This window comes from Prevotella sp. P5-92 (assembly GCF_002251245.1).
In the GTDB taxonomy this organism is placed as follows: Bacteria; Bacteroidota; Bacteroidia; order Bacteroidales; family Bacteroidaceae; genus Prevotella.
In genome coordinates this window covers 1-211,915 of the sequence record NZ_NPJG01000125.1, presented here as the reverse complement: position 1 = coordinate 211,915, position 211,915 = coordinate 1, and the positions used below count along the sequence as shown (strand labels likewise).

178 protein-coding genes, 3 tRNA genes and 1 other RNA gene are annotated in these 211,915 nt (G+C 48.0%); 92 read left to right on the top strand and 90 right to left on the bottom strand.

Going from position 1 to position 211,915, the window contains the following annotated elements; all coding sequences use genetic code 11:
* Nucleotides 1-197 precede the first annotated feature (197 nt).
* Nucleotides 198-386 (bottom strand): hypothetical protein, encoded by a 189-nt coding sequence (locus CIK99_RS13735; protein ID WP_094382054.1) that lies wholly within the window; start codon nucleotides 384-386, stop codon nucleotides 198-200.
* Between the two features lie 137 nt (nucleotides 387-523).
* Here CIK99_RS13735 and CIK99_RS13730 point away from each other — a divergent pair, with 137 nt between their 5' ends.
* The 7 genes from CIK99_RS13730 to CIK99_RS13705 all read left to right on the top strand — a co-directional run bounded on the left by CIK99_RS13730 (nucleotide 524) and on the right by CIK99_RS13705 (nucleotide 6,670).
* Nucleotides 524-1,522 (top strand): leucine-rich repeat domain-containing protein, encoded by a 999-nt coding sequence (locus CIK99_RS13730; protein WP_216822812.1) that lies wholly within the window; start codon nucleotides 524-526, stop codon nucleotides 1,520-1,522.
* Nucleotides 1,523-1,768: 246 nt separating this feature from the next.
* Nucleotides 1,769-2,029, top strand: a complete 261-nt coding sequence (locus tag CIK99_RS13725; RefSeq protein ID WP_254047817.1) for a nucleotidyltransferase family protein — start codon at nucleotides 1,769-1,771, stop codon at nucleotides 2,027-2,029.
* Between the two features lie 17 nt (nucleotides 2,030-2,046).
* On the top strand, nucleotides 2,047-2,265 hold the full coding sequence (locus CIK99_RS13720; protein ID WP_256387411.1) for a DUF86 domain-containing protein: 219 nt from the start codon (nucleotides 2,047-2,049) through the stop codon (nucleotides 2,263-2,265).
* 504 nt (nucleotides 2,266-2,769) lie between these two features.
* The gene (locus tag CIK99_RS13715; RefSeq protein WP_094382050.1) at nucleotides 2,770-3,021 is read left to right on the top strand and encodes a hypothetical protein; all 252 of its coding nucleotides are present in this window, start codon (nucleotides 2,770-2,772) and stop codon (nucleotides 3,019-3,021) included.
* Between the two features lie 85 nt (nucleotides 3,022-3,106).
* Nucleotides 3,107-3,379: a type II toxin-antitoxin system RelE/ParE family toxin gene (locus tag CIK99_RS13710; RefSeq protein WP_094382049.1), complete on the top strand. Its 273-nt coding sequence runs from the start codon at nucleotides 3,107-3,109 to the stop codon at nucleotides 3,377-3,379.
* Between the two features lie 391 nt (nucleotides 3,380-3,770).
* Nucleotides 3,771-3,932 (top strand): integrase core domain-containing protein, encoded by a 162-nt coding sequence (locus CIK99_RS15020; RefSeq protein ID WP_144008009.1) that lies wholly within the window; start codon nucleotides 3,771-3,773, stop codon nucleotides 3,930-3,932.
* Nucleotides 3,933-4,120: 188 nt separating this feature from the next.
* The gene (locus tag CIK99_RS13705; RefSeq protein WP_094382048.1) at nucleotides 4,121-6,670 is read left to right on the top strand and encodes a TIM-barrel domain-containing protein; all 2,550 of its coding nucleotides are present in this window, start codon (nucleotides 4,121-4,123) and stop codon (nucleotides 6,668-6,670) included.
* 269 nt (nucleotides 6,671-6,939) lie between these two features.
* On the opposite strand, the gene CIK99_RS13700 is transcribed toward CIK99_RS13705, so the two are convergent.
* The 16 genes from CIK99_RS13700 to carB all read right to left on the bottom strand — a co-directional run bounded on the left by CIK99_RS13700 (nucleotide 6,940) and on the right by carB (nucleotide 22,161).
* Nucleotides 6,940-7,809, bottom strand: a complete 870-nt coding sequence (locus CIK99_RS13700; RefSeq protein ID WP_094382047.1) for an Rpn family recombination-promoting nuclease/putative transposase — start codon at nucleotides 7,807-7,809, stop codon at nucleotides 6,940-6,942.
* A 113-nt stretch (nucleotides 7,810-7,922) separates the two neighbouring features.
* A complete protein-coding gene (locus tag CIK99_RS13695) occupies nucleotides 7,923-8,348 on the bottom strand; it encodes a transposase (protein WP_094382046.1) in 426 nt (141 codons plus the stop codon).
* Nucleotides 8,314-8,694 (bottom strand): hypothetical protein, encoded by a 381-nt coding sequence (locus tag CIK99_RS13690; protein WP_094382068.1) that lies wholly within the window; start codon nucleotides 8,692-8,694, stop codon nucleotides 8,314-8,316. The genes CIK99_RS13695 and CIK99_RS13690 overlap by 35 nt, the downstream gene beginning before the upstream one ends.
* 151 nt (nucleotides 8,695-8,845) lie before the next feature.
* Nucleotides 8,846-10,219 carry an HU family DNA-binding protein gene (locus CIK99_RS13685; protein ID WP_094382045.1) on the bottom strand — a complete coding sequence of 458 codons (1,374 nt, stop codon included), beginning with the start codon at nucleotides 10,217-10,219 and terminating at the stop codon, nucleotides 8,846-8,848.
* A gap of 2 nt (nucleotides 10,220-10,221) precedes the next feature.
* Nucleotides 10,222-10,533: an HU family DNA-binding protein gene (locus CIK99_RS13680; RefSeq protein ID WP_305775633.1), complete on the bottom strand. Its 312-nt coding sequence runs from the start codon at nucleotides 10,531-10,533 to the stop codon at nucleotides 10,222-10,224.
* 7 nt (nucleotides 10,534-10,540) lie between these two features.
* Nucleotides 10,541-11,845, bottom strand: coding sequence for a 30S ribosomal protein S12 methylthiotransferase RimO (gene rimO / locus CIK99_RS13675; protein WP_094382043.1), 1,305 nt, complete (start codon nucleotides 11,843-11,845; stop codon nucleotides 10,541-10,543).
* Between the two features lie 4 nt (nucleotides 11,846-11,849).
* A complete protein-coding gene (gene ftsY, locus CIK99_RS13670; RefSeq protein ID WP_094382042.1) occupies nucleotides 11,850-12,806 on the bottom strand; it encodes a signal recognition particle-docking protein FtsY in 957 nt (318 codons plus the stop codon).
* A gap of 129 nt (nucleotides 12,807-12,935) precedes the next feature.
* Entirely contained in the window at nucleotides 12,936-13,835 is a 900-nt protein-coding gene (locus CIK99_RS13665; RefSeq protein ID WP_094382041.1) for a glycosyltransferase, read from the bottom strand.
* A 70-nt stretch (nucleotides 13,836-13,905) separates the two neighbouring features.
* The gene (locus tag CIK99_RS13660; protein ID WP_094382040.1) at nucleotides 13,906-14,064 is read right to left on the bottom strand and encodes a DUF4295 domain-containing protein; all 159 of its coding nucleotides are present in this window, start codon (nucleotides 14,062-14,064) and stop codon (nucleotides 13,906-13,908) included.
* A 27-nt stretch (nucleotides 14,065-14,091) separates the two neighbouring features.
* On the bottom strand, nucleotides 14,092-14,280 hold the full coding sequence (gene rpmG, locus CIK99_RS13655; RefSeq protein WP_094382039.1) for a 50S ribosomal protein L33: 189 nt from the start codon (nucleotides 14,278-14,280) through the stop codon (nucleotides 14,092-14,094).
* Nucleotides 14,281-14,285: 5 nt separating this feature from the next.
* The gene (rpmB, locus tag CIK99_RS13650; RefSeq protein ID WP_094382038.1) at nucleotides 14,286-14,549 is read right to left on the bottom strand and encodes a 50S ribosomal protein L28; all 264 of its coding nucleotides are present in this window, start codon (nucleotides 14,547-14,549) and stop codon (nucleotides 14,286-14,288) included.
* Nucleotides 14,550-14,707: 158 nt separating this feature from the next.
* Nucleotides 14,708-15,223: a CinA family protein gene (locus CIK99_RS13645; protein WP_094382037.1), complete on the bottom strand. Its 516-nt coding sequence runs from the start codon at nucleotides 15,221-15,223 to the stop codon at nucleotides 14,708-14,710.
* A gap of 19 nt (nucleotides 15,224-15,242) precedes the next feature.
* Nucleotides 15,243-16,280, bottom strand: a complete 1,038-nt coding sequence (gene tsaD / locus CIK99_RS13640; RefSeq protein ID WP_094382036.1) for a tRNA (adenosine(37)-N6)-threonylcarbamoyltransferase complex transferase subunit TsaD — start codon at nucleotides 16,278-16,280, stop codon at nucleotides 15,243-15,245.
* Nucleotides 16,281-16,294: 14 nt separating this feature from the next.
* Complete coding sequence (gene map, locus CIK99_RS13635; RefSeq protein WP_094382035.1) at nucleotides 16,295-17,155, bottom strand: type I methionyl aminopeptidase; 861 nt, start codon at nucleotides 17,153-17,155, stop codon at nucleotides 16,295-16,297.
* Between the two features lie 467 nt (nucleotides 17,156-17,622).
* Entirely contained in the window at nucleotides 17,623-18,873 is a 1,251-nt protein-coding gene (locus CIK99_RS13630) for a glycosyl hydrolase 53 family protein (protein ID WP_094382034.1), read from the bottom strand.
* A gap of 66 nt (nucleotides 18,874-18,939) precedes the next feature.
* A complete protein-coding gene (gene carB, locus CIK99_RS13625) occupies nucleotides 18,940-22,161 on the bottom strand; it encodes a carbamoyl-phosphate synthase (glutamine-hydrolyzing) large subunit (protein WP_094382033.1) in 3,222 nt (1,073 codons plus the stop codon).
* Nucleotides 22,162-22,397: 236 nt separating this feature from the next.
* Here carB and ileS point away from each other — a divergent pair, with 236 nt between their 5' ends.
* The 8 genes from ileS to CIK99_RS13585 are packed head-to-tail and all read left to right on the top strand — an operon-like array spanning nucleotide 22,398 to nucleotide 30,950.
* Nucleotides 22,398-25,964: an isoleucine--tRNA ligase gene (gene ileS, locus CIK99_RS13620; RefSeq protein ID WP_094382032.1), complete on the top strand. Its 3,567-nt coding sequence runs from the start codon at nucleotides 22,398-22,400 to the stop codon at nucleotides 25,962-25,964.
* Between the two features lie 13 nt (nucleotides 25,965-25,977).
* Nucleotides 25,978-26,355, top strand: a complete 378-nt coding sequence (locus CIK99_RS13615; protein ID WP_094382031.1) for a molecular chaperone DnaK — start codon at nucleotides 25,978-25,980, stop codon at nucleotides 26,353-26,355.
* On the top strand, nucleotides 26,352-27,035 hold the full coding sequence (locus CIK99_RS13610) for a lipoprotein signal peptidase (protein WP_254047816.1): 684 nt from the start codon (nucleotides 26,352-26,354) through the stop codon (nucleotides 27,033-27,035). The genes CIK99_RS13615 and CIK99_RS13610 overlap by 4 nt, the downstream gene beginning before the upstream one ends.
* Before the next feature lie 4 nt (nucleotides 27,036-27,039).
* On the top strand, nucleotides 27,040-27,987 hold the full coding sequence (locus tag CIK99_RS13605; protein WP_094382030.1) for a DUF4296 domain-containing protein: 948 nt from the start codon (nucleotides 27,040-27,042) through the stop codon (nucleotides 27,985-27,987).
* A gap of 7 nt (nucleotides 27,988-27,994) precedes the next feature.
* Entirely contained in the window at nucleotides 27,995-28,201 is a 207-nt protein-coding gene (locus CIK99_RS13600) for a hypothetical protein (RefSeq protein ID WP_094382029.1), read from the top strand.
* Nucleotides 28,202-28,246: 45 nt separating this feature from the next.
* The gene (locus CIK99_RS13595) at nucleotides 28,247-29,533 is read left to right on the top strand and encodes an MFS transporter (RefSeq protein ID WP_094382028.1); all 1,287 of its coding nucleotides are present in this window, start codon (nucleotides 28,247-28,249) and stop codon (nucleotides 29,531-29,533) included.
* A gap of 18 nt (nucleotides 29,534-29,551) precedes the next feature.
* Entirely contained in the window at nucleotides 29,552-30,274 is a 723-nt protein-coding gene (locus tag CIK99_RS13590; protein WP_094382027.1) for a 16S rRNA (uracil(1498)-N(3))-methyltransferase, read from the top strand.
* A gap of 22 nt (nucleotides 30,275-30,296) precedes the next feature.
* The gene (locus CIK99_RS13585; RefSeq protein ID WP_158215992.1) at nucleotides 30,297-30,950 is read left to right on the top strand and encodes a DUF3256 family protein; all 654 of its coding nucleotides are present in this window, start codon (nucleotides 30,297-30,299) and stop codon (nucleotides 30,948-30,950) included.
* Between the two features lie 187 nt (nucleotides 30,951-31,137).
* Here CIK99_RS13585 and CIK99_RS13580 read toward each other — a convergent pair whose 3' ends face one another.
* The 4 genes from CIK99_RS13580 to panC are packed head-to-tail and all read right to left on the bottom strand — an operon-like array spanning nucleotide 31,138 to nucleotide 33,623.
* Nucleotides 31,138-31,782 (bottom strand): MBL fold metallo-hydrolase, encoded by a 645-nt coding sequence (locus tag CIK99_RS13580; RefSeq protein WP_094382025.1) that lies wholly within the window; start codon nucleotides 31,780-31,782, stop codon nucleotides 31,138-31,140.
* Nucleotides 31,779-32,399, bottom strand: coding sequence for a 16S rRNA (guanine(527)-N(7))-methyltransferase RsmG (gene rsmG, locus CIK99_RS13575; RefSeq protein ID WP_094382024.1), 621 nt, complete (start codon nucleotides 32,397-32,399; stop codon nucleotides 31,779-31,781). Before rsmG ends, CIK99_RS13580 begins: the two co-directional genes overlap by 4 nt.
* A gap of 23 nt (nucleotides 32,400-32,422) precedes the next feature.
* Entirely contained in the window at nucleotides 32,423-32,770 is a 348-nt protein-coding gene (gene panD / locus CIK99_RS13570; RefSeq protein WP_094382023.1) for an aspartate 1-decarboxylase, read from the bottom strand.
* A gap of 4 nt (nucleotides 32,771-32,774) precedes the next feature.
* Nucleotides 32,775-33,623 carry a pantoate--beta-alanine ligase gene (panC, locus tag CIK99_RS13565; RefSeq protein ID WP_094382022.1) on the bottom strand — a complete coding sequence of 283 codons (849 nt, stop codon included), beginning with the start codon at nucleotides 33,621-33,623 and terminating at the stop codon, nucleotides 32,775-32,777.
* Between the two features lie 180 nt (nucleotides 33,624-33,803).
* Here panC and CIK99_RS13560 point away from each other — a divergent pair, with 180 nt between their 5' ends.
* The 13 genes from CIK99_RS13560 (at nucleotide 33,804) to CIK99_RS13505 (ending at nucleotide 50,698) form a co-directional block, all read left to right on the top strand.
* Nucleotides 33,804-34,607 (top strand): glycogen/starch synthase, encoded by an 804-nt coding sequence (locus CIK99_RS13560; protein ID WP_094382021.1) that lies wholly within the window; start codon nucleotides 33,804-33,806, stop codon nucleotides 34,605-34,607.
* A gap of 37 nt (nucleotides 34,608-34,644) precedes the next feature.
* Nucleotides 34,645-36,060 (top strand): DUF4270 domain-containing protein, encoded by a 1,416-nt coding sequence (locus tag CIK99_RS13555; protein ID WP_094382020.1) that lies wholly within the window; start codon nucleotides 34,645-34,647, stop codon nucleotides 36,058-36,060.
* Nucleotides 36,061-36,078: 18 nt separating this feature from the next.
* Nucleotides 36,079-36,234 carry a dehydrogenase gene (locus tag CIK99_RS15015; protein ID WP_144008007.1) on the top strand — a complete coding sequence of 52 codons (156 nt, stop codon included), beginning with the start codon at nucleotides 36,079-36,081 and terminating at the stop codon, nucleotides 36,232-36,234.
* Nucleotides 36,235-37,321: 1,087 nt separating this feature from the next.
* Nucleotides 37,322-40,609 carry a helicase-related protein gene (locus CIK99_RS13550; protein ID WP_094382019.1) on the top strand — a complete coding sequence of 1,096 codons (3,288 nt, stop codon included), beginning with the start codon at nucleotides 37,322-37,324 and terminating at the stop codon, nucleotides 40,607-40,609.
* Between the two features lie 45 nt (nucleotides 40,610-40,654).
* Nucleotides 40,655-40,888 (top strand): DUF4160 domain-containing protein, encoded by a 234-nt coding sequence (locus tag CIK99_RS13545; protein WP_094382018.1) that lies wholly within the window; start codon nucleotides 40,655-40,657, stop codon nucleotides 40,886-40,888.
* On the top strand, nucleotides 40,857-41,171 hold the full coding sequence (locus tag CIK99_RS13540) for a DUF2442 domain-containing protein (RefSeq protein ID WP_216822811.1): 315 nt from the start codon (nucleotides 40,857-40,859) through the stop codon (nucleotides 41,169-41,171). Before CIK99_RS13545 ends, CIK99_RS13540 begins: the two co-directional genes overlap by 32 nt.
* A 27-nt stretch (nucleotides 41,172-41,198) precedes the next feature.
* Complete coding sequence (locus CIK99_RS13535; RefSeq protein WP_094382016.1) at nucleotides 41,199-45,596, top strand: Eco57I restriction-modification methylase domain-containing protein; 4,398 nt, start codon at nucleotides 41,199-41,201, stop codon at nucleotides 45,594-45,596.
* A gap of 3 nt (nucleotides 45,597-45,599) precedes the next feature.
* Nucleotides 45,600-46,241 (top strand): hypothetical protein, encoded by a 642-nt coding sequence (locus CIK99_RS13530; protein ID WP_094382015.1) that lies wholly within the window; start codon nucleotides 45,600-45,602, stop codon nucleotides 46,239-46,241.
* A gap of 79 nt (nucleotides 46,242-46,320) precedes the next feature.
* Nucleotides 46,321-47,085, top strand: coding sequence for an HNH endonuclease (locus CIK99_RS13525; RefSeq protein WP_094382014.1), 765 nt, complete (start codon nucleotides 46,321-46,323; stop codon nucleotides 47,083-47,085).
* A 9-nt stretch (nucleotides 47,086-47,094) separates the two neighbouring features.
* The gene (locus CIK99_RS13520; RefSeq protein ID WP_094382013.1) at nucleotides 47,095-47,520 is read left to right on the top strand and encodes a DUF4365 domain-containing protein; all 426 of its coding nucleotides are present in this window, start codon (nucleotides 47,095-47,097) and stop codon (nucleotides 47,518-47,520) included.
* A gap of 1,538 nt (nucleotides 47,521-49,058) precedes the next feature.
* Nucleotides 49,059-49,556, top strand: coding sequence for a DinB family protein (locus CIK99_RS13515; RefSeq protein WP_094382012.1), 498 nt, complete (start codon nucleotides 49,059-49,061; stop codon nucleotides 49,554-49,556).
* Nucleotides 49,557-49,569: 13 nt separating this feature from the next.
* On the top strand, nucleotides 49,570-50,088 hold the full coding sequence (locus CIK99_RS13510; RefSeq protein WP_094382011.1) for a DUF3237 family protein: 519 nt from the start codon (nucleotides 49,570-49,572) through the stop codon (nucleotides 50,086-50,088).
* A gap of 31 nt (nucleotides 50,089-50,119) precedes the next feature.
* Nucleotides 50,120-50,698 (top strand): flavodoxin family protein, encoded by a 579-nt coding sequence (locus tag CIK99_RS13505; RefSeq protein WP_094382010.1) that lies wholly within the window; start codon nucleotides 50,120-50,122, stop codon nucleotides 50,696-50,698.
* A gap of 96 nt (nucleotides 50,699-50,794) precedes the next feature.
* Here CIK99_RS13505 and CIK99_RS13500 read toward each other — a convergent pair whose 3' ends face one another.
* The 5 genes from CIK99_RS13500 to uxaC all read right to left on the bottom strand — a co-directional run bounded on the left by CIK99_RS13500 (nucleotide 50,795) and on the right by uxaC (nucleotide 61,322).
* Nucleotides 50,795-51,670, bottom strand: coding sequence for a 4-hydroxy-3-methylbut-2-enyl diphosphate reductase (locus CIK99_RS13500; RefSeq protein ID WP_094382009.1), 876 nt, complete (start codon nucleotides 51,668-51,670; stop codon nucleotides 50,795-50,797).
* A gap of 6 nt (nucleotides 51,671-51,676) precedes the next feature.
* The gene (meaB, locus tag CIK99_RS13495) at nucleotides 51,677-52,768 is read right to left on the bottom strand and encodes a methylmalonyl Co-A mutase-associated GTPase MeaB (protein WP_094382008.1); all 1,092 of its coding nucleotides are present in this window, start codon (nucleotides 52,766-52,768) and stop codon (nucleotides 51,677-51,679) included.
* Nucleotides 52,769-52,770: 2 nt separating this feature from the next.
* Entirely contained in the window at nucleotides 52,771-53,832 is a 1,062-nt protein-coding gene (locus CIK99_RS13490; protein ID WP_094382007.1) for a DUF1573 domain-containing protein, read from the bottom strand.
* Between the two features lie 94 nt (nucleotides 53,833-53,926).
* On the bottom strand, nucleotides 53,927-59,617 hold the full coding sequence (locus CIK99_RS13485; RefSeq protein WP_158215991.1) for an alpha-2-macroglobulin family protein: 5,691 nt from the start codon (nucleotides 59,615-59,617) through the stop codon (nucleotides 53,927-53,929).
* 304 nt (nucleotides 59,618-59,921) lie between these two features.
* Nucleotides 59,922-61,322, bottom strand: a complete 1,401-nt coding sequence (gene uxaC, locus CIK99_RS13480; protein ID WP_094382005.1) for a glucuronate isomerase — start codon at nucleotides 61,320-61,322, stop codon at nucleotides 59,922-59,924.
* Between the two features lie 128 nt (nucleotides 61,323-61,450).
* Here uxaC and CIK99_RS13475 point away from each other — a divergent pair, with 128 nt between their 5' ends.
* The 12 genes from CIK99_RS13475 (at nucleotide 61,451) to CIK99_RS13415 (ending at nucleotide 78,958) form a co-directional block, all read left to right on the top strand.
* The gene (locus CIK99_RS13475; RefSeq protein WP_094382004.1) at nucleotides 61,451-62,485 is read left to right on the top strand and encodes an asparaginase; all 1,035 of its coding nucleotides are present in this window, start codon (nucleotides 61,451-61,453) and stop codon (nucleotides 62,483-62,485) included.
* 46 nt (nucleotides 62,486-62,531) lie between these two features.
* Entirely contained in the window at nucleotides 62,532-63,431 is a 900-nt protein-coding gene (locus CIK99_RS13470; protein WP_094382003.1) for a serine O-acetyltransferase, read from the top strand.
* Between the two features lie 213 nt (nucleotides 63,432-63,644).
* A complete protein-coding gene (locus CIK99_RS13465; protein ID WP_371591042.1) occupies nucleotides 63,645-66,830 on the top strand; it encodes a SusC/RagA family TonB-linked outer membrane protein in 3,186 nt (1,061 codons plus the stop codon).
* Between the two features lie 45 nt (nucleotides 66,831-66,875).
* Entirely contained in the window at nucleotides 66,876-68,537 is a 1,662-nt protein-coding gene (locus tag CIK99_RS13460; protein ID WP_254047815.1) for a RagB/SusD family nutrient uptake outer membrane protein, read from the top strand.
* Between the two features lie 84 nt (nucleotides 68,538-68,621).
* Complete coding sequence (locus CIK99_RS13455) at nucleotides 68,622-70,541, top strand: hypothetical protein (RefSeq protein WP_094382001.1); 1,920 nt, start codon at nucleotides 68,622-68,624, stop codon at nucleotides 70,539-70,541.
* Between the two features lie 48 nt (nucleotides 70,542-70,589).
* On the top strand, nucleotides 70,590-73,286 hold the full coding sequence (locus tag CIK99_RS13450; RefSeq protein WP_144008006.1) for a lipocalin family protein: 2,697 nt from the start codon (nucleotides 70,590-70,592) through the stop codon (nucleotides 73,284-73,286).
* Nucleotides 73,287-73,319: 33 nt separating this feature from the next.
* The gene (locus tag CIK99_RS13445; RefSeq protein WP_094381999.1) at nucleotides 73,320-74,831 is read left to right on the top strand and encodes a cellulase family glycosylhydrolase; all 1,512 of its coding nucleotides are present in this window, start codon (nucleotides 73,320-73,322) and stop codon (nucleotides 74,829-74,831) included.
* A 74-nt stretch (nucleotides 74,832-74,905) separates the two neighbouring features.
* Nucleotides 74,906-76,369, top strand: coding sequence for a DUF1846 domain-containing protein (locus CIK99_RS13440; RefSeq protein ID WP_094381998.1), 1,464 nt, complete (start codon nucleotides 74,906-74,908; stop codon nucleotides 76,367-76,369).
* A gap of 196 nt (nucleotides 76,370-76,565) precedes the next feature.
* Nucleotides 76,566-76,653 (top strand) — tRNA-Ser (locus CIK99_RS13435).
* 22 nt (nucleotides 76,654-76,675) lie between these two features.
* Entirely contained in the window at nucleotides 76,676-77,575 is a 900-nt protein-coding gene (locus CIK99_RS13430) for a MotA/TolQ/ExbB proton channel family protein (RefSeq protein WP_254047814.1), read from the top strand.
* Between the two features lie 286 nt (nucleotides 77,576-77,861).
* Entirely contained in the window at nucleotides 77,862-78,479 is a 618-nt protein-coding gene (locus tag CIK99_RS13420) for a biopolymer transporter ExbD (protein ID WP_094381996.1), read from the top strand.
* 2 nt (nucleotides 78,480-78,481) lie between these two features.
* Nucleotides 78,482-78,958, top strand: coding sequence for a biopolymer transporter ExbD (locus CIK99_RS13415; protein ID WP_254047813.1), 477 nt, complete (start codon nucleotides 78,482-78,484; stop codon nucleotides 78,956-78,958).
* Here the strand turns inward: CIK99_RS13415 and CIK99_RS13410 are convergent.
* From CIK99_RS13410 to CIK99_RS13395, 4 genes are read right to left on the bottom strand one after another with little or no spacing between them, the layout of a single operon-like run.
* The gene (locus CIK99_RS13410; protein WP_094381994.1) at nucleotides 78,955-79,731 is read right to left on the bottom strand and encodes a TatD family hydrolase; all 777 of its coding nucleotides are present in this window, start codon (nucleotides 79,729-79,731) and stop codon (nucleotides 78,955-78,957) included. The genes CIK99_RS13415 and CIK99_RS13410 overlap by 4 nt on opposite strands.
* Nucleotides 79,721-80,419: a hypothetical protein gene (locus CIK99_RS13405; RefSeq protein WP_094381993.1), complete on the bottom strand. Its 699-nt coding sequence runs from the start codon at nucleotides 80,417-80,419 to the stop codon at nucleotides 79,721-79,723. Before CIK99_RS13405 ends, CIK99_RS13410 begins: the two co-directional genes overlap by 11 nt.
* Nucleotides 80,419-81,393, bottom strand: a complete 975-nt coding sequence (locus CIK99_RS13400; protein ID WP_094382064.1) for a polyprenyl synthetase family protein — start codon at nucleotides 81,391-81,393, stop codon at nucleotides 80,419-80,421. The genes CIK99_RS13405 and CIK99_RS13400 overlap by 1 nt, the downstream gene beginning before the upstream one ends.
* A 59-nt stretch (nucleotides 81,394-81,452) precedes the next feature.
* Entirely contained in the window at nucleotides 81,453-82,172 is a 720-nt protein-coding gene (locus CIK99_RS13395; protein WP_094381992.1) for an energy transducer TonB, read from the bottom strand.
* A gap of 149 nt (nucleotides 82,173-82,321) precedes the next feature.
* Between CIK99_RS13395 and porQ the strand changes: the two genes are divergently transcribed.
* Nucleotides 82,322-83,269: a type IX secretion system protein PorQ gene (gene porQ, locus CIK99_RS13390; RefSeq protein ID WP_094381991.1), complete on the top strand. Its 948-nt coding sequence runs from the start codon at nucleotides 82,322-82,324 to the stop codon at nucleotides 83,267-83,269.
* Between the two features lie 80 nt (nucleotides 83,270-83,349).
* Nucleotides 83,350-84,042: a (d)CMP kinase gene (gene cmk, locus CIK99_RS13385; protein WP_094381990.1), complete on the top strand. Its 693-nt coding sequence runs from the start codon at nucleotides 83,350-83,352 to the stop codon at nucleotides 84,040-84,042.
* On the opposite strand, the gene greA is transcribed toward cmk, so the two are convergent.
* Nucleotides 84,034-84,501, bottom strand: a complete 468-nt coding sequence (gene greA / locus CIK99_RS13380) for a transcription elongation factor GreA (RefSeq protein ID WP_094381989.1) — start codon at nucleotides 84,499-84,501, stop codon at nucleotides 84,034-84,036. The genes cmk and greA overlap by 9 nt on opposite strands.
* A gap of 174 nt (nucleotides 84,502-84,675) precedes the next feature.
* The gene (locus tag CIK99_RS13375; protein WP_094381988.1) at nucleotides 84,676-85,560 is read right to left on the bottom strand and encodes a hypothetical protein; all 885 of its coding nucleotides are present in this window, start codon (nucleotides 85,558-85,560) and stop codon (nucleotides 84,676-84,678) included.
* A 262-nt stretch (nucleotides 85,561-85,822) separates the two neighbouring features.
* On the opposite strand from CIK99_RS13375, the gene CIK99_RS15460 reads away from it, so the two are divergent.
* The 9 genes from CIK99_RS15460 (at nucleotide 85,823) to CIK99_RS13335 (ending at nucleotide 94,226) form a co-directional block, all read left to right on the top strand.
* On the top strand, nucleotides 85,823-85,978 hold the full coding sequence (locus tag CIK99_RS15460) for a hypothetical protein (protein ID WP_158215990.1): 156 nt from the start codon (nucleotides 85,823-85,825) through the stop codon (nucleotides 85,976-85,978).
* Nucleotides 85,975-86,784 (top strand): hypothetical protein, encoded by an 810-nt coding sequence (locus CIK99_RS13370; protein ID WP_094381987.1) that lies wholly within the window; start codon nucleotides 85,975-85,977, stop codon nucleotides 86,782-86,784. The genes CIK99_RS15460 and CIK99_RS13370 overlap by 4 nt, the downstream gene beginning before the upstream one ends.
* A gap of 27 nt (nucleotides 86,785-86,811) precedes the next feature.
* Nucleotides 86,812-88,944, top strand: coding sequence for a cysteine peptidase family C39 domain-containing protein (locus CIK99_RS13365; RefSeq protein WP_094381986.1), 2,133 nt, complete (start codon nucleotides 86,812-86,814; stop codon nucleotides 88,942-88,944).
* Nucleotides 88,934-91,117, top strand: coding sequence for an ATP-binding cassette domain-containing protein (locus tag CIK99_RS13360; protein WP_094381985.1), 2,184 nt, complete (start codon nucleotides 88,934-88,936; stop codon nucleotides 91,115-91,117). The genes CIK99_RS13365 and CIK99_RS13360 overlap by 11 nt, the downstream gene beginning before the upstream one ends.
* A 46-nt stretch (nucleotides 91,118-91,163) precedes the next feature.
* Nucleotides 91,164-91,571 carry an ATP-binding protein gene (locus CIK99_RS13355; RefSeq protein WP_094381984.1) on the top strand — a complete coding sequence of 136 codons (408 nt, stop codon included), beginning with the start codon at nucleotides 91,164-91,166 and terminating at the stop codon, nucleotides 91,569-91,571.
* Between the two features lie 25 nt (nucleotides 91,572-91,596).
* Nucleotides 91,597-91,896 carry an STAS domain-containing protein gene (locus tag CIK99_RS13350; RefSeq protein ID WP_094381983.1) on the top strand — a complete coding sequence of 100 codons (300 nt, stop codon included), beginning with the start codon at nucleotides 91,597-91,599 and terminating at the stop codon, nucleotides 91,894-91,896.
* A gap of 1 nt (nucleotide 91,897) precedes the next feature.
* Nucleotides 91,898-92,803 (top strand): DNA/RNA non-specific endonuclease, encoded by a 906-nt coding sequence (locus CIK99_RS13345; protein WP_094381982.1) that lies wholly within the window; start codon nucleotides 91,898-91,900, stop codon nucleotides 92,801-92,803.
* 199 nt (nucleotides 92,804-93,002) lie between these two features.
* Nucleotides 93,003-93,275: a transposase gene (locus tag CIK99_RS13340; RefSeq protein ID WP_254047812.1), complete on the top strand. Its 273-nt coding sequence runs from the start codon at nucleotides 93,003-93,005 to the stop codon at nucleotides 93,273-93,275.
* Nucleotides 93,276-93,494: 219 nt separating this feature from the next.
* Entirely contained in the window at nucleotides 93,495-94,226 is a 732-nt protein-coding gene (locus tag CIK99_RS13335) for a DUF5020 family protein (RefSeq protein WP_094382063.1), read from the top strand.
* Nucleotides 94,227-94,562: 336 nt separating this feature from the next.
* On the opposite strand, the gene CIK99_RS13330 is transcribed toward CIK99_RS13335, so the two are convergent.
* The 5 genes from CIK99_RS13330 to CIK99_RS13310 form a co-directional block, all read right to left on the bottom strand.
* Entirely contained in the window at nucleotides 94,563-95,459 is an 897-nt protein-coding gene (locus CIK99_RS13330) for an exopolyphosphatase (RefSeq protein ID WP_094381981.1), read from the bottom strand.
* A gap of 10 nt (nucleotides 95,460-95,469) precedes the next feature.
* Nucleotides 95,470-97,530, bottom strand: coding sequence for an RNA degradosome polyphosphate kinase (locus CIK99_RS13325; RefSeq protein ID WP_094381980.1), 2,061 nt, complete (start codon nucleotides 97,528-97,530; stop codon nucleotides 95,470-95,472).
* Between the two features lie 143 nt (nucleotides 97,531-97,673).
* Nucleotides 97,674-99,239, bottom strand: a complete 1,566-nt coding sequence (locus tag CIK99_RS13320; protein WP_094381979.1) for a hypothetical protein — start codon at nucleotides 99,237-99,239, stop codon at nucleotides 97,674-97,676.
* Nucleotides 99,240-99,294: 55 nt separating this feature from the next.
* Nucleotides 99,295-102,030 carry a TonB-dependent receptor gene (locus CIK99_RS13315; protein ID WP_094381978.1) on the bottom strand — a complete coding sequence of 912 codons (2,736 nt, stop codon included), beginning with the start codon at nucleotides 102,028-102,030 and terminating at the stop codon, nucleotides 99,295-99,297.
* Between the two features lie 129 nt (nucleotides 102,031-102,159).
* Nucleotides 102,160-103,140 carry a hypothetical protein gene (locus CIK99_RS13310; protein WP_094381977.1) on the bottom strand — a complete coding sequence of 327 codons (981 nt, stop codon included), beginning with the start codon at nucleotides 103,138-103,140 and terminating at the stop codon, nucleotides 102,160-102,162.
* 180 nt (nucleotides 103,141-103,320) lie between these two features.
* Here CIK99_RS13310 and CIK99_RS13305 point away from each other — a divergent pair, with 180 nt between their 5' ends.
* On the top strand, nucleotides 103,321-103,584 hold the full coding sequence (locus CIK99_RS13305) for a GlsB/YeaQ/YmgE family stress response membrane protein (RefSeq protein ID WP_094381976.1): 264 nt from the start codon (nucleotides 103,321-103,323) through the stop codon (nucleotides 103,582-103,584).
* A gap of 199 nt (nucleotides 103,585-103,783) precedes the next feature.
* On the opposite strand, the gene CIK99_RS13300 is transcribed toward CIK99_RS13305, so the two are convergent.
* From CIK99_RS13300 to CIK99_RS13290, 3 genes are read right to left on the bottom strand one after another with little or no spacing between them, the layout of a single operon-like run.
* Entirely contained in the window at nucleotides 103,784-104,584 is an 801-nt protein-coding gene (locus tag CIK99_RS13300) for an MBL fold metallo-hydrolase (RefSeq protein ID WP_094381975.1), read from the bottom strand.
* On the bottom strand, nucleotides 104,581-105,606 hold the full coding sequence (gene murB, locus CIK99_RS13295; RefSeq protein WP_094381974.1) for a UDP-N-acetylmuramate dehydrogenase: 1,026 nt from the start codon (nucleotides 105,604-105,606) through the stop codon (nucleotides 104,581-104,583). The genes CIK99_RS13300 and murB overlap by 4 nt, the downstream gene beginning before the upstream one ends.
* A 19-nt stretch (nucleotides 105,607-105,625) precedes the next feature.
* Nucleotides 105,626-106,462 (bottom strand): DUF4348 domain-containing protein, encoded by an 837-nt coding sequence (locus CIK99_RS13290; protein ID WP_094382062.1) that lies wholly within the window; start codon nucleotides 106,460-106,462, stop codon nucleotides 105,626-105,628.
* A 124-nt stretch (nucleotides 106,463-106,586) separates the two neighbouring features.
* On the opposite strand from CIK99_RS13290, the gene pheS reads away from it, so the two are divergent.
* The 5 genes from pheS to CIK99_RS13265 all read left to right on the top strand — a co-directional run bounded on the left by pheS (nucleotide 106,587) and on the right by CIK99_RS13265 (nucleotide 112,063).
* Complete coding sequence (pheS, locus tag CIK99_RS13285) at nucleotides 106,587-107,627, top strand: phenylalanine--tRNA ligase subunit alpha (RefSeq protein ID WP_094381973.1); 1,041 nt, start codon at nucleotides 106,587-106,589, stop codon at nucleotides 107,625-107,627.
* Entirely contained in the window at nucleotides 107,627-108,115 is a 489-nt protein-coding gene (locus CIK99_RS13280) for a regulatory protein RecX (protein WP_094381972.1), read from the top strand. Before pheS ends, CIK99_RS13280 begins: the two co-directional genes overlap by 1 nt.
* Nucleotides 108,116-108,240: 125 nt before the next feature.
* Nucleotides 108,241-109,197, top strand: a complete 957-nt coding sequence (locus CIK99_RS13275) for a PCMD domain-containing protein (protein WP_094381971.1) — start codon at nucleotides 108,241-108,243, stop codon at nucleotides 109,195-109,197.
* Between the two features lie 8 nt (nucleotides 109,198-109,205).
* Complete coding sequence (locus tag CIK99_RS13270; RefSeq protein WP_371591040.1) at nucleotides 109,206-110,411, top strand: BamA/TamA family outer membrane protein; 1,206 nt, start codon at nucleotides 109,206-109,208, stop codon at nucleotides 110,409-110,411.
* Nucleotides 110,408-112,063, top strand: coding sequence for a phosphoethanolamine transferase (locus tag CIK99_RS13265; protein ID WP_144008005.1), 1,656 nt, complete (start codon nucleotides 110,408-110,410; stop codon nucleotides 112,061-112,063). Before CIK99_RS13270 ends, CIK99_RS13265 begins: the two co-directional genes overlap by 4 nt.
* 11 nt (nucleotides 112,064-112,074) lie before the next feature.
* Here CIK99_RS13265 and CIK99_RS13260 read toward each other — a convergent pair whose 3' ends face one another.
* The 13 genes from CIK99_RS13260 to CIK99_RS13200 form a co-directional block, all read right to left on the bottom strand.
* The gene (locus CIK99_RS13260) at nucleotides 112,075-112,872 is read right to left on the bottom strand and encodes an ABC transporter ATP-binding protein (protein ID WP_094381969.1); all 798 of its coding nucleotides are present in this window, start codon (nucleotides 112,870-112,872) and stop codon (nucleotides 112,075-112,077) included.
* A 98-nt stretch (nucleotides 112,873-112,970) separates the two neighbouring features.
* Complete coding sequence (locus tag CIK99_RS13255) at nucleotides 112,971-114,665, bottom strand: SulP family inorganic anion transporter (protein WP_094381968.1); 1,695 nt, start codon at nucleotides 114,663-114,665, stop codon at nucleotides 112,971-112,973.
* Between the two features lie 92 nt (nucleotides 114,666-114,757).
* Nucleotides 114,758-115,411, bottom strand: coding sequence for an outer membrane beta-barrel protein (locus CIK99_RS13250; protein WP_094381967.1), 654 nt, complete (start codon nucleotides 115,409-115,411; stop codon nucleotides 114,758-114,760).
* 61 nt (nucleotides 115,412-115,472) lie between these two features.
* Nucleotides 115,473-116,084, bottom strand: a complete 612-nt coding sequence (locus CIK99_RS13245; protein ID WP_094381966.1) for a polysaccharide deacetylase family protein — start codon at nucleotides 116,082-116,084, stop codon at nucleotides 115,473-115,475.
* A 21-nt stretch (nucleotides 116,085-116,105) separates the two neighbouring features.
* Nucleotides 116,106-119,525 (bottom strand): DUF2723 domain-containing protein, encoded by a 3,420-nt coding sequence (locus CIK99_RS13240; RefSeq protein ID WP_094381965.1) that lies wholly within the window; start codon nucleotides 119,523-119,525, stop codon nucleotides 116,106-116,108.
* 160 nt (nucleotides 119,526-119,685) lie between these two features.
* Nucleotides 119,686-120,342, bottom strand: coding sequence for a metal ABC transporter ATP-binding protein (locus CIK99_RS13235; RefSeq protein ID WP_094381964.1), 657 nt, complete (start codon nucleotides 120,340-120,342; stop codon nucleotides 119,686-119,688).
* A 72-nt stretch (nucleotides 120,343-120,414) separates the two neighbouring features.
* Complete coding sequence (locus CIK99_RS13230) at nucleotides 120,415-121,263, bottom strand: metal ABC transporter solute-binding protein, Zn/Mn family (protein WP_094381963.1); 849 nt, start codon at nucleotides 121,261-121,263, stop codon at nucleotides 120,415-120,417.
* A gap of 73 nt (nucleotides 121,264-121,336) precedes the next feature.
* Nucleotides 121,337-121,789, bottom strand: a complete 453-nt coding sequence (locus tag CIK99_RS13225; protein ID WP_094381962.1) for a YqaA family protein — start codon at nucleotides 121,787-121,789, stop codon at nucleotides 121,337-121,339.
* A 106-nt stretch (nucleotides 121,790-121,895) separates the two neighbouring features.
* Entirely contained in the window at nucleotides 121,896-122,864 is a 969-nt protein-coding gene (locus CIK99_RS13220) for a hypothetical protein (protein ID WP_144008004.1), read from the bottom strand.
* Between the two features lie 216 nt (nucleotides 122,865-123,080).
* The gene (purD, locus tag CIK99_RS13215; RefSeq protein WP_094381960.1) at nucleotides 123,081-124,349 is read right to left on the bottom strand and encodes a phosphoribosylamine--glycine ligase; all 1,269 of its coding nucleotides are present in this window, start codon (nucleotides 124,347-124,349) and stop codon (nucleotides 123,081-123,083) included.
* Nucleotides 124,350-124,484: 135 nt separating this feature from the next.
* Nucleotides 124,485-126,635: a S9 family peptidase gene (locus CIK99_RS13210; protein ID WP_094381959.1), complete on the bottom strand. Its 2,151-nt coding sequence runs from the start codon at nucleotides 126,633-126,635 to the stop codon at nucleotides 124,485-124,487.
* On the bottom strand, nucleotides 126,625-128,151 hold the full coding sequence (locus CIK99_RS13205; protein ID WP_094381958.1) for a class I SAM-dependent RNA methyltransferase: 1,527 nt from the start codon (nucleotides 128,149-128,151) through the stop codon (nucleotides 126,625-126,627). The genes CIK99_RS13210 and CIK99_RS13205 overlap by 11 nt, the downstream gene beginning before the upstream one ends.
* A 15-nt stretch (nucleotides 128,152-128,166) precedes the next feature.
* Nucleotides 128,167-129,057 (bottom strand): serine O-acetyltransferase, encoded by an 891-nt coding sequence (locus CIK99_RS13200; RefSeq protein ID WP_094381957.1) that lies wholly within the window; start codon nucleotides 129,055-129,057, stop codon nucleotides 128,167-128,169.
* 222 nt (nucleotides 129,058-129,279) lie between these two features.
* On the opposite strand from CIK99_RS13200, the gene CIK99_RS13195 reads away from it, so the two are divergent.
* The 17 genes from CIK99_RS13195 (at nucleotide 129,280) to CIK99_RS13130 (ending at nucleotide 151,209) form a co-directional block, all read left to right on the top strand.
* Entirely contained in the window at nucleotides 129,280-130,560 is a 1,281-nt protein-coding gene (locus tag CIK99_RS13195) for a PAS domain-containing sensor histidine kinase (protein WP_094381956.1), read from the top strand.
* Between the two features lie 131 nt (nucleotides 130,561-130,691).
* Nucleotides 130,692-132,944, top strand: coding sequence for an inorganic phosphate transporter (locus CIK99_RS13190; protein WP_094381955.1), 2,253 nt, complete (start codon nucleotides 130,692-130,694; stop codon nucleotides 132,942-132,944).
* Nucleotides 132,945-133,114: 170 nt separating this feature from the next.
* Nucleotides 133,115-133,255, top strand: coding sequence for a hypothetical protein (locus CIK99_RS15550; protein WP_173805369.1), 141 nt, complete (start codon nucleotides 133,115-133,117; stop codon nucleotides 133,253-133,255).
* On the top strand, nucleotides 133,227-133,721 hold the full coding sequence (locus CIK99_RS13185; RefSeq protein ID WP_094381954.1) for a DUF6169 family protein: 495 nt from the start codon (nucleotides 133,227-133,229) through the stop codon (nucleotides 133,719-133,721). The genes CIK99_RS15550 and CIK99_RS13185 overlap by 29 nt, the downstream gene beginning before the upstream one ends.
* Before the next feature lie 252 nt (nucleotides 133,722-133,973).
* Nucleotides 133,974-134,096, top strand: a complete 123-nt coding sequence (locus tag CIK99_RS15960; protein WP_256387410.1) for a hypothetical protein — start codon at nucleotides 133,974-133,976, stop codon at nucleotides 134,094-134,096.
* A 47-nt stretch (nucleotides 134,097-134,143) separates the two neighbouring features.
* A complete protein-coding gene (locus CIK99_RS13175; RefSeq protein WP_094381952.1) occupies nucleotides 134,144-134,332 on the top strand; it encodes a hypothetical protein in 189 nt (62 codons plus the stop codon).
* A 537-nt stretch (nucleotides 134,333-134,869) separates the two neighbouring features.
* Complete coding sequence (locus CIK99_RS13170) at nucleotides 134,870-136,270, top strand: hypothetical protein (RefSeq protein WP_094381951.1); 1,401 nt, start codon at nucleotides 134,870-134,872, stop codon at nucleotides 136,268-136,270.
* Between the two features lie 179 nt (nucleotides 136,271-136,449).
* Nucleotides 136,450-138,750 (top strand): hypothetical protein, encoded by a 2,301-nt coding sequence (locus tag CIK99_RS13165; RefSeq protein WP_144008003.1) that lies wholly within the window; start codon nucleotides 136,450-136,452, stop codon nucleotides 138,748-138,750.
* Between the two features lie 189 nt (nucleotides 138,751-138,939).
* Complete coding sequence (locus CIK99_RS15955) at nucleotides 138,940-139,074, top strand: hypothetical protein (RefSeq protein WP_256387409.1); 135 nt, start codon at nucleotides 138,940-138,942, stop codon at nucleotides 139,072-139,074.
* Between the two features lie 17 nt (nucleotides 139,075-139,091).
* Nucleotides 139,092-139,217: a hypothetical protein gene (locus tag CIK99_RS15950; protein WP_256387408.1), complete on the top strand. Its 126-nt coding sequence runs from the start codon at nucleotides 139,092-139,094 to the stop codon at nucleotides 139,215-139,217.
* 1,314 nt (nucleotides 139,218-140,531) lie between these two features.
* Entirely contained in the window at nucleotides 140,532-141,215 is a 684-nt protein-coding gene (locus CIK99_RS13160) for an HAD family hydrolase (RefSeq protein ID WP_254047818.1), read from the top strand.
* Between the two features lie 80 nt (nucleotides 141,216-141,295).
* Complete coding sequence (locus tag CIK99_RS13155) at nucleotides 141,296-142,624, top strand: inositol-3-phosphate synthase (protein ID WP_094382059.1); 1,329 nt, start codon at nucleotides 141,296-141,298, stop codon at nucleotides 142,622-142,624.
* Nucleotides 142,625-142,718: 94 nt separating this feature from the next.
* A complete protein-coding gene (locus tag CIK99_RS13150) occupies nucleotides 142,719-145,334 on the top strand; it encodes a DUF5686 family protein (protein WP_094381949.1) in 2,616 nt (871 codons plus the stop codon).
* 22 nt (nucleotides 145,335-145,356) lie between these two features.
* Nucleotides 145,357-146,460 carry an Mrp/NBP35 family ATP-binding protein gene (locus CIK99_RS13145; RefSeq protein ID WP_094381948.1) on the top strand — a complete coding sequence of 368 codons (1,104 nt, stop codon included), beginning with the start codon at nucleotides 145,357-145,359 and terminating at the stop codon, nucleotides 146,458-146,460.
* Entirely contained in the window at nucleotides 146,457-147,092 is a 636-nt protein-coding gene (locus tag CIK99_RS13140; RefSeq protein WP_094381947.1) for a lactate utilization protein, read from the top strand. The genes CIK99_RS13145 and CIK99_RS13140 overlap by 4 nt, the downstream gene beginning before the upstream one ends.
* Nucleotides 147,092-149,212, top strand: a complete 2,121-nt coding sequence (locus tag CIK99_RS13135; protein WP_094381946.1) for a DNA topoisomerase 3 — start codon at nucleotides 147,092-147,094, stop codon at nucleotides 149,210-149,212. The genes CIK99_RS13140 and CIK99_RS13135 overlap by 1 nt, the downstream gene beginning before the upstream one ends.
* Complete coding sequence (locus tag CIK99_RS13130) at nucleotides 149,209-151,209, top strand: OmpA family protein (RefSeq protein ID WP_094381945.1); 2,001 nt, start codon at nucleotides 149,209-149,211, stop codon at nucleotides 151,207-151,209. Before CIK99_RS13135 ends, CIK99_RS13130 begins: the two co-directional genes overlap by 4 nt.
* On the opposite strand, the gene CIK99_RS13125 is transcribed toward CIK99_RS13130, so the two are convergent.
* The 3 genes from CIK99_RS13125 to CIK99_RS13115 form a co-directional block, all read right to left on the bottom strand.
* Nucleotides 151,176-151,568 carry a DUF5056 domain-containing protein gene (locus tag CIK99_RS13125; protein WP_094381944.1) on the bottom strand — a complete coding sequence of 131 codons (393 nt, stop codon included), beginning with the start codon at nucleotides 151,566-151,568 and terminating at the stop codon, nucleotides 151,176-151,178. The two genes, CIK99_RS13130 and CIK99_RS13125, sit on opposite strands and share 34 nt — an antisense overlap.
* Before the next feature lie 138 nt (nucleotides 151,569-151,706).
* Nucleotides 151,707-152,240 (bottom strand): RNA polymerase sigma factor, encoded by a 534-nt coding sequence (locus tag CIK99_RS13120; RefSeq protein ID WP_094381943.1) that lies wholly within the window; start codon nucleotides 152,238-152,240, stop codon nucleotides 151,707-151,709.
* A 50-nt stretch (nucleotides 152,241-152,290) separates the two neighbouring features.
* A complete protein-coding gene (locus tag CIK99_RS13115) occupies nucleotides 152,291-153,172 on the bottom strand; it encodes a DUF6249 domain-containing protein (RefSeq protein WP_094381942.1) in 882 nt (293 codons plus the stop codon).
* Nucleotides 153,173-153,283: 111 nt separating this feature from the next.
* Between CIK99_RS13115 and CIK99_RS13110 the strand changes: the two genes are divergently transcribed.
* The 4 genes from CIK99_RS13110 to CIK99_RS13095 all read left to right on the top strand — a co-directional run bounded on the left by CIK99_RS13110 (nucleotide 153,284) and on the right by CIK99_RS13095 (nucleotide 157,178).
* Entirely contained in the window at nucleotides 153,284-154,741 is a 1,458-nt protein-coding gene (locus CIK99_RS13110) for a hypothetical protein (RefSeq protein WP_094381941.1), read from the top strand.
* 94 nt (nucleotides 154,742-154,835) lie between these two features.
* On the top strand, nucleotides 154,836-155,630 hold the full coding sequence (locus tag CIK99_RS13105) for a thymidylate synthase (protein WP_094381940.1): 795 nt from the start codon (nucleotides 154,836-154,838) through the stop codon (nucleotides 155,628-155,630).
* A 94-nt stretch (nucleotides 155,631-155,724) separates the two neighbouring features.
* The gene (locus tag CIK99_RS13100; RefSeq protein WP_094381939.1) at nucleotides 155,725-156,210 is read left to right on the top strand and encodes a dihydrofolate reductase; all 486 of its coding nucleotides are present in this window, start codon (nucleotides 155,725-155,727) and stop codon (nucleotides 156,208-156,210) included.
* 26 nt (nucleotides 156,211-156,236) lie between these two features.
* Complete coding sequence (locus CIK99_RS13095) at nucleotides 156,237-157,178, top strand: DMT family transporter (protein WP_094382058.1); 942 nt, start codon at nucleotides 156,237-156,239, stop codon at nucleotides 157,176-157,178.
* Between the two features lie 63 nt (nucleotides 157,179-157,241).
* Here the strand turns inward: CIK99_RS13095 and CIK99_RS13090 are convergent, their stop codons facing one another.
* The 6 genes from CIK99_RS13090 to CIK99_RS13065 form a co-directional block, all read right to left on the bottom strand.
* Entirely contained in the window at nucleotides 157,242-157,727 is a 486-nt protein-coding gene (locus CIK99_RS13090) for an Lrp/AsnC family transcriptional regulator (protein ID WP_094381938.1), read from the bottom strand.
* Between the two features lie 110 nt (nucleotides 157,728-157,837).
* Nucleotides 157,838-159,133, bottom strand: a complete 1,296-nt coding sequence (locus CIK99_RS13085) for a serine dehydratase subunit alpha family protein (protein ID WP_094381937.1) — start codon at nucleotides 159,131-159,133, stop codon at nucleotides 157,838-157,840.
* Nucleotides 159,123-161,156 (bottom strand): cytochrome c biogenesis protein CcdA, encoded by a 2,034-nt coding sequence (locus CIK99_RS13080; RefSeq protein WP_094381936.1) that lies wholly within the window; start codon nucleotides 161,154-161,156, stop codon nucleotides 159,123-159,125. Before CIK99_RS13080 ends, CIK99_RS13085 begins: the two co-directional genes overlap by 11 nt.
* A gap of 150 nt (nucleotides 161,157-161,306) precedes the next feature.
* Nucleotides 161,307-162,056 (bottom strand): exodeoxyribonuclease III, encoded by a 750-nt coding sequence (locus CIK99_RS13075; protein WP_094381935.1) that lies wholly within the window; start codon nucleotides 162,054-162,056, stop codon nucleotides 161,307-161,309.
* A 3-nt stretch (nucleotides 162,057-162,059) separates the two neighbouring features.
* The gene (ribH, locus tag CIK99_RS13070) at nucleotides 162,060-162,530 is read right to left on the bottom strand and encodes a 6,7-dimethyl-8-ribityllumazine synthase (RefSeq protein WP_094381934.1); all 471 of its coding nucleotides are present in this window, start codon (nucleotides 162,528-162,530) and stop codon (nucleotides 162,060-162,062) included.
* A complete protein-coding gene (locus CIK99_RS13065; protein ID WP_094381933.1) occupies nucleotides 162,530-163,207 on the bottom strand; it encodes a tetratricopeptide repeat protein in 678 nt (225 codons plus the stop codon). Before CIK99_RS13065 ends, ribH begins: the two co-directional genes overlap by 1 nt.
* 147 nt (nucleotides 163,208-163,354) lie before the next feature.
* Between CIK99_RS13065 and CIK99_RS13060 the strand changes: the two genes are divergently transcribed.
* Nucleotides 163,355-164,512 carry a DNA replication/repair protein RecF gene (locus CIK99_RS13060; RefSeq protein ID WP_094381932.1) on the top strand — a complete coding sequence of 386 codons (1,158 nt, stop codon included), beginning with the start codon at nucleotides 163,355-163,357 and terminating at the stop codon, nucleotides 164,510-164,512.
* Entirely contained in the window at nucleotides 164,512-164,802 is a 291-nt protein-coding gene (locus CIK99_RS13055) for a DciA family protein (protein WP_094381931.1), read from the top strand. Before CIK99_RS13060 ends, CIK99_RS13055 begins: the two co-directional genes overlap by 1 nt.
* Nucleotides 164,803-164,833: 31 nt before the next feature.
* On the opposite strand, the gene CIK99_RS13050 is transcribed toward CIK99_RS13055, so the two are convergent.
* From CIK99_RS13050 to CIK99_RS13000, 11 genes are all read right to left on the bottom strand, one after another.
* On the bottom strand, nucleotides 164,834-165,349 hold the full coding sequence (locus CIK99_RS13050) for a 5-formyltetrahydrofolate cyclo-ligase (protein WP_254047811.1): 516 nt from the start codon (nucleotides 165,347-165,349) through the stop codon (nucleotides 164,834-164,836).
* 5 nt (nucleotides 165,350-165,354) lie between these two features.
* Nucleotides 165,355-167,079, bottom strand: a complete 1,725-nt coding sequence (locus tag CIK99_RS13045) for a S41 family peptidase (protein WP_094381930.1) — start codon at nucleotides 167,077-167,079, stop codon at nucleotides 165,355-165,357.
* Nucleotides 167,069-167,506: a dCMP deaminase family protein gene (locus CIK99_RS13040; protein ID WP_094381929.1), complete on the bottom strand. Its 438-nt coding sequence runs from the start codon at nucleotides 167,504-167,506 to the stop codon at nucleotides 167,069-167,071. Before CIK99_RS13040 ends, CIK99_RS13045 begins: the two co-directional genes overlap by 11 nt.
* A 48-nt stretch (nucleotides 167,507-167,554) precedes the next feature.
* A complete protein-coding gene (locus tag CIK99_RS13035) occupies nucleotides 167,555-169,633 on the bottom strand; it encodes a M3 family metallopeptidase (RefSeq protein WP_094381928.1) in 2,079 nt (692 codons plus the stop codon).
* 75 nt (nucleotides 169,634-169,708) lie between these two features.
* Nucleotides 169,709-170,383, bottom strand: a complete 675-nt coding sequence (locus CIK99_RS13030) for a Crp/Fnr family transcriptional regulator (protein ID WP_094381927.1) — start codon at nucleotides 170,381-170,383, stop codon at nucleotides 169,709-169,711.
* A 30-nt stretch (nucleotides 170,384-170,413) separates the two neighbouring features.
* On the bottom strand, nucleotides 170,414-171,430 hold the full coding sequence (locus CIK99_RS13025) for an FAD:protein FMN transferase (protein ID WP_094381926.1): 1,017 nt from the start codon (nucleotides 171,428-171,430) through the stop codon (nucleotides 170,414-170,416).
* Nucleotides 171,427-172,116: a DUF6048 family protein gene (locus CIK99_RS13020; protein WP_094381925.1), complete on the bottom strand. Its 690-nt coding sequence runs from the start codon at nucleotides 172,114-172,116 to the stop codon at nucleotides 171,427-171,429. Before CIK99_RS13020 ends, CIK99_RS13025 begins: the two co-directional genes overlap by 4 nt.
* A complete protein-coding gene (locus tag CIK99_RS13015; protein WP_254047810.1) occupies nucleotides 172,067-172,549 on the bottom strand; it encodes a DUF6452 family protein in 483 nt (160 codons plus the stop codon). The genes CIK99_RS13020 and CIK99_RS13015 overlap by 50 nt, the downstream gene beginning before the upstream one ends.
* On the bottom strand, nucleotides 172,537-173,499 hold the full coding sequence (locus tag CIK99_RS13010; protein WP_094381924.1) for a glycosyltransferase family 2 protein: 963 nt from the start codon (nucleotides 173,497-173,499) through the stop codon (nucleotides 172,537-172,539). The genes CIK99_RS13015 and CIK99_RS13010 overlap by 13 nt, the downstream gene beginning before the upstream one ends.
* A gap of 24 nt (nucleotides 173,500-173,523) precedes the next feature.
* Nucleotides 173,524-175,395 carry a tetratricopeptide repeat-containing sensor histidine kinase gene (locus CIK99_RS13005; protein WP_094381923.1) on the bottom strand — a complete coding sequence of 624 codons (1,872 nt, stop codon included), beginning with the start codon at nucleotides 175,393-175,395 and terminating at the stop codon, nucleotides 173,524-173,526.
* A gap of 31 nt (nucleotides 175,396-175,426) precedes the next feature.
* Nucleotides 175,427-175,960 carry a DUF4199 domain-containing protein gene (locus CIK99_RS13000; protein WP_094381922.1) on the bottom strand — a complete coding sequence of 178 codons (534 nt, stop codon included), beginning with the start codon at nucleotides 175,958-175,960 and terminating at the stop codon, nucleotides 175,427-175,429.
* A 164-nt stretch (nucleotides 175,961-176,124) separates the two neighbouring features.
* Here CIK99_RS13000 and ffs point away from each other — a divergent pair.
* Nucleotides 176,125-176,223, top strand: an RNA gene (gene ffs / locus CIK99_RS12995) — signal recognition particle sRNA small type.
* A 1-nt stretch (nucleotide 176,224) separates the two neighbouring features.
* Nucleotides 176,225-176,298 (top strand) — tRNA-Thr (locus CIK99_RS12990).
* 69 nt (nucleotides 176,299-176,367) lie between these two features.
* Here CIK99_RS12990 and CIK99_RS12985 read toward each other — a convergent pair.
* Complete coding sequence (locus CIK99_RS12985) at nucleotides 176,368-178,923, bottom strand: endonuclease MutS2 (protein WP_094381921.1); 2,556 nt, start codon at nucleotides 178,921-178,923, stop codon at nucleotides 176,368-176,370.
* Nucleotides 178,924-179,107: 184 nt separating this feature from the next.
* Between CIK99_RS12985 and CIK99_RS12980 the strand changes: the two genes are divergently transcribed.
* Nucleotides 179,108-179,192, top strand: a tRNA-Ser gene (locus CIK99_RS12980).
* 240 nt (nucleotides 179,193-179,432) lie between these two features.
* Here the strand turns inward: CIK99_RS12980 and CIK99_RS15010 are convergent.
* From CIK99_RS15010 to CIK99_RS12945, 8 genes are all read right to left on the bottom strand, one after another.
* A complete protein-coding gene (locus CIK99_RS15010) occupies nucleotides 179,433-179,621 on the bottom strand; it encodes a hypothetical protein (protein WP_144008002.1) in 189 nt (62 codons plus the stop codon).
* Nucleotides 179,575-180,300 (bottom strand): hypothetical protein, encoded by a 726-nt coding sequence (locus CIK99_RS12975; protein ID WP_144008001.1) that lies wholly within the window; start codon nucleotides 180,298-180,300, stop codon nucleotides 179,575-179,577. The genes CIK99_RS15010 and CIK99_RS12975 overlap by 47 nt, the downstream gene beginning before the upstream one ends.
* A gap of 64 nt (nucleotides 180,301-180,364) precedes the next feature.
* Entirely contained in the window at nucleotides 180,365-180,844 is a 480-nt protein-coding gene (locus CIK99_RS12970; RefSeq protein ID WP_144008000.1) for a hypothetical protein, read from the bottom strand.
* Between the two features lie 16 nt (nucleotides 180,845-180,860).
* Nucleotides 180,861-181,844, bottom strand: coding sequence for a hypothetical protein (locus CIK99_RS12965; RefSeq protein ID WP_144007999.1), 984 nt, complete (start codon nucleotides 181,842-181,844; stop codon nucleotides 180,861-180,863).
* A 16-nt stretch (nucleotides 181,845-181,860) separates the two neighbouring features.
* Nucleotides 181,861-182,811, bottom strand: coding sequence for a DUF6175 family protein (locus tag CIK99_RS12960; protein ID WP_144007998.1), 951 nt, complete (start codon nucleotides 182,809-182,811; stop codon nucleotides 181,861-181,863).
* 30 nt (nucleotides 182,812-182,841) lie between these two features.
* The gene (locus CIK99_RS12955; protein ID WP_144007997.1) at nucleotides 182,842-183,354 is read right to left on the bottom strand and encodes a hypothetical protein; all 513 of its coding nucleotides are present in this window, start codon (nucleotides 183,352-183,354) and stop codon (nucleotides 182,842-182,844) included.
* Nucleotides 183,355-183,416: 62 nt separating this feature from the next.
* Nucleotides 183,417-184,829 (bottom strand): hypothetical protein, encoded by a 1,413-nt coding sequence (locus tag CIK99_RS12950; protein WP_094381915.1) that lies wholly within the window; start codon nucleotides 184,827-184,829, stop codon nucleotides 183,417-183,419.
* A gap of 14 nt (nucleotides 184,830-184,843) precedes the next feature.
* Nucleotides 184,844-185,551 (bottom strand): hypothetical protein, encoded by a 708-nt coding sequence (locus CIK99_RS12945; RefSeq protein ID WP_094381914.1) that lies wholly within the window; start codon nucleotides 185,549-185,551, stop codon nucleotides 184,844-184,846.
* Nucleotides 185,552-185,811: 260 nt separating this feature from the next.
* Here CIK99_RS12945 and CIK99_RS12940 point away from each other — a divergent pair, with 260 nt between their 5' ends.
* The 5 genes from CIK99_RS12940 (at nucleotide 185,812) to cydB (ending at nucleotide 193,380) form a co-directional block, all read left to right on the top strand.
* Nucleotides 185,812-186,927, top strand: coding sequence for an AraC family transcriptional regulator (locus CIK99_RS12940; protein WP_094381913.1), 1,116 nt, complete (start codon nucleotides 185,812-185,814; stop codon nucleotides 186,925-186,927).
* 331 nt (nucleotides 186,928-187,258) lie between these two features.
* Nucleotides 187,259-190,381 (top strand): glycoside hydrolase family 2 TIM barrel-domain containing protein, encoded by a 3,123-nt coding sequence (locus tag CIK99_RS12935; RefSeq protein WP_371591046.1) that lies wholly within the window; start codon nucleotides 187,259-187,261, stop codon nucleotides 190,379-190,381.
* Entirely contained in the window at nucleotides 190,378-190,578 is a 201-nt protein-coding gene (locus CIK99_RS12930) for a DUF4492 domain-containing protein (protein ID WP_094381911.1), read from the top strand. The genes CIK99_RS12935 and CIK99_RS12930 overlap by 4 nt, the downstream gene beginning before the upstream one ends.
* A 13-nt stretch (nucleotides 190,579-190,591) precedes the next feature.
* Entirely contained in the window at nucleotides 190,592-192,178 is a 1,587-nt protein-coding gene (locus CIK99_RS12925; RefSeq protein ID WP_094381910.1) for a cytochrome ubiquinol oxidase subunit I, read from the top strand.
* A 56-nt stretch (nucleotides 192,179-192,234) separates the two neighbouring features.
* Nucleotides 192,235-193,380 carry a cytochrome d ubiquinol oxidase subunit II gene (cydB, locus tag CIK99_RS12920; protein ID WP_094381909.1) on the top strand — a complete coding sequence of 382 codons (1,146 nt, stop codon included), beginning with the start codon at nucleotides 192,235-192,237 and terminating at the stop codon, nucleotides 193,378-193,380.
* A gap of 380 nt (nucleotides 193,381-193,760) precedes the next feature.
* Here cydB and CIK99_RS12915 read toward each other — a convergent pair whose 3' ends face one another.
* Together CIK99_RS12915 and CIK99_RS12910 are read right to left on the bottom strand one after the other, a co-directional pair.
* The gene (locus CIK99_RS12915) at nucleotides 193,761-195,317 is read right to left on the bottom strand and encodes an OmpP1/FadL family transporter (protein WP_094381908.1); all 1,557 of its coding nucleotides are present in this window, start codon (nucleotides 195,315-195,317) and stop codon (nucleotides 193,761-193,763) included.
* A gap of 90 nt (nucleotides 195,318-195,407) precedes the next feature.
* Entirely contained in the window at nucleotides 195,408-196,439 is a 1,032-nt protein-coding gene (locus tag CIK99_RS12910) for a hypothetical protein (protein WP_144007996.1), read from the bottom strand.
* A 292-nt stretch (nucleotides 196,440-196,731) separates the two neighbouring features.
* Between CIK99_RS12910 and ispE the strand changes: the two genes are divergently transcribed.
* A complete protein-coding gene (ispE, locus tag CIK99_RS12905; RefSeq protein ID WP_094381906.1) occupies nucleotides 196,732-197,559 on the top strand; it encodes a 4-(cytidine 5'-diphospho)-2-C-methyl-D-erythritol kinase in 828 nt (275 codons plus the stop codon).
* A 95-nt stretch (nucleotides 197,560-197,654) separates the two neighbouring features.
* Here the strand turns inward: ispE and CIK99_RS12900 are convergent, their stop codons facing one another.
* The 6 genes from CIK99_RS12900 to CIK99_RS12875 form a co-directional block, all read right to left on the bottom strand.
* Nucleotides 197,655-198,713 (bottom strand): endonuclease/exonuclease/phosphatase family protein, encoded by a 1,059-nt coding sequence (locus CIK99_RS12900; RefSeq protein WP_094381905.1) that lies wholly within the window; start codon nucleotides 198,711-198,713, stop codon nucleotides 197,655-197,657.
* A 9-nt stretch (nucleotides 198,714-198,722) separates the two neighbouring features.
* Complete coding sequence (locus CIK99_RS12895; RefSeq protein WP_158215988.1) at nucleotides 198,723-199,982, bottom strand: response regulator; 1,260 nt, start codon at nucleotides 199,980-199,982, stop codon at nucleotides 198,723-198,725.
* A gap of 149 nt (nucleotides 199,983-200,131) precedes the next feature.
* Entirely contained in the window at nucleotides 200,132-201,298 is a 1,167-nt protein-coding gene (locus tag CIK99_RS12890) for a glycosyltransferase family 2 protein (RefSeq protein WP_094381903.1), read from the bottom strand.
* A 144-nt stretch (nucleotides 201,299-201,442) separates the two neighbouring features.
* Entirely contained in the window at nucleotides 201,443-203,017 is a 1,575-nt protein-coding gene (locus CIK99_RS12885) for an Rne/Rng family ribonuclease (RefSeq protein WP_094381902.1), read from the bottom strand.
* A gap of 316 nt (nucleotides 203,018-203,333) precedes the next feature.
* Nucleotides 203,334-203,615, bottom strand: a complete 282-nt coding sequence (locus CIK99_RS12880; protein ID WP_094381901.1) for an HU family DNA-binding protein — start codon at nucleotides 203,613-203,615, stop codon at nucleotides 203,334-203,336.
* A 235-nt stretch (nucleotides 203,616-203,850) separates the two neighbouring features.
* Entirely contained in the window at nucleotides 203,851-206,154 is a 2,304-nt protein-coding gene (locus CIK99_RS12875; RefSeq protein WP_094381900.1) for an NADP-dependent malic enzyme, read from the bottom strand.
* A 173-nt stretch (nucleotides 206,155-206,327) separates the two neighbouring features.
* Between CIK99_RS12875 and CIK99_RS12870 the strand changes: the two genes are divergently transcribed.
* The 3 genes from CIK99_RS12870 to CIK99_RS12860 are packed head-to-tail and all read left to right on the top strand — an operon-like array spanning nucleotide 206,328 to nucleotide 211,611.
* The gene (locus tag CIK99_RS12870; protein ID WP_094381899.1) at nucleotides 206,328-206,984 is read left to right on the top strand and encodes a TetR/AcrR family transcriptional regulator; all 657 of its coding nucleotides are present in this window, start codon (nucleotides 206,328-206,330) and stop codon (nucleotides 206,982-206,984) included.
* Between the two features lie 53 nt (nucleotides 206,985-207,037).
* Entirely contained in the window at nucleotides 207,038-209,251 is a 2,214-nt protein-coding gene (locus CIK99_RS12865) for a S9 family peptidase (RefSeq protein ID WP_254047809.1), read from the top strand.
* A gap of 50 nt (nucleotides 209,252-209,301) precedes the next feature.
* Nucleotides 209,302-211,611 (top strand): DUF4861 family protein, encoded by a 2,310-nt coding sequence (locus tag CIK99_RS12860; protein ID WP_094381898.1) that lies wholly within the window; start codon nucleotides 209,302-209,304, stop codon nucleotides 211,609-211,611.
* Nucleotides 211,612-211,915 lie beyond the last annotated feature (304 nt).

Sequence of the window (211,915 nt, the reverse complement as noted above, 5' to 3'; positions counted from 1 at the left end):
CCTAAGGAACGGAAGTTCCATCAACCGATGTTGATGCTTTCTATAACTCAGATATAGAAAAAGCAACACTTCACGTTCCTGCATCTGCAATCGAGGCTTATAAAACAACAGCCCCTTGGAGCGGATTCGGAACTATTAAGGCTATCGAAGGGACCGTAGGTATTGAATCTGTAGAAGCCCGTGGCATCGCCATCCAGTCAGCCGGTGGTTTCATCTACATTTCCGGTCTCGACAACAACGAGAAGGTCAGCTTCTATGGCATCGATGGCAAGTCCCTCGGCACCGCCACCGCCATCAACGGCACAACATCTTTCGCCGCTCAATCCGGCTCTGTCGTAGTAGCCAAGATTGGCAAGGAAAACATAAAAATCGCAGTGAAATAACATCCGCCGCAGCCCCTCATTGCTGTAGGGTCTTTACTTTATGTAAGACCGCCCTTATTAAATAACAAATATAAACATAACAATAACAATACGCCAACACCCGACCTCGTGGCTGAAAAAAATGTGTCGGGAAAAAGATTATGAATAAAAGATTTACTGCATTAATGACAACGCTCATCCTTAGCGTGTTCTTCTCAATCTCTGCATCCGCAGATGTTGTTGAGGTAGATGGTATATATTATAATTTGATATCATCAAAAGGCAATGTTGCAGAAGTAACAAAAGGAGATAAGAAATATGAAGGAGACATTACAATTCCTTCTTCAATTAACGTAAACGAAGAAGAATATACAGTAACAAGTATTGGAAATGATGCTTTCTATCGTTGCAGCGGCTTAACATCAGTCACAATCCCGAATTCTGTAAAAAGTATTGGAGAGCTTGCTTTCTCTCGTTGCAGCAGCTTGACATCAATCACAATCCCGAATTCCGTAACAAGTATTGGAAGTTCAGCTTTCGCATATTGCAGCAGCTTGACATCAGTCACAATCCCGAATTCTGTAAAAAGTATTAAAGCATATACTTTCTATGATTGCAGCGGCTTGACATCAGTCACAATCCCGAATTCTGTAAAAAGTATTGGAGAGCTTGCTTTCTATAATTGCAGTGGCCTCACATCAGTCGCAATCCCGAATTCTGTAACAAGTATTGGAGGTTGGGCTTTCGAATTATGTGAAAATATTGAAAACGTTTATTGTTACGCAGAGGAAGTTCCATCAACCGATGTTGATGCTTTCTATAACTCAGATATAGAAAAAGCAACACTTCACGTTCCTGCATCTGCAATCGAGGCTTATAAAACAACAGCCCCTTGGAGCGGATTTGGAACAATTAAAGCTATCGAAGAAACCGAAGGTATTGAATCAGTAGAAGCCCGCGGCATCACCATCCAGTCAGCCGGTGGTTTCATCAACATCTCCGGTCTCGACTCCAATGAACAAGTTGACTTCTTCGCCGCCGACGGCAAGGCTCTCGGCAGAGCAAAGGCCATGGGCGGCTCCGCCACTTTCGCGGCTCAGAGCGGCTCGGTGGTGGTTGCTAAGATAGGGAAAGAGAGCGTGAAAATAGCAGTGGAATAGAACTGTGTAAAATTAAGAATTAAAAAAAAATAATTACATGCCGAAAATGACGAGAAAATCCGTCAAACATTTGGTGAAACGGAAAATTTGCACTATCTTTTGATAAGATAGGCTGCATTTTGGGAATAAAAATAAAACTTTTTGAGATTTTATTTTGCATTCCGCAAAATTTGCACTATCTTTGCCCCGAAAAGTCAAACTAAGTGAGCGAATATGAAAAGGACTTATGTATTAAATAAACTTTCGATGCTAAAGAGAAAACTGTCCGAATATGGCGTTTCCTCAATAGGCTTGTTTGGCTCCACCGTCAGAGACGAGAACGGTCCGGACAGCGACATCGACATACTCGTGGATTTCAAAGACGGCAAGGAGACATACGACAACTTCATGTCAGTATGCGACTTGCTCCAATCCGCATTCAAGCGTAGTAAACTCGACGTAGTGACAAAAAAGGGATTGAGTCCATACATCGAGCCAATCATACTAAATGAAACAAGATATGTGTAAGTCATACGTTCTGTATCTTGTCCATCATCGGCGAGGCTACAAAGAAAGTGCCTGCCGACGTTAAATATCAGTGGCAAGAAATCTCATGGCGTCAAATGGCAGGAATGAGAGACAGGCTTGTTCATGACTACATGGGAGTGAACTATATGATAGTGTGGGATGTGGCAAAGAACATAATTCCTACACTTATTCCTCAAATAGAAAAGATCCTTTCTGTTGCAGATAAAAACGACTAATACTTAGAAAATATAATTCTCGTCCCGCAAGGCCGCAAGCCCTGCGGGATTTTTTTCCCCCGCATCCCTTTCTTTTCCCAAAAACATTTCCCCTCATTCCTTCGGCATGTCTCTCTCACTCGGGTCAGCTCGCCGCTGTAGGGTCTTACTTCATGTAAGACCGCACCCCGATTTTGTGATTTTATTTTTACCACAGAGATAAAGAGTTTTTTAGTGTTGGAGTAGGTCGCAAGCGACGGAGCACACAGAGCTGTGTGCGGCATAATTTATGCGCAGCCCTCTGTTGTCTCTAAATGCCTTGGCATTAATCTCAACACACATCCGAACATCTCTTAAACTCTTAATCTCTGTGGTTTAAAAAAATGGTGGATTTCGTCGGTATTTCGGGAATAAAAATAAAAAATGTTAAATAAGGTATCGATTTGTGATTCTTATCTTCGCAAATTGTGTATTCCGCAAAATTTGCACTATCTTTGCCCACGATAAACGTAATAATTAAAGCTTATGAGCACTGCAACAGTATATGACAGCAATATAGTAAGTCCACTCGATGCCCTTTGGACGTTGTTTATCAGCCAACCAAAGTCAGTACGTACTGCGTTCACGAAGCGTCTTTTCTCACAAGACTCCTCAGCTTACGCAGAACTGCAACGAGCCGTCGTGGGAAAAAGTTTTAAGAAAGCTCTGAAAGAGTTGGAAGAGGCAGAGAAATCCGGACTGGAGAATTTACCCGACGCATCTATACTTTTCGATTGATCTTGTAGCATATGGAAACATTGATAAGGATGTTGCCAGAATTTGAACATAGGGCGAAAATGTTGGCAAAAAATACAAGTCGTTTGTGCAAGACTATAAGATATTTATCGAATCGTTAAAGACAAACCCCATACAAGGCAAATCATTGGGAGGCGGAGTATATAAAATACGTATTTCCATATCATCCAAATCAAAGGGCAAAAGTGGTGGAGCGAGAATTTTGACGTATAATGTCAAAAGGGTCAATCAAGAAAAATTTATCGTTGTATTGATGTCAATATACGATAAAAGTGAAATGGATAACGTTTCAGACGGTTATCTTAAGGATATCTTGAAAGAAGCGAAACGTTTGACTTAAATATATCACAAAACAGAACCGGGGATTGTCTCGTGTATTCTTGAACCGTGAAAAAGTTAACTTGTTAACGGTTAACTGGTAACTTTTTCAAGTTGACAAGTTGACGAGTTGATTCTGTTCAGTTGACGAGTTGATTGTTCCAATGCCCGCCGCTAATCTCCGATTGTTGCGGTATTACCGCCGCTAATCTCCGGTATTGTCCGCCGCTAATCTCCGCTGTAGGGTCTTACCTCGTGTAAGACCGCAACCCGATTTGTCGCGGATATGCAACCCGATTTTCGGCCGATTTTCGGCGGGCGGTCTTACACGAGGTAAGACCCTACAACTATAATGCTCCCATTTTTTCGAACCAGTGCATAAGTCAAATAAATTTTGTAACTTTGCACTCGCAATGAATACTCAAACAACTCGTAGAAAACTCACCCCTGAGTTCAAAGCAAAGGAACTGCGTGAAGGCATCAAGAACTACATTGAATACTACAACACCAAGCGCCCTCATCAGGGTATTGAGCACCAGATCCCGATGACGAAATATACCAAAATCGCTGCATGATGAAAAAAAAAGCAAATTACTTGCCAGTTCCGCAAAGAATGATTACCTTTGCAGCACCCAAGGAAAGGGACTTAGGCTCCCCGTTGCCTGTTGTTCTACCTGCGGAATGCATGTAAGTTTTGCCTAAGAAACTAACATCGCTGGTCTGAAAAGCGGTAGTAGTATAAGAAAATGAAAAGACAATAAATATGAAAAGAGTAATTTGTTTAATGCTGAGTTGCTTCGCGCTCTCAGCGTTTGCCCAGGAGATGGGCAACTATAAAGGCTACACTGCCGATGGCGGTACAGTTACTATCAATAGCGACAAAGGACAGTTGGTCATACAGCGATATACTGACTATGGTTGGAAAGTAACGACCCTGCCAGAGGGGAAGACCATGGCAGATGTGCGTCCGTCTATAACACTGACAGGCACTGCAAAGGATGGTGTGACCGTGTCAGACGATGATGCAGAGCTGGTGATTTCGTACGGCAATTCGTCAGTAGTAGTCAACAAGCAGACATCACTGCTTTCATTCAAGGATAACGGAGTGGTGCGATTGAGTGAGAAGACATGTCTTGACAATGGCTCGGCTACCAAAACCGTGACATTCGCCGCACAAAACGAAAACGGCTTCTATGGTGGCGGCTACAACGGTCGCTTTGGTAGTGTAGATGGACAGACACTGCGAATGAACAACACACAAAAGTACAATTGGGATCAGGAGCATAAGGATCCGAACAACATCTGTGTTCCCTTCGTCGTATCGACCAATGGCTATGGCGTACTTTTCGAAGACCACTATATCGATGCAACCATCAAGCCATCAAGTATGGAAGGCATCAGCTATACCACTCAGTCGCCTACTCCTATCAGCTACGTATATGTGGGCAGCGAGGACGGCACTCAGGCTGGTGTGATGAAGACATACGGTGAACTGACTGGTACACACGAACTGCCACCTTACTGGGCACTCGGCTACATTAGCAGCCGCTACGGCTACCACTCACAGGAGGAGACAGAAGGTGTTATCGCTTCTCTCGAACAGGCAAAGATGCCTGTCAGCGGTGTTGCGCTCGACCTCTTCTGGGAAGGCGAGAAACAGAATGGCATGGGCAACCTCGACTGGTACAAGCCTAAATGGCCTAATCCTACTCAGATGATGACAGACTTCAAGATGAAGGGCATACACACCATCATCATCACCGAGCCATACTTTGCTGAAGAATCTACAAACTACCTGCCGCTGCTCAATGCTGGGCTGTTTGCCGACCCGGAATGTCCTAACATGACATGGATGAGCGACAACAAGGTGGGCCTCATCGACTTCATGAATCCTGCCGCCATCGATTGGTACTGGACTTTCTATAAGGCACGTACCGAAGAGGGCGTTGACGGATGGTGGCTCGACCTTGGCGAACCTGAAATGATTACCGAGGGTACCATTCATGCTGACGGCTCCACACATCTTCAGGCGCACAATGAGTTCGGACAGAAGTGGATAGAAGGTTTATGGAACAAGTGGAAGCAAGAGTACCCAAACAAACGTCCTATCTTCCTCCCACGTTCTGGTACAAGCGGCATGCAGCGTTACGCTACGTTCCCTTGGACAGGTGACATTGCACGCACATGGAGTGGAATGAAGTGCCAGGTGCCAGCACTCATCAATGGCGGCATGTCTGGTCTTGGTTATCTGAGTAGCGACATTGGCGGTTTCGTAGCCGAACAAGACAATACGGATGAGAAGATAATCAATCCTGAGCTCTATATGCGCTGGTTTCAGATGGGTATCTTCACCCCTGTGCTTCGTACCCATGCTCAGTATCTGCCTGAGCCTTATCAGCCAGAATACAATGAGTATCGCGACATCATCAGCGACTATCTCGCTTTGCGCTATAAGATGCTGCCATACATCTACTCGCTTTCATGGCTCAACACCACACAGAACACTCCTATCACAGCACCTGTGAACTTCTACACTGATGAGGAGAAGCATATCGCCGAACTTGATGATGAATACCTCTTCGGGCCTAATATGCTGATTGCTCCAATAACGGAACCTGGTGCTATAGGACGCAAGGTGGTACTTCCTTCGGGAGAATGGATGGAAATGACATCCTTGAAAACCTATGAAGGCAACCAGACAATCAACTTCGCTGACATAGAACTCGATATGCCTGTGTTTTTACGCCGTGGCACATTCACTCCATACTATGCCCAGACCGAATATAGCAACATAGAGAACATCAACCGAGGCAGACTGCAGGTAGTATATCCACTCGGCCAAGGAGATGCTTGGGATTTCACCCTCTATGACGACGATCACGAGTCGGCACAGGTAGGCGACAAGTATGAACTCATCACCTTCAGTGGCAAGTACGAGGGCAATAGCCACATAATCTCCCTCAAACAGCAGTGCACTGAGGCATACGAGAACCGTCCTGCTGTACGTGAGATAGACTTCGTTGTGCCTCTTTATAAAGATCAGAAGGTGACATCAGTTACTAGCAATGACATCTCCATTACAGACCAGAAGTACTTCCCAGAGGATGGTGTGCTAACCTTCCATGCCAGCGTTCCTGCTATGGGAAATGCCCAAAGCGCCATCACCATAAACTTCGACAACTCAACCGACATCAGCAATGTTTATACTGTTAGCGATTCTGCTGACAAGGCTAAGAAGTATCTCATCAACAACTGCCATATAGTAATCGAAGCAAATGGTAACAAGTATAATGTAAACGGAACGAAGCATTAATTGGCATAGAGAACCCGCTTCACTACTACCTTCACTTGGAAGAAGGTGAAGTAAAAAAATAAGTAACGTGAGTTCGATGAATTGGAATGATACGGATATTGGCTTCCAGCCAATTACCAATCATAGTATTTTCGTCGAGCTCACGTTATATTAATGGTACCCGCAAGCCTTCCAAAGACTGCGAGTCGAAGATTTATAATGATTTTATGACTCGATTTTTATCATAACTTTTTTTGCAAGTGTATATAAGAATCACAGGGGAACAATAGCTACAAAGTCTCAATTTCTTCATCCGTCAATCCTGTCATCTCAGATATGTCAGCTGCGGAGAATCCTTTGGACTTCATTTTTCGTGCAATAACCTTTTTTTCCTCTGCATGCCCTTCTGCACGTCCTTCTGCACGTCCTTCCCTACGCGCCGAGTCAATAGAGTTCTTGATGTCGCGGTAGGCCTTGAGGCTATCCTCATACTCACGCAGCTCCTCGGGGGTGAAAGTGGCTATCTCGGCCTCCTTGAACAGGCGATCGAACACCTTGTCGCGCAAAGCCTTGGGGCGGCTCTCCAATTTATATAGGTTCTTTAGCACGAAAAGCCACTTGTCGTAAAGCGTCTCCAACTCGTCCTCCTTCTTCTTAAACTTGGCAATCTCCACATATATGAAGTCGAGCTTCTTATAGAACACCTTGTTGGTCTTGATGTCACAGAGCTTTACGGTGTGGGTTATCTCCTTCTTATCGAAGGCATCCTCCTTCATGTCAAAGTTCAAAAGAGCCACGGTATAAACGCGTGAAAGCTTAAAGTCCCAGTCGGCACTTTTCTTCGCCTGTTCGCGGATGGGAAATGTGGAATAAAACAGTGAGCGGTCCTTGAAGAAGTCCTGATAGGCATTCTGCATCTCGACGATAAACTTCTCACCATCATCGCCCTCACAATACACGTCGAAAATTGCCTTGTGTGCCGAGGCATTGTCGCCGAAATGCTCCGTGTTGAGATACTTCACGTCCTTGATAACCTGCTTGCCGTCAAACAGGCTATTGAGGAAGTTGATCAGCAGTTCCTTGTTGGGAGCAGTGCCGAATATGCGTTTGAAACCGAAGTCGGTCAGCAGACTGATGTATCTTTCTTCTATTCCATTCATACCACAAAATACAATTTTGCTGCAAAAATACGAAGTTTTTTTGAAATCAGCAAGAAAACAACGGAAATTTTTATATATCAGGGATATTGGGGTCACCAGTAAAAGTGTGTGGATTAGGCATAGATCTTCATTAGTCTGAAGAGAAAGAACTTACGGTCAATGATACCTCTGAGTTGTGCTCTGAAATGCTTGATCTTTGCATTGAGGGATTCTGCTGATGCATTGGTAGAGCGATTGACAAAATAGTTAAGGATCTCATCCTCACGGTCGTACATGGCGGCAGCAATAAGGCATCCCTTGCGACCATGTGCATCCATGTTCGAGGCTATTGTGTATACCTCTCCCGTGGACAAGCATGTCTCATCTATGCTGACGTGAGGACTTATGTCCTCTGGGAAGATGAGCCACTCGTCAGCATGGCCTAGTTCAGACCATTCACGATAGCCGCTTAGGTGGTCCTTGTAGGCTCTGCCATACTCATCATCGTCTATGTGATAGTCATCCTCAAACGAACGGGCCGTTATAGGGCGCGTCTCCAAACGCTTCTTTTAAAAAATCCGCCAACTCGGTTGAGCAGTGGGTGGACTCCTGAATGAGATTGCATTCGGTCATCACGTTGTGACCATCTGCATCAAGCCATCTGCGACGGCGCACGTGAAGCAGTACTTCCTGACCTCTAATCGGAAAGTTGTGAAACGCACTTTCGCGTGTAAATCCATTGGGGCGCAGGTCTTCTCTGTCGTCAGGTTTCTGCTCGTTCTCATCGAGATAAAGGTGAATCACCTGTGTGTCACCTTTCTTCTCGACACGTACAGTCTTCAAGTCAAACCAGTCAAGCATGTGGGCTGGCAATAGGCATTCCGCTAAGAGTCTATACTGTTCCATTTTGTTCTAACGTTTACTCTATAAACGTACACCTGCTTGCTTTTATTGTGCTATGCTATCCACACGCTTTTGCAAGTGACCCCAAATTTACCCGACGCATCTACACTTTTCGATTGATCTTGTAGCCTTGAACCGTGAAAAAGTTAACTTGTTAACGGTTAACTGGTAACTTTTTCTTTTTATGTCTTAGCTTTGGGATCTTTATTCTCGTTCCTTTCTTCAGGACGGTGTTTTCCTTCATGCCATTAACGGCTTCCACGTAGCACGACATTCCGGGGCCGAGCTGGCTTTGGGCTATTTTGCCAATGGTCTGACCCTCTTGTGCCGTCACGGTCTTGTCGATACCTACTATGATGTATGCTCCGGTGCGGATGCGGACGTCGGAGGTGTTGTATCGGGAGTAGTCTTCTTCCGCTGACGGTGTGGAGGTGGCTGGCTGTGTAGCAGGAGATGTGGCTGACACTTCTTTCTTTGTGGGGGAAGTGTCGGCGACTTTTTTGGCAGTTGCAGATGTGTCGGCGAGGACTTGCTCTTGATTTGCAAGGCGTTGCTTGCGCAGCTCGGCTGTCTGCTTGTCGAGTTGTGCGGCATAGTCGGCTATTTGCGACTTCTTCTCTTGGTGCTTTCCCTCTTCCAGTCCGAACATATATCCGCCATAAGCTGCTGCTGCCATGAGGATAAGGCAGACAACGGCTGCTACCACCCATTTCCAGTAGCTGCCACTGGTCTCGCTGTCGTCGTCAAAGACGTCTGGCGACGCGGTGTCGTCGTCATCATCATCTTCTTCTTCTTGGTCGCAGGGACCGTTGGCCACCACTTCGCGTGCGGGGACTTCTTCTGACGTAATAGTTGGTGGCTCTGGCTCTTCCGTTGTCTCAACAATCGTAGTCTCTGGCTCTTCTGTTGTCTCAACAATCGTAGGCTCTGGCTCTTCTGTTGTCTCAACAATCGTAGGCTCTGGCTCTTCTGTTGTCTCAACAATCGTAAGCTCAGGCTCTTCGACGATGGTGGTCTTTTCTGTTGAAACTTCAGCTTGAGTGTCTTGTGTCTCTTGAGTGTTGTCTTGTGTCCCTTGAGTGTTGTCTTGTGTGTCTTGAGTGTTGTCTTGTGTCTCTTGAGTGTCTTGTTCGGTTTCCGATTCCTCTACGCCGGTGTTGTTGTCGGGTTCGAAGTTGTAGGTTCTGTCAATTTCCGACAGATCGACGCCATCGTTAAGTATGACGGTCTCAAACTGTGAGAAGGGACGGTTTACCATTTCCTTCATCACCGCATCGGGGGTGAAGGTGATTTTCTGATGTCCTTCGATGAGCACACGTTCGCCGGTATTGACATTGATGCTTGCCCTCGGGTCGATGTCGATGATCTTGAATGTGCCGAAACCTTTTATCTTTACGAGCTTGTCTTGTTCAAGACCTTCCTTCACGATCTCGAAGATGGCCACGACAAAGTCTTGTGCCTCCTTCTCGTTGAGACCGTTTTTCTTCACAAGGATTTCAGCGAGTTGTTGGATAGTATATTTGCCCATGGTTACTTCTCGCCTCCTTTCTTTACTTTTTCTTTCCAGATGGCTGCTGGCTTGAAATTCAAGACCAGTTTCGGTGGCACCAGCATACGCTGTTGGGTAGCCGGGTTCACCATGATACGTTCCAGCTTCTTCTTAATGTCGAAGGAGCCGAAGCCGGGTATTGACACTGAGTGGCCCTCCTGGAAGCCGTCGCTCATCTTGTCGATGACGTTGGTCACCATCCTCTGTGTGTCTGACACCGTATAGCCTAATCGGCTCGACAGTCGTTGTATGAATTCCTTGTTGTTCACGTTGTCTGTTTTTATCTCCCTAATCTCGAACTTATTTCTTCACTATCTCTCCGTAGAGGTCAAACTCCTCGGAGTCTGTTATTCTCACGTCGTACATCTGTCCTACGCGCAGTCGGCGGTCGGCTGCTGGTATGAGCACTTCGGGATCTACCTCGGGCGAGCAGTATTCGGTGCGTCCGACATAGTAGTCGCCTTCTTTCCTGTCAACCACTACCTTCATCACCTTTCCCACCTTCTCGGCTTCCAGCTCGGCACTGATGCGCTGCTGGAGGGCCATGAGTTTGTCGAGTCGGTATTGTTTGGTAGTCTCGGGCACGTCGTCGTCATAGTGGAGTGCCGAGTAGGTGCCTTCTTCCTCAGAGTAGGCAAAGGCGCCCATACGCTCGAATCTCGCCTTACGAGTGAACTCAAGCAGCTGCTCGAAGTCGTCGTCGGTCTCGCCGGGGAATCCCACCATGAGGGTGGTGCGGAGATGGATGCCTGGCACCTCGCGTCTGATGCGTTCTATCAGTTCGTATGTCTCTCGCTTTGTCACATTGCGGTGCATGCGTTCGAGCATGTGGTCGGAGATGTGCTGGAGAGCTATGTCGAGGTATTTGCAGACGTTGGGTTTCTCTCTGATCACCTCAAGCAGTTCCCACGGGAAGTGGGTGGGGTAGGCGTAATGGAGGCGTATCCATCTCACGCCCTTGATGTCGGCCATCCTCGATATGAGTTCGGCGATGTGTCGCTTGCCGTCGATGTCGATGCCGTAGTATGTGAGTTCTTGTGCTATGATCTGAAATTCGCGCGTGCCGTTTTCCACCAGCTGTCTTACTTCGTCGAGGATGTCGTCGATGGGGCGGCTTTGGTGCTTACCCGTGATGATGGGTATGGCGCAATAGGCGCAACGGCGGTCGCAGCCCTCGCTAATCTTGATATAAGCATAGTGACGCGGGGTGGTGATATGGCGTTGTCCGTCGCAGAGGGTCATCTCCCCTTTGCCGAGGTCGCGCAGCAGTTCCTTGTAGTTGAATTTGCCGTAATACTTATCTACCTGTGGTATCTCCTGTTCCAGCTCTTTCTGGTATCGCTGTGAGAGACACCCCATGACAAAGAGCTTCTTCAGTCGTCCCTCGTCTTTTGCCTGTGCCAGCTCGAGTATGGTGTTGATGCTCTCTTCCTTGGCGTCCTGGATGAAACCGCAGGTGTTGACGACGGCAATCTCTCCTTGCGGATTCTTGCTGTCGTGTGTGCAATGGTAGCCGTTAGCCTCAAACAAGCCCATGAGGGTCTCGCTGTCAACGAGGTTTTTCGAGCATCCCATGGTTATGATGTCAATAGTGTTCTTTTTCAAAATCTCAGTTGTTCTTAAATAGTGAATCGACAAATTGGACTTTGTTGAAGAGCTGGAGGTCTTCCATCTTCTCGCCCAGTCCTATATACTTTACGGGCACCTTGAGCTGGTCGCTGATGCCGATGACCACACCACCCTTGGCGGTGCCGTCGAGCTTGGTGATGGCGAGTGACGTTATCTGTGTGACGGCGGCAAACTGCTTTGCCTGTTCGAAGGCGTTCTGTCCGGTGCTTCCGTCGAGCACGAGCAGCACCTCGTCGGGGGCTTCGGGCAGTACCTTCTTCATCACGTCCTTTATCTTCTTCAGCTCGTTCATGAGGCCCACCTTGTTGTGCAGACGTCCGGCGGTGTCGATGATGACCACGTCGGCGTTGTTGGCTTTCGCGCTGCTGAGGGTGTCGAAAGCTACCGATGCTGGGTCGCTGCCCATCTGTTGTTTCACGACGTTGACGCCGACCCTCTCGCCCCAGATGCAGAGCTGTTCGACGGCTGCTGCACGGAAGGTGTCGGCGGCTCCGAGATACACTTTCTTGCCAGCGTTCTTAAACTGGTAGGCGAGTTTGCCGATGGTGGTGGTCTTTCCCACACCATTGACACCCACTACGAGGATGACGTAAGGCTTATGGTCGGCGGGAAGGTCCCAATTGTCGTTGTCGTCGGTGTTGTTTTCTGACAGCAGGGCGGCAATTTCTTGACGCAGTATGGAATTGAGCTCGGAGGTGCTTACATACTTGTCGCGTGCTACTCTTTGTTCTATCCTCTCGATGATCTTGAGGGTGGTGTCCACGCCAACGTCGCTAGTGATGAGCACCTCTTCCAGATTGTCGAGCACGTCGTCATCAACCTTTGATTTGCCAGCTACGGCACGGGCCAGCTTGTCGAATACGCTGGTCTTTGTCTTCTCTAAGCCCTTGTCAAGGGTCTCTTTCTTGTTTTTGTTGAAAAATCCAAATATTCCCATCTTGTGTCAAATTTGAGAGCAAAGTTACGATTTTTTTTTCATATTCAAGTGGTTTTTTCTGAAAAAGTGCTGTTAGGGCGTGTTTTTTGTCGAGAATAATATCATCGGGAAATGGTAAGTAGCTAAAAACTATGGTTGTTTGCTCAATAAGCGGTATATACGGCATAAGGCTGCGAGGCCGACGACTTTTATTGCCAAGGCCTTGATTTTGTGTTTCAGCGATAACGGACCGAGACGGATGGGGTGCGAGGGCAGGGTGGGGCGGTCGCCCGTCAGCTGGCTTGTGGTGATCTGGCAGTCAACGGCACGCATATAGTATTGCATGGCGAGGTCGCTATTGTCGAACGCCCATTCGAGGGTTTTGATATGATGGCCGAGCAGCATCCTCCACTCTTTGCCTCCCGCCTTCTCGGTGATGCCTTCGGGATTGAAATGATAGTGGTAGAAGCCTGCTGGTGTGGTGGCTATGACGTTAGCTTTCTGCAAGAGTGACGGTATCGTGGCCACGTCTTCAAACACCACGCCCTTGGGAAACGATATGTCGGTGAAGAGGTGGCGACGGTATATCTTGTTCCACGCATAGGAATGTTCGTAACCCTTCTCTTCGAGCCAGTATCTGCGCGCGTCGTGGTAGGTGTGTTCGGCGAACGTTATTTCACGTTTGCCCTTGATGCCGAATTCTAAGATGTCGTATTCGGGGTGGGCCATGATGACGCTGCGCAGGGAGTCGAGGGTGTGGTCGTCGAGGGTGTCGTCAGAGTCAACAAACATTAGGTACTGTCCCGTCGCCTTCAGTATGCCGTAATTGCGTGCGTCGCTCAGGCCCCCGTTGTCCTTGTGGTATATCTCCATGGAGGGATGTTGAGCGGACAGATGGAGGGCGCGCTGCAGACTACCGTCGGTGGAGCCGTCATCGACGACGATCACCTGAATGTCGGCTCCTGCCTGACGGATGATGCTGTTGAAACAGGACTCGAGGGTGTCGATAGTATTGTAAACGGGTATGATGATAGAGATGAGATAGTGCATGATGGGAAAAAATAAAAGGCTACAACCAACGAGATATTGATTGCAGCCTTTGTGTTATTGTGTGCGAAAATTAGTTCTTGAAGAAGTCCTTAACAGCCTCGTTGGGAACCATTCTCTCATCGAAGATGTAAGCACCAGTCTTGGGGCTCTTCACCATCTTGATGACCTTTGAGTAAGCGCGACCGTCCTGTTTACCTTCGCGGAGGGTAGCGACGACTTTCTTTGCCATGTGTCTTAGTGCTTAAAAAAATTAATATTATTTGATCTCCTTGTGAAGTGTCATCTTTTTCAAGATGGGGTTGTACTTCATAAGTTCCATTCTCTCAGGAGTGTTCTTACGATTCTTGGTCGTAATATAGCGGCTTGTACCTGGCTGGCCACTGTTCTTCATCTCAGTGCACTCCAGAATAACCTGTACTCTATTGCCTTTAGCTTTCTTTGCCATTGTTATTACTCTCCTATCACTTTAATGTCCTTCCAGTCAACGAAGCCCTTTGAAACAGCCTGCTTCAGAGCGGCATCGAGACCCACTTTATTAATCAATCTCAGACCAGCAGCGCTGATCTTCAAGCTAATCCAGCAACCTTCCTCTACATAGTAGAACTTCTTGCTGAAAAGGTTAACATCAAAGCTGCGCTTTGTGCGGTGCTTTGAGTGAGACACATTACAACCTATCTGTGCCTTCTTTCCCGTAATCTGACAAATCTTCGACATTTCTATCTAAGTTTTTTGTGTACTTTTTTAATAACTTATTCCAAACAGGGTGCAAATTTAGCGACTTTTTTTGGAATTTCCAAATCTTTGCAGCTAAAAATCAACTTTTTAAGGAATATTTTGATTTTATCCGCTGTTTTTGGGGCAAAAAGGGCTTTTTATTGCTCTTTTTCTGTGTTTTCCGTGTCTTCTTCGTTGAGAAAATCGCAGAACATCTGCATGGCCTTGTTTGTGGCTATGGCGAGGTTGATGTCGCGGCCGAAATCTTCTGTCACGAGGAGGGTCTTCACATTGTAGGGAGTGCCGCAAGCAAGCCATATCGTGCCCACGGGAATCTCCTTGGTGCCTCCGCCGGGACCAGCGAAACCAGTGGCTGCAATGGCGTAGTCGGTGCCGAGTGTCTCGCATGCGCCCTTGACGAGCTGGATGGCCACCTCCTCGCATACGGCGGTCTTCTCCATCATGAGTTCGCGATCTACTCCGAGGAGCCGTTCTTTGATCTCTTCGGTGTAGCATACTATTCCTCCTTTGAAATACTTGGATGCTCCGGGGATGGATATTATGGCTTCGGCTATGCGTCCGCCTGTACAGCTCTCTGCTGTGCCTACGGTTTTCTCCCTTTCCCAAAGCAACTGGCTTATCTCTCTACTGATTATCTTACTCTCAAAGTCCATATCAAATCGTGTTTTTTTGTTATTTAAATGTCGTTTTTGCGAATGCAGGGATGCTGATGTCGCAGAACTGCTTGTCGAGATACTTGTAATGTCCCACGATGCCGATCATGGCGGCATTGTCTGTAGTGTAGCTGAATTTCGGTATGTAGATAGTCCATCCGAAGCGCTTGGCATGGTCGTGGAAAGCGTTTCTGAGGCCATTGTTTGCGCTCACTCCTCCTGCTACGGCAACATGCTTTATCCCAGTCTGTTTTACGGCCTTGCGCAGTTTCTTCATGAGAATATCGACAATGGTCCACTCGAGGCTGGCTGCAATGTCTGCTTTGTTCTTCTCGACAAAGTCGGGGTCTTCGGCTGTCCAGTTGCGCAGCGAATAGAGGAACGAGGTCTTCAGACCGCTGAAACTGTAGTTCAGGTCGGGAATCTGCGGTTCGGCGAATTTGAAAGCCTGCGGGTTGCCTTGTCGTGCCAGACGGTCGATGATAGGTCCGCCCGGATATCCGAGTCCCATGACCTTCGAGCATTTGTCGATAGCCTCGCCAGCAGCATCGTCGATGGTCTGTCCGAGGACTTCCATATCGTTATAGGCGTTTACCTTCACTATCTGTGAGTTGCCGCCGCTGACCAGGAGGCAGAGGAAAGGCAGCGGAGGTGCCGACATGTCGTCGTCGCTCTCCTTTATGAAGTGGGCCATGACGTGTCCTTGCAGATGGTTGACATCGATGAGCGGTATGCCCAAAGCCCTTGCGAAGCCTTTGGCGAAGCTGACACCCACGAGCAGCGAACCCATAAGTCCAGGTCCTCTTGTGAATGCCACTGCCGAGAGTTGTTCCTTGGCGACACCGGCTTTTTTTAGTGCCTGGTCAACCACGGGCACCACATTCTGCTGATGGGCTCTTGAGGCCAGTTCGGGAACGACGCCTCCGTAGGCTTCGTGTACCGCCTGGCTGGCGGTGACGTTGCTGAGCAGCACACCGTCGCGCAGTACGGCTGCCGACGTGTCGTCGCAGCTGCTTTCTATGGCGAGAATGTAGATATTGTCCTTCTTTGTGTCCATACCTTATTATATTATTAATAGGTGAGAATCTCTACCCCGTGTTCTGTCATCACAAACGTGTGCTCCCATTGTGCGCTTGGTAGTTCGTCGCCGGTGATCACCTCCCAGCCGTATTTGTCGTCGGCGTCGATAAACACTTTCCATGTTCCTTGGTTTATCATCGGCTCAATAGTAAATACCATTCCTGGTACGAGCAGCATGCCTTGTCCGCGATGACCGTAGTGCGTGACTTCGGGGTCTTCGTGGAATTGCAGTCCCACGCCATGGCCGCAGAGATCCCTGACGATGCCGTAACCGTATCTCTTGCAATGTTTCTCGATGGCGTGTCCGATGTCGCCGACAAAGCCGTATGGCTTGGCTGCTTCAGCGCCAATCTCAAGACACTCCTTCGCCACGCGGACGAGTTGTTCCTTTTCGGGTGTTGTCTTGCCGATGATGAACATGCGTGAGGCGTCGGCATAGTATCCGTCTAATATGGTGGTGAAGTCAACGTTGACGATATCTCCCTCCTGGAGAATGTCTTCGGCCTTGGGAATGCCATGGCACACCACCTCGTTGATGCTGGTGCATACGCTCATGGGGTAGCCCTCGTATCCCAGGCATGCTGGTGTGGCTCCGTGGGCTTCGCAGTAGTCTCGGCATATCTTGTCGATTTCGAGTGTTGACATGCCTGCCCTAATGTGTTTTGCCACTTCGTCGAGGACACCGGTGTTGACCACACCGCTTTTTCTTATTCCTTCTATCTGTTCTGGTGTTTTTATCAGGTCGCGTGTCGGGACGAGTTTACCCTTGTTCTCCCAATACATGACCTTCTTGTCCATCTCTGTTGGCTCTTGCCCTTTTATGAGATGCCATCTCTTTTTCTTTCCAAACATAAGTAAAATGTGTTATAACAAGGTGCAAAGTTAGCATATCTTTTTCAGAAAACAAAAGACTATTTGTTTTTTTACATTAAATAATGTATAATTTTGGCTTTTTCGTTCTTTATGGCGCAAAAAAATAGCTCCGGAATACAGTATCACTACTCTTTCCGGAGCTCCATTACCTTAAAAAGACACCTATTGAATGTGTTTGTTTATTAACTAAATAATTATTCAATTTTGGAGCACGGAATGTACGAACATTCCTTGCTGACTTTGCCTAAAGTCTGCAATGTGGTGTCAATTATCTCTGTGATTGCATTGTTTGCATACCGATTGTTACTTGGTTTCTTCTTTAGGCGCTGCAAAGATAACACATTATTTTATTAAATCAATATTCGTTGAACATTTTTTAGGAAAAAATAACGTTATGATTCATTCCGTCGCCTTTTGACCATGTTTTTTTTGGCGTGCCTTGCTGATTATCTGCTGATAATCATCTTTTTGCCGTGTCTGATGTATATGCCTGGACGGGTAGGTGCGGGACCTACAGGTATGCCATTGATGTCATACCACGTATCGCTGCCTGAGGAGGGAACGGACAAGATGTTGTCGATGCCTGAGTCAACGATAAAGTTCTTCAGACTTTGCATGGCAAGAAGCGGCTTGCCCGTTTTGCTGTCGTAGAGTGGGGCATACCACCATCCTTCCATGTGGGTAGTAGCATACGGATAGGCATTATACTCCATCCACCACCAAAACAGTCCGTTGACACTCTCATGCTTGTTGAGCATGGTGATGAGGTCGTCGGTGAACGCCTTTTGGCCGTCTTCGGTGATGGGGTATTTCCATTTGTAGTCGTAAACGGCATCTTTCAAAGCCCATGAATAGGCATATCCTACTTCGACTATCATAATCTTTTTGTCGGCATAGCGGCTCTCAAGGGTGTTGATGGCTTTCTCGAGGGTGGGTATGTCCTTATGCCATGCGGGATAGTAGCTGAGGCCGATGATGTCGTAGTCAACGCCGGCATTTTTCATCTTGTCATAGAAGTTGGTCAGCACATTGGTTTCTGTGGCACGTTCTGTGTGGAGGATGATCTTCGCCTCGGGACACTCTTCACGACAGGCCTTGCCCGCTTGCTTCAGCAGGGTGGTGAAGCGGCTCCAGTTGGCGTCGTTGCCGAGGTAACACTTCTTGAGCGATAAACTGCTGGCTTTTCCCCAGAGCATACCATAGCTTATCTCGTTGCCGGTCTGGATGAAGTCTGGCTCAGCCCCTGCCTCCTTCATCTGAGCAAGGGCGTCCTTGGTGTAGTCGTAAATCTTTGTGTAGAGGTCGTTGTCGCTCAGGTTCTCCCAGGCTTTGGGAGTCCACTGCTTCTCAGGGTCAGCCCATGTGTCGGAGTAGTGGAAGTCGAGCATTAGCTTGAAGCCGGCGTCCTTGATGCGCTTGCCAAGCGACTTGACGTATTCGATGTCCTGGCAGGCGTTAGGGTCTTTGTCAGAACCTGTGTAGTCGGCGGGGTTGACAAAGAGGCGTACGCGCATGGTGTTTAACCGCTGTTGCTGGAAGAGTTCAAGAGCGGGACATCTATTGCCGTTGAAGTCGAGATACCAGGCATTTTTTGATTCGTTAAGAGGCAGACACGAGATATCGCCTCCTACATACTTTTGAGCATGGGCAGTGCCCGTGGTCATTAAAAGTATGAGAAGTAGATTAGTGAATTTCATAAGCGTTATTTTTTTTGTGTGTGATGGTTGATGCGGGACAGGCGTTACACCTGTCCCGCACGGGAATTATGCATTGTATTCTTGCCAACTCTTAGTCTTGATGTCTTCAAGTTTCATTGAACAGAAAGCCTCGATGAATGCCTTGGCGAGGCGAACGTTGGTCATGAGAGGAATGTTGTGGTCGATGGCGCCACGACGAATGCGGTAACCATTGGTGAGCTCTCGTTTCGTATGGTTCTTTGGAACATTGATGATGAGGTCGAACTGGTGGTCGGCAATCATGTCGAGCACTTTGTTTTCTCCCTCTTCGTCAGGCCAAGACACGGCTGTCGCCTTGACATTGTTCTCGTTAAGGAAACGGGCTGTACCCTCAGTGGCAAAGACGTTGTAGCCGGCATCGACAAGTCGTTTTATCGGCTCAAGAAGGTCAACCTTGCCCTTCAGTCCGCCAGAAGACACAAGGATGTTCTTCTCGGGGATGTTGTAACCTGTGGCTATCATCGCGTTGAGAAGGGCCTCGTTGAAGTCGTCGCCGAGACATCCCACCTCTCCCGTTGAAGACATGTCAACGCCAAGTACGGGGTCGGCATTCTGAAGACGGGCAAAAGAGAATTGGGAAGCCTTCACACCTATACGGTCGATGTCAAACTCGCTCTTGTCAGGACGCTCGTATGGGGCGTCGAGCATGATGCGTGTGGCAGTGTCGATGAAGTTGCGCTTGAGGATCTTGCTTACGAACGGGAATGAACGGGAGGCACGGAGGTTACACTCGATGACCTTGATGTCGCTGCCCTTGGCAAGGTATTGGATGTTGAACGGACCGCTGATGTTCAGCTCCTTGGCTATGCGACGGGAGATCTTCTTTATGCGACGGATGGTGGAGAAATAGATGTTTTGTGCAGGGAAAACCATCGTGGCGTCGCCAGAATGAACACCGGCAAACTCGATATGCTCGGAGATGGCGTACTCGATGACCTCTCCCTTGTCGGCCACGGCGTCGAACTCGATCTCCTTGGTGTCCTGCATGAACTGGGAAACGACAACGGGGAACTCCTTGCTCACCTCTGTGGCCATCTTGAGGAAACGCTCAAGTTCGTCGAAGCTATAGCAAACGTTCATAGCGGCTCCTGAGAGAACGTAAGAAGGACGTACCAAGACGGGGAAACCGACCTTTTCTACAAAGCTCTTTATGTCGTCGAACGACGTGAGTGCCTGCCATGCCGGCTGGTCGATGCCTAATCTGTCGAGCATTGCCGAGAACTTGTCGCGGTTTTCTGCACGGTCGATGTCCAATGGTGATGTACCGAGGATGGGCACTCCATAGTTGTGCAAACGCATGGCGAGATTGTTTGGTATTTGTCCGCCCACACTCACCACAACACCACGAGGCTGCTCAAGGTCGATGATGTCGAGAACGCGTTCGAGAGAGAGCTCGTCGAAGTAAAGACGGTCGCACATGTCATAATCGGTTGACACGGTCTCTGGGTTGTAGTTGATCATTATTGACTTGTATCCTAACTTGCGGGCGGTGTTCACCGCATTTACCGAACACCAGTCGAACTCTACCGAAGAACCGATGCGATAAGCGCCTGAGCCTAAGACAACGACAGACTTGTCGTTCTTGTAAAAGTCGATGTCAGAGTCCTTCACTGCATAGGTCATATACAGATAGTTGGTGAGCTCGGGATGTTCGCTGGCCACGGTATTGATACGCTTCACGGCGGGGACGATGCCACGGCTCTTACGGTGACGGCGAACCTGCGCGTTTTCTTTCTCCATATTGCCCGACTCTGGCTTCAGCACAAAACGGCTGATCTGGAAGTCGGAGAAGCCTGCTATCTTTGCTTCTTCAAGGAGAGCGTCTGGCAGTGACTCAAGGTCGTTATACTGCTGTAGCTCGTGCTTGAGGTCAACAATATGTTTCAGACGTTCAAGGAACCATACGTCGATCTTTGTCAGCTCTTCAATACGCTCAACGCTATAACCATCTTCAAGGGCTTGGGCAATGGCAAAGATGCGGAGGTCGGTAGGATTCTGGAGCTCGTCGTCGAGATTGTCGAAACGGGTGTGCTCGTTGCCCACAAAACCATGCATGCCCTGACCAATCATACGAAGGCCCTTCTGTATCATCTCCTCGAACGAGCGGCCTATGGCCATGATTTCGCCAACAGACTTCATCGAAGAGCCGATGAGACGACTCACACCGGCAAACTTGGTGAGGTCCCAACGTGGTATCTTGCAGATCATATAGTCGAGCTGAGGAGCTGCATAAGCTGAGTTAGGAGTGCCCATCTCTCCTATTTGATCCAAGGTATAGCCGAGAGCAATCTTGGCAGCCACAAATGCGAGAGGATAACCGGTGGCTTTTGATGCAAGCGCTGAAGAACGGCTCAGACGGGCGTTGATCTCGATGATACGATAGTCGTTTGTCTCGGCGTTGAAAGCATACTGGATGTTACACTCGCCGACGATATTGAGGTGACGGACACATTTTATGGCAAGTTCCTGCAGCATCTTCACCTGCTCGTCGGTCAAAGAACATGTGGGAGCTACCACGATTGACTCACCGGTATGGATGCCGAGAGGATCGAAGTTCTCCATGGAGGCAACGGTGAAACAGTGGTCGTTGGCGTCGCGGATGACCTCAAACTCAATCTCCTTCCATCCTTTCAGCGACTCTTCCACCAACACCTGTGGCGCAAAGGTGAAAGCCGACTCGGCAATCTCCTTGAATGTCTTCTCGTCGGGGCAGACGCCTGAGCCGAGACCGCCCAAGGCGTAGGCCGAGCGAATCATGATAGGGAAGCCGATGCGACGTGCTGCAGCTATTGCAGCTTCCATGCTCTCGCAAGCCTCAGAAACAGGGGTCTTCAGGTCAACCTTATTTAGCTCCTTGACGAATAAGTCACGGTCTTCGGTGTTCATGATTGCCTCGACAGATGTTCCAAGAACTTCAACACCATATTCTTGCAGCACACCAGACTTATAAAGCTCTGTACCGCAATTCAAAGCTGTCTGTCCACCAAAGGCGAGGAGGATACCGTCAGGACGCTCCTTGCGTATGATTTCAGTGACAAAATGCGTGTTGACAGGAAGGAAATAGACTTTGTCTGCTATGCCTTCTGATGTCTGGATCGTAGCGATATTCGGATTTACTAACACCGATGAAATACCCTCATCGCGCAATGCCTTCAGAGCTTGCGAACCAGAGTAGTCAAACTCACCGGCTTGTCCAATCTTTAGGGCACCCGAGCCGAGTACGAGCACCTTGGTCAATTTTCTTTTCATAGTTCTTATATGAGTTGTTTAAAGTTCCAACAATTAGAATACATGCATAAGTTTATGCAAAGGTACGGCATTAATCTGAAAATATGCCATTTGAGCATGTATTATTAAGTTTTTTTTTGATACTTGTCGTATTGGGACATGACTGTTCCTTAAAAAGTATTATTTTATTTTGCCGTATCATTTTTTTTTGCTAACTTTGCGGCCTAAAAATAATATCAATTAAAACGACATAGAAAATGGCTAAGAAATTTGCCGAATACAAAGGATTGAATCTGACTCAAGTGAATAAGGACATACTTGAGAGTTGGAACGAAAACGATGTGTTTCACAAGACAATAGACGAGCGTGAGGGATGCCCGCAGTTCGTGTTCTTCGAGGGTCCTCCCTCAGCTAACGGACATCCAGGTATTCACCATGTGCTTGCACGCGCGATAAAAGACACCTTCAACCGTTACAAGACGATGAAGGGATATCAGGTAAAGCGCAAGGCTGGATGGGATACCCATGGACTGCCAGTGGAATTGGGCGTGGAGAAAGAGTTAGGCATCACAAAGGCTGACATCGACAACCACGACTCAAAAAAGTACATCTCAGTGGAAGACTATAACCACCGTTGTCGCGAAAACGTGATGAAATTCACTGCAGAGTGGCGACAGCTTACCGAGGAAATGGGCTATTTCGTTGACCTCGACCATCCATATATCACATACGACAACAAGTATATCGAAACACTATGGTGGCTATTGAAACAACTCTATGACAAGGGGCTGCTCTACAAAGGATATACCATACAACCATATTCTCCTGGAGCAGGAACAGGACTGTCGTCTCACGAGCTGAATCAGCCAGGATGCTATCGCGACGTGAAAGACACCACTGCTACAGCACTCTTTGAGGTGGCTGAACCTAAGAAAGAGTGGGGTGAGTGGGGAAAGGCTTATTTCGCAGCATGGACAACAACACCGTGGACTTTGCCCTCTAACACGGCTCTGTGCGTAGGTCCTACATACACATATTGTGTCGTCAAGACCTACAACCCTTATACGGACGAGAAAATTATGATCATCGTGGCGGAAGACCGTCTCGCTGCATACCTGAAACAAGAGGGCAGTGAAATGCCGTTGGAGGATTACAAGCACGGCGACAAGGTCGTCCCATATGAAGTGGTGGCGAAATATACAGGAGCAGAACTCGTGGGCATGAAGTATAAACAGCTGATGCCTTGGATAAAGCCATGCATGAAGATTGAGCCACAGGCTCCACAATATATTAATAGGTACGCGCAGGAGCATCCCGAAAAGGTGTTCAAAGGCGAGAATGGAAAGGACAGCTTCGTCGAAATGGAAGAACAGGCGTTCAGGGTTATCCCAGGCGACTATGTCACTACCGACGACGGTACAGGAATAGTACATATAGCTCCTACCTTCGGTGCTGATGACGCCAAGGTGGCAAAAGACGCTGAGATACCGTCGTTGTTCCTCATCAGCAAAAAGGGTGAGACACGACCCATGGTTGACCTTCAGGGAAAATATTACCTCACATCAGAACTTGACGCCCACTTCGTGGAGACTTGTGTTGACAAGCAGCTCTACGGCCGACACGAAGGCGACTATGTAAAGAATGCATATAAGCCGGAGTTTAACGTGGGTGGAAAGTATGACGAGAATGCTGCTGCCAAGGCTGAAGACCTCAATATAGAGATATGTATGGAGATGAAGCAGGAAGGAACAGCACTGAAGATAGAGAAACACGTCCACAACTATCCACACTGCTGGCGTACCGACAAACCTGTGCTTTACTATCCTCTCGACTCGTGGTTCATCCGCTCAACGGCAAAGAAAGAGCGTATGTCGGAACTGAACAAGACCATCAATTGGCAACCAGAGTCAACAGGAACAGGACGTTTTGGCAACTGGTTGGATAACCTCAACGACTGGAATCTCTCACGCTCACGCTACTGGGGTACTCCGCTCCCTATCTGGAGAGACGAGGATGGAGAGGAGATATGCATAGGTAGTCTTCAGCAACTCTTTGACGAAATAGAAAAAGCTGTAGATGCGGGCGTGATGGATAGTAATCCGCTGAAAGACAAAGGCTTCGTCCCTTCTGATTACTCTCAGGAAAACTACGATAGAATAGATCTTCATCGTCCTTATGTTGACAATATCGTGCTTGTAAGTCCTACAGGAAAGCCTATGAAGCGTGAGACTGACCTCATCGATGTTTGGTTTGACTCTGGTTCAATGCCTTACGCACAGATACACTATCCGTTTGAAAACAGAGAACTGATAGACGAGCGCAAGGCTTTCCCCGCTGACTTTATCAATGAAGGCGTTGACCAGACCCGTGGATGGTTCTTCACGCTGCACGCAATAGCGACAATGGTGTTTGACTCTGTGGCTTTCAAAAACGTGATCTCCTCAGGTCTCGTACTGGACGCAAAGGGCGACAAGATGTCGAAACATAAGGGCAATGTGGTCAATCCGTTTGAACAGATAGAAAAATATGGTGCAGACCCCGTGCGTTTCTATATGATGACCAACTCTGAGCCTTGGGATAACCTTAAGTTTGACGAGGAAGGCGTCGCAGAAATGAGACGAAAGTTCTTCGGCACCTTGTATAATACATATTCTTTCTTCAGCCTTTATGCAAACGTAGATGGTTTCGACTATTCTGAAAACGACGTGCCAGTAGCTGAAAGACCAGAGATAGACCGTTGGATACTCTCTGTACTTCACACACTGATAAAGGGCGTTGACCGAGAGATGCAGAACTACGACCCGACAAGGGCTGGACGACTCATTGAGAACTTCATAAATGATGATCTCAGCAACTGGTATGTGCGTCTCAACCGTAAGCGTTTCTGGGGTAAGGAAATGAGCAAGGACAAGCTGTCGGCTTATCAGACACTGTACACCTGTCTTGAGACCGTGGCCAAGCTGCTGGCTCCTTTCGCTCCGTTCTATGCTGACCAGCTCTATCTCGATCTGACAAAGGCAACAGGACGCGACAACGTATGTTCTGTACACCTCGCCACATATCCTGAGTTTGACGAGAGTGTCATCGATGCCGATCTCGAGGAAAGGATGGCAATGGCACAGAAGATAACATCGATGGTACTGGCCCTGCGTCGTAAGGTGAACATCAAGGTACGCCAACCATTACAGGCCATCATGGTGCCAGCCATTGATGACAACCAGCAACGCCATATCGAGGCAGTGAAAGACCTGATAATGAATGAGGTCAATGTGAAAGAACTGAAATTTGTTGAAGGTCAGGGCGTTCTGGTAAAGAAGGTGAAGTGTAACTTCAGAACCATGGGTAAGAAGTTTGGAAAGATGATGAAGGGTATTGCTGCCGCCACATCTGTATTAGAACAGGGACAGATAGCGCAGCTTGAGACTACTGGTTCGCTCAACCTTATGGTTGAAGGACAAAGCGTGACAATAGAGTCTGCCGACGTGGAAATCATCAGCGAGGATATACCAGGATGGCTCGTAAGTAACGAGGGCAACCTTACCGTCGCACTTGAGGTGGAACTTACCGAAGAGTTGCGTAACGAGGGAATGGCACGCGAACTCATCAACCGCATACAGAATATGCGAAAGGACAACGGATATGAAATCACCGACCGCATAAGTATCGTCATCAGCAATGCTGACGCTGTAGAAAAGGCTGTGGAACACTTTGCCGACTATATCAAGACGCAGGTCCTTGCCGACAGTATCGTTTTTGCCGATAATGATGGAACGGAAGTGGACCTTGAAGAAACAAAGGTGAAAATATCTATTTCCAAAAACTAACAATAATATCATTATGGAAGAAAAACTACGTTATAGCGACCAAGAACTCCAGGAGTTCAAGGCCATTATCGATGAAAAACTCCGATTAGCCAAAAGAGACTATGAGGAGATGATGAATTCTCTCATGAACAAAGGTGGCAACGATGTGGATGACACATCGCCAACATATAAGGTGCTTGAGGAAGGCAGTGCCACTCAGAGTAAGGAAGAGCTTATACAATTGGCTGGACGCCAGCAAAAGTTCATCCAGGGATTGGAGGCTGCACTGGTGAGAATCAACAACAAGACCTATGGTATAGATCGCATAACAGGGAAGCTCATACCCAAGGAAAGGCTGAAGGCTGTTCCTCATGCGACACTTAGCGTGGAGTCAAAACAAAATAGAAGATGACTTGTCCGCCGATAAAATGGTCGCGGGGCAAGATGGCCGTCGTCCTACTCATATCGATAATACTCATCGACCAGGTGTCGAAGATCATCGTGAAGACGAATATGTCTCTTCACGAATGTATCGATATCTTCAGCTGGTTCAAGATAGTGTTTATCGAGAATAACGGCATGGCTTACGGAATGGAGATTGGCAGCAAACTACTGCTTTCTGCTCTCAGGGTGCTGCTAATCGCCGTCTTGGCACATTACCTTGTCATACAGGTAAAAGAAAATGCCAAGTGGGGATATATTACTTGCCTCGTCATGATCTTGGCAGGGGCTATCGGAAACATGATTGACGGCATGTTCTATGGACTGATGTTCAGTGCCTCAACGACATATACCGTTGCTGAACTCGTGGAGTTTGGACATGGCTACTCGTCGTTCATGACAGGCAAAGTCGTCGATATGCTACATTTCCCACTTATTGACACGCAACTGCCAGAGTGGCTACCTATTTGGGGTGGCGACGACTACGTGTTCTTCAGTCCGGTGTTCAATTTTGCCGACTCTTGCATTAGCGTAGGTGTGGTTGCCTTGCTGATATGGTTCCGTGACGAATTGTCAGATCTGACGCTCGATAAAATACTGGGAAGAAAGACTGATAATGAAAGAGATAGCGAAGATAATAATAAAATGTAAATAAATGACGAAAAGTCGTGTTTTCGTGTTTGTTGCCACACTGACTACTTTTCTTTTGGTGGCATGCAAACCATCTGTGCCAAGCCAGTATATTGCGCCTGATGAACTTGAAGAGGTGCTGTATGACTACTACGTGTCACAGGCAATGGCTGACGTCAAGAATGATGATGGGCGTATGGGCTATCATCGAAGGATGTATTTCCTGGCCGTATTGAAGAAACACGGATTGACAGAAGCTGAGTTTGATTCGTCGATGGTTTACTATTATCGACGTGCCGACTATCTGAGAAAGATTTACAGCCATCTTCAGGAACGTATGGAAAGAGAAGTGTCGGGCACTACAGTCACAAGTGTTGTACACAAATATAGGATAGGTGGCGATACCGCCGATATATGGCGCGATAAACGTGCGACGATGCTTTGTCCTTCAATACCATATAACAGATATGATTTCGAACTGAAGGCTGATACGTCATTCAGGAAGGGCGATTCTTATTTGCTCACTTTTGATACCAACTTCCTATATCAAAGCGGTTCAAAGGATGCTACGGTATGTGTGGCTGTGAAATATGAAAATGATAGCATAGCCACGTTTTACCAGAATGTGACCTTCTCAGGACTGGCACAACTGAGAATACCGCCAGAGAAGAATGAGAAGGTACGCAATATGCGCGGATTCTTCTATCTTGACAGGGGAAGGGATGAGTCGTCAACGCTTAAGCTGATGTTTTTAAACAATATCCAATTCCTTAGGATGAGAAGTCAGAAGGAAAGTGTGAACAAGGGCGACACTATCAGTCAACAAACAACACCTAAGGATAGTCTTGGCGTGAAGAAGATACCGATGATACAACCGCAAAGCATGCCTCCTCAACAGCTGCACAAAAGAGACGATATCAAGAAGGCTCAGATAGATGAACACATCATGCCAAAAGAAGAAAAACGACTATAGGTTTCTTATGCGTAGAGTAGGGGTTCATCGTCTTCTGACGGAAGGCAGGATAATCAAGATGGCACTGGTCGAGATAGATCATGGTGTCGTTGTGCGTTGGAATACTTTCACTGACGAACAACCGTTCACGGAATGGTTAGGAGGGACAATGGAAGTGGTGACCGATTCAAAGGGAGTCAGACGTGCCCTATGGAAGGGGAGTTATATAAAATAATTTTGGATATTCTTGACAAACGATATTCAATAAAAATAAAATGATATGAATCTGAAAATAAGATTGGCAATATTAACCTTCTTGGAGTTTGCCGTGTGGGGATCTTATCTCACATCCATGGGTAGATATCTTGGTGAGATAGGTATGGGGGCTGATATAGGCTTCTTCTATTCAATGCAAGGTGTGGTGTCGTTGTTTATGCCAGCCATATTCGGTGTCATTGCTGACCGCTGGGTGCAGGCTCAAAAAATGCTTGGACTATGCCATCTTGTTGCAGGTGGATTTATGGTCGCCTTGGCTATGTATTGCTCCGTCAACAGCGAAGCAGGAACAAACAGATATTTCATCTTTACGTTGTATTCATTATCCGTAGCTTTTTATATGCCTACGTTGGCATTGTCAAATTCAGTATCGTTCAATGCCTTGCAGCAAGCAGGTATGGATACCGTAAAGAATTTCCCTCCTATACGCATCTTCGGCACCATTGGCTTTATCTTAGCCATGTGGTTTGTAGATATCATGGGATATGAGGCTAACGAGATGCAGTTTATGACATCTGGTATCATAGGATTATTGATGTTTGCCTATACGTTTACTGTACCAAATTGTCCGGTAAACAAGGTGAACGAGAGTCGTTCGATGATTGATGTATTCGGACTGAGGGCTTTCGCTCTTTTCAAAAGAAAGGAAATGGCCTTGTTCTTCGTCTTCTCAATGTTACTTGGTGTCAGCCTGCAGATCACCAACGGATTTGCCAACCCTTTCATCAGTAGTTTTGAGACTATACCGGAGTATGCTGACACCTTTGGTGTGCAACATACCAATATTTTGATTTCCCTCTCTCAGATCAGTGAGACTTGTTGCATCCTTCTCATACCATTTTTCATGAAACGCTTTGGAATAAAGAACGTGATGCTGATAGCCATGTTTGCATGGGTGTTGCGTTTCGGGTTGTTCGGATTAGGCGATCCCGGAGATGGCGTGTGGATGTTTGTCCTCTCGATGATTGTGTATGGAATGGCATTTGACTTCTTCAATATCAGTGGCGCATTCTTTGTGGATATGAATACAGAGGCAAGACACCGCTCAAGCGCTCAAGGTCTTTTCCAACTTATGACAAATGGTATAGGTGCCACTTTAGGAACGCTCGCTGCTCAGGCTGTCGTGAATAATTATACCCATACAGAATCTTTTGGTGACAATTCATTCATCGTCGGCGATTGGAGTATCTGCTGGCTCATTTTCGCAGGATATTCTTTGGTGGTGGCTATCGCTTTTGCTCTGATGTTCCATCCAAAGAGCCAAAAGGCTGAGGTAGTAGAAGAGAAATAAGAAATCAAACCCAGAGCTATGAAAGAAATGAGATTTTTCTATGTCCCGAACGTACAGTATAATGGTGAACTGCCAGAAGAGGAGGCTATGCATGCTTTGCGTGTGTTGCGCCTGAAGTCAGGTGATGAAATAATGTTGACCGACGGCATAGGCAATTTTTATAAGGCTGAGATTACTGTAGCTGCAACACGCAAATGCGTCTTCAAACTTCTTGAGACTATACCGCAGACTCCAATATGGAGGGGACATTTGCATCTTGTGGTTTCTCCGACAAAGATGATGGAGAGGATGGAGTGGCTGGTAGAGAAAGCCACGGAGATAGGTTTTGACCGTATATCATTTATTAATTGCGACAATTCGGAGCGTCGTGTGATAAAGGTAAAACGTCTGGAAAAAATTGCCGTCTCTGCCATGAAACAGAGTAGGAAAGCATGGAAACCGATCATCGACGAGATCGTGTCATTCGACGAGTTGGTGGCTGAAAGCACAGAGGGACTGAGGTATATTGCCCATTGTTACGAAGAGATAAAAAAAGTAGATCTGTTCAATCAGTTGTCTATATCGGACAAGGATGAGGATGTCACAGTATTTATCGGACCGGAAGGCGATTTCTCACTCTCTGAGGTCAAGAAGGCTATTGATGCTGGATTTGTGTCCGTATCGTTGGGCGAAAGCCGACTGAGGACAGAGACAGCTGCCCTGTATTCAGTAATGATGGCCAATTTATGTAAGAGGTTGTAATATTATGACAAGAATTCTTTATATGAGAAATATCAAAAGTCGCATTTTCTCGCTTTGCGTGTTGATAGCTACCTCAGTAGCTGCCATGCATGCCCAGCAGACAACGCTTACTATCGATAGCTTGTTTGCTGAAATGCCAGATTCTGTTCTGCCATATCTTTCTCGCAACAACCGTCTTGATCTCATTGATTTTTCAAAGGCGAGCATGAAAGCTGTGGTAACTAATTCGTTTGACGAAGACTGCGAAATGGAACAATTGGCAGATAATTATCTGCGAATCCGTCTTAACGGATGTTCTATAGTGGAGATGAAATTGAAGAAAGCTGACCGTTTGCTTCCTGATTCTTCCGAATATATGCTTTATATGCTCAAGACTGTTGGCTGTGAAACAAAACATAGCGTCTTATATCGCTACACTTCACGATGGAACTCGTTGGGCGAAGAGCAGATACAAATAAGCAACCCGCAAGAGCTCATGGAGAGAAAAATGCCTGTTACTGATGAAGAACAGGACATCTTGACAAACATCTCTCGTACTATGACCATAGTAGGACACCTGGATGGAGAGACAGACTGGATGACGGTAGAACCATGCCTTTCAGGGTGTACAACCGATGAAAAACGACTTGTTGAAGAAAAAATCACGTTAAAGACTTTTAAAATTAACCTTAAATAATAAATTTATCCTAATATTTGTACATATTGTTTGTAATTTACAAATAATGTTTGTATATTTGCAATGTGTTTTTCATGGTATTAGATTATTAAGGTTAACTTAAAAGAAACAGATCGTGAGATTAGTGGACTTTTAAAACCCACACTTCATGTGGATTTCCCGCATGTAGTGTGGGTGATTTTTTTTTTCAGAATTTTAAATATGGATTGTACTCTAATTCATATTCCAAAGTTGTCTTTGGGCCATGACCTGGATAGATTATTGTATCTTTTAGCAGTATGGAGGGCAGTTTGGAAAGACTTTCAGTGATGTCTTTAAAGCTGCCGAGTTCAAAATCGGTCCTGCCAATGCTCATCCTGAACAGGGTGTCGCCTGAGAAAGCAATGTTTTCCTCTTTGCAGTACAGAAACACCGAGCCAGGAGTGTGTCCTGGGGTAGGGATGACTGTAAACTCGTGTGTGCCAAAAGCGATAGTGTCGCCTTGATGAAGATATCTTTCTACCGGTGGCATTTCATAGTCAAGACGGTAATTGCAAAACATCATCGCTTGCTGAGCAAGTTTTTGCATAAGTGTCTCGTCGGCTCCATATACCTCTGGCTTAAGTCCAAATTCCTCAAAGATGGTGTTGTTGCCAAAGTTATGGTCAATATGTGCATGTGTGGCGACGAGATGTTTCAGTGTGATTTTGTTGTCCTTGACATATCTCACAAGAGCTTCCCGCTCTTCTTTGTAGAAGACGCCACAGTCAACGACAATACCTTCATTGGTTTCGTCGCTGATAACGTATGTATTTTCTTGAAAAGGATTTACTTCAAATTTTTGTATTTTCATAGTGGAAGATAAATGAAATATTTGTCCTTAAACCATTCTTCCTCAAACCAGTTCGTCAGTTCTGTGGTCTGGACTATTTTTCGGAAGTCTTGTAGTTCCGCGTCGAGATTGCCTCCCTTAAGGCATATGACGCCATTGGGCAATGCGTTGTTGCCCTTTGGACGGACATTCTTTTTGACTATTTTTATCAGGTCTGGTAGTTGCATCACAGCCCTACTGACCACAAAGTCATATTTGTCTTTTTCGTCCTCCCCACGCAGATGTTCGGGATGACAGTTCTCCAGTCCGATAGCATGTGCAATCTCATTTGCCACCTTTATCTTCTTTCCTGTTCCGTCTATGAGTTTGAAATAACACTCAGGAAACATGATAGAAAGAGGAATACCAGGGAAGCCGCCTCCCGTTCCAAAATCAAGAATGCGTGTTCCCGGTTTGAATCTTATTGCCTTGGCTATCGCCAAAGAGTGTAACACATGATGCTCGTAGATGTTGTCGATATCCTTTCTTGAGATGACGTTGATCTTTGAGTTCCATTCGTGGTACAGTTCGTCAAGCATGGCAAATTGTTTTATCTGCTGCTCGCTCAGTCCTTTGAAATATTTCAGAAGCTCGTCCATCGTAGTGTCGCATTTATTATGGTTTATTTGGGCACTTTATTGTTTTCTGGGAATACGACAGCTGGCTTGAATGAGCGTGCTTCTTCAAAATCCATCATGGCGTATGAGATGATGATGCAAACGTCTCCCACCTGCACCTTTCTTGCAGCAGCTCCATTAAGGCATATACATCCCGAACCTCTTTCGCCTTTTATGATATATGTCTCGAAACGTTCCCCGTTGTTGTTGTTGACAATTTGCACCTTCTCGCCAGCAATCATATTGGCAGCGTCCATAAGGTCTTCGTCGATCGTTATGCTGCCCATATAATTAAGGTTGGCTTCAGTGACCTTGACACAGTGAAGTTTTGACTTCAGTACTTCTATCATCATGCCCCTACTTGTATTTTATGTGGTCAATAAGTCTTATCGGCGTTTTACCGCAATAGACGGTGATACAGCCTACGATATGTTCGGTATCGTTCCAGTCGTTGATGTCGAGTAGTGTGTTCCCGTCCACAATAGAGAAATATTCCACATCGAGTCCTTCAATGGAATTGATTTCATTAACGACCTGGTCATGTGTCTCTTTTACGCTGTGGCTTTTCGCAAAAGATAGGCTGTTTTTCAAAGCCTTGAAAATATTGGGGGCAATAGCTCTCTCCTCCTGCGAAAGAAGGGTGTTACGACTTGAACGTGCCAGGCCGTCGCTGTCCCTTACTATTTCACATTCCACTATTTCCACGTCAATGCCGAGATGTCTTACCATGGCTTTGATGACGGCAATCTGCTGCCAATCCTTCTCTCCGAAGTAAGCACGGTCTGGCTTCACAATGTAGAACAGCCGGCTAACCACCTGGCATACTCCGTTGAAATGACCTGGTCTGTGTGCGCCTTCCATCACGGTGGAGACTGGTGGAAACTCAAAGTGTCTGGTATCAGGTGTCGGGTACATCTCCTCTACACTTGGAGCGAGGACATATTTCGCGCCACACTCATCAAGCAAGTCACAGTCGGCGTCAAGAGTCCTTGGGTAGTTTTTCAAATCGTTCTTGTCGTTGAACTGTGTAGGGTTTACAAAGACCGAGACTACGGTCACGTCATTTTCAGCCACGCTCCTTCTCACGAGTGAAGCGTGACCCTCATGCAAGGCACCCATCGTCGGAACAAGTCCTACGGAATGTCCTGCCTTGCGTTCTTCAAATAGTGCATTTTGCAATTCTGCAATCTTGTTAAATACAATCATTATATCTTAGCTTTTATCGTCATATTTACGAAAACGGGTGCAAAATAACAACATTTTCGGCAAATATCGAAATAATAAGCTAAAAATATCCAAAAAAGACTCTATTTTTTCGTAAAATCCCACATTTTTTGCTGATTTTCGAAAAAAAAGTAGTAACTTTGCAACGTTAAACTACAAATCATGGCAAAGAAAATATTATTCATCAACCAGGAAATATCACCGTACGTTCCTGAAAGTGAAATGTCGAGCATAGGTAAGCTTGCTCCCCAGAAAACGGTAGAGAAAGGGTTTGAAATTCGTACTTTCATGCCTAAGTGGGGAAACATTAACGAGAGAAGGGGACAACTTCATGAAGTGATCAGACTCTCGGGGATGAATCTTATTATCAACGAGACCGACCATCCGTTGATTATCAAGGTGGCGTCAATGCCTTCTTGTCGAACTCAGGTCTATTTCATCGACAACGACGATTATTTCACAAAACGTCAGATGGGTGTCGATGATAAGGGTGTACCATACACAGACAATGGAGAGCGTGCAATATTCTTTGCGCGTGGAGTTCTTGAGACCGTGAAGAAACTCCGTTGGGTGCCTGACATCATAGTGTGTCAGGGATGGATGACAGCCGTTATCCCCTTGTATGTTAAGACTGCCTATAGTGAGGAGCCTTCTTTTGCAAGTACAAAAGTGATAACGACTCTCTTTGGCAACCTATATGATGCTATTGTATGCGATGATTTCCGCGATTGCATTGCTTTCAGGGATGTTGATGGTAGCGTCTTGGACAACTATCCTGAGAACATTGGCTATGACGACCTCGCCAAGCTCGCCATCCAATATTCAGATGGAATCATCGAGGCCTCGCCTGAAATAGATGCTTCTGTCGTAGAGTTTGCACAGAATTCTGGTAAGCCTCTGCTCAAATATCCTGGCGATGATCTGGGACAGGCTTATGCAGACTTCTACAATGCTTTGCTTGATTGACTTTTTCTAACGCATAAAGACACACAAAATACAAATAATGAAGATAAAATGGATTACTTTGATGGTCATGGCTTTCGTAGCCATGACATCTTGTGATGACAATACCGACACGCTTGGAAATTCACTGTCGAATGAGGTGGACAAGTTCACCATTATCACCGATACTTTTCTTGTGTCTTCAAGGTCGATTACGGTTGACTCGGTGTTGTCGCGCAACACATATTCGTATATAGGTCATGTAAAAGATCCCGAAACCAACACCTATGTCACAAGCAATTTCTCCACACAGGTAGGTGTGACGGAGCGTATCTTGTCAACACCACTCATGCCTGAACTCGACAGTATCGTGAGTCGTGATGTTGACGGGAAGGTTATGGCTGACTCGTGTTTTTTCAATATCTTCTTTAATAGCTATAAAGGTGATTCGCTCAATCCAATGAAACTCACAGCTTATGAACTGAAGAAACCCATAAGCGAAGGGCGGGACTATTATTCCAATTTCAATCCCGAACAAGAAGGATATATCAGAACCGATGCGGGGAGTATTGTAAAACAGAAGTCATACACCTACCAAGGTCTGATTGGAACTGATTCTGTGTATGCAGTCTCTATACCTCTGAACGACAAGTATATTGACCGTGAAGGCAATGAGTATGTTAACTTTGGAACTTATCTTCTCAGGAAATATTATAGCGACAAGGATAATTACAAGAATCCTTATAACTTCATTAATAAGGTATTCCCAGGCTTTTATGTCAAGTCAACGGGTGGCCTTGGCAATATGGGAGAGGTGATGATCACTACGCTTCAGTTCTATTATCAAGCCTATAGTAACGACTCTATTGTTACGGGTTCGCTCAAACTTGGTGGAACAGAGGAGATGGTACAAACCACCAATATCGTCAATGACCATAAGCGTATGCAGATGCTTGCCGAAGATAACACATGTACATATATCAAGAGCCCTGCTGGTATTTACACTGAGGTGACGTTGCCTGTAAATGAGATAAAGACAAATCACGAGAACGACACCATCAGTTCTGCAAAAATCATATTCAAGCGTTACAATAGCGACGATCAGGGTGAGTTTACTACTCCAAAGTATATCCTCATGGTGCCAAAAGACAGCATGTACACGTTCTTTGAGAAGCGTAATTTGCCGGACAATGTCACATCTTATATTTCCAGCTTTAACTCAAGCTATAACACATATACCTTTAATAATATCTCATCGCTCATTAACAAGTTGTGGGCCAATAGAGGAAAGTCTGAAGACTGGGACAAGGTTGTGCTTATCCCTGTAGCTGTGGAAACCAACAGTACCTCGTCGGGCACTGTATATACCAAGGTGTCTAACGACATGGAACTGACGACGACAAAACTTGTGGGTGGGTCTAACAACAGCCACGAACCCATACGTATCAGTGTAATATACAATAAGTTCAAGAAATAATCATCCGTAATCATACTCATGGCAGACAATTATCTTGAACGGCATCGTGAAGACTACGAACAACGCAAGGCGCGATATTTGGCCCGCAAGAAACATCTTAGCCCAGAAATAAGGGCAAGGATAGCTGCAAGAGAAAGAGGCATGGATAATAAAAATGAAGGAAGCGAAGAGTGATACATCTCTGCTTCCTTCATTTTGGTAGTGTAAGTTGAACTGTGTCAAGGCCATTTTCCTTATTATATTAACCTCAGATGGGGGACACGATTTTTTATCGTGCTTTCCAGATGAGGAGTCTTCCAGGCTGCAAGCTTTCGAACCGGCAGAGAACATGGTTTGAGACAGCAGCAGCGCAACGTTGTGGGACAACATTTCCCCCTGGGATATCTTAAAAACATGCTTTTTTGAGTGTGTTTTTGAATGGTTTTGAGCGTATATAAGCTCAATTAACATGATTTTAACATAAGAAATGAAGGTAAATTGCTCATATATGCTCGAAAAATATGTTAAAAAGTGCGTTTTTTAGCCAAAAAACGGCTTTTTCTATCACTTCTATCACTTCTTCTATCACTACTTAACTCTATGTATATTAGACATTTAACCCCAATAGTGATAGCAGTGATAGAAAAAATCAATTTTTTTTAGTAGTAAGAGGGTGTTGAGGTAAGAGGTTGTTGGGTTATAGGGGTAAGAGGTTATTGGGTTATAGGGTTATTTGGTTATGGGGTATTCAGTTGTAAAGTGAATAGGGCATTCAGTTGTAAAGTGAACAGGGTATTCAGTTGTAAAGTGAACAGGGTATTCAGTTGTAAAGTGAACAGAGTATTCAGTTGTCAAGTGAATAGGGTATTCAGTTGTCAAGTGAATAGAGCAATCAGTTGAGAACTGAATAGGGCAATCAGATGTGAACTGTGTAGAGTGAATGTAGAGTGTAGAGTGTTTGCGACATCCATCTCACACGCAAGATAATGTCTTTTTTGCTCTATTAATTGTAAGCCGCTTCTCCTTTAGTTCTCCGTTAAATCTCCGTTAGATTCCCGTTAGATTCCCGTTAGATTCTCGTTCATTTCCCGTTAGTTTCTCGTTCGACCTTCGTTCGAACTTCGTTCCGTCTCCGTTATGGAAGCGAGAAGAAACGGAGATGAAGCGAGGGAAGAAACAGGAAAATTTCACTTTTTAATTGCTCAACAACAAATAAAAATCAAGAATTGTTTGGCGTTTTGATTGTTTTTATTTACTTTTGCATCATAAAATAACAATAGCTATGAGCAATAGTTTTATAACAAATAAGAACAAATACCTGTCAGACATTATCAATGGCATCCTCCCCAAAACAAATGCTGTTGATTTCCTTGTCGGATACTTCTATTATTCTGGTTACAAACAATTATCAGACCAACTAAAAGACAAGCATGTCAGGATTTTGGTTGGTTTGGATATTGATATCAGAATGGCTAAATATGTTTGCGAGGTTGAAAATTTCAGGCAGCATCTACAGTCACGTGGAGTGTTGAAAGAGGAGTATTATGCACAATTCGTGAAAGCCTTCAATGATACAGATTTTCTCGATACAAAAGAAAAGATGGAGCAGTTCAAGATGTTTTATTCAAAGATTCTTGACGGAACTGTGGAAATAAGAAAGACACTTGAACCGTGTCATTCCAAGATGTATCTTTTCGCATACAATGATATTATCAATGAGGGAGGGGAAAATCCAGGGGTTCTTATAACAGGTTCCAGTAATCTGTCATACCAAGGACTGCAAGGACGTCTTGAACTCAACGCCCGTTTCAACGATAAGATAGAATATGACGAAGGCAAAGAGATATTTGAAGAACTTTGGAAAGATGCTGTAGTCATTGCCGACAAAAACAATATTGATGAATGGAATAATAAGGTAATGAAACATATTTGGTTTGATACTCTGTTTTCACCATATCTTATGTTCATTCGTGTACTTATTGAATACTTTGCCATCCCTTCCAAGGACAACTTGTTGACTCCGTACGATATAACAGATGGCAGATTCAGCAATCTGAAATATCAGACAGACGCTGTTTTGCTTGCACTAAAATCTTTGGAAAACCATAATGGTGCAATCATTGCCGACGTAGTTGGTCTCGGTAAAAGTATTGTTGCTTCAACAGTTGCACGTAACTTGCGTTTGAGAACTATTATCATAAGTCCTCCACACCTTTGCAGACAATGGGAAGAATACAAAGATGAATTTGGATTTACTGCTTCTGTTTTCAGCAGTGGAAAGATTGAAGATGCCGTAAGTCATTACCAAAATATCGTGAAAGCAGATGAACAGTTCCTGATAATCATTGATGAAGCTCACCGTTTCCGTAATGAATATACCCAGGACTACGCTTTGCTTCATAATCTATGTACAGGCAACAAAGTGCTGTTGCTATCGGCAACGCCTTTTAATAATCAGCCTTCTGACATATATTCACTTATTAAACTGTTCCAGATTCCTTCTCATTCCACATTGAAAACAGTGGAAAATTTGGGTGTTGCCTTCAAGCAACTTATTGACAAATATAAAGAATTGAGGGAAGCTCAACGCAAAGGTGAAATTACTGAAGAACAAGTGAAAATAGAAGTGGAAAACATATCTAAGGAGATACGTTCAATAATAGGACCGTTGGTTGTTAGGCGTTCACGTCTTGACTTGATGGAAATACCCGAATATGCTGAAGACTTACAACAACAGAACATCCAATTGGTAATACCCAACGACCCGGAAGAGTTGACATACGACCTTAGTAAACTTAAGGATTTGTATCTCAGTACGCTTGACCGCATATGTAAGACAGAAGGAGGTAGCGATGACGTTTACCGTTTCAAGGCAGCACGCTATTCTCCTGTGTTGTATGTGCAAGAAGACAAGAAAGAGCAGTTAGCTAAAGAGCTTGAAGAAAAGACAGGCATAAAGTTTGGACTGTTGTTAGGACGACAGGCCAACGTTTCGAGTTTTATGCGCCATTTATTGGTTTCACGTTTTGAGAGTTCAGTAGCTGCTTTCCAGGCATCTATAGACTATATGATTCAGTCGGCTGAACACCTTCTCTCATGGATTGACAAACGTCACAAAATCCCTGTTTACAAAAAAGGCAATCTTCCTGAAGTTGAGAATTTCTATACAGACGATGGAACAGAAGAAATAACTGAAGCTTTTGAGAAATATGAGTCAAGAGGTTTCTTTGAGATTGATATGAAGTATGTTAAGTCTGAGTTCATAGATGATGTGAATGCAGATATTGCCCTTCTGAAAAATCTTAGGGAACAGTGGTTCGGCAAAGAGAACAAAATCACGTTTGATCCCAAACTTGAATCGTTCATCGAAATCGTTAGGAAGCAGATGAAGGATGACCCAAATAGAAAGATAGTGGTGTTCACTGAATATGCAGATACCGCAAACTATCTTGGTAAAGCCCTTTTGGACGCTGGCCTCCCTGTGATGAAATATACCTCAGCGGATGCTTCTGACACCAACAAGGAACGTATACGTGCAAATTTTGATGCAGGACTTAAGAAAACCTTGCAGCGTAATGACTATCACATATTGGTGGCGACAGATGCCATATCTGAAGGATACAACTTGCATCGTGCAGGAGCCATATTCAACTACGACATTCCTTACAATCCGACACGAGTTATCCAACGTATTGGTCGAATAAACCGTATCAACAAGAAAGTGTTTGACGAACTGTATATCTACAACTATTTCCCAACTGATGTCGGCGAGGCTGAAACACGAACCAAGGAAATCTCCACGCTGAAAATGGCAATGATTCATGCCATAATGGGTGAGGACACCAAGGCTCTGACAAAAGACGAAGAGGTCAGGGCTTATTTCAATGAACGCTACCGTAGGGAACTTGCCAACAACGAAGAGGGTTCTTGGGACACTCCATACAGGAAACTGCTCAATGAAATGAAAGGAACGGAGATATACGAACAGGCTTTGCTCCTCCCTCATAGGGCTAGAACAGGACGTGAAAATGTTTGTTCTGCACAGAAAGGACTTGCAGAGTTCTCTGACGGAAACGAACAAAGACGTAAGGGTGTGCTGTTGTTCGGGAAAAAAGGCAATGACTTTGTTTTCAAGATTGGCAGTAAAGACGATATTCCCTCCATGTTGCCAGCCGAAGAGGCATTGGCTCTCTTCAAGGCAGATAAGGACGAACAACCTGTGGAGTTGAGCAAGGACTTCGATGAGGTTTACCAGCAAGTCAAGTCTTCTTTGTTCAAGAATGAGGTACAGGAACGTAATGACAAAGAGTTGGTCAATGCCGTAGCCAAGATAAAAGTTCTGACAAAAGCAAAAATACTGCCAAAGGACTATCTTTGCGACTTAATCACTGTCATTAAGGCGGATGCCCTATCAGGTTATGAAATACGTTTCATCAATCAGCTGACATTAAAAGATGCGGCATTGCTTCCTCAGAAGATAACTCCGGAATATATCGCGCGTATCGTTTCGTCTCAAAACAAGGTGGATGATGGTGAAGAAACACTAATTATGAGTGAAGAACTCCAATAGTTGAGTTAGTAAGATATAACAAAATATGCAGATAAAATTTGAATTATGCCTACATTGTTTATTATATTTGGTTTTAGATTTATGTTTTATTCTAATGACCACACTCCCATCCATATACATGTTATAAAAGATGGGTGTGAAGCGAAATATAATGTTGAACCCGTGGAACTTGTATTTAACCATGGGTTCAAAAGACATGATTTGTCTTTAATTGAGTCTATAGTTTTAGAAAACAAAGAAATCATCATTGAAAGATGGCATAGTTATTTCAATAAATAAACAGGAGGATCACATAATGAAAAGATTTTATATTGATAAAGTATGGATAGATGACACTTGTCTTTGGATTGAAACCAAAGATGGGCGCAGGGTGTGTACACCATTTTCTAAATGGAAAGGTTTGGAGAATGCAACCAAAGCCCAACGTGACGATTTTATACTTGGATATACTGGAATACATTGGCCAAGTTTAGATGAAGACCTTGGATATGAAGGACTTTTCGTGGATGCGGGATTGTGTGAGGCAACTCCAGAGGAATGTAGTGTTGTTTGTGAACCTTAAAAATGAAATAGATAATCGGGAATTATTATGGAATTTAATAAAGCATATAACAGACAGGAATTTATTGGTTTCCTGAAAAACCGTTTCCTTCCAGAGGACTTCGTTCAGACGGAAGAAAACGTTGAATTTGTTACCCAAACAAAGTATTCTACTCAAGCAGTAAAGTTGGGCACTTGCGAGTCGCTCGACCTTGTAGTCTATGAGATTCGACATACTTCAAAGAATGATGCAAGGGTATCGTTGTCAAAAGAGGCTTTCCGCTTGTTGACCGACGAGATGGAAGACCGTGCCCTTGTTGCTTTCGTTCCTGAAGATAACGATGCAACCTATCGCTTCTCATTTATTGAAATTTCTCTTAATATTGATGAAGAGCACTCACGCATCACTCGTTCATACAGCAATCCACGACGCTACAGCTACCTGCTCGGTGAGGGTATATCTTATTATACGCCAAACAAGTATCTTAACGAAAAAGGTAGAGTGGTTAATGACGAGGATTTACACAAGCGTTTCTCTGTTGAGGTTCTGACCAATGACTTCTATGGCGAATTGAGCGACTGGTATGCTTGGGCAATCAAACAGATTAAGTTCCCTAATGATATTGAAGACAAAACGGATGATGACAAATACAACAACGAGAGTGCCATTCGCTTGATTACTCGTCTGATGTTTGTATGGTTCTTGAAACAACGTCATCTTATTCCCGAGGAGTTTTTTGATGAGAAATATATTGCAGAAAACCTCTTGAAGGACTTTGATCCGCATAAAACAGAAGGACTGTTCAAGCAAAAGTCCTTGGAAAGCAAGTATTACAAGGCTATACTGCAAAACCTGTTCTTTGCCATGCTCAATCGTCCGATATGCGAAGAGGGCAGCCAAGAACTGAACGGCAGACGATTCAGAAAATCAGAAGGCGACTACAATATCAACTATCTGATGCGATATGAGGAATATTTCAAGAACACGCAGTTGTTTGTTGACCTTGCAAACAAGACAGTGCCATTCCTTAACGGAGGATTGTTCGACTGTCTCGATGATAAGGATAAGGGAAAGTATTACGATTGTTTCACTGACCGCAAGGCTGTGAACAAATATCTCGTATTCCCCGACTTCCTCTTCTTTGGCGAAGAGGCTGGCAAGAACATCGACCTATCAGAGTTTTACGGCGATAAGAAAAAGAAAAAGGTCAGCGCCCGGGGTATCATTGACATTCTCAAACGATACAATTTCACGGTAGAGGAAAACACTCCTTTTGACAAGGAAGTGTCGCTCGACCCTGAGCTTCTCGGCAAGGTGTTTGAAAATCTTTTGGCGGCATATAACCCTGAAACACAGACAACCGCCCGTAAACAGACAGGTTCTTTCTATACGCCTCGTGAGATAGTTCAATATATGGTAGATGAGAGTCTTGTTGCACATCTGAAACGAACCGTAGGCGAAGACCTTGAAACGGAATACCGCAAACTGCTCCAATATACCGACGAACCTTTTGAGCTGAATGAGGAGCAACGTCATGCCATCATGCAGTCGCTATACAACTGCAAGATACTCGACCCAGCCTGTGGGTCGGGCGCATTTCCAATGGGCATACTGCAACAGATGGTGCATATCCTCCAGCGCATTGACCCAGACAACTCCAAATGGAAAGAGATGATGTTGAATCTGGCTGTAGGCGAGACAAAAGAAGCCCTTATGAGAAACATTTCAGAAGAACGGTTGGAATTGCTGATGGACATTGAGCGTAGTTTCGACGAAAGCATCAATCGCCCTGACTATGCCCGTAAGCTCTACTTGATAGAGAACTGCATCTATGGTGTAGATATCCAACCTATTGCCATCCAGATAAGCAAACTCCGTTTCTTTATCTCATTGGTTGTTGACCAAAAGACCAATGATAATCCGACGGACAACTTCGGCATTCGTCCTTTGCCCAATCTTGAAGCAAAATTCGTTGCCGCCAACACCTTGATAGGTTTGGACAAGATTGACGCTTCGCTTTTCGATACGGATGAAGTGAAAGAAAAGGAAGAGGAAATGAAGGAAGCCCGTCATAAGATTTTCGGTGCAAAAACAGTCAAGACCAAGCGCAAGTATCGCCAACGCATAGCAGAAATCCGACAGGAATTATCAGCATTACTTGAAGAATCAGGTGCGGTAGGCAATGACGGAGCCAAACAACTGAACTCATGGGATATGTTCGACCAGAACGCTTCTTCACCATTCTTTGATAGCGAATGGATGTTTAGTATTAAAGATGGATTTGATATTATTGTAGGTAATCCTCCATACCATCAATTGTCTAAAGACAAATCTGCCCCATTGGCATATAGAGCCTACTTAAAAAGGAGATACAACACTTCTGGAGGAAGACAAAATACGTTTATTTATTTCACTCATCTTGGTATTGAACTTACGGCTAATAATGGAGTTCTTTCTTATATTATTCCCAATACGATACTGACGCAAGAATACTATAAGGATACTCGCAAACTATTACTTAAAGAGACATCTCTTCTTAAAGTTGTGTTTTACGATAAAATGCCATTCGAAAATGCTGTAGTGGAGAATGTTACCTTTATTGTTTCTAAACACAAACAACCCGATTACGAAATATCGTATTATATTAGTGATGTACACTCTGTTGATTATAATTGTACTAAGCAAAAGAGTGAATTTATGACATCACCTATATTTGCTTTTAGTTTCAAGTCAAATAATTTAAATAGCAAGGTCGCTCTTGACTCCATAAAACTTAAAGATCTATGCAATATAAATCAAGCTATTGCATTAAAGGGTGACAAGTCACTATCTGTAAAACGAGATAATCCATCAGGAAAGTACTATAGATTATTAGATGGAAGAAATATAAATAAATATTCAGTAACTTGGACTGGGGAGTATCTTGATTATTGTTTAGAAAGAATTCATTCATGCAAAACAAAAACGATTTTCGAAGTTCCTGAAAAACTATTATTTAGAAGAGTATCTGCAAATTTGATATTCACCTATGACAACAACCAATATTATGCTCTAAATACTATTGTTGTTGTTACGTTAAAAGGAGAGAAATGTATTTCACTAAAATATCTTCTCGCCCTTCTTAACTCAAAACTTTTGAATTTCTATTATGTAACAGAACACAAATCAACAAAGAAAGTTTTTTCTGAGATACAAGCACGTAGCGTTGGAGAACTTCCTATAAAACATGTCTCCCAGAATAAACAACAGGGATTCATTTCTTTGGTAGACAAAATCCTAATATCCAAAGAAGAGAATCCACAGGCAGAAACAAACTCATTGGAAAACGAGATAGACAAGAAGGTCTATCACCTCTACAGCCTGACTTACGATGAAGTCCTCATTGTAGACCCCAATCCCCCATTTACACGAGAAGAGTATGAACAGCAAGAAGATAATGACATAGCAGAGATAATGCGTTCACGACCACATCTTTTTATATTGGGTGCTGGAGCGACAAAGGCAACCATTCCCTATGGGGATAAATATGGTCGCCAGAGTCCTGTTATGGAAAACTTTATGCATGAAATCGGGATAGACGGTTTGTTGGATGGCGTAAAACTGGAGACCAAAAGTAATAACATTGAAGCCATTTACTCTGAATTGGCCTCTAAATCGGAATATACTGATGTAGTTAGGCAAATAGAGGATGGTATTGTTGATCATTATCGACAAATGCAGATCCCTGAAGCCCCAACGCTCTATGATTATCTTATCTTGTCACTTCGTAGCAAAGATTGCATAGCAACGTTTAATTGGGATCCGCTGTTGATACAAGCCTATAATCGGGTGAATAAGATAACAGACGATTTGCCTCAGATGTTATTCCTGCACAGCTGTGTTGAAGTTGGGGTGTGTGAGGACTGCAAACGCTATGAACCTTATCGAAACAGATTTTGTTCGGAATGTGGTAAGCCATTGGTTTCACCGAGATTGCTATATCCGGTTAAGAATAAGGATTATTCACAGAACATATACATTCAAGATGCCTGGAACAGGTTACAGTATTATTTGGAATATGCTTGTATTGTTACTATTTGGGGATATAGTGCGCCCAAAAGCGACAAAGAAGCAAAACAGATGATGTTAAAAGCCTTTTCTTCTGAGTATCGCCCTCTTGATCAGATAGAGGTAATAGATATTGCAGATGAAGAAGTACTACACAAGACTTGGCTGCCATTTGCAAAGAACACCAATTACCATTTAAACATTCATCGTTCACTGATGGATAGTCTAATTGGCGAGTTCCCGCGTAGAAGCATAGAAGGTTATGTCAAACGATATATAGAAGGTTGGTGGAATAGTTCTACTTTGAAACTTAAGGAATGTAGTTCTTTTGATGAACTTACACAGCTTGTGACCCCATTAATAGAAAAAGAATCACAGAACAATTACAATGTTATATAGCTTATGTCAAGACTCAGCGATTTATACAAGGCAATGGAAACGTTGCGGAAAGAAGGTCTCTCTCTGAATGAGGATTTGGAGAGACAGGTAAGTGAATTGGAAGAAGACATCATCAAAAAAGAGATTCTTCCGGTAGTAACAGAGACCATTGAGCCTGCATTGAAACAGGTGCAACGTGAATTGGTGTTGGTAGTTGACTATCATCCAGGAATGCCTATTAGCGTATCGTTGTCACGTAAGACAAACATCACAGAACTGATTGATGCCAAGCGACTGGAGGCAGATCCTGAAGTGGAACACAAGGAGTTTGGCCCAAGGAAAACCAAGAGAACGCAGATTGCTCCCAAAACAGGTTTATGTATCCGTAGAAAAGACGGTTCTATTCTTCAGGAACACGATGCTGCCACCACATTCACCTCTGCAATTATTGAGGCAGGCTTGTTAAAAGTTCGAGAACTGGATGTCAAATTTTGTCGCATCAACGTGGTTTCCACAACAAAGGATAAAAAATATGGTCATGCCCAGCGCGAAGTAGAACCTGGGCTTTATGTGCTTACCCACAGCAGCACTAAAGACAAAAAGAAAATCTTGGATAAGATTAACACAGCTCTAAAAATGGGTTGGAAAGTTGAAATAATGAAATAATAATAGCGAATGTCTGCGAATAAGGTTCTTATAGCACTAGGAAGACAATATAATAATATTCAATCTACAAATTATAAATATGGTTAGTTTTGAAGCTTATAAATTTGATCATGTATATGAATTTGCGGACATCATTTACAAGATGGTGGAAGATGAAACTATGTTTTGGGCTTACGACAATACACAACTTATAGATGCTGTTATACGATATAATAAGATTAGTCTTCTGCATATTTACATCTATACGCAATTACTTAACTACCATGGGCGTTTGTATCGGAAATACGGTGACTGCTATGACGAAGATGCTTATTATAAATGGGTCGAGATCGCAAATACTTATGGAGTAAAATATAAAACTGAATACGACGAGGACGATGAAGATGCTTTTTATCATTGGTACAAAAATAACGAAAGTGTGTTTCAAGAATTATTTCAGTATATCACTGATGAAGTTTTCTATTGTCTCTTCGCAAATCATCCTTTTTTAGTAAGATTCAATAATATTGTTGCTGCATTAATTAAAAATGAAAATGAGGAACGAGACTTTGATTTTCCGAAAGAATCAATAGAAAAGAACGGGACAATAAAAAGATGCTCTATTCCCCAATGGGCAAAACTTGCAGTTTTTCACAGGGATCATGGTAGATGTGTTTTCTGTGGAAAAGATTTAACTAATGTTTATACCCATTTAAATGCTGTTAATTATGACCATATCGTGCCATTAAATAGGTATGGCGCTAATGACCCTTGTAATCTTCAAACTACTTGTGAACATTGTAATAAATCAAAGCAAGATAAAGAAGATAATCCACAATACCAATACGAACCCTGGTGGAAATAGATATAGATAATGGCAGAAGAAACAAATTTCATTCCTAGGAAAGTTACAAATCCAAATGATTTTTTGGATAGGAAGTCTTATTTATGTATCTGTAATGTTTTTTGCAATTCAAGAGCGATTATAGATGAAATAAAATATCATGACAAGACATCAAATATTGATGGGTTTATTCAGTTGATAGAAGAAAGCAATTATCCCATAGGAAATATATTTATTCAAGCTAAGACATATAAATCAAAATACAAAGGGAAGAATAAAGCAGAAATTCCAGCTTATTTTGTCGCATACGCCATGAGAATGCGTAATGAAGTTTGTATTTTCTTTTCTGTTGATGCAGATGATAATAAGATATATTGGAAATACATTTCTGATGACTATATAAGACAATTTAATAATGAGGGAGATAATGAAATCCATACACTGCTGTCCCGTTAAGGTCAGAAGATTTTGAAATAATTAACTAATAGTCAACTTTTTACGAGCAATATTTTGTGTATTCGATTTGATTTTGTATTTTTGCACTCGTTAATAAATGACGTGTGCAATGAACAAAGGTAAAAAAACTATATCATTGCGGTATTAGTTATGCTATACCTCGTAACACATTGGCTAAGGCAAACTATAAACGAGACTGGCGTATCTATATTAGCCTTAAGGTAACTCAATTTTTAGCCTAAAAAATGGCTGTTTTTGACGTGAATTTGGCAATTTTTGACGTGAATTTGGCAATTTTAGCCTTAAAAACCTCTATTTTTGGCCTAAAAATGGCAGTTTTTGACGTGAATTTGGCAATTTTGGCCAAATTCAGATGGCTTTTTTTGGGTGTTTTTAGGTTGTAAATTTAGCTAAGCAACTGTAGTACAGCATATTATATACTTAGTTTTTCCTATTAGCGGCCAAATTGCCAAATTGCCAAATTGCCAAATTACTTTTTTCATTGTGCATCTGCCCTGTTGCAGATTGATAGTATAATATACATAATAATAAATAATATATTTATATATTATTTATTATTAATACCGAAACATGCACCCCCATTGAATTTGGCAATTTGGCAATAGTACGATATTTTCATATTTTATAATAGTTAAATGTCTATATATCAGATGTTTAAATAATGTATTAGATAGTAATGTCAAAAGATTTGATTGCCAAATTGCCAAATTCAGCTAAAAAATGGGCTAAAAACCACCTGTTTTAAGCTAAAAATAGGTGAAAAACCATAGTTTTTCTGCAAAAATTGATGTTTTTCGTGGTCGTTTTGAGTCTAATCGTGGTCGTTTCGAGTCTGATTGCTGCTTCAAAATAAAGACACCTCTCTTTAGGCCAATATTTAGTTATATTAACACTTTAAAAGCAGTGTGGCAGCCTCGAAACTGACTCCAAACGAAAAAAAAAATTCTCAAACTAAGAAAATATATTTACGTAGTTAGACAGATATCTTAGGACATTCTGAGATATTATAATATACAAAGTATATTATAAAAGAATGTTAAAGAAGAAGAAGAAAATTAAGTAAAGACTTGCAAATTAGAAAAAAATTACTACCTTTGCAGAAGATAAGCGGCATCTCGGCATAATTGCTCAAGCAAGCTTGGCAAGTTCTGCTCTCGATTTGCATTTTCTTTGCAGAAGATAAGCGGCATCTCGGCATAATTGCTCAAGCAAGCTTGGCAAGTTCTGCTCTCGATTTGCATTTTCTTTGCAAAAGAAAAGCGGCATTGGCGCAATCGCCATCGTCGGGAGCTGTGCAATCATCTCGTCAACTGAATACGCTCGTCAACTGAATACGCTCGTCAACTGAATACGTTCGTCAACTGAATACGCTCGTCAACTGAATACGCTCGAAAACTATTCAAATGCTCGTCCTTTCGTCACATTTCAAGTCATTCTGTCCCATTTACTTGGATTATTGGCAATAACGTCATAACTTTGCAGCGGAATTTTGAACAATAAATAAAACATAGAGTAATATGAACTATCAAGAAGTGATTGACGGTATCAACGAGGTGATGGACCGCGAGATACCAATGCTACTCTCGCTGACAGAAGAGCAAGTGAGCGTGAAAAGAAACCATCAGAACCGCACGGTGAAGATGCTCGTGGGACATCTCATCGACTCGGCGTCAAACAATCATCAGCGGATGGTGAGACTGCAATATGCCCCTCGTTGCGGACACTCGATGCCAAATACAGAGATGGGCATGCTCGTCTTCCCCGACTATACGCAGGACAACGACCTCTGGATAGCCCTTCAGGACTATCAGCATGAAGACTGGCAACAGATAGTGATGCTGCTGAAACTATACAACCAGCATATCTGTCATGTGATACGCTCTGTTGACGAGACAAAGCTCGACAACTACTGGATAGACTATGAGGGATGCCGTGTGAGTCTCGATGCCATGATACGCGGATATGTCAATCATCTTAATCTGCACTTCGGACATATTAACGATCTGCTTAAGTAAAGGAGGCCACGACATGATATTGACATTTTTATTATCTATATTGCTCGTGTTCTGCGCACATGCTTGCCAGGCGCAGACAGTTACGCCTAAGGCCGCCACACCCGAGATGGAGTTTGTTATGCAGCTCAACGTCACCCTCGGCGAAGCCTATACGGTAGGGGAGACACAAAGCGGGAAACGACATGTGATACCCATCACTGGCGGTACGTTTGAAGGTCCGCTCGTGCGTGGAACAATAGAAAAGGGTGGTGCCGACTACCAGCTTATCAGTGCTGACGGTAAGCGGACAACGCTCGAAGCCATATACTCCATAAAGACCGACGACGGCGTGTATATCCACGTAAGGAATCAAGGCATAGTATATACAGGGAAGGATGCCTCGGGCAACGATACGTTCTACTTCAAGGCTGCGCCGAAGTTTGAGGCTCCCATGGACAGTAAGTATGCGTGGCTCAATAATGCCATATACGTCTGTGCTCCGTCGTTTGGCGCTCCAGGCACAATATTGCTCGACGTTTGGAAGGTGAAATAGTTGACGATAGTATAATTACCGATTTGAAACGATGAAAGTGCTTATTTTAAACGCGAGTCCACGGAGAAAGGGTAACATATCGCAAATGGTAGGCGTGATGAAAGATGAGGCTGAGAGCAATGGAGCCGAGGTGGAGGTGGTGGATGTGCAGCATCTCGACATCCGTCCATGTGTGGCTTGTATGAAATGCCGTTCCACGGGCTTTTGTGTGATGCCTGAAGACGACTCCCAGCGCGTGTTGGCGAAGATACAGGAAGCCGATGCTGTTGTCGTGGCAGCTCCATGCTACTGGGGCAATATGCCAGGCACACTGAAACTGCTGTTCGACAGGATTGTCTATGGACTGATGGACGAGAGCTCAGTAGGATTTCCCAAGCCGCTGCTGAAGGGCAAACGCTGTGTGCTTGTGAGCACCTCGACGACACCATGGCCGTTTAACATCTTGATGCATCAGAGTCATGGAGCCATAAGGGCGATGAAGGAGATATGCCGATATAGCGGATTCAAGATCGTGGCAACGGTGGAGAAGGGCGGCACAAAACGCAACACCCTCCTCTCGGAGAAGGAAGAAAAGAGATGCCGCAAGGCAGCGAGACGATTGCTCTCTTAAGATGCTCCCGGACGTCAGCTATCGGGTAGTGCTTCTGACTGTGAAACCGCTCTAACTACGTTCTTTATGTGTTAGAATCTGCTTTAATGCCGTTTCTTATCTGTCAGGATCTGTATTAATACCGTTGATGATGGCTTCGCGACACTGTTGCATAAGCCATTTCGGAGTGCTGGTGGCACCGCAGATACCAATGGTGGTCACGTCCTTTAGCCATTCTTTCTTTATCTCCTCAGGACCTTCTATGAGCTGGCTGTTGGGGTTGACGCGCCGACATTCGTCGAAAAGCACTCGGCCGTTGCTGCTCTTGCGTCCGCATACAAAGAGCACGAGGTCGTGTCGGCGTGCGAAGTTGCTCACGTTGGGCATGCGGTTAGCCACTTGCCTACAAATGGTGTCGAAGCTGCGGAATGTGGCAGTGGGAGAGATGTGGGTCTGTATGTAGTCGATGATGCGATGAAACTCGTCGAGCGACTTGGTGGTCTGCGAGTAGAGGTAGATGTCGCGTGTGAAGTCAAGTTTTTTCACATCTTCAAAATGCGCTATCACGATGGCATGGTTCTGTGTCTGTCCGACGAGTCCCAACACCTCGGCGTGTCCCGGTTTGCCGAAGATGACTATCTGTGCGTCGGGGCAGCACTCATATTGGCGGCATATGCGGCGTTGCAGCTGTAACACTACCGGACAGGTGGCGTCGATTATCTCTATCTCGTTCCGAATGGCAAGGGCGTAGGTTGTTGGCGGCTCGCCGTGAGCCCTCAACAGCACCTTTGCGTTGTGGAGCTGTTTCATCTCGTCGTGGTTGATGGTGGTGAGTCCCATGCGTTTCAGCCGTTCACATTCCATGCCGTTGTGCACAATATCTCCGAGACAGTATAGGTTTGAGCCGTTGGCGAGTTCTTCCTCCGCCTTTTTTATGGCAGTGGTGACACCAAAACAAAATCCGCTTCCTTCGTCAATTTCTATTTTCAGCATACTATTTCATTTTTTAAAGTAAAAGTCCAAGAGGTCTCCTGCAGCCGCAAAACTCGTCTTCTCGCCGTTGAGGACAGACTTTTCGGCATTGCTGAGCATAGCCTTGATATCGGCATTGTTGTAGAAGTTGTTGCGCAACTGCTCGTTGATGGTCTCATACATCCAGTATTTGCTCTGTTCGTTACGTCGATACTGGAAGTAGCCGTTTTGCTTTACGAAGTCGATATATTCATATATCATATCCCACACTTCTTTCACACCGGTGCCGTAGAATCCACTGTAGCACAACACCTTGGGCAACCATCCGCTGTCGGGCTTCGGGAAGAAATGGAGGGCGTTGCGGAAGTTGGTGGCTGCCATGTGGCAGCGGTCAACATTCTCGCCGTCGCACTTGTTGATGACGATGCCGTCGCTGATCTCCATGATGCCACGCTTGATGCCCTGGAGCTCGTCGCCGGTGCCAGCCACCTGAAGCAAGAGGAAGAAATCGACCATCGAGTGACAGGCCGTCTCGCTCTGTCCCACACCCACCGTCTCGACGAAGATCTTGTCGAAGCCTGCCGCCTCGCACAAGATGATGGTCTCGCGAGTCTTGCGTGCCACGCCGCCGAGCGATCCGGCCGAAGGGCTGGGACGGATGAACGACTTCGGGTGCACCGAGAGTTTCTCCATGCGTGTCTTGTCGCCGAGTATTGAGCCTTTCGTGCGCTCAGAACTCGGGTCGATGGCGAGCACGGCGAGTTTGCCTCCAGTGCGTTCCAGCACATGAGTGCCGAAGACGTCTATCGACGTCGATTTTCCTGCTCCTGGCACTCCACTGATGCCGATGCGGATAGAGCTGCCGCTATAGGGTAGGCATTTCTCTATCACTTCCTGAGCCTTGGCCTGATGGTCGGGATTGATGCTCTCGACGAGGGTCACTGCCTGGCTGAGTATGGTTATGTCGCCTTTGACGATGCCTTCAACCATCTCGGCCACCGACAGTTGGCGACGGCGGAAGCGGTCGCGGTTGAGATATGGGTTTACGCGCGCTGGCTGCTCTACACCGCTGTTGACGGTGAGTCCCTTATATTCTTCGTTGTTTTCTGGGTGTATCATAATCAGAGTGTAGTTATGTTTATTTCTATTTTGGGGTTCTTTGGGTCGTTGGTAATCATCAAGATGCGTGGACGAGTGCGGGCATTCTTATATGCTTCACGTTCCACGGTGACCTTCATCGTGGTCTTCTCGCCTGGTTTCAGCGTGCGTTTGCCAAGGGTGAGTTTCAGCGCCTTGGAATACATGTGGAGCGAGGATATCTGCAGTGGGCTCTTGCCGCTGTTGGTGAGCTCGATGCGCTCTGTGGCCTTGTCTTTGTCGGCGAGGTCAACCTTTATCTCGTTAGCCGACAGAGTGAGTTGCGGCGCGTTGAGACGTTGTGTCTCTGTCATCTGTGCAAACTGAGGCAGCAACACGGCCGAGGCTGTGATCTCGTTGTCGATGCTCACCTTGTCGCCTGGCTTGTTGGCGAGATAGACTGAGGTCTCGGTCACACCATAGTCACGCAGTTTCTCGGTGTGTAGGGTAACGCTTATCTTGCCTTGGTTGCCGGGACGCAGATATTGTTTCGACGAGGTGGTGGTGAGATATGGAGGAAGGTGCATGAGGTTGGGTTCAAGCACCGTGGTGCCGTCGTTGATGATGTGGATGTCGATGACGGGTTGGTCGCCTTTGTTTACGTCGTCGAATTCGAGGTCTCGCTTGTCGAGACGCAGGTTGCCGATGACGAATGGGAAGTCGCCGGTATAGTCTGGCACATCTTCCATTACGATGCCTTTCATCGAGAGGTATAGCGGTTCTTTTGAGCCGTTGCTATATATGGCTGCCTCTTTGAAGAAGTGGCCCATCTGCCTTGCATCGTAGGTGAGCGATATGGTGAACTCATCGCCCGAGGCTATCTCTTCTTTCGGATAGTCGGCTTTTATACATCCGCAACTCACCCTCACGTCGTTTATCTTCAGTCGTCGCGAGCCTTTGTTCTTGAGGTTGAACGTTGCCGTGACGGGTTTGAAATATTGCACTTTTCGGCAGTCTATCTCTGCCTCTTTAACTGTGATTTTCTGTGCTGACGCGGCTGTTGTGGCAGCAATCATCATGAATGTCAATATTGTCTTTTTGTTCATATTCTTATATTAGTATTTTTTTAAAAAATTGTGGATTATGCGTCATATCCACTCTTATTCGTTGCCGATTACGCTTATCCGTTGCCGATTACGCTTATTTGTTTCCCACCTCCACGCTGATTCCTCCTGCTGTGGCCCTGAATTCCGGAGCATAAGCACATTGTGCTGTGCAGGTTCCGCTGTGGTATTTGCCTTCGCGGTCGATGAAGTATTCGGTCTCTATCACGTGGCGTCCTTTTTTCATGCGGTCGAAATAGTAGTATGTGGCATTGTCTTTTGGAGCTACGTATGCGCCGTTGTGGTAGCCGCTGAGCTGTTGTATGGGCTCCATGCAAGCGGCGCGACGGTCGGCTATCTCCACAAAGTCGAGGTCGCGGAGAGCGTCGATGGTGATTCTCGTCTTCACTCTTGAACCTACCTTCAGTCCGCCTTCTGGAATGATTATTTCTCTCTTGATGGTGATGCCCTCGCCGCTGTCGGCAATGTCTGTAACGGTCTGCATATATTGTGCATAGACTGATGCCCACGATGAACCTTGTGAGGTCTTTGTGGCGGTGAGTTTGCGCTGGTTCTCGTACGTCATTGTTGTCTTCTGATAACCCATTCCAGCCGTGGCTTTCGGCATGTCGAGTTGTGTGCCGTCGATGGTGAAGAGGGCCGCCGTGCTGTTGGCGGCGAGTGGCGACTGACGTCCCTTTATCGGCGTTAGGAAGGCGTTGATGGCATCGATGCTGCTAATGGGCGTATCCCATGTTTGGGTGCGTTTCTCTTGAAGTAGCCAGCGTTGCATCTCGGCAATCGTCGTGGCGTATTTCCCGTTATCGTCACCCACCTTACAGAGAGCCTCGATAGCCATGGTCTGCGTAGGTATCTTATAGTCGCGCCACGTAGATACGGCACGGAAGGAGTCGAAATACCTTCCTGCCGCCTCTGTGCATACGGTGTGTTCCACGATGCTCTTGAGGTAGGTCTTTGCCTTGCGGCTGTCTCCATGGCTGTCCAACACTATTGCTGCCATGGCCTTTGCAAACATCGACATGGTCTTCTGTTCTTTCTTAAGCAACGACACGAGATAGTCGGTCGCCTTCGCTCGATTGCCTGATGGTGTGCGCGAGAGCAAGGCGTTGGTGTAGAGGTATTCGAGTGCCGTAGCGCTTGGGAAAGTCTGTGTGTGACCTTTCTTCTCTTCGGCCTTCATCTCGCTGACGGTTTTTGTCATCTCGACATCGAGATACTTCATGGCTTTGTTCAGCATGTTGTCGGCGATGTCATTGCCGGTGAAGGTCTTCATCCTCGCCATGATGGTTGCTATGGCCTGGGTGATAAACGTGCTTCCGCTCATGCCTTGCCACCAGCTCCACGATCCGTCGGCATTCTGTAGCTTCTGTAACTTTGCCAGGGCGGTTTGTGTTCGTGCGTTGATGGTGTTCGCGTCGAAGAGGGCAGCGAGCATACGCTTCTGTTCTGTCTCGGTCTTTGCTTCTGTCAGCCACGGCGTCTCGTCGAGAATCATGTCTTTTAGCTCCGTATTTTTTTCAAGACTGCTGACGAGTGATGTCCCGTCGTCTTTCTCTTCTTTCCATAGTTGACAAGTGTTGGCTATGGCAGGTTCGGCGTTTGCCAGATGCCTTGCCAACGTGTTGGAATAGAGCGATGCTGCCAGTGATATGGCGTTGGCGTCGTGTGGCTGAGCGAGTAGTGGCAGTGCTTGTACCATAAGCCAGGCAGGATTGTTGGTATATTCCACCGTGAGACGGCTTGTCTTGTCTGTCACGGCAAACATCTTACGCAGGTCGATGGTGGTTGTGCCTGGATTGTCTTGGCTGAAGGTGTGTGTCTGGGTGACGCGTTCCTTGGCTGGCATCACGGCTACATAATGCTGTTCTCCGTCGCTGAAGTTTTTTCCTGAGGCGATGATGCGTATAACGAGTAGCAGACAGCTTTCGTCGGCACGCAAGGTGAATGTGGCGTCGGTGGTCTTTGCCACTTCCACGGCAAAGGGTTGTGACTTGGTCATTATCGTCTGTCCGGTCTCTGGATCGACGATTTCCATTCTTATGTTGCCGTCAACATTATAGTTGCCAGTGTTGAAGATTTTCGTCGTTATGCGTGCCTCGTCGCCTGAGCGGAGGAAACGAGGCATGTTTGGCTGTACCATGATTTCCTTTTGTGCCACGGTCTCTGCCTCGATACTTCCGTACATCATGTCGCGTGTGTTTGCCACACCCATGAAGTTCCATGTGGTGAGCGTCTCGGGCAGGGTGAATTTCATCGTTACGTTGCCGTCTTTGTCGCTGTTGAGCATTGGATAGAAGAAGGCTGTCTCGTCAAAATTTTCACGTATGGTGTTGTCTTGTTCTGAACTCTGGGTGTCGTCTTCTTCTTTTACAGATAAATTGACCGTTTCTTTTGCCTTCACCGTCGATACACTCTCAACGCTGTCGAACCACATCTCGCTGTCGGCCTTCACCATTGGCGCTGACGCACTTCTCATTGTTTTTCCGTAACCCCTTATCATCTTATTAGAATAGTGAATGCCGAAAATCGTATTGTCAAAGTGGCTGAATTCAAATGCTCGTGTGGCGTAACGCGTGAAACTCTGCGTGTGGGGCATGTAGTTAGTGAAGTTGTTCATTGTTGACCAAGACGTGCCAAAGAGGGGAACCCATGGGGCGGCATCTATTATCCACTGGTGTGGCATCAGTTGGTCGAGAGACTTGTCGTAAAGTGTGGCCATAAGGCGTGCGTCAGCTGGCTTGCCGTCGGGCCTTGTCACGTTGAGTGTCCATGTCTCTTGTTGTCCTGGCAGCAGTCTGTCGCGGAATGTGGTCCATTTTATCTTGAGCTCTTTGTCGGGCAGCGGACGCGATATTGTCTGAGTGTGGCTGTAGAACTTGCCGTCTCTTATCCATGCGAAAGCCATAGTGATGCCGTCGCCGTATTCCTTGCGGTAGCTGAGGCGGCGGTTGATGAGTTCGTTATTCAGTTCGGTGCGTCCGCTCTCTATCACCTTGTTGTCGGCAACAATGGTATATACCACGTGGATAGAGTCTGAAGAGCCCACTTGTATGGTTATGTCTCCATTGTCCTTAAACTTGTCTGCCGAACAGAAAAACCAGTCGTCGGTCTTGCTGCAGGGTACTTTGTCATCAAGGTTGAACGTTATGAAACGGTGGACGAGTGTGTCGTGGTCGCATATTGCTGTCAAGGTGTGTGTGCCTGTGGCAAGAGGCTTGGCAAGAGCTATTGGCTGCATAGTGCGTCCATGAAGCCATTCGCCGCCGTCGATGTTCATTCGCGCTTCTGTGCTTACATCGAGGCCTGCGGCATTTTTCAGATAGACCACGATGCCCTTGAGACTGTCGGCAAGTACCTTTTCGCCTATATTACAACTGATGGCTGTGGCACGACTGCCAAGAGGAAGTGTCATTGTGCCAGTGCGTGTCTCGCCGCTGATGTCGGTGACGTCGGCGCTGACCGTGAAGTCGTAGAATCGGCGTGTTGTCTTGGAGTCACCGGCAAGTGTCAGTGGCATCTCTATATCGAAACGTCCGTCGGCGTCTGTTGTGGTCTCCTCTGAGGCTACGGTCTCCGCCCATGTGTTTTCGTCGTTGTTCCAGCGCCACCACCAGTGTGCGACCTTACGTTTTACCGTGTATTTCACCTTTGCTCCTTGTACTGGAACGCCGGCGTATGTCATGGCCTTGCCTTGCATCTGAAGGGTATCGCCAGGGCTGTAAGGCGAGTTGACCTTTGGTATTTCCACCATGAATGTAGGCCGCTTATACTCTTCCACCTTTATCCTCACCCATTCGTCGTCCACGCTGATGCGATAGCTGCCCGTAAGGCATTTCTCGGGGAGCAGAAAGTCGGTGGCGACCGTTCCGTAGTCGTCGGCTTTCAGTGTGCGCTCTGTCACGATATTGTTGTCGTTGTCGTAAAGCGTCGCTTTCACGTTTCTTCCTTCGTCAGCCACAGCAGTTATCCAGTTTTCGTTCCGATAGCATATCGCCGATACGTGAACGGTCTGTCCTGGGCGGTATATCGATCGGTCGGTACAGATGAGTGTGTTCTTTCTTTTACCGTCACCTTTTTCAAAATGGTTGTCAGCAAAAATGTTCTGTCGGGGTGTCGCTTTGTCGTCGGCAGTGAAAGAATATTCGTTTCTTGGCAAGTGATTCTCGTATTTGTAGATGGCTTCGCCGTATTTGTCGGTGATGATGGTCTTGACGTGTTTGTTGCTTTCGGTGATCTCGATGGTCGCACCATTCAGTGGTTTGCCGGTGAGTCTGCTCACCACGGCATATCTTACTTGTTTGCCTGGCAACACTTGTTTCATCATCGTTACGTCTGTAACGTAAAGCATGCTGTAGTTTGCGTAAGTAGCTGGCTGCGTTGTGGTTTCAACGACGTAGATACCTGTCGGCAACGGATTGATTGTTATCGTGTCGTCAAATAGTTCGTAGTTGGGATGATAGGGTAGGGTGAAAGTGGTGGAGAGTGGCTGCTGAGGGTTTCTAAGATATTTTTTGTTCTTCTTGAAGCTTGCCTCGTTGCTGATCCTTATGTCGCTATTGCCGTCAAGGGTGGTGGGATAGATGTTTACCGTCAACTGTTTCATGTTGCGTATATTGCGGAGTATGAGCTTTGGCTCCTTTCCGGGCATGACGATACGATTGTTAATCACACACTGCAACTGCGGATATGTCAATGTACGTTCTTCATTGCGCATCTCTCCTGTCCGTTGCCACGATGGCCAGTTGTCTATTATGTAGTGTATATATGTAATGAGTTTCTCTGCTTTGTTGTCTGAACAGTTTTTCATGGCATAATAACGCTCTATAGCCACTTCCGCTGCCACGTCGAGGTCTTTGTATATGGCAATCAGTGAGTCGAGCGAATAGATATATGGCGACTTGCTGATGGTGGTCCTTCTGCCCTTACCTACGTTTTCGTAATATGAAGTCTTAAGGTCGCCCTTACCTGCGTTTTCGTAATATGAAGTCTTAAGGTCTTGCAGCGCCGTGATGCAAGCTGCCCGACGGTTGCCTACAGAGGAATAGTATCTGCTTGGACTGCTGTATTGTTTGGTCTCGTAAGCGATGACGCTAAGGAGGTCGTCACCGAAGATGTTTGAATTGTATCCTTCTACGACGAGTGGAAAATAATTGTTTGCCTTAGTGTCGGCGAGGAGCTCTGGTCGTTGCATTGCAAGCATGGCATAACGTGCGGCTTGGACATTCCAATCATCTGCTATCAGTTTTCTGTATGTCAGAAAAGTGCGTGAGAGTACCGCCGCCTTTACTGCCAAACATACATAGTCGTCGTTGTTCCCGTCAAATACATCACTGCCGATGTTGCTCTTGTTTTCTTCAGATACATCACTGCCGATGTTGCTCTTGTTTCCTTCAGATACATCACTGCCGATGTTGCTCTTGTTTCCTTCGGTTACATCACTGCCGATGTTGTTGCCGTAGAAACTGTTGTAGCTTTTTCTATTGTCAATGCATCTTTTAAGTCTCTCTACCTCAGCTTTCAGCGAATCGGGAGATATCTGTATTTGGAATTGCATTTTTTGTGCTTCCGCCTTGAGCATATGTCCCCAAGCTTTTTCCTGTTGTGCTTGTCTTGAAATGTCGTTAAGCACAGCAATGGCCGTTTGGGGCAAGTCGTTTTGTTGTACCTCGTTTACCTGCTTCCACAGTGTGGAGTAGGTTTTCTGTGCCATTGATGGTATGATATTTACCAAGAGGCAAGCTATGATAGACAAGATCATTTTTTTCATCGGCATGAATATTTTATATTTTTACAAAGGTAATCCTTTTTTTATACACAGCGAAAAAAATAAAAAATAATTTATCCCTTTTCAGTTTTATTAACTGTCTTTTTTAGATAATATTGAGGTGTCTCTGGAAATCCCGGAATCTTTGGAAATCCCGGAATATCCGGAAAAACCGGAAAAACCAGAATATCCGGAATGTCCGGCTCTCCCGTCCCTCAAGCTCCCCGGCTTTCCCCCCAAAAAAATAAACCAAAGGAGAAAATATATCCTCCTGGGTTATACTAAGCTTTCAAAATTACCATGGTAATTAATAGAACTTGAAATACCTGCGTGCGTTGTTATACGAGATGTCTTCAACCATGCGTGAGAGAATCTCTTGGTCGTTAGGCAAAAGACCCTTTTCCACATCATTACCAAGCATGTTGCACAGCAGACGGCGGAAATATTCGTGACGTGGGTAGCTCAGAAATGAGCGTGAGTCGGTAAGCATGCCTACGAAACGGCTGAGAAGACCGAGAACAGAAAGGGCGTTCATCTGTCTCGTCATTCCGTCAAGCTGGTCGTTGAACCACCAACCTGAACCGAACTGTATCTTACCTGGCTCTCCTCCTTGGAAGTTGCCGAGCATAGTGGCAATGACTTCGTTAGCACAAGGGTTGAGAGTATATAATATTGTACGCGTGAGCTTGCCCTTCATGTTGAGCTTGTTGAGGAAACGGCTCATAGCTCGTGCGGTGTTGAATTCGCCGATAGAGTCGAAACCAGTATCTGGACCAAGCTTGTTGTACATCACTGTATTGTTGTCACGGATAGCACCGTAATGGAATTGCTGAGTCCAATCGGCGTCAGCGTCCATCTCTGCCATAACGGTAAGGAAGCAGTTCTTGTACTGGCGAATCTCAAAATCAGAAAGTTGCTGACCGGCAAGTGCCTTTGTGAAGATGGTCTCTATCTGAGAGTCGGTATATTCTTCATCGTAGAACTCTTCGATGCCATGATCTGAGAGACGACAACCATTCTCGTGGAAGAAATCATGACGCTTCTGAAGTGCATCGACCATCTCCTTGAACGAAGAGATGTTTACGCCAGACACATTGCTCAACTGTTCTACGTAAGCCGCAAATTCAGGCTTCTCGATGTTCATGGCTTTGTCAGGACGCCATGCAGGAATCATCTTCACCTCGAAACCGCTCTCGCGGGTCTGCTTATGATAGCGGAGATCATCTACAGGGTCGTCGGTAGTGCAGACACATTCCACATTGTAGTGACGCATTAATCCTCGTGCAGAGAACTCAGGCTGCTGCAGTTTCTCGTTACACTCATCGAAAATCTCACGTGCGGTCTTTGGAGAGAGTTGCTTGGTGATGCCGAAGGCGGTCTTCAGCTCAAGGTGTGACCAATGGTAGAGGGGGTTGCGGAAGCAGTAAGTGATGGTCTCTGCCCACTTTTCAAACTTCTCCCAGTCAGAAGTGTCTTTGCCAGTACAGAAGCGCTCGTCAACGCCATTGGTGCGCATGGCGCGCCATTTATAGTGGTCGCCTCCAAGCCATAGCTCGGTGATTGATTTAAACTTGTGGTCGTTAGCTACCATCTCAGGGATGAGGTGACAGTGATAGTCGATAATGGGCTTCTTTGCCGCATGATTATGGTACAAATCCTGTGCCACTTGGGTGTCGAGCAGGAAATTCTCGTCATTAAATTGTTTCATTGTTTGTTTTTTTATAAGTTTTTTTCGAAATAATATGCTATTTTTGGAATTACGACCGCAAAAATACAAATAAAATTTGTTATTCTCAAAGTTTTTACGTATTTTTGCACCAAAAATTTACGTAAACGATGACGTACACAAGTAAAGTATTGCTAATTTATACTGGAGGAACTATTGGGATGAATAGAAATCCGCGCACCGGTGCACTGGAGCCGTTTGATTTTGAGCATCTAATTGGTAGTGTGCCCGAACTCCAACAAGTGTCAACAGAGATATCCACATTTCAGTTCAATCCCCCTATAGACAGTAGTGATATGACGCCGGAATTGTGGATAGACCTTGTGCACATCATAGCTAACAATTTCAACAACTATGACGGCTTTGTCATCTTGCATGGCACCGACACCATGGCTTACACGGCCTCTGCCCTTAGTTATATGCTCGAAAACCTCACCAAACCGGTTATCCTCACGGGAAGTCAGTTGCCAATAGGGCAGGTGAGAACAGATGGTAAGGAGAATGTTATTACCAGCATAGAGATTGCCTCAGCAAAACATCATGATGGAACGGCTATGGTGCCAGAGGTGTGCATATATTTTAATGGGCATCTGATGCGAGGCAATAGGACCACCAAGCAGAGTGCTGACAACTTCAACGCTTTCGAGAGTTTCAATTATGACCATCTTGCCGATGCAGGAGTTACCATCACTTACCATGAAGACCGAATACTGAAACCTGACTTCTCGAAGCCGATGACACCCCATTTCCAATTGGATTCGAGTGTCATCGTGTTTACTGTGTTCCCAGGCATACAAGAGGAACTCATACATCATGTCATAACGAGCAAGAATCTCCGTTCTATAGTCATGCGTACTTATGGAAGCGGCAATGCTCCCCAATATCCCTGGCTCAGGCGAACCTTGAAAGAGGCAACAAGTCAAGGAAAAATTATAGTGAATATCAGTCAGTGTATGGCTGGAATGGTAGAGATGGGACGCTATGATACTGGTTATCAACTGAAAGAGGCAGGTGTGCTCAGTGGTTATGATAGCACAGTGGAAAGTGCTGTAACAAAACTGATGTTCCTGCAGGGACAGTATAAAGATTGGCACTTGGTCAAAAACTATATGACGAGGAGCATCAGAGGTGAAATAAGCGTATAGCTAATTGTCGAATGGTTTGTTATGAAAAACTTTAGAGAGAGAAAGAATGAAAGCAAGTGAGATACTGAAGAAGAACATCGGGATATTGTCAAAATATACTGTAAAGGAAGAGAGCTTTGTGCCAGGAGGACATGCACCACTACCGGAAATAGATAAGGTGAAACGCATCGTCAGCCTGTCGAAGACCATCTTCTTTACCGATTATTTCTTTAAACGGCAACCAGAAGAACAGATAAGACAATATTATATAGGTGTAAACATGGAGGAACTGTTCTCGCTGCTGAAGGAACAGATAGCACGCAGCATGCTCTTCAATAGCGACGAGGACGAGGCAGTTATTCCACAGAGAGCGGTGGAGTTCGCTTTGCATTATATCGATCGCATGCCAGACGTGAAAAGACTGCTTTATTCCGATGTGGAAGCCATGTTCGACAACGATCCCGCCGCAACAAATTATGGCGAGGTCATATTCTGCTATCCTGTAGTCAATGCAATGACACACTATCGCATCGCACATGAGCTTCATAAACTCGGTATTCCTGTGTTGCCACGCATCATCACCGAATTGGCACATTCAAAGACCGGCATAGACATTCATCCTGGCGCTACCATCGGTGACCACTTCAGTATCGACCACGGTACAGGTGTGGTGATAGGCGAAACAGCGATCATAGGCAGCCATGTGACACTATATCAAGGAGTCACTCTTGGAGCGAAAAGTTTCAAATACGATGCCGACGGAAATATGATAAATTGTCCGCGTCACCCGATACTCGAAGACAATGTTACAGTGTATAGTAACTCGTCGATACTCGGACGTATTACCATTGGACATGATTCGATAGTAGGAGGAAACATCTGGCTTACCCACAGCATACCTCCACATTCAAAGATCTTGCAGAGCAAAGCCATCGACGCTTCATTTACGGGCGGATTGGGTATATAAAATACACCCATAATACTATTTTAGCAAGAATTAGACCTTTTTTGCAACATTTGAACACGATAGATAACAAAATAATACCATAAACACAACATTTTAACACCTTCCGAACAAGGAAATGCACTAACTTTGCACCCATAAAACATTACCTACGGATATTAATAAATTCAAATATAAAATAACATTAACAATTACAAACTAACAACAATGTAATTTATGGGTACATCATCTATCAAAAGATGTCAGGGAAAGAACCCCGACATTCTTAAGGGTGGCCTCGCTCGAAAGGCTTTGATGCTTGCGACTATACTCGTTATGCAAGCAACGTCTTTCTTTGCAGGCAACATTGTGGCCAAAGACATCACAGGAAAGGTGACTTCGGCAACGGACAATGAACCGCTCATCGGAGCTACGGTTCAGGTAGAAGGTTCGCAAGGCGGTACAATAACCGACTTCGACGGAAACTACACCATCAAGGCCAACGACGGTCAGACTCTCGTGTTCTCCTACATCGGTTACGTCACCAAAAAAGTAAAGGTGAAGGGTAATGTCATCAACATCTCACTCGAAGAAGACGGAAAGTCGCTCGAGGAAGTGGTGGTGATAGGTTACGGAACGATGAAGAAGAAACTTGTCACCGGTGCGACAACACAACTCAAGGGTGACGACATACAGAAACTCAACACCACTAACCCTCTCGCTGCCATGCAGGGACAGACTCCAGGTGTGAACATCGTATCTACTTCTGGTCAGCCTGGCGCATCGATGAGCGTCACCATACGTGGTCTCGGTACCGTGGGCAACTCGCAGCCTCTATACCTTATTGATGGAATAGGCGGTGACATCACTACTCTTAACCCAGCCGACATTGAACGCATTGACGTATTGAAAGACGCGGCCTCGGCTGCTATCTACGGTGCTCAGGCTGCAAACGGCGTCGTCCTCGTTACCACAAAGAGCGGTAAGGAAGGAACAAGCAAGATAACATATGACGGATATGTGGGATGGCAGACTGTAGGCAGGAAGTTTAAGATGCTCAATGCTAATGAGTATATGACAATCATGGACGAGGCACGACTCAACTCTGGAATGTCGCCCGTTGATTGGACTTCTCTCAACTCAATACACGATGCAAACGGAAATATCTACGACACCGACTGGATTGACCAAGCCATTGAAGACGGAGCATTGACCACAAGTCATAGCCTCGCCTTCACAGGTGGTTCAAAGACTTCTACTTACGTTGTGTCGGGAGGATATACCGGTCAAGATGGTGTCATCGGTGGATCGGACGTAAGTAACTATCGCCGTTTCAATTTCCGTGCCAACTCTGAACATAAGATGTATAACGGACTCGTCACCATCGGAGAACGTGTGAGCTTCGTATGGAAGACACAACGTGGCATGGGAACAGGAAACATCTGGAATAACAACCTCCGTAGCGCTTTCTCTTCATCACCCATACATCCCGTTTATGACCAAAACGGCGACTATGCCTCAACGGTAAACTCAGACTGGAATGTAAACGATGGCAACCCCTATGGAAACATGATGGTCAACCGCTTTAACCAGAGCAAGAGCGGAAACCTCGACGCTAACGTTTATATGCAGATTGAACCTATCAAGAACTTAAAGATCAAAACTGTATATGGTATCAGCTATGGTACCAGCGACTATCGCTCGTTTACACCAGAATACCAGTTCACACCTCAGTCGGCCAATACATTGACAAAGGTGAACCAAAGCAATGGTAACGGCTTGTCGATGGTATGGACAAACACAGCACAGTATGACTTCACGCTGAAAGGCGGACACGACTTCTCCGCTCTCGTAGGTTCGGAATGGTCACGTTACAACGGCAGTAGCTCGGGTGGATACAACGACAGCCTCATTCCAGGCTTCGGCGACTGGGAACATGCTTTCCTGGACAATACTAACGGCACAGACAACAAGCGTGTCAATGGAGCTCCTTACGACGAGACACGCGGTATGTCGCTCTTCGCTCGTCTCGGTTGGTCGTGGAAAGACCGGTATATGTTTAACGCAACAATACGCGCCGACGAATCGTCAAAATTTGCTCCAGGTCATCGATGGGGATACTTCCCTTCAGTATCGGCAGGATGGACCATCTCGGAGGAGAACTTTATGAAATCAACAAAGTCGTGGCTTGACTTCCTTAAGTTGCGCGCCAGCTGGGGACAGGTGGGTAATGCAAATATTAACTGCTATCAGTATCTTGCTCCCGTCACCACAACAAATACCAATTATAACTTTGGTACAGATGGTAGCCAAAGCGGATGGGCAACAGGTTCTTATCCTTCACGCCTCGCCAACGAAGGCGTGAAATGGGAAACATCAGAGCAGATAAACGTAGGTATCGATGCAAGGTTTATACAGAGCCGACTCTCTTTCACAGCAGACTGGTATATAAAGAAGACCAAGGACTGGCTCGTTCAAGCGCCAGTGCTCGCGACAGCAGGAACACAGGGACCTGTCATCAACGGAGGTGATGTGAAGAATACTGGTGTAGAAATCGGACTCTCGTGGAACGACAATATCGGCAAAGACTTCTCGTACAGCGTGGGAGGAAACTTTGCATATAACCATAACAAAGTGGGAAGCATTCCAACCGAAGATGGAATAATACACGGAGCAAGCAACCAGATTTACTCAAATGCGGAAGAGTTCTATCGCGCTGAGAACGGACATGCCATCGGCTATTTCTGGGGATATAAGACTGCCGGAATATTCCAGAACCAACAGGAGATTAATGACTGGATTGCAGCAGGAAACGGCGTATTGCAGTCAAATGTTCAGCCAGGTGATACCAAGTATGTGGATATCAACCGCGACGGACAGATAAACGCTGCTGACAAGGTCGATCTCGGTAATGGACTGCCAAAATACACCTTCGGATTCAATGTCTCATTATCATGGAAGGGCTTCGACCTCTCTGCCAACGCTACAGGCGCTGCCGGATTCCAAATAGCACAATCCTATCGCGACCCTAACTCTTCACAGGGCAATTACAGCAGACAGATTCTCGATCGCTGGACCGGCGAGGGAACAAGCAACAGAATACCTCGAGTGACTTACGGCGACGTCGGAAACTGGCAATTCTCCGACCTTTATTTGCAAGACGGCGATTATATCCGTCTGCAGAACCTCACCCTCGGCTACGACTTTAAGCGACTAATCTCATGGAAGGGAATATCAAAGTTGCGCCTTTATGTTCAGGCACAGAACTTGCTTACCCTCACAAAATATGATGGTATGGACCCGGAGATCGGTTCGTATAACGGCACCAATGGCAACAGTAGCGACTCTTGGGTATCGGGCGTAGATATGGGTTATTATCCTCATCCACGTACATTCTTGGTAGGTATGAACATTGCTTTCTAAGTGAATAGTGAACAAAAATAATGTGAACAAGAAATGAAGACAAATATGAAACATTTATTATATAGCGGTACGTTGGCATTCGCAACTCTCACCATCAGCTCTTGCTCGATGGATACAGAGTCGAAAACAAGTCTCAATGACGAAACAGCATATCGTAATATCGAGGCTGTTGAGATGGCTCTCGTTGGTTGTTACGACGGCTGGCAACGAACCATTAGCGGCGAAGAAATCGGTATGTATATGCTTGCTGAGTTCGCTTCAGATCAGGCTCACGGAGGATTAGGCTTCTCTGATGCCAAAAATAATAATATCATCGACCAATTTGATATTGCTGCCGCACCGTCATACAACAACCTCTTCAATACTGACTGGATAAATTACTATGCAGCTATCTTCCGCTGCAACAAGGTAATCCAGGCTGAAATAACTGCCGATTGGGGAGGCGATATGGCTGCTAAGGGACGTATCATAGGACAGGCTCGAGCACTGCGCGGAATACTCTATTTTGACCTTGCCCGTATGTTTGGCGACGTGCCATTGATTACTGTGCCAACGGAGGAAAACCTTCCTCGTACGGATGCTGCGGAGGTGTATAAGCAGATATTCGAAGACTTTAAGTATGCTGCGGCAAACATTCCGGCTGACGCTTTCCCACTCGAAGCAAGGGCAAGCAACGACGGACGCATTACAAAATATGCTGCAGAGGCAATGATGGCTCGCGCGTACCTATATTATGTAGGATATTACGGACAAGAGAACGAGGGCTGTTCAAAACAGGAAGCCATCGACGCTCTTGAGGACATCATCAACAATGGTGGATATGAACTTGAGGCCAACTATGCCGACCTGTTCATGCCAGCATGTACTACCGATGGTTCTAACGGTGGTGCTTACGCATGGAACACCACATTCAAGGGTAAGTACTATGATGGCAGTGGATGGGTGAGCGACATCTCCAAGGAGGTTATTCTAAACCTCAAGTTCTCCGCTACTGCTGACTATAACGGCAATGCAGACGGTAACGTGTTCCAGGTTTATCTTGGTCCTCGCAACAAGTGTGCAACAGGTGTGAACATTGCCTCCGGTTGGGGTGCATGCTCAGTGACACAGAAGTTTGTCGATACCTACAAGGAAGACCCACGCTTCAGCGCTTGTGTATGGAGCTGTGCCGACGCTGGCTTCACCGCTGACGTGAACGACACCTACGAATACACCGGTTACTACACCCGCAAGTATGCCCCGATGTGCTTCGCTGACGGAACACGTCAGGAGGTAGGCTTCGAACTCGGTGAGCAGCACATGAACATCACCTACTATCAGGACTGGACAGTGATGCGCTATGCCGACGTCCTGCTGATGCATTCAGAGCTGACAGGCACCAACACCGGCTTGAATATGGTTCACCAGCGTTCTTGCCCTGGCGAGTCACTCTCTTACAGCATCGAGAACATCCGCAAGGAGCGCGCCATCGAGTTTGCATTCGAAGGCATCCACTTCTGGGATCTCATGCGCTATGAGAAGGACGGTGCTTACGCCGGACGTGCCATTGCCGAGGCTCAGAACGGAGCGAAGGTGATGAACGGAGGTGTAGAGACAACCACATCGTTCAATGTCGAGAACTTCAATGCCAAGAAAGGTCTGATGCAGATACCTAACACCCAGATTACTCTCTCGGGTGGCGTGCTGACTCAGAATGCGGGATGGTAAGAGATTAATAATATTGAAATATTGAAGGATTGAAATATTGAAATATTGAAGATTATAAAGATTAAATTAATAAGTTCATTTCTTATGAAACTGAAAAAAATATATACAATGATGGCAGGAGCAGCAATGATGCTAGCAGCCTGTTCGCCGGATGACTTTGATTTCGGTGCCGCTCAATATTCGAGTGACGACTTGAAATGTCCGGACGCCTATACCGTGACGATCGACGGTAACTATGTGACCCTCGAGTCGAAGCTCAAGGGCTGCACTCCATTGTGGGTGACTCCCAACGGACGTTCACAGGAACAGAAGTTGACCCTCGGTTTGCCGTTTGCTGGCGACTATGAGGTTACTCTCGGTGCTGAGACTCGTGCGGGAGTGGTGTATGGTGAACCTTATCAGTTCAGCATCTCACAGAACGATTTCGCTCAGCTGAGCGACGAGATATGGGCCAACCTCGCCGGTGGCGTGGGTAAGTCAAAGAAGTGGGTGCCTTGCAATGCCAACTATGGTGTTGGACGTTGCTCAGGTCCTGTAATGTATGGTAATCCCGACGACGTTAAGAACGATGGTTCAAATTCTACCGACATGATGTTCGGCTCTGCTAACTGGGCACCTAACTGGGACCCGGGGTTCCAGTCGTGGCTTATTCCTGCCGACGACCCATACATGAGCTCTTACATGGAATTTGGTCTTGACGCACAGAACGGATGTACTGCAAAGGTGTTCCGTAACGATGGTAATGGTGGTACGCTGATGAATGGTAAGTTCAATCTCAACGTGAGCGACAAGACTCATCCCGTCATCTCCTTCAGCGACTGCTACTCATTGCACAATGCGGCTTTCGATGAGGTATGCTCCAACTATACTCAGGACGTGAAGATTATCGAGTGTACACCTTATCTGTTGCAGATTGCCACAATGCGTACCAACTCTGAGGGTCCTTGGTGGATTATCTGGAACTTCGTGTCGCAAGAGGTTATCGACACCAATGGCGAGTGCATACCAAAGGAGGAGAGCGGACTCATTGAGAAGACCGAGCCTGAGCTGCCTACATTCAGCAACCTCACTACCGACCTGTTCACTACCGAGATTAATGGTGTGACATACGTGGGCAACCAGATGACATTCATCATCAACGACGAGACTCCTTACGACTGGATGTGGTGGAACGGTTCGCCTGCAGTGAGCAAGTGGGAGAACGTTGCCAATGGTGACTACACCACCAACTGGGCACCGGCATGCGGCGACGAGATTGGCGACTTCGAGCTCGTTATCTCCCGCGCTTCCGACGGCTCTTACAACTATGAGTGCGGCGAGAAGTCAGGCAAGGTGACTATTGCTGACGACAAACTTACCTTCGACGACGAGATTACCATCCTCACAGCAAGCAACGACACACGCACAGTGACCGTGACCGGTAAGGAGTTCACAGTCCTCGCTTGCGAACCGGGAGAGTCGGTGACTATCGGTGTTCCTTCTTCAAATGACGAGAACGGCAACATTGACTCTTATCTCTGCGCGACCCTCAACTTCAAGAAGATTGAGACAGGAGCAACAGGTCCTACCGTAGTGCCTCTCAACAACAATTATGGCGACGAGGGAATATCATGGACAGAGAACGGATGCGTGCGTCTCGGATTCCACCATTATGGTGATGGCGGTATCGGTATCTTCAAGGATGCAGCAAGCGTGAAACTGAAGAAGAACCAGACTATTAAGGTGACATTCAAGCTCAAGCCTGGAGTCATCACATGGAGCAAGACTCCAAAGTGTGCCCTTATCGACAATAACATCAAGAAAACATGGGAGCCTGGATGCTTCGACCTTGCTGATGCAGTGACAGTGAATGTTGACGGCGAGACCACCGTCACACTTACCAACACCACTGGTGCTACACAGAAATTCACTTCCACTTGTCTCGACCTCTCAATCCAGTTCGACGGATATGGAGAAGGTGACTACACTGATATGTTCGAGAGTGTAACATGTGTCATCGAGTGATATTGTGACTAAGAATTAAAAATGTAAATTCTTAAACAAGAAGATAAAATGAAAAATAAAATATTATTTAGTATAATGGCGTTCGTCCTCGGCTTCTGCTTTACGGCATGTAGCGACGACGTTGACTACGGGATTAACACCACCCCGCTGCTGAAGGACGGTTCGGTAGTCACTGGCTCTGCTGACGTGACATCCACCTCTGCCACTTTGCATGGTACAGTTGCTGGTCTTGACGGACAGGCAACAAGTGCATACGTGACAGGATTCTACTATGGTTTGTCTCAGGACAATCTCTCGGAACGTGTGGTGGCTCCTTCCAGCACATCGTTCGAAGTCTCTATCTCGGGTATGCCGGGAACGGTATATTACTATCAGGCCTTTGTCACTCTTCAGGGTAAGGTGACATACAAGGGAGAAGTGAGCAGCCTCACACTCACCGACTCGAAGGCTGTGACAGGTGATTATCAGGATCTGACTGCCAACAGTGTGAAACTGTCAGGACAGATTCAGCAGTTGCCTGCAAATGCTGAGGTGGGTATCGTTGTGTCGGGTGTTCCTGGTGACGAGCGTGTTCGTGCCGGTGTGCGCATCCCTGGTGTTCTTGGTACTGATTACAGTATTGATGCTCTCGGTCTTGTTCCTGCAACAACATATTATTATGCTGCTTATCTTGACCTCGGTCAGGGTGTAGTATATGGTGAGACCAAGGAATTCACCACTCCCGCTAAGGAATTTGATGTTGACAACGACCTCGTTGACCTCGGTCTTTCTACCAAGTGGGCAAAGTGTAACATCGGTGCAAACTCAGAGACTGAGCTGGGAGCTCTTGTAGGTTTCGGTGATCTCACTGGTTACAACACCAGCATCAATCCCGAGGACTATGCTTCAAGCGATATTTATAAGTCAGCACAGGATATTGCCAACAAGGTTACTGATGGCAAGACTACTATTCCTACTATTGCTGAATATGAGGAACTCTTCCGTTGTTGCAAGGTTGAATGGATAGAAAAAGAAGGAGTGGGTGGATATCAGTTCACTGGTCCTAACGGCAACTCTATCTTTATGCCTGCTGCCGGTTCGCGCACTCAGGGTACTACGGCAAGCATAGGTACCGAAGGTCGCTATCTCTCTGGTTCAATAAATGCCACCGACCCGCAGTTTGCCATGAGCTACCTTTTCAATCAGGGTGGCAATGCCCGTTCTACTACTCCTGTATATCAGGCACTTGCCGTTCGTCCTGTATCAGTGGCAAAGAACATACCGTTTGACAAGTCCTTGCTCTGCAAGACATGGGAAATCGACCTTACCCTCGATGGTGAGTATCAAGTATTCCATGGCCCTTCATACTTCTATGGAACTGACGACTCATGGCGTACAGTGACAAATGGCGAACCTGTCGTAGGCGACTCTTGGTGCTGGGATGCCGATTTTGCCGGCAACACATGGGCTGTAGGTGGAAGTGCTGCCAACTGCCAAGGTTCTATCACCTTCAATGAAGATGGAACTGTAGTTGTGAAGCATGTGGATGCCGATGGTAAGGAAACAATAGAGGAAGGTACATACACCGTGGATGAGGCAAATAAGACCATCACCCTCGAAGGTGCCAACTGTCTTGCTCCTGCCAACTTTGGTCCTGGATATACAGACGACTTGAAGAATAACATCAAGATACTCTCACTCACCGACAAGTCATTGCAGTTGGCTGTGATGCGCACTGATCCTTCACAGGATGCTTGTCTGTTGAGTATCAACATGGTTCCGCAGTTGGAGAAGTATGGATATAAGGCTACGCTGAATTGCTATGGCCAGAAGCCCGGAGGCGGTGAGCCTTCCGACGCTTGGGCTGGAGCTACAGTGACAGTGGCAGGTGGACAGACAGGTACATACACTGTTACATTCAACACAGCCGAGCCTCGCGCTTACGGACAGGTATATGTTCTTGATATCGAGGGCTTCGCAGCTGCCTATCCCAATGCTTTCGTCAAGATTGACACCCTTAAGGCTGATGGCAAAGTTATTCCATTTGATGCAAACAAGTTCTATTATGGTGACATTGAGAACAATGGCAAGTATCGCGTCGAGATTGCAAACATCTGGGGCTTCGGACATAACGATGCCTGGAATGGATTGAAGGACACTCCGTTCCATCCCGGAGGTGGCGAGACCACCGAGGAGACAGCCCTTGCCTTCAACTCTACCTTCGAGGTGAAATTCACAATTGTTTCTCTCGACACCAACCTCGAGTTCACTGCCAAGCAGACCGCCGTAGGACTTGAGCCAGAATTTAAAATGCATGGTAACTGGGGCAAGGAGAATCCTGGAGCAGTAAAAGTGGTGAAGGAAAACTTCCAGTATAAACTCGCTTCCACTTCCGATTTTAGTATGCTTCTCGACGTGGATGCTGATTGTGATGGCCCAGCTGCCAATGGTGCTGTCTGTCTTGTGGATATCGTGGACATCCGCAAATACTTCTCTGGCTTCTCTGCTGAGTTAAAGTCGGTAGTCAACGACGGAGTGAATGTTCCGTTTGATGCTTCCAAGGTTCTCTATGGTGACCTTGAGGATAACGGAAACTTCCGTGTTGAACTCCACAATATTTGGGGTAGTGGCACTGCTGCAAACCCTGCATTCGACGGAGCGACAGTGGTGGAAGGCAACAACTGCGTGCTTTCACTCGGCTACCAGAAGTCATGTAAATACACCATTGGTAACTTCTCTACCGAGCTGTTTGCAAAACCTTGGTAATTCTTGTATTATAAATTAGAAAATTAAGAAAGTATGAAAAAAATATCATCATTATTTCTGATGCTCTTTGCCATGAGCGCAGTGATGTTGTCGGCATGTAGCGACGACAGTAACCCCAATCCATTGGCAGACAGCAAAGGTACGCTCAACATCACTCCCACCGAACTCGCTTTCGGTGTGGATGGTGGCGACGCAGTATTCACTGTTCAGGGCGGCACGGCATTCGTGCGCTCTGAAGCAGACTGGATTTCTGTAGCCCGTATATCAGGTGACAAGAAATCATCTTCTTTCTCTGTAATATGTGCAAAGAACACCGGTGAGGAGCGCCAAGGCACTATCCTTGCCAACCTGGACGGTGCCTTTGACCGCATTGTAGTGACTCAGGTTGGAAAGATAGTAAAGCCAGAGGAGACTTACACCTTCCGTACTGCCAAGGAGATTGCCGCAGAGATGTATCCCGGATGGAACCTCGGTAACACTCTTGAGGCTTCGGGCGATGGTGTTGCAGCCGAGACAGCATGGCAGAATACCAAAACGACACAGGAGGTTATCGACTTTGTTAAGGCAAAGGGCTTTAAGTCGGTACGTATTCCTTGTTCATGGTATATCCACTCTACCAATGGCAAAATCGATGCCGCATGGTTGGAGCGCGTGAAAGAGGTTGTTGACTACTGTATGAATGCTGGTCTATATGTGGTGCTCAACGACCACTATGATGGTGGTTGGATTGAGGTAGAGGGATTCTCTAAGACTGCAGATAAGTATTCTAAGGTTGACGAAACCATTATCAGCGAGAAGTCAACAATGCTCAAGACACTTTGGACACAGATTGCCAATGCCTTCCAAAACTATGATGAGCACCTGCTCTTCGCTGGTTTGAACGAGCCTTTCCAAAATTATAATCTCTTTAATGGTAAGGATGCCGAACTCACACCGATACTTCTGACCTACAATCAGGCATTTGTGGATGCAGTGCGCGCTACCGGTGGTAACAACGCACAGAGAACACTTGTTGTTCAGGGGCCGTCAACCGATATCACACTTGCCACAAAGGATGCCTTCACTCTGCCTACTGATGCCGCTGAAAAGCGCTTGATGGTTGAGGTGCACTTCTATAACCCATGGAGCTTCGCAGGTCAGGAAGACGATGGAGCAACATGGTTCTGGGGTAAGGGCAATATAGGTTCAAGTCATAATACCACATACAACAAGGACGAGGACTCCATTAAGCCTCTTATAGAGAGTCTTAACAAGAAATTCTATGCCAACGGTGTGCCTGTTATTTTGGGTGAGTATAGTGCCCAGTGGCGCGAGATTGGAGATGAGCAGGCTATTCACGACAATTCAGTGAAAGCATGGTTTAAGGAGGTTACTACTCAGTCAATCAACAATGGTGTGATACCAATGGCATGGGACATCAACTACACCAACCGTGGTGGTACTAAGGGTACAATGACAATCCTCGACCGCTCAAATAAAACTATTTTCAATCAGCCTGCTTATGACGGTATCATTGAAGGTGTAAAAGCCTCACAGTGGAAGTAAAATAAAAAAAACTTCTCATTTATTCCTTTATACCGATTTTTTATTGTAATTTTGCACCAAATTTTGCAAAAACAATGAAAATAGGATTTGACAACGAGAAGTATCAGACCATTCAGTCTGAACATATCAAAGAGCGAATCTCCCAGTTCGATGGCAAGTTGTACCTCGAACTGGGAGGAAAGCTCTTCGACGATCATCACGCCAGCCGTGTGCTTCCGGGATTTCAGCCCGACAGCAAGCTGCGCATGTTTCAGAAAATTAGCGATAGCATCGAGATTGTTATCGTCATTAGTGCAGCCGATATAGAGAAAAATAAAAAACGCGCTGATCTCGGAATCACTTATGACGAGGACGTGCTCCGTCTTCGCGGAGAATTCCAGAATCGTGGGTTTATGGTCGGTTCGGTAGTTATCACACATTATAACGGTCAGCCTGCTGCCATAGCCTTTAAGCAGCGTCTTGAACGTGATGATATAAAGACCTATTGTCATTATCTCATCGAGGGCTATCCACACAATGTGGCGCTCATAGCCTCTGATGAGGGATTCGGGAAAAACGATTATGTGGAGACCGAACGCCCCCTTGTCATTGTCACTGCGCCTGGCCCTGGTAGCGGTAAAATGGCGGTTTGTCTCAGTCAGCTTTATAATGAGAATAAACGTGGCATACGGGCAGGGTACGCTAAGTTCGAGACCTTCCCGGTGTGGAATTTGCCTCTGAAGCATCCTGTAAACATTGCCTACGAAGCAGCAACCGCCGACCTCAACGATGTGAACATGATCGACCCATTCCATCTCGACGCATACAACAAGATAGCCATAAACTACAATCGCGACATCGAGATTTATCCTGTCCTAAATGCACTTTTTGAAGGCATTTATGGCAATAATCCGTACAAGTCGCCAACAGACATGGGTGTCAACATGGTGGGATTCTGTATCAGCGATGACAGCGTGTGTTGCGATGCATCGAAAAACGAGATTATCCGTCGATATTACGATGCCACTAACAAGATGGCAAGAGGAGCATGTAACGAGGCGGAGATAAGCAAGATACAGATGCTGTTTAACCAAGCAAAGATCAACACCGACTTCCGTCGCACCACAACAGCTGCTAAAATTTGTCTGAAGAAGTCCGGACACACTTCGTCGGCGATAGAACTTGACGATGGTACAATTATCACGGGTCATTCCAGTCCGTTGCTCGGTTGTAGTGCAGCACTTTTGCTTAATGTTATGAAACATCTTGCTGGCATCGATCATGAGAAAAAACTCATACCGCAGTCAATGATAGAGCCTATACAGCACACAAAGATTAACTATCTTGGTGGCCACAATCCTCGTCTTCATACCGACGAGGTGCTTGTGGCTCTCTCTGTGTTGTCAGAGAAAGACGAGAATTGCCGCAGTGCTCTCCAACAACTCCCAAAGTTGCGTGGCTGTCAAGTACATTGCACCGTGATGCTCAGTGAGGTAGATAGGAAGATATTCAAGAAGCTGGGGGTAAATCTAACTTGCGAACCAGTATTAAAAAAATAATTCTTGGTTTTCCAGAATCACTCCAATGATACAAGAGAGTTCAAACTTTCCTAAATATTTGGATATATTCGGATTTTTATAAGGTTTGGGGTATTTAGGTAAGCAGGTATTCCTCTATTCTATAAAAAAAATTAAAAAGAATAGGGGAATGCTTGTTTTACGGAAATATAGTATTACCTTTGCATCCCGAAATAAAGGAAAGGTGCTCGAGTGGTTGAAGAGGCACGCCTGGAAAGCGTGTATACGTCAAAAGCGTATCACGGGTTCGAATCCCGTCCTTTCCGCAAATCAAAGATTGGTTTCAAAATGAAGAAATTGATTATTCTTATCATGCTTGTCTTGTCTGTCGTTTGCTCGTCGGTAAATGCTCAAATGACTAATTCATTACAACTTTATTCTAATGCAGTTGCGATAGCTACCGAAACAAATGCTGTAGTTGGAACTAAGTCTGCTGGGGATACAGCATCAACTGTTTTTGGAGCAGGTGCTTCGTCTGCTGTGGACTCCGCTGCAGCAACTACTGTCACTGATGAAACGCTTGGTGAAGATGTACTTGAGGTCGAGGAGACTGCAGGACTGCACAAGCAACTGAAACAGAAGTTTATTGAAGGCAACGCTGGTTTTATGTCCCTTGTCGCTTTAGCTCTCGTGTTAGGTCTTGCATTCTGTATTGAGCGAATTGTCTATCTAACATTGTCGGAGATTAACGCCAAGAAATTCATGTCTGAGCTAGACACGCTTATCGCTAATGACGATATTGAGGGTGCCAAGGAGTTGTGCCGCAATACTCGTGGACCGGTAGCCTCTATTTGCATACAAGGACTAATCAGAATAAATGAGACGATAGACAATATAGAACGTAGCATCGTATCGTATGGAACAGTACAGACTGCCAACCTTGAGCGAGGTTGCACCTGGATTAACCTCTTCATACAGATAGCTCCGTCGCTTGGATTCCTTGGAACTGTGATAGGAATGGTGATGTCGTTCGACAATATTCAGCAGGCAGGCGACATAAGCGCTACGATTGTTGCCTCGGGCATGAAGGTAGCTCTTATCACCACCATTTTTGGTATAATTGTAGCAGTTGTACTTCAGCTATTCTATAACTATATTCTTTCGAAGATAGAACATATAACATCACAGATGGAGGAGTCGGCCATTACGCTTCTTGATGCCATCACAAAATATAAGGAGACAAGATAATGAAAATATTACAAATGCATCCCTCTCGCCTCTCGCGCATAGTACTTATCGTACTTGTGACCGTTACGGTCATCGTCTTCAGCGCTTTTTGGCTCGTAGGGTTCGATACACCATTTTTTGACGATCCTCAGTTTAATGCTCCCTTGTTTACCGATGTTGTCATCTTATTTATCTATATAATGTTGTTCCTTGCCGTGACAGTTGTCCTGGTGAGTATGTCAGGTTTGGCTCGAAAGATGATGAAATAGACTCTTGGGGCGAGAATAAATTGAAATTAATTATTAGTATGCGAGAGATAAGATTCAGAAAAAAGAAACGACGCACGTCGGCACTCAATACAACATCGACTGCCGACATATCGTTTATTCTGCTCATTTTCTTTCTCGTGACCACATCACTCGACACCGACTACGGTCTTGTGCGTCAACTTCCTCCTATGCCTCATGAAGATCAACAGGAGGTGATGGACGTTGAACGCGAGCATGTTATCGAGATTGATATCTCGGCCGATGACATCATTACCATCGACGGACGTCAGATGCCTGATGATTCATTATCAATGATTGTGAAAGACTTCATCATGAAGTTGCCAAAGAAAAATATTGTCTCTATTCATGCAGACCGTGCCAGCAGCTACGACCGCTATTTCTTCGTCCAAAACACCATAGTCGATATCTATCGTAATCTGCGCGACACTTATTGCTACAAGTACTTTAATCGTCCGTTTAGCAGGTGCTCAGCAGAAGATCAAGAGTTGGCCCAGAAAGCCATTCCCCAACGCATATCCGAACAGATTGACACTCATTTAGACAACAACAATACAGAAACTGTCGTTCCATCTACCTCCAATAAGGCAGAAATGGTTTCAGCTGCTGGCAAAACCATGAAAGGAGGCAAACCATGAGTATGTTTAAGAAGAATAATCGAGAGATGCCGTTGCTCAATACTGCCTCGCTGCCCGATCTAATCTTTACGGTGCTCTTTTTCTTTCTCATCGTCACGCATCTAAGACACGACGAGATGCGTGTAAAGTTAGATACTCCCGACGGAACAAAACTCGAACGTCTCACACGAAAGGCATCCACCTTATATATTTATGTGGGTTATCCGATTGATAATTTCGGCAATACAAAAAGCGACGGTTATGTCATTCAACTGAATGACAAAATTGCTACCATTGATGATATCGCCTCTTTCGTCATAAGCGAGCGCGAGCATATCTCAGAGGATGATGCTGGTCAGATGATAATAGATATTAAAGCCGACAAACGTGTGAAGATGGGTACTATCACTGATATTAAACAGGCACTGCGTAGTGTCAATGCGTTGAAAATCAGATATTCAGCCAAGGAAAAAACACAAAACGAAATGCAGACCCATTAGTCAGTCAAGTCTATTCTAAATACCCTACATGCATTGGCTGTAGTTTGTTGTCTTACCTCTTTTGGATCAATTTGATAAACCTCCGCCATTTTCTCCACCACATATCCGAGGAAACTACTCTCATTTCTTTTCCCCCTCATGGGTACTGGTGCCATATAAGGGGCGTCGGTCTCGAGCACAATGCGCGAAAGCGGAATCGTCGGAAGTACTCTTGGGAGGTTTGACTTTTTGAAAGTGAGAACGCCGCCGATGCCAATTACAAAATTTCTGAAATCAAGCAATTGTGCGGCCTCTATTTCGTTGCCTGTAAAACAGTGAAACACTCCTCCTGGCAAGTCGTTTTTATACCGTCTCATTATTGTCACCATCTCATTCTGTGCCTTGCGGCAATGAATCATCAGCGGCAACCGAGTCTCAATGGACCATTTTACCTGCTCTTCAAACGCCTCCATCTGCTCTTGTTCGTATTCGCGGCTCCAGTAGAAGTCGAGTCCCACTTCTCCTATAGCCACAAAAGGTGCTCCAACTCGTGGCCTGAGAAGACCGAGTACCTCGCGCCAATCGTTGCGCACCTCTTCGGGGTGAAGTCCAATCATAGGGTAGGCATAACCTTTGAGTCGGTTGGACAATGTCTCTACGGCATCTGTCGTGTTTGCGTCAATGGCTGGCAATAACATCTTTCCAACACCTGCCTGCTTAGCTCTTGCAACAACCTCATCGAGGTCAGCGGCAAATTCCTCTCCGTCGAGATGTATATGAGTGTCAATAATCATGTGGTTCATGTCTTCTATAATAATAAATTATACCTAATTTTCTGCAAGCGTTAAAGCGTTCCTCGGGTGGTAGAGATGCGTAGTAAGCCTCGATTTGGTTCCAAAGGTCGAGAATTATCTCGTCGGTATCTGCCCTAAGAGCCTGGATATTAGCGAGTGCCTTATCAGTCATCTCCATCTTTATCTGCTGTTCCTTATAGGCTTCTGCAAAGATCTCAAGATGTGTGGCCACCTTGCCTATTGTAGGGTTGTATATTGGCAGTCCGCCTCGTTTTATTCGATTTTTCTCGCCTTCTACGATTTGTTTGCCTACGCTTATAAGCTGTTCGGCATTTTTCAGTGGCGGTACGCTTGTCTCGTTTTCGTCAATGCCATAAAGTGGCTTTAGCTCACGTTTTATCTCTCCGCGTTCAATGGCAAGATATAGCACTTGTATAAAGTGACTTACATACATTGTGGCGTTGTGCTGCAGTATGCACAATTTTTTACTGACGCGTTTCTGTGCTGTCAGCCTAATCTTATATTGTTCGAGTGCTGTAAAGAGTTTGTCGTAAGCTGGACGACATCTGTTGAGTACAGACCAATCTACCACACGGTTTCGTACCGTGTAGATGTCTTTATTATCAAGCACTGCTGTTAATGCTTTCAGCCTTGTGGCATCGGTTTTTGGCAAACGTCGGTAAGGCATTAGTTCTCTCTATGCATCATTTGGTCGGTGAAACGTTGTAATGCGGTTTTCTTTTCTTCAGGCACATTCACTTTTTCGAGATAGGTGAGTGCTTCGGCAAAATAATCGTTGATTTTCTTTTCGCAGAGTTGCCGTATTCCTATTTTGTTATAGAGTTTTGTTACCGCCTTGATTTTCTCTTCTTTGTCAAAATTATCAGTAGTAATCCATTTTATGAGTTCTTCTCGTTGTTCGTTGTTGGCTCGTAATATGGCATTGATGAGCATATAAGTCTTTTTGTTTGACGTGATGTCACCGCCTATTGCTTTTCCAAACACCTTCGGGTCGCCGTACACGTCGAGTAGGTCATCTTGTAATTGGAATGCAAGTCCAAGTTTTTCGCCGAAGGCATAAAGGTTTTTCGCATCTTTGTCTGATGCTCCTGCCATGATTGCTCCCATTTTCACCGCGCATGCGAGGAGGACGCTAGTTTTGAGTCTAATCATTTCAATATATTCGTCCTCCGTCACATCCATTCTGTTTTCAAAATCCATGTCATACTGTTGCCCCTCTCCAATTTCGAGAGCCGTCATGGTAAATAGTGAAAGTATATCTTGCAGGTTTTCAGCAGGACATTGCGCCACGCGCTGAAAAGCAACGACGAGCATGGAGTCGCCTGAGAGAATTGCCGTGTTGTCATCCCATTTCCGATGTACTGTAGGCATGCCGCGTCTCATGTCGGCTTTGTCCATGAGATCGTCGTGTAGCAGTGTGTAGTTATGGTAAGTTTCCAGTCCCACGGCAGTTGGCATCACCCTTTCTATATCGTCTCTATACATGTTGTATGTCAGCAGGAGCAATACCGGTCTAATCCTTTTTCCACCTATTGACAAAACATACTTTATTGGGTCGTACAGCGACGTTGGCTGACGTGTGATGGTAGCGTCTTCTATATAGTCGTTTACCATCTTTAAAAGTTCGTCTGATGTTCTCATATTATACATATTATTATTTTACAATTTCTTGTTTTGTTTATTGCTTTTTCACCTTCTGTTTAAAGCTTGAATACAATAGGAATACTAACCATAGTACGACAAGGCTTACCGTCTTGCAGTCCAGGTTTCCATTTAGGCATCATCCTCATCACCCTCATCGCCTCTTGGTCGCATGTCGCTTCTAGTCGTTTGGCAAGTTTCAGGTCGGTGATACTGCCGTCAGCCGTAACAATAAACTGAACAACCACCTTCCCCTGAATTTTTTTGCGTTGAGCTGATGCTGGATATTTAAGGTTGTCGGTGAGCCATTTCATCAATGCAAGCGGACCATCAGGGAATTGTGGTAGATCTTCAACTACGCGGAAGTTGAGAGGATTGTTGTCTAGAGCGTTGTCTGCCTCTGCGAATAGATTTGGGTCTTCTTTCTGTTTCTCCTTTTCGCTATCAGAAAGCATTAGGTTTTCATCTTCTTGCTCCCTTTTCTCCTCGGGAAGTTCCATAGTGTTTATTTCTTCTAATTTGTCAACAACTTTTATTTCTTGTGCGGCTTCCTTTGGTTGCTGTTTCAGTGCGAGTGAGATGCGTTGTTCCTCGCGTTTTATCTGGTTCAGTTCAAACTCCTCCAATGGCTCGTCGTTATCGTCAATCTCCGTTGTCCAGTCTCCGTATGGAAACCAAAGAACGATGAAGAATACGATCACGACAACAACCAATGAGAACACGAACCTCATGTGCCATTTTCTTTCAAGGTTGGCTTTTGGATACTTTTTTATTTCCATTATTCTTGCGATAAATATACTATTATGGAGCGTTTTCTCGTATATTAACTCCTTTTAACGTCAAAAAAACGTTTTTCTTTTATTTGTGGCTACAAAAATAGCTCATATTTTTGAAAAAAGCATTATCTTTGCAGCCAAAATGTATTAAAATGACGAAAAAATTATTTTTCACCACCCTTTTTGGCCTTTCTGCATCTATTATGTGTGCACAAGAGAGCGAAACAACATTCAATTTTTTGCGCCTCCCCGTGAGTGCGCATGCTTCTGCTTTGGGTGGCGACAACATCACGATAACCGATGATGACGCTTCGCTGGGTTTTCATAATCCAGCTCTTACCGCCAATGTGTCAGACAAGACAATAAATCTAAACTACTTGACATATATGGAAGGCGCGAAGATGGCGAGTGCTTCATTTATTAAGGCTCTTCGCAAGCTCTCTACTTTATTTTTTGGTGCTCAGTATCTTGATTATGGCAGTATGAAGCAAGTATCGGTAGAGGGAGAAATATTAGGTGATGTGTCAGCAAAAGATATCATGCTCTGCGGAGCTTATACATACAATTTGTCAGATAAAATTTCAGGTGGTATTTCTGCGAAGTTTATAACCTCGACACTTGCTGGTTACAATTCAATTGCAGCAGGAATCGATCTTGGCATAAACTACTATGACGAGGAAAACAAATGGTCTGTGTCGGCGGTCGCAAAGAATTTGGGAGGACAGCTTAAGGCGTATCAAGATGATTTTGAGAGAATGCCCGTAGATATACAAGTGGGAGTAACAAAGCAACTTTATCGTTCTCCTTTGCGTTTTTCGCTTACCATGACGCACCTTAATGACTGGCATGGGCGTTTCGCAAATCATTTTGTTGTCGGAGCTGATCTCATTCTCTCGCCCAATTTCTATCTTGCAGGAGGATATAATTTCCGTCGTGCAGATGAAATGAAAATTACAGACAGTGAAGGTGAGAGTAGCCATGGTGCAGGATTGTCGTTTGGTGGTGGTGTCCAACTCGAACGTTTCAAGTTTCAGGTGGCATACGGCAAATATCACGTATCAACCTCGTCGCTTAATTTCAACCTGAGTTATCAGTTGTAACTTTAGTGTCGTGGCAATGACCTAAATTATTCACATAACAATACTAAATAAAAAAATAATAAAACATTAGAATATAAACTATGAACAAGATTATTATCGCCATCGACGGTTATTCGTCGTGTGGAAAAAGTACAATGGCAAAGGAACTTGCTAACGCGTTGGGTTATATTTATGTAGATACAGGTGCAATGTATCGTTGTGTTACCCTCTATGCTATAGAGAATGGTATGTTTTCAGGAAAGTCTCTCGACTCTGACGCTCTCGAACAACGTATCGACGAGATAAAGATATCATTTTGCCGTGACGAACTGTCGGGCAAGGTGTTAGCTGTTCTCAATGGTCGCAACGTGGAAAAAGAGATTCGTTCTATGAGTGTGTCAGAGCGAGTCAGCAATGTCGCCAAACAACCTTATGTGCGTCAACGTCTTGTAGAGCAGCAACAAGCCATGGGCAGAAAGAAGGGAATAGTAATGGATGGCCGCGACATTGGTACCACCGTTTTCCCCGATGCCGAATTGAAGATTTTTGTCACAGCGTCTCCAGAAGTACGTGCTCAACGTCGTTATCTGGAACTTCTTGAGAAGGAAGGACGTGCCGATTACGAGGAAATACTAAGCAATGTAAAGGAGCGAGATTATATTGATTCCCACCGTTCAGTGTCTCCTCTTAAGATGGCAAACGACGCCATATTGCTCGACAACAGCAACATGTCTCTTGATCAACAACGCGAATGGCTTATAGACAAGGCCAAAGAGGTGATAAGTCTATCCTAATGTAATATTGTCGATTCGTAGCTGAAGCGTGCCAGCGGGAACCTGTACGGTGACGGTGTCTCCAGTCTTTTTGCCTGTGAGTGCCTTGGCTATGGGCGATTTTATGGATATTTTCCCTTCGAGGATGTTTGCCTCGTGAGGATTGACAATCGTGTATGTCATTTTCATTTGGTTGGCGACATTGGTCATCTCTACCTTCGAGAGTAGTCCGATGGTATCGCTGCCTAGCAGGGTGCGGTCAATGATGCGTGCATGCTCGAGCACCCGTTGTTTGAACCGTATGCGACTGAGTATGCGTCCCTGTTCGCGTTTCGCGGCATGATATTCGAAGTTTTCGCTGAGGTCGCCTTGTGCTCGTGCCTCAGCGATAGCTTCACGCACACGAGGCAGTTCTACGCTCTCCAATTGTTTTAATTCGGCTAATATCTTGTTATAGCCTTCTTCTGACATATATTCCATATATTATCTCTTTATTTGTAGTTGATGATTTCTGTGATTTACTAAAGTCCATTGTTTCTCTTGATGAAACCGGAGACAAAATCCGACAATAGGTTTAAGCATATGTGATTCAGATAAGAGAAACCAAAGACTAGAAGTATATCAAATATTATTTCTTATTATTTCAACGAAGATTCAACTTTCCAGCCAACTATCGATGACAGCGGCAGTGGCACTGTCCTCGAGCGATTGCAGTTCCGCGTCGTTTATCTCAATTCGGTTGACTATGAAGAGAATGTTGTCGTAGGTGAGAGGAATGGACTGGTTGTGGATGATGAGTGCTAAGATAACCACCATACGCTCGCACGAGAGAAAGCTGCGCATGGTATTCTCGTGGGACCTCACATACTGAGCTATGGTAGGCGAGAAATCCTCAGATTTTAATCGTATGCGCATCTTGTTGCGGACCATCGATACGTAGTTACCCCTTTGGAAGTTTTCCTCTGCCATTTCTTGGAATAGCGACTTCATGGTCCATTCTGCCGTCTCGAGTGTTGCTATGATGCCATTGAGCGTTCGCGACTGGGTCTCATAGCCTTTCCAGTCGTTCTTACACTTGTATCTAAGGTCATGTTCCACCTCATGCCATCCCTCAGAGAACACTGTTCTTATTTGGATCTCGTAGGTAGAGTCTATTATATCGGCATATTCTTTTGGCAAGGCTGCCCTGAAGTCGGTCTCGTAATCATCGGGTAGTCGCCGCGTGATGTTCAGTCTCTTAGGTCGGAAGGTGGAGTCGTCAGGCGTGTCGATACTCTCCTTCACCACCTCGCCACAACCGAAGTATGTTGAGAGCACCTCGATATCGTCGGGAAAATAGACTACGATGCGCAGTCCGATGATGTCTTGCATCTTTGTCTTCCCGCTGAGGTAAAGGTATCCCTTATTTCCCATCTTGTGTCTTATTGACTCGATGGTTTTCACTCGACAGAAGAGACGGAACATCAGTCCGCTTTTGGCTATCTTCGATATCAGATCGCGTTGCAACTTGTCGGCAATGTCATGTAATGTATAAGCCATGATTTCTTGTTTTGAAAATATCGGTATAAGTAAAGTTTCTCGAGTGCAAATGTACGAAAAAAAATCAGAATCATCGCATCAAGTCACTTTTTTTTCTGCAAAATAGAGCGAGTTGGCTCGATTTTTTGATGATTTTTGCTTGTTATGAAAAAAAAACGGTGCAAAATCATGTCATTTCCATATTTTTATTTACCTTTGCATAACAATAGCAAGGGAGCAAGACTGTTTCCGTCCATCATTTCCTCAAAACAAAGTAGAAGATATGGGAAAACTAACAGAGAGAATCATAAAAAGCATCGCAAACAAGCTCGACTCGAGGAGTGGCGAAGACAAAGACTTCTCAGCCGCAGCCATTAAAGAAGAGGATGGCTTGAGAGAGATGACACTTGTAGAACTGCAAAAAATAACTGGAGGATGAGTATATTCAGAAAAGAATCACTTGACACGCTTGAAAATCCAGGACAGATAACTGATTATGTAAAAGTGACCACGCCACCGCTATACATCATGCAGATGGCGATGGTGGTATGCTGTGTCGTCGTAATGCTGTGGGTGGCGTTCGGCACGGTGACTGAGCACGTGCAGTCAGTTGCAGTTGTTTTTGCCCACAATAAGCCCACTAAGCAGTCGGCTCCCAGCGATGGGCAGGTAGAACAGATCTTCGCTCCGAAGGGAACGTTTTTGGCAAAGGGAGAACCTATACTCTCGGTAAGGATAAACGATGGCATCGACACTGTACGCGCCTCAGTGGGCGGCATACTCATTAGCACTAAGGAGCCCGATGAGACCTTCCGTGCTTATGAGACACTGGCAGAGATCGTTTCTGAGAAGAGAAATGCCTATAGCCGTGAACTCATCACCTTTGTTGACTATAAAGACCTGAGGAAACTTAGGGTAGGGCAGGAGGTGCAGATCACGCCCGTCGATCTCCATCGAGAAGATTATGGTTATGTCAAGGGTCACATCACAGAGGTCAATCTGTTTCCCGTGCGTCAGGATTATGCCGAGCGGATGTCAGTAGTTAAGAATTTTGTGGATAATATCTTCCCAGCAGGTACGGCGTATGAGGTGAAGCTTGTGGCTGACGTAGCCGACAATGACAGTACCCGGCTGCAATGGTCGCGAAAGCAGAGTAGCGACATACATCTCGGACGGATGAGTTTCTGCAACGTTCAGATCATAACCGAACGCAAGCCCATATATAAGATGCTTTTCAGATATTAACCACAACTGGAGAAAAGGAAGATATACATGAATAAGGTCAAAGACAAGGTTAAGAAAGTGCCCGTAGTGGTGCAGTTGGATGCTGTGGAATGCGGAGCCGCTGCACTGTCTATGATATTGGCTTACTATGGCAAGTGGCTGTCGCTCGAACAGCTACGCACTGATTGCGGCATATCGCGCGATGGGAGCAATGGCCGTAGCATCATCCTCGCTGCCCGCCGTCACGACCTTGACGCACATGGCTACCAAGCCGATATTGCTCATCTACCCTCACTTGCTCCCGCTATCATCCATTGGAACCACAACCACTTTGTCGTTTTTAAAGGCTTTGCCGGCGGCATGGCATATGTCAACGATCCCGCCGTTGGCAGCATTGCCGTGACGATGAAAGAGTTCGAGAAGGCTTATACCGGCGTAGCCATACATGCACGTCCCACACCACTGTTCAAACCGCAAGGTCATCGGACAAGCATTTTCCACTATATACACGAGAATATCAGAGGTGTTGGCGACGCGTTTATGTTCACCCTTATCATGGGAGTGCTTCTGGCATTTGCCGGCATGCTCTATCCGCTTTTCTCACAAGTCTTTCTCGATAGCATCATCACTGGTAAGAACGACGAGTGGACATTGCCCTTTTTCGTGGGAATGGGAGCCCTCGTGATATTCCATTTCATGCTTGCCCTGCTTGACAATATTTATGGGCGGCGCTTCTCTGGAAGTATGTCACTCAAGGGCAACACACGCTTCCTATGGCATGCCCTCAACCTCCCTATGGAATTTTTCTCTCAGCGTTATGTGGGTGATATCGTGCAGCGACAGTCGCTTAACGAGACCATCACCACCACGCTGGTCCGGATACTTGCCCCCTATGCCGTCAATGTGGCTCTCTTGGTGATATACATTTTAGTTATGGCACGTTACAGCATTTTGCTCACTATGATGGGTATATGTGTAGTGACACTCAACATTCACGTGGTGAGAAAGGAGGCAGAGTTACGCAACAACCTCTCACGTGCCTTGGAACAGACAGAAGGTAAGTTCTATGGTATCACCATGTCGTGCGTGGATAATATAGAAAGTATAAAAGCAGCAGGTGCTGAGCGCGGCTTCTTTGAGTTCTGGGCAGGCTATTTTGCCAAGCGCAACAATCAGGAGGTGGCGTTCGAGGCACGCTCGTTCTCGCCATATGTCTTCGGTCATCTCGCCAACGCCATGGTCCTCATATTGGGTGCTGCCCTCATCATTAAGGGAGAGTTCAGCATTGGCATGCTCATGGCTTTTGAGGGATTTATGGCAGAGTTTATGCGGCCTGCTATGGGGCTTATGCAAGGCTCTACCACCGTCATCGAACTGCGCTCGCAGATGGAACGAATAGACGATATTATGGCATATCCTACTGAGACACGTCCCTCAGTACCCCCGACAGAAGCTAAGATGGGTGGCAAACTTGAGATGAGCAACGTCTGCTTTGGTTATTCTCCCACTGCACCACCACTGATAAAAGACTTTTCGCTTACTCTTCAGCCAGGCAAGAGCGTGGCTATCGTTGGTACTTCAGGTTGTGGTAAGAGCACCATTGCAAAACTCATCTCTGGACTATACGATCCTTGGAGTGGTGATATCCTCTTTGACGGGCGTCACCGCAGTGAGATAAGCCACGAAGAGTTTGTTAGTTCGGTGGCAGTCATCGACCAAAACATAGTACTTTTTGATGATACTATTGCCGAGAATCTCAAGATGTGGGATCACTCCATTGAAGACTTCACGATGACTATGGCATGTATGGACGCCGGAATACGCAATGACATCATCTCACGACCCAGAGGTTTCAACACGCGCCTTGTCAAAGGAGGAGGCAACTTCTCTGGCGGACAACGTCAGCGCATGGAGATAGCCACGGCATTGGCACGTGAACCGGTACTGCTTGTCATGGATGAAGCTACCAGTGCCCTCGATACTGAGATGGAACGCGATGTTATGCAGAACATACGCCAGTGCGGCGCCTCTACTGTCATCATCGCCCATCGTCTCAGCACCGTTCGCGATTGTGACGAGATCATCGTCATGGATCATGGTCAGATAGCCGAACGCGGCACTCATGACCATCTCATGGCGCTAAATGGAATATATAAGGAACTAATGACAAATGATATTTGACGACCAGATCAGCAAAAGACTCGACCGTGAGAAACAGACACTTAGGGAAGTGTTTGGGGATACGGCAAGAGACATGGGGTTCAAGCTCGACTTCGGGAATTCCATGGGCTCGGATAATCGTGTGTTGCACCGTCTGCTCGAATATCTCAAAGTGAGCGACTACCATCTTGATGATGACGGTATCTTCACTCCCGACGAACAGCTCGAGCGCATACTCCGTCCGCGGGGCATCATGCAGCGTCGCATCACGTTAGATGGCGATTGGTGGCATCGTGCCATCGGGCCAAAGCTTGGACAGGATTGTGAAGGCAACATGCTGCTCTTCGTGCCCCGACGATGGGTGTTTGGATATAAGTGTATCGACCAAAATGGTATAGTGAGAAAAGTCGATGCCGAACTAATGCGTCAAGTAAAGAGCGACGCCCTTGACTTTTTTTATGCACTTCCCCCCAGACGGTTGAAAGGCAGGGAACTGTTGCTCTTTGCCATCGCCAATATGCCTTGGTCTGCGGCCTTTGCTGTGATCCTTACAGCCTTCTTTGCAAGTCTTATAGGCATGTTTGTGCCGTTTATCAACAAGGAGATCTTCAATAATGTCATCCCTAACGGTATCATGAGCGACCTATATCCCGTGGCAGCCCTTTTCGGTGGTGTAGTTGTGGGATGTGCCATGATGGAGGTGATGAGGAACAAGCTCGTAATTAGGGTTAAGGATGTGCTCTCCGTCACCCTCCAGCATGCGGTGATGGCACGTATATTCACGCTCGACACGTCGTTTTTCTGGAAATACTCTTCTGGCGAGATCACCAACCGGGTCACCTCTATACGCCAGCTCTGCGACCTGGCAAATAATGCCATCCTCGGTGCCGTTATCACACTTATGTTCTCCATGGTCTATGTTCTCCAGATTTTCTTCTATGCCAAAGACTTAATGCTCGTGTCGATGCTGCTGCTCTTTGTGCAGGTGTCATTGCTCGTGGTCTATGCCGTGCAGATGCACAACGAGGAACGTGAACTTATCGAACACAAGGCGATGCTCGACGGTATGGAATACAATATCTTCTCAGGCATACAGAAGATCAAACTTACCGGCTCAGAGACACGGGCATACACCAAGTGGCTCAATCTCTACCGCCACTGCGCCCATATCAGTTATAACCCTTCTGTAGTGGTGAAGGTAATGCCGGCGCTCATCGCCTTTTGCCATATAGCCGGCATTGGAGTCTTGTGGTGGTTTGCCATAAGGGAGAAGGTGAGCGTGTCGGACTTTATCGCGTTTTCGGTGGCATACGGCATGATAGCCTCGGCACTTCAGGCCCTCGTTGGCATCATTCCTAATCTTGCACAGGTCAGTCCGCTACTGAAGATAGCCGAGCCCGTGCTCGACAGTGTGCCTGAATATCAGCCCGATGCGCCTATGGTGGATTATCTGAGCGGTGCTATAGAAGTGAGCGACGTCTCGTTCCGCTATAATAATACAGGTCCATGGCTCTTCCAGCATTTCAACCTCAAGGTAGAGCCCGGAGAATATGTGGCCATTGTAGGACCATCGGGTTGCGGAAAGAGTACGCTATTACGCCTGCTCTTAGGTTTCGAACATCCTCAGGCAGGCGGTGTGTTCTATGACAACTACGATCTCTCTAAGTGCGACAGGACGAGTCTCAGACGTCTTGTCGGTTCTTGCCTCCAAAACGGCTCACTCTTTTCTGGCGACATCTTCAGCAATATCACCATCACCGCACCAGGAAGTACCATCGACGATGCGTGGCGGGCTGCAGAGATGGCAGGCATAGCCGACGACATACGTCAGATGCCCATGCAGATGCACACAGTGGTGAGCGAGGGAAACTCTGGTTTCAGCGGCGGACAGAAGCAGCGCATACTCATAGCACGAGCCCTCATAGCGCAGCCATCCATCCTTCTCATGGACGAGGCTACCAGTGCTCTTGACAACATTAGCCAGAAGCAGATTGCTGAGCAGTTGGACAAACTCGCTTGTACTCGCATTGTAGTTGCTCATCGCCTGAGCACCATACGTCATTGCTCGCGCATCATCGTGCTCGATCATGGCGAGATAAAGGAGCAAGGCACTTATGACCAGCTGATGTCGCGGCAGGGATTGTTCTACAAGTTGGCAAAACGTCAGATAGCGTCTTCCGAAGAGGAGATATGACATACACAACATCATCAGTAAACGGAAAACTTAAATCCTAACGTATATGAAAAAGGTACTCGTTATCAAAAACGAAGTGGCGGAACTGGAAAGACTCGCCATCTTCATCGAACAGGTTGCAGAGGAGTCAAACCTTGATCCTGAAACAACAATGAACCTCAACCTTGCGTTGGAAGAGGTGGTGAGCAACGTCATTCTTTATGCCTATCCGCAAAAAATGGGCGAGGATATTACCATTACTGCGCAGCTCGACGGAGGCACGCTCGTCTTTACCATCACCGATAAAGGTGAGGAGTTTGACCCGACAAAGGTAGAGGAAGCTGATGTCACGCTCGACGCCGAAGACAGGCAGATAGGCGGGTTAGGCATCTTTATCGTGAGAAACATCATGAACGAAGTGACTTATCAGCGCCTTGACGGAAAGAATATACTTACATTGAAAAAGAATATTTAATAACATTAATAATTTATTTATCATTATGGTAGAAATAAAAAGAGAAGGTGACCTCGCGACCATCGTCACCGGAGCAAGAATCGACACTATCAACGCTGGAGAGTTTGAGAAGGAAATCAATCCAATACTCGCCGAGCAGGGCGTAAACATCGTCCTTGACTGCAATTCGCTCGACTATATCAGCAGTAGCGGTTTGAGAGTGGTCCTAAAAGCACAAAAAATGGTGTCTGCGAGAAAGGGCGATATGACGCTCACCGGCGTCAAGCCTCAGATAAAGAAGGTGTTTGACATGACTGGATTCTCACGATTCCTGAAAATACAATAGGGTGAACAACTTACTATTTCTTTGGTTTCTCAGCCTCCTCTTAGTAGGATGTAATGGTCATTCGGCTAAAAACAACGGCACTGTTTCGGCTACCGAGACAGTGCCTGTATCAGATTATTCTCGTGTACAAGAATCTTCTCTTAAATCAGATAGTTCTCGTGTACAAGAATCTTCCAGTGAATCAGAATCTTCCCGTTTATCAGAACCTATCTCTGTTCCGGAATACGAACTTCCTGCCACGAAAGACGGCGAACTTATAATACGTCACACGGGCTTTACCCTATCCTACAACAAGAGTCGCAATACTCCCAACTGGTCGGCATGGTGTCTTACGGCGAGTCACACTGATGGCACGGTGCCGCGCTCGAGTAAGTTTTGGGCCGATCCCAAGGTACCCACGTCTTGTCGTGTAGAGTATTACGACTATAAGGAGTCTGGTTATGACCGTGGTCACATGTGTCCGGCGGGCGATATGAAATGGAGCGAGCAAGCCATGCACGATTGCTTTTATATGTCGAACATGTGTCCTCAGACGGGCGCGTTGAATAGTGGCGCGTGGAATGGCTTAGAGAAACGGTGCCGTGACTGGGCGAAGAAAGAGGGCCGTCTGTATATCGTTTGTGGGCCTATATATAAAAAAGGTAAGCGGCGTGAGCGTATAGGCATCGACCATGTCGTACATGTTCCTGATGCCTTCTTCAAGGCTGTTCTTTCCTTGCGCAAAGGCCATGAGAAAGCCGTCGCTTTCTATTTTCTCAACGATGAGAGCCAGCAGAGTTATAATACCGCAGCAATGTCGGTCGATGAGATAGAGGCCATCACTGGTTTTGATCTCTTTGTCGCTCTCGATGACTCCCTTGAAAGCCGCCTTGAGACAAATTCCGATGTCAGAGTCTTTACTAAGTAATTTTTTTCATCAGTGAAAATTGGGGTCACTTGCAAAAGCGTGTGGATAGCATAGCACAATAAAAGCAAGTAGGTGTACGTTTATAGAGTAAACGTTAGAACAAAATGGAACAGTATAGACTCTTAGCGGAATGCCTATTGCCAGCCCACATGCTTGACTGGTTTGACTTGAAGACTGTACGTGTCGAGAAGAAAGGTGAATGATTTTCTCTCAGAGGTGTACTAAGGAGCAAGGTGCTGTCTGCCTGCATTCATGGTACTCGAAGGTCGGTGAGTTCGGCAACAAAGCGTTCAATGATATTGCTGCCGCCATGTACGACCGTGAGGATGAGATCTTTAACTATTTTGTCAATCGCTCTACCAATGCATCAGCAGAATCCCTCAATGCAAAGATCAAGCATTTCAGAGCACAACTCAGAGGTATCATTGACCGTAAGTTCTTTCTCTTCAGACTAATGAAGATCTATGCCTAATCCACACACTTTTACTGGTGACCCAAAGATACGGCAACTATTTCAATTCCGCAAGTTCATAATGGTTCATATCGAAAAAAATATGATTGCTATTGGTTTGTGCAGCAATTCAGAATTAAAAATAATGACGATAATATTGCGAAAAGTTTGGATAATTGGATGATTTTGACTAAATTTGCACTCCTTTTTAATAATAATGGCAATAAATCAAAATACAATATGCTTAGAAAATACTTAAAAATTGCAGTGATCGCACTGCTTGTAGTCGCTTCGACAGAAGCAAAGTCGCAAAACATTCAACTTCACTACGACTTCGGCCGACATCTTTACTCGTCGGCAGAGGCCGACCGACAGAAAGTCACCGTCACCTACGAGACGTTCAAAGCCGACAAGCTTGGTTCGTGGTTTTACTTTGTTGACCTCGACCTCCGCAACGACGGAGCCAGCGGCGCCTATACCGAGGTGAGTCGTGAGTTCTCGCTCGGCAGTCAGTCGCCCTTTGCGGCACACGTGGAGTTCGACGGTGGACTGAACCTCTATGGCTCGTTCCAGAATGCCATTCTCGCTGGTCCAGCATATAACGGCCATTCAGCCGACTTCTCCAAAACGTGGAGTGTGCAGCTGCTATATCGTCAGACGCTGAAGAGCGGCGAGAAGAAAGCCCTTGCTGGCTTCCAACTCACGGGAGTGTGGGGACTGACATTAGCCCAGGGCAAATGGACTTTCTCAGGATATGCCGACCTGTGGAACGGCTTTATCCCCAAGTGGGATGCCGACGGACAGAAAAAGGGTCTCGCCTTCATGACCGAGCCGCAGCTGTGGTACAACATAAGCAAGGCTGTGTCCATCGGTACTGAAGTGGAAGTGTCTCACAACTTCATCTATTCCACCGACGGCAGCGACAAGTCGATATATGTCAATCCCACTCTCGCTTTGAAGTTTAATTTATAGCGTCTGCATTGCCGACTGTCACCTTACGAAGGTCGCCTGTCATAACTACGAAGGTCGCCTGTCATAACTACGAAGGTCGCCTGTCATAACTACGAAGGTCGCCTGTCATACTAATGACAGAGTCGGAGGAGACGTTATGCTTAACCGGTCCAGACGTATCCTTTTCGTCGTATTAACACTACTTTGCGAAGCACTCTACACTCTACATTATTTGTACTATACTTGCTGATAATATGTAAGTTATAGAATGTAGAGTGTAGAGCTGTTTGCTAATCTACATCTAATCTACCGATGCAGCCAAACCAAAATACTTCAATTCCACTTTCGCGGTGAAGTTTATTCCGTAGTCGTCAACGCGTCAATGATACAATCGGCGAGTGAGATGTTGGGAACATGGATTTCCGTGCAGCCGAGAGCCTTGGCAATGTTGAGGAATATTTCGGCGGCGGGGATGATTACGTCGGCACGGTCGGGCTTCAGACTGTAGAGGTTTATCCGCTCTTCGATGGTGAGGGGTTTCAGTTCGTCGTGTATCTGTTGCAGATTGTGTACTGGCAGGATGTTGTGGCGGCTTTTCTTCGACTTCTCGTGAAACATTCGTGAGAGCTTGTTGATATTTCCTCCAGAGCCAATGATGACGATGTCGGGATATTGTTCGGCATAAGCCTTCAGGTCGCGAGTCATGGTCTCGATGGTGTCGGGACTGACGGCTCCACTTAGCAGTCGGATGGTACCGATATTATACGAGCAGCTGCCCACGAGTTGTCCGTTGCTGAGAAGTGAGATCTCGGTGCTTCCTCCACCCACATCCACGTAGGCATAGTTCCCGCTTACCGACTCGGCCGACTCGATGGCATAGTTATACAGCAGTCTGGCTTCCTCCCCGCCTTCGAGAATCTCAATATCAATGCCTGTCTCCTTGCGAATCTTTTTCAGAATCTTCTCGCCGTTGCGTGCGTCGCGCATGGCAGAGGTGGCGCATGCCCTGTATTTGCATACGTTATAGAGCTTCATCAGTTGTTTGTAGCTTTTTATCATGTGCATCATCATGCGTTGTCGCTCGTCGCTAATCTCGCCGAGTGTAAACACGTCCTTGCCCAGTCGCAAGGGGATGCGCAGGAAGAGCACCTTGCTGAACTCCATGTTTCCCATCGAGTCTTCCTTCACGTTTTTTATCAACAGTCGTGCTCCGTTTGAGCCGATGTCTATAGCAGCATAATTATTGTTTTCCATTTCCTTTTTTTTATTTAATGTCCTTGCTTTCCTCCTTGTAAATCTCTTCCTGCGACCTGAACTTCTCGCCTTCGGGCAGGGCGTTGGCGCCACGGCCGTCGATGATGCGGGCGTTGGTAGTGTCGCGCAGGCCGTATTCCACTGTTCGCAAGAGATTGGCCTTGAGGTCTTCGTCGTAAACGGGAGTGAGCACTTCTATGCGGTTAATAAGGTTTCGAGGCATCCAGTCAGCCGAACCGAGATAGTAGCGTGGCAGTCCGCCGTTGGCGAAGATGAGGATGCGCGAGTGTTCGAGATAAGTGTCGATGACACCTCGGGCGTTGATGTTTTCGCTGATGCCAGGCAGTCCGGGCACGAGCGAGCAGTTGCCTCTCACCAGCAGGTCGATCTTCACTCCTGCCTGCGATGCATCGTAGAGTTTCTCTACGATGTCCTCGTCGGTGATATGGTTTATCTTCACCTTTATCCACGCTTCGTGTCCCTCCTTGGCATTATGAATCTCCTCGCCGATGAGTTTCAGCAGTTTCGGTTTCATCTCGTTAGGCGAGACGAGCAGTTCGCGGAACTTCACTGGCTTGAATGGTTTGTTGATAAACTCAAACACCTTTTTCACCTCCCTCACTATCTGTGGCCGTGCCGTCATCATCATATAGTCGGTATAAACCTTTGCGTTGCCCTCGTGCAGGTTTCCCGTTCCTATACAGGCGATGTCGCCTTTTTTACATGTGATATAAACCAGTTTGGAGTGAATCTTCAGTCCTTCCACTCCGAACACCACTTCCACTCCCGCTTCCTGCAGTCGTTTGCTCCATTTGATGTTGCTCTCCTCGTCGAATCGTGCGAGCAGTTCGATTACTACTGTCACCTTCTTGCCGTTGCGAGCCGCGCAGATGAGCGCTTTCACCACCTTCGATGCCTTTGCCAGTCGGTATAGTGTGACGTTGATTGCCTTCACATCGTCGCTCAGTGCCGCCTCTCGCAGTACACGAATGAAGCTGTTGAAAGAGTGGTATGGCACGTGGATGAAGCGGTCTTTCTGTCTTATGGCGTCGAGAATGCTCCGTGGTGACTCCAGTTCTGGCTTTAGTATAGGTGCCCATCTTGGATATTTCAGGTCAGTCCGTCCGCAGTCAGGAAATGCCATGAGGTCTTTATGGTTTTGGTATCTTCCTCCGCTGACAATGGTGTCGAGTGCGTCGATATTGAGTCGTGCCATGATGCGTTTGAGCAGTTCTTTCGGCATGTTGTCGTCGTAGATCACTCGGATTGGTTCGCCGCTCTTCCTGCTTTTCACGCCCTTAGCCACCTTCTGCATCACACCGCTGCCGAGGTCGTTGTCCATCTCCATCTCAGCGTCTTTTGTAAACTTAAACGAGTAAGCTTCGTAAGCGCAGTTGTCGCTTCCAACGAAAATCATTGGCAGACAGAATCTTATCACGTCGTCGAGAAACATGATATTTTCCTTGTCGTCGCTCTTGGGCAGTCTGACAAATCGTCCCACCTCCTTGTCGGGCATGGCTATGAGGGCATAATTGGTATTAGGTTTTTTCTTCCCTTCTATCCATTCCATTTGTTTCACGGCGAGGAAGATGCCGTCGTCCACCGTGGTTCCTATCTCTTTCACTTGCGACAGCCACAAGGGATTGGTAGAGCCGTTGAGCTTGTCGAGATAGAATCGGCGTATGTACTCCTGCTGTTCTGCGTTGAGCTGGTGCTCGTGCAGTAGTCTTATGCCCTGTTGTTCCAGTTCATCGGTGATGTCGTTGACAGCCTTCTCAAACTCTTTGTTGTAGCAGGAGTTAAGATGGTTTATGTCCTTTATGGTGCGTTTAGCCCGTTCGCGGTCGTTTTTTATGTTTTTGTCTTTCGACTGTGCAATGCGGTTGAGCGATGCCATTCTCACTCGGAAGAACTCATCGAGATTGTTTGAGTAGATGCCGAGAAATGTCATTCTCTCAAGTACAGGAATGTCTTTTTTTTCTGCTTCCTGTAGTATCCGGTGGTTAAAATACATCCAACTGAGGTCTCTTTCCACGAAAGCTCCTTTGATTTTGTTTGTTTCTTTTTCCATACTATGCTATGCTTTGGTTTTTCTGTGTGCAAAGTTATTTAATCATTGCTACAATGGTGTTACAGGAGAGTTAAGATAGTGTAAAAAAAAAGGCCTCGCGATTCATCGCGAGGCACTGTGGCTGGAGAGATGTTTTTTGGTGATTAGTATTGGGCGTTTTGCGGATCAAAGTTTGTCCAGCCCTTGAGCCAATTCTCGGTGGCGTTGAATGCTCCAACGTAGCTCACCTTGTCGAGCCATGCTGACGTTTCGCCAGCGAATGAAGCAAGTGAGAGAAGCGGGCTGTTGGCCGATGGCATGAAAGGCGAGCCAACGTTTGAAGCGTCTGTGAGGGCGAGTGCTACGATGTCGTCGTATGCCTTGTTGTTAAGAGCCTCCTGGAAGAAGAAGGTGTTGGAATACGACTTCTGTGAGGCATCGATGACAGCCTTCTTGGCAGCGTCGTAGAGCACGTCGTCGTAAATCTTGTTGGCATCTGAGCCGATGATGTCCATGCCAGCGAGCACGTTATTGTGGAAACGTATTGTTCCAGCCTTGGCCTGAGCCGGAGTGTCGCCTTTCTCGCCGTCGATGATGAGACCTATTGGCCATCCTAAAGCCACAGAGTTGATGATGTTCAGTCGTGAGCTGCGTCTTATCTGCATTGCCGACTGGAACTTACCGAGTGCCGAGCCGTTGTTAGGGTTCATCTTTCCGCCAGTGATGAAGTCGGTTGTGTTTTCAAACTTCACGCCCGTCTGTGCCTTTGGTCCCACGATGGTGATATTGCTGAATGTGGCGGTGGTGTAAGGCGACACGTCTGATCCGCCGGCGTTGTTGTCGCTCTCGAAGCCGTTGCTCTGCGACTTGTCGGCAATCTTCGCGTCGCGGACGGAGAGTCCGTACTGTACTGTGCCCGAGTAGCCGTTGTCGGTGTCGAAGTCGTCGTCCCATCCGTGGTATGCCACGAGATACTTGCAGTTTACGGTACCTCCAAACCACTCAAACGAGTCGTCGTTGGTGTATGACACCTGCACGTGGTCAATCTGTGTGCCGCTACCCACCGAACCGAGTGTCAGTCCGTTAATCTCCTGGTCGGTCTGGAACGGATATCCGGCGAATTCAATTCTCACGTAGCTCAGTACACCTGAGTTGTCGGCATCGTCGTTGCCACCGTGCTTTGTGCGTGGTCCGCCTTCAATCTGCATCTCCGTCTGGTTGTTGCGCGCCTTGCCACAGATAATCAGTCCTCCCCAGTCGCCCGGTTTGCGGCTTCCGGCAGCCTCTTCCGAAGTGAACACGATAGGTTCTGTTGCCGTGCCCTTGGCTATAAGTTTTCCGCCTCGTTCGCAGATGAGCGATGCCTTGGTCTGCTTGTCGCCTTTGATTATGGTACCTGGCTCGATGGTGAGTTCAGCACCGTTGGCTATATAGACCCATCCTTTCAGCAGGTATGTTCCTTTCTTTAGAGTCTGTTTTCCTGTGAATACAAATTCGGCGTCGCCGTTACCAATCTGTGTTCCTTCAGCGTTCTCGCTGTTGTCGGTCACGCTGAAGAGCAGATGGTCGCAAGCCTTCAGTCCGCCGTCGGTGCTCCATGTGTATTTCACTTCAGGCACTTCGGGTTTTTCGGGCGTTTGTCCCGGTTCGTCGTTGTCACTGCTGCATGCCGTCATGCAGGTTGCAAGCGCCATAATGCTTGCCATTGCTAAATACTTTACTGTTTTCATCTTTTTACGTATAGTTAAAATTGAGAATTGTCTTTTATGTCTTTTTTCCCTTCCGTCAGAAGGTCACTGTTCCAGTCACTCCGATGTTTCTTCCCGGCTTGTACTGTCGTGTTATCTGCTCCACCTCTCGCGTCTGTCCATCCTTTGTCTTAGCCTCGGCAAACTGCTTGTAGCTCACTTTCTGTGCGAGTATGTCGCGGATGTTAGCTTTCAGTTCAAAGTGTTTGCCAAACTTTTTTGATATGGTGAAGTCTATCACGTCTCGCGGCATTTCGTAAGAGTCTGGCACGCGGGCGTTGTCTTCGCTTCCCGTCGAGCCCTCGCTGCGTCCCACACCAATGATGCGCTTTCCTATGCGGTTGTAGAGCAGTGAGATGTTGAGTTGCTGCCGTTCGTTTTTATAGAAGAGTCCGGTGTTTACCAGATACGGCGACTGTCCCTGCATTGGTCGGTTTTCGTTGCGAGAACCTTCTGGGAAGTTCACCCGCGAGTGGATGAGTGTACCATTGAACGATAGCGAGAAGTTTCTCAGTCCTATGAAGGCGAGGTCTTTGCGTATGTCGAGTTCCAGTCCGACGTTGTCGGCACTCTCGGCGTTTTCATACGAGTAGATGAGGTTTGTTCCTCCTGCCACGGTGTAGGTCCACTCTATGGGGCTGTTGAATCGCTTGTAGAAGGCGGCCAGCGTGATTTGTTCGCCGCGCGACGGATAGAACTCATAGCGGAGGTCGATGTTATGGATGTAGCACGACTTGAGGTCAACATTTCCCTGCACGTGGGAGGCGAGGTCGAAGTCGTAATAGACCGACGGCGACACCTCGCGGAACTCTGGCCTGTTGACCGACTTTCCGTACGAGAGCCTTACCTGGTTGCGTTCGTCAATCACGTAAGTGGTGTTGACCGAAGGGAATATGTCGCCATCGCGGTAGAATTTGCTCTGAGGGCTTTCCACGTCGTCGCGACTGTTGGTGATTAGTTCCATGTTGTTATACTCATAGCGCAGTCCGGCGTGTATCTTCAGTTTACCTACTGGTATCGAGGCAGTGAGATATCCAGCGCCGAGCGTGTTGCGTCCCTTGTAGTTGTTGCGCATACACTGTTCTTCTATGAGGTGAAGCTTGTCTGGTCCGAGATACTCAGGGTTGGAGAGCAGTTCTGTCATGTCCATCTTCCTGAATCCGTCGGGCAGTCGGTTGTCTTCCATCTCCCAGTTGTAGATAAACTGTCGGGTGTTGTATTTCCTCGATCTGTATTCGCCATATCCGCCCAGCGTGAAAGTGACGGGCGAGGGTAGGGGAGCGAAGCGGTAGTTGGCGTTGGCCGATGCAATATGCTCGTCGAGTTTTGTGAATTCGCGGTTAATCTCGTTTCCCGCCGTGAGCATCATCGTTCCCTGTTCGAGCGCGTCGTCGATGGTGTATCGTCTTCTGTCGGGCATGCGTCTGTTGGCATACGAGTAGCTTGCGCTCCATTCAATGTTGTCGTTGTCGTTCAGTGCGTGTTTTCCGGTTAGCTGTGTGCAGTAAGTCAGTCGGCTGCGGTAGTAGTATTCCGCTCCAGTCTCGTTGTCCGACTGCGCGTTGACGCCTTGTCGGTCTGTATATCTGCGGTTTGTCAGCCGGTTGAAGATGTTCTTCAGCTCATACTTGTTGTTGCCCGACGGCGAGAGCAGTGAGAGGTTGAGCATGGCGCCGAGCCGTTGGTTGGCGTTATACTGGTTGTCGGTAGAATGTCGGAGGTAGTTGCTTTTGTCGTTGGCTGAGTCATATACACCGAAGAGGTTGTTGGTCATGTTGTCGTAAGTGCGGTATTCGTTGGTGAAGTTTGCCGCTCCCACCATTCCTAATCGCCATGCCTCACCCAAGGTCCACCGCCTGTTCCAGTCGGCAGCCAACTTCAGGTCGCCGATGGGTTTGCGAGTCTTCACACGCCAGTCGTTGTTGAGTCCGCTGTCGATGATATCTACTGGTCCTTCTGCTGGATAGTGGCTATTATGTTTGGCGTATCTAAAGTCAGAGAAATGGGTGGCATCGTTCCAGTTTCCGCCTACTGAGAGAGAGAAAGCGTTCTGCGACGGAATGTCTTTGGTGTTGATTTGGATGAAACCACCCGTGAAGTCTGCTGGATATTCAGCGCTTGGCGACTTCACAATCACGAGGTTGTCAATCTGGCTGCTCGGAATAATGTCGAACGAGAAAGCCCTTGAGTCAGCCTCTGAACTTGGTACGGCGCCGCCGTTGATCCACACGTTGTTGTATCGTTGCGACAGTCCCCTTACCATAACAAACTTATCCTCTATGAGGCTCACGCCCGGCACGCGGCGTATCACCTCGCTTGCGTTGTTATCCTGCGTACGTTTTATTTCTTGTGCCGAGATGTTGCTCACTATGACGGAGCTGACTTTTGCTGCCTCTATCATGGCTGCGTCGGTGTTGCGTCGGGCCATTCCCGTCACCTTCACCTCGCCGAGTGTCTGTTCGTCGCTAACCATTTCCACTACAATATCCTTTTGCTCCGAACGGTCGTCGGCCACCACTCCGTCAATATTTGAGTTTCTGTAACCTATATATCTTATTAATAATGTGTGTTTTCCACGTTTCAATCCGGCGAGTGTGAATCGTCCGTCCATGTCGGTAGTCACGCCTTTGTCGCCTGCCATGACAGTGGCTCCGATGAGCGGTTCTCCAGTTGCCTTGTCTTTTACCACTCCTTTCACCGTGTCGGCCATGGCGGCCGTTGTGGTCATCACGAGCAGCGTCGCAGCTGCCAATAATCCTTTTTTCATACTCATTGCATCTACTTGTTCTTTTTCGAGTGCAAAGGTACGAAGTCAAGATTACATTGTTACGACAACAATGTTACGATAATAATAAAATCAAATTTTGTGATTTTTTTTCTAAACGAACTCTATCCCTCTTCTCTATTCCCTTATTTCCGTCACGTATTCCGCGTCTATTGTCATAAACCCTTCACCTCCTATTTCTTTCTTGAGCATTATCTCCTTGGGCCATCCGTCGAGGAAGTATGCGCGGTATTCGTCACCGTTGTATTTAAACGGATTCTTCTGGAACTTTCTCATCATGTCCTGCACTTCTTCCATTTTTCCCTCTTCGTAGAGGCCCATAGTTTTCGCAATCACACCTACCAGATCCGACACCTTGTCAGTAGGCATGTCGCCTTGGCTGTTGCTCTCTAACCCGTAGAGGTACAAGCCTGTTTCCTCTTCTTTATCTACAAACGCATGTAGCTCGAAATTGATAGGCACAATAAACGACGTTGAATCCACAAACGACTTGCTCTCGTCGAGAGTCAGCTGCAGACCGTGGCAGTTGAACAAATGTGAAATCTCAGGAAACAGACTCGCAGCCGCCGTCGCGTCAGACTCAATGCTTTGGTTGAGGTAGGTGCAGTATTTGTTGAACATCGTGCGCTCTTCGGCGTCGGCAATCGTCGCCGTCGTCTCCTTCATCTTATTCACCACCATATTCCAGTTGTCTATGGCCTGAAACTCTCCCAATTCGCTCAGTCTCAGCCTCAGCCTCTCGCCCTTCAGATTTTTCTGCAGGAGCAAGGCAGCATTGACCGCAGGTTTCTTACCAGTGATGTCTGTCGCTCCCGGGATGAAGTCGAGCATATAACAGTGCGAGGTGGAGTCAGTCACGATCAGCGTCGAGGTTCTATCCACTCGCCTTGTCAGTGTGGTGTCGTTGTCTGTTACATTTGCTTTCATCTCTACGTATTCATATCGTGCCGTATCGTTCTTGCAGAAATACGCCACGATATTTATCACGTTGTCGTCCTCCTCCTCGTCAGTTGCGCCGCCTTTGGCATTTCCTGCCAAGACCACTGGCATACACAGTGCCATCAGCGCTGCAGCCATCAAAAGTCTCATCTGTCTCATATAGTGTTTTTTAATACTGCAAAGTTACACCTTAATTGATATACATCTACAATACTCGCCAAAAAATTAAACATTCTTAACTGCAGACTGTCGTGTCCCTCAAAAAATATTCACACATATCCTTGTCAGGATGAAAAAAACTTCGTACTTTTGCGGAAGATTATTATTAATATACTACTTATGTTTGAACATATTGCAGAATTTACGACGTGGCCGATATTAACAGGAATATTAGTTGGCTATATTGCCAACCGCATAATGAGCGGTGAGGGCAAGGGATGCTGTATGAACCTGATAATAGGTATTGTGGGCAGTTTTGTCGGTGCCTTTATTGGTTCGCTCTTTAATGTACAACTCTATGGAGCCGGATACTTAAAGAACTTCATCTTCTGCGTCATAGGCTCGGTAGTGGTGCTGTGGCTATGGAAGAAGTTGTTTGGGTAACAACCTAAGCTTAGATGACAACTGAATACTCGTGTGTCACGGTCGTACCACAGTTAGTAACACGGTTGTTCCATGGTTATGGAACAACCGTGTTACTAACTGTGGTACAACTGTTCCAAACGCTGTGGTTATTTCATGAGAAAGACACTCGTAGTTATGTCATACATTCTATTCATGCATGTATATATAAGGAATAGAGTCAAATGGTCTGACAAGATGGGCTGACCTCTATTTCTTCCCCATCGTATGCCAGTCTGACCGGATGGGGGAGACGGGCGTTGACAGCGGAGTGGAGACCTATGTCGTGGCAGCTGTGTACAAGGAGGGCTTGGGTGGGCGACACTTCGCGGATAAAGGCAAGCGACTCATCGACAAGGAGATGAGAGTGATGGGCCTTTGTGAAACGTAGAGCGTTAATCACCATGACATCTGCACCTCTGGCATAGGGCACCTCCGAAGGGGAGATGGTTTTCATGTCGGTGATATAGACGAGGACACTATGACTCGTGAGCGACTCGATACGGTAGGCGAGGATGGGCAGACGACCGTGCATGACGATGAAGGGAGTGATGCTAAGATCGCCCACGGTGAACGACTCGTGGGCCGACACCTCTATGAGACGGATATTTGGCACACCAGGATACTTATGCTCTACAAAACAGTAGGGCATGTTGTGACGGATATTGGCAGCGGCGGTGGAGTCGGCGTAGATATTGATGTCGCCGAAGATGCAGAACGGGCGAAGGTCGTCCATACCGCCGACATGGTCGTAGTGATGATGGGTGACAAGGATGGCATCAATCTTGCGGAATTTCAAAGGCAGCACCTGCTGACGGAAGTCTGGACCACAGTCGATGAGCAGCCGCGTTGACGACGTCTCGACGAGGGCTGAACAACGCAGACGATGGTCGTGGGGGTCGGTGCTGGTACAGACCTCGCATTGGCATCCTATGACGGGAACGCCGCAGCTGGTACCGGTGCCAAGGAAACGGAGCTTCATAGTATGTTGACTTCTGGATGGATATCAATATCGAAACGTGTGCGTACATCAGCACGGATAGTGTCGGAGAGGTGGATTATGTCTGCTCCGGTGGCTCCGCCGCGGTTGACAAGCACGAGGGCTTGACGTGAGTGGACGCCAGCCTTGCCAAGGCTCTTGCCTTTCCAACCGCACTGCTCTATGAGCCATCCCGCGGGAATCTTTACTCGGTCGGCATCGACGTCGTAGTGGGGCATGACGGGCCATGTGGCGAGGAGACTCTCATACTGGGCTCGGCTTATGATGGGGTTCATGAAGAAGCTGCCAGCATTGCCCTCGACGGCGGGGTCGGGGAGCTTGTCGCGACGGATGGAGATGATGACATCGCGCAGCTGGGCTGCTGTGGGAGTGGCGATACCCAAGCGCTGTAGCTCAGCGGCGATATTGCCGTAGGCGGTGTGGGGCGTGAAACGGCGGTGAAGACGGTAGGTTACGTGGGTGACGACATAGCGTCCGCGCCACTCGTCCTTAAAGCGGCTGTAGCGGTAGGCATAGCCAATGTTGGCGGCGGGAATGGTGATACAGCTGCCTGTGGCTATCTCGACGGCTTCCACCTTATATATTATATCTTTTGCCTCCACACCATAGGCTCCGATATTCTGCACGGCGCTCGCGCCTATCTCGCCTGGGATGAAGGAGAGGTTTTCTGCTCCATACCAGCCGTGACTGACGGCAGTGGCTACAAAGTCGTCCCATACCTCGCCGCTTCCCACACGCACGAGAATGTCGTCGGCCGATGTGGGGTATGGCATGGGTTCGATGCCGCGAATGGCGGAGTGGAGTACGGTGCCGGGATAGTCGGCTGTGAGCAGGATGTTGCTGCCGCCACCAACCACGAAGAGAGGATGGTCGGCTTCGGTGAGGCTGGCGAGGATGCCGATGAGGTCTGCCTCGTCGCTAAACTCTATATATCGGCGGCACGTGGCGTGGATGCCAAAGGTGTTGTGCCGTGAGAGGTCGTAGTCGTGAATGTCTTTTCTCATTGTTTCTCCCTGATAATATTTACTGGCATAGCTTGGTGAGGAACCAGCTGCCGGCTTCGCGCTTGAAGGTGAGCTCCATCTCGAGTCCGTTGGCAATGCCGCGCAGGACAAAGATCTTCTGTGATGCCGATGTGACGGTCTCGCCGTAATTGATGTTGTAGATCATGTCAGTGGGCAGTTCGGGAGCGAAGGCTGGCCACGTCTCGGGCGTGAGCAGACCTTCCATCTGGGCAAAGTCGTCGTCAGGATCGGGACCCGTAAACTGCACAGGATTGCTGATATGGCTTGCCTGGAATGTGCTGTCGGTGGCAAACTGATGGTAGAACTTCAGGAACGATGCGTTGGCATTCTTATGTAGCGGCTGGTAGCGCAGGGTGTGCATCATCCAAAGGCCACGCTCACGGAGGAAGACATACTGCTTGACTGTCTTGGTGTCGAAGTAGATCTTCTCCACCTCAACATAGTTGACAGATGTGTCTTTCACCACGTTCATCTGTCGGCGGGAGTCGAAGACGAGCGTGTAGTATCCCTGACGCATGAAGAAATGGTCGGTCTTCCACTGACGCTTGCCAATGGTATCGGTTGAGCCTACCTTCTCTACCTTCAACGGCCACTTGATGCGGTTGCGTTGCAGCTTGCCGTTGGCTGCAAAGTTGAAAAAGAAGTCATCGAAGAGTTCGTCGGCTGCCTTGGGCATCGGCGTCTCGGAGATGATTTGCTCCATGGTATCAACGACGGCAGTGTCGCGTATGCTGTCGCTGTCGGCGGGCGCGTCTTGTGGCCCGTCGGTCTTGTTTCCCTTGCAGGAGAACATTAACGCTAAGAAAGCGAAAAAAGCTGTTAAAATCTTCTTCATTTTTACTTCGGACATGTGTCCGCCTCTCAAATTTCGGCAAAAGTACAACTTTATTTTGATAAAATGCTCTTTTTCCCATAAAAAATATTACCTTTGCACCAAATTTATATAAATATCTCAAAAAATGATACTCGAAAAGATAGCACAACTTCTCGAAGAAGTGAAGAATATGAATGCCCAGAACGCTGACGAGGTGGAGGCACTGCGCCTGAAATACCTCAGCAAAAAGGGTGAGATAACGGCACTGATGGCCGACTTCCGCAGCGTGCCTGCAGAACAGAAAAAAGAGGTGGGCATGAAGATCAACGAACTGAAGCAGACTGCCCAGGAGCGCATCAACGCTCTGAAGGAGCAGCTGGAGCAGAATGAGGGCGACGCACTGAACATCGACCTCACTCGCACACCCTATCCGGTAAAGTTAGGAACACGTCATCCGCTGACGATAGTGACCAACGAGATTATCGACATCTTCTCACGAATGGGTTTCGTCCTGGCCGACGGTCCGGAGGTGGAGGACGACCTGCACGTGTTTACAAAGATGAACTTTGCCGCCGACCATCCTGCCCGTGACATGCAGGACACATTCTTCGTGGAGCAGAGCCGTCTGGGCGACGTGACAAAGAACATCTTGCTGAGGTCGCACACCAGCTCGGTTCAGGCTCGTGTGATGGAGACATCGCAGCCGCCAATAAGAATTATTTGTCCCGGACGAGTATATCGCAACGAGGCCATCACCGCCCGCGCTCACTGTTTCTTCCATCAAGTGGAAGGACTATATATAGACAAGAACGTGTCGTTTACCGACCTAAAGCAAGTGCTGCTATCGTTTGCAAGGGAGATGTTTGGTGCCGACACAAAGATTCGTCTGCGTCCGAGCTACTTCCCGTTTACGGAACCTAGTGCCGAAATGGACATCTCGTGCCACATCTGCGGCGGCAAGGGCTGCGGATTCTGTAAGCACACTGGATGGGTGGAAATACTTGGCTGCGGCATGGTTGACCCTAATGTCCTGGAACAGTGTGGCATTGACAGTAAGGTATATACGGGCTACGCCTTCGGTATGGGCGTGGAGCGCATCACTAACCTGAAGTACCGCGTGAGCGACCTGAGAATGTTCTCGGAAAACGACACACGGTTCCTCAAGGAGTTTGAGGCGGCGAACTGATGACGGAGGAACAGGCTCTGAACAGACTTGCCGCTCTTTGCTCGCAGGCTGAACACTGCATGCAGGAGATGAGAGACAAGATGGCACGCTGGGGCATTGATGACGATGCCCAACAGCGTGTCGTCGATTATCTCGTGGCAAACCGATATGTGGATGACAGACGCTACGCACGCTCGTTTGTGAACGACAAGCTGAAGTATAACAAATGGGGACCGAGGAAGATAGAACAGGCGCTCTGGATGAAACATATCGACGACGATATCAGGCAGGAAGCACTCGACGACGTGGACAACGAGGAGTATGTCAGTGTGCTCAGACCGCTGCTGACAAGCAAACGGAAGACCATCAAGGCAGATAGCGACTATGAGATGAACACTAAGCTGCTACGCTTTGCGTTAGGACGAGGCTTCACGTTCCAACAGGTGAAGGAGGTGATAGACGACGTGGAAGATGTCGAAGATAATGACATCACAGATGAGGACATATAAGAAGGAGGAAAACTAAAAGTTTAAAATAGGTTTCGTTAAGTTAGAAAACTTTATTATTTCTATGGTTTTTTAGCTTTTGTCGATATAAATGTCTATATTTGCACGCATAATAATGTCAAATAGCTATGTGTGTAAGAATAATTTTGTTTTTTATTGCCCTGACGGCGACATGCCACGGGGCTAAGGCGCAGGAGAAGACCGTAGGGCTGAAATACGGTAACATGGACTCGTGGGTGACAAGGACCATACACGAGTCGGCAGTGATTGGCGGCGACGACAAAACCCTATATGAAGTTGGACCAGCACGCCACTTAGACGGCAATACGCCTTACCATAATCTCGGCGGCTCGCCCTGGGGCACATCGAACGTGATGGCGAAGGTATCGGGGATAGTGAAGACCAACAATACCGTATATCGGGAGAAACGCGGAGGCGGATATTGCGCTCGTCTGGAGACACATATTGAAAGAGTGAAGGTGCTGGGACTGGTGAATATTAACGTGCTTGCAGCTGGCTCGCTCTTCCTCGGCGACATGACCGAACCTATTACGGGGACAAAGAACGGCGAGAAATATCAGAATTGGGGCGTTCCTTTCACCTCGCACCCGAAGGCCTTGCGCTTTGATTATAGGTTCAAGGCGAGCGGTGAGCCTGACAGAATAAAGCTTACGGGATTCGGAGGTAGCAGTAAGGTGAAGGGCAAGGACAAGGCTATCGTGATCTTCCTGTTGCAGAGACGTACAGAGGATGCCGCGGGCAACATCACGGCAAAGAGAGTGGGGACGATGGTGGTGACATACGACACCTCGACCGAAGGATGGCGTAATGGTGCAACATACGACATCCTCTATGGCGACATACGGCATAACCCTAAATACAATCCCGAGACAATGCATCTGCGCTCTGTGGATTACGCAAGGAACTCAAAGGGAAAGAATGTGTTGGTGAAAGAGACGGGATGGGCTTCGTCAGACGAAATACCAACACACATGCTTCTGCAGTTTACGTCGAGCCATGGTGGCGCATATATAGGTTCGCCGGGCAACACGTTGTGGGTGGATAATGTAAAGTTGGTATATTGAATCTGTATATGAAAAAGTTAGTAATGGTCATACTCGTTTGCTTCAGCACCTACGGTATCGCTTGGGCGCAGGACTCATGCCACAGCTTACACTGCACCACTTGGGAGCAGGAAAGTGCAGGAGGAGCGGCGGCAAGCGATACTGTCGTGGCGATGAAGAAGAAGTCGTGGATCGATAAGCTGCTTGACTACTTCAACGACGCCAATAAGGAGAAAATCAACAAGAAATTTGACTTTAGCATCATAGGCGGACCACACTACAGTACCGACACGAAACTTGGATTGGGACTCGTGGCTGCAGGACTTTACCGCACCTCGGCTGCCGATTCGTTGATGCAACCTTCAAACGTATCGCTCTACGGTGACGTGTCGTCGGTGGGATTCTACCTGCTCGGAGTGAGAGGAAGTCATATCATGCCTGAGGCGAGGCAGAGAATAGACTATAAGGTGTATTTCTATTCGTTTCCAAGCAAGTTCTGGGGCATCGGGTACGACAACGGAAAGATCGATGACAACGAGAGCGACTTCGACAGATGGCAGACGAGGATAGACGCAAGCTACCTCTTCCGCGTGGCAAAGGACTTCTACGTGGGACCGACCGTGCAGTTTGACTATGTGAAAGCTACAGATGTGGAAAGGCCAGAACTGCTGGAAGGACAGGACAGAACGACGCACAACTTAGGTATTGGATTGTCGCTTGTGTATGACTCGCGCGACGTGATGACCAATGCCAGACGGGGATGCTATATAGACGTGAAACAATGTTTCAGACCAAAATTCATGAGCAACGACTACGCCTTCTCAACAACGTCCGTAACCGCCTCAGGCTACAGAAAGGCATGGAAAGGGGCAGTGATAGCGGCTGACATTAGAGGAGAACTTAATTTCGGTAATCCGTCGTGGGCGATGATGGCAAAGTTGGGAAGCGGACAGTCGATGAGAGGATATTACGAGGGACGATACCGTGACAAACATAAGATTGAGACTCAACTCGAACTGAGACAACATGTCTGGAAACGAAATGGAGTGGTGCTCTTTGTGGGAGCAGGAACGGTATTCCCTGACTTCAACAAACTGACTATCAGTCGTGTACTGCCTAACTGGGGCTTCGGCTACAGATGGGAGTTTAAGAAAAACGTTAACGTAAGACTTGACTACGGCTTCGGAAAAAACGGCGAGTCGGGCTTCTTGTTTAATATCAACGAGGCATTTTGAAAAAGCTATCCTTTTACTTCATTGTGGCGATGATGATACCGAATGTGGTACTCGTTGTCACTGCCCGCCAACACTTCTTGGTGGCTATGGCTAACGTGTTGCTGCCGCTGGGCATATATATGTCCGTGGCCACGGCAAGGCGAACGGCTCTTGCCATTTGGCTGATGCTGCCAGTCATGGTACTCAGCGCCTTCCAGATTGTGCTAACCATGTTGTTTGGTGAGTCGATAATAGGGGTGGATATGTTTATCAATGTGGTGACGACCAATACCACTGAAATTATCGAACTATTGGGTAACCTCATACCAGCAGTGGTCACGGTGGTGGTGATATACGTGCCGCTACTGACGATGGCGGCTGTGGTGATGGCGAGAGATAAAGTAAGGCATGACGGGGCGGCGAGAGTAAGAGGACGGCAGAACACTTCGGCAACGATAGGGCATACGCGTCGTAAGGGGCGACGCGCGGCAGTTGCGGTGACAATGGCTGGACTTCTCTCTGCCTTGGTCGCCATAGGCAACCGAGGTGTGGCGCTCTTCACCGACGACGTGTTTCCGGCTAATGTGATATATAACTTTACGCTCGCGGTGGAGAGATATAGGGCGACCTCCAGCTATGCCGACAACGTACGCGGATTCACATTTCATGCCAGCAAGAAAGACACTGGTAATGATGAAGGACGGGAGGTGACTGTAGTGGTAATAGGCGAGACGGCACGAGCCGAAAACTTTGGCATTCTTGGCTATAGACGGCCCACCACTCCACGCTTGCAACAGACACAGGGGCTGACGGCGTTTCGGGACGCATGGAGCGAGTCGAACACTACACACAAGAGTGTGCCGATGCTGCTCTCGGCAGTAGATGCATCGACTTTCGACAGTATCTATGGTCAGCGAAGCCTTATCACGGCGTTTAAGGAGGCAGGATACAAGACGGTGTGGCTCTCAAACCAAAGGCGAAACGGCTCGTTTATAGATTTCTTCGGCGAGGAGGCTGACGTGTGTCGGTTTATTAAGGATGACTTTGGCGAGGGAGTTAACGTGACCGACGGACGATTGCTCGACTATATGATAAAGGAGATGAGCGACAGCTGCAGGCGACTGCTGATAGTGTTGCATTGTTATGGCTCGCACTTCAACTATCGCGAACGCTATGGGAAGCGTTTCTCTCGATTCCGACCTGACGACAATACTGAGGCGAAGGCCGAAAACAGACGCGACCTCGTGAATGCATACGACAACACTATATATTATACCGATTACCTGCTCGCTTCGATCATAGATATGCTGAAGGAGAGGGGCGGCGACGCGGTGATGGTATATACTTCTGACCATGGCGAGGACCTTTACGACGACGGGAAGAGATTTCTGCACGCATCGATTAGGCCCACCGACCATCAGCTTCATGTGCCGCTGCTGGTGTGGACATCTCAGAGTTATGCCGCACGACATACAGAGATGGCGGAGGCTCTGGAAATAAATAAAGGGAAGATGATATCGACAAGTCGCTCACTGTTTCACACCGTGCTACAACTGTCGGGGATAGAAACACCATGGTTGAGAAGGCAACACTCGCTTGCCGACACACTTTACAGACCTCAGTCACGATTGTATCTCAACGACCGGAACGATGCTGAGAAAGTGGATGAGTGAATGAATGTTTCTTAACGTCCGGAACGAGGTTGAGAAGACTGGATGAGGAGACGAAGGGAGGCGGCATCGAACGTGATGGCTGGACTATCGAAAAATGCAGATAGACTGCCGTCGGCGGCAAGTTGGCGAGGACTGCCCGAGAGGATGGGCTTACCTGGTTGCATAAGCCAAAGACTGTCGGCAAGCTGAAGGGCAAGTTCTACGTCGTGGGTGGAAAGGAAGATGGTCTTGCCCGTGTTGTGAGCAAGGGAACTGAGAAGCTGTAGCATCTCTACCTTGCTCGGAAAGTCGAGAAACGACGTAGGCTCGTCGAGACAGATAAACGGAGTGTGCTGGGCAAGGGCCTTGGCTATCATTGCCCGTTGGCGCTCGCCGTCGCTGAGTGTGTCGATGCTGCGGTGGGCAAGACGCTGAATGCCTGCGAGAGTCATTGCCTCGTTGACGATGTCTTCGTCGTCGGAGGAGAGACGTCCCCAAAATCCGGTATATGGGCTGCGCCCGAGGGCGACAAGTTCGCTGACGGTCATGTTCTGTACCGATGTGCGCTCGGTGAGGACAACACCAATTTTCCGTGCGAGTTGACGTTCGCTGTAGCTATCGATGTCTTTCCCGTCGAGGAGTATCTCTCCGGCGAGCTTGGGTTGGAAGGCGGTGAGTGTCTTGAGCAACGTCGATTTACCTACACCATTGGGTCCCAACAGACAGGTGAGCTGTCTGTCGGGAATGGTGGCGTTGATATGATCAGCTATTACCGTGACAGACTGGTGTCGTCCCGCATAACCTATGGATAAGTCTTTGAGTTTTATCATCTACAATAGTTTTGCATGTCAGAAACAAGCTGAAATTTCATTTGTTATCAACAAACTGTAAGCGCATTTGTCAGCGACAAGCCGTAAGTATCTTTATCTTAGTATGCCTTTGCAAGAATTACCTTAGCACGCTCGAGGGCGAGGTTGATATGGCTGCAGATGTCCTCTTCGGGCACGTGGCGATAGAAGCCAGCGTGGGCGAGGGTCTGGTGAACCTTTGGTGTAACGCCCGAGAGCACGACCTCGATGCCTTCCTTCTTGCTCATCTCACAGAGGTTGGTGAGGTTGTGGATACCGGTGGAATCGACAAACGGTACCTTACGCATTCGGATGATACGCACCTTGGGACGATCGCCGAAGACAGCCATAACTTCTTCAAACTTATTTCCTGCACCGAAGAAGTAAGGACCGTTGATCTCATAAACCTCCACACCCTCAGGGATAGTGAGATGTTCGAGGTTGCCAGAGCTAAGCTCACTCTCCTGGTTGGGGTCGATCTCGTCGAAGATAACCTTCACGTCTGTGGTCTCAGACATGCGTCGCATGAAGAGCAGACAGGCAATGATGAGTCCTACCTCGATGGCAATGGTGAGGTCGAAGATGATGGTAAGGAAGAAGGTGATGAGCAATACGGTGACGTCGCTCTTGGGATTTTTTGTAAGGGCAAGGAACGAGCGCCAGCCGCTCATGCCGTAGCTCACGATGACGAGCACACCGGCAAGACATGCCATGGGGATGTACTGTGCCAGTGGCATGAGGAAGAGGAATATGAGCAGCAACACCATGGCGTGGATGACACCCGCGATGGGCGAGCGGCCTCCATTGTTGATGTTAGTCATAGTGCGCGCAATGGCTCCCGTGGCGGGTATTCCGCCGAAGAGTGGAGAGGCGAGATTGGCTACGCCCTGGGCGATGAGCTCGGTGTTGGAGTCATGATGGTCGCCGATGACACCGTCAGCCACAGTGGCTGAGAGCAACGACTCGATGGCTCCGAGGATGGCTATGGTGAGCGCTGGCGAGACGAGGCTCTTGATGGTCTCCCAATTCATCTCGGGTACCTGCGCCGAGGGCAGTTCGTTGCTGATGGCAAAGCGGTCGCCGATAGTCTCAATGGTAGTGACGCCGGCAAACTGCTTGAGTAGCAATGCAACGACGGTCATGATGATGATGGCTACGAGTGATCCGGGAATCTTTTTGCTGAAGCGCGGCGTGATGGCTATGACCACGACGCTGAAGATGCCTATCATGGCGCACCATGGGTCGAGCGACGAGAAATTGGTGATATAAACCCACCACTTCTCGATGAAGTCAGAAGGGACCTCGGCAAGCGAGAGGCCGAAAAGGTCTTTGATCTGAGTGGTGAAGATAGTGACGGCGATACCGCTGGTGAAACCCACGATGATGGGGTAGGGTATATACTTGATGATGGTGCCGAGATGCAGCACACCGAAGAGGACGAGAAACGCGCCTGCCATGAGTGTAGCGATGGTGAGTCCTTCGATGCCATACTGTTGGATGATGCCGTAGATAATGATGATAAATGCACCCGTAGGACCGCCTATCTGCACCTTGCTGCCTCCGAAGAGGGAGATGATGAGGCCTGCCACGATGGCCGTGATTATACCTTTCTCGGGTGTCACGCCCGAGGCGATGCCGAAGGCGATGGCAAGTGGAAGGGCTACGATGCCCACGATGATACCTGCCATGAGGTCAGACATGAAGGTCTGACGGTTGTAGTTCTTAACGGTCTCCAACAGTTTGGGTCGAAAGACCTGTGCGTCGATTGTCTTCATATTGTTCAAATCTTTTTTAAATAATAAAGTTGACAGGTTGACAACATGTCAACTTATTGGCCTGAATACTATATAAATGTTTGGTGGATGGTTCAGAAGTTGACTCCTATATTGAGGTTGAATGTGCCGTTATGAGCCTTGGCAAAGTCGTCGTGTGAGATGTTGGCAAGGCCGAGCTCGTAGTTGATTTCGGCATAGAGTACGTCGTAGCTCACGCCGCATCCGAAGATGAGTCCGCCGTCGAAGTGACGGAAGTTGCTCTTGCAGAATGCCGACCACGACTCGCGGGTGTTATAGTCCTTGATCTTTCCGCTAATGCCATGTGCGAGATAACCGCCCAGATGTGGGACGACGGAGATGTCGTAGTCGAGTTCGATGGCATACTTCACAACGATGGGCACCTTGAGGTAGTTGAGGTTGTACTTCAAATCGCAATTGTTGCGAGTATATTTGCCGCCTTTCTCAGAGTAGAACAGTCCGGATTCGAGATAGACGGGGGTGCCTGGCGACAGTTGCAAGCCAGCCACGGCACCGAGGTTCAGACCTGAACGGGAGCCTGGTGCGTCGAGAAGTGCGTCGTCGCTGTTGACAGTGGAGATGCCCAGGCCGAGACGGAGACCGTAGTAGAAATCGTTGTAGCCTTTGCTGCTGCTGCGGCTGTCGCGTCCCTGTGTACGCCACGATTGTGCCGAAGCTGTTGCTGCGAATAGGATGGCAGTGAGGAGGGATAATACAATCTTTTTCATATTTGTTTTTTTTTAGTTGACAAGTTGACGAGTTGACAAGTTGACAGTTCTAATGAATAGACTAATCAAACACCTTAAACTCGTAGCCTTCTGCCTTAAGCCATTTGATTGCTTCGGGCAGGGCGTAGTGGAGTTTGTCGATACTCTTGAGAGAGTCGTGGAAGGTGATGATGGATCCGTTGCGAGTGTAGCGTTTCACATTGTTGAGCACGTCTTCGGCAGTCATCCATTTCGAATAGTCGCGTGTGACAAGATCCCACATGACGATGCGATACTTACGTCTCAGCCATATATACTGATCCCATCGCATCCACCCATGAGGCGGGCGGAAGAGGTCGGTATGCAACAGTTGGTCGGCCTTGTCGGCATTAGCCTTATAGGTGGTGATGGTGTGTCGGAATCCGCCTATATGGTTGAAGGTGTGGTTGCCGATGCGATGACCGGCAGCCACCACCTTATTATATAGTTCAGGATATTTCCTCACGTTGTCGCCCACCATGAAGAACGTTGCCTTGATGCCGTATTGGCTGAGAGTGTCGAGGATGAATGGCGTGGCTTCGGGGATTGGGCCGTCGTCGAAGGTGAGATAAACTGCCTTCTCGTTGCGGTCCATCCGCCATGTTGCCCTTGGGTAGAGCCAGCGTAGCCATATTGCCGGTTGCTCGATGATCATAAGTTGCGCTGTTACTGGGTGTTACTCTTCCACTTCTTCGTCGTAATACTCTTCTTCCTCGTTGGTTGAGCTAAGCTTGCCGCCCTTGTCCTGATAGAACCTCACGAGAGAATTGAATCGTGGTGTATGGCTTTCGCTCCATTTTTTGTCGAGAGTGTCAGTGTCAAGCAGCGTCTGCTGGAGGACATAGATGTTGATCATACACTCGCGCTGTGAGCTGAGGAAACGCATGCCGTCGAGCGAGCAATACCATTTCAGATACTGTTCTGACTTGATCCAGAGGCGGTTGTATAGATCCATGGCCTTCTTTTTTTGGCCGATGGCGGCATAGGCGCGAGCCTCGTCGAAGGATCCTGACATGTAGCTGATGGGCACGTTGTAGTCGGGGATGTGCTTGTCGAGATGGGCGAGCACCTTGGCTGCCTTGTCGTCCTTGCCTTCAGCAATGAGATGTGATGCGAGCTGGACGAAAATGCGGCGGTGAGTGTAGCACATGCGCATCACGGTCTCGTCGAGATAGATGCCTGGCTTTTCGAGTCCTCCGAACTTAAACTTATTCATCAGGATGTCGTAAGTCTTCTCTGTGTCGAAGTTCTTGGTAAGGCCTTTATTGGTGGTGAACGGCGTGATGCGGTTGACGAGACCTTCTTGAACGAAGTTGTCGCCGAGGTTCATATAGTTATCCTCGCTAACAGTCATCGCCACATAGATTGGGCGTGTCCAATTGCACTGTGCGATAATCTCGAGCATCATGAGGTCGCCTTTGTAGAGCGCGTTCTTTCCTTGAAGCGAGATGGCCATGCGGTCGGGGATGGAGTCAGCCGCCATGAGCATGCCGCTCTTACGCACAGCTTCTTTGTCGATGGTGAGGTAGAGCGTGTCTGTGGGGATGACGTGTGTGTCGCCACGCGAACCAGAGAGGATCTTCATCACCTCTCGCTTCTCAGGACTCACCTCGCCACGCACCCAGTCGCGGAGCACGTTGCTGAGTTCGAAGGGGTTGTCGCCCAGTGTGGCTCGAGCCGTCTCAGGGTCTTCCTTATACCACTGCTGGATGAGCTGCTTTATAGACGGGTCGATGATGACATACTCGTTTGTTCCGGCGCAGTACTGCAGTCGATTCCATGAGATGGGCAGCTTTGGCGAGTCGTATGCCGGGCGGCACATCTGGTCAATATACCAGTCGGTCTGTAAATAAGAGAGGTTGCATACGCGCGCATCGGTACGGAAGTTCTCCACGTCTTGGTTGTACCAGAGTGGGAAGGTGTCGTTGTCGCCGTTGGTGAAGATGATGGGGTTGCCATTCTCTTGCAGCGACATGAGATAGTTCTGGCCGAAGTCGCGGCAGGTGTAACGTCCGCTGCGGTCGTGGTCGTCCCATGTCTGTGATGCCATCTGCACTGGAACGAAGAGGCAAGCCACGCCTACGATGGCGGCGATGGCGAGATGCTGGCGCTTGAGACGCTCGGTGAGCATCTCGATGATGGCAGCCACGCCCATACCACACCAGATGGCGAAGGCATAGAACGAGCCAGCGTAAGCGTAGTCGCGCTCTCGAGGCTGCATCGGAGTCTGGTTGAGATAGATGACGATAGCGAGACCTGTCATGAAGAATAGGAAGAACACAACCCAGAATTGGCGTATTCCCTTTTGTCCTTTCTTTAGCGACTGCCAGAAGAGTCCGATGAGACCGAGGATGAGCGGCAGACAATAGAAGACGTTATGTCCTTTGTTTTCCTTGAGTTCGTCAGGCAGCAGCGACTGGTCGCCGAGTCGCCAGTTGTCGAACCAGTCGAATCCGGTTATCCAGTTGCCGTGTTCGAGTTCGCCGTTGCCCTGAAGATCGTTCTGACGTCCGGCGAAGTTCCACATAAAGTAGCGCCAGTACATGAAGTTGCACTGATAGGAGAGGAAGAAACGGATGTTTTCAAACTGTGTTGGCACCTTAACGGGAATGTACTCGCCGCATCGGTCGTACATCTCCTCGTTGCCTTCTACACCTCCCATCCAACTCTCGTAGGCTCCGGCATGCGCCGAGCTGTACATACGAGGGAAGAGCATGTTCTGAGCATACTCGTAGTCGTCTTTTGTGCGGACGACGAAGTAAGAGTCTTTCTCTTCTTTCGACGCTTTCTCCTTGCGCTGATAAACGGGAGCGCCTTTCTTAGCCACTGGTCGGCACATGTCGCCCTCTTTACTGAGAGCCACCTGCGAGGTGTATGCCTGTCCGTAGAGAAGCGGACGTGAGCCGTATTGTTCGCGGCTGAGGTATTCGCCGAGGGTGAAGATGTCCTCTGGCGAGTTCTGGTCCATCGGCGGGTTGGCCGATGATCGTATGACGATGAGTGCATAGCTCGAATAGCCGATCATGAGCATGAGCATGCAGAGCAGCGACGTGTTCTTGATGCGTGCAGAGACGAGTGCGATACCTTTCTTATTCTTTATCTTCAGCACAAGCCACAAGATGGCGAGCACCACGATACCGATGACAACCGAGCTCCAGCCGTAGCCGTAGAACGGGATGCCGAGCATGGCAATGGAAGCGAGGAAGGCGATGTTCTGCCGCTTCATGTTGGTGTCGGAATAGGTCTCGCGTATGGCCCAGATGATGGTGGCGATAAGGAGGAAGATATAAACTATCTCGCCGGTGTTGAACGGACAGCCAAGAGTGTTGACAAAGAACAGTTCGAACCAGCCTCCCACGCGGACGATGCCTGGTACGACGCCGTAGAGGACGGCGGCGAGGATAACTACCGAGATGCCCAATGCGATGAGCGAGCCCTTGAGGTCGCCCTTGCCGTCTGGCTTGGGATATTTGCGGTAGTAGTAAACCAGCACTATGGCCGGCACGCAGAGCAGGTTGAGCAGGTGGACTCCGATGCTGAGTCCCGTCATATACATGATGAGTATGAGCCAGCGGTCGCTATGCGGCTCGTCGGCATGCTCTTCCCACTTGAGTATGAGCCAGAACACCACGGCCGTGAATGCGGATGAGTAGGCATATACCTCACCCTCGACGGCACTGAACCAGAAGGTGTCGCTGAACGTGTATATGAGCGCGCCGACAAGACCCGATGCTTCAATGGCTATCAGCTTTGCCGGTGTGATGTCGTTCCAGCTGTCGGTGATGAGCTTGCGTGTGAGATGTGTGATGCTCCAGAAGAGGAAGAGGATGGTGGCAGCTGACAGCAGCGCACTCATGATATTGACCATGCGTGCCACTTGCGACGGGTCGCTTGTAAACTGCGAGAACAAGTTGGCTGTGAGCATGAAGAACGGTGCGCCTGGCGGGTGACCTATTTCCAACTTGTATCCTGTAGAAATAAACTCAGGACAGTCCCAGAAACTGGCTGTCGGTTCGATCGTAGAGCAATATACAACGGCTGCTATGATGAATGCAATCCATCCCGTGATATTGTCCACCAACTTAAACTGTTTCATTCTTTATTAATTGTTTATTATGTTTTCTTGCATTTGAAGGTGCAAAGTTACTGAAAAAGGAATGAAAAGAAGAAAAAAACGCCGATTTTTTACTTTTTTTGTGTAACATCTTGTGCAAAAGCAAGTGATGAGGGCGATAAGGTATGCCGATAACTGTTTTTTAATGTGGGAGCAACGTCACTCGCTCGTTAACTTCTACGATGGTGGAAGCCATGTCGCGAAGATGTTCGGTGTCGTGACTGACCATGATGATGGCACAGCTTGATGAGAGCTGGCGGATGTGGCTCATCATAAGTTCTTGAGATGTTTGGTCGATATATGTGTTGGGCTCGTCGAGCACGAGGACGTCGGGATGGCTGACGATGGCGCGTGCCAGGAGCACACGCTGTAGTTGGCCGCCGCTGAGGGCTTTGATGGGTCGGCGTGCGAGGTCGGCTACTTCGAGACTTTCGAGAGCCTTGACGGCGAGTTGGCGGTGATGTGTGGTGAAGCGGGAGAATAACGGCTTGCGACTGTTGAGTCCTTGCATCACGGTGTCGAGGACGTAGATGGGAAAGTCGCGGTCGATATTGCTGAACTGCGGCAGATAACCAATGGCGATGCGTTCGGCGGGAGTTCCGTTGCACCAGTATTCCACCTTCCCCGACATGGTGGGAATGAGCTTGAGCAGCACCTTAAGCAGTGTGGTTTTGCCGCCGCCGTTAGGTCCGACGATGCCGATGAAGTCGCCCTTGTTGACGGCGAGCGTTACGCCGCTGATTTGCGGTCTTCCTTCGTAGCCTGCCGTGACATCGGTGAGTGTAATTAGCTTTTTCATGTTTTATATTGAAGAGTAGAGAATGAAGAGTGGAGAACTAAGAGTGAGGAATGAAGAGTGAGGAATTGTGGATTAATTCTGCGACATGTTGCTTAGGGTGGAGGCGATGAGCGTCATCTGCTGTTCCCAGTTGTAGTCGAGCGGATTGATTTCCACCACTTGTGCCTTTGTCTCCTTCACCACGGTCTCGGTGTTTTGGCTGTCAAACTCTTTCTGCACGAACATGATTTTCGTGGCGTTTCTCTTTGCCTCTCTGATCACCTCGGCAAGGGATGCGACAGATGGTTCGCGGCCTTCTTCCTCAATGGCAATCTGTCGGAATCCGTATTCGTTGGCGAAATAGGTGAGGGCAGGATGATAGATGAGGAACGAGTGGTTGGGCGCGGCGAGGAGAGCTTTTCGTATGGAAAGGTCGAGGCGTGTGATGCGCGAGACGAGCGCATCGTAGCGCTGCTTGTAGTAGAGTGTGTTCTGACTGTCGGTGCGGACGAGTGCGTTGTAAATGTTTTTTGCAATGATAAGGGCGTTGGCAGTTGACATCCACGTGTGCTGGTCGATGATGCCCGATGCCGACGAGCAGATGAAGCTTACTCCAGCAGACGAGTCGATGATGGCGAGATGGTCGGAATACGACTCAATCTTCTTTCCCCATGTACGTTCGAATCCAAGGCTGCCTACCTTGATATACATGGCGCTCTTGCTGAGGTCGATAACCTGCTGTGCTGTAGGTTCGTAGGTCTCGGGCGAGCTCTCTTTTGGTACGAGCGTTACCACCTCTGCCTTGTCGCCTACGATCTGTTCGACGAAGTAGCGCAGCGGTTCGATGCTGACGGTGATTACTGCCTTGTCTTTCTTTACGCCTCCGCAACTACAGATGGCGAAGGTCGTGATGAAGAGAAGTAATGTCTTTATTGTTTTCATCAATTTCTTTTATCGATATAATGTTTGTTTATTCAAGGTCTTGCATTCAGTTCCCTTTATACTTATTCTTTTGTTATAGAATGAAACTGGCGCCATAGACGAGAATGACGTAGCGGAAGAGTTTGCTGATGGTGATGCTGATGACGACGATGGGCAGATTGGCTCGCATCAATCCGAGCATGATGGCGATGGCGCTGCCGAGGATGGGCAAGAAGGTCAAGAGTCCCGACCATGCTCCTTTTCCAGCCATGAAGCGTTGTGCCTTGTCGAGGTCGGCCTTTTTCACTCTCAGGTATTTCTCTATCCATTCCATCTTTCCCATTCGTCCGATGGTGTAGTTGAACATCGAGCCGAGCACGTTGCCGATGGTGCCGTAGATGATGAGCATCACGGGATCGAGTCCGGCGGCTTGAAGTCCCACCATGATCGCCTCGCTGCTGAATGGGAAGAAGCTGCCGGCGATGAACGATGCGACGAGCATGCCGACATATCCGTAACTGAGCAGTAAATTTAATATGATATCCATTTCTGTGTTTCTTTTACAATCTTTCTGTGTTTCTTTTACAATCTTTCTGTGATTCTTTATCAATCTTTCTGTATTTCTTTCTTTATTAAGCTTTCTGTTTTACTAACTACGTCGTCGCCTTGAGTGGCATCAGGATGTTGAACACGATCAGCGCGAGGGCGAGGGCAAGGATGGCGATGAACGTGATGTTGGTGATGCGCTTATGGGTGTGGGTGATGAAATGAGCTATGACGGGGCTGGTGCATACGATGAGCACCGTGAGCAGCAGGTCGAAATATTGCGGCTGGAGGACGGCGAAGACGATGGCTGCGATGCCGTTGAGGATAAACACATCGTAATACATGCGGGTGTTGACACGGTCGAGAAATTTCGTGCGCCAGTGGTGGACGGAGCCGATGGTAAAGAGCGTGACGATGAAAAGGAACGACGCAACGCGCTGAAAACCAAAGGTGTTCCAGAATGCTCGCGTGGCGGCTGGCTCGCTGATGGCGAAGATAGGCGAGAAGTCGGCCATTGAGGCGAAATGCTGCATCGGCGTCTCCCAGTCTTCGGCATAGATGAAATAGAGCATCACAAACCAGTAAGGTGCTATGATGCCTAATATCGAAGCGAAGAACGTGCGCCACGACATAGACCTGAGACAGAACACCATGAGCATCCACTCTACGGGCAGGAAGAAGAGCACCTGCTGCCACACAAGACTTGCGATGCCGATGGGCAGGAAGGCGTAGAACGTCCATCCCGTGGAGAGCCGGTCTTGGTAAGAATGGAAAAACGGCATTAGCGACGCCGCATAGCACAGGGCGAGAATGCCGCAGTCTGCTCGAGGGAAGAGGAAGGCGGAACAACAATAGAGCATGATGAATGCGCAGGACACCATACGGCTGTATGTGCGGAGCAATACAAAGGTTGTGTTCAGCTCTACCATGATGTAAGAGCTGAACACAAAGCATGCGAACTGCAGCCATAACCACTGTGAGATAGCTCCGGCAAGCATCCATACCGCCACGCCAACAATGGCCATGGTGGGTAATGACAATCTGCTTCCGGCAATCTTGTTCTGTAATCTCTTCAATGTCTTCTTTTTATATTAATTATGTATGTTTGATACATTTCCTGCGGGCGTTGAAATGCAGGGCGGCAACGGGAGTGGGAGCTGCTGCGGCAGGAGGAGCGGACGCTTCTGTTGAGGGTCGGGAACTGCTGCGGCGCGGGGAGCGGACTCTTCAGTTGAGGGAGCGGGCGCTCCGGTTGAGGGAGCGGGGCGGGTGTTGAGCGCGGGCGGATGGGATTATAAGTCTTTTCCGATGTCGCGGCGGAAATACTTGTCGGTGAAAGTGATTTTCTGAGCTTCCTCGAACGACTTCTGCAGGGCTTCTTCCTTGTTGGCGCCGTAAGAGCTGACGGCGATGACTCGTCCGCCATTGGTCACCACGTTGCCATCGTTGAGTGCGGTGCCGGCATGGAAGACGATGCTTCCCTCCACCTTGTCGATGCCCGAGATGGGATAACCCTTTTTGTATTCTTGCGGATAGCCGCCGCTGACGAGCATCACGCAGACGGCTGCACGTTCGTCGAACTCGATGGCTCGCTGGTCGAGGTTGCCTTCAGCCACGCCTTGGAAGAGATCGACGATGTCGCTTTTGAGTCGGAGCATGACGCTCTCGGTCTCAGGGTCGCCCATGCGGCAGTTGTATTCTATCACCATAGGTTCGCCATTGACGTTGATGAGTCCGAAGAAGATGAAGCCTTTGTAGATGATGCCTTCCTCGGCGAGTCCATCGACGGTGGGTCGGATGATGCGGTCTTCTACCTTTTTCATCCATTCCTTTGTGGCGAAAGGCACTGGAGTGACGCTTCCCATGCCGCCTGTGTTGAGTCCGGTATCGCCTTCACCGATGCGTTTGTAGTCTTTAGCTTCGGGGAGGATCTTATAGTTTTTGCCGTCGGTGAGCACGAATACTGAGCACTCGATGCCGCTGAGGAACTCTTCTATCACGACCTGAGCCGATGCGTTGCCGAACATGCCGCCGAGCATTTCCTTGAGTTCGCGCTTTGCCTCGTCGAGAGTGGGCAGGATGAGCACTCCTTTTCCGGCGCAAAGTCCGTCGGCCTTGAGCACGTAAGGTGCGCTGAGAGTCTCAAGGAACTTGAGTCCTTCCTCTACTGTTGTTCCGTCGAAAGTCTGATAGCGAGCTGTCGGGATGTTGTGTCGCTGCATGAACGCCTTGGCGAAGTCTTTCGAGCCTTCGAGCACGGCTCCCGCCTTCGACGGACCGATGACTGGGATGTTGCAAGTGAGAGGGTCGTTGGCGAAGTTGTCGTAGATGCCCTTCACGAGTGGGTCTTCTGGTCCGACGACGACCATGTCGATATGGTTTGTATAGACGAATTTCTTCAGTTCCTCGAAGTCGTTGACCCCGATGTTTACGTTTTCGCCGCAGTTGCCTGTTCCGGCATTTCCTGGTGCGATATACAGTTTCTCTACTTGTTTGCTTTGAGCTATTTTCCAGGCGAGTGCATGTTCGCGACCGCCGCTTCCTAAAAGTAATATTTTCATAAATAGATATTTTTTTATTTGTAGTTGGCTCGTTATAACTTCTTGTATAACTTCATCTTATGTCTTTCGCAAATGTCTTCCGCAAATGTCTTTCGCAAATGTCTTTTGCAAATATTTTTCGCAAATGTCTTTCCTTTATTTCAGATAATCCTCAAAATACTGAGTGATGCGTTCGTGTAGATGGACGCTGGCGTGACCTGCCATGTTGTGTCCCTCGCCAGGATAGACGAAGAAGTCGGGCTGTGTGCCGGCTTTGACGCATGCATCGAGGAACTGTAGCGCGTGTTGCGGCACGACGGTCGGATCGTTCATTCCGATGATGATCTGCAGTTTGCCCTTAAGGTTTTTCGCTTTGTCGATGAGCGAAGTCTTGGCGTAGCCTTCGGGGTTAGTCTCGGGCGTGTCCATGTATCTTTCGCCGTACATCACCTCGTACCATTTCCAGTCGATGACTGGTCCTCCAGCCACTCCGACCTTGAAGACGTCGGGATAGTTGGTCATGAGCGAGATGGTCATATATCCGCCGAAGCTCCATCCGTGTACGCCGAGTCGGTCCTTGTCAACGTAAGGCAGCGAGAGTAGATAATCGACGCCTTTCATCTGGTCGGCCATTTCCACCTGTCCGAGCTGTCGGAAGGTGGCTTGTTCGAAGTCGCGTCCACGACATTCGCTGCCTCTGTTGTCGAGGATGAAGAGCAGATAGCCTTTCTGTGCCATGTATGTCTCCCACGAGCGGCTGCCGTAGTGCCAGGAAGCCTCTATGTTGTGTGCGTGTGGTCCGCCATAGACATAGACTACGGTAGGATATTTTTTTGTGGGGTCGAATCCCACGGGTTTCACCATTCGGTAGTAAAGGTCGGTGACGCCGTCGGCTGCCTTGATTGTTCCCGATGAATATTCGGGGATGTTGTATCCCTTCCATGGGTTGTCTGCGGTGTGGAGGCGCAGCGCCTTGGCGTTGGCGGTGTTGACGAGGTCGATATTGAGTGGCACGTCGGGCTCGGTGTATTTATCGACGAGATAAGTGCCTGATTCAGAGAGTGTCACGCGGTGAGAGCCGCGTCCGTTGTCGAGTGGCGAGAGTTTCCCGCTTTTCAGATCCACGGCGTAGATGTTACGCTGTATGGGCGAGGCGGCGTTGGCTCTGACGATGGCTGTTTTCTGCTTGATGTTGAAGCCGAGCAGCTGTTCGATGACGAAGTTTCCGTTTGTGACTTGCGTGAATGTCTTCTTCTTTAAGTCGAAGAGATAGAGATGGTTATATCCGTCTTTTTGACTTTGGAAGATGAACTTTGTGTTGTCCCACGGCAAGAAGCGTATGGGGTTGAGCGGTTCGACATATTTCTCGCTTGTCTCGCGGTAGAGCTCTTCTTTCTTTTCTCCGCTGATGGCGTCGTAAGCCACGAGGCGACAGTCGTTTTGGTCGCGGTTGAGTTCGAACATATAGACCGTGGTGGCGTCGGGGCTCCACGCTATGTTGGTGAAATATCGGTCGGTGGCGTCTCCGGTGTTGAGATAAATGGTTTGCTTGGTGTTGATGTCGTAGATGCCCACGCTGACCTTATGGCTTGTCATTCCCGCCATGGGATATTTGTCGGGTTCGAGAGTTGCCACGCGTTCGAAGGTGTTGACCTGTGGATAGTCGGTGACCATTGTCTGGTCCATGCGGTAGAAGGCGAGACGGCTGCCGTCGGGACTCCAGAAGAGTCCGCTCTCGATGCCAAACTCGTTGCGGTGAACGGCCTGTCCATAGACTATTTCTCGGCTGCCGTCGGAGGTGATGCGGCAGAGTTGGTTGTCGGCGAGTCTGACGCAGAGTTGGTTGTCGGCATCGACATAGGCCACTGCTTTCGTCTTTTTGTTCCAGTCGGGATATTGTTCGCCTTTGCAGTCCTGTCGCCACACGATGGTGTTTTGTTTCCAGTCGTAGAGCAGACGTATATTGCTGTTGGAGAGCATCACCTCTGTCTTGTCAGCATAGGGACAGAAGGCGTAGAAAGCCGAATGTATTTTCTCGCCGTCGAGCAGTGCGTTGACGTCCTTTATATTAAATAAGGTGTCGCGGCTACCGTTTTTCATGTTGATGGCCACAGAATAGTCGAGGTCTTGCGTCATGAGTCTGTCGCCCCACCACGAGAAGAACATGTTCCGCGGCTGCATGTTGCGGTAGTTGTTGCCGCCGTAGTTGAGGTCTTCGAGTGTGAACTGCTTGAGCTGTTGTGCAGCGGCAGCTATGCTTGCTGTAGCCATGATAGCAGTAGCCATTGTCTTGAGTTTATTCGTCATAGTCGTCAAAATTATTAAAATTTCTTCCGCCCTTAGAGAAATTTTTTCCAGCTTTTCCGAAGCCTTTTCCGAAGCCTTTTCCGAAGCCTTTTCCGCCTTTGCGGTCGTTTTTCCAGTCGCCTTTGCGGTCGTTCTTTCGGTCTGAGTGTCGGTCTGAGCGTCGGTCTGAGGTGTTGTCGTCGTCGTTGCGTCGTCGCTTGTTGTCGAAGCGGTCGAGGTCGTAGCGGTGGAACTTGAATGTGCGGATGTCGCCCTCTTCGTTTTCTTCGTTTTCGTCGATACGCTTTTTGAACTCTCGGTTTTTCTTGAAGCGGTGTTTCTCGGCCATCGACTTTTTCTCCTCGTCGGTTTTCACTATTCCTCCTTCTTCGCGGAAGTTTCTCAGTCGGCCGTCGAAGATCTGGTATTTGCGTAGTTCACATTCGAGCGATCCGTTGTAGAGCGGATATTTGATGGATGGTTTCAGTCCTATCTGGTCGAAACATTCCTGTCTGTAGCTGAGCACCCAAGCGTCGTTGTCGAGGAACTGGTGTTTGAGTCGTTCGCCAATCATCTTGTATGTGCCGAGGAGGTCGGGTGTTGAGATGCGCTCGCCGTATGGCGGATTGGTGATCATGATGCTCTTCTCTTTTGGCTGTGTGAAGTTTTTGAAGTCGGCCTGTTCGACGGTGATCACGTCTGATAGTCCTGCTGCCTTGACGTTGAGTCGGGCAGTGTTGACGGCCTTCATGTCGATGTCGTAGGCGTAGATGTGGTGATTATACTCTCGTTCTTCGGAGTCGTCGTTGTAGATGGTGTCGAAGAGGTCGGCGTCGAAGTCTGCCCATTTCTCGAAGGCGAATTCTTTTCGGAAGATGCCTGGTGCCATGTTTTTGGCTATGAGTGCGGCCTCGATGGCTATTGTTCCCGAGCCGCACATGGGGTCGATGAAGTCGGTGTCGGCGTTCCATCCTGTCATGAGTATGATGCCGGCAGCGAGCACTTCGTTGAGTGGAGCCTCGACGCTCTCCTGTCGGTAGCCGCGTCGGTGTAGGCTTTCGCCGCTGGAGTCGAGCGAGAGTGTGCATTTGTCCTCTGCGATGTGTATGTTGAGTCTGAGGTCGGGGTTGGCGACGCTGATGTTAGGTCTTGTGCCGGTTTTTTCGCGGAACTGGTCAACGATGGCGTCTTTCACCTTGTAAGCCACGAATTTAGAGTGCTTGAACTCCTCGGAGAACACTACGGAGTCAACGGCAAACGTTTTGTCGAGGTCGAGATACTGTGTCCAGTCTATTTTCTTTACGCCTTCATACACTTCGTCGGGGTTGAGTGCCTTGAAGTGTGATATGGGCTTGAGGATGCGGATGGCTGTGCGGAGCTGGAAGTTGGCACGGTAGAGCATTTCTTTGTTGCCGGTGAACGACACCATGCGTCGTCCTATCTCCACGTTGTTTGCGCCGAGATGAGTGAGTTCTTTTGCCAAGACGGGTTCGAGTCCCATGAATGTCTTGGCGATCATTTCAAATTCTTGTTCCATTTATTTTTTTATGTATTATTCTTTTCTGTATTTCTTACTGTTGGGTTGCATGCTTTCTGTCACCCAGATGTTTGCCCCGACGACGCTTCCTCGTCCTATGGTGATGCGTCCGAGGATGGTGGCGTTTGAATATACCACGACATCGTCTTCGAGTATGGGGTGGCGCGGGATGCCCTTGATGGGGTTGCCGTCGGCGTCGAGCGGGAAGCTCTTGGCTCCGAGCGTGACGCCTTGATAGAGCTTGACGTTGTTGCCGATGACGCATGTGGCACCGATGACTACGCCTGTGCCGTGGTCGATGGTGAAGTGATGGCCTATGGTGGCTGCGGGGTGGATGTCGATGCCGGTCTCGGAGTGGGCCATCTCGCTGATGATGCGCGGTATGAGCGGCACGCCGAGCTGGTGTAGCTCGTGGGCTATGCGGTAGTTGGTGAGTGCCTTGATGACGGGATAGCATGAGATAATCTCGCCGCGGTTGTCGGCAGCTGGGTCGCCGAGAAACGCCGCCTCGACGTCTGTCGCGAGTGTGTGTCTTATCTCGGGCAGCTTGGCTATGAGCTGGAAGGCCAGATGGCGTGCCTTGAGTCGGCAGGGTGTGTTTTCTCCCTTTCCGCTGTGTGGGCAGGAGAAGCATAGTCCGGCGAGGATTTGGTCTTCGAGCAGTTTTGAGAGTTTCTCCACTGCCAGTCCTGTATGATATTTTATGGTGTGCTTGTTTATTTTCGATTTGCCGTAGTAGCCTGGGAAGATAATGGCGCGCGACAAATCAATAATTTCTTCGAGCACTTTGCCCGAAGGAAGCGGGTTGCCGTCCTGGTGAAGATGGAAAAGGTCTTTCAGCGAGTCGGCGTCAGATAGCTGTTCTACGGTTTGTGTCAGTATCTGTGTAAAGTTGTTACTATCCATGGTGTGTCAGAAAATCGGTACAAAGATACGTGAAAAAATTGAGTTGACAAAGCTCTTGGCTTATTTTTATATAAAAAAGGTGTGATTTTTGTTCCCAAAAAGGGAAAATTATGGTGAAAACGTATTTTTTTCGCAAAAATAATTATCAATGTCGAAAATATTGCTTACCTTTGCCGTGGAATACGAGAAAGATTTGTCTAATCTTAAACATGAACGTACTATATGGGCTGCATATTTTTATTTTCGTTGTTAAATCTGTCATCCAACAGTCTCACGTATATCGTGGTGCTGGTGATTGCGGCATTGGTGATAGCTTTCCTCGCTGTAATGTCTGTGACGCAGAAGAAGGAGAGGAAGAGCCTTGAGCGGGCTCTCATCCACCTCAACGGACTGAACCGGCAGGGTGTGGAGCACGAACTGGTGCTGCAGGTGATGAAGCTCGCCTCGTGGAAATACGACGTGGAGAACGGTACGTTTACTATAGAGAACGACTACCGCCCCAATGCTGGCGTGGTGACTTATCTGCCAGGCACAGCCATTGAAATGTTTTACGACTCGGTGCACCCGAAGGATGTGACGAAGGTGAAGGACACGATGGAGAAGATCGTGGCCGGAGAGACCGAGCTTGCCGACGTGCAGTTTCGTGTCAACAACGGCAATGACGAGTGGACATGGGCGCAGATGTATGCCATGACGGCCGACCGCGACGACGACGGACGGCCTACGGTGATCGTGGGCGCGTCGCTCAATATAGACAAGCAGAAGCGCATGGAGCACGACATCATCGAGGCTCGGCGCCGGGCCGAGGAGAGCGACCGTCTGAAGTCGGCTTTTATCAACAACATAAGCCACGAGGTGCGTACGCCGCTCAACGCCATCATAGGCTTCTCCGACATCCTCACCACGGTGACCGACAAGGCCGAGCACGACCATCTCGTGGCCATCATCAAGGAAAACAACTCCAAGCTGCTCACCATCTTTGAGGACGTGATGAACATCTCGAAGGTGGAGGCCGACAACGACCGCGAGTCGCTCAACATAGAGAAGTTTGACGTGCTCAAAGTGGTGGAGGAGGAGGTGTCGCACGCCCGTACGAAAAATACCAACGACAGCCTCATCATCGACTATCTCTTCCACTCGCGGCAGATGATGGTGGAGAGCGACAGGGAGCGCGTGCAGTACATAGTAAAGCATTATCTGGCCAACGCGATGAAGTTCACACGCCACGGCAACATCACGACGGGAGTGAAGGAGCTCGAAAACGGATTCCTGCGGATATGGGTCTCCGACACGGGCATCGGCATTCCCGAGGAGGCGAAGGAGAGAATCTTCGACCGCTTCTACAAGGTCGATTCCTTCGTGCAGGGAGCGGGACTCGGACTGGCCGTGTGCCGCCACTACGCCCTCAGTCTCGACGGCAACGTGGGCATGGAGTCGCATGCCGGACAAGGCTCGACGTTCTGGGTGGATATTCCCGTGAGCGCCGGGGCGGCGAAAGATTAGCTCCTGATGAAATAGGGAAAATGAAGATTTAACACAATTGTAATATCTGTTTAAACAAGGTGTAACATAGAGTTTCTACTTTTGCAGCGGAATTATAAAAACGTTAATACAAACAAAAGTAGAAACAACACATGGAATACATCTATCTTGTCATCGTGGTCTTCCTGCTCGTGCTGGCGGTGTTCGACCTCTTTGTGGGCGTCAGCAACGACGCTGTCAACTTCCTCAATTCCGCCATCGGAGCAAAGGTGGCGAAGTTCAAGACCATCATGCTCATTGCTTCCCTCGGAGTGGTCGTGGGAGCGGTGATGAGCGCGGGAATGATGGACGTGGCGCGACACGGCATCATGCATCCCGCCAACTACTCGTTCCACGAGGTGATGACCATCTTCCTCGCTGTCATGGTCACCGACGTCATCGTGCTCGACATGTTTAACACGCTCGGACTGCCCACCTCGACCACCGTGTCGCTGGTGTTTGAGCTCCTCGGCGGCACGTTTATACTCGCCCTGCTCAAGATACACGCCGACCCGAGCCTCACCTTCGACGCGCTGCTCAACAGCGACAAGGCGCTGAGCGTCATCATTGCCATCTTCGTCAGCGTCGCCATCGCGTTCTTCACCGGAGTCGTGGTGATGTGGATTTCGCGAGTCGTCTTCACGTTCAACTATAAGCTCAAGCTGCGCTACACCGTGGCAGTGTTCGGAGGAATAGCCTTCGCCGTGCTCTCCTATTTCATATTTATAAAAGGACTGTCGAAGTCGCCGTTCATAGCCGCCGACACCAAGGAGTGGATTACCACCAACACCGTACTGCTCATGCTCGCCATCTTCGTCCTCGGCACGCTGCTCATGCAGACGCTCCATTGGCTGCGCTTCAACGTGTTCAAGATAATAGTGCTCATGGGAACCTTCGCCCTCGCCATGGCGTTTGCCGGCAACGACCTCGTCAACTTCATCGGAGTGCCAATGGCTGGACTCGACTCTTACCAGGACTTCATGGCCAACGGCCGCGCGCAGGGCGACGACGCCTTTCTCATGAACTCGCTGATGACCTCAGCAAAGACACCGCTGCTCTATCTGCTCGGAGCAGGCGTGGTGATGATCGTGGCAATGGCTACGTCAAAGAAGGCGCAGAACGTGGTGAAGACCAGCGTTGACCTCGCACGTCAGGATGAGGGCGAAGAGATGTTCGGCTCGTCGAAGGCGGCACGCAGCATCGTACGCGCCACACAAGGAATGGGCAGCTTCGTGCAGCGATACATGCCTCACCGTGTGGCACTTTGGATAGACTCGCGCTTCAAGAAAGAAGACGTCATACTTGAGGACGGAGCCGCGTTCGACATGGTGCGAGCAGCCGTCAACCTCGTGCTGGCTTCGGTGCTCATCGTAGTGGGCACAACATATAAGCTGCCACTCTCCACAACCTACGTCACCTTCATGGTGGCAATGGGTACGTCGCTCGCCGACCGCGCTTGGAGCCGCGAGAGCGCAGTGTTCCGCGTCACTGGAGTGCTCTCGGTCATCGGCGGATGGTTCATCACCGCCGGAGTGGCTTTCGCAGCCTGCGCCATAGTGTGCATGACGATGTATTTCGGAGGCTTCCTCGCCATGTTCCTCTTCATGGCTCTCGCCGTGTTCCTCGTAGTGAAGAGTCAGATTGCCTACGTGCGCAAGTCGCGCAGCGAGAAGAAGGACGACGTGTTCATGCTGATGATGAGGACGAAAGACCCCGAGATTGTGCTCGACCTCCTGGAGAAGCACGTCTCGCGCACGCAGAGCTTCGTCAGCCGTTTCGCCCTCGAACAGTATGACAACATCCTCGACGGACTGTCAGCCGAAAACCGACACCTGCTGCGCCACTGCAAGCGCGACCTCGACAACGAGCACGACCAGCTCAAGAAGTTCCGCCGCAAGGAGATGCTCGCTCTCAAGCGAGTGCCTTCCGACGTGGCAATGGAGCGCAACACGTGGTTCCACCTCGGAGCCAACAGCAACCAGCAGTTCATCTACTGCCTCAAGCGAATGCTCGACCCTGTAAAGGAGCATGTCGAGAACAATTTCAACCCGCTGCCTCAGAGCTGTCTTGAGGAGTTCGCGCCAGTGCGATTCAAGGTTGAGGAACTGATGAAGTGCACCGAGGCGATGCTCTCCAGCGGACGCTTCCTCTCCTACGACGAAGTGCTTGCCGAAGCCGACCGCGTGAAGGATGACCTCTCCACCCTGCGAAAGCACCATCTCGACCGCATGCAGCGCGACTACGACAACAACAACCTGAAGATTTCCCTCGTCTATCTCAACATCCTTCAGGAGAGTCAGGAGTTCCTAAGCATCATGCGCCACCAGCTTCGCGCCGCCAACCGCTTCTACGGTGGTGACAGATAAGGTCGGCTGACGAGTCAACTTGAAAAAAATCCCTGTCACGCTTGTCACGCTGTCACGCTTGTCGTGTCATCAGATGCAAGCGTGGCAGTTTTTTTCTAAAAAAAGCTCGAAATGTTTGGTTATCTTAATAAATCTATGTAATTTTGCAAACGATAAAAACAATAGTGCAAATGGAAAGAAACAACAACGTTAAATCGGTTTTCTTGAAACTGATTGAGGACAAAAAGGCGATAAGTGAGTGTATTCGCAATGGTGGTGACATTTTAGAAGTTGCAAAAGAACGTGGAATACAGCTCGCCACTCCCGTATAGTGTAGTCAAATCAGATGATTTTGACTATAGATTTACTACAAAGGACGGTGTAAAATATCGTGCTTATTTTATTAATGTGTCTTATTTACATCCCTGTTTTATTGAGGCTTATTCTTTCAATATAGAACCAGAAGGAGATGTTTCTTCTACACATAATCCGATTGATATTAGGATAGGTAGAACTATAGCGCAAATACTTAATGAGTTTTTTGAAAAGAATGAGAATTCAATGATTATGGCTTGTGATAATACAGATGGAAGGGAAGGGAAACGTAGGCTTTTGTTCGACAGATGGTATGATATTTATAGCAACAACAAACTTATAAAACTTGATGCTTCAATGGAAAATGAATCCTACCGCCTTTATGTGTCAATGTACATTAATAAAAATAATCCGAATAAAAATCTGATTATTGAAGCATTCAATTCTCTCGTGAAAACTGATTTATATGCGTTGGGATTATAGTTTTCCCGTTTTGGCTAACTTTTTTCCCGTTTTGGCTCGTCAGTTTCAATTTTTATCCGTAACTTTGCAGAAGAAAAGCTGCATCTCGGCAAAACAATCAAGCAAGCTTGTTGCTTTTGCTCTCGATTTGCATTTTCTTTGCAGAAGAAAAGCTGCATCTCGGCAAAACAATCAAGCAAGCTTGTTGCTTTTGCTCTCGATTTGCATTTTCTTTGCAGAAGAAATTTTCAACGAATTAAAACATTTATCATTATGGAAGAGAAAAAAGACAAGAAACAGTTGCTCGACGAGCAGCAAGTGGAGGAGGTGAACGGCGGAAGAGTAAAACTTCGAGGCGTAGTAGTCGAGGGTCCAGACGTGGAAACTTACGCGTGAACAAATAAATAATAATATATTGTTGAACTTTAAAAATTAAATTAATTATGGAAAAAGAACAGAAAAAACAGTTGCTCGACGATGAGCTGATGGACGAGGTTGCTGGTGGTGGTGCAGGCCTAATACCTAATGAATGTGGGGATTTCACTGGTGATAGTTATTACGCACATGGTACAACTATTTTTGGTGGAAGAGGTTCTGTACACAGTGATACTGCCAATAGTAATCCCCTGTAAAAGCCATCAGTCCAGATTGTGGGTTTCGGGGGCTTAGGCAATCCCGACGACACGAAGGATTCTGAACTTGTTTTACATCCGCGGTTTGCCGCCGAAAGGGCGGTGGGCTGCGGATGTAATGCGCTATACGAGGCGATTTTTGCGCGCCAGTTAGGCAACAAATTTTTCCCAGTTAGGAAACGATTGTCGGAGAGTAGAGGTGTGACAACGTTACAGGCGTGACAAGGTTTTTTCGAGGGTATCACTTTGTGAATTTTACTTACTAAATTTATATCTCTTTTATATATATATTATAATATATATATAAAAGAGAATTAATCATATGCGGAAGGAGTAGGAAGAAACGTTTGTCACGCTTGTCACATTGTCACACTTAACAATAAAAAGTTTTTCGATTTTTATTTTGTATTTCACTCAACTTGCACTACCTTTAAATAAGGTAGGCTGCACTCGGAAATACAAAGAAAAATATAATTTTCCTTTGTCATTTCACTCTTTTGCACTACCTTTGCATCCACCTAATATAAGCATAGAACAATGAACGAGAAAATAATAATACCTATTGTGGGCATGCGCTACAGCAAGGTTTTTAAGGGCATGACCAAGGACGAGGCAACGGAAGCGTCTCAAGCGCATCTCGAAGGCATCTCGAAGGGTGAGCGTGTGGTGCTGATGTCTGAAAACGACAATCCGGTTGACCCGCAAGCCGTGATTTCCTACATGAAGGGCGACTTCTACGGATGGGTGAAAGCGGCGCTGAAAAACATCGTGCGACTGCTGATGAAGGACGAACAGGTGGTGGCGAGTTATGTATGCGGAAGCCATGTCACCTACTTCGTGGAGATAGAGACCGAAGGACCTTTGGAACTGCACTGGGAAAAGCTCTACTCAATGGACAACTGTCCGCTGAACGACAGAATAGTTACGTCGATGCCTTTGGACGAACGGCGCATTGCAGCCGAGGAAAGCGAGTTTCGCCGACTGCTTGCAGAGGTGAAAAGAGCAAACCTAAGTTCAACTGAGGGTTGCTCATGTGGAGACCTCCATTCTGCGGAGGTTACCTCATGTAGTGACCTTCATTCGATGAAGGTTTCCTCATGTAGTGACCTCGATTCTAACGAGGTTACTAAACTTCGAGCGGCGTTCATGGATTGCGCCGAACGCATGGTGGAGAGTTTGGGCTGCTCGCTCTCGCGGGAGTCGGAGCTGACAATGAGTTTCGTAGCCACGTCGCTCATGATGCTTGTTGCCGACCCGAAGTCGAAAGAGTGGGGTGGTGAGAAACTGGAGCAACTCGCGGAGAAAGCCGAGCGCAAGGCCGCCGACACCACACGCGACACAGGCGAAGCCATTTTCAACACTATGCTCGACAGTGCGCTCAACGACAGGGTGATGTTCGAAAGGTATGAGCATTCCAAGGGGTGTGCGATTGGAAAAATGAAAGTCACTCAAAGGAGGGAATGTGCAGGTGAGCTGAAAGAGTGGCTAAGGACTATGACGAGTCTCTACGACCTGCTCACTCCGCTTGAAGACAAAAACTGGAAGGAATTGGCGGCACAAATAAGGTATCTCGCTCTCGCGCGTACTGATTTATATAGTGTGATGGCTGCCATCGCCTTGGTGAAGAAGCTGGAGGACAGCGGCGAGAAGAGTGCCTACAAGGGAAGAAAGGAAGAAACTTTCTTCGCTACCGAGGAGGAATGTCGCAAAAAGGCAGAGGAAATGAAGGCTTTGCTGGGCGACAAGGTGAAAATAGGGTTAGACACCAGCGCGGAGAATCCGTTATCATGTGCTGTGGTTGACATCGTGAAGAATAAATGGAAGGTCGCTTATCCCAACGCACCGGCTCTCGTCCGATTCCTAACCCAATATTGCGGCATTGAACTGAAGAAGCAAGAAAAGTCGGTAAGCAACAAACTGCGCGATTTGTTCCGCTAAATTGCGAAAAATAAAGGATAAAACAGCGGTGAAATCTGCCAAACACAAGCATATTCAAAAACATATTTCGGCATATTTATAAGCATAAAAACACACGAGGAAAAACAAAAAAAAGATTGTACCTTTGCGGCAGAATCCTGCGAATAGTTTGCAGGAAAAAACAAAAAAAATTATTTCTTATGACTTGTTTTCGTATACAAAACGTGATGGGCATCAAGATGATGCACCTCGTGAAAAGCCGCGAAGAGTACCTTCGCCTTAGAAACAGTGGCAACCAGATTGCCAACGTTAGTGAAGCCAGAAATGGCAACAGTGATGCCAAGAGAAATCTTGTGCAGATGAACTATTCTTGTCTGCCCGCCTCGGGAGGACTGCTGCGCGGAGCAACAAGGCAGTCGAACTCAGTGGGCATGGACCTCGACTTCGACCCGACGCGTCCCGACTACGACCAGCTGATGGCTGAACTGCCGGCGAAGGTCATCGGCATGAAGGATGAGCTCGGTCTGCTGATGCTCGAGCGTTCCGCCACGAAGGGATTCCACGTCGTGTTCCGCCGCCGAACCGAAATGAGCCAGGTGGAGAACCTCGAGTGGGCAAGCCGACTCATCGGAGTGGAGTTCGACAAGGGAGCAAAGGACATCACGCGAGTGTTCTACACCACCACCGCCTCAGCCGACGACCTGCTCTTCCTCGACGACGAACTCTTCACCGGAGGCGAGCCGACAGACGAAAGCCCCTCGGCGGTGCAGGCACTGCTCGAAAAGTCGAGGGCAAGGACTGCCCAGCTGAAAGCCGCTGCCCAACAAGCCGCTGACGGACAAGCTGCTGACGGACAAGCTGCTGACGGACAAGCCAGCCCAGTCGTTTCAACGAAAACCCCTTCTGCCTCGGAAGGCTACTTGGGTTTCGCGTGGAAACAGATTATCGACAAGTATTTCGAGCTCTACAACAACGGCAAGGAGCCTTCGGCTGGCAACCGCAACACCCTCACCTTCGAGCTCTCGCAGGCTCTTGCCCCGCTGGTTGACTACAACGCCGACCGACTGCTCGCCATCGTGCCCCGCTACGACTCACTGCCCGAACAGGAGTGGCGCACAACGGTGACCAACGCCTTGCAGAAGCGATGGAAAACCATGCCACGACGCACCTCGGAGGTGATGAAGGCACTGAAGAACGAGGAACTGAATAACTCTCTCGGAGGCACTGCACTGCTGCCTCCCGAGATGCCCAAGAAACTGCCGCCAGCGCTGAAACTCCTGACCAGCAAAGTGCCCAAGCCCTACAAGGCTTGCGTGGCAGAGGGCGTGTTCCCCGCACTTGCAGCCCATCTGCACGACGTGAAGTTCCGCTACATCGACAACACCGAGCGCGAGGCAACGCTTATGGCTCTGCTCATTGCACCGATGTCAACAGGAAAAAGCTCGGTCAACGTGCCTATTAATAAGGTGATGGCAGACATCGTCGAGCGCGACAACATCAGCCGCGAGAGGGAGATGGAGTGGAAGCGCAAGAACCCCTCGTCGAAAAGCAAGGCTCGCGACCCACGACCCGAGGACATCTGCATACAGGTGCTCACCTCCGACCTCACCAACGCTGCCTTCAACCAGCGCATGTTCGACGCCGACCGCAACGGCCACCGCTACCTCTTCCTCAAGACCGACGAGCTCGACTCGATGAGGAACGTCACCTCGCAGCGCAGCATACAGCAGCTGTCGGTGGTGGTGAGAAACGCCTTCGACAACGCCGAGCACGGACAGGAACGAGTGGGTGCCGACTCAGTGACCGGCAAGGCTCCGCTGCGCTTCAACTTCCACACCTCGTCAACGCCTAACGTAGCCAAGGCCCTGCTCAAAAACTCGTCCATCGACGGAACTCTCTCGCGCCTTTCCGTCTCGAGCATAGAGAAGCAGCAGACGACGGGAGACATACCCAAGTATGGCATCTACGACGACAAGTTCGACGCCGACCTCAAGCCATTCATCGACCTGCTCAACCGGGCAAACGGCTTCATCGAGTGCCAGCAGCTCAACGCGCTCATTGAGCAGTTGGTAGTGGAGAGCAAGGACATAGCTTTGCAGTACGACTCCGAGGGCTACGAGCTGCTCTCGCGCCGCGCCTGCGTCATAGCCTTCTGCAAGGGCATGGTGCTCTACATCCTGAACGGATGCCGATGGTCGAAGGATATCGGCGACTACGTCCGCTGGTCGCTCCGCTACGACCTTTGGTGCAAGATGAAGTACTTCGGAGTCATCTTCGAGGAGGAACTGGACAAGGAGAACAAGTCGCTCCGCGAGGGCATGGTGAGCCTCTACGACCTGTTGCCCGACACCTTCACCATCGACGACTACCACCGCGTGAGGGTATTGCAGGGGAAGTCGGCAGACGGAATGGCAACCCTTCGCCAGTGGCGCCACCGCTCGCAGATTGAGTACGACAGCATAGGCAATGTATATGTGAAAACCAAGCGTCGGGCGGCATAGCGTGACAACGTTACAAGCGTGACAGCCTTTTTTCCCGCATCGTTTCAGCCAAAATGGGGAAAAAGGGCTGTTTTCCCGTTTTGACCAACATTTTTCCCGTTTTGGCTCTTCGCTTTCGAAAAAAAATCGTAATTTTGCAGCATCAAAACAACAAATAAACATTTATAAACAATTTAAAACTTTACAATTATGGAAGAAGAAAAGAAACAAATTGAGCAAGAGCAGCAGCTCGAAGAGGCTAACGGTGGCAAAGGACCAACAATATACACACGTGACCATGGCTATGTGTCCACAACGAGTATATTTGGACAAAAAAAACATTGATTTAAACGATTACAATTATGGAAGAAGAAAAGAAAAAAATTGAGCAAGAGCAGCAGCTCGAAGAGGTTAACGGTGGCAAGTCCAAGTTGCCGCCTGATGAAGCTTTTTGGGTGAGGAATAATCCACTTAACAAAACGAAATAAAAACATCTTCTATTATGGAAAAGAAAGAAGAAAAGAAAAAGAAGGCTCTCGAGGAGGAAATGCTCGACGAAGTGAATGGTGGTGGTTCTAAAATCATTCTCCGAATTTTTTCTTAATTCATTGCCAACCCCTCGGAAAGCATAACGAGACCCGACAACAGTATGGGCGGACACATTGGTTCGCCCATATTGTTGTCGGTGTTATATAAACCATTTAGTGCTACTTTTTGCCTTGCAATAGTATAAAAAAGCATATATATAATGTTAATATGCTTATTGAAAAATAAAATTGGTTAAAAAGTTTTTCTGTTTCAAATATATTTCCTACCTTTGTGCCACTAAAAAAAGAAAAGTAGTATAATACAGAAATATGATACTCGCTATAAGCCGAGCTGAGAGATACTCACCAAACTCCATCGACAAGGACGCGGCCATTCTCCACAGCTTGTGTAAAGAACTGAAGCACTATGGTTACGACGTTGACTCCACTGACGAAATAAGTCTCGGAGCTAACGACAATCGTCGTGTCTATATCTCTATGGCAAGGACCGACCAGGCTCTCGACCTCCTCGACCATGCCACAAGGCGAGGAGCCATCGTCATGAACGACCCACATGCCGTCGTCCTATGCAAAAACCGACGACTGTTGATGCAAACCCTCGCCAACGCAGGACTCAACACTCCCGCCGCCGCTCCCGCTCCCGCCGCCGCTCCCGCCGCAAGCGCGTCCGCGCCCAAAACTCCCTCCAACAGCGCGTCCGCGCCCAAAACTCCCTCCAACAGCGCGTCCGCGCCCCAAGCTCCCTCCGGCTATTGGGTAAAGAAAAACCGCGGATACTCAGAGCAAGCCGCCGACGTCTGCTACGCCGCCGACGGAGACCAGCTTACCACCATCGTGGCGCAGATGAAAGCAAGGGGCATAGACGACATCTACGTCACATCACACGTCGAGGGCGACCTCGTCAAGTTCTACGGAGTGGCTGGCACCGACTTCTTCCGCACCTTCTATCCTGGCGACGACCGCCAGTTTAAATTCGCGCAGGAAGAGATAAACGGCCTGCCGCAGCACTACAGCTTCGACGCCGAAAGCCTACAGCGCAGTATCGACGCCGCCGCAAGGCACATAGGGCTCGACTTCTACGGAGGCGACGCCATCATCGCCCCTGACGGCACCGCCACCATCATCGACTTCAACGACTGGCCAAGCTACTCACGATGCCGCGAAGAGGCCGCAAGGGCAATGGCTCTCGCCGTGGCAGGACGCATCAGGCAGAAAGGCAAACGCCCATTGCTGCCACTTGGCTCTCACGCGGGCGTGCGCGCAATCATATTTGATTATGGTGGCACACTCGACACCGGAGGCACTCACTGGGGAAAGCAGCTCTGGCACGCTTATCAGCGGCAGCAAGTGCCCGTCAGCGAAGAGCTCTTCCGCGAGGCTTACGTCCATGCCGAACGCACCCTCGGGAAAAACCCAATAATAAAACCTGACTTCACCTTCCGCAAAACGCTGGAGACAAAGGTGGAAATAGAACTCAAATATATAGAGGAACGCATCGACGGCTTCAACGCATCGCTATGGCTCAGACCCGTGGTTGACGACCTCTACGCACTCACACTCAGCCACACCCGCCGCAGCCGCCAGGTGCTCACAAAACTGGCTCAGAAGATGCCCATGGTGCTCGTCAGCAACTTCTACGGCAATGTCGCCACCGTGCTCCGTGAGATGCAGCTCGACACACTCTTCACCAGCGTCATCGAGTCAGCTGTAGTAGGAGTGAGAAAACCCGACCCACGCATCTTCTCCCTAGGAGTCGAAGCCCTCGGGATAAAACCATCTGAGACGGTCGTCATCGGAGACAGCTACGACAAGGACATCGAGCCCGCCAAGGCAGCAGGATGCCGCACCGTGTGGTACATCGGCGAGGGATGGAACGACGGTCTGCCCGACGCCACCCATGCCGACGCAGTCATCACCTCGCTCACCGAGTTGGAGTAATCCCGATGAACATCAAAAAAAAATCGACATACCCCAAAAAACAAGATAATAATCATAAGACATTAAAAAAAATATACGTAATGAAGCAATCTAATGTTAAGCCAGCAGATGGCAAATTAGGAATTATGGTTGTTGGTTGCGGTGCCGTGGCAACAACCTTCATGACTGGTGTTTTCATGGCTCGTCGTGGCCTTGCAAAACCTGTAGGTTCAATGACTCAGTACGACAAAATACGTATTGGCCGTGGAGCCGACAAGAAATATCTTCACTACAGCGACATCGTGCCGATGGCTAAGCTCGACGACATCGTCTTCGGATCGTGGGACGTCTATCCTCAGAACGCTTACCAGGCTGCCATGTATGCCGAGGTGCTGAAAGAGAAGGATATCAACCCCGTAAAGGACGAACTCGAGGCTATCAAGCCCATGAAGGCTGCCTTCGACAAAAACTACGCCAAGCGTCTAGACGGCGACAACGTGAAGGACTGCAAGACCCGATGGGACATGGTAGAGGCTCTGCGCCAGGACATCCGCGACTTCAAGGCCGCCAACAACTGCTCGCGCATCGTCGTGCTCTGGGCTGCCAGCACAGAGATCTACGTGCCTGTGGATGAGAAGGTTCACTACCATCTCGCCGATCTCGAGGCTGCCATGAAGGCAGACGACCGCGAACACATCGCTCCCTCTATGTGCTACGCCTACGCCGCACTCACCGAAGGCGCTCCATTCATCATGGGCGCACCTAACACAACGGTTGACATCCCAGCCATGTGGGAACTCGCCGAGAAGACCAAGATGCCTATCGCTGGCAAGGACTTCAAGACCGGACAGACCCTCGTCAAGAGCGGTTTCTCGCCAATCATCGGCACACGATGCCTCGGACTCTCAGGATGGTTCTCAACAAACATCCTCGGCAACCGCGACGGACTCGTGCTCGACGAGCCAGCTAACTTCCACACAAAGGAGGTCAGCAAGCTCTCTACACTCGAGACCATCCTCAAACCCGACGTTCAGCCCGACCTCTACGGACACGGCAACGACGAGGACACTCAGTACTACCACAAGGTGCGCATCAACTATTATCCTCCTCGCAACGACAACAAGGAGGGTTGGGACAATATCGACATCTTCGGATGGATGGGCTACCCAATGCAAATCAAGATCAACTTCCTCTGCCGCGACTCTATCCTCGCAGCGCCGCTCTGCCTTGACCTCTGCTTGCTGAGCGACCTCGCTGCTCGGGCAGGACGCTACGGCATACAGCGCTTCCTCAGCTTCTTCCTCAAGGCTCCTATGCACGACTACACTCAGGGAGAAGAGGCTGTCAACCATCTCTATCAGCAATACACAATGCTGAAAAACGCTATTCGTGAGATGGGAGGATACGAGGCTGATGAAGAAATCGACTAAATGAAGAATATCCGAAGAATGAGGGGTGGACAACTTCATCCTTCATTCTTCATCTTTATCCTTCATTCTCCATTCTTCACACCATAGTAACAATATGAAATCATTCAGAATAACATTCTTCTTCTTACTGCTGGTGCTCGCATTGCCAATCAAGGCGCAACTCACCGGCACAATCATCGACGACGAAACTGGCGACTCCATTCCTTATGCAAGCGCCATATATCGTGGTCATGGCGTCGCCGTGGCCTCAAATATCAACGGACAATATCGCATTGCTCGTCACAATGGATGGGCGCTCACCTTCAGCGCCATAGGATATGTTTCCAAAACTATCACTATTACCGAGAAAATAAAAAACTCTTTCAACGTCAGACTCAAACCCGATAACAAAACACTGAAAGAGGTCACCATAAAGTCCAAAAAATCACGCTACAGCAGAAAAAACAATCCTGCCGTAGAACTCATGAAAAAGGTTATCGCAGCAAAAAAACAAACCGACCTCGACAACCGAGACTTCTATCAATACAATAAGTATCAGAAACTTACTCTCGCTCTCAACGACATCACACCCGAAAGACTCGAAGAGCCGAAAATGAAAAACAAAAAGTGGCTCACCGAACAAATCGAACGATGCGAGTACAACAACAAACTCATACTCCCCGTTTCGGTTGATGAGACACTCACACAGAAAATATACCGCAAAAGCCCACATAGCCAGAAGAATATCATCAAGGGACAACAGTCAAACGGAGTCAACGACCTGCTCCAGACCGGCGACATCCTCACCACCACACTGAAGGACGTATTCACCGATGTCAACATCTACGACGACCAAGTACGACTCCTGCAATATCCATTCACCTCGCCCATCGGAAAAGACGCTATCGGGTTCTACCGATATTATATCATGGACACGCTATACGTGGAGCGCGACAAGTGCATCCACCTCCATTTCATGCCCAACAACCAGCAGGATTTCGGATTCCGTGGCGACATATATATACTCGCAGACTCGTCTTATCAGGTGAAGCGATGTGAACTCACAATACCTAAACGCTCCGACGTCAACTTCGTCGAAAATCTTCTCGTAAAACAAGAGTTCACCATGCTTCCTGACTCATCGTGGGTACTCACCATCGACGATATGATCGCTGAGATAAAACTCGCCAGCTGGATACAGAAATGTATCGTCATAAGAAACACACGAATGAGCGACTTCGCATTCGACGAACTGCCAAAACAGCTCTTCAAGGGAAAGGCACGAGAGGTGAAAGAGGCTGACGCCATGATGCGAGACGAAGCCTTCTGGAACCAATACCGACAGGTCTCGCTCACAAAAAGCGAAAGCCGAATGGATGCTTTCGTACATAACCTCGAACAAATTAAAGGCTTCAAATACATCATCTTCGGACTTAAGGCGCTCATCGAAAACTTCGTCGAGACCGGAAACCCGAGCAAGGTCGATATCGGACCTATCAACACCATGCTCACAAGCAATCCCGTCGATGGACTACGTACGCGCATCTCCGCACAGACCACAGCCAAACTCAACCCAAACTGGTTCGCCTCTGGCTACTTCGCCCGTGGATGGGACAGCAAGAAAAACTACTACAAGGCCGACCTCGTCTATTCCTTTAACAAGAAGGAATACCTGCCTCGAGAGTTTCCTAAACGCACGCTAACCCTCTCTTCCACCTATGACATCATGGCTCCATCCGACAAGTTCATGAAGACCGACAAGGACAATGTCTTCACCTCGTTCAAGTGGAGCAAGGTAGATAAGATGATGTTCTACAACCGACAGGAGATAACCTTCGAACGTGAGGAAGACTGGGGATTCAAGACCACCGTCGGCTTCAAGACAGAGGAGAATGAAGGTGCCAGCGACCTATATTTCATTCCGATGCGCCAATATACCGCCGCACAGAATGTACCCCCGCAAACCCATGCCACCGATGCTGCTCCAGAAGGACTGACACCGGAAGCAATGAGAGGACTGTCGGCAAAGTTCCGCACTTCGCAGTTCCATGTGGAATTACGCTTCGCACCAGGCGAGACATTCATCAACACCAAGCAGCGCCGCCTGAAGATCAATCTCGACGCCCCCGTCTTCTCCGTTGGTCATACGCTCGGCATCAAAGGCTTTCTCGGAGGCGACTATCGCTACAACTTCACCGAGGCGTCTATATACAAGCGCTTCTGGATGAACTCATGGGGAAAGATTGACTGCTACCTCAAAGGAGGAATACAATGGAACCAAGTGCCTTATCCGCTACTCATCATGCCTGAGACAAACCTCAGCTACATCATTCAGGACGAGACCTTCGAACTCATCGACAATATGGAGTTCCTCAACGACCGCTTCGCTTCGCTCTACGTCTCGTGGGACTTCAACGGAAAGATCTTCAACCGCATCCCGCTCATCAAAAAACTTAAATGGCGCGAGTATATCGGATTCCGATGCCTCTGGGGATCACTCTCTGACAAAAACAACCCGTTCCTCGAACAGAACGCCCAGAGCGACGTGCTCATGATGTTCCCGGCCGGTTGTCGTGTCATGGACTCCAAGACTCCATACTACGAACTCTCACTCGGCATTCATAACATATTCAAACTCATACATGTGGAATACGTCCGCCGCCTTAACTACAACGACTATCCTGGCGTACACAAGGACGGAATCCGCTTCATGGTGAGAATGACATTCTAACATATTAATAAGAAAAAGAAAGATGACTCTATATCCAAAACTCATAATCGACGCGCTGGCTACGGTAACGTATCCCGGTACAAAGAAAAGCCTCGTGGAGAGCGGCATGCTTGCCGACACTCCCAGTATCAACGGCATGAAGGTAAAGGTCGTGCTCGTATTCCCACGAGACACCGACCCGTTCCTCAAATCCACTCTCAAAGCTGCCGAGGCAGCCATCCACTATCATGTATCTAAAGACGTGGAGGTGGAAATCGAAACCGAGTTTAAGTCGAAACCACGTCCCGAAGTGGGCAAAATGCTGCCCGACGTCAAGAATATCGTAGCCGTAAGCTCTGGAAAAGGTGGAGTGGGAAAGAGCACCGTGGCAGCCAATCTTGCCATCTCGCTCGCACGACTCGGATACAAAGTCGGACTGCTCGATACCGACATCTTCGGACCCTCGATGCCTAAGATGTTCAACGTCGAAGACGCACGGCCTTATGCCGTGGAGAAAGACGGACGACAGCTCATCGAACCCGTTGAACAGTATGGCGTCAAGCTGCTCAGCATCGGATTCTTCGTCAATCCCGACACGGCCACTCTTTGGCGAGGAGGCATGGCTACCAACGCGCTCAAGCAGCTCATCGCTGATGCTGACTGGGGAGAACTCGACTATTTCATCCTTGACACACCGCCTGGAACAAGCGATATACATCTCACTCTCCTTCAGACGCTTGCCATCACCGGAGCCGTCATCGTAAGCACGCCGCAGCAGGTGGCGCTCGCCGACGCTCGTAAGGGCATCGACATGTATCGCAATGATAAGGTCAATGTGCCAATCCTCGGACTCGTGGAGAACATGGCATGGTTCACGCCTGCCGAGCTGCCTGAAAACAAGTATTTCATCTTCGGCAAGGAGGGATGCAAACGACTCGCTGAGGAGATGAACACTCCGCTGCTAGCACAGATTCCTCTCGTGCAGAGCATCTGCGAGAGTGGCGACAATGGTGTGCCTGCAGCATGCAACATCGAGACCATTACTGCCCAGGCTTTCCTCAACCTCGCACAGGCCGTGGTCACCGTCGTCAACAAACGTAATCGTGAACAAGAACCCACAAAAATCGTAGGAGTGAAAAAACAATGACACCAACTAAAATTAGAAACGAAAAACTCGCCGCGAAGATTATCAAGAATCTTGAGCGACGACATATCAAGGGCTATTATTGCCCAACGGCGAAAGATGCCGTGAATCTCGTATCAACTCTTATCGCCGATGGAAGCTCTGTGACTTGGGGCGGATCGATGACCATACGCGACATGGGCATTCCTGCTGCACTGCATGCAAGGGAGAGTCTTACCGTCTATGACCGCGACCTCGCTGCCGACCGAGACGAGGCGCAACAGATCTATCTCAAGGCTTTCTCGTGCGACTATTACCTCTCAAGCGCCAACGCCTTGAGTGAGGACGGACAGATAGTAAATATCGACGGTACAGGAAACCGAGTAGCGGCCATCACCTTCGGACCGAAAAACGTGATCTTCGTCGTGGGCGTCAACAAGGTGGCACAGGACGTGGAGGCGGCTCTCAAACGCGCACGCTCCACTTCAGCTCCCATCAACACGGCTCGATTCGACATCGACACGCCATGCAAGATCGACGGCGTTTGCCACAACTGCAACTCTGCAGATTGCATCTGTAACTATATCCACGTACTGCGAAACTCGCCAAAGGGAAAGCACCAGGTGGTCATCGTGGGCGAAAATCTCGGATACTGATGATCGTTTGTATCGCAGAGAAACCCAGCGTGGCAAGGGAAATAGCACGCATCATCGGAGCTACAGCTTCGCGCGACGGATATATCGAAGGCAACGGATATCAGGTCACGTGGACATACGGACATCTCTGTACGTTGAAGGAACCGCACGACTATACCGAGGCGTGGAAACCATGGACGCTCAGCCGACTGCCCATGATTCCGCAACGATTCGGCATCAAACTCATCCATCAGGAACATATCGAAAAGCAGTTTGCCGTCATCGAAAAACTCTTTCAGGCTGCCGACGCCATCGTCAACTGTGGCGACGCCGGACAAGAGGGTGAGCTCATACAGCGATGGGTGATGCAGAAAGCAGGAGCGAAATGTCCAGTAAAACGACTGTGGATCTCGTCGATGACCGACGAGGCTATTGCCGAGGGATTCCAGCAACTGAAGGATCAGGACGATTATCAATCGCTGTACTTGGCTGGTGTCAGCCGCGCCATCGGCGACTGGTTGCTCGGCATGAACGCAACCCGCCTCTATACTCTGAAGTACGGACAGAACCATCAGGTGCTCAGCATCGGACGAGTACAGACGCCAACGCTCGCGCTCATCGTCAACAGGCAGAAGGAAATCGAACAGTTTAAACCCGAGGCTTACTGGATCCTCTCCACTACTTATCGCGACACGGTGTTCACTGCCACCAAGGGAAAGTTCACAAAGAAAGAGGAGGGAGAGGAGTTTCTCGCCACCATCAGCGGAAAACCTTTCACCATCACCGAGGTTCAGAAGAAGAATGGCACCGAACAGCCGCCGCAACTCTACGACCTCACCTCGTTGCAGGTGGATTGCAACAAGAAATATTCCATGAGCGCCGAACAGACGCTCAACATCATACAGGGGCTCTACGAGAAAAAGCTCACCACTTATCCGCGTGTTGACACTCAGTATCTCAGCGACGATATCTATCCTAAGTGTCCGCAGACGCTCGCCGGACTGATGGGACGCTTCCCTCAGATTGTGCAGCCACTCAACGGCAAGGTGTTGAAGAAGTCAAAGAGGGTGTTCGACTCGTCGAAGGTCACCGACCACCACGCCATCATTCCTACCGGTGTGCCTGCCCGCAACCTCACCGATATGGAGGCTCATGTCTATGATCTCGTGGCAAAGCGTTTCATCGCTGTGTTCTATCCAGATTGTAAGTTCGCAACTACCACAGTCATGGGACGAGTGGAGAAAATCGACTTCAAAGTATCAGGAAAGACAATACTCGACGAGGGATGGAGAGCTGTGTATAAGAAGGACGCTGCCGAACAGACAACCGCTGCCAACCCTTCTTCCTCTGCCGACAATGCATCTTCTGACAAAGCTTTAGCCGATATTGCCGAGGAGCGCACACTGCCGCCGTTTGTCAAGGGCGAGAGTGGCGACCACGTGCCGTCGCTCACCGAGAAATGGACCACGCCGCCTAAGTTCTACACCGAGGCTACGCTGCTGCGTGCCATGGAGACGGCGGGCAAGTTTGTCGAGGACGAAGAACTGCGCGCCGCCCTGAAGGAAAACGGAATCGGACGGCCCTCGTCGCGAGCCGGAATTATCGAGACGCTCTTTAAGCGACATTACATTAAGCGCGAACGAAAGAACCTCATCGCCACACCTACAGGCATCGAACTCATCGACACTATCAAGGAAGAACTTCTGAAAAGTTGCGAACTGACAGGTATATGGGAGAAGAAACTACGCGACATTGAGGCTAACAAATACAATCCGGCTCAGTTTATCGATGAACTCAAGGAGCAGATACGACAAATAGTGCAGGACGTCATGGCTGATACAAGCAACCGACATATCACCACTCTTTCTGCTGCCGACTTGAAGAAAAAAATGGCTCCAAAGGCAGTACATGCGCCTAAGCAACCAGCCGCACCAAAACAACCAGCGGATTCCAAGCAACATGCCGCACCAAAGCAAAAGACAGAGCAATCAGCCGCCGAGTCTTCTCTGCAACCTGCAGCTGACGCTATCGTAGGCTCGCCATGCCCGATATGCGGCAAGGGACATCTCATCAAAGGCAATGCCGCTTATGGCTGTAGCAGATGGAAAGAAGGATGCACATACCGACTTCCTTTTAAATGAAATATATTTTTTCGTCTATAATTATTGGGGTACTGGCATTGGCTCTCGCATCGTGCGGAGCTGACACCTACGTAAAAAAAGGTGACCAGCACTTTGCCATCGGAGAATACTTCGATGCGGCTGAACAGTATAAGAAAGCTTATACAAACACGCCCGCCAAAGACCGGAAATTAAGAGGACTGAGAGCCGTGAAACTCGCCGAGTGCTACCGGAGAATCAACGCCTCGCAAAAGGCTATCGCTGCATATAATAATATAATAAGGTATAACCAGGCTGACAGTCTCACTCATCTGCGACTGGCACAGCAACTGATGAAAACTGGCAACTACCGTCTCGCGGAAAAGAATTTCGCCATAGCCATCGACAGCTTGCCCAATTCCACTATCGCAAAAAACGGACTCGCCTCGGCAAAACTCGCTCCCCAATGGAAGAAAAATGGCTCGGCTTATCAGGTGAAAAGGGAGAATATGTTTAACTCCCGAAGATCAGACTATTCGCCAATGCTGGCTGGTGACGACAACGACCGACTCTACTTCTCTTCCACACGCTCGCAAACAAAAGGCGACGAACTCAGTGGTATCACTGGAACAAAAACCGCCGACATCTTCTTCTCACAGAAAGACGAAAAGGGAAAATGGACAAAACCCCAGACTATCGACACAGAACTCAACTCTGCCTACGACGAAGGTGCTTGCGCATTCTCGCCCGACGGACGCACCATGTATCTCACTCAGTGTAGCAGCGACCCGTCTTATCCGCGATATGCGGTCATCTGCACTTCCCAACGAGCCGATGCAATCTGGGGAAAGAGCACTCCGCTTGTAATCTCTAAAGACACTCTCTCGAGTTTCGCACATCCCGCTGTCTCGCCCGATGGCACTTGGCTCTATTTCACTTCCGACATGCCCGGAGGAATAGGAGGACTCGACATCTGGCGCATTCAGCTCGGCAAGGACGGAGTGATAGGTGGAGTGGAGAATCTTGGCAGACCAATTAATACTGAGGGCGATGAGATGTTTCCTACTTTCCGTCCCAATGGCGATCTCTACTTCTCCTCTAACGGACATCCTGGCATGGGTGGACTCGACATCTTCATCGCCAAACGCTCGGCTGACGGAAAGAACATCGACATTGAGCATCCAGGTTATCCGCTCAACTCTGAGGCTGACGACTTTGGCATGACTTTTGAAGGACTGAAAAACCAAGGCTTTTTCTCCTCTAATCGTGGCGACGCTCGCGGATGGGATCATATCTTCAGCTTCTATAATCCGGAGATTGTCCAGACCGTCACGGGATGGGTGTATGAGAAAGACGGCTACGAACTGCCTGCTGCCATCGTTTATATGGTAGGAAATGATGGCACCAACCTCAAACTCAACGTCAAGGGCGACGGCTCGTTTACACAACAGATCAAGCCTGGAGTGGATTATGTCTTGCTCGGAACATGCAAGGGCTATCTCAACCATCAGGTGCAACTCACGGTAGAACCGACCAACGAGTCGTGCGACACGGTGCTCCAGTTTCCGCTGGCTTCTATCATGGCACCTGTGTTAATAGATAATATCTTTTACGATTTCGACCAGGCCACACTACGCCCAGAGTCGATGACATCACTCGACGAACTCGTCAAACTGCTGAACGAAAATCCTAACGTCACTATCGAACTTAGCGCACATTGTGACTATAAAGGGTCGGCAGCTTATAACAAACAACTCTCACAGCGACGCGCCGAGAGCGTTGTCAAATATCTGATAGAAAAAGGAATAGCCCACGATAGACTTACTCCCGTGGGCTATGGTAAGGATAAACCAAAGACAATAAAGAAAAAGGTGGCGGAGAAATATCCCTTCCTCAAGGCTGACGATGTGCTGACGGAAGAGTACATAAAGAGCCTTAAGCCTGATGAGCAGGAAATTAGTAACCAGCTCAACAGACGTACCGAGTTTCGTGTGCTACGCACCACCTACCACCTCTTCGACAATTCCGGACGTCCGTAGTAGAAGAGCATGGCTATCACTGTCAGCGTGGGCAGTATTAGTAGCATGACGCCGATGCTGGTGAAGAGACGCGAATAGTCAATGGTATGGAATAACACCATGAGCATGGCCTTCACGTCGTAGATGAGATTCCATCCTTTAAGTGCCACAAACAGCACCGCCGCCAATGTAGCGCAGATGATGTTCCATCTTAGCTCTGCCTTGGCAAAGGCGCGATTCTCAGCCTTCTTACATTCTGTTGACGGCAACACTTCCATCACCTTGTCGGTGAATCCGTTGTCGTCAATCTCAAGTTCGGTCGCCTCCTTAAAGAAGTCGTCGAGCATCATCAGGTCTTTATCGTCGTTCATGTTTGCCATAATGTCTTTATTGTTTCTTTACTTATTTTATCTTACTTACATGGTATGATTAAGATATAGGTCTGTTTCTCTTGAACAGCATCCTCCGATCTACAAATCTTGAGCTGCAACTCCGAATCTGTATTTAGGAACTGAATATCAGTATCCGTTTCGTTTCAGAAATTCAACCATCAGGTCCTTGCCTCTTTTCAAGTGCGACTTCACGGTGCCTAAGGGCAAGGCGGTGATTTCCGCTATCTCGTCTATGGGTCGTCCGTCCATCAGCTGCATGGTGATACAGGTGCGTTGCATCTCTGTCAGACGGGCGAGTGCCTCGTAAATGTCGCGTCGTATCATCGTGTCGGTGGTTGAAGAGCCGCCTCGGTGAACACTCACTGTGTCGATGTCGGCTGTGGGATGCATGGAACGGCAGTAGTCGTAGTATGTGTTGTAGGCTATGCGCATCAACCAGGTAGCAAACTGCGACGTGCCGCGGAACGATGTGATATGAGTGTAAGCCTTAACGAAGGTGTCCTGCGCAAGGTCGTCGCTGAGTTGCGAGTCGCCCAATGTCTGGGCGAGGAAAAATTTCCTCACCCTCGACTGGTATCGTCTCACTATCTGGTCGAAGGCTCGCTTGTCGCTGCCGTCCACCATCTGTGTTATGAGCGTAATGTCGTCTGTCTGTACCATTGTGCAGATTTATCTTTCGTTTACTTACTCTCTATCTTATTCCTCTCTCCCTATTTCTCGGGATAGATAAGGTCGCCGTTCGCCTTCGTATAGCTGTCGCCGTTCTCCTGCGAATTGCTACGGCTTTCTTGTGAACTGTTGCCGTTACGGTTTGCGTTGTCTTCATCAGAATAACCAGTTGCAGGCTCTTCTTTCTTATTGTGAGTGTCAGTCACTTTCATTCCGCGAGCCATGTACAACTGTCCGCCTCCGTAGCATGCAATGAGAAATCCTATTCCGCCGAGGAAGTCGTTGTGCCAGAATGAAAGACAACATACCATCAGTCCCAAGCCAATGGCTATGTGTTTAACACCCTTCGCCTTCAGGTCGTTGTCGAAGATAATTGTCTGCGACTCTGTTGATTGTGTTGTCCTCTTGCTGGAGCATTGTGCGTCGCGATACACAATTTTCTCTGAGCCTGGTATGGGTTGTCCGTGTTCTATGCATTTCTCAGCGAGACGAATGCGATCGCGGCGGTTGCGGTTAATGAAGTAGAGAATCACGATGAGCAATATTACTGGTGCGAGTACAAAGATGATGGCGCTTATTGCCACCAGTGCGGTTATCGAACCACCTACCTTGTCGATTATTCTCTCGGCAAACTCCAGCTCCTTGTCATTTCCCGACTCCCATTGCATTCTGTATGCCGACGGTTGGTTGTCGTCTTCCCATTCGTCATCAGTAGATGTGGTGTCAGAGTATGCCACGGTGGCATCGTTCTGTGCGGCTTTTGCCGCCTCTGCTGAGTCAGTAGCTGCCTGTTGTTTCGACTTGTTGTCAACCATTGTTGTGCGAGGCGTATGACGGTGCGATTGTTCGGCTGCCGTCATTGTTGTACTGGTAGAGAGCGTCATCAGCGCTGTCATTACCCAAATAATCATGTTCTGTTTCATATCTTTCGTTCTTTATGTTTTACTTATTTTTGAATATTTGACGATATTGTTGCTTAGAAAGTTGCAAAGTTCGGATTTTTTTTTTATTTTTGCAAGCCAAAAGCGAAAAATATGAAGAACTTGCCCGATGATTTCGTTTCTTACACTCGCAAAGTGATGGGAGAAGAGCGTTTTTCACGCTTTCTTCTGTCGATGGATGAACTCCCGCCTGTCAGCTTGCGTGTGAATAGGATGAAGAATTCTGTCTCAGTGCCTTGTGCCGATATCGTGTCAGGTGCTGATGACAAGCCCAATGTCAATGCAGAAGTCGTGCCATGGTGTCCTGATGGATATTATCTCTCTGAGCGTCCGTCGTTCACGTTCGACCCTTTGCTCCATGCCGGTCATTACTATGTGCAGGAAGCCTCGTCGATGTTTGTAGATAGGGTGTTGCGCCAGTATGTGGATGGTAAGATTGTCATGCTTGACATGTGTGCAGCTCCTGGTGGAAAATCAACTGCCGCCCTTGGTGCCTTGCCAGAAGGTAGTGTGCTCGTAAGCAACGAACCTGTACGACCCCGTGCCAATATCCTTGCGGAGAATCTCACAAAGTGGGGCAGTCCTTGCACAATGGTCACTAATGCTTATCCAGCCGACATAGCTCGTTCAGGAATGATGTTCGATGTGGTATTATGCGATGTGCCTTGTTCGGGCGAAGGTATGTTCCGTAAGGACGATGGAGCTATTGCAGATTGGAGTGTGCAGAACATAGAACACTGTTCGAAGTTGCAACGCGACATTGTGGCTGAGGCATGGAAGGTACTTCGTCCAGGCGGCTTGCTAATTTATTCCACTTGTACGTTCAACTTGCATGAAGATGAGGATAATATCGCTCATTTCATCTCGCAGTATGGTGCCGAACCATTGTCTGTAGATGTCTGTGATGAATGGAATATCACCTCATCGTTGCTTGACGGTTTCGATGTTCCCGTCTATCGTTTCATACCAGGCATCAGCCGTGGCGAGGGATTGTTCCTTGCTGTGTTGAGGAAGTCGGGAGAGGCTGTGGACTATTTACGAAAGACGAGGAAGAAGCCGCGCCTGCGTAATGTTAAGAGATCAGATGTCTTACAGCGTGTGGCAAAGGTATCTGACAAATGGCTTTCCTCCGTTACCGACTTTGTATTTGCCGAGAATGGTGCAGCAATAGTGGCCATGCCCTATACCCTTGAACCTCTGTTTCGCTGTGCCGTGGATGCTAAGATACGCATAGTGAAAGCAGGTGTGGCTGTGGCGGTGGAGAAAGGCAAAGATCTCATACCCGATATTGAGCTGGCTTTATCTTCCGTTCTTGCTCATGATGCTTTTGCCTGCCACGATGTGGACCTTGATACCGCACTTGCCTACCTAAGAAAGGAGGCAATCACTTTGCCACCAGATGCCCCGCGAGGTTTTGTACTTGTTACTTATAAGGGCGCACCTCTTGGCTTTGTGAAGAATATTGGCAATCGTGCGAATAATCTCTATCCGCAGGAGTGGCGCATACTGCGACATGTACCGAAGATGAATCCGTTTTTACCAGACTCGTGACAAACAACTCTCTTATCTTTGCTTATGACAAAGGAATGTAATTTCTTGCAAATCAAATTTTGAATAATATAACAGAATACTTCACAATTCGAAAATGAAACAATATCTCGATCTACTCAAAAGAATACTTGACGAAGGAACCCGTAAGGGCGACCGAACTGGAACAGGAACACTTAGCGTATTTGGTAATCAGATGAGGTTCAACCTCGAGGACGGATTCCCACTTCTCACCACAAAGAAGCTACACTTGAAGTCAATAATCTACGAACTGTTGTGGTTCCTCCGTGGAGATACAAATGTGCGCTATCTGCAAGAACACGGAGTTAGAATATGGAACGAATGGGCTGACACTGAAGGCGAACTCGGTCCTGTATATGGACATCAGTGGCGTTCATGGCCCGACTATAATGGCGGAAACATTGACCAGATAGCAAATGTGGTGAATCAACTAAAACATAATCCAGATTCCCGACGGATGATTGTCTCGGCGTGGAATGTGGCTGAGGTCGATTCCATGGCTTTGCCTCCTTGTCACACGATGTTTCAGTTTTATGTAGCTGACGGCAGACTGTCGCTGCAACTTTACCAGCGCTCGGCAGACACATTTCTCGGTGTACCTTTCAATATTGCAAGCTATGCCCTTCTACTTCAGATGATGGCACAGGTCACAGGCTATCGTCCAGGCGACTTCATTCACACCACAGGTGACACCCATCTCTATCTTAATCATCTCGACCAGGCACGCCTTCAGCTCACACGTACGCCGCGTCAGCTGCCTGTGATGAAGATCAATCCAGACGTGAAGTCGCTTTTCGATTTCCAGTATGAAGACTTCCAACTCGAAGGTTATGACCCATGGCCACATATTAAGGCTGAGGTTGCGGTGTAAGGAGAAATAGAAATCATTTAATGTATAAATCATTTGAATGTATAAAAACGATAGTAAAGTAGAAACAATAACAATTGAAGAATAAAAAAGAATTATGAACATATCGATAATAGCAGCAGTTGCTGCCAATAGGGCCATTGGATTCAGAAACAAACTCATATATTGGCTTCCCGATGACCTGAAACGATTCAAGGCGCTTACCACCGGACACACCATCATCATGGGACGCAACACCTTCGAGTCGTTGCCAAAGGGTGCTTTGCCCAACCGCCGCAACATAGTCCTTTCCACTACCATCACCTCTCTACCAGGATGTGATTGTTACGGTTCGCTCGAAGAGGCTTTAGAGCATTGTAGTGACAACGAGGATATATTTATCATAGGTGGAGCACACGTCTATCGCCAAGCATTGGACATTGCCAACCGTCTTTGTCTCACCGAGGTAAAAGATACCCCCGAAGACGCTGACAGCTTTTTTCCCGACTATAGTCATGGTTGGGTTGAGATCGAACGCACTCATCATTATAAAGATGATCGTCACAGTAATGACTTTGATTTCGTCGATTACGTGCGAAAATAATAATCTATAGAATGCAAACACACAAAATGAAACAGGATAATATTATTGTGATTGAACAGGATAATAGCATTTTTAAGCGTCCTGTATGGGTTGCTGCATTTGCCCTAACGGCAGCGGTAGTATGGGGATTGGCATACCCATTAATAAAACTCGGTTTTTCCGAGTTCCATATCACTCCTTCTATGACAGGGAGCAAGATGCTCTTTGCTGGATTGAGGTTTTTCTTCTGTGGCGTCATAATTCTCTCTGTGGCAAAAGCCACGCATCGAAAGTTTGCTGTCGAAAAATCTTCCGACTGGCTCTTCGTGCTTCTGTTCTCTCTGTTGAACACAACGTTTCATTATGCCTTCTTCTATTTCGGACTCTCTCATAGTGAAGGAGCACGCGCAGCTATCCTCAATTCCATGAGTGTGTTTACTGTAGTAATCCTTGCCTGCATTTTCTTCAAAAGTGACCGTATGACTTCTCGCAAATTTTTCGGTGTGGTCATCGGCATCGCAGGTATTCTTGCACTCAATCTTGGAGGGAAAGACAGTGGACATTTTACGTGGCTTGGAGATGGCATGATAATCCTCAACGCTCTTTGTTCTGCTGTAGCGTCGCTAATGACACGCAGTCTATGTTGTCGTGTTGATGTCTTTGTTGGCACAGGCTATAGTCTCGGATTGGGCGGCGCATTGCTCGTAGTGCCTGGTTTGTTGATGGGCGGTATGTTGCCAGTTGTTACTCTCTATGGAATATTTATTCTTCTCATGCTCATAGCCATTTCCATTATTGGGTTCACACTCTATAATCGTCTTCTGCTTAGTAATCCTATTGGAAAGATCGCAATCTACAATTCCCTCATACCCGTGGTAGGAGCTGTAACTTCTTGTCTTTTTCTTGGAGAGACTTTTTACTCAAAATATATTGTGGCTGCTACACTTGCAACTGTTGGTATCTATATTATCAATTCTCAGAAGAAGTAAAACGACCTATATGACTCGATGTTGAATCATATAGGCCAGAATATCTTTTGATGGAAGCAGACATTAGTCGTCGTCGTCCTCAACGGGGATATCTACCACAGGCAACTGACGGCTAATGGCGGAGTTGAACGAGATGATAGTCTCACTACGCGACAATCCAAGTGGTTGGAGCTTGTCGTGGATGATGTTGAGGAGATGGTGGTTGTTTAGGGCGTAGATCTTTATAAACAAGTCGAAATCGCCCGTTGTATAGTGACACTCCACCACTTCAGGAATATCCTTCAATCGCTTAACTACAGAGTCAAAGTTCTCAGGATTGCGAAGGTTGAGACCTATGAAAGCGCACGTCTCATAACCAATCTTCTCAGGATCGATAATGAATTTGGAGCCTTTGATTATTCCGAGACTATTGAGCTTTTGGATGCGCTGATGGATAGCTGCTCCGCTGACGTTGCATGCTCTTGCCACTTCAAGAAATGGAACTCGTGCGTCCTCTGCTATCATGCGTAATATCTGCTTATCAAGTTTGTCTAATTTTTGAGATGCCATGTTTATTTCTTTTTTATTTGGCTACAAAGGTACTGCTTTTTATTTAAAATACAATGAATTTATTAGCAAAAAATGCGAAAATGATTGAATTTTATTATTTTTCTGCCATATTAGCACTGCCCTTTGTGTGTCATGATATTGAGTACCATGTCATCGGTAGCTCTCATGGCATCTGCACCAATACTTGTGAGATTGTGGATGCTGCGGTCCACATCGTCGTCGATGATGCCTTCTGCACTACTTACACACTTGCCTTCCATTGAGAGAAGGGCTGATAGAATAGCAGTGCTTACGCCTGAAGATATTTTCAGTGCGCAGCTGGGCTTGGCTCCATCGCAGATCATTCCTGTGAGGTTGGCAATCATGTTTTTCACTGAGCGGCAGATATGCTGGTAGTCACCTCCCATGAGATAGGTGATGCCACAGCTGCTGCCTATTGATGCTACCACACAACCGCATAGGGCCGACAATTTGCCTAAGCTTTGTTTAATATATATGGCAGTAAGATGGCTTAGAGTAAGGGCGCGTATGAGCTCTTCCTCAGTGTTCTCGTTCTCATTGGCATATACTGCAACGGGGTTGGTTGCACAGATGCCTTGATTGCCGCTGCCACTATTGCTCATTACAGGGATGAGAGCTCCGCCCATACGGGCGTCGCAAGCCGAAGCTGTGCGTGCAATGATATGTGAAAAAATGCTCTTGCCAAAAATGCCTTGTGCTAGCGGACGGTCGATGGTTTTGCCAAGGTTGTGTCCATAGTTACCAAGTATTGCCTTGCGTGCGGCGTTCATGTTGTATTCCTTGGTTTTGAGGATGAAGCGTATTTCATCGAGTGGGGCAGTGGTGGCAAACTCATGTACCATCTTCATTGAGAGACGTATGTCGTTGTCGTCGCTCTCGCTTGATATAGTATGCTGTTTATCGAGCACTACGCCGTCAGGTGAGCAAACATAAACGAAATTTGTATGACTGCCAGCTATAATGGCACTTGAGGAGCGGCCGTCAGCAGATGTGCAGATAATTTCTACATAAAGTTTCTCGGTGATATCGTCCTTCAGAGATATGTCAATGCGCTTTTCGTTGATATACGTCTTCCCTTCTTCGAGAGTCTCGAGAGTGAGGTCGCGCAACACTTCAAGCTGATATTCCGACTTGCCGATGAGAGCACCCAAGGCTATTGCTATGGGCAGGCCTATCATGCCAGTGCCGGGAATTCCCACACCCATGGCGTTTTTGAGGATATTGGCACTGAGAAGAGCTTTGATTTTTGCGGGACGAGAGCCAAGGGCTTCAGTGGCGCGTGCAGTGGCCAGTGCCACTGCCATAGGCTCTGTGCAACCTATGGCAGGGACTACCTCTTTATTAATCAAAGCGATTATTTGGTTACGTGTTTCTTTATTTTGCATAGTTGTCAAGACCTTTGTTCAGGAAATTGATGTATGCGTTGATATCCTCATCGTAAGAGCGGCTGCCATTGAGTGGCTTGCCTTCGTTGTCAACAAGTACATAGAATGGCTGAGTGTTAGCTCCGAACTTCACACGCTGGAGATAGCTCCACTTGTCGCCTATAGTCCGGAGTGTGCGCTGCTGTCCATTCTCAGTTACAGTCATAGGTTCGCGTAGTGGTGTCTTGTCGTCAACATAGAGTGATATGAGTACATACTTTTCGTTGAGGATTGTAGCCACTTGTGGGTCAGTCCATACGGCAGCTTCCATCTTACGGCAGTTGACGCAGCCGAATCCTGTGAAGTCTATCATTACCGGGCGGCCCTGTTTCTTTGCCATCGCCATACCTTCCTCATAATCGTGTGCCTTAGGTTCTACAGCCGATTTGTGGAGGTTAAAGTCTTGTGTGTTCATTGGTGGAGCGAAGGCGCTGATAGCCTTGAGCGGTGCTCCCCACAGACCTGGTATCATGTATATGGCAAATGCCAGAGAGATCATACCGATGAAGAACTGTGGCACGTTGGTGCGGTGGTCAGGATCGTCGTGTGGGAATTTGAGCCAACCAAAGAGGTAGATGCCCAGCAGGCCGAAGATAACTATCCACAGGCAGAGGAACACCTCGCGGTCGAGTATATGCCAACCGTAAGCAAGGTCAGCTACGGAGAGGAACTTCAGAGCAAATGCAAGTTCAATAAAGCCAAGTACCACCTTTACAACGTTCATCCAACCTCCAGACTTTGGAGCCGACTTAAGAAGGCTTGGAAACATGGCGAAGAGGGTGAATGGGATGGCAAGTGCTATGGCGAAGCCGAGCATGCCTATGGTTGGTGCCAATATGCTGCCCTGTGTAGATACAGCAACAAGCAGAAATCCGATAATGGGTCCTGTGCATGAGAACGATACTAATGTGAGAGTAAAGGCCATAAGGAAAATACTAAGTATGCCGCTTGTATTTTCCGACTTCATGTCTATCTTGTTACTCCATGATGATGGCAATGTGATCTCGAATGCGCCGAAGAACGATGCAGCAAACACTACGAGCAGAAGACAGAAGAAGATATTGAAGATGGCATTGGTAGATAGAGCATTGAGGGCGCTGGCTCCGAAGAGCAAAGTGACCACGAGTCCGAGGACAACATATATTACGACTATCGAGATGCCATAAGTGACAGCCTCACGGATAGCCTTTGAGCGGTCCATGTTACGCTTTAAGAAGAAACTCACGGTCATTGGTATGATGGGCCATACGCATGGTGTGAGTAGAGCAAGGAAACCGCCTGCAAAACCAGCAAGGAAGATGTAGAATAGCGAACTGTCTGTAGGATTCTCTTCATATGCCTTAAGTTCGTTGATTACAGGACGGTATAGATCGCTGTCGTCAGCAATAGCAGTGGTGTTTGCCAACGTGTCGGTCGTGGCCACTGCGGCAGCCGTATCAGCGGGTGTTACATCCACAGCAACATCTTCTTTCTTTTCTTCAGTCTTTTTCTCTTCTGCCTTCACTTCCTCAACGGCATCCTTAGCTACGGCAGGACTCTTTCCTTTGCCGTGGAACTCCACCTCTGATGGTGGCATACAAGTCTCGTCGTTGCATGCTCCATATTCGAGGTAGCCGCTTATTTCGTATTCAGGCTTGACAAACTTAATTTTCTGTATAAAGGTAGCTGTGCCTTCAAAGTAACGAAGCTTCATGCCAAACATGTTGTCGAACTTTGAGACCTCGTTGCCCCTCGGAGTGAGTTTGCCTACGAGTTTTGCGCCTTCGAGTTTTGTGGCAGTGAATGTGGCAGAGATAGGTCCGTCGTTACCAAGGTCGGTGGAATAGACATGCCAACCGGCGTCTATCTTTGCTGAGAAAACGATTTGTGCCTCGTCTCCTTTTAGCATTTCAAGCTTAGAGGAGAACTTCACGGGATCGACCATTTGCGCATTTGCTGCTAACGTTAGTCCCCAAAGAATTAAGAGTGTCAGTACCTTTTTCATTGTTTTTTTTGTTTTATGTTTATAATTATAACAACGTGGGAGAAGTTTTGGACCAGTTTTATTGCAAATATTAACGGAATTAACTTTTTTTATTGTAATCATCGTGGGATATGTGCCAGACAAAAAAGTCTGGCACACCCTCGACGAAGTTTATTCTATAACCAGTTCTACTGGGCAGTGATCGCTACCCAGTATTTCAGTATGTATCTTTGCATCGACTATGCGCTCGTTGAGTCGCTGAGAAGTGACAAAATAGTCAATGCGCCATCCAATATTCTTTTCGCGAGAACGAAAACGATATGACCACCACGAGTAGGTGACTTGTTCAGGATAGAGATGGCGGAAAGTGTCGGTAAAACCGGCCGCAAGCCAAGTGCCAAACTTGCCGCGCTCCTCGTTAGTAAATCCAGGATTGCGACGGTTGCCCTTAGGGTTCTTCAAGTCTATCTCCTGATGAGCCACATTGAGATCGCCGCAGACGATTACAGTTTTTTTTCGGTCAAGTGATTTTACAAAATTGAGAAAATCGTCTTCCCAGCGCATACGATAGTCGAGACGCTTGAGTTCGTCTTGGGAATTGGGAACATAGACGTTGACGAGGAAGAAGTCATCCATCTCAAGTGTAATGACACGCCCCTCGTGGTCGTGCTCGTCAATGCCGATACCATAATTGACGTTGAGAGGAGTGTGTCGGGTGAAAACAGCCGTTCCGGAATATCCCTTTTTATCGGCATAGTTCCAGAACGACTGATATCCTTCAAAGTGCAGGTCAAGTTGTCCAGCCTGCATCTTGGTTTCTTGAATGCAGAAGAAATCGGCGTCGAGCTGACGGAAGATGTCGCTGAAGCCTTTTCCTTCACAGGCCCTGAGGCCGTTTACGTTCCATGATATGAAGCGCATAAATTAGAATTTGGCCATTTTAATAGCTACTACTGCACACTCATCGCCTTTGTTTCCGAGTCGTCCGCCGCTACGGTCTTTTGCCTGCTGTTCGTCGTTGCAGGTGAGAAGTCCATATACGATTGGTGTCTGACTTGTGGCGTTGAGGCGGGCGATGCCTGCCGTCACGCCTTCACAGATATAGTCGAAGTGAGGAGTCTCACCGCGGATGACACATCCGAGGATAATGACTGCGTCGAAACCGTCGTTTAGTGTCATCTGATGAGCACCATAGATAAGCTCGAAACTACCGGGCACGGTCTTTACATGAATATTTTCAGGTATTGCGCCGTGCTTTTCCAGGGTGCTGACGCAGCCGTCAAGTAATGCTCCAGTGATCTCGCTATTCCATTCCGAAACGACGATTCCAAAGCACATGTTGCTCGCATCGGGCACGTTAGCTATGTTGTATTCAGAAAGATTCTTAGTTGCCATTACTTTGATACTCGTTCAATATACTTGTCGATAGACTGGTACTGGAAAGAGTTGAAGTACTTTGTCTTCACCGTCTGGTAGAGCTTGAGAGCCTCGTCAGCCTTACCCTGGCTTTCGAGTATCTCGCCAGCCTGGATGAGGAAGGTGGGGGAGAGGCTGTTGTTGTCTGCCTTCTCAGCTGCGCTCTTGAGGTGGCTTACAGCCTTGTCGAGCTGATTGAGGTGAGCATATACATTACCTAAAGCACCCTCAGCTGCGGGACTGATCATCATGTCGCCCTTAGCATCGAACTTCTCAATGTACTGTGCAGCTTCGTTCCACTTGCCGAGACTTGCATAGCAGAGGCCAGCATAGAGATTGGCGAGGTTGCCTGCGTCGGTGCTGCTGTATTCGCTTGCTATCTTGAGCAATCCTGGGAATGTTGCGCCGTCGCCGTTGAGAGCTTTCTCATACTGCTCCTCCCCAAAGAGCTGCTGACCCTTAGCGAGCACGGTGCTTGCCTTGTCCTCGCGTGGAGCTGAGACATAGTTGTTATACACAATGATACCTGCAATGATTACTACCACTGCGAGGACTCCATAGATGATGGCTTTCTTGTACTTTACGAAGAAAGCTTCTTGGGCGCTGATGGTTTCTTCTACTACCGGTGCACCCTTTGGTTCGTTCATTTTTGCCATTATTTTTTTCGTTATTTTTGTTTTCAAGCGAAATTTCGTGGCAAAATTACAGAATTTCTTGCAGATAGTGAAATTTATCCGCGACTTTTTTTGTTTTTTGGTGAGAAAACACGTAACTTTGCACTAAAAAGGCAGTAAAATAGGCTTATGATTCTCAAAACGCTCACAATTGTCAACTTCAAGAACATCGCAATGTCCTCCATAGAATGGTCGGAAAAAATGAATTGCATAGTAGGGCAAAACGGGGTTGGAAAGACCAATATCCTCGATGCCATATACTATCTTTCGTTTTGTCGAAGCATATCCAATCCCATCGACTCACAGCTTATAAGACATGAGCAACCTTACTTTATGATAGAGGGAAGATACTATACCGACGAAGGCGAACTGGAGGTAGTTACATGTGCGCTGAAAAGAGGTGTGAAAAAGAAGGTGAAACGAAACGACAAAGCTTATGGCAAGATTGCCGATCATATAGGTCTTGTGCCAATCGTGTTTGTGTCACCATCCGACACTTCGCTCATCGATGGTGGCAGTGAAGACAGACGTCGGTTTATGGATATGGTCATATCACAGTACAACCGCAAGTATCTCGATGCCTTGGTGCGTTACGGCAAGGCGTTGCAACAGCGAAACACTCTGCTGAAAGCAGAAGAAGAGCCAGACGGCGCACTCATGGACATCCTCGAGATGCAGATGGCTGAGGAGGGTGAGGTCATATACGAGGCAAGAAAGGATTTCGTGGAGAGACTAATGCCAGTATTTCTACACTATCAGCACATTATTGCTTCGGAAAAAGATAAAGTGGGACTGACCTATACATCCCACTGCCAGCGTGGGCCGCTGCTTGAAGTTATAAGACGTGACAGGGCGAAAGACAGAGTGATTGGATATTCGTTGCACGGAATCCATAAGGATGACCTCGATTTCACCATCGACGGAAGGCCCTTGAAGAAAGAGGGCAGCCAGGGACAGAATAAGACGTTTGTCATTGCACTGAAACTGGCTCAGTTTGATTTCCTAAAGCGTACAGCCTCAATGACTACTCCTATACTGTTGCTTGATGATATCTTCGACAAGCTCGACTCCGAACGTGTAGCGAGGATAGTTGATATCGTGTTAGGTGATGATTTCGGACAAACCTTCATTACAGATACCGATAGAAGTCATCTGGAACGAATACTGAAAAGCTATAGTTATGATTACAGGATATTCAGCGTTGCAGCTGGTGAGGTGAAGATGATAGCCGAGCAATATAAGGCGGAACAGAACTTGACCGAGAGCAGAAAGGAGAAGATGGAATAATGTTTCAAAGAGAAGTAAAGAACATACGCGACCTGGTGATGCAGAACCTGCGCATCAATGGTCTTGAGACGCCGCTTCAACAGAAAAGGCTTGTTGAGGCATGGCCTGAGGTAGTTGGTGAAGAAGTTGCACGATACTCTTTTAACGTGTATATACAAAACCAGACGCTTTTCGTGCATCTTTCCAGTGCCGCATTGCGCCATGAGTTGATGATAAGACGATACGAGTATGTGCGTATGCTTAATCAATATGTCGGTGCAGATATCATTGTCGATATAAGGTTTTGCTAATAGTCGAAATCCTTGTCGATATAAGGTTTTATTAATACTGTATCACCTCGTTCATCCTTATATCAGTGGTATCGGACGGGATGGAGTCAAACATCTGGAAACCGAAGCATACACCTATTTTATATATATAAGGAGGTAGGAGAGAAAGAAAACGGTCGTAGTAGCCCTTGCCTCGCCCCAACCGGTTGCCTGAAGTATCGAAAGCCATGCCAGGTATGACGGCAAGGTCGATAGACGCATAGTCAGTGAAGCTACGTCCAGTAGGTTCCATGATGTGGAATGCTCCTTCGACAAGGTCTTGCTCTTTTTTATAAACCCTTAGTTCCATCGTCGTCTCTCCTGTCACTTTAGGAAGCAACACCATTTTTCCCTCAGCCAGCGAATGACTTAGAAGGAGCGAGGTGTCAACCTCGTCGGGAAGTGAAGCGTAGAGCATTATGGTGGAAGCTTCTCGGTATCGTTGGGAAGTAATGATACGTTGGTTTCCAGCAAGCGAGAGCTCTTTCAGCTGCAGCCTTGAGAACTCCCGTTTGCGTTGTCTTACCATTTGCCTTAACTCATTCTTACTTTGCATGTTGACTTTGTGTTAACCATTGGACCATGGTAGTCGAAAGGGACTGGGATAGAGGCTGTTGTCTTTGCCTTGTCATTCGCTGACGGCTTTTTGGGGAAAGCCTGTCCGAGTCGGAATATCTCGATAGTCTTCTCTATCGTAGGGTCGTCCTGGTTGAGATATTGAGTCCATTCGTCTTCATTGAGGATGTTATAAACGATGCGGCTTACCACATATCGTTCGAGCAGCGTGTGCGACTTCTTTATCATAAGGTTGCGACGTCTAATACCGTTTTTGTCGGCATAAGAAGCAAACTGTTCTACTATGTTTTGCTTTTTGAGATAAGTCACCATTTCCTTCATATCCTTGAATGAAGAGAGTTTTGAGCGGTTCTCGTCAGTATATTCGAAGGCAAACTGCAGTATGAGTCCCGACATGGCTGCTTCCTTATAATAAGAAGTGATGCCGAGTGTGTCTTCGGGAACGAAGATATCGGGAGTGATGCCGCCACCTCCATATACTGCACGACCATTATTGGTGTGATAAGTCTTGCCAGTATGTTTTATGCTGTCTTGCGAGAAGTATTCGCCGTGCTGGTATCTGTTAAGCAAGTCTTCCTCATAGTCTTTGTCCGAACCAGAGGTGTAAGGCTTCTGTATGCAGCGTCCCGAAGGAGAGTAATATCGGGCGGTAGTTAGGCGTATCATCGAGCCGTCCTTGAAAGCCAATGGCTTCTGTACCAGTCCTTTGCCAAATGAGCGTCGGCCAATTATTGTGCCTCGGTCGTTGTCTTGGATGGCTCCAGCAAGAATCTCAGATGCCGATGCCGACACCTCGTCGATAAGTATTACCAGAGGGATATGCTGATAGCTGCCCTTGCCGTCGCTATGGAAGTCCTGTCGTGGAGAGTGTCGTCCTTCCATATACACGATGAGTCGGTTTTTGGGCAGGAACTCGTTGGCTATCTGTACTGCTGATGCCATAAATCCTCCAAGGTTGCCGCGGAGGTCAATGACGAGGTTCTGAAGGTCGTTTTGCGACAACTGTGCCAATGAGATGAGTAGTTCGGGATATGTGTTTTCCGCAAACTTCTTAATCTTTATATATCCAGTGTTGTCGTTGAGCATATAAGTGGCAGAGATGCTCTTTTGCGGGATGTCGCCGCGTGTCACTGTTACATAGCGCACTTTCTTAGCTTTGTATCCCAGCAGTCCCAGCTTCACCTTTGTATCTTTTGGACCCTTGAGGCGTCGCATGGACTCGGTGGTTGTGACTATCTTGCCGACGAAAGGTTTTCCGTCGATGCTGACAATTTTGTCGCCCGCAATCACTCCAGCACGTTCGGCAGGCCCATTGTTTATGACGTTTTGTACGTGAATGGTGTCGCGTCGAATGGTGAACTCAATTCCGACGCCGGAGAACGAGCTGCTCAGGTCGTCGTTGGCCGACTGAACGTCCTTAGCTCCGATATACACAGAGTGAGGGTCGAGTTCCGACAAGATCTGCGGCATAGCTTTTTCCACCAGTTCGTTGATATCTACGGTGTCAACATACTGGTCGTCGATGATATGTAGCAGGTTATTGAGTTTGTTGCCGCTGGTATTAATGATGTTCAGCCTGTTACCTGAGAAGTGGTTGGCATAGAAAGTACCAATCAGTATTCCAACCACGACGCAGATGGCCATGAAGAGAGGCATGAGCCTGTTGGTTTTGTTACGATACATTGTCTTCTATATTTTTATATTCAACTTCAATATTGGCTTGTTTGAGCAGGCGTATGCCGTCGTCGAGGCGGTAGTTTCGGGCATAAACCACCCGCTTGATGCCAGCCTGTATGATCAGTTTCGAGCACTCTATACAAGGAGCATCGGTGACATAAAGCGTCGCTCCGTCACTATTGTTTGAGCTTCGAGCCAGTTTGGTGATGGCGTTTGCCTCGGCATGCAGTACGTATGGCAACGTCACATTGTTTTCCTCGCATACATTGTCGAATCCGCTCGGAGTGCCATTGTATCCGTCGCTGATTATCATCTGGTCTTTTACCACGAGGGCTCCCACCTGTCTGCGTTTGCAGTAGCTGTTCTCTGCCCAAATCTTTGCCATCCGCAGGTATCGGATGTCGAGTTTCTGTTGCTTGTCGTCCATTAGCATGCTGTATTTTTGGGGTGTGTTGTCTGTTCTTCTGTGACGGTAGTCGCATTATTTGATACCGTTTCTCTTTAGCAAGGCTTTTATCGACGGTTCTTTCTTTCTAAAGCGCTTGTAGAGAATCATGGGATGCTCTGTGCCGCCTCGTGAAAGAATCTCGTCACGGAAGCTTTGCGCCACCTGCTTATTGAAAATTCCTTTTTGCTTGAATAAGTGGAAGGCGTCGGCGTCTAATACTTCCGCCCATTTGTAGCTATAATATCCTGCTGCATATCCGCCAGCCATGATATGGCTGAACTGTACGGTCATGCAGGTGTTGTAGCGCCCGAAGCCAGGCTTCAGTTCTGTCGGCAGCCCTGCATTAAGTTCTATGTGCCTAATGTCGTCAGTAGGTTCGAGTGGTTCGGTGCGAGTGTAGAACGCCATGTCAATCAATCCGAATCTCACTTGTCGCAGGCAACTCATCGCAACGTTGAAGTTGCGGCTTCGAGCCACTCGTCTAATAAGTTCCTTCGGCATGGGTTCGCCTGTCTGATAGTGGAAGGCGAAGGTCTGCAGGAAGTCTTTTTCTATGGCATAGTTTTCCATGAACTGTGATGGTAGTTCGACGAAGTCCCACATGACATTTGTTCCACTGAGGCTTTCGAAACGCGAGTTGGCGAAGATTCCGTGTAGTGCGTGTCCGAATTCATGAAGGAAAGTCTCCACTTCTCCGAGGGTCAACAAGGCCGGTTTTTCTGCTGTCGGTTTGGTGAAGTTCATTACGAGGCTTACGTGTGGTCTGTGGTTCTTTCCCTTGTCGTCAATCCATTGTCCTTGGTATTCAGTCATCCATGCTCCTGATTGCTTGCCTTTGCGTGGGTGGAAGTCGGCGTAGAGCACGGCGAGAAAAGAGCCGTCATTGTCAAACACCTCATATGCTTTCACATCTTCGTGATAGACAGGTATTTCCGCATTTTCCTTGAATGTGATGCCATAGAGTCGTGTAGCGAGTCCGAAGACACCGTTGATGACGTTGTTAAGTTCGAGATACGGTCTGAGCATCTCTGCATCGATATTATATTTCTTGAGTTTGAGGATGTGAGAAAAGTAAGGAGTGTCCCATGGTTCCACTCTATCGAGTTTCTCTTCGCCTTTTCTTGCTTTCAGCGCTTGTTCCGTTATGTTGTTCTGCTCTTTTATTGCCGTGGGTTTATATGCGTCTATGAGTTCGTGCAGCAGTTTATACACCTTGCGCTTGTTTGTTGCCATGCGCTGTTCGAGAACATAGTCTGCATAGCACTTATATCCGAGCAGTTGTGCTATTTCCAGTCTCAGGTTTACTATTCTCCGGCATACATCCTGGTTGTCCTCAGCGTTGCCATGGTAGCAGATGGTGTTTTTCTCGAGATACATCTTTTTGCGTAGTTCGCGCCGTGTGGAGTAGGTGATGAATGGACTATAGCTTGGGAAGTCGAGTGTGAATACCCATCCCTCCATACCTCTTTCACGCGCTTCTTGTCGAGCTGCTTCACGAGCCGATTCTGGCAGTCCGTCAAGATCTGCCTCATCAGTAATGTGAAGTGTAAATGCCTTTGTGTCTTTTAGCAGGTTCTGCGAGAACTGCAGCGAGAGCATGCTTGCCTCCTCGGTGAGTTGTCTTAGCCTATCCTTTCCTTTCTCGTCAAGCAGTGCTCCGCTTCTTACAAATCCTTTGTACTCGTCGTCGAGGAGTTTTTTCTCTTCTTTCGTGAGTATGCGATGGTATCGGTGTACATATTTCACGCGTTCGAATAGTTTCTCGTTCAGCCTTATGTCGTTAGCGTGCTTTGTGAGCATGGGTTGTATTTTTTGTGCCAGGGCGTCCATCTCGTCGTTGGTGTTGGCACTTAGCATGTTGAAGAACACTGTTGATACGCGTGAGAGCAGGTCGTAATAGTCTTCCTTTCCTTCCTCTTTATAGACGATAGTATTGTCGAAAGAGGGGCGGTCTGGATTGTTGATGATTTTCTCGAGTTGCTCGTCTTCTCTTCTGATGCCCTCGATGAAGGCTTCCTCATAGTCGGAGAGGGAGATGCGGTCAAACGGCACCGTTTCGTGCGGCGTGTTATATGGTTCGAAGAACGGATTCTTGTGATTCATGTCTGTCATTTTGTTGTTATCTGTTTTTAACGTGCAAAATTAGAAAAAAAAATGCACTTTTGACCTATTATAAGTAATTTTTAACTATAATGTTCCAAATCTCTCGATAAAAGGCACTGTTATCCGTCCTCTTGTGAGCGTTAACAGTCCTTCTTCCTGCATTTTGTTAAGTTCTACTGACACGTCGAGACGGCTGACGTTTATTTCCCTTGCCAGTCGTGTCATCAATATTTTGAACACCTTATGTCCGGCTGGACGCAGACAGTGTGTGGTCATGAAGTTGACGAGTCTTGCCCTGTCATTGTCGTCTGTTGATAGCCATTGTTGTCGCGTCGTCTTTTGTGTCATTGTAGCGATGAAGTTTAGATAGTTTATGCGTATTACTTCAAATTTCTGCATGACAAGTCCAAACTCCTTTTTGCTTATTGAGATAAAATTACATCTCGTGGTGGCAGTGAAACCTGTAGTGTATCGTCTTGACAGTCCGAAAAGCAGTTCCGGTTGTAGCATATAGGGAGAGTTGAATATCTCGACCACCTTATATCCACCGTCTGCAGAGTTTGTTGTTGCTTCTATCTGTCCTCCCACGAGCATCATTATTTTGTCGCATACGTCTCCTGCCTTGACAACGACATTATGTGCTTCGAGTCTTGAGAAATCGAGTCTGGTATATGCTACGAGTTGTAGTATGTCGTTGTGGCTCAAACCATTAAACAAGGGGAATTGGAGTAGTTTGTCGTATATCTGTAGTTCGGGCATTGTTTCCCTCCTTCCTTTTTTACCACTATATTATTCCGTTATCTTTCCTTTTAGTGAAGGCGAGCACCATGTCTGGATTATGCCGTCCTTGTCGGCAAAGATGATGTAAGCCATCAGTTCTGGATGTCGTTCCAACAGTTTCTGTGCCTTTTCCATGCCCATCACCATAAATGCAGTAGCGTATGCGTCAGCAGTGGCGCAGTTGTTGGCTATGACTGTTGCTGAAAGGATGCTGTGCTGTACGGGATATCCAGTTTTCGGGTCGATGGTATGAGCGTATTTCTTTCCTCCATGATAGTAGAAGTTTCGGTAGTTTCCGCTTGTAGCCATTGCCTTGTCTGTGACATTGATGATGCATTGTATCTCCTGTGACAGCGAGAGTGAGTCGTCGATAGGTTTTGTGACACCTATTTTCCAAGGCATTCTCTTTTGGCTTATGCCTTTTGTCACAATTTCGCCGCCTATTTCCACCATGTAGTTTTTCACTCCATGTCGTTCGAGCATAGCTGCCACAGCGTCGCTGCCGTATCCTTTGGCTATTGAACTGCAGTCGAGCATTACTCGAGGGTCGGTCTTTGTCACGCGTAGGTCGTTGAGGCTCACCTTCTTGTATCCTATTATGGTTTTCAGACTGTCAATGTCGTGGCGTGAAGGGTGTTTGCCACTCTTGAATCCGAATCCCCATGCATTCACCAATGGTGCCACCGTGATGTCGAAAGCACCGTCAGTGTCTTCCGAGATTTTTTCTGCCATCAGGAAGACGTCGGCAAACATCTTATTTACCGTCATATTGCGGTTTTCGTTCACTGCCGTTATCACCGACTGCTTGTTGAAGGGCGAGAGAGCTTCATCCACTTTCTGTAGTTCCTTTTTTATACTCGTATGAAGGCTTGAGTCTGCCTGATATGTTATGCTGTAAGTGGTACCAAACACCATGCCCTTATCGTTATGGTAAGGCGTGATGTTCTGGTTGCGGATAATGAGAATTGTGCCCACTATTAGCAGTATGAGGAACGGCAGTTGCCAAATGAGTCTTTTCTTGTTCATATATCAATGATCACATTAAAGTTTGCACCTATGCGTGTGTCGCCGTATTTTCCGTATCCAGGTATATACCAAGTCTTTCCAGCGCTGCAATCCTTGTGAGAGAGTCGTCGCTTGTATCTGATGTTCCATCCTAAGTGAAGCGGTCCGGCTATTTTTGCGTCGAGACCCAGCACGATTTCCGCCCAGTGTTGGTTGCAGCTCTCGCCGGTTATGGAGAACGCCGTCGGTGTGCCCCAGACGGGATCGTCAATCTCTGGCCGAGACATATCCACTTTGTAGGAAGTGAAGGCATAGCGTATGCCTCCATAGATACGGTTTGGCGCATGTTTGTTTTTCAGCAGGTTCAAGTCGCATCCAAGACGGAAGTATGGCGCTTTGGTTGCGTAATATATCTGTGTCACCTCGTCGTTGTGTTCAGCCTCGCCGTATCCTACCTCTACTACGGGGAAATACTGGTCGTGGAGGTTCAGTCTCAGTGCTCCTTCTATCTCACCATAGTCGCTGAGCGACTTAGCTATCGGTCCGGCAATATCTACCGATACAGCGAAGCCCCGGAACAGAGGGATGGAGTCTTTTTGGAAAGCGAAAAGCTTTCCTTGTGCTTGTATGGCGGTGGCAGTGGCGAGAAGTGCGAGACTACATGCCAGTCTTGAAATAAATGCGGAAATGTTCTGTGTTAGAGTCATAATCGATTCTTCTTTTATTGACGTATATCGAGTCGATGCCGTGGCGTGTGTGTGTGATTTCTGTCACGTCGTGGAAATACACCAGATTGCAATCTACCGATTCGAATTGTGGCAAGTTGGTTTTCTCCATCCACACGGTGTCGGTCACCGCATATCCGTTGCCTTTTCTTTCGAAGGTGAATGTGTCGCACTCGTTGGTAAGGCTGACGGGCAGTGTGAAGTCAGAGGTCTCGACGCTTTTGTTGAGCAGTATGGAGTCGGTGCCATTTGCGATGCGTGTGGCTATTGTCAGCGTATCGGTGAGTGTCATTTGTGTGTTGTCGGAGTTAGACAGTTTATAGACCACCGCTACCCTGTTATCTACGGGGCAATCCACCGAGGTGCATGCTCCAAAAAGGATAATCGCGAATATGCTCCCTATCAGTTTTCGCATCTTATCTCCTCCTCAATTTGGTAGTCGTTGCGTGCCGACGAAGAGCGGCTGATGAGGTCGCCCACGAAACCCGTGAGAAACAGTTGTGTTCCTATCATCATCATAGTCAATGAGATATAGAAATAGGGCGAGTCGGTGACAAGCCGTTGCTGTATGCCGTGTGCGAGGCACCACAGCTTGTCGGCTCCGAGAATGAATGCCGAGATGAATCCTATGAGGAACATGATTGTGCCGAGGAATCCGAATACGTGCATCGGTTTCTTGCCGAAGTTGCTCAGGAACCACAGTGTGATTAGATCGAGATAGCCGTTGAAGAAGCGGTTAAGTCCAAACTTCGAAGTGCCGTACTTGCGTGCTTGGTGGTGAACAACCTTCTCGCCTATCTTGTCAAATCCCGCGTTCTTTGCCAGGTATGGGATATAGCGGTGCATCTCTCCATACACCTCAATGTTTTTCACCACTTCACTGCGATATGCCTTAAGTCCGCAGTTGAAGTCGTGTAGGTTTTTTATTCCGCTTATCTTACGTGCCGTAGCGTTGAAGAGCTTTGTGGGTATGGTCTTTGACAGCGGGTCGTAGCGTTTTTGCTTGTATCCCGACACGAGGTCGTAGCCGTCTTCGGTGACCATCTTGTATAGTTCAGGTATCTCGTCGGGCGAGTCCTGAAGGTCGGCGTCCATGGTTATCACCACTTTGCCTTTTGCCTCTTTGAATCCACAGTACAGAGCTGGGCTTTTCCCGTAGTTGCGGCGGAACTTTATTCCTTTCACGTTTTCCGACTCTTTCGAGAGGCGTTGGATCACTTCCCACGAGGTATCTGTGGAACCGTCGTTGACGAATATCACTTCAAAAGAATAGTTGTGTGCCTTCATCACTCGCTCTATCCATGCGTAAAGTTCTGGCAACGACTCTTCCTCATTATACAGAGGTACGATTACTGATATATCCATTTTTTTTGTTTTCTTGTTTTTCAATTATTTACTATGTTGTATAGGCAGTCGCATCACCACTCTGCATCCGTTGGTGTAACCTTGATCAATATAGACAAGTCCGCCTAATCTTGTTATCAGCGCTCGGCAAAGGGCGAGTCCCATGCCTGTTCCTGGAACGAATTGGTCTATTTTCGTGAAGTGTTCGAACACCCATTCCTGTTTATCTTTCGGAATGCCGCATCCAGTGTCGGTGACAGCGAGGACCATGATGCCATAGTCGTATTTCGTCACGACTCTTATTGTTCCTTTTTTGGTGAATTTAGTAGCGTTGTCGAGAACCAATCCAAGTGCTCTAAGGAGTATCGTCCGGTCTGTCCTTATCGTGAATCCCGCCTCGCGAGCGAGATAGCTTGTGTTCACCTCCGGCGATAGTTTGTGCTTAATGTTGTCCAAAGCGTCGTTCACCATTTCGTCGATGTTCACGTCTTCGTACTGTGGCGACAGTGTGTCGATATCGGCCGTTTCGAGTATCACGTCGATGATGCTTGTCAACTGTTGTCCCTGCTGTATGATGACGTCTGTCATAGTCTTGAGGTTGTCATCGTTCTGAGTCTTTGCAGACAGTAGTTGCGAGAATCCGATGATGCCGTTGAGCGGAGTGCGTATCTCGTGTTTCATGCTTTTTATGAACGATGTCTTCACGTCGAGAGCCCTTTTTGTTTCCTCGTATGCCTTTGTGATGTCGTCCTTCGCCTTCTTTTGTTGTTGTCTTGCCTTGTTGAGTGTGGCGACGAGTACTGCGAGCAGTATGGTGAGCAGCAGTATTCCGGCAATGAAGACATATGCGAAGTCGAGTTTCTCCTTGTTGAGTTCGTTTTCCAGTTTGCCCACCTCATATTCTTTCATTTGCCGTTCATATTGAACCATGAGGTTGTTGATATGGTTGGAGTTTTTCTCATTCGACACGCTGTCGGCATAACTGTTGGAGAGTTTGTAATATTTCAGGGCGTCCTTGTGTCGTCCGTTGATTTCATACACTTTGTATTTCAGCTCGTATACCCTTCCTTCGTGTTCCAGTGACTTGATGGCTTTTGCGGTCATCTCGGCTTCATTGATGAAGGGCATGGCGCGTTGTGGTGTTTTGTTGTTGACATACATCTGTGCCAGCGAGAGGCACGATTCCAGTGCATGCCATCTGTCGCCCTCGTCTTTCATCAGTTTGTATGCTTTTTCATATTCTTCAGCGGCCTTTTCCAGTTTGCCATTCTTCTCATAAAGGTTTCCTATGTGAGTGTGGCAGAGCGATATGCCCAAGGTGGATTTCGCCTTTTTGTTAAGCACCATCGAGAGGTTGTAATAATGTAGTGCTGAGTCGTTCTTGTTTTTCATCTGGAAGATACTTCCCAGGTTGGCGTAGTTTATTGCCATTCCCACCTCGCTGTCGAGCATTGTCTCACCTTTCAGTGCGCGTCTGAAGATACTGTCAGCCGCGTCGAGCCGGTTCATGATGAGCAGGATGTTGCCGATGCCGTTGAGCGACACCACCTCGTTTTTCATGGATACCGTGTCGTTTCTGTCGCTGTATTTGCTGGTCAGTTCCATGGCTTGGTAATAGAACGATGAGGCCTCGTTGAGTATTCCGAGGCGGCGGTAGTCTGTACCGATGTTGTTCAAGGCTTGCACTATTTCGAGCGTGTCCTTTGCCTCTTTGGCTATCGCGAGTCCACGTCGGTGTATATCCAGCGCTTCGAGGAAGCGGCTTGAGTTTCTCAGCTCCTTTCCGTATTGTCGGCAGTGTATGATGCTGTCTTTGCTGACATTCTTCCCTTTCACCTCCGTCGTGTCGTTGGTGCAGCAGGAGAGAATCATAGCCAGCGCTCCTATTGCGAATATTATGAAAAAGTGTAGTCGCATCAGTTTTATATCAGTTATATTGCATTCTAACTCAATTCTTCATCTTTTTTATCACTGCGGCGACTGGCAGGCTCAGCAGTATGCCTATGGTGATGTTCATCGTCATGATGTTAAGAGCTATCATTATCGGAGAGGTCTGTGCCAATTCATTTATGCTGTCCATAGCCTGTTTGAAGCTCACTCCATAGGCCTTGAGCATTGTCTGTGCTTCGCTTGTTGACAGTATGCTTGTATATTGGCGCAGGATGAATCCGTTGTCGAGAAAGGCAAAATAAGCATATTGTGCCATTGCGAAGAGTGTCGAGGCATAGAAAAACATCAGCATATAGTATGCCATGGAACGCAGGAAAGAGATCTCTCCGTCCCTTATCTCGTCTCGGAATTTTCGCAGTCGTCTTGCCGCATAAAAGGGGCTGAGCATTGTCGCTACGGAGCCTATTGTGCTGATCCAGGGGTGGTTCATGCCAATGATATAGCAAGCGAAACACATTATCCAAAGCATACCTAAGTAAGCTCCATCCACGCGGGCGAAGGCACGCAGTTGAACATATTCTTGTGAAGTCATTGTCGTAATACCTTATTTATATAATTTCAGAGTACAAAGGTACAAAAAAAATACGATATCGCGTGAGGTTTTTCAGAAAAAAGAAGAAAAAACACAATTTTATCGGGATTTGTTTGGAGATTAGGAAAAATTTGTGTACCTTTGCACCCGCAAAACTAAGACATGGGTAAGTCTTGCACGGCCAGCTCCCTTCGAATCCTCCAGGACGGGAACGTAGCAAAGGTAGTTGGTTGTAGCGGCGCGATGTAAGTAGCTTGCCCACCCGCCTCTTTAGCTCAGTTGGCCAGAGCACGTGATTTGTAATCTCGGGGTCGTTGGTTCGAATCCGACAAGAGGCTCACGATGAAAGAAAAAGGAACTCCTTTTGGGGTTCCTTTTTTTTCGTGTTTTATTCTGTTTTTCGCTGTCTATTCCAGTTCCACTACGGTTATTCCTGCCCCGCCAAACTGTACATGTTCGTCTCGGAACGACTTTACGTTTGGTACCGAGGCGAGGTATTGCCGTATTATCTGTCGCAGTGCTCCGGTGCCAGTGCCATGTAGGATGCGCACTCGGCTCATGCCTACCAGGATGGCATCGTCGATGAAATACATCACGGCGTTTAGGGCCTCGTCTCCGCGCATTCCACGAACGTCGATGTCCTGTTTGAAGTTGAGTTTGCGCGAGTCTATGGCAGAGCGAGTCTGCTGGCTCACGGCGAAGCCCAGTTGTTGTTTACGGTCTTCGTTTTTATCTACAGAGGTGTTGGCTTTAGCCTTTTCGAGTCGTTCGAGTCTCATTTTTGTCCTCATGTCGCCGAAGACAATTGTTGCCATTTTTCCGTCGGTGGATTCGATTTTTCCCACTGTGGTAAGGCCTTTTATTCTTACCGTGTCGCCCTTTTCGAATTCCTCTTTCTGCGGTTTCCCGGCTGTGAGTTGTTCGAATAGTGTCGGTTTCTTTTCCTGCGTGTTGCCTTCGTTCTTTAGCTTTTCTTCCTTGCGTTTCTTCTTTCGTTCGTGGCGTTCTTGTATCTGTTTCATCTTCCGCTCTATCATCTCGTCGGAAGAATCCTTTCCTCCAGCTTCGCGCACTCCGTCTTCAAAAGCCTTCAGCTCTTCGCGAATACGTTTAGTAGCCTCTTTCTCAGCCTGTTGTTCTCTGATTTCTCTAATGGCGTTTTCTATCCGTTTGTTTCCTTCGCGGAAGATGTCCTCTGCCTGCTCTTTCGCCCGGCGTATTATCTCCTTTCGGCTGCGTTCCAGCTCTTGCAGTTCGTGTTCGTAGTGAGCTATTTTCTGTTCGAGCGTCTTTTCGTGTTGGTGTATAGTCTGTCGTTTTCCTTCCCAGTATCGTTTGTCGCGCACTATGTCTTGCAGGTATTTGTCGCTTTGGATATATTCGCTTCCCACTATTTCCGATGCGTCGGCGATTACCTCCTCAGGTATTCCCGTCTTCCTTGCAATTTCTATGGCGAACGACGAGCCAGGCTGTCCTATTGCCAGTTGGAACAGTGCCCTCATCTCGTGTCGGTCGTAGAGCATGGCACCGTTAATCACTCCCTGGTTGCTGTCGGCGAAATGCTTGAGGTTCTGGTAGTGGGTGGTGATTATGCCGTAAGCCTTTTTCTTGCAGAACTGTTTGAGTACGCTTTCGGCTATGGCTCCGCCGATATTTGGTTCGGTACCGCCTCCAAACTCGTCTATTAGCAGGAGAGTCTTTCCGTTGGCCTGTCTCATCATGTTCTTCATGTTCATAAGGTGGCTTGAGTATGTGCTGAGGTCGTCGGCTATGCTCTGTTCGTCTCCGATATCTATCATGATATTGGCAAACACGCCGGCCTTCGATCTCTCGCTCATAGGTACTGAGATGCCGCATTGCAACATGTATTGCACCAGTCCCACCGTTTTCAGGCATACCGACTTGCCACCGGCGTTCGGTCCCGATATTATCAGTATTCGTTTCTCGTCGGTGAGAGTGATTTCCAGTGGCACCACGGTCTTTCCCTGTTTGTTCAGCGAACGTTCCAGGAGCGGATGGCGAGCCTCTATCCAGTCTATATGCGGACGTCGTTCCACCGTGGGCTCGATGGCTTTCATCTCCTTTGCCGTTTCCGCTTTCGCGCGTACATAATCTATATTACCCATAAACACATACGAGTGCAGTATCTCCTTTACGTAAGGTCTTATCTCCGTCGATATGGCAGTGAGTATTCTGATTATCTCCCTTCTCTCTTCAGCCTCCAGTTCCCTCACCTTGTTGTTTGCTTCCACCACTTCCGCTGGTTCTACAAACACCGTTTTTCCCGTTGCCGACTCGTCGTGTACAATGCCTTTAATTTTCTTTTTCAATGCCGGAGCGACGGGTATTACGAGTCGGCCGTCCCTCATCGTGGGGGCGACGTCCTTATCCACGAGTCCGTCGCTTTGGGCGGCACGCAGAATGCTGTTTAAGGTGCGTGAGATGCTCCCTTCTGTTCGGGCCAGCTCTTGTCTCACGTTGAAGAGATGGTCGGAGGCATTATCCTTTATTCGTCCGAACTTGTCAAGTATTCGGTCAATGCTCCTTATGATGTTTGGGAAAGTCTGTACGTCGTCTGTCATCCTTGCGAGGGCGGGGTAGGGAAACGAAGTGTCTTCGTCGCCTTCTGTCCGCCTCAGGAATCTCACCATCTGTTCTATGGTCTCCATCGATCGTCGCAAGTCAAACAGTTCTGCTTCCTCCAGGTGAGTGCCTTCGAGTCTTATTCTTGCCACCGATTCTCTTACGTCGAAGAAGAAGTTCAGAGGGAAGTCGTCATGTTCTTCCGTCAACCGTCTGAACTCCCTTGTCTGAGCCAGTCTTTCGTTTATCTCATCTATGTCTGCCGACACCATGGTGGCGTCGTTTTTCTCTTTCCCCATGTTAGAGAGGCAATGGCTTCTTATTATTGTTCTTATCTCGTCGAAGCCTATTTTGCTTTCAAAATTCTTTGGATAAATCATGGTGCAAAATTACACATATTGCACGAAATAGCAAAGAAAACGCCGTAAAACATCACCTTTTGGGTGCATAAAAGGGCGGAAAATACACTTTTTGCGAAAAAAGTTGCCGAAAAATTTGGAGAATAGGAAAAAAGTCAGTACCTTTGCACCGCAATTGAGACACAACGCTGTTGTTCCTCTCAAAGGAGAGATGGTAGAGTGGTCGATTACAACGGTCTTGAAAACCGTCGTGCTGAGAGGCACCGGGGGTTCGAATCCCTCTCTCTCCGCTCCATAGTCTTATTAATTTTTAAAAGGGTAGGGTACAAAGCGTTGTACACCGCCCTTTTTTTTATTTCCAAGAATAATATCAACTACCAAATCCAAAATCATAAAAAATTGTAACATCATATCAAAATAGGGTGTGTCAAAAGAATCTGACACGCCCTATCGATTTTATCAATATTTACCATTCGACGATGACTTTCGTCATATATAAATAATGTGTATGAATTTTTATCTGTTTCTTCTCACTTCATGCTAATCCAATAGGCAACATAGAGTAGGGCACTTAGCAAGAGGGCGCAGATGAGGAAGGTGAGATAGGTCGTGGCGCGGCCATGCTCCTCGCGGAACTGACCTACGCCTCGACAGTAGTTTTTGTATTTTTTGTCATTCTTTCCACTCGTAAGTGTATGTGACCTCCATCCATTTGTCATAGATTGGAATAGTTTGACCACTTTTGACACTTATTATTAATTTTATTTTATCTCCCGCCTTTCTTCCCTCTGGCACATCACCGATAATCGTTGCCTCGCTTTCGTAGATGTCAGGTTCGTTGTTATTCATCTGTACGAGTGGCACGTTATAGCCTCCACACTTGTCCCATTCTCCTTCGGGAACACGAATCTTATTGCCATCTATTCTACAATCCACCCAGCACTCGCAATGGTAATAATGCCATTGTATATAATCATTATCATCATATTTAGCACCGTAATGTTTTGGCAGAGTTGCCTTGTTGTAGAGGGTTATTTTGCCACCGCCCTCAAGCTCCTGAGGTATTTGGGTGATTTCAAAACAGAACAGGTAATATCCTCCAGCCCATGCGCCACCACGCTCATCAACCGACTCGCCATAGTAGCCACTGAAGCTTGTTTTTTTAGCTACTACTTTCACACTATCGACTTTATAAACACTAATGGAATTATTAGCCATCCTGATATCTTCTTCTGTGATATCTGGAGCCAAAACATCCACTAATACCCATTTCGGGCCTTGAATCTGCGAAGGAGTATCTCCACCGTCCTCACCGCCATTCTCATTTTCGTCGTCTTCGGTAGTGCATGAGTACATTACCATCGACCCAAAAATCACTGTCGCAATTAGCAACATCATTTTAAAAAGATTTTTCATGTTAAAAAAAAATTGATGTTAATTAATAATTTGAGAAAATTGAAACTTATTTCAGGAGTCCATCGTTTTGGTAATGGCGTCGCAGTCTGTTCATGTCAACCTCGAGAATGACACCGAGGTTTACACGCTCACTGCTGCCGAATCCCTTCATCTTTTTAACTTTTTGCACAACTTGCACATATTTGCGATAGTCTCTCAGGAAGAAGTCGTCGAAATAGTTTTGATTGTCGAGTTTTACATTAGGATTACTGAAGATGGGTGGCACGTTCCTTGTGCCATTGCCATTTACGATTCCCTTGAATGTAACCTCGTTGACAGCATTGCGCATAGCCTGGTCGATGGCATCGTCTTCGTTGATGCCGTTTCCATACACTTTGAGGGTGAGATGACCGTCCAAGTCGTTTTTCACAACCTCTGTTTCAAGCTGCCGATAGGCAGACGTTGAAGTGTAGATTTTGGGACCACAAGAAGTAAACATTATTCCTGCTGCGGTCAAGCAAAGAAGTTTTAATATTATTTTTTTCATATCGTTTATATTTTTATTACCATCTCCGATAGTAGTTGTTTATCTGAACCTTACGGCGGGCATAAGCCACGGCGACATCACGACAAGCGGCAATGCGCGCCTTCTCTACTGCAGCAACAGTGGCCAAGCGGCGTTTCTCTATGTCGGCAGCGGTGTCCATCCGACGACGCTCCATAGAGAGCTGCGCTTTCTCCATTGCTTTCTGGTCTTGGTAGTCGCGCTCGTTGATGGCCTTGACACGAGTCTCCACGCGTTTGATGAGAGCCTGTGCCTTGGGATAGCAGGCAGCGTCGGGCTCAATCCTGCTGAGGGTTGCCATGACTGCTGCCGCATTCTCAGGATAAGGATTTGCCGCCCACATTGCCTCCGCAACCGTGAGGATGCGTGCCGCGTCGTGGTCGAGGTTTGCCTCATAGACAGTGTTCATCATCTTGAGGGCTTCGGGAAAGTGAGAACATTCCTGGGGAATCTGTGTCAGTTCGAAGAGGGCAGCTTCCCAGTTGTGGTTTGTTATCAAGGTGCGAGCCTTCATGATGATGCCACGGCCGTTTTTCTCATAGTAGTCAATGATGCGAAACTTTGCCTCGTTGACAAGATCCCTGAGTTGAGGACCACCCTTGATGTTCTTCAACGCAGAAGTCATTGCCTGGCCTTCAGTGTTGCCGATGCCTGAACATTCCACGGAAGTGGATCCGAAGCAGGCGTTCGCCACATTGTCGCCGATAGTGAATGTGACTTCAAGAGTCTGTATGAGCTTCGTCCCCGACACTTCGCGTTGCAAGGCGGCGACTTTGCATCCGAGCACAAACCGTCCGCCATAGCCACTCTCTGCTCCACAGCTCGAAATGACATTGCGCAGACGTCCTTCCACGATAGCCTTGTTATTGTCTGTAAGACCGCCGATTGTGGAGTCGAAACATGGAGACAGCATAATCTGTGCTGACAACGGTAGCGCCGAGAAAGACGCAAATGCCAATGAAAAGATTTTCTTTATGTTCATATTTTTTCCGTTTCTTTTATTCAACGCCTATAAGGAAGTTGGCACGACCGAGGGTATTGCCTTGTCCCTTTCCTATCTTAATGCCGGTCTCTGCCTTGAACTTCTTGCGGATTCCCTTTGCCCATGTGTCTGCTTCGATAGGCATCATGTCTTCATCGAGGAATGGGATGCGGACATTTTTGAACTCACACATCTTCTTTGTCTGACGACCTTTCTTCGCAGCTCGGTTTACGGCATTCTTGCGTATCCAGTTGTAGAGAAAGTCGCTGTAAGTGTCGTCGTCGTCACCTATCTCATCGCGGAGAAGGTCGATGCCGGCACCGTCGGCGGCACGGAAGACAACAGTGATCTGACGTCCATTGTCGCGAAGGTCCTGAAAGTATGTAACCATCTGCTCACAAAATTCATCCATCTTTCCTACTACCAGCTTACGGAAAGCAAGATCCAACGGGTCCATAGTTCCCTCCACGATACCTTCGCACGAAGAAATCTGGTCGTTGCAGTAAGCATCGACAGCCTTCATGCGGAAAGAGATATTTTTTCGTGGACCGAAAGGAGTGACAGAGAAGTCGATGTCCACACGGATGTCAGGGCGAGCCTGTTGCAGGAGTTCGTCCATGGCGCCCTTGTCAAAGCCGTCGCCATCCATTCTGTTTGCCATCTCTTCGGCGCGTTCACGCTTCATGTCCTTCAGTAGATTCTGGAGGTCTTCGTGCTGGAAACCTCTTTCCGCCAGAACCTTCTGCACGACCTGAACTGCTGTGGTGATTTCGCGGTTCTTCACGAAAGCGTCACCATAGTTTGGCAAATACTCTGTCTCGCCGTCGTTGTTGAAGGTGCGCATATAACCATTGTCGTTCATCCATGAATCGTCAGGGAATACGATGATGGTAGGCATAGTGGCCGTCTGTGCATAAGCTACCAAAGTCATTATGCAGGCAAATGCTGCAAGGAAAAACTTTTTCATATTTTTTGGATTTTATGAGTTTAAGTTGAGTTAGAATTTGAACAGACTTCTCACACCCTTGGTGATACCGTCTTTTTCAAGACGCTTGCGAAGGGCGGAGAGATTGACCTGAACGAGGAGACCGACCTTATAGTCTTTCTTCATCTTCACCACATCGCCGGCCTGCTGTGCGCCCTTGCTTGCTGGCTGGATAAACTGGAGATAGTCGCCGCTGGCGAAGAAAGCGTCGAAATAGTCGTGATGGCTCTCGTAGCCATCGGGGACGAGGGCAGAGACGCTACCTTGCGTACCCATGTCTTCAGATGTCAAGCCGCGGAAGAGAATTCCGTGAATGGCATTACGCATACAAATCTTTTCTGTGAGATCGCTCTTCTTTCCAAAACTCCAAACCTTGAAAATCTTATGTCCTGAAGTAGCGGAATTGCCTTCCTGAACCACAGACAGTTCATAGTTGTAGGGAACGACACGTTCCTTTCCGTTGGCATTGATTGAAACACCTAACGACAACAGTGCTGAGAAGATTAAGACAAAAATTCTATTCATATTGTTTCTTTTTTAAAGTGATAGTTCTGTTTTACCTTTCTTTGGAAGTCCAGCGGAGATCATTACTTCCCTGCCAGCCTTATCAGGTTTCCTTCGCCTAACTTTCCTACCTTGCCTTCAAAGAAAGTGCATTTGAGACTGCTGTTGCCAGCCTGTTCCTCCTTCTTGTCGTAAGCCCTGCCTTCTATAGGCTGTCCAGCACCTTCGCTGTTGTCCCAAAGACCCTTTTTCGCCACCTTTATCTTGCCTACTGGCTTCCAGTCTGTCATGTTTGGGTCTTTCTCCGACACTACAGCCTCGAAGACATCAAATTTGTCGCCTTCCTTGATGCCTTCCTTAGTGCCGATATATGCGGCGAGTTTGCCGTCGATGACATGGAGCGAGCTCATGGGACGGAACTCCTCGTAGTCGCGCTGAAGGGCGGCAAAAGCCGCGTCGGTGCTGCGCACCACCGCGCGTCGGAGGAGCTCGGCATCATTGGCGTCGCGCTTCATGGAAAGAGATGCCGGCACACGTTTGCCCGACCTTCCCACATATATTAATTTATAATTAGATGTGTCGAAGAACTTCTTCGGGTCGTTCCACTTGTTGGTGTAGAAATCGTTGTAGAGGTCGTTGTTCCATTCCAGTCGGAACAGATATGCCACGACGCTGACGAAATAACCCTTTAGCGACGATGCAGCTGCCTCGATGGCACCTTTCAGTGCTGCCGACACTAAGATATTGTCAGACTTTTCGAGTTGCCGTTTCAGAGGAGCAATGAAAGTGGCATTAAACTCCTCGGCATTGGCGTAGTAGTATCTTGTCACGCAGACGTAAGTATTGTTGAGCAACTTGTTTTCCGAGCCAGCCACGATGTTTGTTAGGTTTTCACCCGCCTTAGCATTAGCCTTTGCTTCCTCGCTCAGTCCTCTGAGACCCAGTTCCATGATGGTGGATAGATTCTCGTCGAAATCAGCCACACCTTCCTTTGTGCCCGGTTTGTTGTGCCATTTCGCCACGAGTTTGTTGGCAAAGGCATGCTCGATAAAATACTTTACGAGGGTACCGGCATATATCTCCTCAGGAACGGTGTCGGGATTTAGCCCCAGGTCGTTCATGGTCTTTATCACCTGGTCGTTAGCCTTTTTATAGTCCTCGCTTGGGATAATGAAAGGCTTGTCGGTCTTGTTGTAAGCATTCAGAGCCTCATATTCCGAGTCTTGTATTTTTGGCATGTTGGCAAAGTCAAGATGACGTTCCGAGAGTGAGAAGTTGTTGTATCGCTCGTATCTTACTCCAAAGTCGATGCCGTCGTAAATCTTGTTGATGTCGTCGTAGGCAATATTGTATTTAGGATTGTCGGGAGGACAGTCCAGCTTGATCATATACAGCGAGTTGCGTATATATTTTGAGTCAGGGTCGTTGCCCTGAGCCATACCCTTAGGCGTGGCAGCCATCAGAGCCATTGTGATGAGTATTAGCGTTTTGTTCATAATATAATATAGTTTTATTTGTTGCCAAAGAAGATGAGTTCCGCAAGATAAAGATCCTGAAACAGTATGCCCTGATACTTGCCAGAAGCCTTGACGATGAGAGTCTCGATGTCGCGAGTCTCCGGGGCGGCGAAGTCAAACCGCAGAGTCTGCGACGGGTGTCTGTTGCTCAGCGTGAAAGAGCCAATAAATGTCGTCTCGCCCTTTGCATCCTTCTTGCTTATGGTTAACCGCCTCACTCTCGCATTGTCTTCCCATGCGCCCATCTCACCCCAGTTACCGTTCCATACTACGATATGGTCGAGTCGTCGGCAAGGCATCCTGAACACGAAAGTGCCGCTGCTGCCCTGATACGATTCCAGACCCCAGGCTGTCGCTCTGTTGCCGTCGATAACATTGCGCGGATAGTATGATTCAAATGTATTAGCCACCATACAGGCAGGACCCTTGATCAACGACGGTCTCAGTCTTACGACAGGCTCATCCTTCAACGGATCGGCTGTCTCTTGGGGTATGGAGTCTTCCTTTGCCATTGTCCCAGCCAACGAGTCAACAGCTTCTTGAGAAGCGACCGCGCCACTGTCAGCCTTTTCCACAGCCGCCTCTTCTTTAGCCTTCGTCTCATTCATGTCTTTTATCCACATTATGCTGACGCCGCCAAGCAAGGCGATCAAGATCAGAGTGAGCCAATTCTTCTTAAAAAAGTTGTTCCCGTTGTCCATAAATCTGAGTTTTTGCTGTTAATATTCTTTGGCAAATGTAGAAAGAATCCTCTATAGTACAAAAACAAAGCGTATAAATCGACTCTCAAATCGTACATTTTGACTCCCAAATCATACAAATCGACTCTCAAAGCGTACATTAACTTGATAATCAGTGTATTGTTTAAACGCTATTTTCATGGCTTTTATGTGGCTAAATTGAGAAAAAATCATTAAATTTGCACCCGATTAGTAATCACATCAACAAAAAAAAGCAAAAAATGTATCGGACACTGTTAAGTTTCATACCGTTTTTCGTGTGTCTATTCTGGTTCATCACCTTTATAACACACTATAGGAAGTGCGACAGAGCCAAAAGAATCCTGACCTGGTTTCTGGCCACATGTGTCGTCCTCTACTTATGCCATGGGCTTTACTTCACCGTCGGACTGTCACACCCGATGGAGTGCCTTTGGACACTCTGTTCGATGTCGGTATATCCGCTGTATTACGTTTATATCTGCAACTTGGTTTCCCACCCCAATGCGCCAATGAAACTCTTTCTCTTCCTTCTTCCGGGAATCATTGTGGCAGTAGCAAAACTCCTCTTTCCAGACGTAGCGGTGGATAGCGCACGCCAACTGATCTTCGCCATCCAGGTGTTTGTCGTCATATATTTCGGCTTTCGCAAGCTCCATACTTTCGACAGGGAGATAGCCAATGTGTATGCCGATACTGAAGGTAGAGACACCACGGCAGTAAAGCATCTGCTCATCGCCTTCGTGATCACATCCTTTCTCTCAGCCGTGGCAAATGCTTTGGGCAAACAATATTTTGCACAGAGCGACTTGATGGTGATAGTGGCTCTCACCCCATTCTCCATCATGCTCTTTGCGTTGAGCTACATAGGCTTTACCCGCGATTTCTCCTTCGAGCAGTTTGTTGAAGACAGCAATGAATGTGTCGAGCAGCCTTCAGGAGACACACATGAAATAGAGGAAAGAAAGATAGAAAACACTATCGACCAAGTCATTGTTGCCAAGCAACTCTATCTCACTCTAAACCTTAAGATAGGAGATGTGGCGAAAGCTACCGGCATTTGCCGTACATACATCTCCAAATACATAAACCAAACAAAAGGCATGTCCTTCTCCGACTATATTAACAGTCTAAGAGTAGAACATGCCAAAACTCTCTTGTCACACGACATCGAAACCATTAAGATCTTCTCCATCGCCACCCAGTCTGGTTTCTCAAGCGAGCAGTCTTTCTACCGCAATTTTTTCAAGTTTACCGGTATGAAACCTTTGGAGTGGGCAAGAGAAAGGGCTAACGAGACTTATAGTCAAAAAGCATTGATCGTGACTGTCTCGGAAGAGAAGCTGATGCAGCTATGACCAGTTGATGTTATATAATGCTTGCCGTCTGTGCGCAGCCCCCGCCGTTGTAGGGGCTTTACTTTATGTAAGACCTAAACCCCCGAATATGTATTTCCGAATATGTATTTCCGTTGTGTGTTCGCGGCGGTTGTCGCGGCGGGCGTTGGCGCAACTCATTGACGACGCAGACAAGAAAACTTGTAGGAGAGAGAAAATGCCGAATATTTTGAAAAAATATTTTGTTTTCCTTTGCGTTGTTGAAAATAATCGCTATATTTGCACCGAATTTCAGCTAAAGACATTATATGAACAATAATCAATAACAATATTACAAAAACATATTATCATGATCAAAAAACTATTCATTACACTTCTCCTCGGGTGTATGGCGACAGCAGACATGGCAGCACAGAAAGCCATGGCATGGAACACGCCCGAACTGAACCAAGAAAACCGAGAAGCACGACGAGCCAACTTCTTTGCCTACGAAAACGAACGTCTCGCAGAAAAAGGCGACAAGAAAGCATCGGCACGCTATATGTCGATGGAAGGAATGTGGAAATTCAACTTCGTAAAAAATCATAACGAACGTCCAGCAGACTTCTTCAAACCGCAGTATGACGACTCGAAATGGGTGGACTTCCCAGTGCCCGGACTGTTTGAGATACACGGCTATGGCGACAAGATATACCGCAATGTGGGCTACTCGTGGGCCACTACGTTTAAGAGCAATCCGCCATACATCAGCGAACAAGACAACTATACGGGATCGTACCGACGCGAGTTTACGCTTCCAGAGTCGTGGACAGGACAAGACGTGTTCTTCCACGTGGGGTCAGCCACAAGCAACCTCACGCTGTGGGTGAACGGAAAGTATGTGGGATATAGCGAGGACTCGAAGATAGCAGCAGAGTTTAACATCACTAAATACCTGAAGAAAGGCAAAAACCTCATAGCCATGCAGGTGATGAGATGGTGCGACGGCTCGTATCTCGAAGACCAGGACTTCTGGCGCTTCACAGGCATAGCTCGCGAGGTGTATCTCTACAGCCGCAACAAGACACGCATAGCAGACATATCGCTCAATGCCGACCTCACAAACGGATATAAGGACGGACTGCTGACATACGACATACCCCTCGCAGGCGACAAGAAAGCCACCGTCAGCCTCACGCTGAAGGACGCCGAGGGAAAGACAGTCTTGACGTCAGAACTGCCCACGATGTCGCCACATCCGCGCGGAGCGATGGAAGTGAAGGGCGTGAAGACATGGTCGGCCGAGACACCATATCTATATACACTCGACATAACGCTGAAAAAGGGCGGCAACGCCATAGAGACAGTATCGAAGAAAGTGGGATTCCGCAAGGTGGAGATAAAGGGCGGACAGCTGCTCGTCAACGGACAGCCAGTACTCATCAAGGGTGCCGACCGTCATGAGCTCGACCCCGACGGAGGCTATGTGGTGAGCATAGAACGCATGATAGAGGACATAAAGATAATGAAGCAGCTCAATATCAACGCCGTCCGCACTTGTCACTATCCCGACGACCCGCGATGGTATGACCTCTGCGACCAGTATGGCATCTACGTGACGGCAGAAGCCAACGTAGAGTCGCACGGAATGGGATACGGCGAACACACCCTTGCCAAGAACCCACGCTACGAACTGGCACACATGGAGCGCAACCAGGCCAATGTGCTCACGCTGCGCAATCATCCCTCGATCATCGTATGGAGCCTTGGTAACGAAGCCGGCTATGGCATCAACTTCGAGAGGGCTTACGACTGGGTGAAGGCCACCGACCCCACACGTCCTTGTCAGTATGAGCAGGCACGACACGACGGCAAGACCGACATCTTCTGCCCTATGTACTACGACTATGGAGGATGCGAGAAATACGCTCAGGGCAACAACCCTCGTCCACTCATACAGTGCGAGTATGCACATGCCATGGGCAACTCTATGGGCGGTTTCAAGGAATACTGGGACCTCGTAAGGAAATACCCGAAATATCAGGGAGGATATATCTGGGACTTCGTTGACCAGGGACTGCGCGACAAGAGTCCTGTCACTGGCCGACAGATCTTCACCTACGGAGGCGACTACGGACGCTATCCTGCCAGCGACTACAACTTCAACTGCAACGGCATCATCGCCCCCGACCGTCGTCTTAACCCACATGCCCACGAGGTGGCATACTTCTACCAGAACCTGTGGATAGAGAATGTGGATGTGAAGGCAGGGAAGTTTACGGTGTATAACGAGAACTTCTTCCGCAATACCGACTACGCGCTACTCGACATCTGCGTGACGGTCAACGGAAAGTCCAACTTCAGCATGGGACAGCAGAACATAGACGGAATAGCACCACAGCAGCGCAAGACCTTCACCAAACCTCTCCTTGCCGAAAAGGTGAAGCAGCTGATGGAAGAGAATCCCGATGCCGACGTGGCTGTGAACTTCGTGTTCAAGTCGAAACACGGTGAGCCTCTCGTAGAGAAGAACCAGACAATGGCAAAATACCAGTTCATGGCACAGGAATATAAGTTTGACGACCTCAGTGCCACCGTAGAGGGAGAGCTGCCACGACTCACCGAGACCGAGGCATACATAAAGATGGAAGCAGCGGGAATGGCGGTGACCATTGGCAAATGGTCGGGGTGGATAGACTACCTCGACGTCAACGGAAAGGAGATGCTCATCGACCGCGAATCGATAACTCCCGAGTTCTGGAGAGCACCCACAGACAACGACTACGGCGCACGACTGCAGCAGCACTTCGCCGCATGGAAGAACCCAGGATACAGAGTGAAGGAGATATGCCATGAGACCGACGGCAACAACCGCGTGGTGAAGGTGGCGCTGACGATGGATGCCGTCAAGGGCGACCTCGAGATGCGATACACGCTGCGTCCTGACGGCACACTCCTCGTAGAGCAGGACTTCGACGCCGACAAGACAGAGAAAGGACCGGAGATGTTCCGCTTCGGCATGCAGATGCAGATGCCAGAGCGTTTCAACCATATAGAATATCACGGACGTGGACCGGTGGAGAACTATGCCGACAGAAAGTCGAGCGAGTTTATCGGTACATACGAGGCCGACGTGAAGGACGAGTACTACGAATACATACGTCCGCAGGAGAGCGGCAACCACACCGACATACGCACCTTCTCCGTCGTTGACAAGACCACAGGCGAGGGCCTCACGTTCTACGGCGACGCACCTATGGAGTGCTCGGCACTGAACTACCTCGTGGAAGACCTCGACGACGGCATGCACAAGGACAAGAAGTGGGGACACCACAGCGGCGACCTCGTGCCACGCAAGCTCACACAGGTACATGTGCAGAAACGACAGATGGGCCTCGCCTGTGTCAACAGCTGGGGAGCATGGCCGCTGAAGCCATACCGTCTGCCTTATGGAGACTATAACTTCAAGTTCGCAATAAAGGCTTACAAGCGATGACAATAAAATCAGTCATACGGTTCTATGCCGACGGATTCCGCAACATGCGGTGGGGAAAGACGCTATGGATAGTGATACTCGTGAAGCTGTTCATCATCTTCGCCATACTGAAGGTGTTCTTCTTTCCCAACCATATCAGCGAGAATGCTGAGAAAGGCCATGAGGCGGAGTTCGTAGCCGACGAGATACTTAAATAAAAACTATAATATTATGACACAATTACTATTAAACATCGAACCCTCAACGGTGGATTGGGCAAGGGCGCAGTTCGCGCTTACAGCCATCTACCACTGGCTCTTCGTGCCCTTGACATTAGGCTTGGCCTTGGTGATGGGCATCATGGAGACGTGCTATTTCCGCACGAAAAACGAGTTTTGGAAACGTACGGCAATGTTCTGGCAGAAGCTCTTCGGCATCAACTTTGCCATGGGCGTAGCCACAGGCATCATCCTCGAGTTTCAGTTTGGCACCAACTGGAGCAACTACTCGTGGTTTGTAGGCGACATCTTCGGCGCACCGCTTGCCGTGGAAGGCATCGTGGCATTTTTCATGGAGTCAACATTCGTGGCCATCATGTTCTTCGGATGGAAGAAAGTGTCGCGGGGCGTACACCTTGCCTCCACATGGCTCACAGGCCTTGGAGCAACCTTCTCAGCATGGTGGATACTGGTGGCCAACTCGTGGATGCAGTATCCGGTAGGATGCGAGTTCAATCCTGACACGATGCGCAACGAGATGGTATCGTTTGCCGAGGTGGCACTCTCGCCCTTCGCCGTCAACAAGTTCTGCCATACCGTCACCTCGGCGTGGATTATCGGCGCCCTGTTCACAGTGGCAGTAGGTTGCTATTACCTCTTGCGCCAACGTGAGAAGCAGATGTCAATAAAGAGCATACGCGTGGGATCAATAGTGGGAATGGCTGGCATTCTCCTCGCCATGCACACAGGCGACGGATCAGCATACCAGGTGGCTCAAGTGCAGCCGATGAAGCTCGCTGCCATGGAGGCTCTCTATAACGGAGGCGAACAGCAGGGACTGACCGCCATCGCCTTGGTCAACCCCTTCGCACAGCCCGACTATGCCAACGAGGAAGCGCCAGCGTTGAAGATAGACATTCCTTATGCCCTCTCGTTCCTCGCAACGCGCGACATCGACGGATATGTGCCTGGCGTCAACGACATCCTCAAAGGTGGTTACAAGACTGCCGATGGCAACATAGAGCCTTCTGTTGACGAGAAGATAGCCAGCGGAAAGACTGCGATCTCATCGCTGAAAGACTATCGTCAGCTCAAGAGCACGCTGAAGGGAAAGGAAGCTGACGCCGCACAGCAGTCGAAGCTCGACTCACTGAGACGGTCTATCGACGACAACATGAAGTATTTTGGTTATGGCTATGTCACTGACAAGGCTTCGCTCGTGCCTTATATCCCGTTGTGCTTCTATGCCTTCCGCGTGATGGTGGGCTTGGGCACACTCTTCCTGCTGTTCTTCGCCCTCAGCCTCTTCCTGTCTTATAAGCGCGACCTGTCGGAGGCGAAGTTCAAGTGGTTCCATGTAGCAGCCATCGCCCTTGTGCCGTTAGGCTATATCTGCAGCGAGTCTGGTTGGCTTGTGGCAGAGTTCGGCCGTCAGCCATGGGCCATCCAGGACATGATGCCCACATGGGCCGGCATAAGCAATGTAGGGTCGGGTAGTATAGCCCTGACGTTCTTCATCTTCCTTGCCCTTTTCACCACTCTTCTTGCCGTGGAGCTCAGCATCATGTTCAAGGCGATAAAGAAAGGTCCGGAGGAATAATCGTCGGCGTGTGTATATAAAGGACAAGATTTTATAACTTATACATCTATATTATTATGACATACGAATGTTTGCAACAATACTGGTGGTTCCTTGTTTCGCTATTAGGAGCCTTGTTAGTCTTCCTGATGTTTGTCCAGGGAGCTAACTCGATGATCTTTTCCCTTGGTGCCAACGACGTGGAACGCAGGCTGATAGTCAATTCCACGGGTAGGAAGTGGGAGTTTACGTTCACCACCCTTGTCACCTTCGGTGGCGCGTTTTTCGCATCTTTCCCGTTGTTCTACAGCACGAGTTTCGGCGGAGCCTATTGGCTGTGGATGATCATCCTTTTCTCGTTTGTGCTTCAGGCCGTGAGCTATGAGTTTCAGAACAAACTCGGCAATCTGCTCGGAGCTCGCACGTTCCAGTGGTGTCTTATTGCCAACGGCATCCTAGGGCCATTGCTTCTTGGCGGTGCTGTAGCCACGTTCTTCAATGGCTCAAACTTCATCGTCTCGAAAGACAATATGCTCGATGGCGGCTTGCAGCCAGTGATAAGCAGTTGGGCTAATGCCAGTCATGGTCTCGACGCCCTTCTCGATCCGTGGAACCTTATCCTCGGCCTGGCAGTCTTTTTCCTTGCCCGCGTCCTTGGCATACTGTATATCATAAACAATGTCAACGACGAGAACATACGTTGTCGTGGCAGTGTGCGTCTGGTAGGTACTGCTGTGCCTTTCGTCATCCTCTTCGTGGCTTTCGTCGTGCGTCTTGTGTTGAAAGACGGTTATGCTTACGACCCCATCACTGGAGTGATCTCGATGGAGCCGATGAAATACTTGCATAACCTCTGCGACATGTGGTATGTGACGATAGTGTTGGTGGTTGGCGTGGTAGCGGTACTTTATGGCATCATCCGCACCATTGTCAGCAAGACATACATCGCTGGCATCTGGCCTGCTGGCATAGGCACTGTGCTCACCGTGCTTGCGCTGTTGCTCTGTGCGGGATGGAACAATACGGCGTTCTATCCCTCCAATGCCGACCTTCAGAGTTCACTCACCATAGTCAACAGCTGCAGCAGCGAGTTTACGCTTCAGGTGATGTCGGTAGTGAGTATCCTTGTCCCCTTTGTCCTTGCCTATATCATCTACGCATGGTATTCCATCGACAAGAAGAAGCTCGACAAGGAAGAGCTCCTTACCGACGAGGCATATTGATTCTCAAGTGATACACATAACGAAAGCCAGGCCATCCTCACGGACAGCCCGGCTTTCTTATGCCCCTCGCAAAGGGTGGGAGTCTTCAATTAATCACCACTGTTGTTATTGTCCAATGACTACTGTAATAATTGTCCAATGACTACTGTAATAATTGTATCACATAGCCTATTGTAATTTACTTAGAACACGTTTCTGTTTTATGTTCCGCAGTGGTGAACGTACATTCCGCAGTGGTGAACGTACGTTCCGCAGTGGTGAACGTACGTTCCGCACTGCGGAACATAAAACCAATACGTGTTCTAAGCAAATAATGATATGGCTGTCGTTAAAACATACATATAACTGCCCTTACACATGTGTAACTTCAATTTCCAACATCAAAACGTGTATCCGAGTGTCATCATGAGCTGATGGCGTTTGTCGCTCACTTTGCATGTCTGTGGAGCGTTGGGATATTTTTTGTCATTCCAGTCGAAGTAGGGCGAGAAGGTGCCGTCTGTGGTAGAATATTGATAAGCTAAATCCACGTTAAAGCGGTCGAAGCGATAGCCGACACCAGCGGTGATGCGGTATGTGGCATCCCAGTTGGTGAAAGCCGTACCGGTCAGTGCGTTGCCTACAGAGTTGACGTCGCCGTCTTTCACTGCGTTATCCTTATACATTGGCGACACATAGTTGAATCCTAATCTCACGGCGAGATTATCCTCTGGTTTCATCTCTGCGCCAAGTTTCAGCGTGGAAACAGCCTGGAGAGTGTTCTCGGTGTGGTGGTTCATTTGGTAGTCGCTCGTGGTTGTGGCATAGCCGTAGTAGTCATATCCGTCGATGTATCTCGTATCGGTCCTGCCATAGTGGGCATACTCGTAAGAGGCGCCGAGGGCGAGATAGTTGCCAATGGTGTGTCCGATGCTTGCGCTGAATTTCCATGGCGAGTTGAGGCGGAAGTCGTGGTCGTATTCCACATATCCGTTGTCGCTATATACGACGGTGTTGTCCTTTGCGTCCTCGATCTCGTAATTGAGCTGTGTGTAATTGTTTATCTTCAGGTCGTAGAACGTAGGAGTGGCGACAGCGAAGCCTATGCGGAACGGACTCTCTTCCACCGGACGGAAGATGATGCCCGCCTTGAAGTCGAAGCCCGAACCTGTGATGCGGTTTTCCTCAATGGTGTTGATCATATCGAAGCCGTTTTGTCCCAGTTCGGCGTAGTCGAGCACTGAGTTGAAGTGAACGTCGTGTACGCCGATGGTAAGTCCGAGATACACACGGTCGTTGATATTGCCCGACACGTTGAAGTCGTATCGACCCACATATCCCGTCTGATGCTGTCTCATGTCGTAGGCTGCCATGGGGTAATACGTCCAGTAGCCTCCATCGTCGTCAACTCCATAGTTCATGAGGTTGCTGTAAAGATAGTCGAGTTGCGTGAACTTCAGACTCTTGGAAGTGATGTCACTTGTGTTTGGATCCAAGTCAAACACATTGTTATATCCCTTGTTGGCGGTGACGAGGTTTTGTGAACCGCCGTTGGTAGAGCCTGAAGGGTTTGTGATGAGGTTGAAGTCGCGTTCCTTGGTATAGTTGAATGCCACGTTAAGAAACGAGCTTCGTCCTGTTCGCATGCTATAGACGAATCCTGCCTGGTCGAACGACATGTGGGTCTTGTTCCAGTTGTCGATGCTGGGTGCATCCTGTTGTGTTATCACGCCGAAGCTGACGTTAGCCGTAGAGTGGCGGAACATGCCGATGCCAGCGGGGTTTGAGCTGATGGTAGAGATGTCGGCTCCGAGAGCCTCCATGGCACCACCCATACCCACGTAGCGAGCCGTACCTGTGAGTTCTGGTTTCAGCAAGTTGGCGTTTAAGTAAGTCTCCTGAGCATTGGCAGCCGCTATGGCTCCGAATGCCATAAGTGTGAATATTATTTTTTTCATGATAGTCTATAAATGAGTGATTTGCACAATTAAAAAATACTTGTGATTTGCACAATTGAAAAATACTTGTTATTTACTGGAAAAATGTTTTTATCTTCCCATGCGTACACCGTTGCCAGAGCCTCTTACGCTTCCGCCAGAGCTCCTTGTGCCACCCGACCTGCTGCCGCCTCCAAACGAGCCGCTGCCTGAAGAGCTGCCCCACGAGCGGTTGCTGTTATTGTTCCACGACGACGACTGTCGGTTGCTCTCAATTCTCTGTCCGTTGTTGCGTGTGTTGTTATAGCGCTGGTTGTTGCTGAAGCGCGAACGGTCCATGGTAGAGCCCCACGAGCTGGTAGAATAGCGTCGGAAGCTGTTGTTGACCATGCGGTCGCGGTCGGCCACTCCGCTGCCCACCCTGCGTATGCTCGAACGGTCGTAGCGGTTGGCTGTGAAGCGTTCGGGGGCAGTGGTGTGATGTCCACCTCCGCCCACATAGATAGGATAGTAAGGATAATAGCCGCCATACCACGAGTAGTACCATGGGTCGTACCATCCGCCATGCCATCCGTACCAGTTGCCATACCATCCGCCGTACCATCCGCCGTACCACGACGAGTGGAGCCATGGGTCGTACCATCCGCCGTACCACGACGAGTAGTACCATGGGTCGTAGAACGAGCTCCATCCATACCATCGGTTGAAGCGTCCGTCGTTATATCCATTCCAGTAGGCGTTGCTCACCTCGTAGTTGTCCCAACGGCTCATGTTGCGTGTGTATTTGTAGTCGTTGTCAGACTGCATGCGAGCGTTGTCCTTGGGATAGACGCCCTTCTCGGCTATGAAGACGATGGTGTCTCCCACCAATGTGTCTGTCACTAACGTGTCGTTGTCTGCAAGCGAGTTGCCAGCGAGAAGAGCGTCGTCGCTGATCACCTCAACCTTGCTTTTCAGTCGTCGGTTATATTCGTCCACGTCTCTTTTGCTGCCACAGTAGTAAGTGTCCTTTGGCATGCCATACTTCTCGGCAGATTTCTTGACGTTAGATTTCGTCGGGACGAAATACATATCGTCCTGAGCTGTTGCCGTCAGAGGCATCAGCATCAGAGCTGTTAATGTGGTCAATAATAATCTTTTCATATATACTCCTTTTTTTAGAATTCCGTTTATTATTTTTCTAATACTGTGTGTGTATTATTTCAGACATTGTCTGCACTATATATATAATAATATGTGTACTGCTGTTTGATAAACGAGTACTTTTTTATTATTTTGCGTTTTCTTTTGTGCAAACTTACGAATAAAATCCCGAAATAGAAGCCTTTTAGGATAAAAAAAGAGTTAAATCATCAATAAATTAACCTTTTTGAGCCATAATGGTTTGTTTTTCCCACTTTTTTTAATAATTTTGCATGCAAAAACAGCAAGATATATGATAACTTTTCCTATTGCAAAAATCAATTTAGGACTGAATATCGTGAGAAAGCGTCCCGACGGCTATCACGACCTTGAGACAGTCTTTTTCCCAGTGATGATAAAAGACGCCCTTGAGATTTATCCTATGGACGAGCGGTTTCCGTCGGCGGTGGACTGCGACCTGAAGGTGACCAATATCCCTGTGGAAGGCGACGAGCAGAAGAATCTTGTGGTGAAGGCTTATCGTCAGCTTGCCAGCCGATATGAGTTGCCTCGAGTGCATGCTCATCTGATGAAAGCCATTCCCACACAAGCAGGAATGGGTGGCGGTTCGAGCGACTGTGCCTATATGATCAAGGCGTTGAACGAGATGTGTTCGTTGTCGATGACCGAAGAGGAGATGATTGCCGAAGCGGCGAAACTTGGTGCCGACTGTCCGTTTTTTATTATGAGCCGTCCTGCTTATGCCGAGGGAATAGGCGAGCGTCTCGAACCTATCGCTCTTTCGATGGCGGGCTATTGGCTTGTAGTGGTGCGTCCAGACATTCCCGTTTCCACTCGCGAGGCGTTCTCGTTGGTCAAGCCTCGTCCCACATTGAAGAAATGTCGTGAGATAGTGATGCAGCCCATCGAGACATGGCGCGAGGAACTCGTCAACGACTTCGAGCAGAGTGTCTTTGCCCTTCATCCCGAGATAGGAGCCATAAAGTCGCGTCTCTACGACCTTGGTGCCGTGTATTCTGCCATGAGTGGCAGTGGCAGCAGTGTCTTCGGCATCTTCAGAAGCGAAGTGAAGTTAGAGGGAGAGTTTGACGGATGTTTTGTGAAACAGATAGAGTTGTAGAAAAATAAGGGAAGTAAGGAAGTTTACTTCCCCAATTCCAAAAAAGATTATTACTTCCCCAATTCCCTAAAAGATTAGTCCCTTTTAAAGAGCCATTAATTGATTTCCAATTTCATAAATACTGGCATGTGGTCAGAGTAGGTGAGAGGTTTCTTGTAGTATGAGAGACCTTTCAGCTGCTTGTCGTGGAAGATGTAGTCGATGCGGACCATCTTGCTGCCTCTATAAGTGTACATAAATCCGCTGCCACACTCTTTAAATCCGTCAACCATATTTCCGAGCATGGTGTTATAGACGTAAGAGTAGGGGACGTCGTTGAAGTCACCGCAAACGATACAAGGGAACTGACTGTTTCTCACCTCGTTAGCCACTTGTGCAGCCTGTCCGGCTCTAACTATCATACCTAAGGTATAGTTGCCGTAGATAGCGTTGAGCAGCGAATTAGTCTCCACGTTATAACCCTTGTTGATGAGCTTGTTAGCCTGATGCAAGGTGCGGTTGAATCCCGTTGTCTCAAGGTGGGCGTTGAACACTCTCACCTGTTTTCCGTTGACATCAATGTCAGCCCACATGGCGCTGTTGTTAGTCTCTTCAAAGGCCATGTTGTGAGATTTCTTTATGGGGTATTTGCTGAAGATGACCATGTCGGCCTTTCCTTTGACAGAGTAGGGGAAATAGTCTTTGTAAACGTCAGTATTCTTTTGGTCGCCGCTGTCCTCGTTATACTCCTGCAGACAGAGCACATCTACCTTTTCGCTTTTCATCTCCGAGAGGATGTCGTTAGAGATGAAAGTGGAAGCTTGTTTGCCAAATCGGGCCACGTTGTAGCTTGCTATCTTTATGGCGTCTCTTGCCGTCTCCTCGTCAGAGCCGAAGCTGATCTGATATAACGTTCCGATATAAGGAATGCAGCAGAGTATGGTGATCACTGGCAGCGAAGTCCATATCCAGTTGCGGGTTACGAGCCAATAAATGAGCATCAGCAGGTTAGCGCCGATGAGCAGTGGCAGCGCATAGACCAGCATGGCCGATGCCGTATGTCCTACAGGATGGTTGTCGCCTCCGAAGAGTCCGACGAAGGTGAATATTGATAATACGAGCTGAAGTATGAGGAACATCAGCGAGAAATATTGTTTTATTGCCAGTTTTCCCATAAAGTTGTCTTATTGGCTTTTTTTTGCATATTTGTCGAGAGTCTGTAATAAGTCCTCCACTTTGAAAGGCTTGGCGATAAACTCATCACAACCAGCCTGTCTTGCCATCTGTATGCTGTCGGTGAGGGCATAGGCTGAGAGAGCTATTATTGGCACGCCTGGGTTTACTTCCTTGATGATACGAGTGGCGTCGATGCCGTCCATGTCAGGCATTCTTATGTCCATGAGAATGATGTCGGGCTGTTCGTCCTCGTTCATTGTCACTGCTTCCACTCCGTTTCGTGCTCTGATGATGCGGTAGCGGTTGGCGAGCACGTTCTTGACCAGTTCGAAGTTACATTCCTCGTCCTCAGCCACGAGTACGAGTTTGAGTTTGCTCATGTCGCCCACTGGTTTGCTACGCAGTGTGCGAGTGATGATTGGGTTCGACTTCGTCGTCTCGGATGTGGCATACGTGCCGTCGAAAGGCAGAACGAAGGTGAAGGTAGAGCCTTTTCCCACTACCGAGCGAACACCTATTTTTCCGCCCATTTTCTCCACGAGGATCTTGCTCAACGGTAGTCCCAGTCCGTATCCGTTTTTCTTCTCAGCGTCTTTCGACACGTATGTGAGGAAGATGGAGTCGATGTCTTTTGGGTCGATGCCTGAGCCAGTGTCGCTCACGTAGAACACGACTTGGTTGTTTATCTCATCCACCTTGTATCCGTAGGTGATGCCGCCTCTGATGGTATGCTTCAGTGCGTTGCTGATGAGGTTGCTGAACACCTGTGTGAGACGGTTTGGGTCTGTCTTGAGCAGCACCGACTTTGATGGCACGTCGGCCTTGAAGTCGAGGTTTTCCGGGCAGCGGAATTTGAATATCTGCTTGATGTTGTTGCAAATCTCGGTGAGGTTGCAAAGAGTAATTTTCATTGTTATCTCTCCCGATTCCACACGTGAGAGGTCGAGAATCTCGTTGATGAGCGACAGCAGTCGGTTGTTGTTGCTCTCCACTATTTCCAAAAACTTCATTCTTTCAGAAGGTGAGTCAGTCTCGGCTATCACCCTTGAGAAGCCCTCTATAGCGTTTAGCGGAGTGCGTATCTCGTGACTCATGTTGGCGAGGAAGAGCGACTTCATCTTGCTTGCTTTCTCAGCCTTCTCTATTTTTTCTTCATAATCCTTCAGACGCTGAAGTGCAGCGTCGCGCTCTTCGAGAGCTTTAGCAGCTGTCGATTTGGCATTTTCGAGGTCTTTCTTGAGTTGAAGTATGATGTCTTCTTGATTCATAGATATTTTTGTTTTGGAAATCGGTGCAAAGTTACGAAAAAAATCCGTTATTGCCATACGTTTTTTTGATTTTTTTTGTTCCTTTTTCGTGTTTTTTCCCCTTTTCCCATTCGTTTTCTATACTTTTAGTCTTTTTCGTTAATAATTTTTTAGCCTCTTTTCGCCTTTTCCCATGTCCCGTTGGTTTTTGTAGCGAGATAACGTATTCCTCTGAACACGTTTGCGTTCATGAAGAGGAAGTAGTAAGGTATGTAGAGCAGTTTGTTTTTCCTGCCCTTTGAGGCGAGCCATTGTCCGGCGAGTGCAGCGAGATAGAACATCAGCTGCATGATCCATATCACGGTGTATATCCAGCCGGCATTGTCCAAGACGAGAGCCACGTTGAGCGGTATAAGAGCCAACATGGCAAATGGTGTTACGGTCCATCTCAGCACTCGGTGTGAGACGAACTGGAATGCTGTTATGGGATGTAGCAGTGGATTCATTAGGCTGCGCAGTCGCCAGCTGCTCTGCAGTCCGCCTGCCGCTATCCTCCGTTTGCGTTTGCTTTCCTCTACGATGTCGGCTGAGCCGTATTCCATGGCATAGGCATTGCTGTCGTAGGCGATGACATATCCGCGTTCCACTATGCGCATCGAGATGATGAAGTCGTCGAGGAGTGTGTCGTCGGGCATGTCCTCGAAGAGAGCCGTTCGGATGGCGCACAGTTCGCCAGCCGCTCCCATGGCAGAGTGCAGCTCGTAGTCGAGTCGTTTCAGTGCGCTCTCATATTTCCAGTAGATGCCTTCTCCTTCGGCGGCTGCCTGGCTGTCGTCGCGGGCCATGACGCGTTTCTCTCCCGCCACGCATCCCACCTTCGGGTCCCGCATGTGATCTACTATCACCCTTATTGCCTCTTTGCCTATCATGGTGTTGGCGTCGGTCATCACCACGATGTCGGTCTTCACCTCCTTGATGCCGTGTTTTAGTGCAGCCGTCTTTCCTCGTCGTTCGGGTGAGAAGACGATGGTGACGTCATCGTAGAGTGAGAGTCGTTCGTTGGTCTTGTCAGAGCTTCCGTCGGTCACCCACATCACGTGGAGTTTGTCTTTCGGGTAGTCTATCTGTCGTGTGTTAGCCATTTTCTCGTCCACGATATCCTCCTCGTTGTAGGCGCATATCATGAGTGTTATGTCGGGAGTGAACGATGGGTCGTGGTCGTGAGTCTTGCGTTTGCACAATGCCCGTTTTATCCTTACGAGTATGTAGAGCAGCATGCCGTATCCGAGATACGTGTAGAAGACGATGAACAGGCAGCACCAGAAAGCTATTTCCATAATGATTCGTTTTTTTTAGTTTGGGATCGTAGAAGTTGTAAAAGTTAATGAAGTAATTTAAGTCAATGTGGTAAGTGCTTTGTTTAGAGGGAGATAAAGGAGTTAAGACGTGATGCCTTAACTCCTTTCCACTATCCACTTCTTTTATTTGGTCTCAATCTCCTCTTTCATATCGATGAAGTTACCTTCCCGGTCATAGAATTCGTATTGCAGGAAAGCCAGTTTTTCTGAGGCAACGATCCTCACGCCGAAGCCATATTTCATCTGCCATTGTCTTTTTATGGAGACGAAACCGCTGTTGATATACGCCGCCACGTAAGGGTGTACGTGGAGTTTGAACTTCGATATGCCAATTTTGTTGACCAATTGGTCAATCTTGCTTTCCAGTTGATCGGTAAACAGGATGCTCGACTTTATTTTTCCCTTGCCGAAACACGTCGGACAAGTCTCCTCGACGTTGACGTCCATTGCCGGCCTGACCCTTTGTCGTGTTATCTGCATCAGTCCGAACTTGCTCAGTGGCAGTATGTTGTGTCGTGCGCGGTCTTTCTGCATGTTTTTGCACATGCGTTCATAGAGCATTTGTCGGTCTTCGGCAAGGTTCATGTCGATGAAATCGACAACGATGATTCCTCCCATATCCCGCAGTCTGAGTTGTCTTGCCAGTTCGTCGGCAGCCCCGAGGTTCACCTCGAGCGCGTTTTGTTCTTGTCCGTTTTCCGACCGAGTCCTGTTTCCGCTGTTCACATCTACCACGTGCAGCGCCTCGGTATGTTCGATGATGAGGTAAGCTCCACGTTTGTAGTTTACAGTCTTTCCGAACGACGACTTTATCTGTTTTGTGACGTTGAAGTTGTCGAAGATAGGCACTGTGCCAGTGTATTTCTTTACTATACCTACTTTGTCGGGTGCGATGATTCCCACATAGTCCTTTATCTGCTTGAGGATATCATCGTCGTTGACGTAGATGCCGTCGTATGAAGGGTTGAACAGATCTCTTAGGAGAGCCACCGCCCTACTGGTTTCCTCGAACACCAACTGAGGTCTTGCAGTCGTTTTCTGCACTTGTTTGATGGCCTCGTCCCATCTGCTGAGTAGCACCTTCATTTCCGCATCGAGTTCGGCCACTCTTTTTCCTTCTGCCGACGTGCGCACGATGACTCCGAAGTTTTTCGGTGTGATGCTCTGTATGAGTTGTTTCAGTCGTGTTCTTTCCTCACCTTTTTTTATTTTCGACGACACCGACACCTTGTCGTAGAAAGGTATCAGCACCATGTATCTTCCTGCAAAACTCAGGTCGCAAGTCAGTCGTGGTCCTTTGGTGGAAATGGGTTCTTTAACTATTTGCACCAGCACTTCCTGTCCCACCTTGAGTGTGTTTTGCACGCTGCCGTCCTTCTTGAGGTCGGGCAGTCGTGTGGCCTTGTTGAAGGGGAAGAGTTTTTTTCTGTCGCTTTGTACCTGTTTAAGATACTTTTCGTAAGAGCTAAATTGAGTACCCAGGTCGAGATAGTGTAGGAACGCGTCCCTTTCGAAGCCTACGTCCACGAAGCACGCGTTGAGTCCTGGCATAAGTTTTTTCACCTTTGCCACATAAATGTTTCCCACCGAGAAAGACGCTGTCCTTGGTTCGTCCTGATATTCGACAAGACTCTTGTCTTCGAGCAGTGCGATGGAGATCTTTTTCGGCTGTACGTCGATGATAACTTCGCTTGTCATATCCGTTTTGGGTTTTCAAAATAGTGAGTGATACAAAAAAGGGTGCACCGACCTTTCTCTCTCTTAGTGTTTGGGAGACGGTCAGTACACTCCTCTCATCTTTTTTCTGGAAAGATCCAGACAGAGGCTTACTTGCTCTTATGTCTGTTCTTTCTCAGTCTCTTTTTACGCTTGTGAGTAGCCATCTTGTGGCCCTTCTTCTTTTTTCCGTTTGGCATTGCTTAAGAAATTAAATTATTGATGAATGTTGTTATTTCCTTGATGATTTCCTTTTTTTGCGCTGTTTGATTCCTCTGATTTTTGAGTCTGTCACGCATTAGTTCTGCTGCATCTTTTCGATGAAGCTCTTTGAGGGCTTGAATGCAGGGAAGTCGTGTGCCTCGATGATGATGGTGGTCTGCTTCGAGATGTTGCGTGCGGTCTTCTGTGCGCGGTGCTTTACAATGAAGCTACCGAATCCACGAAGATACACGTCTTCTTTTCTCACGGCGAGGCTCTGTCTTACTTCTTCCATGAAGGCTTCAACAGTTGCTGAAACAGCTTTCTTGTCAAGACCGGTGTCTGTTGCGATCTTGTCGATCATTTCTGCTTTTGTCATTGTCTGTTAATATGATTTTGTTTAAAAAAATTATTTTAATGTTTACTTTCGGACTGCAAATATACTGATTTTCAGTGATAAACGGAAATATATTTTGCTTTTTTTTTGAAAAAAGTTGATTATTGTCCCGAAAACACCATTTTTTTTGTCGTTTTCACCGCCTACACATATTTATATATATATGCGTGGCGGTGAAATCGGCAAAGTATCAGCTCTGTCAACTGTTGCTATTTTGTCATTTCATTTGTGCGGTGATGCGTCCTTTCACCTTGTCCACGTAAGCGTCGATGACTGCCACGGCGGTGATGTTGACCACCTCTCTCACGCTGCTGCCGAAGTCGATGAAGTGGATAGGCTTGTTGAGTCCCATCTGTATCGGGCCGATGATTTCCACGTCGGAGTTCATGGCCTGCAGCATCTTGTACGACGAGCGTGCGCTGGTGAGGTTAGGGAACACGAGTGTGTTGACGTCCTCGCCATAGAGTTTGTTGAACGGATACATGTTGTCGCGCATCTCCTTGTTGAGTGCGGAGCCTATCTGCAGTTCGCCGTCGATAAGCATCGATGGGTCTTCCTGCTGCAGTCGTGCCACGGCTCGGCGCACTTTCTGTGTGCCTTCAGTGTTGTCTGAGCCGAAGTTTGAGTGGCTTATCATCGCCACGACGGGTTTCTCGTTGAAGAAGCGTACCGCCGTTGCGCTGATCTTGGCCAGATCGACGAGCACGTCGGTTGTCGGGTTCTGGTTTATCAGTGTGTCGGCAATGAAGAGCGGTCCGCGTGCTGAGTTGATGATGTGCATGGTGCCGAAGTTGTTGTATTCCGGACGTATGCCGATAATCTCCTTTGCCACCTTGATGGTGTTTGAGTATTTCGTGTAGAGACCTGTGATGAAGGCGTCAGCCTCTCCTGTCTCCACCATCATCATTCCGAAGTAGTTGCGCTCAAACATCTTGTCGTTGGCCTCCTGATAGGTGTAGCCGTCGCGCTGGCGTTTCTGTGTGAGGATGCGTGCGTAGCGTTCGCGTCGTTCAGCCTCGCGGTCGTGGCGCAGGTTGATCACCTCTATGCCTTCGAGGCTTAGGTCGAGTTCCTTGGCGAGTTTCTCTATGCGCTCGTCGTTGCCGAGGAGTATAGGGTAGCATAGTCCTTCAGCCTTTGCCTGTACGGCCGCCTTGAGCATAGTGGGATGTATGCCCTCGGCAAACACCACTCTCTGTGGGTGGCTGCGAGCTGTGTCGTAGAGCTTCTGTGTGAGCTTTGTCTCCTGTCCGAGCATCTCGCGCAGGCGGTTTTTGTATTCAGCCCAGTTGGTGATGTTCTTTCTTGCCACACCGCTGTCAATAGCGGCCTTTGCCACAGCTGCCGACACCTCGGTGATGAGTCGTGGATCGACGGGCTTCGGAATGAAGTAGTCGGGTCCGAACGAGAGGTTGTTGACGTGATAAACGTCGTTGACCACGTCGGGAACGGGTTGCTTGGCGAGGTCGGCGATGGCGTGGACTGCAGCCATCTTCATCTCCTCGTTGATGGCGGTGGCGTTCACGTCGAGTGCTCCGCGGAAGATGTAAGGGAATCCGATGACGTTGTTTATCTGGTTAGGATAGTCGCTGCGTCCGGTTGACATCAGCACGTCGGGGCGGCTGTCCATAGCGTCCTCGTAGCTGATCTCCGGTACAGGATTGGCGAGGGCGAAGACGATGGGCTGGTCGGCCATCGAGCGTATCATGTCCTTGGTGAGCACGTTGCCTTTAGAGAGTCCCACGAAGACGTCGGCTCCCTTCACAGCCTCTTCCAGAGTGTGAACGTCGCGTCTGTCGGTGGCGAAGAATTTCTTCTGTTCCGTGAGGTTTGGACGGTCTGACGTGATCACTCCCTTCGAGTCGAGCATCACGATATTCTCGCGCTGTGCTCCGAGTGCCATATATAGTTTGGTGCATGATATGGCAGCGGCTCCGGCACCGTTGACCACGATCTTCACCTTCTTAATATCCTTTCCGTTCACCTCGAGGGCGTTCTTCAGTCCGGCGGCCGATATGATGGCTGTGCCATGCTGGTCGTCGTGCATCACGGGGATGTCGAGAGTCTTCTTCAGACGGTCCTCGATATAGAAGCACTCAGGAGCCTTGATGTCCTCAAGGTTGATACCGCCGAAGGTAGGTGCTATCTTCTCCACTGCCTCGCAGAATTTCTCCGGGTCTTTCTCAGCCACCTCAATGTCGAAGACGTCGATGCCGCCGTAGATCTTAAACAGCAGTCCCTTACCCTCCATGACGGGCTTTCCGCTCAGTGCGCCTATGTCGCCCAGTCCGAGCACAGCAGTGCCGTTGCTGATCACAGCCACGAGGTTGCCTTTGTCGGTGTACTTGTAAGCGGCATCAGGGTTATCCTGAATCTCCAGGCAGGGATAAGCTACTCCAGGCGAGTATGCCAAGCTCAAGTCTGTCTGCGTGCGGTAAGGCTTGGTTGGCTTTACCTCAATTTTTCCAGGCCTTCCATTCTCGTGGTATTCGAGAGCGGCCTCTTTCGAAATCTTAACCATACGTTTTTCAGTTGTTTATTGTGTTATAAATATTTCTATGCTTCATTGCTTTTTTTTGCAAAAAAACCAGTGTGTTTGCTTAGTTTTACTTAAATTTGAGCGCAAAGTTAATAAAAAAGTTCCTAAAAGGTGCATTTTTTTAAATTATTTAGTACCTTTGTGCACAAAAAGCTATGAAAATGAATGTAATCAGATATAATACGTCCTATAGAAGGTCGTTAAAACAGAAAATTCTTACTACGGCAGCCTCTCTTTTTGCCAAACATGGAATAAAGGCGGTGAAGATGGACGACATCTCCAACGAACTCTCTATTTCCAAACGTACACTCTATGAGATTTACGACAATAAGGAGCTCTTGCTCTTCGAGTGTGTGAAGACGCGTCTGGAGGAGTCTGAACGTAAGACGATAGAGGCTGTGGAGAAGTCGGAGAACGTGATGGACCTCCTTATTCGCATCTATCGCCTGAGGATGGAGGCGCTGCGTCAGACCCATCCTCTTTTTTATGTCGAACTGACTAAATATCCCGATGTGCTGGAATATCTCCAGAGCAAAGACGAGGAGAAGCGCAAGCACAATATGGAGTTCGTGGAGCGCGGCATCCGCGAGGGCTATTTCCGCACCGACGTCGATTATCCCTTGGTGCTCGAACTCTTCGACGCCTCCAACCGTTATGTGCTCGACCACTATGAGACCCTCGGCACCGCACTGGACCGTGTGCTATATAACCTCATCTTCGTCTTCCTCCGCGGATTCTGCACGAAAGAAGGAATAGAGATTCTCGACCGGTTCCTTGAGGAAAACGAGGAAATGAGGATGTTGAGGAGATAAGGAGCGAGAATGGGAAAATACATGTGAGACAATATTTGTTAGTTTAATTACCTATGATAAGAAAAACATTCATTCTTTTTGCTGCTATCATGATGATCACCACACAGATGTCTGCAGCCAAGCTCGACCTGAAGAGCATCACCAGCGGAGACTTCCGCGAAGAGACCATGGCAAGTCTTAAACCAATGGACGACGGCGAGTCGTACTCGCAGGTCAGCACCGACGGAACGAAGATTCTCAAGTTCTCGTTCAAGACGGGAAAACAGACCGGAGTGCTCTTCGATCTCAACAACGTGCGCGGACCGAAGATACGCATCGACCGCATCGACGGATATATCTTCTCGCCCGACGGCAAGCGAATGCTTATACAGACCGACACACGATACGTCTATCGACGCTCGTTCACCGCCACCTATTATATATATGAGGTGGACAACAACAAGATGGCTCCGCTCTCGGTCGGCGGTGCACAGCAGACTCCGCTATTCTCGCCCGACGGCAATATGATAGCCTACGTGCGCGATAACAATATCTTCCTCGTGAAACTCCTCTACGACAACGCCGAGAGCCAGGTCACCACCGACGGCGAGCGCAATAAGATCATCAACGGCATACCCGACTGGGTGTATGAGGAGGAGTTCTCCACCAACCGCAGCATGGTGTTCTCTGCCGACAGCCGACAGCTCGTTTGGATAAAATACGACGAGAGCGCCGTCAAGGAATACTCGTTCCAATGGTTCAGAGGCTCTAACCCCTCGCTCGACGACTATCTCGCCTATCCAGGCAGCTACGTCTATAAATACCCGAAGGCAGGCGAGGACAACTCAAAGGTGGCTGTCTATAGCTTCGACATCAAGTCGCGACAGACACGCAAGATGGACATCCCGCTCGACGCCGACGGATATATTCCTCGCATAGCCATGACAGCCGACCCGACGAAGGTGGCTGTGTTTACCATGAACCGCCATCAGGACGACATGCGCATATATATGGTCAACCCGCTCTCTACCGTGGCAAAGCTCGTAGTGCAGGACAAGGTGGAGAAGTATGTCAGACAGGAGGCCATGTGCGCCGTCACCTTCACCGACTCGCACATCATCGTCCCCAGCGACCGCGACGGATTCACACGACTCTATATCTACAACCTCAACGGACAGCTGAAGCGACAGGTGGGCAAGGGCAACTGTGAGGTGACCGACGTCTATGGCATGAACGACAAGACGGGCGACGTCTTCTATGCAGCCAACGAACTCGGACCGCAGGACAAGCAGGTTTATGTGGCGCATGCCAACGGCAAGACCGAACGTCTCACCTCCAAGGAGGGACAGAACAGCGCCGTCTTCAGTAGTAACTTCACCTACTTCATCAACGTCTGGAACGACATCAACAACCCCTCTGTTTATACGCTCAACGACAGCCGTGGACGCACACTCCACACCATGATCGACAACAAGGCTCTCAAGCAGAAATACGACGAGGCGTGCCAGGGCACCAAGGAACTCTTCTCCTTCACCACCTCAGAAGGAGTGAAGCTCAACGGATGGATGGTGAAGCCGGCCGGCTTCGACGCCTCGCGACGCTATCCCGTCATCATGTACCAGTATGGCGGTCCAGGCAGCCAGCAGGTGCTCAACTCGTGGAGGATAGGTGCGGCCGGACAGGGAGCGCTGCTCGAACAGTATATGGCGCAGAAAGGGTATATAGTGGTGTGTGTAGATAACCGCGGTACAGGCGGACGCGGAGCCGACTTCGAGAAGTGTACTTACCTGCGTCTCGGCGAGAAAGAAGCATTCGACCAGGTGGAGACAGCCCTGTGGCTCGGCCGTCAGACCTACGTCGATAAAAACCGCATAGGCATGTGGGGATGGAGCTACGGCGGATGGAACACTCTCATGAGCATGAGCGAGGGACGACCGGTGTTCCGTGCTGGCGTGGCAGTGGCACCGCCCACCTGCTGGCGCTACTACGACACCGTCTATACCGAGCGTTACATGCGCACACCGAAAGAGAACAAGGCTGGCTACGACGAGGTGAACCCCATAGCGCGAGCTCAGAAACTCCATGGTTCGCTGCTCATCTGTCACGGACTTGCCGACGACAACGTCCACTTCCAGAATACTGCCGAATACTCTGAGGCTCTCGTGCAGGCCGACAAGGACTTCAAGGAGAATATCTACGTCAACCGCAACCACGGCATCAGTGGCGGCAACACCCGCAATCATCTCTACCGACAGATCATCAACTGGTTTGACAGTGAAATGAAATGATGACAACTCGTCAACTCGTCAACTAAATATAATTCTTTAAACTACAAACAATGAAAAAAACTATTGCTATCATTGCCCTCATGCTGCTCATGGTGCCAGCCACCATCGCGGCAAAGGCAAAGAAAAAGACAAAGGCAATGCCACTGCCAACGATGGACATCGTGAAAAAAGTCAACGACAAGTGGCAATCTACTAATGCCCCTGAGGTACGCTCGTTCTGGGACGACGCTGCGTATTTCACCGGAAACATGGAGGCTTACAAACTCACCGGATGCGCTCGATACCTCGAGTATAGCGACAAATGGGCTCGTCACAACAAGTGGAGTGGGGCGACGGAGACCGACCGCTCGAAATGGCTCTACAAACAGTATGGCGAGTCGATGCAGCATGTGCTCTTCGGCGACTGGCAGATTTGCTTCCAGACCTATCTCGACATGTATGAGATGAACCCCGACGACTATAAGATCCGTAGGGCAAAAGAGGTGATGGACTATATGGTGAGCCAGAAGACTAACGACTACTGGTGGTGGGCCGACGCCCTCTATATGGTCATGCCAGTGTTCACCAAACTCTATAAGGCCACCGAGGATGTGAAGTATCTCGACAAACTCTACGACAACTTCCGCTATGCCGACAGTCTCATGTTCGACGCCGAGACAAAGCTCTATTATCGCGACGGACGCTATGTCTATCCCGCACACAAGACCGAACAGGGAAAGAAAGACTTCTGGGCAAGAGGCAACGGATGGGTGATGGCAGGACTGGCAAAGGTGCTCGCCGACATGCCTGAGTGCTACCGTCATCGCGACTTCTTCCTCACACGCTATCGCCAGCTGGCTGAGGCCGTGGCCGCATGCCAGCAGAAAGAGGGACACTGGACCCGCTCCATGCTCGACCCACAGCAGGCTGAGGGCTACGAGACCAGTGGTACGGCATTCTTCGCCTACGCCCTCTACTGGGGTATCAACCACCAGCTGCTCCCAGCCGACACCTACCAGCCTGTGGCCGACCTGGCATGGCGCTACCTCTCTGAGACAGCATTGCAGGCCGACGGCACCGTGGGCTTCGTGCAGCCCATCGGCGACCGCGCCATAAAGGGACAGACGCTCTTTGCAGCTAACGTCACCAACTTCGGTACAGGTGCCTTCCTCCTCGCCGCATGCGAGAGGGTGAGAAACGAGGACAGCTCGGTGATGCCTGCTGACAGCCGTGCGTTCAACGTCAGCGTGAGCAATCCTACCTCACGTCAGCGTCAGGAGGTGGTTGAGATTTCTGCAGCCGACGTCTTTGCGCGTCTGGGCATCAGCGGAGGCCGACAGTTTGTGGTGACCAACGCCCTCGGACAGCAGGTGGCTTATCAGCTCACCCACGACGGCAAACTGCTCATCGACGCTGCTGTGCGTCCCGGTGGAAAGACCGTCTTTACCATCGCCAAGGGCGAGCCACAGCTCTTCAAGAACACTTGCTACGGACGCATGTATCCTGAACGTGTGGATGACATAGCATGGGAGAACGACCGCGGTGCCTACCGCTGCTACGGACCTGCCTTACAGCGCAGTGGCGAACGTGCCTTCGGCAACGACGTGTGGCTGAAAAACACTCCCGACCTCGTGGTTGAGAAACGTTACTTTGTCGAAGACAATGCCAAACCCGTCATCGCCGCCCTCAAGAAGAAGGACGAGAAGGCTGCCAAGGCTTACGAGATGAAGACCAGCTACCACTACGACCGTGGCAACGGACTCGACTGCTACAAGGTGGGACCGACCTTAGGATGCGGTACACCGGCTATCATCGATGGTGGCGAGATCGTCTTCCCCTATTGTTACACATCATACGAGATACTCGACAACGGACCGCTTCGCTTCGCCGTCAGCCTCACCTATGGCGAGACCGCGCTGAAGAATGGCGACAAGGCAGTGGAACACCGTCTGCTGAGCATCGACAAAGGCTCTAACTTCAACAAGATGACCGTCAGCTACAGCGGCATCACTCAGCCCATCGATGTGGCGTCGGGCGTGGTTATCCACAGCGAGGACACCGAGAGCGTCGTTTTAGGTGCTAACAGTGTGCTCTATGCCGATCCTACCGACAACCCTAAGGGTCAGAACTTCCAGATCTATGTCGGAGCCTTCTTCCCCGACGGTGTGAAGACTATGAAAAAGATGTTCGACAAGCCGTTCAGCGGCAATGCAGGCCATGCCCTTGGAGTGAAGAGTGGCGTTGAAGCCAACCAGCCCTTCACCTACTATTTCGGTTCGTCGTGGAGCAAGTACGACTGCCGTTCTATGGCTGAGTGGCAGCAGCGCACTGCAGAAGCAGCCGATGCCGTCGCCTCGCAGTTGGTGGTGACGATAGAATAGAAAAACGAAAACAGTTTAACGATAACGAGAACAGTTTATCGACGACAGTTTATCGACGACAGTTTAACGATAACAGTTTAACGATAACGAAAACTGTCGTATTCCGCCGAAAATCGCCGTTGTAGGGTCTTACTTTATGTAAGACTGCAACTCGATTTTCGGCGGATTTGTTGTGGTCCTCAAATCCGCAACCTATAGGGTTTAGTGGGATTTTGCTTGCAAAGCGACAAAATTCATTTTATTGTACATATTTCTTGCACAACAGAAATGTCGCAGACACAAAATCCCCTTACCCCATAAAGCG

Bases quoted from the DNA above. Each gene is read 5' to 3' on its own strand.
- CIK99_RS13735 (WP_094382054.1), bottom strand. From the start codon at position 386: ATGTTATTTCACTGCGATTTTTATGTTTTCCTTGCCAATCTTGGCTAC.
- CIK99_RS13730 (WP_216822812.1), top strand. From the start codon at position 524: ATGAATAAAAGATTTACTGCATTAATGACAACGCTCATCCTTAGCGTG.
- CIK99_RS13725 (WP_254047817.1), top strand. From the start codon at position 1,769: ATGCTAAAGAGAAAACTGTCCGAATATGGCGTTTCCTCAATAGGCTTG.
- CIK99_RS13715 (WP_094382050.1), top strand. From the start codon at position 2,770: ATGAGCACTGCAACAGTATATGACAGCAATATAGTAAGTCCACTCGAT.
- CIK99_RS15020 (WP_144008009.1), top strand. From the start codon at position 3,771: ATGAATACTCAAACAACTCGTAGAAAACTCACCCCTGAGTTCAAAGCA.
- CIK99_RS13705 (WP_094382048.1), top strand. From the start codon at position 4,121: ATGAAAAGAGTAATTTGTTTAATGCTGAGTTGCTTCGCGCTCTCAGCG.
- CIK99_RS13700 (WP_094382047.1), bottom strand. From the start codon at position 7,809: ATGAATGGAATAGAAGAAAGATACATCAGTCTGCTGACCGACTTCGGT.
- CIK99_RS13690 (WP_094382068.1), bottom strand. From the start codon at position 8,694: ATGGAACAGTATAGACTCTTAGCGGAATGCCTATTGCCAGCCCACATG.
- CIK99_RS13685 (WP_094382045.1), bottom strand. From the start codon at position 10,219: ATGGGCAAATATACTATCCAACAACTCGCTGAAATCCTTGTGAAGAAA.
- ftsY (WP_094382042.1), bottom strand. From the start codon at position 12,806: ATGGGAATATTTGGATTTTTCAACAAAAACAAGAAAGAGACCCTTGAC.
- CIK99_RS13665 (WP_094382041.1), bottom strand. From the start codon at position 13,835: ATGCACTATCTCATCTCTATCATCATACCCGTTTACAATACTATCGAC.
- CIK99_RS13660 (WP_094382040.1), bottom strand. From the start codon at position 14,064: ATGGCAAAGAAAGTCGTCGCTACCCTCCGCGAAGGTAAACAGGACGGT.
- rpmG (WP_094382039.1), bottom strand. From the start codon at position 14,280: ATGGCAAAGAAAGCTAAAGGCAATAGAGTACAGGTTATTCTGGAGTGC.
- rpmB (WP_094382038.1), bottom strand. From the start codon at position 14,549: ATGTCGAAGATTTGTCAGATTACGGGAAAGAAGGCACAGATAGGTTGT.
- CIK99_RS13645 (WP_094382037.1), bottom strand. From the start codon at position 15,223: ATGGACTTTGAGAGTAAGATAATCAGTAGAGAGATAAGCCAGTTGCTT.
- tsaD (WP_094382036.1), bottom strand. From the start codon at position 16,280: ATGGACACAAAGAAGGACAATATCTACATTCTCGCCATAGAAAGCAGC.
- map (WP_094382035.1), bottom strand. From the start codon at position 17,155: ATGTTTGGAAAGAAAAAGAGATGGCATCTCATAAAAGGGCAAGAGCCA.
- CIK99_RS13630 (WP_094382034.1), bottom strand. From the start codon at position 18,873: ATGAAATTCACTAATCTACTTCTCATACTTTTAATGACCACGGGCACT.
- carB (WP_094382033.1), bottom strand. From the start codon at position 22,161: ATGAAAAGAAAATTGACCAAGGTGCTCGTACTCGGCTCGGGTGCCCTA.
- ileS (WP_094382032.1), top strand. From the start codon at position 22,398: ATGGCTAAGAAATTTGCCGAATACAAAGGATTGAATCTGACTCAAGTG.
- CIK99_RS13615 (WP_094382031.1), top strand. From the start codon at position 25,978: ATGGAAGAAAAACTACGTTATAGCGACCAAGAACTCCAGGAGTTCAAG.
- CIK99_RS13610 (WP_254047816.1), top strand. From the start codon at position 26,352: ATGACTTGTCCGCCGATAAAATGGTCGCGGGGCAAGATGGCCGTCGTC.
- CIK99_RS13605 (WP_094382030.1), top strand. From the start codon at position 27,040: ATGACGAAAAGTCGTGTTTTCGTGTTTGTTGCCACACTGACTACTTTT.
- CIK99_RS13600 (WP_094382029.1), top strand. From the start codon at position 27,995: ATGCGTAGAGTAGGGGTTCATCGTCTTCTGACGGAAGGCAGGATAATC.
- CIK99_RS13595 (WP_094382028.1), top strand. From the start codon at position 28,247: ATGAATCTGAAAATAAGATTGGCAATATTAACCTTCTTGGAGTTTGCC.
- CIK99_RS13590 (WP_094382027.1), top strand. From the start codon at position 29,552: ATGAAAGAAATGAGATTTTTCTATGTCCCGAACGTACAGTATAATGGT.
- CIK99_RS13585 (WP_158215992.1), top strand. From the start codon at position 30,297: ATGAGAAATATCAAAAGTCGCATTTTCTCGCTTTGCGTGTTGATAGCT.
- CIK99_RS13580 (WP_094382025.1), bottom strand. From the start codon at position 31,782: ATGAAAATACAAAAATTTGAAGTAAATCCTTTTCAAGAAAATACATAC.
- rsmG (WP_094382024.1), bottom strand. From the start codon at position 32,399: ATGGACGAGCTTCTGAAATATTTCAAAGGACTGAGCGAGCAGCAGATA.
- panD (WP_094382023.1), bottom strand. From the start codon at position 32,770: ATGATGATAGAAGTACTGAAGTCAAAACTTCACTGTGTCAAGGTCACT.
- panC (WP_094382022.1), bottom strand. From the start codon at position 33,623: ATGATTGTATTTAACAAGATTGCAGAATTGCAAAATGCACTATTTGAA.
- CIK99_RS13560 (WP_094382021.1), top strand. From the start codon at position 33,804: ATGGCAAAGAAAATATTATTCATCAACCAGGAAATATCACCGTACGTT.
- CIK99_RS13555 (WP_094382020.1), top strand. From the start codon at position 34,645: ATGAAGATAAAATGGATTACTTTGATGGTCATGGCTTTCGTAGCCATG.
- CIK99_RS15015 (WP_144008007.1), top strand. From the start codon at position 36,079: ATGGCAGACAATTATCTTGAACGGCATCGTGAAGACTACGAACAACGC.
- CIK99_RS13550 (WP_094382019.1), top strand. From the start codon at position 37,322: ATGAGCAATAGTTTTATAACAAATAAGAACAAATACCTGTCAGACATT.
- CIK99_RS13545 (WP_094382018.1), top strand. From the start codon at position 40,655: ATGCCTACATTGTTTATTATATTTGGTTTTAGATTTATGTTTTATTCT.
- CIK99_RS13535 (WP_094382016.1), top strand. From the start codon at position 41,199: ATGGAATTTAATAAAGCATATAACAGACAGGAATTTATTGGTTTCCTG.
- CIK99_RS13530 (WP_094382015.1), top strand. From the start codon at position 45,600: ATGTCAAGACTCAGCGATTTATACAAGGCAATGGAAACGTTGCGGAAA.
- CIK99_RS13525 (WP_094382014.1), top strand. From the start codon at position 46,321: ATGGTTAGTTTTGAAGCTTATAAATTTGATCATGTATATGAATTTGCG.
- CIK99_RS13520 (WP_094382013.1), top strand. From the start codon at position 47,095: ATGGCAGAAGAAACAAATTTCATTCCTAGGAAAGTTACAAATCCAAAT.
- CIK99_RS13515 (WP_094382012.1), top strand. From the start codon at position 49,059: ATGAACTATCAAGAAGTGATTGACGGTATCAACGAGGTGATGGACCGC.
- CIK99_RS13510 (WP_094382011.1), top strand. From the start codon at position 49,570: ATGATATTGACATTTTTATTATCTATATTGCTCGTGTTCTGCGCACAT.
- CIK99_RS13505 (WP_094382010.1), top strand. From the start codon at position 50,120: ATGAAAGTGCTTATTTTAAACGCGAGTCCACGGAGAAAGGGTAACATA.
- CIK99_RS13500 (WP_094382009.1), bottom strand. From the start codon at position 51,670: ATGCTGAAAATAGAAATTGACGAAGGAAGCGGATTTTGTTTTGGTGTC.
- meaB (WP_094382008.1), bottom strand. From the start codon at position 52,768: ATGATACACCCAGAAAACAACGAAGAATATAAGGGACTCACCGTCAAC.
- CIK99_RS13490 (WP_094382007.1), bottom strand. From the start codon at position 53,832: ATGAACAAAAAGACAATATTGACATTCATGATGATTGCTGCCACAACA.
- CIK99_RS13485 (WP_158215991.1), bottom strand. From the start codon at position 59,617: ATGAAAAAAATGATCTTGTCTATCATAGCTTGCCTCTTGGTAAATATC.
- uxaC (WP_094382005.1), bottom strand. From the start codon at position 61,322: ATGAAACAATTTAATGACGAGAATTTCCTGCTCGACACCCAAGTGGCA.
- CIK99_RS13475 (WP_094382004.1), top strand. From the start codon at position 61,451: ATGACGTACACAAGTAAAGTATTGCTAATTTATACTGGAGGAACTATT.
- CIK99_RS13470 (WP_094382003.1), top strand. From the start codon at position 62,532: ATGAAAGCAAGTGAGATACTGAAGAAGAACATCGGGATATTGTCAAAA.
- CIK99_RS13465 (WP_371591042.1), top strand. From the start codon at position 63,645: ATGGGTACATCATCTATCAAAAGATGTCAGGGAAAGAACCCCGACATT.
- CIK99_RS13460 (WP_254047815.1), top strand. From the start codon at position 66,876: ATGAAACATTTATTATATAGCGGTACGTTGGCATTCGCAACTCTCACC.
- CIK99_RS13455 (WP_094382001.1), top strand. From the start codon at position 68,622: ATGAAACTGAAAAAAATATATACAATGATGGCAGGAGCAGCAATGATG.
- CIK99_RS13450 (WP_144008006.1), top strand. From the start codon at position 70,590: ATGAAAAATAAAATATTATTTAGTATAATGGCGTTCGTCCTCGGCTTC.
- CIK99_RS13445 (WP_094381999.1), top strand. From the start codon at position 73,320: ATGAAAAAAATATCATCATTATTTCTGATGCTCTTTGCCATGAGCGCA.
- CIK99_RS13440 (WP_094381998.1), top strand. From the start codon at position 74,906: ATGAAAATAGGATTTGACAACGAGAAGTATCAGACCATTCAGTCTGAA.
- CIK99_RS13430 (WP_254047814.1), top strand. From the start codon at position 76,676: ATGAAGAAATTGATTATTCTTATCATGCTTGTCTTGTCTGTCGTTTGC.
- CIK99_RS13420 (WP_094381996.1), top strand. From the start codon at position 77,862: ATGCGAGAGATAAGATTCAGAAAAAAGAAACGACGCACGTCGGCACTC.
- CIK99_RS13415 (WP_254047813.1), top strand. From the start codon at position 78,482: ATGTTTAAGAAGAATAATCGAGAGATGCCGTTGCTCAATACTGCCTCG.
- CIK99_RS13410 (WP_094381994.1), bottom strand. From the start codon at position 79,731: ATGATTATTGACACTCATATACATCTCGACGGAGAGGAATTTGCCGCT.
- CIK99_RS13405 (WP_094381993.1), bottom strand. From the start codon at position 80,419: ATGCCTTACCGACGTTTGCCAAAAACCGATGCCACAAGGCTGAAAGCA.
- CIK99_RS13400 (WP_094382064.1), bottom strand. From the start codon at position 81,393: ATGAGAACATCAGACGAACTTTTAAAGATGGTAAACGACTATATAGAA.
- CIK99_RS13395 (WP_094381992.1), bottom strand. From the start codon at position 82,172: ATGGAAATAAAAAAGTATCCAAAAGCCAACCTTGAAAGAAAATGGCAC.
- porQ (WP_094381991.1), top strand. From the start codon at position 82,322: ATGACGAAAAAATTATTTTTCACCACCCTTTTTGGCCTTTCTGCATCT.
- cmk (WP_094381990.1), top strand. From the start codon at position 83,350: ATGAACAAGATTATTATCGCCATCGACGGTTATTCGTCGTGTGGAAAA.
- greA (WP_094381989.1), bottom strand. From the start codon at position 84,501: ATGGAATATATGTCAGAAGAAGGCTATAACAAGATATTAGCCGAATTA.
- CIK99_RS13375 (WP_094381988.1), bottom strand. From the start codon at position 85,560: ATGGCTTATACATTACATGACATTGCCGACAAGTTGCAACGCGATCTG.
- CIK99_RS15460 (WP_158215990.1), top strand. From the start codon at position 85,823: ATGGGAAAACTAACAGAGAGAATCATAAAAAGCATCGCAAACAAGCTC.
- CIK99_RS13370 (WP_094381987.1), top strand. From the start codon at position 85,975: ATGAGTATATTCAGAAAAGAATCACTTGACACGCTTGAAAATCCAGGA.
- CIK99_RS13365 (WP_094381986.1), top strand. From the start codon at position 86,812: ATGAATAAGGTCAAAGACAAGGTTAAGAAAGTGCCCGTAGTGGTGCAG.
- CIK99_RS13360 (WP_094381985.1), top strand. From the start codon at position 88,934: ATGATATTTGACGACCAGATCAGCAAAAGACTCGACCGTGAGAAACAG.
- CIK99_RS13355 (WP_094381984.1), top strand. From the start codon at position 91,164: ATGAAAAAGGTACTCGTTATCAAAAACGAAGTGGCGGAACTGGAAAGA.
- CIK99_RS13350 (WP_094381983.1), top strand. From the start codon at position 91,597: ATGGTAGAAATAAAAAGAGAAGGTGACCTCGCGACCATCGTCACCGGA.
- CIK99_RS13340 (WP_254047812.1), top strand. From the start codon at position 93,003: ATGATTTTCTCTCAGAGGTGTACTAAGGAGCAAGGTGCTGTCTGCCTG.
- CIK99_RS13335 (WP_094382063.1), top strand. From the start codon at position 93,495: ATGCTTAGAAAATACTTAAAAATTGCAGTGATCGCACTGCTTGTAGTC.
- CIK99_RS13330 (WP_094381981.1), bottom strand. From the start codon at position 95,459: ATGGAAAACAATAATTATGCTGCTATAGACATCGGCTCAAACGGAGCA.
- CIK99_RS13325 (WP_094381980.1), bottom strand. From the start codon at position 97,530: ATGGAAAAAGAAACAAACAAAATCAAAGGAGCTTTCGTGGAAAGAGAC.
- CIK99_RS13320 (WP_094381979.1), bottom strand. From the start codon at position 99,239: ATGAAAACAGTAAAGTATTTAGCAATGGCAAGCATTATGGCGCTTGCA.
- CIK99_RS13315 (WP_094381978.1), bottom strand. From the start codon at position 102,030: ATGAGTATGAAAAAAGGATTATTGGCAGCTGCGACGCTGCTCGTGATG.
- CIK99_RS13310 (WP_094381977.1), bottom strand. From the start codon at position 103,140: ATGAGACAGATGAGACTTTTGATGGCTGCAGCGCTGATGGCACTGTGT.
- CIK99_RS13305 (WP_094381976.1), top strand. From the start codon at position 103,321: ATGTTTGAACATATTGCAGAATTTACGACGTGGCCGATATTAACAGGA.
- CIK99_RS13300 (WP_094381975.1), bottom strand. From the start codon at position 104,584: ATGAAGCTCCGTTTCCTTGGCACCGGTACCAGCTGCGGCGTTCCCGTC.
- murB (WP_094381974.1), bottom strand. From the start codon at position 105,606: ATGAGAAAAGACATTCACGACTACGACCTCTCACGGCACAACACCTTT.
- CIK99_RS13290 (WP_094382062.1), bottom strand. From the start codon at position 106,462: ATGAAGAAGATTTTAACAGCTTTTTTCGCTTTCTTAGCGTTAATGTTC.
- pheS (WP_094381973.1), top strand. From the start codon at position 106,587: ATGATACTCGAAAAGATAGCACAACTTCTCGAAGAAGTGAAGAATATG.
- CIK99_RS13280 (WP_094381972.1), top strand. From the start codon at position 107,627: ATGACGGAGGAACAGGCTCTGAACAGACTTGCCGCTCTTTGCTCGCAG.
- CIK99_RS13275 (WP_094381971.1), top strand. From the start codon at position 108,241: ATGTGTGTAAGAATAATTTTGTTTTTTATTGCCCTGACGGCGACATGC.
- CIK99_RS13270 (WP_371591040.1), top strand. From the start codon at position 109,206: ATGAAAAAGTTAGTAATGGTCATACTCGTTTGCTTCAGCACCTACGGT.
- CIK99_RS13260 (WP_094381969.1), bottom strand. From the start codon at position 112,872: ATGATAAAACTCAAAGACTTATCCATAGGTTATGCGGGACGACACCAG.
- CIK99_RS13255 (WP_094381968.1), bottom strand. From the start codon at position 114,665: ATGAAGACAATCGACGCACAGGTCTTTCGACCCAAACTGTTGGAGACC.
- CIK99_RS13250 (WP_094381967.1), bottom strand. From the start codon at position 115,411: ATGAAAAAGATTGTATTATCCCTCCTCACTGCCATCCTATTCGCAGCA.
- CIK99_RS13245 (WP_094381966.1), bottom strand. From the start codon at position 116,084: ATGATCATCGAGCAACCGGCAATATGGCTACGCTGGCTCTACCCAAGG.
- CIK99_RS13240 (WP_094381965.1), bottom strand. From the start codon at position 119,525: ATGAAACAGTTTAAGTTGGTGGACAATATCACGGGATGGATTGCATTC.
- CIK99_RS13235 (WP_094381964.1), bottom strand. From the start codon at position 120,342: ATGAAAAAGCTAATTACACTCACCGATGTCACGGCAGGCTACGAAGGA.
- CIK99_RS13230 (WP_094381963.1), bottom strand. From the start codon at position 121,263: ATGAAAACAATAAAGACATTACTTCTCTTCATCACGACCTTCGCCATC.
- CIK99_RS13225 (WP_094381962.1), bottom strand. From the start codon at position 121,789: ATGGATATCATATTAAATTTACTGCTCAGTTACGGATATGTCGGCATG.
- purD (WP_094381960.1), bottom strand. From the start codon at position 124,349: ATGAAAATATTACTTTTAGGAAGCGGCGGTCGCGAACATGCACTCGCC.
- CIK99_RS13210 (WP_094381959.1), bottom strand. From the start codon at position 126,635: ATGACGAATAAACTCAAGACAATGGCTACTGCTATCATGGCTACAGCA.
- CIK99_RS13205 (WP_094381958.1), bottom strand. From the start codon at position 128,151: ATGGAACAAGAATTTGAAATGATCGCCAAGACATTCATGGGACTCGAA.
- CIK99_RS13200 (WP_094381957.1), bottom strand. From the start codon at position 129,057: ATGGATAGTAACAACTTTACACAGATACTGACACAAACCGTAGAACAG.
- CIK99_RS13195 (WP_094381956.1), top strand. From the start codon at position 129,280: ATGGGCTGCATATTTTTATTTTCGTTGTTAAATCTGTCATCCAACAGT.
- CIK99_RS13190 (WP_094381955.1), top strand. From the start codon at position 130,692: ATGGAATACATCTATCTTGTCATCGTGGTCTTCCTGCTCGTGCTGGCG.
- CIK99_RS15550 (WP_173805369.1), top strand. From the start codon at position 133,115: ATGGAAAGAAACAACAACGTTAAATCGGTTTTCTTGAAACTGATTGAG.
- CIK99_RS15960 (WP_256387410.1), top strand. From the start codon at position 133,974: ATGGAAGAGAAAAAAGACAAGAAACAGTTGCTCGACGAGCAGCAAGTG.
- CIK99_RS13175 (WP_094381952.1), top strand. From the start codon at position 134,144: ATGGAAAAAGAACAGAAAAAACAGTTGCTCGACGATGAGCTGATGGAC.
- CIK99_RS13170 (WP_094381951.1), top strand. From the start codon at position 134,870: ATGAACGAGAAAATAATAATACCTATTGTGGGCATGCGCTACAGCAAG.
- CIK99_RS13165 (WP_144008003.1), top strand. From the start codon at position 136,450: ATGACTTGTTTTCGTATACAAAACGTGATGGGCATCAAGATGATGCAC.
- CIK99_RS15955 (WP_256387409.1), top strand. From the start codon at position 138,940: ATGGAAGAAGAAAAGAAACAAATTGAGCAAGAGCAGCAGCTCGAAGAG.
- CIK99_RS15950 (WP_256387408.1), top strand. From the start codon at position 139,092: ATGGAAGAAGAAAAGAAAAAAATTGAGCAAGAGCAGCAGCTCGAAGAG.
- CIK99_RS13155 (WP_094382059.1), top strand. From the start codon at position 141,296: ATGAAGCAATCTAATGTTAAGCCAGCAGATGGCAAATTAGGAATTATG.
- CIK99_RS13150 (WP_094381949.1), top strand. From the start codon at position 142,719: ATGAAATCATTCAGAATAACATTCTTCTTCTTACTGCTGGTGCTCGCA.
- CIK99_RS13145 (WP_094381948.1), top strand. From the start codon at position 145,357: ATGACTCTATATCCAAAACTCATAATCGACGCGCTGGCTACGGTAACG.
- CIK99_RS13140 (WP_094381947.1), top strand. From the start codon at position 146,457: ATGACACCAACTAAAATTAGAAACGAAAAACTCGCCGCGAAGATTATC.
- CIK99_RS13135 (WP_094381946.1), top strand. From the start codon at position 147,092: ATGATCGTTTGTATCGCAGAGAAACCCAGCGTGGCAAGGGAAATAGCA.
- CIK99_RS13130 (WP_094381945.1), top strand. From the start codon at position 149,209: ATGAAATATATTTTTTCGTCTATAATTATTGGGGTACTGGCATTGGCT.
- CIK99_RS13125 (WP_094381944.1), bottom strand. From the start codon at position 151,568: ATGGCAAACATGAACGACGATAAAGACCTGATGATGCTCGACGACTTC.
- CIK99_RS13120 (WP_094381943.1), bottom strand. From the start codon at position 152,240: ATGGTACAGACAGACGACATTACGCTCATAACACAGATGGTGGACGGC.
- CIK99_RS13115 (WP_094381942.1), bottom strand. From the start codon at position 153,172: ATGAAACAGAACATGATTATTTGGGTAATGACAGCGCTGATGACGCTC.
- CIK99_RS13110 (WP_094381941.1), top strand. From the start codon at position 153,284: ATGAAGAACTTGCCCGATGATTTCGTTTCTTACACTCGCAAAGTGATG.
- CIK99_RS13105 (WP_094381940.1), top strand. From the start codon at position 154,836: ATGAAACAATATCTCGATCTACTCAAAAGAATACTTGACGAAGGAACC.
- CIK99_RS13100 (WP_094381939.1), top strand. From the start codon at position 155,725: ATGAACATATCGATAATAGCAGCAGTTGCTGCCAATAGGGCCATTGGA.
- CIK99_RS13095 (WP_094382058.1), top strand. From the start codon at position 156,237: ATGAAACAGGATAATATTATTGTGATTGAACAGGATAATAGCATTTTT.
- CIK99_RS13090 (WP_094381938.1), bottom strand. From the start codon at position 157,727: ATGGCATCTCAAAAATTAGACAAACTTGATAAGCAGATATTACGCATG.
- CIK99_RS13085 (WP_094381937.1), bottom strand. From the start codon at position 159,133: ATGCAAAATAAAGAAACACGTAACCAAATAATCGCTTTGATTAATAAA.
- CIK99_RS13080 (WP_094381936.1), bottom strand. From the start codon at position 161,156: ATGAAAAAGGTACTGACACTCTTAATTCTTTGGGGACTAACGTTAGCA.
- CIK99_RS13075 (WP_094381935.1), bottom strand. From the start codon at position 162,056: ATGCGCTTCATATCATGGAACGTAAACGGCCTCAGGGCCTGTGAAGGA.
- ribH (WP_094381934.1), bottom strand. From the start codon at position 162,530: ATGGCAACTAAGAATCTTTCTGAATACAACATAGCTAACGTGCCCGAT.
- CIK99_RS13065 (WP_094381933.1), bottom strand. From the start codon at position 163,207: ATGGCAAAAATGAACGAACCAAAGGGTGCACCGGTAGTAGAAGAAACC.
- CIK99_RS13060 (WP_094381932.1), top strand. From the start codon at position 163,355: ATGATTCTCAAAACGCTCACAATTGTCAACTTCAAGAACATCGCAATG.
- CIK99_RS13055 (WP_094381931.1), top strand. From the start codon at position 164,512: ATGTTTCAAAGAGAAGTAAAGAACATACGCGACCTGGTGATGCAGAAC.
- CIK99_RS13050 (WP_254047811.1), bottom strand. From the start codon at position 165,349: ATGGTAAGACAACGCAAACGGGAGTTCTCAAGGCTGCAGCTGAAAGAG.
- CIK99_RS13045 (WP_094381930.1), bottom strand. From the start codon at position 167,079: ATGTATCGTAACAAAACCAACAGGCTCATGCCTCTCTTCATGGCCATC.
- CIK99_RS13040 (WP_094381929.1), bottom strand. From the start codon at position 167,506: ATGCTAATGGACGACAAGCAACAGAAACTCGACATCCGATACCTGCGG.
- CIK99_RS13035 (WP_094381928.1), bottom strand. From the start codon at position 169,633: ATGACAGACATGAATCACAAGAATCCGTTCTTCGAACCATATAACACG.
- CIK99_RS13030 (WP_094381927.1), bottom strand. From the start codon at position 170,383: ATGCCCGAACTACAGATATACGACAAACTACTCCAATTCCCCTTGTTT.
- CIK99_RS13025 (WP_094381926.1), bottom strand. From the start codon at position 171,430: ATGAACAAGAAAAGACTCATTTGGCAACTGCCGTTCCTCATACTGCTA.
- CIK99_RS13020 (WP_094381925.1), bottom strand. From the start codon at position 172,116: ATGACTCTAACACAGAACATTTCCGCATTTATTTCAAGACTGGCATGT.
- CIK99_RS13015 (WP_254047810.1), bottom strand. From the start codon at position 172,549: ATGCGAAAACTGATAGGGAGCATATTCGCGATTATCCTTTTTGGAGCA.
- CIK99_RS13010 (WP_094381924.1), bottom strand. From the start codon at position 173,499: ATGGATATATCAGTAATCGTACCTCTGTATAATGAGGAAGAGTCGTTG.
- CIK99_RS13005 (WP_094381923.1), bottom strand. From the start codon at position 175,395: ATGCGACTACACTTTTTCATAATATTCGCAATAGGAGCGCTGGCTATG.
- CIK99_RS13000 (WP_094381922.1), bottom strand. From the start codon at position 175,960: ATGACTTCACAAGAATATGTTCAACTGCGTGCCTTCGCCCGCGTGGAT.
- CIK99_RS12985 (WP_094381921.1), bottom strand. From the start codon at position 178,923: ATGATTTATCCAAAGAATTTTGAAAGCAAAATAGGCTTCGACGAGATA.
- CIK99_RS15010 (WP_144008002.1), bottom strand. From the start codon at position 179,621: ATGACAAATGGATGGAGGTCACATACACTTACGAGTGGAAAGAATGAC.
- CIK99_RS12975 (WP_144008001.1), bottom strand. From the start codon at position 180,300: ATGATGTTGCTAATTGCGACAGTGATTTTTGGGTCGATGGTAATGTAC.
- CIK99_RS12970 (WP_144008000.1), bottom strand. From the start codon at position 180,844: ATGAAAAAAATAATATTAAAACTTCTTTGCTTGACCGCAGCAGGAATA.
- CIK99_RS12965 (WP_144007999.1), bottom strand. From the start codon at position 181,844: ATGAACATAAAGAAAATCTTTTCATTGGCATTTGCGTCTTTCTCGGCG.
- CIK99_RS12960 (WP_144007998.1), bottom strand. From the start codon at position 182,811: ATGAAAAAGTTTTTCCTTGCAGCATTTGCCTGCATAATGACTTTGGTA.
- CIK99_RS12955 (WP_144007997.1), bottom strand. From the start codon at position 183,354: ATGAATAGAATTTTTGTCTTAATCTTCTCAGCACTGTTGTCGTTAGGT.
- CIK99_RS12950 (WP_094381915.1), bottom strand. From the start codon at position 184,829: ATGAACAAAACGCTAATACTCATCACAATGGCTCTGATGGCTGCCACG.
- CIK99_RS12945 (WP_094381914.1), bottom strand. From the start codon at position 185,551: ATGGACAACGGGAACAACTTTTTTAAGAAGAATTGGCTCACTCTGATC.
- CIK99_RS12940 (WP_094381913.1), top strand. From the start codon at position 185,812: ATGTATCGGACACTGTTAAGTTTCATACCGTTTTTCGTGTGTCTATTC.
- CIK99_RS12930 (WP_094381911.1), top strand. From the start codon at position 190,378: ATGACAATAAAATCAGTCATACGGTTCTATGCCGACGGATTCCGCAAC.
- CIK99_RS12925 (WP_094381910.1), top strand. From the start codon at position 190,592: ATGACACAATTACTATTAAACATCGAACCCTCAACGGTGGATTGGGCA.
- cydB (WP_094381909.1), top strand. From the start codon at position 192,235: ATGACATACGAATGTTTGCAACAATACTGGTGGTTCCTTGTTTCGCTA.
- CIK99_RS12915 (WP_094381908.1), bottom strand. From the start codon at position 195,317: ATGAAAAAAATAATATTCACACTTATGGCATTCGGAGCCATAGCGGCT.
- CIK99_RS12910 (WP_144007996.1), bottom strand. From the start codon at position 196,439: ATGAAAAGATTATTATTGACCACATTAACAGCTCTGATGCTGATGCCT.
- ispE (WP_094381906.1), top strand. From the start codon at position 196,732: ATGATAACTTTTCCTATTGCAAAAATCAATTTAGGACTGAATATCGTG.
- CIK99_RS12900 (WP_094381905.1), bottom strand. From the start codon at position 198,713: ATGGGAAAACTGGCAATAAAACAATATTTCTCGCTGATGTTCCTCATA.
- CIK99_RS12895 (WP_158215988.1), bottom strand. From the start codon at position 199,982: ATGAATCAAGAAGACATCATACTTCAACTCAAGAAAGACCTCGAAAAT.
- CIK99_RS12890 (WP_094381903.1), bottom strand. From the start codon at position 201,298: ATGGAAATAGCTTTCTGGTGCTGCCTGTTCATCGTCTTCTACACGTAT.
- CIK99_RS12885 (WP_094381902.1), bottom strand. From the start codon at position 203,017: ATGACAAGCGAAGTTATCATCGACGTACAGCCGAAAAAGATCTCCATC.
- CIK99_RS12880 (WP_094381901.1), bottom strand. From the start codon at position 203,615: ATGACAAAAGCAGAAATGATCGACAAGATCGCAACAGACACCGGTCTT.
- CIK99_RS12875 (WP_094381900.1), bottom strand. From the start codon at position 206,154: ATGGTTAAGATTTCGAAAGAGGCCGCTCTCGAATACCACGAGAATGGA.
- CIK99_RS12870 (WP_094381899.1), top strand. From the start codon at position 206,328: ATGAAAATGAATGTAATCAGATATAATACGTCCTATAGAAGGTCGTTA.
- CIK99_RS12865 (WP_254047809.1), top strand. From the start codon at position 207,038: ATGATAAGAAAAACATTCATTCTTTTTGCTGCTATCATGATGATCACC.
- CIK99_RS12860 (WP_094381898.1), top strand. From the start codon at position 209,302: ATGAAAAAAACTATTGCTATCATTGCCCTCATGCTGCTCATGGTGCCA.